The organism is Stenotrophomonas sp. ESTM1D_MKCIP4_1 (assembly GCF_003086895.1).
In the GTDB taxonomy this organism is placed as follows: Bacteria; Pseudomonadota; Gammaproteobacteria; order Xanthomonadales; family Xanthomonadaceae; genus Stenotrophomonas.
This window is the reverse complement of sequence record NZ_CP026004.1, coordinates 2301730-2532415: the sequence shown is the minus strand read 5'-3', so window position 1 is coordinate 2532415 and position 230686 is coordinate 2301730. Positions and strand designations below refer to the sequence as shown.

194 protein-coding genes and 1 pseudogene (2 of these 195 running past the window's edge) are annotated in these 230686 nt (G+C 67.1%); 115 read left to right on the top strand and 80 right to left on the bottom strand.

Going from position 1 to position 230686, the window contains the following annotated elements; all coding sequences use genetic code 11:
- Positions 1-221 carry the 3' end of a transcriptional regulator PtsJ gene (ptsJ, locus tag C1924_RS11595; RefSeq protein ID WP_108765439.1) on the top strand. 1066 nt of this gene lie to the left of the window's left edge, so 221 of the gene's 1287 nt are visible here — the last part of the coding sequence; the start codon falls outside the window, past its left edge; it ends in the stop codon at positions 219-221.
- A gap of 99 nt (positions 222-320) precedes the next feature.
- Here ptsJ and C1924_RS11590 read toward each other — a convergent pair whose 3' ends face one another.
- The 7 genes from C1924_RS11590 to C1924_RS11560 all read right to left on the bottom strand — a co-directional run bounded on the left by C1924_RS11590 (position 321) and on the right by C1924_RS11560 (position 9140).
- A complete protein-coding gene (locus tag C1924_RS11590; RefSeq protein ID WP_108767044.1) occupies positions 321-827 on the bottom strand; it encodes a hypothetical protein in 507 nt (168 codons plus the stop codon).
- Between the two features lie 143 nt (positions 828-970).
- A complete protein-coding gene (locus C1924_RS11585) occupies positions 971-4081 on the bottom strand; it encodes an error-prone DNA polymerase (protein ID WP_108765438.1) in 3111 nt (1036 codons plus the stop codon).
- A gap of 6 nt (positions 4082-4087) precedes the next feature.
- A complete protein-coding gene (locus tag C1924_RS11580; protein ID WP_108765437.1) occupies positions 4088-5497 on the bottom strand; it encodes a DNA polymerase Y family protein in 1410 nt (469 codons plus the stop codon).
- A 9-nt stretch (positions 5498-5506) separates the two neighbouring features.
- The gene (gene imuA, locus C1924_RS11575; RefSeq protein ID WP_108765436.1) at positions 5507-6127 is read right to left on the bottom strand and encodes a translesion DNA synthesis-associated protein ImuA; all 621 of its coding nucleotides are present in this window, start codon (positions 6125-6127) and stop codon (positions 5507-5509) included.
- 275 nt (positions 6128-6402) lie between these two features.
- On the bottom strand, positions 6403-7410 hold the full coding sequence (locus tag C1924_RS11570) for a cyclase family protein (RefSeq protein ID WP_108765435.1): 1008 nt from the start codon (positions 7408-7410) through the stop codon (positions 6403-6405).
- Positions 7411-7446: 36 nt separating this feature from the next.
- On the bottom strand, positions 7447-8097 hold the full coding sequence (locus C1924_RS11565) for a DsbA family protein (protein WP_108765434.1): 651 nt from the start codon (positions 8095-8097) through the stop codon (positions 7447-7449).
- 92 nt (positions 8098-8189) lie between these two features.
- Complete coding sequence (locus tag C1924_RS11560; RefSeq protein ID WP_174208993.1) at positions 8190-9140, bottom strand: LysR family transcriptional regulator; 951 nt, start codon at positions 9138-9140, stop codon at positions 8190-8192.
- 85 nt (positions 9141-9225) lie between these two features.
- Between C1924_RS11560 and C1924_RS11555 the strand changes: the two genes are divergently transcribed.
- Positions 9226-10113, top strand: coding sequence for a sterol desaturase family protein (locus C1924_RS11555; RefSeq protein WP_108765433.1), 888 nt, complete (start codon positions 9226-9228; stop codon positions 10111-10113).
- A 9-nt stretch (positions 10114-10122) separates the two neighbouring features.
- Here the strand turns inward: C1924_RS11555 and C1924_RS11550 are convergent, their stop codons facing one another.
- Entirely contained in the window at positions 10123-10827 is a 705-nt protein-coding gene (locus tag C1924_RS11550) for an AraC family transcriptional regulator (protein WP_108765432.1), read from the bottom strand.
- Between the two features lie 326 nt (positions 10828-11153).
- Positions 11154-11588, bottom strand: coding sequence for a glyoxalase (locus C1924_RS11545; protein WP_108765431.1), 435 nt, complete (start codon positions 11586-11588; stop codon positions 11154-11156).
- A 334-nt stretch (positions 11589-11922) separates the two neighbouring features.
- Between C1924_RS11545 and C1924_RS11540 the strand changes: the two genes are divergently transcribed.
- Positions 11923-14718, top strand: coding sequence for a glycoside hydrolase family 3 C-terminal domain-containing protein (locus tag C1924_RS11540; protein WP_108765430.1), 2796 nt, complete (start codon positions 11923-11925; stop codon positions 14716-14718).
- 131 nt (positions 14719-14849) lie between these two features.
- On the opposite strand, the gene C1924_RS11535 is transcribed toward C1924_RS11540, so the two are convergent.
- Positions 14850-15755 (bottom strand): LysR family transcriptional regulator, encoded by a 906-nt coding sequence (locus C1924_RS11535; protein WP_108765429.1) that lies wholly within the window; start codon positions 15753-15755, stop codon positions 14850-14852.
- 105 nt (positions 15756-15860) lie between these two features.
- Here C1924_RS11535 and C1924_RS11530 point away from each other — a divergent pair, with 105 nt between their 5' ends.
- The 3 genes from C1924_RS11530 (at position 15861) to C1924_RS11520 (ending at position 19689) form a co-directional block, all read left to right on the top strand.
- Positions 15861-17219: an MFS transporter gene (locus tag C1924_RS11530; RefSeq protein ID WP_108765428.1), complete on the top strand. Its 1359-nt coding sequence runs from the start codon at positions 15861-15863 to the stop codon at positions 17217-17219.
- The gene (locus C1924_RS11525) at positions 17219-17605 is read left to right on the top strand and encodes a DUF4440 domain-containing protein (RefSeq protein WP_108765427.1); all 387 of its coding nucleotides are present in this window, start codon (positions 17219-17221) and stop codon (positions 17603-17605) included. The genes C1924_RS11530 and C1924_RS11525 overlap by 1 nt, the downstream gene beginning before the upstream one ends.
- Before the next feature lie 173 nt (positions 17606-17778).
- A complete protein-coding gene (locus tag C1924_RS11520; RefSeq protein WP_108765426.1) occupies positions 17779-19689 on the top strand; it encodes a CocE/NonD family hydrolase in 1911 nt (636 codons plus the stop codon).
- A 120-nt stretch (positions 19690-19809) separates the two neighbouring features.
- Here C1924_RS11520 and C1924_RS11515 read toward each other — a convergent pair whose 3' ends face one another.
- Positions 19810-20901, bottom strand: a complete 1092-nt coding sequence (locus C1924_RS11515; RefSeq protein ID WP_108765425.1) for an alkene reductase — start codon at positions 20899-20901, stop codon at positions 19810-19812.
- A gap of 188 nt (positions 20902-21089) precedes the next feature.
- Here C1924_RS11515 and C1924_RS11510 point away from each other — a divergent pair, with 188 nt between their 5' ends.
- The 7 genes from C1924_RS11510 to C1924_RS11480 all read left to right on the top strand — a co-directional run bounded on the left by C1924_RS11510 (position 21090) and on the right by C1924_RS11480 (position 28750).
- The gene (locus tag C1924_RS11510; RefSeq protein WP_108765424.1) at positions 21090-21848 is read left to right on the top strand and encodes an SDR family NAD(P)-dependent oxidoreductase; all 759 of its coding nucleotides are present in this window, start codon (positions 21090-21092) and stop codon (positions 21846-21848) included.
- A gap of 124 nt (positions 21849-21972) precedes the next feature.
- The gene (locus C1924_RS11505) at positions 21973-22422 is read left to right on the top strand and encodes an MgtC/SapB family protein (RefSeq protein ID WP_108765423.1); all 450 of its coding nucleotides are present in this window, start codon (positions 21973-21975) and stop codon (positions 22420-22422) included.
- A 272-nt stretch (positions 22423-22694) separates the two neighbouring features.
- Complete coding sequence (gene lldP, locus C1924_RS11500) at positions 22695-24353, top strand: L-lactate permease (RefSeq protein WP_108765422.1); 1659 nt, start codon at positions 22695-22697, stop codon at positions 24351-24353.
- 53 nt (positions 24354-24406) lie between these two features.
- Complete coding sequence (gene lldR / locus C1924_RS11495; protein ID WP_108765421.1) at positions 24407-25171, top strand: transcriptional regulator LldR; 765 nt, start codon at positions 24407-24409, stop codon at positions 25169-25171.
- 18 nt (positions 25172-25189) lie between these two features.
- Positions 25190-26329 carry an FMN-dependent L-lactate dehydrogenase LldD gene (gene lldD / locus C1924_RS11490; RefSeq protein ID WP_108765420.1) on the top strand — a complete coding sequence of 380 codons (1140 nt, stop codon included), beginning with the start codon at positions 25190-25192 and terminating at the stop codon, positions 26327-26329.
- A complete protein-coding gene (gene dld / locus C1924_RS11485; RefSeq protein WP_108765419.1) occupies positions 26326-28032 on the top strand; it encodes a D-lactate dehydrogenase in 1707 nt (568 codons plus the stop codon). The genes lldD and dld overlap by 4 nt, the downstream gene beginning before the upstream one ends.
- Positions 28033-28093: 61 nt before the next feature.
- Positions 28094-28750: a hypothetical protein gene (locus C1924_RS11480; RefSeq protein WP_159094792.1), complete on the top strand. Its 657-nt coding sequence runs from the start codon at positions 28094-28096 to the stop codon at positions 28748-28750.
- Positions 28751-28767: 17 nt separating this feature from the next.
- Here the strand turns inward: C1924_RS11480 and C1924_RS11475 are convergent, their stop codons facing one another.
- From C1924_RS11475 to tssJ, 8 genes are all read right to left on the bottom strand, one after another.
- The gene (locus tag C1924_RS11475) at positions 28768-29073 is read right to left on the bottom strand and encodes an I78 family peptidase inhibitor (protein WP_108765417.1); all 306 of its coding nucleotides are present in this window, start codon (positions 29071-29073) and stop codon (positions 28768-28770) included.
- Between the two features lie 82 nt (positions 29074-29155).
- Positions 29156-29713, bottom strand: coding sequence for a hypothetical protein (locus C1924_RS11470; protein WP_108765416.1), 558 nt, complete (start codon positions 29711-29713; stop codon positions 29156-29158).
- A gap of 166 nt (positions 29714-29879) precedes the next feature.
- Entirely contained in the window at positions 29880-31766 is a 1887-nt protein-coding gene (locus tag C1924_RS11465) for a TIGR02594 family protein (RefSeq protein ID WP_108765415.1), read from the bottom strand.
- Between the two features lie 11 nt (positions 31767-31777).
- Positions 31778-32290 carry a hypothetical protein gene (locus tag C1924_RS11460; protein ID WP_108765414.1) on the bottom strand — a complete coding sequence of 171 codons (513 nt, stop codon included), beginning with the start codon at positions 32288-32290 and terminating at the stop codon, positions 31778-31780.
- Positions 32287-35154: a type VI secretion system Vgr family protein gene (locus C1924_RS11455; protein WP_254051128.1), complete on the bottom strand. Its 2868-nt coding sequence runs from the start codon at positions 35152-35154 to the stop codon at positions 32287-32289. The genes C1924_RS11460 and C1924_RS11455 overlap by 4 nt, the downstream gene beginning before the upstream one ends.
- Positions 35155-35164: 10 nt before the next feature.
- Positions 35165-35959 (bottom strand): type IVB secretion system protein IcmH/DotU, encoded by a 795-nt coding sequence (gene icmH / locus C1924_RS11450; RefSeq protein WP_174208958.1) that lies wholly within the window; start codon positions 35957-35959, stop codon positions 35165-35167.
- Positions 35956-37290 carry a type VI secretion system baseplate subunit TssK gene (tssK, locus tag C1924_RS11445; protein ID WP_108765412.1) on the bottom strand — a complete coding sequence of 445 codons (1335 nt, stop codon included), beginning with the start codon at positions 37288-37290 and terminating at the stop codon, positions 35956-35958. Before tssK ends, icmH begins: the two co-directional genes overlap by 4 nt.
- A gap of 217 nt (positions 37291-37507) precedes the next feature.
- Positions 37508-38131, bottom strand: a complete 624-nt coding sequence (gene tssJ / locus C1924_RS11440; protein ID WP_108765411.1) for a type VI secretion system lipoprotein TssJ — start codon at positions 38129-38131, stop codon at positions 37508-37510.
- Between the two features lie 254 nt (positions 38132-38385).
- On the opposite strand from tssJ, the gene C1924_RS11435 reads away from it, so the two are divergent.
- From C1924_RS11435 to C1924_RS11360, 16 genes are all read left to right on the top strand, one after another.
- Positions 38386-38991: a tetratricopeptide repeat protein gene (locus tag C1924_RS11435; RefSeq protein ID WP_254051127.1), complete on the top strand. Its 606-nt coding sequence runs from the start codon at positions 38386-38388 to the stop codon at positions 38989-38991.
- A 30-nt stretch (positions 38992-39021) separates the two neighbouring features.
- Positions 39022-39522 carry a type VI secretion system contractile sheath small subunit gene (gene tssB / locus C1924_RS11430; protein WP_108765409.1) on the top strand — a complete coding sequence of 167 codons (501 nt, stop codon included), beginning with the start codon at positions 39022-39024 and terminating at the stop codon, positions 39520-39522.
- A 3-nt stretch (positions 39523-39525) separates the two neighbouring features.
- Entirely contained in the window at positions 39526-41016 is a 1491-nt protein-coding gene (tssC, locus tag C1924_RS11425) for a type VI secretion system contractile sheath large subunit (protein WP_108765408.1), read from the top strand.
- Positions 41017-41162: 146 nt separating this feature from the next.
- Entirely contained in the window at positions 41163-41660 is a 498-nt protein-coding gene (locus C1924_RS11420) for a type VI secretion system tube protein Hcp (RefSeq protein WP_079222222.1), read from the top strand.
- 126 nt (positions 41661-41786) lie between these two features.
- Positions 41787-42275, top strand: a complete 489-nt coding sequence (gene tssE, locus C1924_RS11415; protein ID WP_108765407.1) for a type VI secretion system baseplate subunit TssE — start codon at positions 41787-41789, stop codon at positions 42273-42275.
- On the top strand, positions 42275-44110 hold the full coding sequence (gene tssF / locus C1924_RS11410) for a type VI secretion system baseplate subunit TssF (RefSeq protein WP_108765406.1): 1836 nt from the start codon (positions 42275-42277) through the stop codon (positions 44108-44110). Before tssE ends, tssF begins: the two co-directional genes overlap by 1 nt.
- Positions 44074-45165 (top strand): type VI secretion system baseplate subunit TssG, encoded by a 1092-nt coding sequence (gene tssG, locus C1924_RS11405; RefSeq protein ID WP_108765405.1) that lies wholly within the window; start codon positions 44074-44076, stop codon positions 45163-45165. The genes tssF and tssG overlap by 37 nt, the downstream gene beginning before the upstream one ends.
- A gap of 66 nt (positions 45166-45231) precedes the next feature.
- Positions 45232-47982 (top strand): type VI secretion system ATPase TssH, encoded by a 2751-nt coding sequence (tssH, locus tag C1924_RS11400; RefSeq protein WP_108765404.1) that lies wholly within the window; start codon positions 45232-45234, stop codon positions 47980-47982.
- 23 nt (positions 47983-48005) lie between these two features.
- Positions 48006-48356: a hypothetical protein gene (locus C1924_RS11395; RefSeq protein WP_108758440.1), complete on the top strand. Its 351-nt coding sequence runs from the start codon at positions 48006-48008 to the stop codon at positions 48354-48356.
- A 118-nt stretch (positions 48357-48474) separates the two neighbouring features.
- The gene (locus C1924_RS11390; RefSeq protein ID WP_108765403.1) at positions 48475-51204 is read left to right on the top strand and encodes a type VI secretion system Vgr family protein; all 2730 of its coding nucleotides are present in this window, start codon (positions 48475-48477) and stop codon (positions 51202-51204) included.
- Positions 51201-52172: a DUF4123 domain-containing protein gene (locus tag C1924_RS11385; protein WP_108765402.1), complete on the top strand. Its 972-nt coding sequence runs from the start codon at positions 51201-51203 to the stop codon at positions 52170-52172. Before C1924_RS11390 ends, C1924_RS11385 begins: the two co-directional genes overlap by 4 nt.
- Complete coding sequence (locus C1924_RS11380) at positions 52165-55662, top strand: T6SS effector BTH_I2691 family protein (RefSeq protein ID WP_159094791.1); 3498 nt, start codon at positions 52165-52167, stop codon at positions 55660-55662. Before C1924_RS11385 ends, C1924_RS11380 begins: the two co-directional genes overlap by 8 nt.
- Before the next feature lie 47 nt (positions 55663-55709).
- Positions 55710-56708, top strand: coding sequence for a DUF6708 domain-containing protein (locus tag C1924_RS11375; protein WP_216821539.1), 999 nt, complete (start codon positions 55710-55712; stop codon positions 56706-56708).
- A 97-nt stretch (positions 56709-56805) separates the two neighbouring features.
- A complete protein-coding gene (locus C1924_RS11370; protein ID WP_108765399.1) occupies positions 56806-57855 on the top strand; it encodes a DUF6708 domain-containing protein in 1050 nt (349 codons plus the stop codon).
- Positions 57856-57908: 53 nt separating this feature from the next.
- A complete protein-coding gene (locus C1924_RS11365) occupies positions 57909-58892 on the top strand; it encodes a DUF6708 domain-containing protein (protein WP_108765398.1) in 984 nt (327 codons plus the stop codon).
- Positions 58889-59938, top strand: a complete 1050-nt coding sequence (locus C1924_RS11360) for a DUF6708 domain-containing protein (RefSeq protein WP_108765397.1) — start codon at positions 58889-58891, stop codon at positions 59936-59938. Before C1924_RS11365 ends, C1924_RS11360 begins: the two co-directional genes overlap by 4 nt.
- An 85-nt stretch (positions 59939-60023) precedes the next feature.
- Here the strand turns inward: C1924_RS11360 and C1924_RS11355 are convergent, their stop codons facing one another.
- The gene (locus C1924_RS11355; RefSeq protein ID WP_108765396.1) at positions 60024-60788 is read right to left on the bottom strand and encodes a hypothetical protein; all 765 of its coding nucleotides are present in this window, start codon (positions 60786-60788) and stop codon (positions 60024-60026) included.
- Positions 60789-61003: 215 nt separating this feature from the next.
- Here C1924_RS11355 and C1924_RS11350 point away from each other — a divergent pair, with 215 nt between their 5' ends.
- The 6 genes from C1924_RS11350 (at position 61004) to C1924_RS11325 (ending at position 69185) form a co-directional block, all read left to right on the top strand.
- Entirely contained in the window at positions 61004-61867 is an 864-nt protein-coding gene (locus tag C1924_RS11350) for a M15 family metallopeptidase (RefSeq protein ID WP_108765395.1), read from the top strand.
- 99 nt (positions 61868-61966) lie between these two features.
- Positions 61967-62227 carry a PAAR domain-containing protein gene (locus C1924_RS11345; RefSeq protein ID WP_108765394.1) on the top strand — a complete coding sequence of 87 codons (261 nt, stop codon included), beginning with the start codon at positions 61967-61969 and terminating at the stop codon, positions 62225-62227.
- Between the two features lie 42 nt (positions 62228-62269).
- Positions 62270-63703, top strand: a complete 1434-nt coding sequence (locus C1924_RS11340) for a hypothetical protein (protein ID WP_108765393.1) — start codon at positions 62270-62272, stop codon at positions 63701-63703.
- A gap of 15 nt (positions 63704-63718) precedes the next feature.
- Positions 63719-67417 carry a type VI secretion system membrane subunit TssM gene (tssM, locus tag C1924_RS11335; RefSeq protein WP_108765392.1) on the top strand — a complete coding sequence of 1233 codons (3699 nt, stop codon included), beginning with the start codon at positions 63719-63721 and terminating at the stop codon, positions 67415-67417.
- Positions 67414-68397: a type VI secretion system-associated protein TagF gene (tagF, locus tag C1924_RS11330; RefSeq protein ID WP_108765391.1), complete on the top strand. Its 984-nt coding sequence runs from the start codon at positions 67414-67416 to the stop codon at positions 68395-68397. The genes tssM and tagF overlap by 4 nt, the downstream gene beginning before the upstream one ends.
- 2 nt (positions 68398-68399) lie before the next feature.
- Positions 68400-69185, top strand: coding sequence for an OmpA family protein (locus C1924_RS11325; RefSeq protein WP_254051126.1), 786 nt, complete (start codon positions 68400-68402; stop codon positions 69183-69185).
- Positions 69186-69244: 59 nt separating this feature from the next.
- Here the strand turns inward: C1924_RS11325 and tssA are convergent, their stop codons facing one another.
- Complete coding sequence (gene tssA / locus C1924_RS11320) at positions 69245-70303, bottom strand: type VI secretion system protein TssA (protein WP_108765390.1); 1059 nt, start codon at positions 70301-70303, stop codon at positions 69245-69247.
- Positions 70304-70540: 237 nt separating this feature from the next.
- Between tssA and C1924_RS11315 the strand changes: the two genes are divergently transcribed.
- The 12 genes from C1924_RS11315 to C1924_RS11260 all read left to right on the top strand — a co-directional run bounded on the left by C1924_RS11315 (position 70541) and on the right by C1924_RS11260 (position 86246).
- On the top strand, positions 70541-73303 hold the full coding sequence (locus C1924_RS11315; RefSeq protein ID WP_254051125.1) for a type VI secretion system Vgr family protein: 2763 nt from the start codon (positions 70541-70543) through the stop codon (positions 73301-73303).
- Positions 73304-73308: 5 nt separating this feature from the next.
- Positions 73309-73860 carry a hypothetical protein gene (locus tag C1924_RS11310; RefSeq protein ID WP_159094790.1) on the top strand — a complete coding sequence of 184 codons (552 nt, stop codon included), beginning with the start codon at positions 73309-73311 and terminating at the stop codon, positions 73858-73860.
- Complete coding sequence (locus C1924_RS20470) at positions 73857-75308, top strand: hypothetical protein (RefSeq protein ID WP_108765388.1); 1452 nt, start codon at positions 73857-73859, stop codon at positions 75306-75308. The genes C1924_RS11310 and C1924_RS20470 overlap by 4 nt, the downstream gene beginning before the upstream one ends.
- Entirely contained in the window at positions 75301-77502 is a 2202-nt protein-coding gene (locus C1924_RS11300) for an SH3 domain-containing protein (protein WP_108765387.1), read from the top strand. The genes C1924_RS20470 and C1924_RS11300 overlap by 8 nt, the downstream gene beginning before the upstream one ends.
- Before the next feature lie 14 nt (positions 77503-77516).
- Positions 77517-78098 carry a hypothetical protein gene (locus tag C1924_RS11295; RefSeq protein WP_216821537.1) on the top strand — a complete coding sequence of 194 codons (582 nt, stop codon included), beginning with the start codon at positions 77517-77519 and terminating at the stop codon, positions 78096-78098.
- A 57-nt stretch (positions 78099-78155) separates the two neighbouring features.
- Positions 78156-78743 (top strand): hypothetical protein, encoded by a 588-nt coding sequence (locus tag C1924_RS20320; RefSeq protein WP_159094789.1) that lies wholly within the window; start codon positions 78156-78158, stop codon positions 78741-78743.
- Positions 78744-78772: 29 nt separating this feature from the next.
- Positions 78773-79309 (top strand): hypothetical protein, encoded by a 537-nt coding sequence (locus C1924_RS11285; RefSeq protein ID WP_216821535.1) that lies wholly within the window; start codon positions 78773-78775, stop codon positions 79307-79309.
- Positions 79310-79560: 251 nt separating this feature from the next.
- Positions 79561-82335 carry a type VI secretion system tip protein TssI/VgrG gene (gene tssI / locus C1924_RS11280; protein ID WP_343125667.1) on the top strand — a complete coding sequence of 925 codons (2775 nt, stop codon included), beginning with the start codon at positions 79561-79563 and terminating at the stop codon, positions 82333-82335.
- Positions 82335-83195, top strand: a complete 861-nt coding sequence (locus C1924_RS11275; RefSeq protein ID WP_159094788.1) for a DUF4123 domain-containing protein — start codon at positions 82335-82337, stop codon at positions 83193-83195. The genes tssI and C1924_RS11275 overlap by 1 nt, the downstream gene beginning before the upstream one ends.
- Before the next feature lie 16 nt (positions 83196-83211).
- Positions 83212-83712, top strand: a complete 501-nt coding sequence (locus tag C1924_RS11270) for a DUF3304 domain-containing protein (protein WP_159094787.1) — start codon at positions 83212-83214, stop codon at positions 83710-83712.
- The gene (locus C1924_RS11265) at positions 83699-85396 is read left to right on the top strand and encodes a DUF2235 domain-containing protein (RefSeq protein ID WP_159094786.1); all 1698 of its coding nucleotides are present in this window, start codon (positions 83699-83701) and stop codon (positions 85394-85396) included. Before C1924_RS11270 ends, C1924_RS11265 begins: the two co-directional genes overlap by 14 nt.
- A gap of 49 nt (positions 85397-85445) precedes the next feature.
- Positions 85446-86246, top strand: a complete 801-nt coding sequence (locus C1924_RS11260) for a CDP-diacylglycerol diphosphatase (RefSeq protein ID WP_254051124.1) — start codon at positions 85446-85448, stop codon at positions 86244-86246.
- On the opposite strand, the gene C1924_RS11255 is transcribed toward C1924_RS11260, so the two are convergent.
- Positions 86243-86809, bottom strand: a complete 567-nt coding sequence (locus tag C1924_RS11255) for a GNAT family protein (protein ID WP_254051123.1) — start codon at positions 86807-86809, stop codon at positions 86243-86245. The genes C1924_RS11260 and C1924_RS11255 overlap by 4 nt on opposite strands.
- A gap of 206 nt (positions 86810-87015) precedes the next feature.
- On the opposite strand from C1924_RS11255, the gene C1924_RS11250 reads away from it, so the two are divergent.
- Positions 87016-87651 carry a hypothetical protein gene (locus C1924_RS11250; protein WP_159094785.1) on the top strand — a complete coding sequence of 212 codons (636 nt, stop codon included), beginning with the start codon at positions 87016-87018 and terminating at the stop codon, positions 87649-87651.
- A 7-nt stretch (positions 87652-87658) separates the two neighbouring features.
- Here the strand turns inward: C1924_RS11250 and C1924_RS11245 are convergent, their stop codons facing one another.
- Entirely contained in the window at positions 87659-88300 is a 642-nt protein-coding gene (locus tag C1924_RS11245; RefSeq protein WP_108765377.1) for a hypothetical protein, read from the bottom strand.
- A gap of 185 nt (positions 88301-88485) precedes the next feature.
- On the opposite strand from C1924_RS11245, the gene C1924_RS11240 reads away from it, so the two are divergent.
- Positions 88486-89646, top strand: coding sequence for an amidohydrolase family protein (locus C1924_RS11240; protein ID WP_108765376.1), 1161 nt, complete (start codon positions 88486-88488; stop codon positions 89644-89646).
- 95 nt (positions 89647-89741) lie between these two features.
- On the opposite strand, the gene C1924_RS11235 is transcribed toward C1924_RS11240, so the two are convergent.
- Positions 89742-90623: a LysR substrate-binding domain-containing protein gene (locus C1924_RS11235; protein WP_108765375.1), complete on the bottom strand. Its 882-nt coding sequence runs from the start codon at positions 90621-90623 to the stop codon at positions 89742-89744.
- 192 nt (positions 90624-90815) lie between these two features.
- Here C1924_RS11235 and C1924_RS11230 point away from each other — a divergent pair, with 192 nt between their 5' ends.
- Positions 90816-92273, top strand: coding sequence for an amidohydrolase family protein (locus C1924_RS11230; RefSeq protein ID WP_108765374.1), 1458 nt, complete (start codon positions 90816-90818; stop codon positions 92271-92273).
- Positions 92274-92374: 101 nt separating this feature from the next.
- Here C1924_RS11230 and C1924_RS11225 read toward each other — a convergent pair whose 3' ends face one another.
- Positions 92375-93304: a LysR family transcriptional regulator gene (locus tag C1924_RS11225; protein ID WP_108765373.1), complete on the bottom strand. Its 930-nt coding sequence runs from the start codon at positions 93302-93304 to the stop codon at positions 92375-92377.
- Positions 93305-93468: 164 nt separating this feature from the next.
- On the opposite strand from C1924_RS11225, the gene C1924_RS11220 reads away from it, so the two are divergent.
- Positions 93469-94593, top strand: a complete 1125-nt coding sequence (locus C1924_RS11220) for an MFS transporter (RefSeq protein ID WP_108767039.1) — start codon at positions 93469-93471, stop codon at positions 94591-94593.
- A gap of 1093 nt (positions 94594-95686) precedes the next feature.
- On the opposite strand, the gene C1924_RS11215 is transcribed toward C1924_RS11220, so the two are convergent.
- Entirely contained in the window at positions 95687-96340 is a 654-nt protein-coding gene (locus C1924_RS11215; RefSeq protein ID WP_108765372.1) for a response regulator transcription factor, read from the bottom strand.
- Positions 96333-99359: a sensor histidine kinase gene (locus C1924_RS11210; protein WP_108765371.1), complete on the bottom strand. Its 3027-nt coding sequence runs from the start codon at positions 99357-99359 to the stop codon at positions 96333-96335. The genes C1924_RS11215 and C1924_RS11210 overlap by 8 nt, the downstream gene beginning before the upstream one ends.
- Positions 99360-99458: 99 nt before the next feature.
- On the opposite strand from C1924_RS11210, the gene C1924_RS11205 reads away from it, so the two are divergent.
- The 5 genes from C1924_RS11205 to C1924_RS11185 all read left to right on the top strand — a co-directional run bounded on the left by C1924_RS11205 (position 99459) and on the right by C1924_RS11185 (position 103352).
- Entirely contained in the window at positions 99459-99791 is a 333-nt protein-coding gene (locus C1924_RS11205) for a hypothetical protein (protein ID WP_108765370.1), read from the top strand.
- 78 nt (positions 99792-99869) lie between these two features.
- The gene (locus tag C1924_RS11200; RefSeq protein ID WP_108765369.1) at positions 99870-100304 is read left to right on the top strand and encodes an AraC family transcriptional regulator; all 435 of its coding nucleotides are present in this window, start codon (positions 99870-99872) and stop codon (positions 100302-100304) included.
- On the top strand, positions 100301-100957 hold the full coding sequence (locus tag C1924_RS11195; RefSeq protein WP_108765368.1) for a hydrolase: 657 nt from the start codon (positions 100301-100303) through the stop codon (positions 100955-100957). Before C1924_RS11200 ends, C1924_RS11195 begins: the two co-directional genes overlap by 4 nt.
- A 2-nt stretch (positions 100958-100959) precedes the next feature.
- Positions 100960-101385, top strand: coding sequence for a DoxX family membrane protein (locus tag C1924_RS11190; protein ID WP_108765367.1), 426 nt, complete (start codon positions 100960-100962; stop codon positions 101383-101385).
- Positions 101386-101504: 119 nt separating this feature from the next.
- On the top strand, positions 101505-103352 hold the full coding sequence (locus C1924_RS11185; protein WP_174208992.1) for an amidohydrolase: 1848 nt from the start codon (positions 101505-101507) through the stop codon (positions 103350-103352).
- A gap of 189 nt (positions 103353-103541) precedes the next feature.
- Here the strand turns inward: C1924_RS11185 and C1924_RS11180 are convergent, their stop codons facing one another.
- Positions 103542-104366, bottom strand: coding sequence for an alpha/beta hydrolase (locus C1924_RS11180; protein ID WP_108765365.1), 825 nt, complete (start codon positions 104364-104366; stop codon positions 103542-103544).
- Positions 104367-104568: 202 nt separating this feature from the next.
- On the opposite strand from C1924_RS11180, the gene C1924_RS11175 reads away from it, so the two are divergent.
- Positions 104569-104979 carry a hypothetical protein gene (locus C1924_RS11175; RefSeq protein WP_108765364.1) on the top strand — a complete coding sequence of 137 codons (411 nt, stop codon included), beginning with the start codon at positions 104569-104571 and terminating at the stop codon, positions 104977-104979.
- A gap of 48 nt (positions 104980-105027) precedes the next feature.
- On the opposite strand, the gene C1924_RS11170 is transcribed toward C1924_RS11175, so the two are convergent.
- The 13 genes from C1924_RS11170 to C1924_RS11110 form a co-directional block, all read right to left on the bottom strand.
- Positions 105028-105732: a DUF2968 domain-containing protein gene (locus C1924_RS11170; RefSeq protein WP_108765363.1), complete on the bottom strand. Its 705-nt coding sequence runs from the start codon at positions 105730-105732 to the stop codon at positions 105028-105030.
- A gap of 99 nt (positions 105733-105831) precedes the next feature.
- Positions 105832-107976 (bottom strand): TadG family pilus assembly protein, encoded by a 2145-nt coding sequence (locus tag C1924_RS11165; RefSeq protein WP_108765362.1) that lies wholly within the window; start codon positions 107974-107976, stop codon positions 105832-105834.
- A gap of 10 nt (positions 107977-107986) precedes the next feature.
- Complete coding sequence (locus C1924_RS11160) at positions 107987-108475, bottom strand: DUF3613 domain-containing protein (RefSeq protein WP_343125666.1); 489 nt, start codon at positions 108473-108475, stop codon at positions 107987-107989.
- Positions 108472-109353, bottom strand: a complete 882-nt coding sequence (locus tag C1924_RS11155) for a Flp pilus assembly protein TadD (RefSeq protein ID WP_108767037.1) — start codon at positions 109351-109353, stop codon at positions 108472-108474. Before C1924_RS11155 ends, C1924_RS11160 begins: the two co-directional genes overlap by 4 nt.
- 5 nt (positions 109354-109358) lie before the next feature.
- A complete protein-coding gene (locus C1924_RS11150; protein WP_108765361.1) occupies positions 109359-110288 on the bottom strand; it encodes a type II secretion system F family protein in 930 nt (309 codons plus the stop codon).
- The gene (locus C1924_RS11145) at positions 110285-111217 is read right to left on the bottom strand and encodes a type II secretion system F family protein (RefSeq protein ID WP_108765360.1); all 933 of its coding nucleotides are present in this window, start codon (positions 111215-111217) and stop codon (positions 110285-110287) included. The genes C1924_RS11150 and C1924_RS11145 overlap by 4 nt, the downstream gene beginning before the upstream one ends.
- Before the next feature lie 2 nt (positions 111218-111219).
- On the bottom strand, positions 111220-112569 hold the full coding sequence (locus C1924_RS11140) for a CpaF family protein (protein WP_108765359.1): 1350 nt from the start codon (positions 112567-112569) through the stop codon (positions 111220-111222).
- Entirely contained in the window at positions 112554-113807 is a 1254-nt protein-coding gene (locus tag C1924_RS11135) for a fimbrial protein (protein WP_108765358.1), read from the bottom strand. The genes C1924_RS11140 and C1924_RS11135 overlap by 16 nt, the downstream gene beginning before the upstream one ends.
- A 24-nt stretch (positions 113808-113831) precedes the next feature.
- Complete coding sequence (locus tag C1924_RS11130) at positions 113832-115190, bottom strand: type II and III secretion system protein family protein (protein WP_108765357.1); 1359 nt, start codon at positions 115188-115190, stop codon at positions 113832-113834.
- Positions 115191-115208: 18 nt separating this feature from the next.
- Positions 115209-116246 carry a Flp pilus assembly protein CpaB gene (gene cpaB, locus C1924_RS11125; protein ID WP_108765356.1) on the bottom strand — a complete coding sequence of 346 codons (1038 nt, stop codon included), beginning with the start codon at positions 116244-116246 and terminating at the stop codon, positions 115209-115211.
- A gap of 24 nt (positions 116247-116270) precedes the next feature.
- Complete coding sequence (locus C1924_RS11120) at positions 116271-116759, bottom strand: TadE/TadG family type IV pilus assembly protein (RefSeq protein WP_108765355.1); 489 nt, start codon at positions 116757-116759, stop codon at positions 116271-116273.
- Entirely contained in the window at positions 116756-117301 is a 546-nt protein-coding gene (locus C1924_RS11115) for a prepilin peptidase (RefSeq protein ID WP_108765354.1), read from the bottom strand. The genes C1924_RS11120 and C1924_RS11115 overlap by 4 nt, the downstream gene beginning before the upstream one ends.
- 91 nt (positions 117302-117392) lie before the next feature.
- Entirely contained in the window at positions 117393-117581 is a 189-nt protein-coding gene (locus tag C1924_RS11110) for a Flp family type IVb pilin (RefSeq protein WP_108765353.1), read from the bottom strand.
- A gap of 164 nt (positions 117582-117745) precedes the next feature.
- On the opposite strand from C1924_RS11110, the gene C1924_RS20315 reads away from it, so the two are divergent.
- The 5 genes from C1924_RS20315 (at position 117746) to C1924_RS11090 (ending at position 125342) form a co-directional block, all read left to right on the top strand.
- Positions 117746-118075 carry a hypothetical protein gene (locus C1924_RS20315; RefSeq protein ID WP_159094784.1) on the top strand — a complete coding sequence of 110 codons (330 nt, stop codon included), beginning with the start codon at positions 117746-117748 and terminating at the stop codon, positions 118073-118075.
- Between the two features lie 170 nt (positions 118076-118245).
- A complete protein-coding gene (locus tag C1924_RS11105; protein ID WP_108765352.1) occupies positions 118246-119256 on the top strand; it encodes an AraC family transcriptional regulator in 1011 nt (336 codons plus the stop codon).
- 180 nt (positions 119257-119436) lie between these two features.
- Entirely contained in the window at positions 119437-124017 is a 4581-nt protein-coding gene (locus C1924_RS11100) for a YadA-like family protein (RefSeq protein WP_108765351.1), read from the top strand.
- Positions 124018-124079: 62 nt separating this feature from the next.
- Positions 124080-124919, top strand: a complete 840-nt coding sequence (locus tag C1924_RS11095; RefSeq protein WP_108765350.1) for an OmpA family protein — start codon at positions 124080-124082, stop codon at positions 124917-124919.
- A 120-nt stretch (positions 124920-125039) separates the two neighbouring features.
- On the top strand, positions 125040-125342 hold the full coding sequence (locus C1924_RS11090) for a hypothetical protein (RefSeq protein WP_108765349.1): 303 nt from the start codon (positions 125040-125042) through the stop codon (positions 125340-125342).
- An 85-nt stretch (positions 125343-125427) separates the two neighbouring features.
- Here the strand turns inward: C1924_RS11090 and C1924_RS11085 are convergent, their stop codons facing one another.
- From C1924_RS11085 to C1924_RS11075, 3 genes are all read right to left on the bottom strand, one after another.
- Positions 125428-126144, bottom strand: coding sequence for an MgtC/SapB family protein (locus C1924_RS11085; RefSeq protein ID WP_108765348.1), 717 nt, complete (start codon positions 126142-126144; stop codon positions 125428-125430).
- 84 nt (positions 126145-126228) lie between these two features.
- The gene (locus tag C1924_RS11080) at positions 126229-128001 is read right to left on the bottom strand and encodes a chloride channel protein (RefSeq protein WP_254051120.1); all 1773 of its coding nucleotides are present in this window, start codon (positions 127999-128001) and stop codon (positions 126229-126231) included.
- Positions 128002-128063: 62 nt separating this feature from the next.
- Entirely contained in the window at positions 128064-130139 is a 2076-nt protein-coding gene (locus tag C1924_RS11075; RefSeq protein ID WP_108765346.1) for a TonB-dependent siderophore receptor, read from the bottom strand.
- Between the two features lie 141 nt (positions 130140-130280).
- Here C1924_RS11075 and C1924_RS11070 point away from each other — a divergent pair, with 141 nt between their 5' ends.
- Positions 130281-131201 (top strand): M14 family metallocarboxypeptidase, encoded by a 921-nt coding sequence (locus C1924_RS11070; protein WP_108765345.1) that lies wholly within the window; start codon positions 130281-130283, stop codon positions 131199-131201.
- A gap of 98 nt (positions 131202-131299) precedes the next feature.
- On the opposite strand, the gene C1924_RS11065 is transcribed toward C1924_RS11070, so the two are convergent.
- The gene (locus C1924_RS11065) at positions 131300-132151 is read right to left on the bottom strand and encodes a LysR family transcriptional regulator (protein WP_108765344.1); all 852 of its coding nucleotides are present in this window, start codon (positions 132149-132151) and stop codon (positions 131300-131302) included.
- A 147-nt stretch (positions 132152-132298) separates the two neighbouring features.
- Here C1924_RS11065 and C1924_RS11060 point away from each other — a divergent pair, with 147 nt between their 5' ends.
- From C1924_RS11060 to betT, 3 genes are all read left to right on the top strand, one after another.
- Complete coding sequence (locus tag C1924_RS11060) at positions 132299-132655, top strand: SMR family transporter (RefSeq protein WP_108765343.1); 357 nt, start codon at positions 132299-132301, stop codon at positions 132653-132655.
- Positions 132652-132972: a multidrug efflux SMR transporter gene (locus C1924_RS11055; RefSeq protein WP_108765342.1), complete on the top strand. Its 321-nt coding sequence runs from the start codon at positions 132652-132654 to the stop codon at positions 132970-132972. Before C1924_RS11060 ends, C1924_RS11055 begins: the two co-directional genes overlap by 4 nt.
- A 253-nt stretch (positions 132973-133225) precedes the next feature.
- On the top strand, positions 133226-135205 hold the full coding sequence (betT, locus tag C1924_RS11050) for a choline BCCT transporter BetT (RefSeq protein WP_108765341.1): 1980 nt from the start codon (positions 133226-133228) through the stop codon (positions 135203-135205).
- A 77-nt stretch (positions 135206-135282) separates the two neighbouring features.
- Here betT and C1924_RS11045 read toward each other — a convergent pair whose 3' ends face one another.
- A complete protein-coding gene (locus tag C1924_RS11045; protein ID WP_108765340.1) occupies positions 135283-136260 on the bottom strand; it encodes a zinc-binding dehydrogenase in 978 nt (325 codons plus the stop codon).
- Between the two features lie 434 nt (positions 136261-136694).
- Between C1924_RS11045 and C1924_RS11035 the strand changes: the two genes are divergently transcribed.
- The 4 genes from C1924_RS11035 to C1924_RS11020 all read left to right on the top strand — a co-directional run bounded on the left by C1924_RS11035 (position 136695) and on the right by C1924_RS11020 (position 140987).
- A complete protein-coding gene (locus C1924_RS11035) occupies positions 136695-139058 on the top strand; it encodes a ribonucleoside-diphosphate reductase subunit alpha (protein ID WP_108765338.1) in 2364 nt (787 codons plus the stop codon).
- Positions 139059-139155: 97 nt separating this feature from the next.
- A complete protein-coding gene (locus tag C1924_RS11030) occupies positions 139156-140196 on the top strand; it encodes a ribonucleotide-diphosphate reductase subunit beta (RefSeq protein ID WP_108765337.1) in 1041 nt (346 codons plus the stop codon).
- Complete coding sequence (locus tag C1924_RS11025; RefSeq protein ID WP_254051118.1) at positions 140186-140689, top strand: flavodoxin; 504 nt, start codon at positions 140186-140188, stop codon at positions 140687-140689. The genes C1924_RS11030 and C1924_RS11025 overlap by 11 nt, the downstream gene beginning before the upstream one ends.
- Positions 140661-140987 (top strand): thioredoxin family protein, encoded by a 327-nt coding sequence (locus C1924_RS11020; RefSeq protein WP_108765335.1) that lies wholly within the window; start codon positions 140661-140663, stop codon positions 140985-140987. The genes C1924_RS11025 and C1924_RS11020 overlap by 29 nt, the downstream gene beginning before the upstream one ends.
- Before the next feature lie 156 nt (positions 140988-141143).
- Here the strand turns inward: C1924_RS11020 and C1924_RS11015 are convergent, their stop codons facing one another.
- On the bottom strand, positions 141144-142475 hold the full coding sequence (locus C1924_RS11015) for an Nramp family divalent metal transporter (protein WP_108765334.1): 1332 nt from the start codon (positions 142473-142475) through the stop codon (positions 141144-141146).
- A 116-nt stretch (positions 142476-142591) separates the two neighbouring features.
- On the opposite strand from C1924_RS11015, the gene mntR reads away from it, so the two are divergent.
- Positions 142592-143059 carry a manganese-binding transcriptional regulator MntR gene (gene mntR, locus C1924_RS11010; RefSeq protein WP_108765333.1) on the top strand — a complete coding sequence of 156 codons (468 nt, stop codon included), beginning with the start codon at positions 142592-142594 and terminating at the stop codon, positions 143057-143059.
- 226 nt (positions 143060-143285) lie between these two features.
- Here mntR and fabR read toward each other — a convergent pair whose 3' ends face one another.
- A complete protein-coding gene (gene fabR, locus C1924_RS11005) occupies positions 143286-143945 on the bottom strand; it encodes an HTH-type transcriptional repressor FabR (protein WP_108765332.1) in 660 nt (219 codons plus the stop codon).
- A gap of 92 nt (positions 143946-144037) precedes the next feature.
- Between fabR and C1924_RS11000 the strand changes: the two genes are divergently transcribed.
- Entirely contained in the window at positions 144038-145108 is a 1071-nt protein-coding gene (locus C1924_RS11000; protein ID WP_254051117.1) for a ferredoxin reductase, read from the top strand.
- A 12-nt stretch (positions 145109-145120) separates the two neighbouring features.
- Positions 145121-146269, top strand: a complete 1149-nt coding sequence (locus C1924_RS10995; RefSeq protein WP_108765330.1) for an acyl-CoA desaturase — start codon at positions 145121-145123, stop codon at positions 146267-146269.
- A gap of 5 nt (positions 146270-146274) precedes the next feature.
- On the opposite strand, the gene C1924_RS10990 is transcribed toward C1924_RS10995, so the two are convergent.
- The 5 genes from C1924_RS10990 to C1924_RS10970 form a co-directional block, all read right to left on the bottom strand.
- Positions 146275-146628, bottom strand: coding sequence for a tetratricopeptide repeat protein (locus C1924_RS10990; protein ID WP_108765329.1), 354 nt, complete (start codon positions 146626-146628; stop codon positions 146275-146277).
- Positions 146625-147203: a flavin reductase family protein gene (locus C1924_RS10985; RefSeq protein ID WP_108765328.1), complete on the bottom strand. Its 579-nt coding sequence runs from the start codon at positions 147201-147203 to the stop codon at positions 146625-146627. The genes C1924_RS10990 and C1924_RS10985 overlap by 4 nt, the downstream gene beginning before the upstream one ends.
- A complete protein-coding gene (locus C1924_RS10980) occupies positions 147203-147829 on the bottom strand; it encodes a superoxide dismutase (RefSeq protein WP_108765327.1) in 627 nt (208 codons plus the stop codon). The genes C1924_RS10985 and C1924_RS10980 overlap by 1 nt, the downstream gene beginning before the upstream one ends.
- Before the next feature lie 265 nt (positions 147830-148094).
- Entirely contained in the window at positions 148095-149609 is a 1515-nt protein-coding gene (locus tag C1924_RS10975; protein WP_108765326.1) for a thioredoxin family protein, read from the bottom strand.
- A 169-nt stretch (positions 149610-149778) separates the two neighbouring features.
- Positions 149779-150681, bottom strand: a complete 903-nt coding sequence (locus C1924_RS10970) for a LysR family transcriptional regulator (protein ID WP_108765325.1) — start codon at positions 150679-150681, stop codon at positions 149779-149781.
- A 102-nt stretch (positions 150682-150783) separates the two neighbouring features.
- Between C1924_RS10970 and C1924_RS10965 the strand changes: the two genes are divergently transcribed.
- Entirely contained in the window at positions 150784-151545 is a 762-nt protein-coding gene (locus C1924_RS10965) for an SDR family oxidoreductase (protein ID WP_108765324.1), read from the top strand.
- Positions 151546-151558: 13 nt separating this feature from the next.
- On the opposite strand, the gene C1924_RS10960 is transcribed toward C1924_RS10965, so the two are convergent.
- Entirely contained in the window at positions 151559-152008 is a 450-nt protein-coding gene (locus tag C1924_RS10960; protein ID WP_108765323.1) for a GNAT family N-acetyltransferase, read from the bottom strand.
- 55 nt (positions 152009-152063) lie between these two features.
- On the opposite strand from C1924_RS10960, the gene C1924_RS10955 reads away from it, so the two are divergent.
- The 10 genes from C1924_RS10955 (at position 152064) to C1924_RS10910 (ending at position 163761) form a co-directional block, all read left to right on the top strand.
- Positions 152064-153002: a TIGR03571 family LLM class oxidoreductase gene (locus tag C1924_RS10955; RefSeq protein WP_108765322.1), complete on the top strand. Its 939-nt coding sequence runs from the start codon at positions 152064-152066 to the stop codon at positions 153000-153002.
- Between the two features lie 195 nt (positions 153003-153197).
- Positions 153198-153509, top strand: a complete 312-nt coding sequence (locus C1924_RS10950) for a DUF3817 domain-containing protein (RefSeq protein ID WP_108765321.1) — start codon at positions 153198-153200, stop codon at positions 153507-153509.
- A gap of 120 nt (positions 153510-153629) precedes the next feature.
- Positions 153630-154847, top strand: a complete 1218-nt coding sequence (locus C1924_RS10945; protein WP_108765320.1) for an MFS transporter — start codon at positions 153630-153632, stop codon at positions 154845-154847.
- Positions 154844-156046, top strand: a complete 1203-nt coding sequence (locus C1924_RS10940) for an isochorismate synthase (RefSeq protein WP_108765319.1) — start codon at positions 154844-154846, stop codon at positions 156044-156046. Before C1924_RS10945 ends, C1924_RS10940 begins: the two co-directional genes overlap by 4 nt.
- Positions 156033-157682 (top strand): AMP-binding protein, encoded by a 1650-nt coding sequence (locus C1924_RS10935; RefSeq protein WP_108765318.1) that lies wholly within the window; start codon positions 156033-156035, stop codon positions 157680-157682. The genes C1924_RS10940 and C1924_RS10935 overlap by 14 nt, the downstream gene beginning before the upstream one ends.
- On the top strand, positions 157682-158314 hold the full coding sequence (locus C1924_RS10930; RefSeq protein ID WP_108765317.1) for an isochorismatase family protein: 633 nt from the start codon (positions 157682-157684) through the stop codon (positions 158312-158314). Before C1924_RS10935 ends, C1924_RS10930 begins: the two co-directional genes overlap by 1 nt.
- Entirely contained in the window at positions 158311-158568 is a 258-nt protein-coding gene (locus C1924_RS10925; protein WP_108765316.1) for a phosphopantetheine-binding protein, read from the top strand. The genes C1924_RS10930 and C1924_RS10925 overlap by 4 nt, the downstream gene beginning before the upstream one ends.
- On the top strand, positions 158565-162452 hold the full coding sequence (locus C1924_RS10920; RefSeq protein WP_108765315.1) for a non-ribosomal peptide synthetase: 3888 nt from the start codon (positions 158565-158567) through the stop codon (positions 162450-162452). Before C1924_RS10925 ends, C1924_RS10920 begins: the two co-directional genes overlap by 4 nt.
- Positions 162443-163201, top strand: a complete 759-nt coding sequence (locus C1924_RS10915) for a 2,3-dihydro-2,3-dihydroxybenzoate dehydrogenase (protein ID WP_108765314.1) — start codon at positions 162443-162445, stop codon at positions 163199-163201. The genes C1924_RS10920 and C1924_RS10915 overlap by 10 nt, the downstream gene beginning before the upstream one ends.
- Positions 163202-163314: 113 nt before the next feature.
- Complete coding sequence (locus C1924_RS10910; RefSeq protein WP_108765313.1) at positions 163315-163761, top strand: transposase; 447 nt, start codon at positions 163315-163317, stop codon at positions 163759-163761.
- A 74-nt stretch (positions 163762-163835) separates the two neighbouring features.
- Here C1924_RS10910 and C1924_RS10905 read toward each other — a convergent pair whose 3' ends face one another.
- The 4 genes from C1924_RS10905 to C1924_RS10890 are packed head-to-tail and all read right to left on the bottom strand — an operon-like array spanning position 163836 to position 167736.
- Entirely contained in the window at positions 163836-164216 is a 381-nt protein-coding gene (locus C1924_RS10905) for a DUF2894 domain-containing protein (RefSeq protein ID WP_108765312.1), read from the bottom strand.
- Complete coding sequence (locus C1924_RS10900) at positions 164206-164844, bottom strand: OmpA family protein (RefSeq protein ID WP_108765311.1); 639 nt, start codon at positions 164842-164844, stop codon at positions 164206-164208. The genes C1924_RS10905 and C1924_RS10900 overlap by 11 nt, the downstream gene beginning before the upstream one ends.
- The gene (locus tag C1924_RS10895) at positions 164841-167072 is read right to left on the bottom strand and encodes a DUF802 domain-containing protein (protein ID WP_108765310.1); all 2232 of its coding nucleotides are present in this window, start codon (positions 167070-167072) and stop codon (positions 164841-164843) included. Before C1924_RS10895 ends, C1924_RS10900 begins: the two co-directional genes overlap by 4 nt.
- Before the next feature lie 10 nt (positions 167073-167082).
- Positions 167083-167736 carry a DUF3348 family protein gene (locus C1924_RS10890; RefSeq protein WP_108765309.1) on the bottom strand — a complete coding sequence of 218 codons (654 nt, stop codon included), beginning with the start codon at positions 167734-167736 and terminating at the stop codon, positions 167083-167085.
- A 172-nt stretch (positions 167737-167908) separates the two neighbouring features.
- Between C1924_RS10890 and C1924_RS10885 the strand changes: the two genes are divergently transcribed.
- Positions 167909-168826 (top strand): M14 family metallocarboxypeptidase, encoded by a 918-nt coding sequence (locus C1924_RS10885; RefSeq protein ID WP_108765308.1) that lies wholly within the window; start codon positions 167909-167911, stop codon positions 168824-168826.
- A gap of 51 nt (positions 168827-168877) precedes the next feature.
- On the opposite strand, the gene C1924_RS10880 is transcribed toward C1924_RS10885, so the two are convergent.
- Positions 168878-169504, bottom strand: a complete 627-nt coding sequence (locus tag C1924_RS10880; RefSeq protein ID WP_108765307.1) for a hypothetical protein — start codon at positions 169502-169504, stop codon at positions 168878-168880.
- Between the two features lie 344 nt (positions 169505-169848).
- Between C1924_RS10880 and C1924_RS10875 the strand changes: the two genes are divergently transcribed.
- A complete protein-coding gene (locus C1924_RS10875; RefSeq protein ID WP_108765306.1) occupies positions 169849-170469 on the top strand; it encodes a hypothetical protein in 621 nt (206 codons plus the stop codon).
- An 85-nt stretch (positions 170470-170554) separates the two neighbouring features.
- Here C1924_RS10875 and C1924_RS10870 read toward each other — a convergent pair whose 3' ends face one another.
- The 6 genes from C1924_RS10870 to C1924_RS10845 form a co-directional block, all read right to left on the bottom strand.
- The gene (locus C1924_RS10870; protein ID WP_108767036.1) at positions 170555-171046 is read right to left on the bottom strand and encodes a nuclear transport factor 2 family protein; all 492 of its coding nucleotides are present in this window, start codon (positions 171044-171046) and stop codon (positions 170555-170557) included.
- Positions 171047-171344: 298 nt separating this feature from the next.
- Positions 171345-173531, bottom strand: coding sequence for a TonB-dependent receptor (locus tag C1924_RS10865; RefSeq protein WP_108765305.1), 2187 nt, complete (start codon positions 173529-173531; stop codon positions 171345-171347).
- Between the two features lie 116 nt (positions 173532-173647).
- The gene (locus C1924_RS10860; protein ID WP_108765304.1) at positions 173648-175117 is read right to left on the bottom strand and encodes a M23/M56 family metallopeptidase; all 1470 of its coding nucleotides are present in this window, start codon (positions 175115-175117) and stop codon (positions 173648-173650) included.
- Positions 175114-175497, bottom strand: a complete 384-nt coding sequence (locus tag C1924_RS10855; protein ID WP_108767035.1) for a BlaI/MecI/CopY family transcriptional regulator — start codon at positions 175495-175497, stop codon at positions 175114-175116. Before C1924_RS10855 ends, C1924_RS10860 begins: the two co-directional genes overlap by 4 nt.
- 93 nt (positions 175498-175590) lie before the next feature.
- Positions 175591-176400 carry a trypsin-like serine protease gene (locus tag C1924_RS10850; RefSeq protein WP_108765303.1) on the bottom strand — a complete coding sequence of 270 codons (810 nt, stop codon included), beginning with the start codon at positions 176398-176400 and terminating at the stop codon, positions 175591-175593.
- 129 nt (positions 176401-176529) lie between these two features.
- Positions 176530-177786 carry an ectonucleotide pyrophosphatase/phosphodiesterase gene (locus C1924_RS10845; protein ID WP_108765302.1) on the bottom strand — a complete coding sequence of 419 codons (1257 nt, stop codon included), beginning with the start codon at positions 177784-177786 and terminating at the stop codon, positions 176530-176532.
- Between the two features lie 154 nt (positions 177787-177940).
- On the opposite strand from C1924_RS10845, the gene C1924_RS10840 reads away from it, so the two are divergent.
- From C1924_RS10840 to glgX, 8 genes are all read left to right on the top strand, one after another.
- Positions 177941-178234: a hypothetical protein gene (locus C1924_RS10840; RefSeq protein ID WP_254051116.1), complete on the top strand. Its 294-nt coding sequence runs from the start codon at positions 177941-177943 to the stop codon at positions 178232-178234.
- 340 nt (positions 178235-178574) lie between these two features.
- Positions 178575-180041, top strand: coding sequence for a glycogen synthase GlgA (gene glgA, locus C1924_RS10835; protein WP_254051275.1), 1467 nt, complete (start codon positions 178575-178577; stop codon positions 180039-180041).
- On the top strand, positions 180038-182272 hold the full coding sequence (gene glgB, locus C1924_RS10830; protein ID WP_108765301.1) for a 1,4-alpha-glucan branching protein GlgB: 2235 nt from the start codon (positions 180038-180040) through the stop codon (positions 182270-182272). Before glgA ends, glgB begins: the two co-directional genes overlap by 4 nt.
- The gene (gene treZ / locus C1924_RS10825) at positions 182269-183990 is read left to right on the top strand and encodes a malto-oligosyltrehalose trehalohydrolase (protein WP_108765300.1); all 1722 of its coding nucleotides are present in this window, start codon (positions 182269-182271) and stop codon (positions 183988-183990) included. The genes glgB and treZ overlap by 4 nt, the downstream gene beginning before the upstream one ends.
- The gene (locus tag C1924_RS10820) at positions 183987-185825 is read left to right on the top strand and encodes a 4-alpha-glucanotransferase (RefSeq protein WP_108765299.1); all 1839 of its coding nucleotides are present in this window, start codon (positions 183987-183989) and stop codon (positions 185823-185825) included. The genes treZ and C1924_RS10820 overlap by 4 nt, the downstream gene beginning before the upstream one ends.
- Positions 185822-188362: a malto-oligosyltrehalose synthase gene (gene treY, locus C1924_RS10815; RefSeq protein WP_108765298.1), complete on the top strand. Its 2541-nt coding sequence runs from the start codon at positions 185822-185824 to the stop codon at positions 188360-188362. The genes C1924_RS10820 and treY overlap by 4 nt, the downstream gene beginning before the upstream one ends.
- Positions 188349-188522 carry a DUF2934 domain-containing protein gene (locus tag C1924_RS10810; RefSeq protein ID WP_108765297.1) on the top strand — a complete coding sequence of 58 codons (174 nt, stop codon included), beginning with the start codon at positions 188349-188351 and terminating at the stop codon, positions 188520-188522. Before treY ends, C1924_RS10810 begins: the two co-directional genes overlap by 14 nt.
- Entirely contained in the window at positions 188509-190629 is a 2121-nt protein-coding gene (glgX, locus tag C1924_RS10805; RefSeq protein WP_108765296.1) for a glycogen debranching protein GlgX, read from the top strand. The genes C1924_RS10810 and glgX overlap by 14 nt, the downstream gene beginning before the upstream one ends.
- A gap of 60 nt (positions 190630-190689) precedes the next feature.
- Here glgX and C1924_RS10800 read toward each other — a convergent pair whose 3' ends face one another.
- Entirely contained in the window at positions 190690-191103 is a 414-nt protein-coding gene (locus C1924_RS10800; RefSeq protein WP_108765295.1) for an OsmC family protein, read from the bottom strand.
- Between the two features lie 198 nt (positions 191104-191301).
- On the opposite strand from C1924_RS10800, the gene C1924_RS10795 reads away from it, so the two are divergent.
- Together C1924_RS10795 and C1924_RS10790 are read left to right on the top strand one after the other, a co-directional pair.
- Entirely contained in the window at positions 191302-191703 is a 402-nt protein-coding gene (locus C1924_RS10795) for a response regulator (RefSeq protein ID WP_108767033.1), read from the top strand.
- Positions 191704-191724: 21 nt separating this feature from the next.
- Positions 191725-193290 carry an HWE histidine kinase domain-containing protein gene (locus C1924_RS10790; RefSeq protein WP_108765294.1) on the top strand — a complete coding sequence of 522 codons (1566 nt, stop codon included), beginning with the start codon at positions 191725-191727 and terminating at the stop codon, positions 193288-193290.
- A gap of 10 nt (positions 193291-193300) precedes the next feature.
- On the opposite strand, the gene C1924_RS10785 is transcribed toward C1924_RS10790, so the two are convergent.
- Both C1924_RS10785 and proP read right to left on the bottom strand, forming a co-directional pair.
- A complete protein-coding gene (locus C1924_RS10785; protein WP_108765293.1) occupies positions 193301-194389 on the bottom strand; it encodes a catalase family protein in 1089 nt (362 codons plus the stop codon).
- Between the two features lie 242 nt (positions 194390-194631).
- Positions 194632-196119 (bottom strand): glycine betaine/L-proline transporter ProP, encoded by a 1488-nt coding sequence (gene proP / locus C1924_RS10780; RefSeq protein ID WP_108765292.1) that lies wholly within the window; start codon positions 196117-196119, stop codon positions 194632-194634.
- A gap of 568 nt (positions 196120-196687) precedes the next feature.
- On the opposite strand from proP, the gene C1924_RS10775 reads away from it, so the two are divergent.
- From C1924_RS10775 to C1924_RS10765, 3 genes are all read left to right on the top strand, one after another.
- Positions 196688-197104, top strand: coding sequence for a host attachment family protein (locus C1924_RS10775; RefSeq protein ID WP_108765291.1), 417 nt, complete (start codon positions 196688-196690; stop codon positions 197102-197104).
- Positions 197105-197108: 4 nt separating this feature from the next.
- On the top strand, positions 197109-197432 hold the full coding sequence (locus C1924_RS10770) for a thioredoxin family protein (protein ID WP_108765290.1): 324 nt from the start codon (positions 197109-197111) through the stop codon (positions 197430-197432).
- Positions 197433-197559: 127 nt separating this feature from the next.
- Positions 197560-199557 (top strand): DUF4034 domain-containing protein, encoded by a 1998-nt coding sequence (locus C1924_RS10765; protein ID WP_108765289.1) that lies wholly within the window; start codon positions 197560-197562, stop codon positions 199555-199557.
- 91 nt (positions 199558-199648) lie between these two features.
- On the opposite strand, the gene C1924_RS10760 is transcribed toward C1924_RS10765, so the two are convergent.
- Complete coding sequence (locus tag C1924_RS10760) at positions 199649-200536, bottom strand: carbon-nitrogen hydrolase family protein (protein WP_108765288.1); 888 nt, start codon at positions 200534-200536, stop codon at positions 199649-199651.
- Entirely contained in the window at positions 200533-201120 is a 588-nt protein-coding gene (locus C1924_RS10755; protein ID WP_216821533.1) for a GNAT family N-acetyltransferase, read from the bottom strand. The genes C1924_RS10760 and C1924_RS10755 overlap by 4 nt, the downstream gene beginning before the upstream one ends.
- Before the next feature lie 75 nt (positions 201121-201195).
- Here C1924_RS10755 and C1924_RS10750 point away from each other — a divergent pair, with 75 nt between their 5' ends.
- Positions 201196-201597, top strand: a complete 402-nt coding sequence (locus C1924_RS10750) for a ketosteroid isomerase-related protein (protein ID WP_108765286.1) — start codon at positions 201196-201198, stop codon at positions 201595-201597.
- A gap of 50 nt (positions 201598-201647) precedes the next feature.
- Here the strand turns inward: C1924_RS10750 and C1924_RS10745 are convergent, their stop codons facing one another.
- Positions 201648-203186 (bottom strand): autotransporter outer membrane beta-barrel domain-containing protein, encoded by a 1539-nt coding sequence (locus tag C1924_RS10745; RefSeq protein WP_254051115.1) that lies wholly within the window; start codon positions 203184-203186, stop codon positions 201648-201650.
- 25 nt (positions 203187-203211) lie between these two features.
- On the opposite strand from C1924_RS10745, the gene C1924_RS20575 reads away from it, so the two are divergent.
- Positions 203212-203571 (top strand): hypothetical protein, encoded by a 360-nt coding sequence (locus tag C1924_RS20575; RefSeq protein ID WP_254051114.1) that lies wholly within the window; start codon positions 203212-203214, stop codon positions 203569-203571.
- Between the two features lie 406 nt (positions 203572-203977).
- Here C1924_RS20575 and C1924_RS10740 read toward each other — a convergent pair whose 3' ends face one another.
- Positions 203978-204829 (bottom strand): hypothetical protein, encoded by an 852-nt coding sequence (locus tag C1924_RS10740; RefSeq protein WP_108765284.1) that lies wholly within the window; start codon positions 204827-204829, stop codon positions 203978-203980.
- Between the two features lie 351 nt (positions 204830-205180).
- Between C1924_RS10740 and C1924_RS10735 the strand changes: the two genes are divergently transcribed.
- The gene (locus C1924_RS10735; protein ID WP_108765283.1) at positions 205181-207532 is read left to right on the top strand and encodes a GH92 family glycosyl hydrolase; all 2352 of its coding nucleotides are present in this window, start codon (positions 205181-205183) and stop codon (positions 207530-207532) included.
- Between the two features lie 911 nt (positions 207533-208443).
- Positions 208444-209046: pseudogene (locus C1924_RS20570) on the top strand (phage late control D family protein); the annotation flags it as partial.
- Here C1924_RS20570 and C1924_RS10720 read toward each other — a convergent pair.
- The 3 genes from C1924_RS10720 to C1924_RS10710 all read right to left on the bottom strand — a co-directional run bounded on the left by C1924_RS10720 (position 209027) and on the right by C1924_RS10710 (position 211839).
- The gene (locus C1924_RS10720) at positions 209027-209434 is read right to left on the bottom strand and encodes an SUMF1/EgtB/PvdO family nonheme iron enzyme (protein WP_254051274.1); all 408 of its coding nucleotides are present in this window, start codon (positions 209432-209434) and stop codon (positions 209027-209029) included. The pseudogene C1924_RS20570 and the gene C1924_RS10720 sit on opposite strands and share 20 nt — an antisense overlap.
- Positions 209435-209795: 361 nt before the next feature.
- Positions 209796-211172, bottom strand: a complete 1377-nt coding sequence (locus C1924_RS10715; protein WP_108765280.1) for a sensor histidine kinase — start codon at positions 211170-211172, stop codon at positions 209796-209798.
- Positions 211165-211839, bottom strand: a complete 675-nt coding sequence (locus C1924_RS10710) for a response regulator (RefSeq protein ID WP_108765279.1) — start codon at positions 211837-211839, stop codon at positions 211165-211167. Before C1924_RS10710 ends, C1924_RS10715 begins: the two co-directional genes overlap by 8 nt.
- Before the next feature lie 62 nt (positions 211840-211901).
- Between C1924_RS10710 and C1924_RS10705 the strand changes: the two genes are divergently transcribed.
- The 3 genes from C1924_RS10705 to C1924_RS10695 are packed head-to-tail and all read left to right on the top strand — an operon-like array spanning position 211902 to position 217398.
- On the top strand, positions 211902-213149 hold the full coding sequence (locus tag C1924_RS10705) for a TolC family protein (protein ID WP_108767031.1): 1248 nt from the start codon (positions 211902-211904) through the stop codon (positions 213147-213149).
- 11 nt (positions 213150-213160) lie between these two features.
- On the top strand, positions 213161-214327 hold the full coding sequence (locus C1924_RS10700) for an efflux RND transporter periplasmic adaptor subunit (RefSeq protein WP_108767030.1): 1167 nt from the start codon (positions 213161-213163) through the stop codon (positions 214325-214327).
- A complete protein-coding gene (locus tag C1924_RS10695) occupies positions 214324-217398 on the top strand; it encodes a CusA/CzcA family heavy metal efflux RND transporter (RefSeq protein WP_108765278.1) in 3075 nt (1024 codons plus the stop codon). The genes C1924_RS10700 and C1924_RS10695 overlap by 4 nt, the downstream gene beginning before the upstream one ends.
- A gap of 156 nt (positions 217399-217554) precedes the next feature.
- On the opposite strand, the gene C1924_RS10690 is transcribed toward C1924_RS10695, so the two are convergent.
- Positions 217555-218973, bottom strand: coding sequence for an aldehyde dehydrogenase family protein (locus C1924_RS10690; RefSeq protein ID WP_108765277.1), 1419 nt, complete (start codon positions 218971-218973; stop codon positions 217555-217557).
- 118 nt (positions 218974-219091) lie between these two features.
- Here C1924_RS10690 and C1924_RS10685 point away from each other — a divergent pair, with 118 nt between their 5' ends.
- A complete protein-coding gene (locus C1924_RS10685) occupies positions 219092-220006 on the top strand; it encodes a LysR family transcriptional regulator (protein ID WP_108765276.1) in 915 nt (304 codons plus the stop codon).
- Between the two features lie 80 nt (positions 220007-220086).
- Here the strand turns inward: C1924_RS10685 and C1924_RS10680 are convergent, their stop codons facing one another.
- Positions 220087-220929 carry an AraC family transcriptional regulator gene (locus tag C1924_RS10680; RefSeq protein WP_108765275.1) on the bottom strand — a complete coding sequence of 281 codons (843 nt, stop codon included), beginning with the start codon at positions 220927-220929 and terminating at the stop codon, positions 220087-220089.
- Between the two features lie 123 nt (positions 220930-221052).
- On the opposite strand from C1924_RS10680, the gene C1924_RS10675 reads away from it, so the two are divergent.
- On the top strand, positions 221053-223245 hold the full coding sequence (locus tag C1924_RS10675; protein WP_254051112.1) for a TonB-dependent receptor: 2193 nt from the start codon (positions 221053-221055) through the stop codon (positions 223243-223245).
- A gap of 105 nt (positions 223246-223350) precedes the next feature.
- Here C1924_RS10675 and C1924_RS10670 read toward each other — a convergent pair whose 3' ends face one another.
- The gene (locus C1924_RS10670) at positions 223351-223827 is read right to left on the bottom strand and encodes a MerC domain-containing protein (protein ID WP_108765274.1); all 477 of its coding nucleotides are present in this window, start codon (positions 223825-223827) and stop codon (positions 223351-223353) included.
- Between the two features lie 33 nt (positions 223828-223860).
- On the opposite strand from C1924_RS10670, the gene C1924_RS10665 reads away from it, so the two are divergent.
- The 6 genes from C1924_RS10665 to C1924_RS10640 are packed head-to-tail and all read left to right on the top strand — an operon-like array spanning position 223861 to position 228294.
- A complete protein-coding gene (locus C1924_RS10665; RefSeq protein ID WP_108765273.1) occupies positions 223861-224403 on the top strand; it encodes a DUF2796 domain-containing protein in 543 nt (180 codons plus the stop codon).
- Positions 224400-225095, top strand: coding sequence for an ATP-binding cassette domain-containing protein (locus C1924_RS10660; RefSeq protein WP_108765272.1), 696 nt, complete (start codon positions 224400-224402; stop codon positions 225093-225095). The genes C1924_RS10665 and C1924_RS10660 overlap by 4 nt, the downstream gene beginning before the upstream one ends.
- The gene (locus C1924_RS10655; RefSeq protein ID WP_108765271.1) at positions 225088-226341 is read left to right on the top strand and encodes an ABC transporter permease; all 1254 of its coding nucleotides are present in this window, start codon (positions 225088-225090) and stop codon (positions 226339-226341) included. The genes C1924_RS10660 and C1924_RS10655 overlap by 8 nt, the downstream gene beginning before the upstream one ends.
- Positions 226342-226344: 3 nt before the next feature.
- On the top strand, positions 226345-226896 hold the full coding sequence (locus C1924_RS10650) for a DUF3299 domain-containing protein (RefSeq protein ID WP_108765270.1): 552 nt from the start codon (positions 226345-226347) through the stop codon (positions 226894-226896).
- Positions 226886-227554 carry a DUF3299 domain-containing protein gene (locus C1924_RS10645; RefSeq protein ID WP_108765269.1) on the top strand — a complete coding sequence of 223 codons (669 nt, stop codon included), beginning with the start codon at positions 226886-226888 and terminating at the stop codon, positions 227552-227554. Before C1924_RS10650 ends, C1924_RS10645 begins: the two co-directional genes overlap by 11 nt.
- Positions 227554-228294, top strand: a complete 741-nt coding sequence (locus tag C1924_RS10640) for a hypothetical protein (RefSeq protein ID WP_108765268.1) — start codon at positions 227554-227556, stop codon at positions 228292-228294. Before C1924_RS10645 ends, C1924_RS10640 begins: the two co-directional genes overlap by 1 nt.
- A gap of 72 nt (positions 228295-228366) precedes the next feature.
- Here C1924_RS10640 and bla read toward each other — a convergent pair whose 3' ends face one another.
- Positions 228367-229218, bottom strand: coding sequence for a subclass B3 metallo-beta-lactamase (bla, locus tag C1924_RS10635; protein ID WP_108765267.1), 852 nt, complete (start codon positions 229216-229218; stop codon positions 228367-228369).
- A 69-nt stretch (positions 229219-229287) separates the two neighbouring features.
- On the bottom strand, positions 229288-230253 hold the full coding sequence (pip, locus tag C1924_RS10630) for a prolyl aminopeptidase (protein ID WP_108765266.1): 966 nt from the start codon (positions 230251-230253) through the stop codon (positions 229288-229290).
- A 91-nt stretch (positions 230254-230344) separates the two neighbouring features.
- On the opposite strand from pip, the gene C1924_RS10625 reads away from it, so the two are divergent.
- On the top strand, positions 230345-230686 hold the 5' portion of the coding sequence (locus tag C1924_RS10625) for a crosslink repair DNA glycosylase YcaQ family protein (RefSeq protein ID WP_108765265.1). Its footprint extends 768 nt past the window's final position; the window shows 342 of its 1110 coding nt (coding positions 1-342); its start codon is at positions 230345-230347; the stop codon falls past the right edge of the window.

Sequence of the window (230686 nt, the reverse complement as noted above, 5' to 3'; positions counted from 1 at the left end):
AGACGCCGCTGCCGATGGAGGGGTTGAACCTGTGGCTGCCACTGCCGGGTGACAGCCACGCGCAGGTGCTGGCGCTGGCGGCGCGAGGCTGGCATGTGCGCGGTGGCGAGGTGTTTGCGGTAGCCGCCCCTGCGCATGGCCTGCGCATCACCTGCGCGGCGCTGTCCACGGCAGAGCTGCGGGCGCTGGCCGATGATCTGGTGGCGGTGTGCGGTCTGTAACGTCGAGCGTGCTCGGCTGTGCGGTTTGTAGAGTCGAGCTTGCTCGACTGCTGTTCGCGAATCAGTCGAGCAAGCTCGACTCTACAGAAGCATTGTCAATCAGGGGGCGGCGGTGGCGCCCGGGCGCACGTAGTAGGTCTGGCCGCTGTCGTCCAGGAACACCAGTTCCGGCTTGCCCTGCCATGAGGTGAGCATGGCGCCGGTGTTGTTCTGGTGCCGTAAGGTCAGGCTCGCGCCGCGATCGGGGTTGGCCACGACCTTGAAGACTTCGGTGGTGCCGCTGGCATCGTCCAGGGTCAGCAGGGCCTCGCCACCGCGATCACTGGTGCCGTAGCCGCCACGTTCGGAACCATCCGGGCCGAGCAGGATCATGCCGGACAACGCAGTGGCACGCGGGCCCTGGGGCTTGCCCTTGCTGAGCGGATCGGGCACGGGCGCGCCGAGGATGACCCGTGCCTGTCCCTTTTCATCGTGGATGACCAGGCCGCGGGCTTCGATCACCCGTTGTGGTGACTGGCTGTGGTGCAGGTTCCAGGCGGTCCAGCCGGAAACCAGCAGAGCGAGGGTGGAAACCCCCAGGGTGGTCAGCATCAGTGCGCGGGCCATCATGTCGTCCTTCCTTGGATGTGGCGACGATAGCGGATGCAAAAGCGGATGGGTAGAGTCGACCGTTGGTCGACTGCTCTTCGAACGGCGAGCAGAAATTCCGCGCTGGCACGCGGTAGTCGACCAACGGTCGACTCTACGCATCAATGGAAATCGCGGCTGTGGCTGCGCAGGCCCTGCAGCAGTTCGTCCAGGCAGAGCATGCGCTGCACGATCACATGCTGCACGCCATCCACACGTTCCAGGCGGCCGTCGATCTGCATCAGCTGGGTGTCGACCAGTACGCGGTGCTGGCGGTCTGCCACATGCCGCCAGACCACGGCGTTGATCATGCCGGTCTCGTCTTCCAGGGTGAAGAAGGTGACGCCGCTGGCGGTCTGCGGGCGCTGGCGCATGCGCACCAGCCCGGCGATGCGGACACGGCGGCCATGGCCGTGCCCGGCCAGTTGCGCGGCATCCAGGCAACCGCGGCTGCGCAGCTGCGCACGCAGGAAACTGATCGGGTGGCGACCGAGCGTGGTGCCGGTGCTGCGGTAATCCGCCTGCATGTCCTCCCATGCGCTGGGCAACGGCAGCGCCACGCGCGCTTCGGCAGTGGCACGGGCCTGGTCGAACAGCGGCAACCGGTTCTCCACGCCGGAAATATCCCAGCGCGCACGATGGCGATGACCACTGAGCCCACGCAGCGCGCCAGCATCGGCCAGCAGGCCCTGCTGGCGCCGGTCCAGCCCGGTGCGCTGGCAGAGGTCACCGACATCATCGAACGGGCGGCGTGCGCGTTCACGCATGAGGGCCTGCACGGCGGTTTCGCTGCAGCCGTCGATCAGGCGCAGGCCGAGGCGGATTGCCGCTGCGCCCTTGCTGAAATCCAGCGTGCAGTCCCAATCGCTGTGGCGCACATCCACCGGCAGCACGGTAATGCCATGCCGTCGCGCATCCTGCAGCAGCTGGTCGGGACTGTAGAAACCCAGTGGCTGGCTGTTGATCAGGCTGGCGGTGAAGGCGGCCGGATGGTGGCATTTGAGCCAGCAGCTGGCATAGGTGAGCAGGGCGAAACTGGCGGCATGGCTCTCGGGAAAACCGTAGCTGCCGAAGCCCTTGATCTGCTCGAACAGGCGTTCGCCGAATTCCAGGCTGTAGCCGTTCTTCAGCATGCCGGTCAGCAGCTTTTCGCGATGCGGCTCCAGGCCGCCATGGCGTTTCCAGGCGGCCATCGAGCGGCGCAGTGCATCGGCCTCGCCCGGGGTGTAGCTGGCGGCATCCACTGCCAGCTGCATCACCTGTTCCTGGAACAGCGGCACGCCCAGGGTGCGTGCGAACACGCGTTCCAGCTGCGGTGGATAGAGGGGGTTGTCCGGATCGCTCAAGGCTTCGGGGCCCTGTTCGCGCAGGATGCGCCGGCGTTCCAGGTAGGGGTGCACCATGTCACCCTGGATCGGACCGGGGCGCACGATGGCCACTTCGATCACCAGATCGTAGAAGCAGCGTGGCTGCATGCGCGGCAGCATCGCCATCTGCGCGCGCGATTCGATCTGGAACACACCAATGGTTTCGGCGGCGCAGATCATGTCGTAGGTGGGGCCGTCGTTGTCTGGAATCGCATCCATGCGCCCTTCGTGCAGGCCGTGCTGCTGCAGCATGGCCAGGCACTTGCGGATGGCGGTGAGCATGCCCAGCGCCAGGCAGTCGACCTTCATCAGCCCGGTGGCATCGAGATCATCCTTGTCCCACTGGATGACGGTTCGCCCGGCCATGGCGGCATTCTCCACCGGCACCAGCGTGGACAACGGGTGTTCGGAAATCACGAAGCCGCCCGGGTGCTGTGACAGGTGGCGGGGGAAATCGATCAGTTCTCCGGTGAGAGACAGCAGCCGGCGCATCAACGGTGTGTCCGGATCAAAGCCACGCTCGCGCAGGGTGTCCGGCAGCGGGATGTTGCCGCCCCAATGGTCCATCGCCGCGCCCAGCTCGTTCACCTGGTCCATCGGCAGGCCAAGCGCGCGGGCGACATCACGGATCGCGCTGCGCCCCCGGTAGCTGATCGCCACGGCTGTCAGCGCAGCGCGCTCGCGGCCATAGCGGGTGAATACGTACTGCAGCACTTCTTCGCGGCGCTCGTGCTCGAAATCAATGTCGATGTCCGGTGGTTCGTCGCGTTCTTCGGAGATGAAGCGCTCGAACAGCAGGTTGCTGCGCGCCGGATCGATCTCGGTGACGCCCAGCACGAAGCACACTGCCGAATTGGCCGCCGAGCCGCGCCCCTGGCAGAGGATCTTCTGCTGGCGGGCGAAGCGGACGATGTCCTGCACGGTGAGGAAGTAGGAGGCGTAGTTCTTCTTCGCGATCAGTAGCAGTTCGTGCTCGATCTGCCTGCGCTGCGCGGGCTGGATGCCTTGCGGCCATCGTTCGGGAATGCCTTCCTCCACCAGCGCGCGCAGCCAGCTGTCCGGCGTGTGTCCTTCGGGTACCAGCTCGCGCGGGTAGGTGTACTTCAATTCTGCCAGGGTGAAGTGGCAGCGTTCGGCGATGCGCACGGTCTCGGCCAGCAGTTCGGGCGGATACAGCCGGCCCAGCGCGCTGCGCGGGCGCAGGTGGCGTTCACCATTGGGGAACAGGCGCCAGCCGGCTTCGGCCACGCTGCAGCGGTGGCGGATCGCGGTGAGCGTGTCCTGCAGGGCGCGGCGGCGGCGCACATGCATGTGCACATCGCCGCTGGCCAGCAGGGGCAGCAGGTGCCGTTCGGCAAAGGCCTGCAGCTGCTGCAGGCGGCGCGCGTCGTCGTGCTCGTGGTGCAGTTCCACCGCCAGCCACAGGCGGTCGTGGAAGGCGGTGCGCAGCAGGGGCAGGTGGCTGGCATCCGGCTGCCGGTCCAGCCACAGGCACAGCAGACCGTCGGCCAGGCCGTGCAGATCCTCGCGCAGGCAGCGGTACTGGCCCTTGCCTGCGCGCCGCCGGCAGGTGGTGATCAGCTGGCACAGGCTGGCATAGGCCTCCTGGGTGGTGCACAGCAGGGCGATCTTCGGCCCCTCCTCGACCTGGAATTCGGCGCCGATGACCAGCGCCACACCATGGGTCTTCGCTGCCTGCCAGGCCCGCACGATGCCGGCCAGCGAGCACTCGTCGGTGATTGCCAGGGCGCGGTAGCCCAGGCCGGCGGCACGCGCGAACAGCTCATCGGCGGTGGATGCGCCGCGCTGGAAACTGAAGGCCGACAGGCAATGCAGTTCGGCATAGGCGGGGGAGGCGGTGTGCATGATGGTTCAACCGAACCAGCCGTGCAGCATCCACGGCGCATGCGGATCGTTGCGCGGGCGGAAGGCCCAGCCGCGCTGGCCGTGCGCGGTTTCCACCACGTAGTAATCGCGGCGGGCATCGGCGTGGTCCCACCAGCCCGATTCGATGCGCTCCGGCCCGGCGATGATGCGCAGGCGCGGGTCGCGCAGGGGTTGCGGCGTCTCCAGCAGCCAGCCGGGACGCAGTGGCCAGTATGCGGGCGGCCCGCTTGCGGGCTGGGTACCACTGGCATGTTCGGGGCGATGGTCGGCCTGTACCGCCAGCGGCTGTACGGCGTCATCGCCGAGGCGCGCGCGCAGGCGCTCGCGCAGCTGGGTCCACGGCATGGCCTGCGCCGGGCGCGTGTCGAACAGGTCGCGCGCGGCCGGCACGAACGGTGGCAGGTGTTCGGCCTGCAGGCGCAGCGCCCGGCTGCCGGCGGGCAGGGCAAAGGCTTCCATGCGGTTGCGGGCGATCTCGAACAGCAGCGCGGCATCGCGCTCAGGGGCCAGCAGGCCGATGGTCAGCACGCTGGCCGGCAGCAGGTCATGCTCGAAATACAGATCGAAGCGCTGCACGCCGCCGTCGCGCGAACAGAGGAAAGCGGCCAGGTCCAGCAGCAGGCGGCGCAGCGGAAACAGCAGGGCCTGGCTGGATTCGATCTCGTACTCGAATTCAATGCGTGCATTGAAACGGTCGGGCGGCTGGTAGTAGCGCAGTGGCGATGCGGGCAGGCCCCGCAATGCGTCCAGCTGCTGCAGCACATCAGGGGCGAAACGCCGGGCCAGGCTGTCGCGAGGCAGGTCGAGCGCCGCGCCCAGTGTGCGCAGGCCGGAGCGACCGAGCACGGTGACCGCCTCGGCGGGCAGGCCGCAGCGCGCCAAGGGCAACTGCGCCAGCAGGGCCGGCAACTGCTGCGCATCGACGCCCAGGCCGTCGTGCACGTTGGCCAGCACGCGCGCGGCATGCGGGGTGGGTGCGGCCACCAGACGGTGGCGCAGGCCCAGCTCGTGCAGGCCATCGCGCAGGCGCTGCCTGATCTTCAGCCAGTCACCGAACAGGGCACGGCTGGCGCCGATTTCCATGACCAGCGCATGCGGGAAATCGAGGCTGACCTGCGAACTGTAGGCATAGGCCCAACTGGCCAGCAGCTGACGGGTGTGCAGCTCGATAGCGGGGTCGTAGTCGTGCAGCTGCAGATCCTGCACCAGCACCTGCGCGGCCGACAGCAGCATGCCGGGGCGCAGGCCGGCCGCCCGCGCAGCGGGGCTGACCGCGCGCAGCACGCGGCGCTGTGCCGGCCCCTGCAGCAGCACCAGCGGTCGCTGCGGGTCCGGCTGCAGGCGCAGTACGCTGTCCAGCGCCAGTTGCGGCAACAACAGGCAGGCCCAGTGCATGGCGCGGCCTCAGTGGGCGACGGCCAGCGGCAGCGGCTGTGCGGGCGGCAAGCCGCCGCGGCACTTCAGCACCCGCACCTGGCCGTGGTCCAGCTGCAGGCGCAGGCTGGCCGGGGAAGGATTGCGCGCAGCGGACACGTCGCGGAACACGAAGCCCAGGCACTGGCCACTGTCGGCGGCCACCTGCAGGCGGCGCAGCGAACGGTCATCGGCCTGCTGCGGCTGCGGCCAGCACAGCACGGCAGCGCAGGCGGCCGAACGCAGGCACTGTTCAGCCGCCCAAAGCGCCTGCTTCGGTGCCGCCTGGATGATCTGCAGCTGGGCCAGGTCCAGTCCGGCCGCAGCCCAGGCCGGGGCATGCGGGCGGTAGGGCGGGGCGACCAGCACGATCGGCCGGTCGCGTTGGCTCAGCGTGGCCAGCGCCGGCCAGACCAGGGCCAGCTCACCCACCCCGGGCGCATCCTGCAGCACCTCGCACAGGCCACTGGCCGGCCAGCCGCCGCCGGGCAGGCGGGCGTCCAGCGCCGGGTGGCCACTGGCCAGATGACCGCTGGCCGGCCCGTTGCGCGCCGGGCCGCGCCACAGCTGGCGGCCGTCCAGCAGACGGTCGAGCGCGACGACAGCGCCCATCAGCCTGTCCCCCGGGGGAGGGGCCAATCAGGCTGGAAGCGACAGGAATGGACGGAAACGGCTGGCATGGAGCGAGTGTCGGCAGACCGGTATCAGGGGCTGGGACCAGACATGCTACTCGCCTTGTGAGTAGAATTACTAATGAAATTGGAGGGGCGGGTTTCAGGTTGCTGAAGGGGTAAAGCATCCCGCATGACGTGGATCTACGGGAGGGAGCCCGGCAGATCCAGGCCATGCACGGCCAAGGCCGGCACCCACCGGCACGGGTATTCCGGTTACGGGCGCACCGGCAGCGCAACCGGACGCAACGGCGCAGCATCGCCGCCGCGGATCTTCAACGGGCCGCCGATGAAGGCGAACTCGTAGACCTTGTCGCGGGCCAGTTCGTCCAGCGCCACCAGTTCGATGATCGGTGCGCCCTGCTGGGCCAGCAGGTAGGTGTGCAGCGGAACGTAGTCGTCGGACACCTCCGAGGGGAAGGTCTCGAAGCTGAGGTTGTCGGCACCGACGATCATCGCGCCGCTGTCTTCGACCAGGAAGCGCGCCGCGTCCAGGCCCATGCCCGGCGGGTTGGCCATGTACGCCTTCGGCTGTTCAAACAGGCGCATGCGGCCGGTGCGGATCAGCACAATGTCACCCTGCTGCAGCTTCACGTTCTGGCGTGCCAGCGCATCCTTCAGGTCCTGGCGGGTGACCCGGTAGCTGTCCGGCAGCATGTCCACGCCCTTGGTCCCGGCGACGTCGATCAGCACGCCACGCGCGATCAGCGGCGGGAACTTCTCGATGCCAGTGACGTTCCAGCCGCGATCGCCGAGATGCTGGTCGGCCTCGAAGCCGTTCCAGATCTTTCCGTGGATGCCGAAATGGTTCAGCGCATCGATGTGGGTGCCCGTGTGGCTGTACATCGAGAACGCGGTGCCGGTGTAGCTGCGGGTCAGGTTCATGCTTTCACCCACGCCCATCGGGTCGTCCATCACCGTGCCGCGTGGGGTGTGGGTCATCCAGAACTGGTAGTGCGGGTCACCGGCGTCCTGCCAGCTGGGCATGCCGACGTAGTACTCGGTCGCCAGGTCATAGGCCTTGCCGCCGCTGACCCGCGACAGGATCGCCGCGCGCGAAGCTTCGGTGATCAGGTTGAGGCGGCCGATCTCGTCCTTCGGCCCCCAGGGGCTGGTGCCGACCTGCTGGCCGGAGGGAACGCGTTCATGTGCATGCACGGTGGTGGATGCGGCGGTGCCGGCCAGCAGCAGGGACAGTGCGGTGGCCAAGGGACGTGAGGTCATGGGGGAATCTCCTTGCAGAGTGGGGGAAGGTGCGGCTCAGGCCGCGACCAGAGGGGCCAGGGCCTGGCGTAGTTGCGGCAACGGCAGGGTCTGCAGGCGCAGACCGTTGCCGCTGATCACGGTGGGAATGGAGCGGATGCCGAGGGCAGCGGCTTCGCTGCGGTCGGACTGCACGCGCTGGCGGACTTCGTCGCTGCGCATGTGGCCAGCGAAGGCACCGCGTGGGTGGCCCAGCGATTCGGCGATATCCAGCAGCACCTCGGCATCGCCGATGTTGCGGTGCTGGTGCAGGTGAGCCCACTGCACGGCATCGAACATCGTGCCATGGGCCTCGTTGCCGCCCAGCAGCCCTGCGGCCTGGCAGGCCAGTGCGCCGAGCCAGCCGGAGGGATACTCGAAATCCTGTGCGCGCATGCCTTCGATATCGATGCGCGCGCTGTCTTCATGCGCGGCGCAGTCGGTCCAGTGGCGCAGGATGATTGCCTTGGCGCACTGCATCGAGCCGAACACCTTGACCATCTGCGCGCGCGAGTCCTGCAGCACGAAGCTGCGATGACGCACCTGGATGCCGAGTTCGGCGGAGACCTGCTGCAGGCGCGGGGCCAGCACGAAGCACCAGCCGCAGACTACGTCGTGGAAGAAATCGACCACCGGCGCTGCGGTTGCGGGGGAAGGAGCGGAAGACATCTGCCTGCCATCGGTGAGAGGGGAGGCGGCAGAGTAGGCAGCGCGGCATGCCTGAAACAGCACGCCGCAGGCAGCTCAGTTTTCGCTGGTGGTTACGAATCCAGGCCGGGGCAGCCAGGCAGCTCGGCGTGCAGGAAATCGATGAAGGCACGTACCTTGGGCTGCAGGTGGCGCGAGGTGGGGTAGACCGCATGCACGAAGCGCGGCGGATACTGGTGGTCGGGCAGCACCTGCTGCAGTTCGCCACGGGCCAGTGCCGGCGCCGCCAGGAACGAGGGCAGGGCGCCGATGCCCATGCCGGCCACCAGCAGATCGCGCAGCATCAGGCTGTTGTTGGCGGTGACGCGAGCCGGCAGGGTGATCGTCACCTGGCCATCAGGGCCAAGCAGCGGCCAGCTGCCGGGTGAGTCGGACAGGCTGTAGGCCAGCACGCTGTGCGCCTGCAGGTCATCCACCGCTGCGGGTGCAGGGTGCTGCTGCAGGTAGGATGGCGCCGCGCACAGCACCTGCTGCAGCGAGGCCAGGCGCCGTGCCACCAGCCGCGAGTCATCCAGCTCGGCACGCAGCCGCAGCGACACATCGAAGCCTTCGCCGACGGCATCGAGCAGGCGGTCTTCCATCACCAGGTCCAGCGACACCTTCGGATGCTGCTGCAGGAAGCGCGGCAGCAACGGCGACAGTGTGCTCAAGGCAAAGGACTGCGGCGCATTTACGCGCAGCCGCCCCGCCACCTCGCCACGCTGTTCGGCAATGCCGCGTTCCAGTGCGTCCAGTTCGTCGAGCAGGCGGCAGCACTCGCGGTAGTAGGTATGGCCCGTCTCGGTCAGGCTCATGCGCCGCGTGGTCCGTTGCAGCAGGACCACGCCCAGGTGCGTTTCCAGCGCGCGCAGTTGCTTGCTCAACCCGGCCGATGACATGCCCAGGTCCTCGGCGGCGCGGGCCAGCCCGCCGCGCTCGACGATGCGACGGAAAGCGCGCATCAGGTTGAAGGAGTCCATGCCGGTCCCGGGCGCGAAGAAACCGCCATTGTAGATCCACGTCATGCCCACCACGCGGTTGCGTCGTTTGTTCAAGCCAGCCAGCCGAGCGCGGCGCCACCCTGCAGGCCCTTCATATTTCGGGTTGCCCATGAAGCTCTGGATCCTCCGCCTGTACGCTCCGCTGTTCCTGTTCGGTTTCCTCGCCGCCGCCATCGCCTGGGTCGGCCACCACCACGGCGACCCGCTGTGGCTGCTGGCCCTGCTGGCCCTCGCCATTGCCGTGTCCTTCATGGCCGAACGCCTCTGGCCGTACGATCCGTCGTTCAACCATGACCACGACGATCGCGTGCGCGACACCCTGCATGCACTGGTCAACGAAGGCCTGAACCTGCTGTCGATCACGGCCGTGCCGCTGCTGGCGGCGATCATTCCGTGGCAGGCGTGGCCGCAGCAGTGGCCGTTCGCGCTGCAGGTGCTGGTGGCCATCATCGCCGCCGATCTCGGCATCACCCTGGTGCACTACGCCAGCCATCGCATCGGCTGGTTGTGGCGGCTGCACGCGGTGCACCACAGCGTCACCCGCATGTACGGTTTCAACGGCCTGATGAAGCACCCGCTGCACCAGGCGGCCGAGGCGGTGGGCGGGGTGCTGCCGCTGCTGGCGCTGGGCCTGCCGATGCCGGTGGCCGCGGTGCTGGCCTTTGCCATCGCCATCCAGCTGCTGCTGCAGCATTCCAACGTGGATATGCGCCCGGGCGTACTCGGCCGGGTGATGGCCTGGGCACCACTGCACCGCTTCCACCACATGCGCTACGGCACCGCCGGCGACGTCAACTTCGGCCTGTTCCTGACCGTCTGGGACCGCCTGCTGGGTACCGCGTTCGATGCACCGGGCTACCGCTTGGGCGCACATGACCTGGGCATCGGCAGCCAGCCGGATTATCCGCGCGACTATGCCGGGCAACTGATGGCGCCGTTCCGCGAGCTGCCCCATGGGCAGGTGCCTGAAGTGCCTGAAGGCCTGCGCCGTCGTTGAGCATGCGCCTCAGGTGGCGCGCAGCTGCAGCCCCTGCAGCTGTGCCGCGCCGATGCCGAACATGCGGCGCAGGCTGCGCGACAGATGGGCCAGATCGGCGAAGCCTGCGGCGTGCGCACTGTCGGTCAGGCTGTGACCGTGCAGGTGGTGTGCCAGTGCGGTACGCAGGCGCTGCCACAGCACCCAGCCACGCAGGGTCACCGCCAGGTCCGACTGGAAACGCCGGTGCAGTTGGCTGGTTGACAGATGTGCGGCCCCGGCGATATCGGCGGCGGGCACCGGGCCGGGCAGGTGCTGGGCGATGCGTTCCAGAGCTACCTGCACGCGGCGATCCAACGGCTGCGCGCGGCTCAGCCGCGGCAGTCGCTCGTGCAGGACGCTGATATCGGCGGGCAGCTGGTGCAGGTGCTGCTGGATCTGTTCGAGATCGGCATGGGCCGGTTCGAGGAACAGCGTGCAGCCGTCCTGCGGCGCGGAGAGGATGGCATGCGGCACGAAGGACGGCAGCCACAGGCGTTGGCCGAGGTGCGGCACGCCGTCGATCTCCACCTGCCAGGGCGCCCCATCGCTGACCAGCAGCTGGTGGGCGTAGTGTGCGTGCGTGCCGCTGCCACCGGCATGGCCCTGCAGCAGGGCGGCGTGTGCATCCAGCAGCAGGGTGCCATTCCAGGGCAGGGCGGGGTGGGGCATGCCGCAATTGTAGATCCACGCCATGCGTGGATGGACCTCCATCGGACTTGAATATCTGGAGATCCGACCTCCGTGCCGACCAACGGTAGGCACCCACCATCAGCAGCAGCTCCCATCAGCAGCAGGTTCCAACAGCAGCAGGTTCCAACAGTTCGCAGGAAACTATCGAAGGCGGGGTGGGTCCGGTTGAGGGGGCGTGAGCGCCATGGATGGCGCGACCGAGGCTACATGGATGTATTTACGCCGTCCCCCTCAACCGGACCCACCCCGCCAACCCACGGAATGCAGGCTTTTGACGTTGACGTTGACGTTGACGTTAGCGGGTGCCGGGCGGCCGCCTGGCTGTCCCGTCACCGGCCGTGCGGGTCCGGGCGGTGGTGCACGTATTCGACCACGGTGCCATCGGGGTGCACGGCATTGAATGCCGCGCCCGTGGGCACGACCTGCAGCGGGAAGATGATCTCGGCGCCGGCGGCCACCAGCCGGTCGTGGTACGGCCGGACATCGTCGACCAGCAGGGTGCCGGTGGTGGAGGTGAACGGCGCCAGCGCATCATCGCTGCCTTCGATCAGCAGGAAGGCGCCGACCATGGCCAGGCGCAGGCCGGCATCGGGGAACGGAAAGCCGGCATCGGCCACTACGCCCTGCAGCTGCTCGTAGAACGCGACGCTGCGCTCCAGTCCGCCGGGGGTGACGAACACGCGGATCAGCACACGCGGGCTGCGCTGGCTGGAAGTATCACAGCGGTCGCGCCAGAGGTGGTCGAAAGTGCGGTGTACGTTCATGGGCTCGGTCCATCGCCGGGGACTCCCATTATCGGTACGCCCCTGCGGCCCGCTGATGACCGCCGGTGATGGCCTGATAACCATGCCGTCGCAGTGGCCTGTGACTTAGGTCCTGTTGACAGCCATCAATGCCCTCGCACAATCTTAACAAGATGGGTCGCTATGCGGCCCGGGCAGGCAGGTTGTCACGCCGGGAGGAGGGTCCCGAGCGCAGACCGGTCCGTCCCCTGGCCCGCGGTGTGTTGCCTGGCAACGCCCGCGCGGCATGAACGCTGCACCCTTCGGCGGCACTTTCCCTGGACCGATTGCCTTGGCAACGGAATTACGCCCGCCGATGAAAACGTTTACAAAGCCGCTTGCCCTGTCCCTTGCGCTGTCTGCCGCGCTGGCCGCCCCGGCCTGGGCCGACACGGCCGCCTTCACCGTGCTGACCCTGGAACAGGCACCGACCCAGGATGCAATCCCCGCCCTGGCTGCCCAGCTGAAATCCCTGAAGGTGGACGCGGTCAGCGTGCGCCAGGTGCAGCGCGGCATCGGCCAGGTCGACCCGCTGCAGCTGCTGGCCGACGGCCTGGGCTACGAATACCGCTTCATCGCCGCCGGCAAGGATGATGGCCAGACCCAGCAGGGCCAGGCCGTGCTGACCCGCCTGCCGATCGCCGCCGAATCCGGCCCCGACCAGCCGGGCCTGAACTACCTGCGCCTGGACGACGGCCGCCACACCGTGGCGCTGTACACCGATGCCGGCGCGGGCGCCGCCCGCCTGCCCGCCCTGGTCACCCGTTCACGCCTGGGCGCACCGGCGGTGCTGCTGGGCGCTGTGGCCGGTGAGTCGGCCAAGGCGGCCGGCTTCGACCCGGCCCGCGTGGCCCTGGAAGCCGATGCCAGCTACTTCAGCGATGGCTTCCAGGCGGCCAGCAGCGCGCCGTTCAAGATTGATGGCAGCACCCTGCGCGCGACCCTGCTGACCCTGGCCTACGTGGCCGACAGGGGCGGCGAGCAGCCATGGATGGACACCACCCTCAACGCCGATGCGCGCGCCGCCCTGCTGCTGAAGGCGATGACCGAGGACGAGAAGTTCCAGATGCTGCACAGCTACTTCGGGCTGGGCAAGGATGGCGGTCCGCTGCCGGAAGGTGCGGTGGGTTCGGCCGGTTTCGTGCCGGCGGTGCCGCGCCTGGGCATTCCGTCGCAGCAGTCGGCCGACGCCGGCGTGGGTGTCACCAATCCGGGTGGCATCCGCCCGGGCGACTTCGCCACCGCCATGCCGTCCGGCCCGTCCACCGCGTCCAGTTGGAACCGGGAAGTGGCGTTCGCAGGCGGTGCGACCATGGGCCGCGAGGCATGGCAGCAGCGCTTCAACATCCTGCTGTCGGGCAGCGTCAACCTGCAGCGTGACCCGCGCAACGGTCGCAATTTCGAGTATGCCGGCGAAGATCCCCTGCTGGCCGGTTCGATGGTCGGTGCGCTCATCCAGGGCGTGCAGAGCCAGCACGTGATCTCCTCGATGAAGCACTTCGCGCTGAACGACATGGAGACCCGCCGCAACTTCCACGATGTGCGCATCGGCGAACAGGCGATGCACGAATCGGATCTGCTGGCCTTCGAGATCGCGCTGGACGCAGGCCGCCCGGGCGTGGCGATGTGCTCGTACAACAAGATCAACGGCACCTACGGCTGCGAGAACGGCTACCTGATGAACCAGGTGCTGAAGCAGGAATGGAAGTTCCCCGGTTTCGTGATGTCCGACTGGGGCGGCGTGCACAGTGGCTCGAAGGCGGCGCTGGCCGGCCTGGACCAGCAGTCGGCCGGTGAAGTGTTCGACGCGGCGGTGTTCTTCGACGAACCGCTGCGCCTGGCCGTGCATGGCGGCGTGGTGCCGCAGGCGCGCCTGAACGACATGGTCGCGCGCATCCTGCGCACGATGTTCCTGCACGGCAACTTCGACAACCCGCCGCAGCACCAGAAGGTGGATGCCGAAGCCGGCTACGCTGTTGCCCAGCGCACGGTGGAAGAGGGCAGCGTGCTGCTGCGTAATGAAGGCAACCTGCTGCCGCTGGCTGACAGCGTGAAGCGCATCGTCATCATCGGCGGCCATGCCGACAAGGGCGTGATCGGTGGCGGTGGTTCGTCGATGGTGGGCGTGACCGCCAAGGGCACCAACGCGGTGCCGGGCGTGATGCCGACGACCTGGCCGGGCCCGGTGATCTTCCACCCGTCCTCGCCGCTGGAATCGCTGCGCGCAGCGCGTCCGGACGCGACCATCGAGTACGTGGACGGCACCAACGCCGCTGCGGCGGCCAAGGCCGCGGCGCAGGCCGACGTGGCCATCGTGTTCGCCACCCAGTGGGCGGCCGAATCGGTGGACCTGCCGGACATGCAGCTGCCCGACAACCAGGACGCGCTGATCTCGGCGGTGGCCAAGGCCAACCCGAAGACCGTGCTGGTGCTGGAAACCAACGGCCCGGTGCGCACCCCGTGGCTGGCACAGGTGCCGGCGATGCTGCAGGCCTGGTACCCGGGCATCCGTGGTGGCGAAGGCATCGCCGCGCTGCTCACCGGCCAGGCCAACCCGTCCGGCCGCCTGCCGGTGACCTGGGTGGTGGACGAATCGCAGCTGCCGCGTCCGCACATCGACGGGCTGGGCTTCAAGCCGAAGAAGGAATTCGGTGATGTGTTCGATTTCGATATCGAAGGCGCCAACGTCGGCTACAAGTGGATGGCGGCCAAGGGCCTGACCCCCACCTTCGCCTTCGGCCACGGCCTGTCCTACACCTCGTTCGCCTATGAAAACCTGAAGGTGAGCGTGGAAGGCTCGCGCCTGGTCGCCAGCGTGGACATCCGCAACACCGGCAAGCGTGCCGGTGCTGATGTGGCCCAGCTGTACCTGAAGCTGCCGGCCGGCAGCACGACGCCGATCCGCCTGATCGGCTATGACAAGGTGCAGCTGCAGCCGGGCGAACAGCGCCGCATCCGCATTGAAGCCGAGCCGAAGACGCTGGCCCACTACGATGCGCAGGCCCGCCACTGGAAGATTGATGGCGGTACCTACCAGGTGCAGCTGTCGCGCAACGCTGCCGAACCGCTGCAGGGCGTGGATGTGCAGCTGGTGGAGCAGGTGCTGCGCTGAAACTGCGGATTGTTGATGCCTGAGGACACGGCCCCGGAAGGGGCCGTGTCTGTTTGTGGATTGCCGCTGCGCTCGCCGGGCACGGCCCGGCGCTACCGGAATGTGGCCGCTGCGCCCGGCGTCCGCCGTCATCAGCCGGGTGTGCCGCCAAACCAACCCCGCAGGAAATCGATCAACTGCCGCACCTTCGGCGAGGGCTGCGTACTGTGCGGGTAGACCGAGTACACGCTCTGCTGCGGGAAACGGTGCTGGCGCAGCACCTGCCGCAGGCGATCCAGGGCCAGGTCGTCCTCGATCAGCCAGCGCGGCAGCACGGTCACTCCGGCACCGGCCAGAGCGAAGGCGCGCAGGCTGCTGGCGCCGTCCACGCGCACCACGGCATTTCCCGGATTGGTGGCAAACAACGCGTCGCTGCCATCGGGCGCAACCACCGGCACATCGGTCAGGCGTGGATAGCCCAGGCGGGGCAGGCTGCCCAGCTGCACGGGATCATCGGCCGCATCGGCAGAGGGCAGGCGTGCCAGCAGTGAAGGCGCCGCCACCGCGCACAGCGGGTGGCGTTCCAGCTCGCTGGCGTGCAGGCCTGAATCCGCCAGCCGGCCAAGGCGGATGGCCAGGTCGAAGCGCTCGGGAATCAGGTCGGCCGGTGCTGGCGACGTGGACAGATGCAGCTGCAGCGCCGGATGCCGTGCGCGGAATGCCTCCAGCGCCGGGATCAGGCGCAGCTGCGCGTACTCCGGCGTGGTGGTCAGGCGCAGCGTGCCCTGCAGCTGGTGCTGGTCGCGGCGCGCGGCATCGATGGCCGCCTGCGCTGCCTCAAGTGCCTGCACGCAGTGCTGCAGGAACCGTTCGCCGGCCTCGGTCAGCGCCAGGTGGCGGGTACTGCGCAGCAGCAGGGTCACGCCCAGCTCCTGCTCCAGCCGCTTCAGGTTGAAGCTGACCACCGCGCGGCTCAGGCCCAGGCGCTCGGCGGCTGCGGTGAGGCTGCCGGCGTCGACCACGGCACGGAAGATGTCAAAGCGGTCCAAGCTGACCATGGCAATTCATTGTCAAAACAGATTTGACAGTGTTGCAGCTCGTGTCGTGTTTTTCCAACAAATTGCAAAGGGCATGCTGGCCGCTTCCCCGCTGGAGCGCCGTCGATGCCCTCTCCTCGCCTGCGCCATGAGGCGATCTTCCTGCTGGTGTTCGCGCTGGACCTGGTCAACATGTTCATCGCCACGGTGGCCTACCCGGCGCTGGCATCCGAACTGCAGGCGGACATCAGCACCCTGGCATGGGTCGGCACGGCCTACATGCTGGGCTTGAGCGTGGTGATTCCACTGGCGCCATGGCTGGCCGCGCGCTGTGGCGAGCGCCGCCTGCTGCTGCTGGCGCTGCTGCTGTTCGCGTTGGCGGCGGCCTTGGCCGGTGCGGCGCCGGGTATCGGCTGGCTGCTCGGATGGCGGCTGCTGCAGGGCCTGGCTGGCGGCCTGCTGATTCCGGTCGCGCAGGCCGCGGCCTACCGGCAATGCAGCCCTGAGCAGCGTGGCGCGCTGACCCGGCGGATCCTGCTGGTGGCGCTGCTGGTACCGGCGCTGGCGCCGGCGCTGGGCGGGCTGCTGGTGCAGTGGCTGTCCTGGCGGGGCGTGCTCTGGGCCAGCCTGCCCCTGGCACTGGCGGCGATGGGCCTGGTGCTGGCCTGGATGCCGGCCGATGGCCAGCGCACTGCCCCCCGCCTGCAGGCCTGTGCGCTGGCCACCGCGATGAGCGCACTGGGCGTGCTGCTGCTGGCGCTGACCTGGCTGGGCGAACCCGGCCACCGGATTGCCGGCGCGGTGCTGTTGCTGCTGGCGCTGGTGCTGGCCACTGCCCACCTGCGCCACGCGCGCCAGCAGGCACAGCCGCTGCTGCGCTGGTCGCTGTTGTCCCATCGCGGGCTGAGGCTGGCAATGCTGGTCTATCTGGCGGTGCCAGGCGTTTTCATCGGCAGCCAGCTGGCCAGCACGCTGCAGCTGCACCAGGCGGGCTACAGCGCTGCGCGCATCGGTGCATTGATGCTGCCCTGGGCGCTGGCATCGGCGCTGGCAATCACCGGCAGCCGTCGCCTGCTGGCGCGTTTCGGTCCGGCGGCGGTGCTGCGCGGTGGCATGCTGCTGCAGGCCAGCGGACTGATGTTGATGGCGCTGTTGCCGCAGCCCCCGTTTGCGCTGGCAGCGCTGTTGTACGCGTTGATGGGCGCCGGCGGCAGCCTGTGCAGCAGCACCGCACAGACGCTGGCCTTCCACGGTGTGGAGGGTGAAGCGCTGGGTGATGCCAGCGCGCTGTGGAATCTCAACCGCCAGCTCAGCTTCTGTCTCGGCACCGCCGCCATCGCGCTGCTGCTGGCCCTGGCCCTGCAATGGCTGCCGGCCCAGGCCACTGGTGTGGCGCTGGGCCTGGCCGCTGTCCTTACCCTGCTGCCGATGGCGCTGTTGCGCCGTTCGCAGCCACTGACCCTTGCGCAACCGGAGCATGCCTGATGCAACACACGGCCGAACATGAAATCCACGAACTGCACGACACGCTGCAGGCCTGGTTCCGCGCCGAGGTGGGCGCCGAAGCACTCGACGATCTGATGGCGCACTTCTGCGCGGATTTCAGCATGGTCGGCATCGCCGGGCGGCGCCTGGATCGGCAGGCGGTACAGGCGTTGTTCGTTGGCGGGCATGGGGCGCGGCCTGGCCTGCGCATCGCCATCGACGCCGTGCTGGCGACCGAGGCGCCGCCATCGCTGGCGGTGTTGCGTTACCGCGAAGGGCACGCCGTGGGCGATGGGGCGGTCGTGTGGCGGGAATCGCTGGCGGTGCTGCGGCAGGAGCAGGGGCGTTGGCGCTGGTTGGCGCTGCATGAGGTGGCAACAGCCTGATCGGTAGTGCCGGCCAGCGGCCAGCACTACCGTCTGCCCGGCGAGCGCTGCCCTGCACCGGTTGGCATGTGCCATCAGTCCTGCCCCCAAAGAGCGTAGAACGCAAAGCTTGCACACACCTTACCGGGCAGGGCAGGAGTAGGCTTGGGACTTTCCTGCCGGGAGGGGTTTCCATGCGTGTGCGTGCCGTTGCTGTAGCCATCGCCCTTTGCCTGTCCAGCACCGTGCTGGCCGCCGATACCCCGCCGATGACCCCGGACATCAGCGGAAAGCCCTTCGTGGCCCCCGATGTCGGCCGCGACTATGACAAGCGCGTGGTGATGGTACCGATGCGTGATGGCACCCGGCTGTACACCGTCATCGTGGTGCCCAAGGGAGCGCACAACGCACCGATCCTGCTGACCCGCACGCCCTACGATGCCGCTGGCCGCGCCAGCCGCACCGATTCGCCGCGCATGCGTGACATGCTGCCGCAGGGCGATGAAGTGTTCGTCGATGGCGGCTACATCCGCGTGTTCCAGGACATCCGCGGCAAGTACGGTTCCGAAGGCGATTACGTGATGACCCGGCCGCTGCGCGGGCCGCTGAACAACACCAAGGTGGACCATTCCACCGACGCCTGGGACACCATCGACTGGCTGGTCAAGCATGTGCCGGAAACCAACGGCAAGGTCGGCATGCTGGGCTCGTCGTATGAAGGGTTCACCGTGGTGATGGCGTTGACCGACCCGCACCCCGCACTGAAGGTGGCCGCGCCGCAGAGCCCCATGGTCGATGGCTGGATGGGCGATGACTGGCTCAACTACGGTGCATTCCGCCAGGTCAACTTCAACTACTTCGCCATGCAGACCGAGAAGCGCGGCAAGGGCACGCCGCTGCCCAGCCTCGGCTACGACGACTACAGCACGTTCCTGCGCATCGGCTCGGCTGGAGACTACGCACGCTTCACCGGCGTGGACCAGCTGACCTGGTGGAAGAAGCTGGTGCAGCACCCGGCCTACGATGCGTTCTGGCAGGGCCAGGCGCTGGATGCGGTGATGGCGAAGACACCGTTGAAGGTGCCGACGATGTGGCTGCAGGGCCTGTGGGACCAGGAAGACATGTGGGGTGCCAACCACGCCTACCAGGCGATGGAGGGCCGCGACACCGGCAACACCCTCAACTACCTGGTGATGGGGCCGTGGCGGCACAGCCAGGTGAACTACACCGGCAGCGAACTGGGCGCGCTGAAATTCGACGGCGATACCGCGCTGCAGTTCCGCCGCGACGTACTCAAGCCCTTCTTCGACCAGTATCTGGTGGATGGCGCGCCGAAGGCCGACACGCCGCCGGTGCTGATCTACAACACGGGCGAGAACCACTGGGATCGCCTGCAGGGCTGGCCGCGCAGCTGCGACAAGGGCTGCACGGCGGCCAGCAAGCCGCTGTACCTGCGTGCCGGTGGCAAGCTGGCCTTCCAGGCACCCGCGGCGGGTGAGGGCGAGTTCGAGGAGTACGTCTCCGACCCGGCCAAGCCGGTGCCGTTCGTGCCGCGGCCGGTGCGTTTCGGTGACCGCGACATGTGGACCACCTGGCTGGTGAAGGACCAGCGGTTCGTCGATGGGCGGCCGGACGTGTTGACCTTCATCACTGAGCCATTGAGCGAGCCACTGCGCATCGGCGGCGCGCCGGTCGTGCATCTGCAGGCATCGACCAGCGGCACGGACAGCGATTGGGTGGTGAAGCTGATTGACGTCTACCCGGACCAGGAAGCATCGACGCCGGAGATGGGCGGTTACGAGCTGCCGGTGTCGCTGGCGATCTTCCGTGGCCGCTACCGCGAGAGTTTCAGCGCACCGAAGGCACTGGCCGCAAACCAGGTGCTGCCGTACCGCTTTGACCTGTCCAACGCCAACCATGTGTTCCAGAAGGGGCACCGGGTGATGGTGCAGGTGCAATCGAGCCTGTTCCCGCTGTACGACCGCAACCCGCAGACCTACGTGCCGAACATCTACCTGGCCAAGCCGGGCGATTACCAGAAGGCGACGCAGCGGGTGTGGCACAGCGCAGCGCAGGCCAGCTACATCGATCTGCCGGTGTATTGAGCCCGCCGGCAGGCACCCGATCCAGGCAACGCCGGCCGCTGGCCGGCATGCAGTCCAGGCAACGCCGGCCGCCGACCGGCACACAATCCAGGTAGCACCGGTCGCTGGCCGGCAGAGGGTTCAACCACCCAATGCGGGGTAGTCGGTATAGCCGCGTTCACCACCGCCATACAGCGTTGCCGGGTCGAGGTCAGCCAGCGCGGCGCCGCTGCGCAGGCGGGCCACAAGATCGGGATTGGCGATGAAAGGCCGGCCAAAGGCCACCATGTCAGCGTAGCCGCGCGCGATGGCCTGCTCGGCACGTGCCGCGTCGTAGCCATTGTTGGCAATCCACGGGCCACGGAAGCGCGCACGCAGGCCGGCGTAGTCGAAGGCCAGGTTGTCACGGTCGCCGCCGGTGGCACCTTCGATGACATGGATGAAGGCCAGGCCCTCGATCGTGTCCAGGCGCTCCACCGCGCGGTCGAACAGCGGCTGCGGATTGCTGTCGTGCGCATCGTTGACCGGCGTTACCGGCGACAGGCGCACGCCGGTACGGCCCGCACCGATGGCTTCGGCTACCGCACTGACCACCTCATACAGCAAGCGCGTACGGTTTTCGATGCTGCCACCGTAGGCATCGCTGCGGTGATTGCTGCCGTCACGCAGGAACTGGTCGATCAGGTAGCCGTTGGCCGCGTGCACTTCCACACCGTCAAAGCCAGCAGCCATCGCATTGCGGGCCGCAATGCGGTAATCCTCGATCAGCGCCGGGATCTCTTCAATGGCCAGTGCACGCGGCGCGGAAACATCCTCGAAGCCGTTCGCGGTAAAGGTCTTGCCATTGGCCCGGATCGCACTCGGTGCCACCGGCACCTCGCCTTCCGGCAGCAAGCTGGTGTGAGAAATACGGCCCACATGCCAGAGCTGCAGCACGATGCGTCCGCCTTCGGCATGCACCGCATCGGTGATGGACTTCCACGCAGCCACCTGCGCCGCGCTGTAGATGCCCGGGGTGTCCAGGTAGCCCTGGCCGAGCGGACTGATCTGCGTGGCCTCGGCGATGATCAGGCCGGCGCTGGCACGTTGCCGGTAGTAGGTGATCGCGAGCGGTGAAGGCACGCGGTCGGGCAGGGCGCGGTTGCGCGTCAGCGGTGCCATGGCAATGCGGTTGGCCACGGCGATATCGCCAAGGCGTGCAGGCGTGAACAGCAGATCGGCGGCAGGGCTCATCGGAAGTTCCACTGGGGAAGGGGGTGCGTCTGAGCATAGGCGCGAACGCGTTGCAGCGATGGGAAGGATCGTTGCAGCCCCTGCGCCACGAAACTCAACAGAGATGGCACCTCCGTAACACGGGCAGGCGTACCGTCATCAACAGGCGGACCCGTTCCGCAGCGCTTACCAACACGTGGAGAACACAGATGATCGACTACCAGCTCAAGGGCAAGACCGCGATCGTGACCGGCGGTGTGTCCGGCATCGGCCTCGCCGTGGCCGAACTGCTTGCCGCATCGGGCGCCCGTATTTCGGTGTGGGATCTGAAGCAGGATGCGGTGGATGCCACGGTGCAGACCTTGAAGGCCAAGGGCGTGCAGGCCATCGGCATTGCACTGGACGTGACCGATGAAGCTGCGGTGGAAGCCGCCGTGCAGCGCACGGTGAAGGAACTGGGGAGCATCGACGTTGCGGTGAACAATGCCGGCATCGGCGGCCCGTCAGAGAGCAGTGGCGATTATCCGATCGATGGCTGGAAGCGCGTGGTGGATGTGAACCTGACCAGCGTGTTCCTGTGCCAGCGTGCGCAGATCCAGGCGATGCGGGCGGCGGGCAAGGGCGGCAGCATCATCAACATGGCCTCGATTCTTGGCCAGGTGGGTTATGCGGGTTCTACTGCTTACGTGGCGGCCAAGCACGGCGTGGTCGGCCTGACCCAGACCGCTGCGTGGGAACACGCCGCCGATGGCATCCGCATCAACGCGGTCGGCCCGGGCTTCATCGCCACGCCGCTGCTGGAGAAGATGGATGCGAAGGTGCGGGCGACGCTGGAAAGCCGCCATGCGCTCAAGCGCCTGGGAACGCCGGACGAAGTGGCCGCGCTGGTCGCCTGGCTGGCCAGTGATGACGCGTCGTTCGCGACCGGCACCTACTACGCGATCGATGGTGGCTACCTGGCGCAGTGATGCGCTGAGGGGGCACGGCGCCGGGCATCGCGTGGCGCCGGCGGGTGAACCGGCCGTGGTGGCACCTTCACCGGGATGCCACGGCCTTCGCGCCACGCTCCGGGAAAACACCCGGAGCCTGCCCATGGAACTCACCCAGGACGTATCGATCCTGCTGCGCGTGGCCGCCGCGATGTTGTTCGGCGGTGTGCTGGGCGTCGAACGCGAGATGGGCAAGCATGCTGCGGGCCTGCGTACGCACATGCTGATCGCCGGGGCGGCGGCATTGATTGTCGGCCTCGGTGATTCGGTGGCCGAACACTTCCAGCAGGAGCGCTATCGCGACCTGCTGCAGGTCGATCCGGTACGCCTGATCGAGGCAGTGGTGGCCTGCGTCGGCTTCGTTGCCGCCGGCACCATCCTGCGCGGCAACCGCGAAGATCAGGTCAGCGGGCTGACCACCGCAAGCTCACTGGTGATGGCAGCGGCCATCGGCATTGCCGTGGGCATTGGCAAGTACGTGATCGCCATCGGGGTGAGCGTGCTGTGCGTGCTGGTGCTGGCGGTCATCCGGCGGGTGGAGAAGAAACTCTGAGGGGACCGCAGTGGGGTCAGAGCCCCTGCGGGGATCCGACCCCAGGCAGGGTCAGATCCCCGCAGGGGCTCTGACCCTGTCTCCCCTCACCAATAAATGGTCCGACCAATGTCGAGATCTAACGCTATGGTCTAATAGGCTCAGCGCGGGATAGACGGTTCAATCTGCGTCGCGTGGCCCACCGGGCATTCATATTGGTACTACCAATAGAGCCGGTGGTCACGACGCCCCATCAGAAATGGTGGTGAACCCGTCCCCAGTCGAGAGCCTCCATGCAGCCCTGGCAACACCTGTACGACCCCGCCGGCAACCTGTGGTTGTCCAGCCTGATCGCGCTGCTGCCGATCGCGTTCTTCTTCGTTGCGTTGGCTGTGCTGCGCATGAAGGGGTGGCTGGCCGGGACGCTCACCGTGGCCATCGCGCTGGGTGTGGCCCTGTTGCTCTACCGCATGCCGCTGGCGCAGGCCCTGGGCGCGGCCGGCTTTGGCTTCACCTACGGCCTGTGGCCGATCGCCTGGATCATCATCGGCGCGGTGTTCCTGTACAAAGTCTCGGTCAAGACCGGGCAGTTCGACATCATCCGCGCCTCGATCCTGTCGGTCACCGAGGACCAGCGGCTGCAGATGCTGATGGTCGGCTTCGCCTTCGGTGCCTTCCTGGAAGGTGCGGCGGGCTTCGGTGCGCCGGTGGCGATCACTGCCGCGCTGCTGGTGGGGCTGGGCTTCAAGCCGCTGTATGCCGCGGGCCTGTGCCTGATCGTCAACACCGCTCCGGTGGCCTTCGGTGCAATGGGCATCCCGATCATCGTCGCCGGTCAGGTCACCGGCCTGGATGCGTTCGAGATCGGGCAGATGGCCGGCCGTCAGTTGCCGTTCCTCACGATCATCGTGCTGTTCTGGATCATGGCCATCATGAATGGCTGGCGCGGCATCAAGGAAACTTGGCCGGCGGTGCTTGTGGCCGGCGGCTCGTTCGCCATTGCCCAGTACCTCACCTCCAACTTCATCGGACCGGAACTGCCGGACATCACCGCGTCGCTGGCCTCGCTGGTCTGCCTCACCCTGTTCCTGCGCCGCTGGAAGCCGGTGCGCATCTTCCGCTTCGACACCGCCACCAGTGCCGAAGCGGCGGCGCAGGCGCTGGAAGCACCGCGCTACAGTGCGGGCCAGATTGCCAAGGCGTGGTCGCCGTTCCTGATCCTCACCGCCATGGTCACGCTGTGGAGCATCAAGCCGTTCAAGGCGCTGTTCGTTGCCGGCGGGGGGCTGGAAAACTGGGTGCTGAAGATCCCGGTTCCCGGTCTGGACCAGATGGTGCAGAAAATGCCGCCGATCGTGCCGGCACCGCTGAGCTACGAGGCGGTCTACAAATTCGATTGGTTCTCAGCCACCGGCACGGCCATCATCCTGGCCGCCATCATCGCCATCATCGCCCTGCGCATGCCGGCCAGAGCGGCCGTGCAGACCTTCGCCGAGACCGTGCGCGAACTGCGCGTGCCCATCTACTCCATCGGCATGGTCCTGGCGTTCGCCTTCATCGCCAACTACTCCGGGCTGTCGGCGACGCTGGCCCTGGCGCTGGCCCATACCGGAAAAGCGTTCCCGTTCTTCTCGCCGTTCCTGGGCTGGCTGGGCGTGTTCCTCACCGGCTCTGATACCTCTTCCAACGCACTGTTCTCCGCGCTGCAGGCCACGACCGCCCAGCAGATCGGGGTGTCCGACGTGCTGCTGGTGGCGGCCAACACCACCGGCGGTGTCACCGGCAAGATGATTTCGCCGCAGTCCATCGCCATTGCCTGCGCAGCGGTGGGCCTGGCCGGCAAGGAATCGGATCTGTTCCGCTTCACCGTCAAGCACAGCCTGGTGTTCACTGCGATGGTCGGCCTGATCACCTTGGCGCAGGCCTATTGGCTGACCTGGATGATTCCCTGAGCCATGCCGCGCGCGTCCCTCCACCGCCAGGCCGTTCGGGCGACAATGGCGCCATGAGCATGCAACGGGTTTCGGACAAGGTGGCCGCACAGCTGCGCGTGCTGGTGCAGGAACAACAGCTGCAGCCGGGCGACCGGCTGCCGGCCGAACGGGCGCTGGCGGTGCAGCTCGGGGTTTCGCGTACGGCACTGCGCGAGGCCATCGCGCAGCTCGCCAGCCAGGGGCTGCTGACGGCGCGCGTCGGCGGCGGAACCTACGTCGCCGAGCCGGCCGCGCGGGCGCGGCAGGCGCTGGACGAGCCGCTGGCGCCGTACCTGCCGCTGTTCCAGGGGGATCCGGAATATCGCTTCGACGTGCTGGAAATCCGCCACGCGCTGGAAGGTGCCACCGCCTGGCACGCTGCGCTGCGCGCCACCGATGAAGACCGTGCGCGCATCGCCCTGGCGTTTCAGACCATGATGGATGCACACGGCAGGGACGACCCGGCCGGTGAGGCCGAGGCCGATGCAGCCTTCCATCTGTCCATCGCCGAGGCCTCGCACAACCTGGTGCTGCTGCAGGTGATGCGGGGCCTGTTCGAGCTGCTGCAGACCAACATCTCGCAGAGCCGCGAAAAGCTCTACACCTCGGCCCGCACGTTCTCGCCGCTGTCCGACCAGCACCGCGAAATGATGGATGCCGTGCTGGCAGGTGACCCCGAACGCGCGCGCGCCGCGGCCCATGCTCACCTTGAGTTCGTGCACACCACGCTGCGCACGCTGGATGACAACGAAGCCCGGCGTGCGCGGGCCTCGCGTCTCCCTTCCCCGCATGGCTGATGACTTCCGGTTGACCCCATGATCATTTCCGCTTCCACCGACTACCGTGCCGCAGCCGAGCGCCGCCTGCCGCCGTTCCTGTTCCACTACATCGATGGCGGCGCGTATGCCGAGCACACGCTGAAGCGCAATGTTTCCGACCTGTCCGACATCGCACTGCGCCAGCGCATCCTGCGCAACATGTCCGACCTGAGCCTGGAAACCGAACTGTTCGGCGAAACGCTGGCGATGCCGGTGGCGCTGGCCCCGGTCGGCCTGACCGGCATGTACGCACGGCGTGGCGAGGTACAGGCCGCGCGTGCGGCCGACAGTCGCGGCATTCCCTTCACCCTGTCCACCGTCTCGGTCTGCCCGATCGAAGAAGTGGCGCCGGCCATCCAGCGGCCGATGTGGTTCCAGCTGTACGTGCTCCGCGACCGCGGCTTCATGCGCAATGCGCTGGAGCGCGCACAGGCGGCGGGCGTGACCACCCTGGTGTTCACCGTGGACATGCCGGTACCGGGCGCGCGCTATCGTGATGCACATTCGGGCATGAGCGGGCCGAATGCCTCGCTGCGCCGCTTCGGCCAGGCCATCGCCCATCCGCAGTGGGCCTGGGATGTTGGCCTGTTCGGTCGCCCGCACGACCTCGGCAACATTTCCGCCTACCGCGGCAACCCGACCGGGCTGGCGGACTACATCGGCTGGCTGGGCAGCAACTTCGACCCGTCCATTTCCTGGCAGGACCTGGAGTGGATCCGCGAGTTCTGGAAGGGTCCGATGGTGATCAAGGGCATCCTTGATCCGGATGACGCCCGCGATGCGGTGAAGTTCGGGGCCGATGGCATCGTGGTGTCCAACCATGGTGGCCGCCAGCTGGACGGCGTGCTGTCCACTGCACGCGCACTGCCGGCCATTGCCGATGCCGTGCAGGGCGACCTGAAGATCCTGGCCGATTCGGGCATCCGCAACGGCCTGGACGTGGTGCGCATGCTGGCGCTGGGCGCCGACACCGTGCTGCTGGGCCGTGCCTTCGTCTATGCGCTCGCCGCACAGGGTGAGGCCGGCGTGGCCAACCTGCTGGACCTGATCGCCAAGGAAATGCGCGTGGCGATGACCCTGACCGGCGCGCGTCGCATCGCCGATATCGGCCGTGACTCGCTGGTGCGCCTGCCATGAGTGGCCACGACGCCGTGCTGGCGCAGTTGCGCGATGCGGTCGGCAGTGGCCATGTACTGACCGGCGACAAGGCCACCCGGCGCTTTCGCCGCGGCTACCGCTTCGGTGATGGCCCGGTGCTGGCGGTGGTGCGCCCGGGCACGCTGCTGGAACTGTGGCGCGTGCTGCAGGCAGCAGTGCAGGGTGGGGCAGCGATCATCCTGCAGGCGGCCAACACCGGTCTGACCGGCGGTTCGACCCCGGATGGCGACGACTACGGCCGGCCGATCGTGCTGGTCAGCACGCTGCGCCTGACCGGCATCCAGCTGTTGAACGAAGGCCGCCAGGTGCTGTGCCTGCCAGGCGCAACACTGGACCGCCTTGAGCAGACGCTCGCACCGCTGGGGCGCGAACCGCACTCGGTGATCGGCTCGTCCTGCATCGGCGCTTCGGTGCTGGGCGGCGTCTGCAACAATTCCGGCGGCGCGCTGGTGCGCCGTGGCCCGGCGTACACCGAGCTGGCACTGTACGCGCAGGTCGATGCGCAGGGCACACTGCAGCTGGTCAACCACCTGGGCATCGCCCTGGGCGATACCCCGGAACAGATCCTGCAGCGCCTGCAGGACGGGCAGTACAGCGCGTCCGATGTGGGTGACGGCGACGGTCGCGCTGCGTCCGATCCACGCTATGCCGAGGAGGTGCGGCGGATCGACGCCGATACGCCCGCCCGGTTCAACGCCGATCCCAGCCGCCATTACGAAGCGGCCGGTTCGGCCGGAAAGCTGGCCGTATTCGCCGTGCGCCTGGATACGTTCGAAAAGGAAGCTGCCGAGGTCTTCTACATCGGCAGCAATCGCACCGCCACACTCACCGCCATCCGCCGCCAGCTGCTGACCGGCTTCGAGCGGCTGCCGATTGCGGGTGAGTACATCCATCGCGACGCCTACGACATCGGCGAGCGGTATGGAAAGGACACGTTCCTGTTGATCGATCGCCTGGGCACCGCGCGCGTGCCGGCCGCATTCGCGCTCAAGAGCCGCGTCGATGGCTGGTTCGAGCGACTGGGCCTGCGCGGGGTGACGGACCGGGCGATGCAGGCACTGACCGGCCTGTTGCCCTCGCATCTGCCAGCGCGCATGGGCGAGTTCCGCCAGCGCTATGAACATCACCTCCTGCTGAAGGTATCGGCGCAGGATGCCGCGGAGACCGAGCGCTGGCTGCGCGAGTGTTTCGCCAACCACGAGGGTGGTTTCTTCCGCTGCACGGCCGAAGAAGGGCGCAAGGCGTTCCTGCATCGCTTCGCGGTCGCCGGTGCGGCGGTGCGCTACCGCGAAGTCCACCGCGCGCAGGTACAGGACATCGTGGCGCTGGATATCGCCCTGCGCCGCGACGACGCGGACTGGTTCGAGACACTGCCGGCCGACATCGATGGGAAGCTGCTGCACAAGCTCTACTACGGGCACTTCCTCTGCCACGTGTTTCACCAGGATTACATCGCGCGCAAGGGCGAGGATCCGATGGCGATCGAGCATGCGATGTGGGCACTGCTGGATGAGCGCGGCGCCGAGTACCCGGCCGAGCACAACGTCGGTCATCTGTACCCGGCCAAGCCCGCACTGGCAGATTTCTATCGGCAGCTTGACCCGAGCAACACGTTCAATCCGGGCATTGGCCACACGTCGAAGGCGAAGGAGTGGGGGCGCTGCGACTGCAACGGACCGTGAACATCGAGTAGGTTACGATCTCTGCCTTCGCAAGGATGCGCTGCTGCGCAGAGGATGCCTGATGAATCACCCCGCTGTTGTGCGAGCGCTGTCCGTTGCGCTGCTGCTGACGCCGCTGTTTGCCGCCGCTGCCGCGCCCAGCGCAGCCGGCAGTCAGCTGGAGAAGCTGTCACCGATGCCTGCTGCTGACGACGCTGCAGCGGACGGTCCTCGCCATTGCACGCAGGACCGTGCCTGGTGCGTGCAGGCGCTGCGGGCCGATGAATCGGCGCTGGCCACGCTGATGGTGGAAGAAACGATGGCCGGCGCACGCGAACCGTTGAACCGTGCGGTAGCCGTGAGGGTGCCGCAGGGCGCACGCCTCGCGGTGTGGCCGAACATCATCCGCTTGCCTGCCCACCGGGTAGAGGGCGGTGAGGTGCAGGATGTGCTGGTCGCGGCGGTCGTGCAGCAGCAGGGGAAGCCTGCCTGGCTGCACGTGGGCCAGGTTCGCCACCTGGCCGATGATGTGCAGACCGACGGTGATCTGCTCGTGGTGCCATGGCAGCCCGGGTCCAGCCTTGACGTCCACCCCTCCACCGATGCGCTGCCGCAGCTGAAGTACGTCAGTGGCGAGCGTGCCGCATGTCCGGCAGACCGGGTGTTCCGCAGCGTCGGTGGGCGTTACGTGCCTGACCGTCCACTGCCGGCCTGCGCAACGGCTGGCGGCCAGCCGTAGGCGCCCTGCGGGCGCTGTTACTCGCAGCGTGCGGCGGTGATGATGTTGTCCTTGTCCATATAGACCCGCAGGCGGTCCGGACGGATGTCCTTGGTGGTGATCGTGGTCGGGCCGATCGGATTGACCAGGCCCGCGCCACTTTCACGTGACAGCCGGCGCATGTTTTCTTCGTTGCCCGGCTGGCCCACCGCCCACCCCAGTTGGCTGGCGTCACAGCGGCCCGTCCCCTGCACCTGTGGGCCGGGCGTGCTGACACAGGCCGACAGCAGCAGGGGCGTGGCGATGGCGGCAAGGGAGAGGCGGGCGATGCTGTTTCGGCTCATCGGAACGGCTCCAGAGGGCGTGATGGCGCCACCATAGCACCGCGTCCAGGCTGGCGGCATGCGTTGGATCATGGCGCGGTGCTTACGGCACGCTGGCCGGGCCGCGCTTGATGGCTTCCCACACCTTGTCCACGTGCGCGCGCAGCGGTGGAGCAGCCGACGCCAGCGCAGGATCGTCCTGGCGCTCACCGCCGAAGGGCGCATCGCCTTCCACCTCCACCAGCGATTCGCCACGCACTTCGTAGTACTGCTCGCCCTGGCGAAGGCCGATACGCAGCTGCTGCGGGTCCACGCCGCCGCCGCAGAAGCTGTGGCTGGCCAGGGTCAGTTCGGCGCGGCCGTCGTTGTCCAGATCGGTGGCCGTCACCTGGTCGAGGAAGTAGCCAGCGTCCAGGTCCAAACCCTCGCACTGGACCGGGTCGTCGACGCTCCAGCGCGAGCCCCATGCGGCTGCGGCATCCGCACGTCGGTACAGTTCCGCGCGCAGGGTGATCTGCTCTACCGGATCCTCGTCGCCTTCGGCAGGCAGCGTGTTCTCGCTGCGCGACAGCAGCAGCACGCCCTCGCCGTCGATGTCCTTGAAGGGCAGCTGCTTCAACAGCGTACCCGCATAGAGGCCCTTGAGCTGCGTGTCGGGCAATGCCGGCAACGTCTCCAGTCTGGCCGTCGACGTGGCGGCACTCTGCTCAGTCGATGCAGGTGCCTCCGGTGCGGTGTCGCCTGCTGTCCCGGTGGCGGGCGAGGGCGGTGCGCCGCAGCCGGCAACCCCGAGTGCGAGCACGGCCAGCATGGCCAGCCGCAGCCGATCAGCGCGTGTTGTCGCCTGCTTTCTTGGCGACGACGATGCCGAGTGCCGCGTTGAGGTCGGTGGCTGCCAGTTCATCGAGTTTGGATTCCTTGAGTTCCTTCTGCGCAAAGGGCAGATAGCTTTTCGGCACGTAGTAGCGCAGCGTTGCCGGATTGAAGCGGACGAAGTTGATCTGATCGCTCTGGTTTCCGCCCAGCAGCACCGGACGGCCACGCTCCATGGCGTAGACGAAGCCGACGTGCGAGGTTCCCACCAGGGCCACTGCGCCGAACACCGGGCCGTCAATCTGGCTGAAGCGCGTGGTATCGGCAGCGAACGATCGTGCGCGGTACGGGTGGGGCGAGGACGTGGCAAAGCCCGCGCTGCGCAGGCACCAGTTCACGAAGGACGCGCACCACGCATTGGAACTGCCGGCCATCGTGGTGAATTGTTTGCCATATCCCAGTTCGGAATGGAAATTGATGGTGCGGCTGATTTCGGCTTCCTTCTTGCCGGCCCACTTCCGTGCCTGCGCATAGGCATGTTCGACCCAGGGGGCGCGCTTCTGCGAGAAGGGAATGATCGAAATCGGGTGACCTTCACCCTCGCGGCTGCGCGTATCCCGCCCCTGCACGGTTGCAGGAGGCTTCACCGCGGTGCCGGCGGTCGTGTTCGGCGGATTCTTGACCAGGGACGGTCGATCCCCCTTGCCTGCCGCCGTCGTGGTGCCGGTGCGCGTGGCTGCCGTCTGCGAGGACGTGGAGGCTGCCTTCGCGCCGGCCGGCAGGGTGATCTTCTGCCCGGGGCTGATCCGGTTCGCATTGCTGATGGACGGGTTGGCCGCCATCAGTGCGTCGACACTGGTGCCATGGCGGTCTGCGATTTTTCCCAGTGTATCGCCCGAGCGCACGCTGTAAGTCGCCGCCGCGCGTGCGGCCGGCTGCGCGGGGCCGCTGTCATTGGCCGCAGTGGCTGGCGCCTTGCCGTAGATCCACACGACGTGCCCGGGATAGATCCGGTTGCGGTTGCGGATCTGGTTGTTCGACACCAGCTCGTCCACCGACGTCTTGAACCGGCTGGCGATGGTGGCGAGCGTGTCACCGGGCTGCACGACATAGCGTAGCGGTGTGCGCTTGTCCTTGCTCGGCTGCACCGGGTTGTGCGGCTGGGAGTTGCCGCCCACCGTCATCATGTTGCGTGCGAACACCAGCGACGCAGACGCCTGCTGCAGGGCGAACTGCCCGATGCGGGTGCCGATCTTGCCCGACTCGTCCAGGAACAGCTCGATCATCTCACCGGGCTGGCGGGTGATGAAGGTGGGCAGTGCGCCGTGCTCGTTGGTCTTGACCTTCTTTTCGCCGGCGGTGCTGCTGCGCACGATCACAGGCGTCGCCGGCAGCGGACGGGTGCCGTCGGACAGCGTGACCTGGGTGGCATGCACGATCCGCTCCTTGCGGGTCTCGGGCTTGGCATTGAAGCCTTCGTACTGCTCCATCGCCGCGATCATGCCGTTGAACTGCTCGTCGGTCATGTCCTTGATGACCGTCTGGTCGGTGGCGCCGGACCGCTTGCGTACATAGGCCAGATAGGCGGCCGTATCGTTCTCCGATTCCGGCGCATAGGTATGCATGGCGTTGTACAACGTCATGTCGTTGTACTTGCGGCGCAGCAGGGCGCGCTTCTCCGCCCGCCCATCCTCGGCGGTCGGGAAGATGGCGAACTTGCCGCTCTTGGTGTCGGCCTGCCCGATCATCTTGACGTACTTGCCACCCGGTCGAAGATTGCCGGGATTGTTGAGCAGCCACGCGAGCGAGCCGCCACTGCGGATGAGCTTGTCACCGTTGTCGGCGGTGAACTCCACAGTGCGCGTTTCCTTGTTGAACACTGCGCTGATATAGGTAGGCATTCCGTGTCGTCCTATCGGGACGGAAGCTTGGCAAGGGCCTGCGTTACATCCGTGCCCTGCGGCAGCCGTCGGGTAGAGTCGAGCACCAGCACCCAGCGTTCTTCATCCGGTTGCTGCTTGAGCACATAGCGCTTCAGCTCGACGGTAGCGTTGTCGTCGTACGGCGTGTCCTTGAACGTCAGTTCGGCGATGTACAGGGCCACATTGCTGCCTTCGACCACCACGCGGGCATCGCGCAGTGGAAAGTCAGCCGTAGCGGTGGCCTTCACCAGGAACTCAGCCGGCGGCGCGTCATTGCGGGGCAGCAGTGGAAGCTGGTTCCACACCGCATCGCTGGCCGTTGGCCGGTACTGGAAACTGTAGACATGGAAGCTGTGCGCGTTGAAGTGGCTGACATAGCCCGTGTTCACGCGCACGGTTCCCTGGCCCGCCTTGATGTCGGTGCTGCCGGGCGGATACTGCTGTGCCTGGGCCAGCGATGCCAGGGACAGGCCAAGCAGAAGCAGGAAGGATCGAATGGTCATGTGGAGGAAGGCGATTCGTTGAGCAGTTCGAGGATCTGTTCCGGCGTCAGCGAGCCAACGGCATCGCTGGCATCGAGATCGCCCAGGAAGGGATCAGTGCCATCGGCATCGGGCGTATCGCCGTCGTTCTCGGGTGCCTGGCCGGGGGCCGAGGCCAGCATTTCCCAGCTGTCGTCACCGACCTCCAGGGTCAGCGGGCGGCCCAGGCCATCGGCCATCACGCGCGGCAGGCGACCGTCTTCGCCGATGGTGCCGCCGGCCACCTGTTCACCGTCGTTGTTGAAGATGCGGTAGGCCTTGTCCTTCCAGCCCATCTCCGTAGCCAGTGTGTCGGCACCTTCCAGCGCGAAGCGCAGGCTGTCCTTGAACGAGAACAGGCCATTGGGAAGTACCGGCATGGCCGGGGCATCACTGCCCCCACCCATGAACGGATGCTCGCCCGCCTTGACCTTGAACTCGCCCGGGCAACTGAAGGTGATGTTGCCCCCTTCCAGCGTGATCGCGCTGCTGCCGGCCTGCAGCACCACCTTGGTCTGCGCCAGCACGTCGATGCGGTCGTCGGTGGCGGTGATGGTCAGGGCCTGGTCGCTCAGCAGTTCCAGTTCGCCGTCGTTGGCCTGCAGGCTCACCGGGCCCTGCGCGGCGATCACCCGCAGCGGGCCGCTCTGCGCGAACAGCGAGACGTGTCCGCCAGAAACGGTAGCGATGGTTTCCCCGGCGCTGACGTGCAGGTCCTGCTGCACGGTCATCTGCAGGTTCTGTCCGGCGTAGGCCACCGCGCTGGCCGGGGTGGTCCAGGCAATGTGGTGCGGCGCTTCGGCCAGCAGCAGGGGCTTGCCCAGCCGTTCCACCGGCTGCTCGCCGGGGCTGCGGCCATCGCTGCCGGGCTTCATTCCACTCTGCCCGTTCACATCGCCCTGGAAGCGGCCCTGCGCCTGCGGGTCGATCTGCTCGCGCAGCTGCTGGGTGCGCTGGTACTCGGCCAGGCCGGGCACCTCTTGCTGGGCCAGGGTCTGCTGCATCTGTTCCAGGCTGCGCTCGGCGCCTTTCAGCTGCGCCACCACGCTGGCGTTGTCCATCACCGTGGAAGCACCGCGTTCCTGCAGGCTGGCCGACAGCAGCAGGCCTTCGCCGGCATGCACGTTGCCCCAGCCCTGGGTGGCCAGCTCGAAACCTTCGCCGCGCAGGGCGCCGCGGGCGGTGTCCTGGTGGGCGATCAGATAGCCCAGCTCCAGCCGGCTGTCGGCCAGCGAACTGTGCAGGCGCGTGCGCAGCTGGCCCGGTGTGTCATCCATCACCCATTGCTGGGTGCCGCTGCCGTCATGGGCCTGGGTGTGCAGGCCGCTGAGCACGCCGGGGTGGCGGGCGTTCTCGTCGATGCCGCCGCCGAAGGGCGGGGCGACCTCGCCGTTGTACAGCTGGCCGGTGATGCGCGGCTGGTCGATATCGCCGTGCAGGAATTCCACCAGCACCTCGCTGCCCACGCGGGGCAGGAAGGCGGTGCCCCAGTTCGGGCCGGCCACCCATTCGGCCACCGATACCCAGCTGCCGCTGGTGTGGTCGCCGGGGGCATGGCCGGGCTGGGCACTGCCGGTGTCGGTCAGCCCGCCCGGATTGGGCGCGCTGCCGCGCTGCCAGCCGAACTGGATGCGCACCTGGTGTTCGCGGTTGGGGCTGAGCGCAGCATCGGCCACGCCCACCACGCGCGCGGTCTGCGGGCCGTGCAGGGTGGGGCGGTCCTGCGGCAGGGCACGCAGCGGCACATCGGCACCGGTGGCGATGAAGCTGTTGCGGTAGGCGCCGCGCTCCAGCGCGGTGTTGCCCAGCAGTTCGGCGATGCCCTGGTCCAGGTTGTTCACTGCCACGTGCTGCACGGCCAGCAGCTGGAAGGTCTGGCCGGCATGCTGCGGGTGCTGGGACAGGGCGAAGGTGGCGCCTGCGCCGAGCTGGCGCTCGCTGCCGCTGCCGCGGTAGAGCACCTGGCCCACGCGCAGCGCATCCAGCCGCGCCTGCGCTTCGGCATCGGCCCAGCCGGGCTGGGCGAAGCGGCCGGCGCGCGGCTGCACGTAGACCTCCAGCGCGGGCAGGCTGCCGGCATCGGCACTGGACTGCGCGGCCACGGCATTGACCTGTTCGCTGTGCCAGCTGGCCACGGTGCTGGCATTGGGCACCAGCTGCTGGCGCTCGGCGAAGGCGGTGATGCCGTCGCTGGCCTCGGCCATGTCGGCGCGATGGAAGCGCAGCGTGCCGGTGTCGGGCAATTCCGCACCCGGCTCGAACACCACCAGCGTGTGCGCGGCTTCCTCGCCCTGCGCCTGCTCGATGCGCCAGGCCAGGCCGGCCTCGGCCAGCAGCCGGGTGACAAAGGCCCAGTCGGTTTCGCGGTACTGGGTGGTGATGGCACGGGCGGGCAGTTCGGCCTGCACGTCGAAGCGGAACGCCGCCTGCGGGTAGTCGCCGAAGATCTGCTCGCAGATGGCGCGGGTGTCCTGGTCCTGGAAGATCACCGCATTGCGGCGCAGGCGCAGCAGCGCGGTCCAGGGTTCAAGGATCAGGCGGTAACGGGCCAGGCCGCCATCGCTGCCCAGCTGTGCGGCCTCGGTGCACAGGCCATGCCACTGCCGCAGCGCGCCGTCGGCCTGGCGCAGCTGCAGGGTCAGCGGCTGTTCCAGCCAGGGGGCCAGATCGAGGAAGGCATCGGTGGCCAGGCAGTCGATCTGCAGGCGGTTGTCACCGCAGACCGATTCGGTGCCCTCGAAGCGTTCGACCACCAGGCCCTGTTCGGGGCCCTGCAGCTGGATCAGCCGTTCGCGGTGAGAAAGCGAGGCGAGGGATGCAAGCAGGGAAGAGCTTGGGATGTCCATATCATCAGGCTCATGGCAGGGTGATCGTGATGTGGGCGGTGCGCTCGGGCATCTGCACCACGTCGTTGTACGCGGCCAGCTGTTGGCGCGTTTCGTGGCCCAGGTAGGCGCGCATGCCGAAGAAGGCGACGATACCGAAGCAGCCCACCACCACCGCCGGCAGCCACAGCGGCACCACGCGGCGCAGGCTGTGGCGCACATTGTCCGGCGGCAGTGCATGCGGTGCGAAGCCGTGGCGCTTGCCCTTCAGGTAGACGATCTCGTCGCCCAGCCGTGCGGTCAGGTAGCCCAGCTTCTCGGTGCCTTCCAGCCGGTACTTGCCCTCGAAGCCCATCAGCAGGCAGTAGTGGTAGACCTCCAGCGACGGCAGGCGCGCGGCGCCCTGACGGCGCAGCTCTTCCAGGCGGTCGAAGAAGTGCTCGCCGGCCAGGTGCTCGCCGAACATGCGCAGCTGCAGGGGATTGCGTTCCCACGTCTCGTGCAGTTGCGAAGGCTGCGACAGGATCGCCTCGTCCACCGCGGCACAGAACGCGTACTTGGCGGCGTAGACATCTTCTGATGCCACGCCCAGTCGCATGGCATTGCGTTCAACGCCATCGAGGAACTTCTGCACGGTCTGCACGAAGCCTTCCGCATCGTTCGGCAGCTGGCCGCGCTTGAGCAGCAGCAACAGGTAGAAGCCATCGGACATCAGGTCCTGCAGGCTCTGCGGATTGGCCGCCTGTGGCGTGGGATTGGCCATCGCACCGTTGGCGGTCAGCGAAGGCATCGGGCCCGGAGTCGGGGGCAGGGGGGAATTCATCATGAGGTCACCGCCACAAGTTCCATCTTCAGCTCGGCAATGCCGGCCGGCACGTAGATCATCAGCGACTGCGACTTGAGCATCCGCTCATACAGCGCACCGCGCGAATCCAGCTCGAAGTAATGACTGCCCGGCCGCACCGGAATCGCTGCCGGCACCTGCGCGGCGTGAACCAGCTTCACGCCCGGCAGCGCGGACAGCACGCACTTCTCCACGTCGTCCGGTGCGCCCACCTTGAAGCGGACCGGCACGCTCTGGATCAGTTCCTGCGCCGGCATCGAGGCCGACACGGACAGGTAGAACGAGGCATCGCCATCGATGCGCTGCGAGTCCAGCCGGCCCAGGTGGTAGGAAGGCTTGACCTCGTTGAGCGCGATCTTGAAGTACCGCGTCGAGATCACCGTATCCAGCAGCGCACGCACGATCTCCAGCAGTTTGCGGAACGATGCTTCCGGCTGGTCGTGGCGGTACACAGGCAGGTCGCTCAGCTGGTAGGCGTTGGAGAAGGTCAGCAGCGCGCCGGCCATGCGCAGCAGCTCCTGGTGCAGGCGCTCGGGATGCAGCTGCGGATGGTGCAGCAGGTGGGCCAGCGCACTGAAGGAACTGTTGATGGTGTGCAGCAGCCAGAACGAGGCGATGTCGCCCGAGCGGAACTCGATGATGTTCTGCGACGTCTGCCGGTGCAGGCCATACAGCGCATCCACTTTCGCCTGCAGGGCATCGAGCACCGCCCGCAGTTCGCGGTGCAGGAACGGCGATGCCTGCAGCTGTGCGCAGGGCGGAATGAACTCGTCATCCAGCTCGAAGCCGCCGCTGGACGTGCGCCGCACGCGCGCTACCGCCACGGTGCTGTACGCATCGCGCGGCTGGTCGTCGGTCAGCAGCTTCACGGCCTTGCTCAGGTACGACAGTTCGGCTTCCACCGCATCCGTGAACAGGTCCTGGGTGTCCCGGTTGGCCTGGCGGTAGCGCGCGAGCACTGTGCCTTCGGCGTCAGCGCAGTTGGCGCCATCGTCACGCAGCAAGGGCAGCGCCAGATAGACCACGGTGCTCTGGATGCCTGGCGGCAGTTCGTGCAACGACACCGCATCGGGCAGGCTGTCGTGGGCGGGTGCATCGTAGGTTTCGCCATCGGGGAACACCGCCGACAGGTCCAGTGGACGCAGGGTGCCGCCGGAAAGCGCGTGCGGATCGAAACGTACGCGACGCGCGCCCCACGCATAGGGGTGCAGCGTCTGGGAAAGGTCCTGCAGGCGCGCTTCGTGATACGCGTCCTGGCGCTGGAAATGCTGGGGGCGCAGGAACAGGCCTTCACCCCAGAGAACCTTCGACATCCTGCTTACATAAGCCACGTTCAATCCTTGGAAATAGCTCGAAAAAAATCCCCGCGCCGGCGGAGGCACCACCTTCAGTGACCGGCAGAATGACAGTCGTCGGGTGCTTCGATGTGAAAGTGTGAAGCACTTCCCATATTTACTTCTCCGAGGCCTGGCCTCGCGTCGCAGATACTATCCCATCGTGGAATTCGAGTGCCAGAATTCTGGCAGGCGCTTATTTTGCGCCCGCGCAACGGATGGACGCGAGGCTGCCTGGATCACCGGAGATGCGCGTCAGCAGCGCCTTGCTGTCACTGGTCAATGCGCAGGCATGGATCCCGATCGTGACGCCCTCCTGGGGCAGCGTCTTGCCCTTCGTATCGAACGCCAGCCGCCAGCGGTTCTCGGCGGGAGCGCGGAACAGCGCCACCACGCCGAGCACTGCACTTCCTTCACTCAACTGCTCCGACAATTCCTGCCGGGCCCCCGGAGTGAGCACGACTTCGTTGACCGAAAGCAGGTCCGCGCCTAGCGCGGCCTGCTCTCCGGCCTGGTCGAGGAAGGCATTGAACGGGGCCTGCTCAAAGCGATGCAGGCTGCGCAGGTGGTAGATCTTCACGACCGCTGCGGAGGGACGCTTGTCGTTGCCGGCATTGAGGTTGGTGCCGGCGTACAGGCGCAGGGGAACGACCGGCGGTGCTTCAGGCGTCTCTTCACGGATGCCGACGGCCTGCAGGGTCTTGTCCATGGCCTTGCCCAGCTTGCTGTCAGATGCGCAACCAGAAACGGACAGGGAGATTATCAGTGTCAAAAACGTGACGGATATCACGCGTTGGAATAGGAATAGTTGCGCATTCATTTGGGTTCAATGAGCTCTGATGGTGGGTTCAAGGTCACGCAAACAGCGTGTTTTGCTCGCGAATATCACATCGGCATGTGAAGAATGTGTCCATCAAATGCGCCATATTCTTGACGGAATTCACTATACCGATGCGTATTTGCGAATGTACACTTCCGGCGAATGGGGCAGGAATCCCGTGCGTTGTACCGGCGGAGATTCGGCTTCCTTGCAGGAATTAATTTCGACGAGGGATCACTATGGAAGTGAAGGCAATGGGGAAGGCTGTCTACCGGCCGATGTTCGCGCTGATGTTGTTGTCGGGCCTTGCGGCCTGCTCCTCGTCGCCGAAGAAAGCAGAGGTCGTTCCGTTCGAGACGACGCTGAGCAACGCAGAGGCCCAGGTGAGCGTAGGGGGCGCCGATGCGGCGATCACCGCGTTTGAAGAAGCCGCCAAGGCTGACCCGACCCGCAAGGAACCGTGGGTGCGCATCGCGCAGCTGCAGTTCGACCAGGGGCAGTACGCGCGTGCCATCGTCGCGGCCGAAGAAGTCCTGCAGCGCGACCCGGAAGATCTGGTCGCCGATGGCGTGATCACGGTCGCGGGCTTCCGCGTTGCCAACCAGTCGCTGACGCGCCTGCAGGGCCGTGGCGCGCTGGCATCGGACACCGCCCGCAAGGAAGCGCAGACCCTGGCCACCACCCTGCGTACCACCATGGGTGATGCGATCCTCGCTGACCCGACGCCCAAGCCCAAGCCTCGTGCGCGCACCCGTGCGGCACGTGCCGCGCAGCCGGCCGCCACCCAGCCCGCCGCGCAGCCGGCCAAGCCCGCTGCCCGCTCGAACAACTCCGATCCGTTCCAGAACATCGGCAACTGATCCGGAACCGGCCCCAGTCAGGAGACACACATGGCCAAGAAGGAAAGCATCCAGAAGCGGCTGCAGAAGATCCGCCCGCCGCGCGTCCAGCTCACCTACGACGTCGAGAAGGGTGATGCGATCGAGCAGAAGGAACTGCCGTTCGTCGTCGGCGTGATGGGCGATTTCAGCGGCAACCCGGAACAGCCGCTGCCCAAGGTCAAGGACCGCAAGTTCGTCAACGTCGATCTGGACAACTTCGATGAAGTGATGGAAGGCGTGGCGCCGCGCGCGGTCTACCGCGTGCCGAACAAGATCAGCGACGAGGGCGGCGAGTTCGGTGTCGAACTCAAGTTCAATTCGATCGATGACTTCCGCCCGGAAGCCGTCGTGCAGCAGATCGAACCGCTGCGCCGCCTGCTGGAATCGCGCACCAAGCTTGCCGATCTGCGCAACAAGCTGGCCGGCAACGAGAAGCTGGAAGACCTGCTGACCGATGTGCTCAACAACACCGAGCAGCTCAAGCAGCTCGGCGCGACCAAGGAGGACTGATCGATGTCAGCCGAAGCCAGCCAACTGGCCACCCAGGCCGCCGAACTGGAAGACGTCGGTCTTCTCGACCAGATCGTCGAGAAGAGCAAGGTCGCCAAGTCGCAGACCGAGCACGACCGTGCCAAGGACATCATTGCCGCCCTGGCGAAGGAAGTCCTGGACGGCACCGTCGTCGTCTCCGACAACCTCAACCTGACCCTCGACGCGCGTATCGCCGAGATCGACCGGATCATCTCCGAGCAGCTCAGCGCGGTCATGCATGCTGAAGCCTTCCAGAAGCTGGAAGGCAGCTGGCGTGGCCTGCACTACCTGTGCCAGCAGACCTCCACCGGCCCGAACATGAAGATCAAGGTCTTCAATTCGCCGCAGAAGGACCTGGTGAAGGACTTCAAGTCCGCCATCGACTTCGACCAGAGCGCGCTGTTCAAGAAGGTCTACGAAGAAGAGTTCGGCACCTTCGGTGGCGCGCCGTTCGGCGCCCTGATCGGTGACTACTTCCTCGGCCGCCAGCCGGAGGACATGTACTTCATCGAGCAGATGTCGCACGTCGCCGCTGCCGCGCACGCGCCGTTCATCTCGGCCGCCAGCGAAGGCATGTTCGGCCTGGAAACCTTCACCGATCTCGGCAAGCCGCGCGATCTGGCCAAGGTGTTCGACACGGTCGAGTACGCCAAGTGGAAGTCCTTCCGCGAGAGCGAGGACAGCCGCTACGTCGGCCTGACCATGCCGCGCTTCCTGGGCCGCCTGCCGTACAACCCGAAGGATGGCACCACGGTCGAGGGCTTCAACTTCGTCGAGGAAATCGAAGCGGCAGACCACAGCAAGTTCCTGTGGTGCAACACCGCCTATGCCATGGGCGCGCGACTGACCCAGGCCTTCGAGAGCTTCGGCTGGTGTGCAGCCATCCGTGGCGTGGAAGGTGGTGGTCTGGTCGAGGACCTGCCCACCCACACCTTCCGTACCGATGATGGCGAAGTGGCCCTCAAGTGCCCGACCGAGGTGGCCATCACCGACCGTCGTGAAAAGGAACTCAGTGACCTCGGCTTCATGCCGCTGGTGCACTGCAAGAACACCGACTACGCCGCATTCTTCGGCGCCCAGTCGGCACAGAAGCCGAAGAAGTACAACACCGATTCGGCCAATGCCAACGCGATCCTGTCTGCCCAGCTGCAGTACATCTTCGCGGTCTCGCGCATCGCCCATTACCTCAAGGCGATGATGCGCGAGAAGATCGGCAGCTTCGCTTCGGCGGGGAACGTCGAGGAATTCCTGAACCGTTGGATCGCCCAGTACGTGCTGCTGGACGACAACGCCTCCCAGGAAGCCAAGGCGCAGTTCCCGCTGCGTGAGGCGTCTGTGCAGGTTTCGGAGGTGCCGGGCAAGCCCGGTGTCTACCGCGCGGTGGCCTTCATCAGGCCGCATTTCCAGCTCGATGAGCTGTCTGTCTCGTTGCGTCTGGTCGCCGAACTGCCGGCGTCCGCGAAAAAGTCGTAACGATTTGCTGTACCTGAAGCGTCCAGGGGAGTTCGCTCCCCGGATTGCAGTGACGCTTATTTCAAGAGGGCGTAGCCCCCCTTAACCGCCAGGCCCCCGCCTGGCACATCAAATCTCACGGAAGAACGGAATTTAGGAGACCAGATATGCAACACGCTTTCCTCTCGATTGACACCATCAAGGGCGAGTCGCACGACGACAAGCACAAGGACTGGATTGAAATCCAGTCGTTCTCGCAGGATCTGCTGCAGCCGCGTTCGGCCACCGCGTCGACCTCGGGCGGTACCACCGCAGCCCGCGTGAACCTGTCCCCGATCGAAATCACCAAGTCGATCGACCTCGCCTCCACGGCCCTGAACCAGGCCGCTTCCAACGGCACCACCTTCCCGAAGGCGCAGATCCAGTTCATGCGCGCCGACAAGGACGGCAACGCGATCAATTACTACATGGTCGAGCTGCTGAACGTGCTGGTCCACCGCGTCACCACCACGGTGGACAAGGAAGGCATGCCGCAGGAAGTTGTTCAGCTGAGCTTCGGCGCCATCAAGTGGACTTACCAGCAGCAGAAGCCGGAAGGCGGTGTTGGTGGCAAGACCGTGGCGCAGTGGAGCGCAACGAAGAACATCCCGAACTACACCGTTTGATGCTGTGTCACTGCGATGGCGCCTCGTGCGCCATCGCAGTCTGATCGTCAGGTGTGGCCAGGAACGGCCTCGCCTTTGCTGCACCGCTGCCGCCCGCACGGATGCCGAACCTGAGTGGATCGTCCAATGAAGGGACTCGAACCCAGCCTGCTGGAAAAACTGTTCGACGACGCGCCGAAGCAACCGGCCAGCGGGCCTGTGTTCAAGTCCGTTTCGCTCGAGCAGTACAAGGAATCCATCGCCCGCGACCTGGAGGGGCTGCTGAACTCACGCGCCGCGTTCCAGGAAGGTGACATGAAGGAATTCCCCAATTGCCGTCAATCGCTGCTGACCTACGGGCTGGCGGATTTTTCGGCGATGAGCCTGGCCAATGCGTACGATCGCGCCGCGATCTGCCGTTCGTTGGAACAGGCGGTGGCGCGCCATGAACGGCGCCTGCGCAACGTCAACGTCCACCTGGATGCCGGCAACCAGTTTGCCGGTGGCCTGCATTTCACCATCCATGCATTGCTCGATCTGGAGCCGGCCCGTGAGCCGGTCAGCTTCGACGCCATGCTGCAGCCTTCGACCCTGCAGTACCAGGTCAGCCGCGCACGCCGCACGCAGGCCGCCTGATGCAGGATCTGCTGCCTTACTACGAACGGGAGCTGGGCTATCTCCGCCGCTACGGGCGCGAGTTCGCCGAGCGCTACCCGAAGATCGCCGGCCGCCTGCAGCTTTCCGCGGACGGCAGCCAGGATCCGCATGTCGAGCGCCTGATCGAAGCGTTCGCGCTGCTGACGGCACGCGTGTCCAAGCGCATCGAGGATGACTATCCGGAGTTCACCGACGCCCTGCTGGATGTGCTGTACCCGCACTACCTGCGTCCGTTCCCGTCCTGTTCCATCGCCTGCTTCGACATGGAAGGCGTTGCGTCCAAGCTGAGTGCGCCGGTGCGGGTGCCGCGCGGCACCGCGCTGCAGAGCCGTCCGGTGCGCGGTGTGCCCTGCGATTTCCGCACGGCCTATGACGTCGTGCTCGCGCCCATCGGCGTGCAGCAGGTTGTCTACCGCAGCGTGGCCGACGCTCCGATGGCCACCACCCTGCCGGCGGGTACCGGCGGGCAGATTTCCCTGGGCTTCCAGCTGCTCTCCGACCAGTTGGGCTTCCATCAGCTGGGTACGGACAACCTTCGCCTCTTCCTCGACGGTGAGCCTTCGGTACGCGCCGCATTGCGCGATGCCCTGATGCTGGGCGTGAAGGCGGCCTACGTGGAATCCGACGGTGATGGCCGCTGGCGCCGGCTGGACAGCGTGCCGCTCAGTCCGGTCGGCTTTGCTGAAGACGAGGCGCTGATCGATTTCCCGGCACGTTCGCATCCGGCGTATCGCCTGCTGACCGAATTGTTCGCCTATCCGGAGAAGTTCGGCTTCGTCGATCTGCACCTCCCGCCGCTCATCGCCAGTGCAAGCCGGCGCTTTACCCTGCACCTGGTGCTCAACGCGCAGGGGCAGGACCGCAACGGCGCGATGGTGCTGGAGGAACTGGGGCCGCACAACCTGCGCCTGGGCTGCACCCCCATCGTCAACCTGTTCCAGACCAGTGGCGAGCCGATCCGGGTCACCCATCGCACGGTCAACTATCCGGTTCTGGCCGATGCGCGTCGCGCGTTCGCCTATGAAGTGCACTCGATCGATTCGGTGCATCGCATCCGGCAGACCCCGCAGGGTGAACTCATCCAGGCGTTCCGTCCGTTTTACTCGCTGCAGCACGGTGAAGATCCCGAGCGCACCGGGCAGTACTGGGTGTCGCGCCGTGATGAAGACATCGCGCGGCAGAGCCCGGGTTTCGAGACCGAAATCAGCTTCGTCGATCTGGCATTCAATCCGGTACTGCCGCAGACCGACACCGTCAGCCTGGAGCTGACCTGCAGCAACCGCGACCTTCCGAACCAGCTTGCCTTCGGTGTCGCGGGCGGCGATCTGAACATCGAGGGCGGCAGCCCGGCCAAGGCCATCAGCCTGCTGCGCAAGCCGAGCAAGCCGCTGCGCTTCCGCCATGGCCGCAATGCGCAGTGGCGGCTCATTTCGCATCTTTCGCTGAACCAACTCTCGCTCACGGCCAGCGGTCTGTCCGCGCTGAAGGAAATGCTGCGCCTGTACGACCTGTCGGGCAGCAATGTCTCGGCGCGTCAGATCGACGGCATCCTGGAACTGGAACAGACCCCCGTCACCACCTGGATGCACGGCCGCCAGTTCGCTTCGGTGGTACGTGGCCTCGAGATCCGCCTGACCCTCAATGAAGCCCATTTCGTGGGCACCGGTGTGGCCGCCTTCGCCCAGGTGATGGACCACTTCTTTGCACTGTACGTGCATGCCAACAGCTTTACCCGCCTGGTGCTGGTGTCCAGCGACAGTGGGGAGGAGATCGTCCGATGCCCAGCGCGCAGCGGCGAATCGATCCTGGCGTAGCCCAGCAGCTGCTGACCGAGCCCCACCGCTTCCAGTTCTTCCAGGCGGTGCGGGTGCTCGAGCAGGTGTTCCAGCGGCAGGGCGTCAAGCCTGGTCAGGCGGTGCCCATGCGGGTGCGCTTCCGCAATTCGCTGTCGCTGGGCTTCCCGGCTACCGAGCTGTCGGCCGAGGGCGAGGTGTATTCCCTGCAGGGCGACCGCCTGCAGGGACGCGAGGCCATCGAAGAGGCCCTGCATGGCGAGACCCTGGCCGAAGTCCATCTGACCCCGCAGTTCATGGGCCTGCTGGGCACGGCCGGTGCCCTGCCGCTGCACTACACCGAAACCCTGCAGCTGCGAGAGCTGTATCAGCGCGACCGCACCGCACGCGCGTTCCTGGACATCTTCTCCAGTCGCGCGGTGTCGCTGCACTATGCCGCGTGGAAGAAGCACCGCCTGGCGGTGCAGTACGAGCTGGACCGGCGTGAGCGTTTCCTGCCGCTGGTGCTGTCGCTGCTTGGCATGGGCATGAGCGAGCTGCGCGACCGCCTGCACGAGGGCAAGGGCGAAATCTTCGACGAAGCCGTCGCGTACTACGCCGGTGCCGTGCGCCAGAGGCCGGTGTCGGCGGCATTGATGCAGCGCGTGCTTTCGGATTACTTCCAGGTCCCCCTGCATGTCGAGCAGTTCGTCGGCGCGTGGTACCGCGTGCCGGCCGGCCAGGCAACCCGCCTGGGCCAGGCCAATGCTGTCCTCGGCGCCAGCGCGCTGGCCGGGGACCGGGTCTGGCAGCGCGACCTGCGCCTGCGCCTGCGCATCGGCCCGCTGCGCCGCGACCAGTTCGACGATTTCCTGCCGGGCGGCAGTGCTGCCGAGGCGCTGGCCAAATGGTTGTCGCTGTTGACCGGCGGCATTCTTGAATACGAAGTGCGGCTGGTGCTGCGTGCCGAGGATGTGCAGGGCAGCGCACTCGGCAGTGGCGGTGGCGCCCGGCTTGGCTGGGACAGCTACCTGTGTACCCAGCCGCAGGTCACTTCGCGTGAGGACACCACCTATGGCATCCACACGCTGCAATGACACCACGCCGGTGGCAGTCGCGCCGCCGGCCCCTGAACGGTTCCAGCAAGGAGTGCGCGTTTCCGCATGAGCATCAACCTCAAAACCCTGATCAGCAAGCTGGACGACACCTGCCGCCAGGCGGCCGAGCGGGCCGCGAACCTGTGCATGGCGCGCGGCAACTACGAGGTCGACCTGGAACACCTGTTCCTGGCACTGCTCGAGCAACCGCAGAGCGATTTCGTGTTGATCGCACGGCGCAGCGGCATCCTGCCCGAATCGCTGGAGCGCGACCTCAATGACGAGATCAGCCAGTTCAAGAACGGCAACAGCCGCACCCCGGTGTTTTCCCAGCACATTCCCAAACTGTTCGAGCATGCCTGGCTGATCGCATCGCTGGATTCGGAAACCACCCGCATCCGCAGCGGCCACCTGCTGCTGGCGCTGCTGACCGAACCCGACCTGGCGCAGCTGGCCTATCGTGGCTCCAAGCTCTTCGTGCGCTTCAAGCGCGACGAACTGAAGCATGATTTCGCCAAGCTGACCGAAGGTTCGCAGGAGGCGGTGCAGACCGTCCGCTTCGCCGACGCATCGGCGACCGGCGAGGCGGGGGAAGGCGACGAGGCGGGGGCAGGGGAGGCCAAGGGCGGTCTGTCCAAGACCCCGGCACTGGACCAGTTCACCACCAACCTGACCCAGCGCGCACGTGACGGCAAGATTGATCCGGTGATCGGCCGCGACGGCGAGATCCGCCAGGTGGTCGACATCCTGATGCGGCGGCGCCAGAACAACCCGATCCTTACCGGCGAAGCCGGCGTCGGCAAGACGGCCGTGGTCGAGGGCCTGGCCAAGCGCATCGCCGACAAGGACGTGCCCGATGTGCTGCAGGGGGTGGAGCTGCATACCCTGGACATGGGGCTGCTGCAGGCCGGTGCCAGCGTCAAGGGTGAATTCGAGAATCGACTGAAGAACGTCATCGACGAGGTCAAGAAGAGCCCCCATCCGATCATCCTGTTCATCGACGAGGCGCACACGATGATCGGTGCCGGCGGTACCGCCGGCCAGAACGATGCGGCCAACCTGCTGAAGCCGGCACTGGCCCGCGGCGAGCTGCGCACCATCGCGGCCACCACCTGGAGCGAGTACAAGAAGTACTTCGAGAAGGATGCCGCGTTGGCGCGGCGCTTCCAGGTGGTGAAGGTGGAGGAGCCCACTGAAGCACTGGCTGCCGCCATGCTGCGCGGCATGGTCGGGCTGATGGAGTCGCACTTCAACATCCGCGTGCTGGATGAGGCCGTGACCGAGGCCGTGCGCCTGTCGCACCGTTATATCAGCGGCCGCCAGCTGCCCGACAAGGCGGTCAGCGTGCTCGATACCGCCTGCGCGAAGGTGGCGCTGGGCCAGAGCGCCACCCCGGCCATCATCGAAGACACGCGCAAGCACCTGGATCGGCTGCATGCCGAGATCAGCGCGCTGCAGCGCGAATCCGCCGGCGGCAGTGACCATGGCGAGCGCCTGGCGGAACTGCATGTGCAGCAGAGCGAAGCGCAGGCGGTCCTGGCCAGCAACGAAGAGCGGCTGGGCCGCGAGCGCGAGCTTGCCACGAAGATTGCCGCCTTGCGCCAGCAGCTGGAACAGGGCAATCCGGAACAGGCCGAGGGTGACAGCGCGGCCGATGATGCCGAGGGTGATGTTGCCGTGGCCAAGCCTGCCGCCAAGCGCGGCAAGGCAGTGCCGGTGCAGTCGCCGCAGCATGCCGAGCTGGCACGCCTGCAGGCCGAGCTGCGCGAACTGCAGGGTGAAACCCCGATGGTCCCGCTGCAGGTGGATGGCACCGTGGTGGCCGAAATCGTCTCCGCCTGGACCGGCGTACCGCTGGGGCGGATGGTCAAGGACGAGATCCGTACCGTACGCACGCTGGGCAATCTTCTGGTTGAGCGCGTGATCGGCCAGGACCACGCGCTGGATGCCATCGCCCAGCGCGTGCGCACCGCCACGGCGCGCCTGGAAGACCCGAACAAGCCGCGCGGCGTGTTCATGTTCGTGGGGCCGTCGGGCGTCGGCAAGACCGAAACCGCGCTGGCGCTGGCCGACATTCTGTACGGCGGCGAGCGCAAGCTGGTCACCATCAACATGAGCGAGTACCAGGAGGCCCACAGCGTGTCCGGCCTGAAGGGCTCGCCGCCCGGTTACGTCGGCTACGGCGAGGGTGGTGTACTGACCGAGGCCGTACGCCGCAATCCGTACAGCGTGGTGCTGCTGGACGAGGTCGAGAAGGCGCATCCGGACGTGCTGGAAATGTTCTTCCAGGTGTTCGACAAGGGCGTGATGGACGATGCCGAAGGCCGCGAGATCGACTTCCGCAACACGCTCATCATCCTCACTTCCAACATCGGCTCCTCGCAGATCATGCAAGCCTGCCTGAACAAGCCGGCCGAGGAGATCCCCGCGGCCGATGCGCTTGGCGAAGCGCTGCGCCCGGTGCTGATGCGCACCTTCAAGCCAGCCTTCCTCGGCCGCCTGAAGGTCGTGCCGTACTACCCCATCAACGATGACGTGCTGGTGCAGATCATCACGCTCAAGCTCGGTCGCATCCGCGACCGCGTCATCGCCAATCACAAGGCCACCTTCAGCTGGGACGACAGCCTGGTGGAGGCCGTGCTTGCGCGTTGCACCGAAGTGGACTCGGGTGCGCGCAACGTTGACCACATTCTCAATGGAACCCTGCTGCCGGAAATCGCGGAAAGCGTGCTGGCGGCAATGGCCGAGGGGAACCGGATCAACGCCATCAAAGTCACCGCCGGCAAGAAGGGTGACTTCAAATACAAAGTGTCATGACACTGAGCAAAAGGAGAACGCTGATGGAATTCTTTGGATTTGACCGCGAAGCTGCCCTGAACCACTGCGACAGCCTGGAACTGGGGCTGGGTCGTGAACTGGACCGCGTCCGCTCGTGGAACCGGCTGCGACCGGAGCACGTGATCGAGCTGCTGGACACCGCCGTACCGGCTGCCCGCCAGGATGCCCGCAACATCGCTGCACAGATCAGCCGCGGTTCCTGGCGCATCCACATGGATGCCCCGGTCGTGGGCAAGCCGCAGCTGGTGAGCAATGCACGTGAAGTGCAGATCACCGCCGGTGGCCGCGACTATCGCCTGAAGATCAGCGAAGGCGTGCGCCTGCAGCTGGAAGAGATCGTCCAGGCCGCCTGATCGTCGTGCGTGCCTGCGGCCCGGGAGGGGCGCAGGCCGCGCGGCACGGGAAGCGGAGGCAACCGATGCGCATGTCGCATGCAGACCACCTAGAAGTTCGGGACGTCGGGGAAACACCATGGACCTGGTAAACAACCTGCGGGCGGCACTGGCTGGCCCGTCGCACGCACAACGCTTCCTGCGGCTGCATACGTCGCTGGGAAGTGATGTGCTGGTGGCCGAAACCCTTGATGGCGTCGAGCAGATCGACGGCATCGGCTTCCAGTGGACGATCACGGCGTTGTCGCTGGATGCGGGCCTGTCGCTGGCGCCGCTGATCGGGCAGGGCGCGCTGCTGCAGCTGCAGCAGGCCGATGGCAGCGTGCGTCCGCTGCACGGGCGCATCACCGCCGCCGAACGCCTGGGCAGCAATGGCGGCCTGGCGCGCTACCGCCTGCGCCTGCAGCCGTGGCTGGCCTTCCTCTCGCAGCGCGTGGACAGCTACGTTTTCCACGACAAGACCGTGGTCGAGATCGTCGAGGACCTGTTCGCCGATTACGGCGCACTGGCGCCGGCCTGGCGCTGGTCGCTGGGTGATGCCAGCCAGTACGCGCGGCGCAGCCTGACCACCCAGTACCAGGAAAGCGACCTGGCCTTCCTCCAGCGCCTGCTGGCCGAGGAAGGCATCTACTACTGGTTCGAGCATGCCGGTGAGCCCGGCGGCACGGACTTCGGCACGCACACGCTGGTGCTGGCCGACCACAGCCACGACACCGCCGAACTGGGTGTCGTGCGCTTCCATCGCCGCGACGAAAGCGAGCGCAGCGACAGCGTGCAGCAATGGTCCACCGCCAATCGCTGGCGGCCGGGCAAGGTCGAGCGGGCCACCTGGGATTACCGCACCCTGGAACGCCGCCAGGCCAGTGCCGAGGCCGGGCAGGGCAACGACCTGGGCATCGTCGACCGTGACACCTGCGGCCCGTATGGCTGGCAGGACAATGCCCGTGGCCAGCGCCGCGCCCAGCAGCATCTGGATGCACTGCGCGTGCGCGCGCAGACCATCGAGGGCGCCGGCCAGTGGCGGACGCTGGCACCCGGTGCACGGTTTGGCCTGTCGCAGCACCCGCAGGTTGGCGAGGACGCCCGGTTCCTGTGCCTGTCGGTGCGCCACCAGGCGCGCAACAACCTCGAGGCCGAGGTGTTCGACGCGCTGGAGCAGACCCTGGGTCCGGCCAGCGTCGCGGCCCCGGCCCTGCCGGGCGCACTGTCCGGGCTGGCCTATGGCGATGCGCCCGACGAGGTGTCCACCGCGTTCTACGATAACCGCTTCGTGGCCATTCCGGCTGAGGTGGTCTATCGCCCGCAGACCGAGGATGGCCACGGCGCGCACCTGCATCCGCGGCCGACGATCACCGGCACACTCAGCGCGATCGTGGTCAGCGATGGCGACCCGCTGCTGTCCGACCGCGATCACCGCATCAAGGTGCAGTTCCCGTGGCAGCGCGGTGGCAATGCCAGCAACGGGCTGGCCCATCCCGGCGGGGATGACAATGCACCGGCCAACGGCGGCGCCTGGACCTGGGTGCGGGTGATGACCCCGTGGGCCGGCGACAACTGGGGCGGTGTGGTGCTGCCGCGGCGCGGGCAGGAAGTGCTGGTGGCGTTTCTGGAAGGCGATATCGATCGCCCGGTGGTGGTGGGCGCGGTCTACAACGGCCGTGGCCAGCAGGATGCGCAGCACAACCAGATCAATGGCGGTGGCGGCAACGCCACCGGCAATGCGGCGGCGTGGTTCGAGGGCAATGATCACGCGGCGGTGTACACCGGCTTCAAGAGCCAGGCACTGGCCGACAGCCAGGGCGGCACCGGCGGCTACCAGCAGCTGCGGTTTGACGACACGCCCGGGCAGGGCCGTGCGCAGCTGTCCACCACCCAGCACGAAACCACGTTGACCCTGGGCCACCTGAAGGGCGGCCAGGACAACGTGCGCGAAGGCGAGCGCGGCTTTGGCGTCGAGCTGGCCACGCAGGCGCAGGGCGCGCTGCGCGCTGGCCGCGGCCTGCTGCTGACGACCGAGCAGGGCACGCCGCAGATGGCCGCACCGCAGGCGTTGAGCCAGCTGCAGGAAGGGCAGCAGCTGCTGCAGCAGCTGGCCGAATCGGCTGCCAACCAACAGGCCCAGCTGCCGAGCGATCCGGCCGAGCTGCCCGCAGATACCACCCTGGGCGAGCTGCAGGAGCACCTGCGCGCCACCCACAGCGGCAGCGTGTCCGGCAGCATCAGCGGTGGCGACGGCGAAGCACCCGGCTGGAGCGCCCCCATCCTGCTGGGCAGCGGCGTGGCCGGCGTGCTGAGCCTGACCCCGGCCGACCAGGTCTGGGTGAGCGGCACGCACACCACCCTGGCCAGCGGCGTGGCGCTGAACTGGATGACGCAGGGCTCGCTGACATTGGCGGTTGCCGGCGGCCTGGTGCTGTACACCGCAGGCGTCGAACCCAGCGGCGAGAGCCCCAACCAGGAGCGCGGCATCGCGCTGCACGCCGCGCAGGGCAAGGTCAGCGCGCGTGCGCACAAGAACCAGGCAATCGTGGCGGCCAAGACCCAGGTGCGTATCGCCAGCACCGAGGCAGACGTGATGCTGTCGGCGCCGAGCAAGCATCTGCTTGCGACGGCGGCGGGGGCCTACATTCGGATTGAGGGCGACAACATCGAGCTGGGTGCGCCGGGCAAGGTGGAGTTCAAGGCGAGCCAGCGGGAATGGATGGGGCCTGCGAGTGTGGCGGGGGAGGCGAAGCTGCCCTCTGCTGAGGGCAAAGGCTGCGCCGAGCGCATCCGCGAAGCGGCGAGTACCGGTGCGGCCCTGGCATGAGCAACTGGCCTTCATCACCCGAACAGCTGGCCGAGCAGGCCACGCTGGTACTGAGGCGTGCATTTGAGCGTTTACGAACCCAAGCGCTCGTGGTCCTTGTGGATCCAACGCTGACCGATCCATGGGACGCATTGTCAGATCACCTGCCGAGCGGATCGGTCCGTATGCGAGTTCCGATCAAGCACCCTGACATCACGCCGGCCAACAGTCCCTATCTGATCGTGATAGGCGATGAGCGCACGCAGGAGCGTTTGGTCAGCAAGACGCTTGAACTGGCAGCTCGGGAATGTCTGAAAGGGATCGACACAGCCCGCAGCAGCAGGGCGATCTGTGGCTGGTTGCCTGTGGATTCCACGACGGCGTCCAATCCCGCTGCATTGCTGCGTGGCTTGGCCGCATGCGCGACTGTTGAAAGGAGCAGCGATAAGCCGCTCTATTTCCGGTATTTCGACCCCAGGGTCATGGCGCAGCTGGAAAGCATCCTGTCTCCCGGTCAGCGCCGTGCACTCATTCATCCAGCACTGGGCTGGTTGTTCCTGCACCCGGCTGGTCGCATGCATGCGCTGGAGCTCGGCGTAGACGCAGCGGTCGGGCATGAATCTTTCTCAATGACCCGCGAGCAGCTCAGCGAACTGGATCGCGTCCCATGGCTGCAACAGCTGCGTTTCCAGTCCCGCCAGTGGGGCACGGCGCCCCCCCCCGAAGATGCGCAGCTGGACATTGCGCTGGCGCAAGCGCAGCGAGCCGGCCTGATGGCGCAGGAAGATTGTCTGGTCCACGCCACGTGCAGCTTTCTGCTCGGGCCGAGCTTCCACGCGCACGAATATGTTTCATCGCTGCTGGAGGCGTCGCGGGGAGTACCCGGGCGCTTCGCCTCCGGAATGGCGCGATTGACCGATGTTCAACTGCAGGAAATCCGCGACTCAGTGGATGAGACCAGTATCAGGCAAGGGAGCCGTCATGACTGACAAGCAAGCTACACCCCCCGTCTCCAGTGCCGTTCGCTCAGCAGCGAACAGCAAGGGAGAAACGCCGGGGCAATGCCGGAACTGCACTGGAAAGCAGGGTCTGGCCATTCTGCCTCTCTGCTTTGCGCCCGCGCCTGGCTACATGAACAAGTGGCTGTCAGCCGATGCAGCGTCAGTTGCCGAACTGGCACGCCTGGGTAAAGCGCTGAATGCGCCGGATGGCTCTGCGACCTGGTACTACCTGCGGACGCTGCCGACTGGATATCTATACATCTACAAGCCAGACAATACCTGGGACGCCTACGTCGTCGGAACCGACGGCATGCTCAACCGCATGCCGGTAAATGCGGTGTCGCCCAAGCCCGATGAGACGTCGCTGACGACATGCCGGCGAGAAGGCCACAGCAACGTCAAACCGCGCTTCATCACGCTCGACCCGAAGTTGGAAAAGGTCTGGATGGCCTTCAGCCAGCATCGCTGGACGCCGGATGTGATTGCTGAGTTCGAGGCTGACACCGACGGCTGCCGTACGCAGCGGATGACTGAATTGGATGTCCAACAAGCGGCCCAAGGCAACGTGGGCAGTGGCAAGGCGGTCCACTTCGGCATGGTCGTAAGCGAAGACAGCCTGCGCGGTGTTGCTGACTTCACGCCTGCGGCGTTCCAGGCACGGCTGCATGAATTCGTACCTCGCGCCGTCCTGGATCTCTCTGCCGGTGCTGGTGCGCTGAGCGCAGCAATGGCGGCAGCTTCTGCGGAGACGCCACTGGGCAAGGGTGTGGCTCTGGTTATTCCGGACCCGGTAGGCGTTGCAGATGATCATAATGCGCTGCGATTCATGGCACGCCAGCGCTATGAAGGTTGGAAGGGCGGTGGCGCGCGCGTGGACGGAGGCGGGATCGATAAAGTACGCGCGTGGAAGCGACAGTCGGCCACCCATGTGGCCTATGTAGAGACCTGGGCACGCGAACGGGCCGAATGGGAAGGCATGCAGACACCCAAGGCAATTCAGCGGGCTGGCGAGATGAGCCGCGAGCAGGGTGCTTTTCTCATCACCGAGCGTGAGTTCCAGCAGAAGCATGGCAAGGCGGTGAATGAGCCGCTCCGCAAGAATGGCGGGCTGAATCCGTGGCATCGGGCGCGCTGGGTGCCATCCATCGACCCGGCCACGAACAAGCCGCGCATGACGGTGTCGAAGTTTTCCCAGACCAATGACCCGGACGATTATGACCCGCGCTGGAAGCCCGAGCCGCTCGGTGGCACCCAGTTTTCCGAGGAATACCTGGCTGCCAATGGACAATACCATGGCGCAATTCGCGTAAAGGACAAGCTCGAGCGCTATCGCAAGCGTCTCGACGTGGATGCCTTGAGCCAATTCAACCAGCAGTACGCGCAGGAGAGCAGGGACTGGGAGACCACGGTAAAGGCGATCGACGAAGATTTTGCGAAGTTCTCCTCCGGGCCATGGCCAGGAATCGTATGCGCGAATGACTTCGGTGGCCGCAAGCCGGCGCGGTCGCAGCAGCCTGCTCAGATTCGTGACTCGGTGGACAACGCTGTAGCGAGATTACGCACCGTCGAGTGCTTCTATGGCGGAGGGGCGGTCTCTGACGCGTCCTTTGATCTTCTCAATACCTTCTTCAAGCTTGATCCCTCCGACGAGAAGAACTGGTTCGCCGGCGCGCTGCTGGAAGGTTTCGATCTGCTGGGTACGGCGATGGCGCCAGGAAATGCCGGCACCGTCTACTCGGCAGTACTCGGCGGCGCCATGTTGCCCAAGTCTTGGTGGGCTGATTTTCGCGCGTATCAGCAGGCCGCGGTCAGCTCGGTGGAAAGCCTTGTAGGCTCCATGCAGCAGGTTGCGAGCGAGAGCCGCGCGCGCGCCTTGAGCAGTGCAAAGGGTGCGGGTGCAAAGGCAGCGGCAACCGAGCTCGCTGCCATTGCCAAGAGTGAAGTCATCTGGGTGCGCGCGGCTGCCCTTTGGGACTACATCGATACAGGCAAAGAGCACTATTCGATCAATGTGAGGATGAAAGCGGGCGAGTATCTGGATGCCATCGCTCAGGGTGATCCACTGGGCGCAGGGGCCTTTGAGGTTACTGGCAGGGGAACGGGTTCACGTGGAGCATCGCGGCAAGGAGCGAGGAATTCCAAGAAATTCTTCGAGGCCCTGAAGAAGCGTCCAGAGTTCAGTGCTGACATTACCGTCCCGATCATCGTTGAAAAGGCGACGCTGGAGCGGGCGGCCGGCAAGTCCAATATCACGCCGCTCTACAACATCGGAGAAGCCTCGGGTGTTGCGCAGTTGCCGACGGACATGGCGGAGCGACTTGTCCAGAGCAATACCATCTATCGCCAGCGCGGCCTGGCTGGCATCGCAGGCCGTGAAGTGGCGTTCTCCGGTCTGGGCATCATTCTGTCCATCCGGCAGTTCTGGGATGCAGTGCTCAAACTTGGCGATACATCGGGCTTCAATTTCGCCGATGCGTCCGTGAATGTGGTGGGCGGCGTGGCCGGTACATTCGGCGGAGCCATGGAGATTGCGGCCTTCGTCTCCGAATCGGCGGGCCAGCGGGGTGCGCCTGTAGCGGCCTCTCTTCTTGCCGCAGAGGTGAATCGCGCGATCATGTTCCGCATGCTTGCTGGCGTCGGAGCGGGCGTAGGCACGCTGATGAGTGGCATTTCCGCGTATGTGAGTGCCGTGCGCACCAAGGGCGAGGGGCAGATTGAGGCCTCTCACAACTACATGGTTGCTGCGGGACTGCTGTCAGCATCGGGTGCGGCAATGATCGGTGGGTCGCTCATCAGCTGGAAAGCTGCGGTAGCAGCAAGAGTGGGCCAGCAGGTTGCAATGCGCATTCTGGGTGGAGTTGCAATCCGCACCTCCGCTGGCGCCCTGGTTGGTGCAAGCGCCACAGGTGTAGGTATCGTGCTGTTGATCATCGGCATCGCGTGGGCCCTGTATGCAGCCAGCCTTGAGCACGACGAGAATGAAAAGTTCCTGGACAGAAGCTTCTTCGGCAAGCACGAGCGTTCTGAGGGAAGGTTCGGTGGATCACCAATTCCAGACGAGGATGAGTGGACTGGAAAGGGATTGGATCAGGAAATTCTTGCGCTGGGAGCGCTGGCTATCGGGCTGTGGGCGACCATCGACAACTGGCAGGACAACGTGTTCAGCAAGGATGCGATTCTTGCGACGATTTCCGTGGCCAACTGGAAGCCGGGCGAGCGCGTGCTGAAGTACCGCCTGGAAGCACACGGGTCGATGCCTGATCGGACGCTGGCCTCGGTACCTGCTGGTGTGGAGATTGCCAGTGGTTCTACCCCGCAGCTCTCGCTTGAGCCCAGCAAGGACGCCGAAGGCCTCCATTCGGCACAGATCGAGGTGCCTATCGAAAACAAGTACAACGCAGTGCGGCTGGTCTATTCCTTGTTTGATGCCGGAGAAGAACAACCCCTGGCCCAGGGTGAAGTGTGGGAAAAGGACTGACCCCCTGTTCAGTGCCAAGGTACCTATTGCAGCAGTAACCGGAAGACATGATGCAGCATGATTCAGCTACACCCAACCCACCGCTGAAGCTTCCGCAAAGGAATCGCCAGGCCTCCCCGCGAGCCTTCACGCATGGTGGTGTGATGGACGTCTACGAGCATGGCATCTCGTTCGTGGATCAAATGAGTGCCATGCGTGGATATGCCAGCAGCTGTGGTTGGGTTGGTGTGTTTTCGGCAGTGCTTGGGCTCTACATTTCATTCTTCATCACTGGCGTCAGCTGGGTGACGATTCTCCAATTTGTCCTGCTCTTTGTTTTCCTGCTTTTTGTCCAGATCGATTGGGTCGGTTACCGTGCCGAACCGGTCCTGTTTGATCAACCGGCAAGAAAAGTTCATGTATTCAAGTCACTCGGACTACCTTGGTGGCAGTGGGGCTGGAACCTGTTCGGTCGACCTCGTTGTGAAGTGCAATCCTACGATTGGAATTGCGTCAGCGCAGAGGTCGTCAGCTACACCATTTTCACCGGCCAGGTGCCTCGCCGGGAAGCCAGTCTGGTGCTTACGATCACAGATCACCCGGGAGGCACTCTGGAGATCCAGCGTGTAGGTGTTGGGCCAAGCTTTGGCTTTGGCAATCAGTCCGGCCCTGCGGAGCGGTGGGAGTTCATCCGTCGAATGATGGAAGGTGTCGGCCCTGTCTGGACGGCCGGTGAGTCGCGCTATCAAGACTTCGGAGTAGGCCTTGGTGAAGCGTTGACCATTGCGCAGCCTCTCATTGGTCCAGGTTCCCATCAGTACTGGAAGAAGGGCCCAGCAATGTGGCTGCTGGGTACGGTCAGCCTGATCGCGCTGCCCTTGACCGCGTTCATTGGACTCAATCGCTACGTTAGCTATCGGTTGCAGCGGAAGCCGCGATGGCCAGCCGAGGTCCTGCAGTCGGTGGGGGCCGGCCCATTCACCGATGCGATTCTGAGGGAGCGGCTCAGCCTCGAGAAGCCGGCCGCGACTGGAAAGAGACGATCTAAGCATCCGTCGTCCATCTGACCGGGCAGATGTTGACATGATTCAAGAGGTGGGGAATGGGGCTGGCCGCTTGCCGACACGGGCCTATCGAGCTCGCACGCTGATGGGTAATTGAGCAATGAGTCAGTTCGCCGGCTGGCTCGCCCAGCGGTATCGCAACGATCGTCCATTGACCGAGTATGAGAGGCGCGCCGATGTGCGCCAGTTTGACTCGTCCACGTTCACCCCGATCGATAAGGGAATCATCGCTATTGATGATGATTGCATTGAGTATGTTGATCGTCACTTTCGATATCGAGGGTGGGCGCTCATGGGTGCGAGCGTGTTCATTGGGCTGGGGCTTGCATTCCTTGTCGCGATATTGCACGCGACCGCCTCGCTGGTTGATCGAGCGGGTCCGCTCGAAACGGGCGATGCGTATGCAATCGGAGGCTTGATCGCTCTCGTTGTCGGATTCCTGGTATTCATCTTCTGGAAGTTGCTCTTGCGAGATATCCTGCGCTATCAGTACTACCCGGTAAGATTTGATCGAGTAGCGCAGCGGGTACATGTCTTCACCGGTGAGGGAGGTAAGGTCGTTTCGGCATCATGGCAGGACGTGAAATTCGTTATTGGCAGGGACAAGCCTGTGGGCCATGACGAGGGTTTCACGTACGACCTCCGTGGACTTGTGATGCGAGGGGATCAGGTCGTCCATACGTTTGCGGTCGGTTCCGACAGCGGCTCCAGTCCGGCAATCACGCTTGCACATTGGGAAATGATTCGGCGCTTCATGGAGGAGGGGCGTTCCGCACTGCCATTCCCGCCGCTGCAGCTCTACACCTCGCTTGAACCCAGTTTCCGCAATGCATTCATCATCCACGTGTCATCTGCAGGTGACGGTTTGATGTTGATCGCGCTGCCTTTGACGTTGCCGTGGGCGATGTTCCGCTTCCTCGCGATGAAACTCTGCCGTAAGCCGGTTTGGCCTGCGTCCACCGCAAGCATCGCAGTGCATGGCCCATCCGATCAGCCGCCGCTGCGCGCGCCGGCAGTGTACGGCCGGGTAAATCATGCAGGTGGCCGTGCCGATGAGATGGAGCGTTTCTGGAGGGAGTCGATTGCAGCGGCGAAGGCCCGTGACGACGAAGTCCGCCAGCAGCTGAAGGCGGCCGTCACGAAGGCCTGACGGCGGAGGCGAGGCCCGAGCATGTCGGGAAACATGGGCTGGCGCCTTCCTTCGTGCTGGCTTCCGTGCCTGATATTCTCCTGCCGGAGGTCGACAAGGACAGCGTCATGTACACCGGATGGATGCAGAAATTTGCCGTAGGTCACACGCTCTCCGCTGAAACGTCGGCCTCACGGTTGGACAGGCATGTCGCGCAGGCCGCCGCACCTGACGAACGCGCTTCACTGGTCCGCTTCAACTCAACCTGCATTGATCTGATCGACCGGCGTTTCAGGCTGCGCGGCATGGTGTCGACCACCGTGGTGCTGCTGGGCACGCTGGGCTTGTTCCTGCTTGGTTTCTTCCTTCTCTTCACGCTGGTAATGCCCAACCTTGAGGGCGACGTGTGGGATTGGGTGATGTACGCGATGGTGGCGGGGTGTGTGATCGGCGCGCCGGCCCTGTTCTGGCACACGACACTCAAGTACGAGTTCTTTACGTACACCTGGTACCCGACTCGGTTCAATCGTCGCAACCGGTTGGTCTACTTCTTCACCGGCGGCAAAGAAGGGGCAGTGGCCGTGCCTTGGGAAGACGCGGTGTTCTATATCGGACGAGGAACCACCCAGGCGTTCCTGCGCGATCTGCGCTGCAGCGTCGTCGAAGATCGCGTGGTCAAGCGCACCTTTGCCGTTGGGCACTACTTCGATGACGAGCAGAAGATCAAAGGCCTCTGGGAGTTCGTCAGACGCTACATGGAAGATGGCCCGGACGCCGTGGTCGACAGCATCGACGGCCGGCAGATGAATCTCTCAGTGAAGCCGTCATGGCGCAACTGCTATCTGTTCGTCGTTGCCAGCCTGGGGCCCGCCATGTTGGAGGCTCGGTTCCTCTTGTTGCCGCTGCTGTTGCCACTGGTCCTGTGCCGCTGGCTGGTGCTGCGCTCCTGTCGCATGCCGGAATGGCCGCCGTGGGTGGAGGCGGCGTGCAACGTCGACCCGGATGACCCGTTGAAGCTGGCCGAGGCGGAGCTCATGGCACAGGAGCCGCGCCGATGAGTCATTTCGCAGGCTGGCTTGCGCAGCGATATCGCAACAATCGTCCCTTGACGGAGTACGAGATCGCTGCGGATGTTCGCAATTTCGACTCGTCAAGCATGACGCCCCTGGATAAGGGCATCATTTACCTCGACGATGAGTGCATTGAGTGTGTGGACCGCCATTTCCGCTATCGCGGCTGGGGCGCAATGGGGGGATTGGTAGTTCTCGGTCTTGTAACCGCCTTCGTTCTGGCGATTGTATATGCAACCTTGGAGATGCATGCCGAAGGGAAGTCCTTAAGTCAGGAAATGAGGATCACGGTGGGTGCGCTCAGCGTGCTCATTCTCGGTCTTGTCGCCTTCACGTATTGGATGCTTCTGGGCAGGGATATCTTCAGGTATCAGTACTACCCCGTCCGGTTTGATCGGCGTGAAATGAAGATTCATATCTTCACGGGTGGGCGCGATAAGGCGATGTCGGTTCCATGGACAGACGTGAAGTTCGTCATCGGAAGAGACAAGCCAATCGGGCCTGATGAAGGATATACCTATGACTTCAGGGGCCTGGTGATGCGCGGCGATCAGGTCGTCCACACTTTTGCCGTTGGCTCCGATTGCGGCCCGAACCCAGCCATTGTGCTGGCGCACTGGGAGATGATCCGGCGCTTCATGGAAGAAGGGCGATCCGCGCTGCCGTATCCGCCGCTGCAGTTGTACACCTCGGTGGAGCCGAGCTTCCGCAATGCGTTCATCATCCATGTGTCATCCGCAGGCGCGGGCCTGATGTTGATCGCACTGCCACTGACCCTGCCATGGGCGATCTTCCGCTTTCTGGCGATGAAGCTGTGCTGGAGGCCGGTCTGGCCTGCAGCCATCGTGAGGCGCGAGGCATCCGACTCCTCCGGCAGGCCAGCCCTGCGAGCGCCGAAAGTGTACGGGCGGGTGAATCATGCGGATGGCCGTGCCGACGAGATGGAGCGCTTCTGGAAAGCGTCAATCGCTGCGGCGAAGGCGCGCAATGATGAGGTTCGCGAACAGCTCAACCGTGGCGTGCGCGGGCACTGACGCGATTGCGCTTTCCTGCATGCGCATCATTGTCCGCACGCAGGTCAAGTCGAGCATGGCTCGACTCTACATTTCCTCACGGACGCTACATCGCCGGGCAGGCCGGGTCCTTCCCGCTCACCGCTGCACAGATACGGCGGCGGCAGTCCACGCCCTTCAGCGAGGTCGGGCTGGGGCAGCTGCGCAGCTGTGCCTGGATGCTCGACTCGGTTGATGCGGACTTCTTGCTGGCCACGCGCTCGAAGGCGGCGCGCTCATCCTCGGTGCGCTTGCGCTGATCGGCTTCAATCTGCGCGATCAGCTCGTCCATGCTCTGCGGCTGGGCGTTGGCCTTCGTCTTGGCCTTGGCTTTGTCCTTGTCTTCTTCCTTGATGATGCCAAGCAGGGTGCCGAGAAGGTTCTCGTCGTTCTGGCCCTTGCTGCCGGCCTGGGTGGCACCGCGACCGCTGCGTGCAGCCTGCGATGCACCGCGCGTGGCGGTTGCTGCCGAAGCGGGTGCGGCAGCGGCAGCGGCAGCGCCGGCCGGCCCAGGTGCGGCATTCTCCGGCGGTGCACTGACAGCGGCGCCGTCGCTACCTGCCGGTGCATCGACAATCGTCGCGGCTCCGTCATGCGGGGCGCCGGCAGGTACGTCGGGATGACCGGTAGGCCCGGTCGGCTGCGCAGGATCCGGGGTCAGTGAGTACTCGCCGGATTCGCTGTAGCCGCCGCTGCCGGACAAGCCCCAGGCTGCCAGGCCGGCGATGGCGATGATCGCCACGGCGCCCCCCAGCCACAGGCCGATGCGGCGGTTCCCGCCGGACGGTGAGCGCGCAGCACGCGTGGACGTGGTGGTCTGCCGACCTTCCATGTCTGCGAGAATTCGGCCCGTAGCCGGTGCCTGGCCCTTTGCCTGCGCTCCCCCTGAGAGCAGACTTGGCCGATTGATTCCGCCATTATTCAAGTGCATCCAGCCCTTGGTGTGAGTCGGCAGCTGCCGAAGCGAATTTCCGCATTCTTAGTGAAAGCGGATGGGGCGTCAACCAGAGCGCGAGTCAGGGAGGACCGGTGGTACCAATCGTGGTTATGGCCATTGCCGTTGTAATGCTGGTGGCCGTGGTGTGCTGGGTTTTGCTGTTCCCGGAAAGCGTCGAGTCGCTGCGCGCAATGCTGGGCGCAACGCTGGGTCGTTTTCGTCGCAAGGCGGGCCGGGTTGGGGGGCGGGTCGGCGATGGTGTGACGCGGGTGCGCAGTGGGGTTCGTGAAGAAGCGGGCGCTGCGCACAGCGCGATTCGTCGCCATTGGCCGATTATGGCGATTGCCGCCGCAGCGCTGCTGATTCCTCCAACTGTGATATTGGTCACACGAAAGACGGTGGTGCTCGAAGATTTTCGGGGCGATGATTTCGCAGAGTCGGGATCAATGGTCGCGCAGCTGTTGCGCGGGGAACGTCTGGCGCCGCCGCCGCCACCGCCGCCGGAAGTTTTCACCACGGCAGAAGTGCGGCGGTTGCGGCCGGAAATCGTCACGGCGGATCGAAAGTGGGACCAGATCGACCCTGATCTGCAGCAACGTGTGCTGGCCATTTACGAGGTCATGCGGCGCCAGTATGGGTATGAGATGGTGCTGATTGAGGGCTACCGCAGCCCGGAGCGGCAGGCTGAGCTCATGGCGGGCGGCAAGGCCACCCGTGCAGGGGCATGGCAGAGCTGCCACCAGTATGGTCTGGGCGTGGACAGCGCACCGATCCGCGACGGCAAGCTGCAGTGGGATATGAATGATGCGTGGACCAAGCGCGGGTATTTCCTCTACGGAGAACTTGCCGAGCAGGCTGGATTGGACTGGGGTGGCAACTGGCGGAGCATCAAGGATTACGTTCACGTGGAAATGACAGGGCGTTGCCGCGCTGCACGGGCAGCCAAGCGTGAAGAGCTTTCACGCCAAGGGTGATAACCGTTCTGTGATACTGGTATCGTTGCGCGGTTGATCCAGGTCGCCGCGTCAGTGGCGATGGAAGGCTGGATGACATGGAATCAAGGAGTGTGATGGATGGCACGACCGTTTATCGTCGTCGGTGACAAGCTCAGCCACGGCGGCAGCGTGGTCGCGGGCACCGGCCAGACCGACATCAATGGAAAGGCTGTAGCGCGTGTTGGTGACCGCGCTGCCTGTGCCGTACACGGTGCGACGACCATCGTCAGCGGCGATGCCACTGTCATCATTGACGGCCAACCTGTAGCGCGCGACGGCGACCGCACAGCATGTGGGGCGACACTGGTCGCTTCACAGGCCGTGACGGGCCTGCGCTGATCGACGCGGCGGACGGGAGCAGCGCATGGAGCACGGCAACTGATGGCGGGATGGCTGGGCAAGGCGGCCTCGGTGGTGATGGTGTTCATCGCGACCTGGGGCGCGACGATATTTTACTGGCGCAACAGCGGCACGGTACCCACGGGCATGCAGATGCTGGCCTATCTCGGCCTGCTGCCGGTTGGCCTGAGCGGTGCCGGTTTCATGGTGCGCAGCGCACTGCGGCGCGGCGTCGACACTGCGCTTGCAGCGCCGGCCGCCACGGATGCGTCCACGTCGGCGAATGATGCAGCGGCGACGCCGCGTGGAGCGGCACCCGCGTCGGTAGCACTGCTTGCCGGTGGCCTGAAGCTGGGAATCGACCTGGAGCCGCAGGCGCTTCTGGACGCAGCAGCGGCGCCGCCGCGCCCTGCGCTGGACGGGCGCTTCCGTGACAGGCACAGCCTGCCGGTGCGGATGAGCGCCGCGCCTTATCTGGATGAACTGGAAGTGCTGCAGGTGCGGCAGGATGGTATCGATACGGCGGCTCACGAGCGCCGCGCGATGGCGCTGCTGCAGCCTGTGCTTGAGCAGCTTCTGGAAGCTGTGTATGCCGTGCTGCCGGAGATCGTTGCTTCCGAGGAAGTCGTGGTTGCCGGCCTGCGCCGTCGCGATGAGCAGCGCGTGGAGAACGTGCTGACCATCGAGCTGCTGGTCCCGGGCCGTTGGTCTGACGCATTGCGCCCGTGGGTGCAGGAATGGCTGATCGAGCAGGCCCGCAGGGCCGGAATCGACGCTCGCCGCTTCGATGTGCGCATCACCACGCTGGATGCGGCGCGCGAGGTCTGGCCGCACGTGCAGCGGGTGATCGACGCGGTGTCCGCTGCAGCCGAGCCGCGCTGGCACCTGCTGCTGGCTGCGGCGTCCTGCATTGATGCCGACGTCATTGCGTCCTGGCAGCATGCAGGCGTGCTGGCCACTGCGCAGAATCCTGATGGTCGGGTCCCGGGCGAGGGGGCGGCCGGCGTTCTGCTGGCAACCCTGGCCCACGGGCGCGAGGGTGATGGCCGTCTGTGGCGGCCGCAGCTGGTGCGCGCCGAGCAGATTGAAGGGCAGCGCCCGGCGGAACAGCGGCGGCAGCTCGCCGCGCTGGCCAGCCAATGGCAGTCGGGCCTGGATGCGGACCGCGCGCCGGCACAGTTCGTCCTGCATGACGCCGATCACCGCGGCGATCTGATGGTGGATGCGGCGGCGATCGCCGCTTCGCTGTCGCCCGATCTCGATTTCAGTCCGCAGAGCCTGGCCCTGGCCGTCAGTGCCGGTGAGCTGGGCCCGGCCCTGCCGCTGGCGCAGCTGGCGCTGGCCCATGCACAGCTTCAACGCAATGCCGAGCCCGTGCTGCTGCTGGGCGTGGCCGACAACCAGCAGCGCCTGTTCGGCGCGGTTGATCCTCTTTCTTCCCCCATGCCTGCGGCCGATGCGTCGCTGGCTTCCTGACCCCTGGACCCTTGCATGAGTTTGAGCAATTTCAGCTACTACCTGCGTGACTACCGCCTCTGGCTGGTGGTCGGCCTGGTCGGTGCCGCGGCGCTGGCGCACTACGGTGAGGCAGAGGCCCGGCAGATCGGGATCTGGGTGGCGATCGTGCTGGCGGGCCTGCTGGTGCTGGCCCTGCTGGTGTGGACCATCAAGCGGATCCTCGCCCGTCGCGCCGCCAAGCGCGTGGAGGCGATGGTCAAGGATGAGGCGGACAAGGCAGTGGCGGGGGCACAGCCCGCGCAGCGTGCCGATACCGAAGCGCTGCGCACCCGCATGATGGATGCGGTCAAGCAGATCAAGTCCTCGCGGATGGGCGTGCTGAAGGGGAGCGCGGCGCTGTACGAGCTGCCCTGGTACGTGATCATCGGCAACCCGGCGGCAGGCAAGAGCACCGCCATCCTCAACTCGGGTCTGCAGTTCCCGTTCGAGGACAACCGCGGCAACGTGGTGCAGGGCATCGGCGGCACCCGCAACTGCGACTGGTACTTCACCACCAACGGCATCGTGCTGGACACGGCGGGACGCTACTCGGTCAGCGTCGAGGACCGGATGGAATGGCTGACCTTCCTTGGCCTGCTGAAGAAGAACCGGCCGCGCGCGCCCATCAACGGCGTGATCATCGCTGCCAGCCTGGCCGAGCTGTCCGGCAGCAAGCCGGAGTTCGCCATTGAACTGGCCAAGAACCTGCGCCAGCGCGTGCAGGAAATCACCGAGCGGCTGGAAGTGTTCGCGCCGGTGTATGTGCTGTTCACCAAGGCCGATCTGGTGGCCGGCTTCAGCGAGTTCTTCCACAACCTGGACCCGGCCGAGCGCGAGCACGTGTGGGGCGCCACGCTGCCGTTCGACGTGCAGCAGCAGACCGATGCGCTCAATGCGTTCGACAGCCATTTCGATGAGCTGGCCGAGGGCATCAAGGAGATGAGCCTGACCCACATGGCGATGCAGCGCGGTCGCGACGTGTCGCCGGGCCTGCTGTCGCTGCCGTTGGAGTTCGTTGGCATCAAGCCGGCGCTGCGCACCTTCATTGCGACGTTGTTCGAGGACAACCCCTACCAGTTCAAGCCGGTGTTCCGCGGCTTCTACTTCTCCAGCGCACTGCAGGAAGGGCGTTCGGTGCACCATGCGTCCGAACGCGTCGGCCGCCAGTTCGCACTGCAGCGCGGCTCGAACGTGGACGAGGCGCCCACCGGGCACACCGCGTTTTTCCTCAAGGATCTGTTCCGCAAGGTCATCTTTGCCGACAAGGAACTGGTGCGCCAGTACTCGAGCCCGCACCAGAACCGTCTCCGCTATGGCGTGTTCCTTGGCGCCGTGGGCGTGCTGGCGCTGGCGCTGGGGCTGTGGACCTGGTCCTACACCACCAATGCGCAGCTGGTGGCCAACGCCACCAAGGATCTGGACCAGGCCGTGCGTGTGCAGAAGGACCGCATGGACCTGAAGTCGCGCATCGATGCGTTGCTGCTGCTGCAGGACCGGATGGAGCAGCTGGACCGCTACGGCAAGGAGGGCGGCATCACCACCCACCTGGGCCTGTACCAGGGCACGGCCATCCGCGAAAAGCTGCTGCGTGAGTACAACCACGGCATGCAGCAGGTGATGCTGGCACCGACTGTCGCCAATCTGGAGAACTACCTGGGCCAGGTGGTAGCCGAGCGCGACAAGCTGGGGCAGGGCAATGGCGCCGCTGCCGAGAGCGAGGTGCTGTACCAGAACGCGTCGCCGACCAGCACCAACGATGCCTACAACGCGCTGAAGACCTACCTGATGCTGGGTAATCCGAAGTACGTGGAAGGCGCGCACCTTTCGCAGCAGCTGACCCTGTTCTGGCGCACCTGGCTGGAGGCCAACCGCGGGCAGATGAGCCGCGAGGAGATGGTGCGCGCCGCTGAAAAGCTGATGACCTTCTACGTGGCGCAGTCGGGCAAGCCCAGCTGGCCGCAGGTGCAGAACAAGGTCACGCTGGTGTCCGATACCCGCCAGGCGCTGGGCCAGGTGATGAAGGGGCAGCCGGCGATGGAGCGGGTGTATGCGCAGATCAAGGCGCGTGCCGGTGCGCGGTTCGGCACCACCACGGTCGACAACCTGATCGGCGTGGAGCGCAACGGTCGCCTGATCAATGGCAGCTACGCCATTTCCGGTGCGTTCTCCCGCAAGGCTTGGGAGGACTACGTGCAGGACGCGATCAAGGAAGCGGCCAACACGCAGCTGAGCACCACCGACTGGGTGCTGGGCACCACCGAGCAGAGCGATCTTTCGCTGGCGGGCAGCCCGGAACATGTGTCGCGCGAGCTGGTCAACCTGTACAAGAACGACTACGCACGCGAATGGAGCAAGTTCGTGCAGGGCCTGAGCGTGGCCGAGTTCAGCACCTTCGACGAGGCGGTCGCGCGCATCAACAAGCTGGGTGATGCGAACAATTCGCCGCTGCGCATCCTGCTGGAGCGCATCAACGAGGAGACGGTGTGGGACAACCCGGCCGCACTGGCGCGTTCGACCAAGGCACGCAAGGGCTTCGTGGCGTGGTTCCAGCGCACCGTGCTGCGCAAGGATCCGGCCGCGACGGCCGCAGCGCAGCCGGTCGGCCCGATCGGCAAGGCGTTCGAGGGCATCGCGCGGCTGACCAGCGAGCGCGGTGACCAGCCGGCTATCATCACCGCCTACTTCGAGACGCTGACCAAGCTGCGCGCCCGCCTCAATGCCATCAAGAGCCAGGGCGAGATCGGCGTGGGTACCCGCAAGCTGATGCAGGACACCTTCAGCAACGAGGGCTCGGAGCTGAGCGTCGGCCTGGCCCTGGTGGACGAGCAGGTGCTGACCGGTCTGGACGAGAAGCAGCGCGAGGCCCTGCGCCCGCTGCTGCTGCGCCCGCTGACCCAGACCTTCAGTGCGCTCATCACGCCGACCGAGGATGAGGTGAACAAGACCTGGAAGGCCCAGGTGTACGACCCGTTCAAGGCGCGCATCGGCCAGCAGTATCCGTTCAACCTGAACTCCGACGTCGATGCCGCACCGAGCGATGTGGCGGCGGTGTTCGGCGCCAGCGGCAGCATCGCCGCGTTCAACAAGGAAGCACTGGGCCCGCTGGTGATCCAGCGCGGGCCGCTGCTGGAGACCCGCCGCTGGGCAGGCCAGGGCGTGAACCTGTCGGCTGATCTGGTGGCCAACTACGGCAACTGGGTCAGTGGTGCAGCCGCGGGTGCCGCACAGGACACGACGATCTTCGAAATCCTGCCTGCACCGGCTGCCGGTGCGCTGGAATACACCATCGAGATTGACGGGCAGGTGCTGCGCTACCGCAATACGCCGCCGCAGTGGACCACCATGCAGTACCCGAACGCCGGCCAGGTGCCGGGCGTGAAGATCACGGCGGTCACCGGTGATGGCAGGACGGTGGAAGTGTTCAGCGCGCCGGGCACCAACGGCTTCAACCGCCTGATGGCCGAGGGTGAGTATGAGCGCCTGGATGATTCCAGCCGCATCACCTGGAACGGCAGCGGTGTGGGCGTGACGGTGGAGATGCGCATCGTGCGCCGTGCCGGTGCCAGCAACGAGGGTGGCGGCGACTGGCAGCGTGGCCTGCAGCTGCCCGAGCGCGTGGCCGGAGGAACCCCGGCCGCTGTCGCGCCGGCCGCCACGGCCCCTGCGGCGTCGGCCGCTGGAGGTGCCCGATGAGCCGGGTGGTGAGCGCAGGCGTTTCCTATTTCGGCAAGGTGCCGTCGCGCGGCGATTTCGTCCGCGCTGCGGAGAACCATCAGCTGCTTGGCTGGCTGGACCGCTGGGCAGGCGAAAGCCTGGAGCTGTTGAGCCAGAGCCCGGACTGGAAGCAGCGGTACGACGAGGCGCCCGAGATTCACTATGCGTTCCTGGGGTCGCGCAGCAAGATGGTGCTGTGCGGCCACTTCCTGGCCAGTCGTGACGCGTCCGAGCGGCGCTTCCCGCTGCTGTCCGCGCTGCGCCTGGATGCGCCGGAGCCCTTGCCGTTCATCGGGCGCAGCCCGCTGGCGATGTCCAACGCGTGGTCCGGGCTGGCCCGCCTGGCACGCCAGGCCTATCAGGACAGTGATGCCGCGCAGGCGCTGGCGCAGTTGGCCGATGCGCGTTTCAGCATCAGCACTGATCCGGGGGACTACAACGGCAGCTTCCAGGATTTCCTCGAAAGCACCACCGTTGCGGATCTGGAACAGCGGCTGCGCGATTCCGGGCATGGTGAGGTGTCGCTGCGGCAGGTGCTGCCCGCCCTTGGGTTGTTGCTGCAGCCGGTGTTGAGCGGTGGCGATGTCAACATCGACAAGGCGCTGGTCTTCCCGCTGGTGCGCGATCCGGCGTACCGCCCGCTGGTGGCGGCGTTCTGGCTGGACCTGCTGTCCAGCTTCGTCGCCCGTGGCGACTTTGAACTGGCCGTGCTGATCCGCAACGACGCGGCGCCCAGCATGATCGTTGGCTTCAATGGCGCCGACCGGCAGGTGCTGCGCGCGGTGCTCGACCCGGCAGAAGCCGGCGATTTCCTCATCCGCATCCAGCATTCGGAATGGGTCGACGACTACATGCGTGGCGACTACAACCTCAATCGCTTTGGCAGCTTCCTTGACCGTGACGACCTGGCCCTGGCCACCGCACGCAAGCTGTTTGGCGAGACTTTCCTGGGAACCTGACGATGCGCGTGTGCAACCCTTTTCACTTCATGCTGCCGCTGCTGCTGGCAGCGGCACCGTTGGCCGCGCAGAACGCCGCAGCGGGCGCGCCCGCTGCAACCGAGCGGCCGGTGGTGATCGAAGGCGTGGTGCCTGACCAGGCAACCAAAGCCAAGCTGTTGAACAACCTGCGTGCCGTGTACGGTGCCGAGCGGGTGGTGGACCGGATCCAGGTGGAAACCATCGCCACGCCGCCGAACTGGGGCGACTATGTCTCGGGCATGATCAATCCCGGCCTGAAGCGCGTCTCGCCCGGCAAGCTGGAAGTGAATGGCCAATCGGTGCGCATCACCGGTGAGGTGGGCAATGAAGCACTGCGCCAGCAGGTTGCCAGCGACCTCAGCCTGGCCAGCAACACCAGCTACACGGTGACCAACGCGCTGAAGGTGGGCTCCCAGCAGAACGTGCTGGACCAGACGCTGGCCAACCGCATCATCGAGTTCCAGAGTGGCAGCGCCCGCCTGACGCCGTTCGGCATGGGCATCCTGGACGAAATGGTGGCCAAGATGGCGCAGATGCCGGACAGCCGGTTCCTCATCATCGGCCACACCGATAATGTGGGCCAGCGCGAATCGAACCTGGCGCTGAGCCACGGGCGCGCGCTCGCGGTGAAGAACTACATGATGGCCAAGGGCATTCCGGGCAGCCACATGGATGTGCTCGGCAAGGGGCCGGATGAGCCGGTGGCCGACAACACCAGCAATGACGGCCGCGCGCGCAACCGCCGCATCGAGTTCAAGATCCAGTAAACAAAGAAGGATCGGGCACTGCCCGATCCTTCCTTTACGTCGATGCCCGGATGGGACGCTCAGTCTTCCGGGTTCACGTCCAGCATCTCTTCCATCTGTTCCAGCGTGCTGTGGTCCTTGATGACGCGCTTGAGCCAGACGTGCAGCGGCATTTCGCCCCAGCGGGCCGCCTTCTCGGCCAGGTAGGCCACCGGGCTGTGTGGTTCGGTGCGTCGGAAGAACTCGGCCACCTGCCGCAGCTGCTGCAGCGCCTCCTTGCGTGACGTGGGGGCACCGGCCGGGCCACGCGCGGGTGCAACGGGCGCGGCATCGAATCCGCTGGCCTCACCGGCAAAGGCGGGTTCGCTGAATCCATCGTCGGCCGGCACGGTCTCGCCATCGAGCAGCACGCCGGCTTCGCGCGCGAAACGCAGTACGGTGCGCTGCAGGTGCTCCAGCTGTTCGCGGACGGCGCTGAAGCTGGGGCCATCCAGCCCAAGCCGGTTGTCGACGGCCGCCTGCAGTTCGGCCAGGGCCTGGCTGCAATCGGGGAGATCGTCGGCCAGCTGCCGGTAGAACCCGTGCTGGGTATCGCGACGTGCTGCATTGAGCATGTCCAGGCTCGGGCGGCCATCATCCTCTTCGCCACTGTTGGCGCGGGCGTGGGCGTGCTCGAAATCGGCCAGGCTGAAGCGACCCTGCGGTGCGGCAATGATCGGGACCGCGCGCAGCCACTGCAGGGAATTGGTCAGCAGCCAGCTCAGGTTGCCGATGCGCTCCTCGAAATCGCCGTCCGGCGCCTGCGGGTGCACCTCGTCCCAGAACCGGTCACACAGCCCGGCAGTCACCCGGTAACCAATGGCCAGGCCCTGGAAACCTTCCAGCTGCGTGGCCGACTCGCTCAGCCAGCCGGCCAGGCGCAGGTCCTTGGTGCGCGTCTGCAGCAGGTCGCTGGCATCGCGCAGCACACTGCTCCAATCGGCGTACTTGATGTCGGTCTGCCACGCCCCTTGATCCAGGGTCGGGTCGTCGGCGCGACGGTTTTCGATGATCCGATCAAACTCGGCCGAGAACGACAGATCTTCACCAGTCGGGGCGTTGTCAGAAATCGGGGCCAGCAGGGCTTCCTGATCCAGCATGGCAGGTCTCGTTGAGGACTGGGATCGATTCTAGCCCGCGCATGTGAACAGCGCGGCGGTGACCGATGCCATGAGACGCCCGCTCCTCGCCCGCACCGTCAATTATGTGACGAGGTGCGCAGTTTATGTTCGATACGCCCGTCGTGATATTGACGCTCACGTCGATCTGCTAGCATCGCCGGCTGGAAACCGACGTCACGCGTGTCATGAACTGACGTCTTTTACTCTGGAATTGGCATGGATCAGCTGAATTACGTGATGACGCAGGTCGCCGGGTTGGGTGATGCGCAGCGCCTGTATCGACTGGAGAACGAGGCGTTGGCCGCCTGCACGGTCGAGCGCTGGCGTGGCCGTGACGCGATGGGCGAGCACGCCTGGACCGAAGTGACCCTGCTGGGCACGGATGCAGGCATCGACCTGGCGGCCCTGCCAGGCACCCGCGCAACCCTGGTGACCCGCTGCGCCGATGGCGGTGAATGGCGCCGCAGCGGTCTGGTTGCCGACGCGGCGAACCTGGGCAGTGACGGTGGTCTGGCGCGATTCCAGCTGCGGCTGGTGTCGTGGACGTGGTGGCTGCAGTACGCGCGGCACAGCCGCGTGTTCCAGGAACAGAGCATCCGCGCCATCGTGGATGCGGTCCTGCAGGGCCACACCGACGTGGCCCGCTGGCGCTGGGCCGAAGGCGTGGATGCCTTCCTCGGCGAGCGCGTGCGCAGCTACTGCGTGCAGTACCGCGAGAGCGACCTGGATTTCCTGCAGCGTCTTCTGGCCGAAGAGGGTCTCGGCTGGCGCCTGTACGCGGACGAGGACGCGCCGTGCGGAAACGGCATGGAGATCTTCGCCGACAGCGTCGCCCTGCCCGAAGATGCCGCCAGTTCGGGAGTCGGTGTGCGCTTCCACCGCAGCGATGCAACCGAGTCCAGCGACAGCGTGCAGGCCATCGGCCTGCATCGGCGCCTCGGCAGTACCGCCGTCAACCTGCAGAGTGACGACTACCGCCAAGTGCGTGCGCTGGCCGGGCAGGCACCGATGGACGGTGGCGGCAGCCAGTCGCCGCGTGAGGATTTCGACGCGGTCGGCGCCTACGCGTTCAGTGACGCGGCGTCGGCCTCGCGGCAGGCCCGCCTGCAGGCCCAGGCCCGTGAAGCCCACAGCCGCAGCTGGCAGGCTCGTGGCACGGTGCGTGGACTGCACTCCGGCTGCTGGCTGCGCCTGCAGCAGGCACCCGCCGCAACCCCGCCGGAACTGCTGCTGGTGGCGGTGGACCACGCGGGCATCAACAACCTGCCGACCGATCTGCGACGCAGCCTGGACGACGCGTTGGGTGTTGCACCGGCTGACGCACAGGATGCGGCGCTGTGGGCACAGGCCGAAGCGGTGGGCTACGGCAACACGTTCCAGGCCGTCGAGCGCGCCACGCCGTGGCGCCCGCAGTTGATCGACGGCACCGGGGCACGCCTGAATCCACGGCCCACCGTGCCGGGTTACCAGACCGCAGTGGTGGTGGCCGGGCAGGGCGGGGGCAGCCGTGATCTGCATGCGGACCGCCATGGCCGCGTGCGTGTGCGTTTTCACTTCCAGCAGGCCCAGGGCGACGGCGTTCAGGACAGCGCGTGGTTGCGCGTCGCGCAGCGCTATGCGGGCCCGGGCGTGGGCAGCCAGTTCCTGCCCCGTATCGGCCAGGAAGTCCTGGTGGGTTTCCTGGATGGCGACATTGATCGGCCGCTGGTGCTCGGCGCCCTGTACAACGGCCGCGGCGAGGCAGGCGTGGCGCCGACGCCTGCAGGCGCCAACGGTGAAGGTGATCTGTCCGCCTATGGGCAGGCGGGCGACACGCGCAGCAGTGCGCAGGCCAACCTCAGCAGTGGCCAGGCGCCGGCGTGGCACGCGGCGGGTGCCGGTGACCAGGCGCACCGCCACGGCGGCGCCCTGTGGGGCATCCGTTCGCGCGAGTGGGATGGCGGCGAGGGCGGCAATCATCTGCTGTTCGATGATTCCAACCAGCAGCTGCGCGCCCAGCTGGCCAGCAGCCAGCAGGTGTCGCAGTTGACGATGGGCCATCTGCGTTACCAGGCCGACAACTATGTAGGCAGCCTGCGCGGCACCGGTTTCGAGCTGCGCAGCGATGCGTGGGGGGCGGTACGCGGTACGGCGGGTGCGTGGTTCAGCGCCTATGGCCGTGGTGGCGCCACGCCTGCCGGCGAGGCGGTGCAGCCGTCCGCGCTGCTCTCGCAGCTGCAGACGCTGGGCGAGAGCTTCACCCAGGCCGCGCGCACGCATGTCACCAGTCCGCTGGCGATGCAGGAGGGGGCGGGCGGCGCGATGCGTTCACGGATCGAGCAGACCCAGGCACCGCTGGCGGCGATGTCGGCGGCTGCGCGAACCGTCGTTGCAGGAACGCAGTACGCCGAGGGCGTGGCACAGGCACCGCAGCGCGCTGCCGAACCCGGCGAAGGCCGCATTCCCCACAGTGGTGACCCCCTGCTCGGGCTGGCGGCGCCTGACGGCGTGGCACACGTGGCGGGGCAGAGCATCCAATGGAGCAGTGGCGAAGCGCTGCTGCTGGCGAGTGGTATGCATTCGGACACAACGGTCATGGGGCAGGCCCGCTTGCATGCGAGCCAGTCGCTGGGCCTTCTGGCTGCCGTCACCAAGGACGGTGCCGCTGCCGCTGCTGCCCTGACTGTTGCCGCGGGCACCCGCGAGTTCGAGGTACAGGCCCAGGCTGACGCCATTCGCATACAGTCGCGAGCGGGCCTGCGTGGCGCGAGCGCCCAGGCGCATATCGAGCTGGCCGCAGGCAAGACGCTGCATGTTGCCACCTCCGGTGGCGCAAGCATCACGGTCGCCGATGGCAACATCGTGTTCAACGCACCGGGCTCGATCACCGTGCACGCGCAACGCAAATCCTTCCTCGGCCCCAGCAGCACGAAAAGCGAGCTGCCGTCCTGGGTGCTGGGTGACATGAAACAGAAGCGGATCATCGGTTTCTCGGGATGAACACAATGAAGAAGACGCTGTTTCTGCTGCCCCTGTCGGCGGCACTGGCATGGCAGTGCGTCGCAGCAGCGCCGCACGAGGCATCTGCAACGGACGCATCGGTCGATCTTCCGCAGCCGACGTGCGCCGAGCAGCCGCTTGCGACGTATCTGTTCGCTCTGGTTGGCAAGGGCAAGCCGGCGCCCGACGACTGCGGCCGCGCAAACCCGGACGTGACGCGTGCGTTCGCTACGCTTCTGGCAGAAGTGCCGGCTGGCGAGGCCCCGCGCCTGAAAGAACGGCTGCTGACAGGCCCCAGCGCAGCGGGCAAGCCGCTGTCGATCAACGGGCAGACCTGGTGGCTGTACTCGGCCTGCCAGGCGCATGCGTGCGGTACGACGCAGCTTGCTGCCCTCTACGACCCCGCGGGCCGGCACATGGTGGGTCGGCTGACGCTGAACTGCGCGATCCGTTGGCTGGGAAACCCCTCGGATGCACAGCGCGCAGTGCTTGATGCGCGGATGCCCGCCAATCTCGAGATGGTGCGACGGCTGGGCGATTGTGGAGAGGCCCAATGAGCGCCGGCAACCTCAAGGCATTCCTGGATGCGGTCGGCTTTGAAGAGTCGAGCGGCAACATCGGCATCATCAACAGCTACAACTACATCGGCAAATACCAGTTCGGTGAAGAGGCGCTGACCCAGCTGGGGTATTACAAGACCACGGCGGAGATCAAGCTTAAGCAGGAATGGAAGGGCCAATGGACGGGCAAGAACGGTGTCACCAGCCGCGAAGTGTTCCTGGCCAGTGAGGCGATGCAGGACAAAGCCGGCGAGGAGTGGATGCGCGAACTCTGCCGCCAGGGCCGCTACTTCGGTACGACCAAGTTCATCGGCCAGACCATGAAGGGTTTCGTGGTGACCGAGTCGGGCATCATCGCGGCCGCCCACCTGAAGGGCTACGGTCCGGGCAAGCCGGACAAGAAAACGGGGCAGTGGAAGCGTCCTGCCGTGCTTGCGTTCCTGCGCACGGGCGGTGCGGAAGACGGCACCGATGCCTACGGCTCGAGCGTCTCGAAGTACATGAAGAAATTCGGGGGCTACGAACTGGGGTGCTGTGCCCCGGTGGAGGCCCAGACCACCTGGATGTACCCGTTCCCGCGCCAGGGCAAGAGTGATGCATTCGATGGCGCGATGTACCTGGGCCTTCCCGCCCAGGAGGAAGGCGCATTGGCCCGTGTGGACGATGGGTTCTTCCCGGTGGGCGCCAGCGGCCTCTGGCATGGCGGCGTCCACTTCGACGCCGGCAGTGGCACCGTGCTCGACCAGACGCAGGGCGTCCGCTGCATCAAGGATGGCGAGGTGATCGCCTACCGGATCGATGACCGCTACCCGGAAATCACCTTCCCGCAGGCGCAGCGCAAGGCGTTGTACGCGAAGGGGTTTGTGCTGGTGCGGCACACGCTGAAGCTGCCGGCTGATGCGCAGGCCAAGTTCGACGCTGCCAACAAGGCTGCCAAGGAAGAACAGGACAAGAAGGCGGCGCCGAAGGCCGAGGCCGCCACGCCTGCAGCGGCGCCCACGGCAGCGGCACCAGCCAAGGCTGCGGCGCCCGCGCCGGCCACCAAGGCGGCAAAGGACCCGAAGGACTCCAAGGATGCCAAGGCGGCTGCTGCGGAGACCAAGCCGGAGCCAGGCAGCGAACTGACCTTCTACAGCCTCTACATGCACCTGATGGACTTCACCGGGTACCAGGAGGACCGCAAGCGCGCACGGCCCGGTTTCTGGACCGAAGGCAACGAGTTCGTCGTCGGCGACAAGGCGAAGGATGCGCAGGAGGTGCCGCCTGCACCGGCTCCGGTACAGGCAGCGCATGACGAGGGTGAGGACGATCACGTTGGCTGTGACTGTGGTGGAACATCCGGTGACTCCGCTGAAGTAGCTGACGCGCTGGAGCAGTTGGGGTGGGGGCCTGGCCAGATGAAGGAATGGGACAACGTCGTGCAGGAGGCACACTCGGATGACTGACGCAGCGCCGGCGCCGATCATCGGCCTGAACATCCGCAGCGAAGCCAGCAGCCGCTCGAACCGCTTGGGGCTGCTGCCACGCGGCGCACGGATAACCGTGAAGAACCGCAAGGACAAATGGGCGCAGATCGATCGGATCCTGGAAGGAGAGATCGTTCCTGTTCGGCCCGGCGAGGCCGTTGACCCGGCAGCGAAGCAGGGCTGGATTTTCATGCCCGAACTCGACCCGGGTCCGAAGCAGCCGGTCCAGCGTGACAAGGTCGTCATTCCCGAAACGCCCATCGCCATTGGTGCGGGCGCTTTGCTGGGGCATGTCGGTGAGTACCAGCAGTACGTGGACGCCCAGCCGTTGCCCAAGCGCGGCACGCGCCCGTTGATGCACCTTGAAGTCTTTGCGGGCAATGACCTGCCCGTGTTCCTGGCAAAGTCGCGCAAGTACGCGTCGCTCCTGCCGCCGGGAACGGGCAGCCTGTTCGTGATCGAGAAGGGCGCGCGGCTGAAGAAGCCGGCCATGCCGGACGGCACGATTGAGTCGGATACTGTGCTTACCCAGCTCAAGGATTCCGGCCTGGGCACGTGGACGCTGGTCCAGCGATCGGAGCTGAAGATATTCGAGCGCAAGGCGTTGGGTGCCTACTCGTCCAGCAGCAAGAGTTACGCGAACGCGAAGGACGCGCATTTCACCGGCGTGTTCGTCGGCGCGGACGATAGCCAGCGCACGCAGTCGGAAAAGGAAGCGAAGAAGCACAACTACACGCGGCGCGAGATGCGGGTGCCGGTGGGTGAGCCATTCTGGATCCTCCGCAAGGATCTGCAGGCGTGCCCGGTCGATGGCATGAAGTGGTGGAAGAAGCATCCCCTGCGCACGGACGGCCCCGATGGTGAGGCCGTGGGACTGGTCCGGGTCATGTCCCGCGCCGAGCTGGAGCGCCTGCCTGCCCCGAAGCGGGCGCTGGACAGCGACGGCAAGGCCTGGTGGGAAGTGGCGGCGTGCGGCGAAAAGCCGGGGACGTTCGTCCTGGGCTGGGCCTGCGAGTCTGGCCACGCCAAGGTGGGCTGGCAGTCGCCCTGGGCATGGCCGGGCTTCGAGACGGTGGAAGAGGGCAGTATCCAGCCGGTCGACATGATGGCGGCGACGCTGGTGAAGATGGGCGTGCTGAAGGCCCATGAGGTGACCGACCACCGCATGCGGGCCGACAAGGTCGAGCGCAGCGCGCTGGTCCAGAAACTGCACGCACTGCTGGACACCGATGGCAATGGGCATATCAGCAAGGCCGAACTGCAGGCCGCCAGCAAGCAGCCCCTGCTGGCCCAGGCGCTGAGCCGGATGATCGTCCGTTACGAGAGTGAATGGGGTGGCGAGGATGCCAAGTGGGACGAGCTCGACCCGCTGATGCTCGACGGCGCAGTGGAGTGGAGCGCGGAGAAACTGCGCATCCAGAACCTGCGGTGGTGGAAGGATGTTGCGCCCAAGGTCAAAGGCTTCCCCGGCGCGCCGGAGGTATTCCACCTGCACCCGATCGGGCTGCTGAACAACTTCTATTCGGCGATGGCCACGGCCAACGCCAATGCGACCCCCAGCAAGGACGGCACTTACAACGGCGAACGTGAGAAGAGCGGTGCGCAGTGGCACAAGCGCTTCATGCAGAGCAACAAGGTTGCCGATCTCAAGGAACCCTTCAAGTCGAACATCACCCGCTTCCTTGCGGCGCTGAATGCAGCCGGCGTGACCGTCAACATCAACACCACCCTGCGCCCGCCACAGCGCTCGTATCTGATGTACTACGCGCGCGAAATCGTCAACGGCATGGATCCGGCCAAGGTGCCGGCGTTCGCGCCGCAGAACGGGGATGCGCCGGTGAACATCGACTGGCAACACCTCGACGCCAGTGGCAAACCCGATCTGAAGGCTGCAAAGCAGGGTGCCAAGGCCATGGATGCGGCCTACGGCGCTGCCGGGGCGATCGGCAAGCCCTACCGGTCCAATCACAACGGGGGCGAAGCGATCGACATGCGGCTCAGTCCGGCCTGGGGCATAGGCAAGACCGTCAAGAAGGCCGACGGCACCAGCGTGACGATTGGCAGCAAGCGCGACATCATCGACGTGGGTGCCACTTACAGCGTTCTGCACTGGAACTATGACGGCAGAACGAAGAAGATCGATGATCCCCATTGGTCCAAGACAGGCAATTGACGATGGCTGGTTTCATGATTCGCGCCGCGCTTGCGGCTGCAGGGTTGGTGCTGGCGGTCGGCTGCCAGGCGCAGCCTCCCGAAGTGGGGGGCTGGCGCCGGGTCTCCGACAGCAATCTCGAGCAGCAGTTCCACTTCGCCATGCTGCCGCATGCCGCAGCCGTCGGCAGCCGCTGGGCCGTCTATGACGCCAAAGCCGGGAAAGTCGTCTGCTGCCTGTCGGTGGAAGGGGGCGAAGTCGGCGAGACGGAGCTGCAGGATCGCTTCGACATTCCGGGTCCGTGGGTCACCGATCTGACCAATGGCTGGAACCTTGACGCAGCCCCCTATCGCCCGCACGTCCAGCTGCTGAAAGTGCAGGGCGCCCTGGGCAGCTACACCTTCAAGGAAGAGCGCGAGGCCGCGGGCGGATTGCTGCTGCAGGCCGACGCGCGCGCCGTGGGTGCGAAAACGCTGGAACTGGGTGGCGCACGCTATACGGTCGAGCGTCGCGATACGTCGCTGGCAGACGATGATGGTGGCGTCCAGACCTACACCTTGAAGCCGGCCGAGGGTGGCGCGGCGCTGAAGGTTGAAGTGCCGTTCGCAACGTACTGACTGACTATCGATGCCTGTGCAGGTCGCCGCTGGCAGGGTGGGCCAGCGGCGATGCGCATGCTTGCTTTCGTGCTGACATTGGCGGGCTGCACCCAGGCGGAACGGCAGAATGTCGAGCCGTTGGAAGGTGCCCGTTCAGCGCTGGCATATTTCGATGCGCAGCGCGTGCCCGATGCTCATCCTGGGCAAAGCACCCCGTCACTTCCGGATGATCCGGATAGCGCTGACACGCTCTTCGCCGGACTGCTCGACTGTGCGCCTAAGGGCTGGTATCTGGATTCGGGTCGACCCGTCAATCCTTACCTGGCCCGGCATGCTCCCGAGTCTTGCGAGCGCGAGGCAGCCTTCGGGATGGCGTACTTCTGTCTGAGCGCTGATTTCCATGGGTTGCCGGTTTACCAGGTGGTGACCCACCTGGGGACTGCGTCGACCCCGTTCGGCGTGCTGATCGACCTGCCGCTGGAAGAAGCACGATCGCGCCTGCGCAAGGCGCTGGGTACGGAGTTGCGCGAAGGCAAGGGCAGCAGACAGGGCAGGACGCCGGTGCTGGGCCCGCACGGGGATGACGGGGGGAAATCGCAGTTGATCTGCACGCCTACCTGGGCACGATCAACCACCGTGCTGGGCGCGCGAGGCGTGACGTGAGTGCTGATGGAAACAGCGGACTTCGGACAATGAACAGGATTGACCTTTGCAGGCTTGCCCTCCGGTTCGCGTTGCCTTGCATCGCTTGCCTGCCAGCCGCGTGCAAGGACGCTGGCCCGTCCAGCATGCCGGCCAACGCACCGTATGCCGGGGTGGTGATGAGCTACCCGCACTCGGGCTGCTCCTACACGTACAGCCCCGTGGATTTCTGCGATGCGGCGCACCGCGCCCAGATCGATGAGGCGATCCGCACGCAGGTACCCAACTTCAAGACGCACTACATCCTGGCCCAGCTTGAGGAGCGCAAGGAATATTTCCAGCGCTCGATCGTGCTGATCGACAGCCGCGACGGAACGGTTTACCCGCTGCCGATCGATGCGTTCAGCGGGCCACTGGTGGGCAAGGACGGCGCACGCGAGTACGGCAAGGTGGAAACGTCGCTGCAGGCTGACACGTTCTGCGTCAGCAGTGCACTCTTGGTTTACCGTGCGTTTGAGGAAGGTCGGTTCTGTTTTGGATTCGACGGGGTTCGCTTCACCGGGCATGCCACGCAGTACATGCAGTGAACAGCATGGGGCCACTGGCCTGCAGGGTATAGCGCGCGTTGCAATCATCAGGTCGGATTCGGCAGCGCGGCACTGGCGAGCGATTGAGAAGCGAGAACGGAAGGCGGGCCGCCGCGCATCGAAATGGTGTTGATACCGCGTGAAGGCCGTGAGATGCGCCACTGTTTTCCATCTGTTACCGTCGGCTGACAGGGGGAGGAACCGCGCGCGGGGGAGCGGCGGGCGGCAACAGTGAGAACGCCATGGAAGCGATGCGCAGTCTCATGGTGCAGGCGGCCGGTGTGGATGCCGGCAGTCGTCTGTTCCGCTTGGATCTACCGGGCCAGCCGGCCGTGGTGGTGGATGGCTGGTCGGGGCGCGATGCGTTGTCCGGCGGGCGGCATCTGCAGGTCGACGTGCTGTCGATGGATGCGGCGCTGCCGTTGGCCGATTGGCTGGGGCAGCCGGCCTGCCTGCACGCGCGCCAGGCCGACGGGCAGGACTGGTCCCGCCACGGAGTGATCGCTGCGGCTGACTGCCTGCAGGCCGATGGCGGTCTGGTGCGCTACCGCATCACCCTGCGTGACTGGACATGGTGGCTGGACCAGGCGGTGTGCAGCCGGGTGTTCCAGGACCAGGACGTGCGCGCGATCATCGACGCCGTGCTGCAGGCGCATGCGCCGCATGCGCACTGGCGCTGGAGCGATGACGTGGATGCGCTGCTGACGGCCTCGCGGCCACGCAGTTTCTGCGTGCAGTACCGGGAATCGGATCTGGCCTTCGTGCAGCGCCTGCTGGCCGAAGAGGGTGTGGGCTGGTGCGTGGAGGAGGTGGCCGCTGCAGCGGCCGGGCATGGCGTGCTGCTGTTTGCCGACTCGACGCTGCTGCCGGAATCGGCGGCCTCGCAGGCGCGCGGCGGCATCCGCTTCCATCGTGCTGATGCCACCGAAGAGGACGATGGCGTGCAGCAGCTGGGCCAGCAACGGCGGCTGCAGAGCACGCGCGTGCAGCTGCACAGCAGCGATTACCGCAGTGTCAGTTCGCTGGCCGGGCAGCTGCCGCTGGAAGGTGCCGGCGAGAGTCCGCGCGAAGATTACGATGCTGTGGGCGCCTATGCCTTCGCCGATGTTGCCGAACTGCAGCACCACGCGCGGTTGATGGCCGAGGCACGGGAGGCGCAGGCGCTGCAGTGGCAGGGCCGTGGCAGCGTGCGCAGCGCGGATGCCGGGCATGCCTGGGAACTGACCGGCCTGCCGGGCGATCTGCCGGCCGAGCTGCTGCTGGTCGAGGTGACCCACGCCGGGGTCAACAACCTGCCGGTGGACCTGCGCGAGTGCGTGCGGGCGCTGCTTGGTGAGACGGCAGAACTCGACCCCCTGCAGGACGCGGCGAAACAGCATGGCTACGTGAATGCGTTCAGCGCGGTGGCGCGCGACCGTCGCTGGCGGCCGATCCTGGCCGATGGCACCGGTGCGCGTCGCAATGCGCGGCCGCTGGCACCGGGCTATCAGACCGCGATCGTGGTGGCCGGCTCATCGGGGGCGGCGAATGATCTGCATGCCGATGCGCTGGGGCGTATCCGCGTGCGCTTCCATTTCCAGGGCGATGCGGGCGGTGCCGACAGCGCCTGGCTGCGCGTGGCGCAGCGCTACGCAGGCCCCGGCGTGGGCAGCCAGTTCCTGCCGCGGATCGGCCAGGAAGTGCTGGTGGGCTTCCTGGAGGGCGATATCGACCGCCCGGTGGTGCTGGGCGCGCTGTACAACGGGCGTGGCGAAGCGGGCGTGGCGCCGACCACGGCCGGGGCTGGCGCCGAAGCCGACCTGTCGGCGTACGCCCAGGCGGCTGATGCACACAGCAGTGCGCAGGCCAATCTCAGCGGTGGCCAGGCACCGGCCTGGCACGCAGGGGGAGCGGGTGAGGGCGCGCATCGGCACGATGGCGCGCTGTGGGGAATCCGCTCGCGCGAATGGGCCGGGGGCGAGGGCAGCAACCATCTGCTGTTTGATGACTCCAACCAGCAGTTGCGTGCGCAGCTGGCCAGCAGCCAGCAGGCGTCGCAGCTGACGCTGGGGCACCTGCGGCACCAGGCTGACAATTACGTGGGCAGCGTGCGCGGACAGGGTTTTGAACTGCGCAGCGACGCGTGGGGCGCGGTGCGTGGGACGGCCGGCGCGTGGTTCAGCGCCTACGCGCATGCCGGCGCGGCCCCTGCGGGCGAAGCCGTGCAGCCGTCCGCACTGCTGCAGCAGCTGGTGTCGCTGGCGAAAGACTACAGCGTCGCCGCCGATACCCACCGCACGGTGCGCCCTGCCGCCGAGACCGGTGTGCAGTCATTGCAACGCTCACGCCTGGATGGCGCGCGGTCGCCACTGCCGGTACTGCTGGACAGCGTGCGCAGTGCCGTACCCGGCGCGAGCCTGCCGGAGGCTGCCGGCGCCGCCCGGCAACGCAGCAGTGAGGCCGGTGAGGGGGTGGTGCCGCATACGGGCGACCCCGTGCTTGGCCTGTCGTCGCCGCAGGGCGCGGTGATGGTGGCCGGCCAGGGGCTGCACTGGGGGCAGGGGGAGACGCTGGTGCTGGGCAGCGGCCAGCACAGTGATGCGGTGGTGATGGGCGATGCGCGTTGGCATGGCCGACAGGCCATCGGCGTGCTGTCTGCTGCGGTCACGGGCATCGATGGCCAGTCACCCACGCTGACCGTGGCCAGTGGCTCAGGCCTGCTGGATCTGAAAGCGCAGCAGGACCGGGTGGACCTGCAGTCACGGCAGGCGCTGCGCGCGGCCAGTGCGCAGGCGCCGGTGGAAGTGGCTGCCGGGCGGACCGTGCAGGTGGCCACGTCCGGCGGTGCCAGCATCACGCTCAGCGCGGGCAACATCGTCGTGAACGCACCGGGCCGCATCGCGGTGCAGGCGGGGCGCAAGTCGTTCCTGCCCGGCGGCAGTGGGCGCTACCCCTTGCCGGTGTTTCCGCAGTCGGTGTGCAAGGAGTGCCTGCTGCTGGCAGCGCAACGCGCAGCGCCGTTGACGCCCAAGGGGGAGCGCGGATGATGCGTGACTGGCACTTCCCGCCGCTTGATCTGCCGCCGCTGGATGCAGGCATGCAGCGGTTTGTCCTTCTGGACGGGGCGCAGTGTGACGCGCCGGTGCAGTTGCTGCGCACGCTGCCCTGGGCGCCGATGGTGCTGTTCGATGGTCTGCTGGCCGACGGCGCCGACGATGCCAGTGTGTTCCTGGCGCGGCTGCCGCGTGACGTTGACCATGACCGGTTCCTGCAGCGGGCCGGCGCGCAGGCGCGTTCACTCGGCATGCTGAGCATCATCGAGACAAACCTGGACGCCACTCAGCTGCAGCAGCGCCTGCAACGGCGGTTGGACGCCAGCTATCCGAACGGGAAGCTGTTCCTCACGCGCTTTTTCGATGCGCGGGTGCTGCCCTGGTGGGTGCAGGTACTGGACGAGGCGCAGTGCCGCGCGTTCCTGGCCCTGGGGGAGCGTTGGTGGTACCTGCGCCATGATCTGCAGTGGGCGCACCTGGAACTCGAGGACGTCGCGGTGGATCCGCATGACCCGCCGTGGGTGCTTGAAGCACCACAGCGCCGCGGGCTCATCGATGCGAGCTATCCCTACACCCTCATCGACCACTTCCAGCTGTCCGATCCGGAACTGCTGGCGCGGGTGCCACGCGCACGCTGGTATACGTTTTTCCGCCGGGTGGTGGCCGCCGCGGCGGATGTCGGTATCGAGGACAGCCGGCGGCTGGTGATGGTGGCGACCTGGGCGTTGCTGGCGGGCAGCGAACTGGGCAGTGACCCGGCCTGGCGCACGCGCCTGCAGGATTTCGCGGCGGGCCGGCGCAGTGCCGCGCAGATTGGCGATGAAGTATGGCCGCTGGAAGAAAGCTGGGACTGACTGGAGTGAGACCTGCATGATCGGCAGCAAGTATCAGGTATGGAGTGCATTGGCGGTGCTGGCCTTGCTGGTGCTGGGCGTGGGTTGCAGCCGGGCGATGGCGCGTGGAAAGACGCCGGTCCTGTCGCTGTTCGCGTTCAACTACAGCCCGAACTACCTCGCCGATGTGCGGGTGGATGGGCAGTTCCTCGGCGGTGTGAGTGGCTACACCAACGGCGGTTCGGCGATGGGCCCGCGCGCGCCCCGTGGCAAGGGGCCGGACAGCGTCCGCGTGCAGTGGACCGAGACCAACCGCTACGACCTGGCCAGCAACCGCTATCTGGACGAAGGTCACCGGGTGCCGCACGAGGCCATGGTGCCGTTGAAAACACCTTATCCGCCCGATCCGGCAACGCTGCTGCTGCACTTCTACCCGGATGGCCACGTGGAAGCGGAGCTGCTGGGCAAAGGCGTGAACAAATGGGATGTGCGCCGCATGCCGGTGCCGAAGGAGCACAAGGACCATGACCAGTACTGATCCAACCGCGATTCCCGGACAGGTCGACCTTGAGCCGGGCACGCCCGATCCGGTCGCCCAGGCAGAAGGCAGCGCGCGTACCGCACGGCTGGCGCGCGGCACCCGTCCGTTGAGCGATGCCGAGCGCCGCCGCCGCCAGGAAGCGATGTGCGGCACGGTGCCCGACAAGGAGGCGGCGACCACCGGCTGCACCCAGAGCCTGCACCTGAGTGTGTTCTTCGATGGTACAGGCAACAACCGCGACGAGGAACTGGGCAAGGGCGAGGACGAGCGTGCGCTGTCGAACATCGCGCGGCTCTTCATCGCGCACAAGGACGACACCCGCACCATCAAACGGCAGTACCTGGCGGGCGTGGGCACCCCGTGCCCGGAGGTGGGCGATGGCGGTGGGCTGCTTGGGCTGTCGATCGGCAAAGGCGGGCGCGAGCGCATTGATTTCGCGCTGCAGGCCCTGGATGAGCTGATCGACACCCAGCCCGAGCCGATGCGGATCCTGGTGGTCAGCGTATCGGTACTGGGCTTTTCGCGTGGGGCTGCGTCGGCGCGGGCGTTCGCGCGTGATCTGGCCGCACGCTGCAAGCGCCAGGCCGATGGCACGTGGCTCTATCGCGAGCGGATACCGCTGCGGATCGGCTTCATGGGGGTGTTCGATACCGTGTGTTCGGTATGGCCAAACCTCGCCGCTGCAGCGGTGAACTACCGCAACGGGCACACCGGCTGGGCCGAAGGCATGGCCGTGCCGGCCATCGTCGAGCAGTCGGTGCACATGACGGCGGCGCATGAGCTGCGCGGCCAGTTTCCGCTGGATTCCACCCGCGAGCATGCTCACTACCCGGCCAACACGGTGGAGATCTGGTTCCCGGGCGTGCACTCGGATGTGGGCGGCGGCTATGACCCGCAGCACCAGGGACGGCAGAACAGCATCGCGCGGTTCGCCTTGAACGAGATGTATGACATGGCCCAGACCGGCGGCGTGCTGCTCAATCCGGTCAGCGAGCTGGAGCCGTTCGTGAGGAGCGAGTTCGACAAGCAGGATCCGGAACTGCAGGCCGTGTTCAATGCCTACCTGCAGGCCGTGCGGGTGAAGCGGGGACGCATGGAGGATGTGCAGGCGGCGCACATGCAGCTGCTGTACCGCTGGATGCGGGTGCGCGTGGCCCGGGGTGACAAGCTGCCGTCGATGCAGCGCCTTGCCGCCCGCGAGGAGGCGCTGCGCGAGCAGGTCAGGACCCTGCGCCGGCGGCAGTCGCAGCTGCCATCGCCCTGGGGCAACGACAACCTGCATCTGGCTGACCAGGGCAACGCAGACAAAACCGCCGAGTGGAATCGCGTTTCCGATGAACTGAAAGCGCGCGACGATGAACTGTCTGCCGTGCGCAAGCAGCGGCGCGGGCTGGAAAAGGAGAACGATACGCTGGTGGGCAAGATCGTCGGGCTGCGCCGGCGGCGCGAGCGGGGCGCGTCGTTGACGATGGCCGAGCGGGTCACGCTGGAGGCATGGGATGACACGACCCTGCTGCCGCCGGACGTGGAGGCGTTCTTCGATGGCTACGGCCACGACTCGGTCGCGCACTGGTTCATCGGCAATCTCAGCCAGTGGCGCGTGCTGTATTTCGGTGCCACCAAGTACACCCCCGGCAAGGTTGAAGCAGAGGCCGGGGTGGAGGCGGCCATGGCGGGTTGAGCGGCACGTTACACTAGCGCGCCTGCGGCCCCTGGCCGAACTGCTGAGTGTGAGCGTCGTGCGTCGTCTGCTTCCGTTGTCCCTGTGTCTTTCCCTTTCCGTGTTGGCCGGCTGTGCCAGCGCCCCGGTTCCGCCGCCCGCTCCGGCCCACTCCGATGCGCTGTGGCGGGTGATCGAGCGCGACTGCCGGAATGCGCAGGGGCCGCAGGGCAGCTGCCTGCAGGTGGACGCTGCGGCCGATCGCCGCGACGTGCTGGTGAAGGATTCCCACGGCCAGTTCCAGTACCTGCTGATGCCGCTGGACAAGGTCAGCGGCATCGAAAGCCCCGGTCTCTACCGCAAGGGGGTGCCCAACTACTTTGCTGCGGCCTGGCAGGCGCGGTCCCACACCGAACAGGCGCTGGGACGACCGCTGCCGCGGGAGGTCGCCAGTCTTGCGCTGAATTCGCCACATGGTCGTTCGCAGCACCAGCTGCACATCCACGTGGATTGCCTGCGTGCGGACGTGCTGCAGGCCCTGGATGCGCAGCAGGCGGCCCTGCAGACCCGCTGGGCGCCGTTGCCGGTGCCGCTGCGTGGCCACGTGTACCAGGCACGCCTGCTGCCGGGCGCGGCGCTGACCGCCAACCCGCTGAACCTGCTGGCCTTCGACCTCAGTGGCCCGGCGGATGTCGGCAACTGGAGCCTCCTGGTGGCGGGCCACCGTGATGCGCGGGGTGCACCCGGTTTCGTGTTGTTGGCCACCCGGCTCGACACCGCCGCGGGCAACGATGCCAGTGCCGAGGAGCTGCAGGACCATGCCTGCAGCGTGGTGACCGGGGCTGGCGCCGCGCTGGAGCGGGTGCGCTAGCCAAGTGCGGCCTGTTGACGACGCCAGCGCGTCGCGGTCAGTGCGTGCAGGCAGCGATCTTCCCAGCCCGCCGCACCCAGGTGCTGGTCGCGCAGCAGGCCTTCGTTCTCGAAGCCGGCGGTACGCAGCACGGCGGCAAGCGCGGCGCTGCCGTAGGGCGGCAGCATCACATAGACCCGGTGCAGCCCGACCTGCTCGAACAGGAACGGGCAGAGTGCCTGCAGCGCATCGGCAAAGCGCTGGGCATCGTCCCAGTCGGCCTGGCAGAAGCGCTCCAGTTGGGCACTGCGGCTGTAGGCCGACTGCAGCCGCACGGTCAGCTGGTCGACCAGGGTGTGGCTGTCCTGGTCGAATACACCCAGCAGCAGGCGGTCATTGTCCTCCTGCAGCCGCGAGCGCTGGATGCCGATGAACAGCTGCACTTCGGCGTCGGCGCTGCAGGATACCTCGCAGCGGCTGCCGCGCTGCGCGCAGAGCGTGCGCCAGCCCGCCAGGTCGGTGCGCTGCAGCGAGCGCAGTTTGACGGAGCCATGGCCCAGCAGCAGCAGATGACGGCGCAGCACCGGGTGCAGGGCAGGGACGGAAGTAGGAGTCGGTTCGATACACATTCGGGAACGATCCCGAATGCGCGGCCCGATGCCCATGAAATTTGTTGCAAAGTGCACGATGCAGTTCGCGAGGGGGCTGAATCGGTTCAGGCACACTGCTGCTGCCATGGCGGAATGTGTTGTATGCCATGCTGCCGGCATCTGACACAGGGCGTACAGGCATGCAATCAGGGAAGATGTGCAGGTTCGGGCTTCTGCTGGCGCTGGCCGGCTGTCACAACGACGATTCCGCACACGCGGTCGGCGATGCAGTGGCCGACCCGTCGGCGGCCTCAGCGGCAGCGCCCGCAGCCGCGGCCAGCAAGGCGCCGCCGCCCGCTGGCGCCATGCCTGCACCGCCCGTCGCGCAGCCGGTGAAGCGCGGTGCCGTGCCGGATCCGGGCTATCTGGCCGGGGAGTCGCGGTTGCTGAGTGGCAACATGCTGTCGTCCGGCAGTGCCGAGACGGTTCTCCGGTCCCGCAAAGGCTTCGAGGAGGCCCTGCGGCAGTTCGAGCAGGACGCGGCCCGTCATCCGGATGCGCAGGATCTCAGCGCGCTCTACCGGGCGGCGGCGACCCGTGCGCTGGGCGCGGACACGGCGTTGGCCTCGCTGTGGTGCGGTTACAGTCTGTGCATGGGCGAGGTGCAAAGCCGCAGCAGGGAGGGGTTCGCAGACTGGGTGCGCGCGTTCCGGCAGGACCACGGCGCACCGTACTACGCGTTGATGACGGCCGAGTATCCACTGGGCCAGGGACAGTCCGCGGGGCGGTTCGTCTTTTCCGTCGATCCGGCGGCCAACGGGATCAGCACCCCGTAACGCTCTGCTACGGCAGCGCCTGCACGCTGTAGGACTCGATGACGTAGCTGAAGGGCTGCTGCTGGCGGTCGCGCAACAGGGCACGCACCTCCAGGATGACGCCACGGTCGCCTTCGCCGCGCGGCGGCCAGAAGGTCTGGTCTGCCATGGTCTGGCGCTGGAAGCCGAGCGGGCCAACGACCCGGCCGAAGGGTTCATCGCTGCTGTCGAGCACCTGGTTCATGGCCGGGCTGAGGCGCTCGGGCAGATACCAGTTGTCGGCTTCGGAGAGCACGCGGCTGCCGCAGACCAGCTGCACGCGGCGGTAGCGCAGCGGCGTATCCGCACCGGCGCCAAGGGCCATGAGTACGTCGGCCGGTGCCGCCTTGTCCTGGCCGTGTACGCGTACCGCGCGCACACGCGCCTGGTCGGCCAGGCCGTGCTCGGCGCACCAGCTTTCCAGGGTGCCGGTCGCGCTGGGGCCGGCGAGGATCCGCTGGTGCAGCCGTTCCACCAGGGCGGATGCAGCGGCGCGCTGCTGGCCGGGCGGCGCCTGCAGTGGCGCCGTGGCATTGGCATCGGCAGCGGACAGGCTGGCGATCGGGGCAGCGGCCAGCAGGGACGCGGCCTGCCAGCGGCGGAGACGATCGTGGCGGTCGGACGGGCCCATGCGACATCACAGCGGAAAACAGGCGCACATGTTACCCGTTCAGGCGTGCGCCGGAAGTGCAGAACGCGTCAGGCGGGGTGAGGCATTCATCGCGATGTCGAATACAAGCCATGCAGATATTTCGTTGGCCGATACGCCCTGCCGGGCGCACGATGTGCCCCTTGTTGGCTTTTCGGGAGTTCCCCATGACCCTGCAGTTCATCCAGGGCGGCGTCGATCGCGAGGGTGCGTCGCTGCATTTCCACATCCGCGACGGGCGCTTCGAGGGCGTCAACGGCTCCGCAGTGCCCGCCGACGGGGCCGCCATCATCGACCTGCAGGGCTTCACCCTGCTGCCGGGGCTGGTGGATGGGCATATCCATCTGGACAAGAGCTTCGTGGGTGACCGCTGGCATTCGCATCAGCCGGTGGCCAGCCTGCGCGAACGGCTGGCGGTGGAAAAGGCCGCCGTCGCGGCCGCCGCGCCGATGGTGGACCGCGCCGAGGCGCTGATCCGCCAGTGCAGCGCTTTCGGCACGGTGGCGATGCGCTGCCACGTCGATATCGACGCCAGTACTGGTCTGCACCATCTGCACGCCGTGCGCGAGGCTGCGCAACGCTGCGCCGACATCATGCAGATCCAGCTGGTTGCGTTCCCGCAGGCGGGCGTGATGTCCTGCGCGGGCACGGCAGCGGTTCTTGAGCAGGCCCTGGCGGAAGGCGTGGCCGTGCTCGGTGGCATCGACCCGACCACCCTCGATGGTGACGCGGAAGGGCAGCTGGCCCTGCTGTTCGGCCTGGCCGAGCGTCATGGCGTGCGCCTGGACATCCACCTGCACGAGCCGGGCGAGACCGGGTTGGCCCAGCTGCTGCGCATTGCCGCGCGCACCCGCGCCGCCGGGCTGCAGGGTCGGGTGGCGGTTAGCCATGCCTACGCGCTGGGCGAAGTGCCGCTGGCACGTGCGCTGCAGGTGGGTGAGGCGCTGGCGATGGCAGGCGTAGCGATCATGAGCAACGCACCGGGCGATCATCCGTTCCCGCCAGTGCGGGCGCTACATGACGCCGGGGTGCGGGTGTTTGCTGGCAACGACAACATCCGTGACAGCTGGTGGCCTTACGGCAACGGCGATCTGCTGCAGCGCGCGATGCTGCTCGGCTACCGCTCCGGGTTCTACACCGATGCCGATCTGATGCTGGCGCTGGACATGGTGACCACGCAAGCGGCCGAGGTGATCGGGTTGCCGGAGTACGGAATGGGCGAGGGGATGCCGGCGACGTTCGTGGCGGTGCGGGCGGATCACGGGCCGGCAGCGGTGGCAGGCGTGCCGGTGGAACGTCGCGTGGTCGTGCAGGGGCGGTGGCAGTAGATCCACGCCATGCGTGGATGAAATCTGTCAGATGTCCGTATCCGGAAGCGGGTCAGAGCCCGTTGCGCAGCAACGGGATCCGACCCCGTGCGGGACTACTCCGCCTCGCGCTGGACCTGCCGCCAGAGTTCGGCCGCGAGGGCGCGTACCGCGTCATCCGCATCGGGGCGGTGCAGCAGCCCGATCTCATAGTTGTCCACCACTGGCAGCCCACGCTCACCGTCGATGATGCGATGTTCGCGGCTCACCGCACGACGCGGCAACAGACTGATGCCGATCCCATCGGCCACCGCACCCTGGATGCCGCTGAGCGACGAGCTGGTGAACGCGATGCGCCAGCGCAGGCCGAGCGCTTCCACCGCCTGGATCATTTCGTCCCGGTACAGCCCGCGTGGCGGGAAGGTGACCAGGGGCAGTGGATCCTGCTGCAGGCTGCTGCTGCGCAGGCTGTCGATCCAGTGCATGGGTTCACGCCGGCAGTGCACCGCCTGGCGCGTGTTGCGGCGCTGTTTCACCAGGACCAGGTCCAGTTCGCCGTGGTCGAACCCGTGGGCAAGGTCGCGACTCAGGCCACTGCTGATCTCCAGTTTCACCTGCGGGTAGCGCCGGCTGAATGCCGCCAGCATGCGCGTGGTCTGCGCGTTGACGAAATCCTCAGGCACGCCGATGCGTACCGCGGTCTCCACCGTCGCGCCGGCCAGCGCCTGGCCCATTTCGTCGTGCAGATCGAGCATGCGCCGTGCGTACCCCAGCATGGTGTGCCCGGCATCGGTGGGGTGCACATCGCGGTGGCTGCGCGCGAGCAGGCGATGCCCGGCCAGTTCTTCCAGGCGCCGCACCTTCTGGCTGACCGTGGACTGGGTGGAGTGCAGCCGAGTGGCGGCGGTGGTGAAACTGCCGCAGTCGGCCACCATCGCCAGGGCGCGCAGCAGGTCCAGCTCGAACAGTGGTCTATTCGATTTCGCACTGTCTTGCATTTGAACATTTCACTTCTGGATGCACGTGGCGACTTCTACCATGCAGGGCAGGGGGCGGCAAGCGCAGCGCCTCGCTGCGCTGCGCTGCGCTGGAGCATCTCGCTGGAAACCCTGTCGCGCTGCGCCGGCGCAACGCGCTGAACCCTGTCCCTTCCACCCCGCACGCGGTGCGTGCCCATCAGGATGCTGTCCATGTTCGTTCCCCGTCCGTTGTCCCTTGCAATGCTGCTTGCCATCGCCCCGCTGTCGGCCACCGCTGCCGAACGCGCCGACCTGCTGATCCGCAATGCCACCGTGGTCGATGTCGAGCACGCACGCAGCCTGCCGGGCCAGAGCGTGGTCATCCGTGGCGATGACATCGTGGCCATGGGCCCCGATGCGCAGCTGCGCGGGCAGTGGACTGCCAGCCGCCAGATCGACGCCCGGGGCAAATACCTCATTCCGGGCCTGTGGGACATGCACGTGCATTTCGGTGGTGGCCCGGCGCTGGTCGAGGAGAACAAGGCGTTGCTCCCGTTGTACATCGCACACGGCATCACCACCGTGCGTGACTGCTCGGGCGACCTGCCGGAGCAGGTGCTGCAGTGGCGCGGCGAGATTGCTGACGGCACGTTGTTCGGCCCCCGTCTGCTCAGCTCCGGCGCCAAGATCGAAGGCCTCAAGCCGGTCTGGAAGGGCACGATCGAAGTGGGAAGCGAAGCCGACGTCGACAAGGCGATCACGCGCCTGCAGGACGACAAGGTCGACTTCGTGAAGATCACCGACAGCACGCTGAAGCCGGAGCTGTTCCTGTATTCGGCCAGTGCAGCGCGCAAGGCGGGTCTGAAGGCGTCGGGCCACATTCCGATGGCCCTGACGGTCGAGCAGGCTGTCGATGCGGGCCTGGCCTCGATTGAACATCTGGACTATGCGTTCAAGGCGGGCAGCAGGGATGAGGCGCAGATTGCCGCCGACTTCGGTGCAGGGCGCATCGATCGCGCCGAGGCCAACCGCCGGCTGGACGCCAGTTTCGACCGCGACACCGCGATGCGCGCGTACCGCGGTTTCGCCGCGCGCGGTGTGTTCGTGACCCCGACCCTCAACGGTGGGCGCATCCTCGATTTCCTCGACCAGGATGACCACGCGCATGATCCGTACCTGGCCTACATCGGGCCGGGCCTGCGTGCCACCTACCAGTGGCGCGTGGACCGTGCCGCCAAGGCAAGCCCGGCACAGATCGAAGCGCGGCATGCGCAGTACCACCAGGTGGCTTCGGTGCTGCCGATGCTGCAGGAAGCGGGGGTGACGATCATTGCAGGTACCGATGCGGGCTTCCTCAATTCGTACAACTTCCCGGGCATCGCCCTGCACCAGGAACTGCAGTTGTTCGTGAAAGAGGGCTTGAGCGCACCGCAGGCGCTGTCGGCGGCCACCCGTTCCGGGCCGGCCTGGTTCGGTCAGCTGGACCGCTACGGCGGTGTCGCCACCGGCAAGGCGGCCGATCTGGTGCTGCTGACCGCCAACCCGCTGCAGGACATCGCGGCCACGGAGAAGATCGACAGCGTGATCCTGGGTGGCACCGTGTATGACCGCGCCGCGTTGGACAGGATGCTGGCCGATACCAAAGCCAAGGTGGCGGCGTGGAATGCCGAGCCGGCCAAAGGAAAGTAACCGTCTGTGGGGTCAGAGCCCTTTCCGTTGGAAAGGGCTCTGACGCCAGAAGCAGGGTCGGATCCCTTTCCAACGGAAAGGGCTCTGACCCTTGCAGGGGTTCAACGCACCGCCGGACGCATGCCATGCACCTGCGGCAGGGCATCTTTCATCGCATCAATGAAAGCGCGCAGGCGCAGCGGCTGGTGGCGCGCGGCGGGAAACACCAGATGCACCGGCAGCGGAGGTGCCTGCCACTGCGGCAGCAGCTGCACCAGGCGGCCTTTGGCAAGATCGTCGGCCACCAGCCATGCCGAGACCACCGCCGCGCCCAGGCCCGCTACGGCGGCACGCTGCACCACGAACAGGTTGTCGGTAAGCAGGCGTGGCGCGATGGACAGCGTATGTGCACGCCCCTTCGCGTCGTGCAGCAGCAGGCGTTCGCGGTAGTAGGTGGCCAGTGCGATCCAGGGCAGTGCCTGTGCCTGTTCCGGCGTGCGCACGCGGGAGGGGTCTGCCAGGCGCGGTGAGGCCACGACAATGCGCGGCACTTCGGCCAGCGGCAGGGCGACCATGCGAGGTTCGTCCACCGGGCCGACGCGCACGGCGCAGTCGATGCCGTCGGCAACGAAATCGGGGCGGTGATCTTCGAGGATCCATTCCAGGCTGAGCATCGGATGCCGGGCGAGGAAGTCCAGCATGGTCGGCAGCAGCTGCGCCTGGCCGAACGCATGCGGCACCATCACCCGCAGTCGCCCGCGCAGCACCTGCGCTTCACCGTGCAGCTCGGCCTGCAAGGCTTCCCATTCGTCAATGACACGCTGCGCGTGGCGTTGGCAGCGTTGACCGTCCTCTGTGAGTTGCAGGCCATGGGTGGAACGTTGCAGCAGGCGCAATCCAAGCTGGCGTTCAAGGGCCTGCAGGCGCCGGCTGACGGTCGGCTGGGTCGTGCCCAGCTGGGTGGCGGCGGCCGACAGGCTTCCGGCATCGACGATGCGCAGGAAGGTGCGCAGCAGATCCAGGCGGTCGGCGCTGGCAGAAAGCTCGTTCATGCGTGCGGCGTATGAAAGATATGCGAATGAGCCTACTACAGACGCCGTGCGAATAGGTTCAGGCTATGCACACTTCCTGCCCCTGGCACTCCCCCATGTCGAACTCCTATGTTTCCGTGACGATTCCGCCCACGACCACGCCCTCGGCGCCGCTGGTGCTGTCGATGGCCGCTGGTGCTGGCTTTTCGGTGGCTTCCCTCTACTACAGCCAACCCATGCTGGGCCTGATCGCGCAGGACCTGGGGGCCAGCGAGCGTAGCGTTGGCCTGGTGCCGACGCTGACCCAGTTGGGCTATGCACTGGGCATCCTGCTCCTGGCGCCGCTGGGTGACCGGTTCGACCGCCGCTACCTGATCCTGCTGAAATCGCTGCTGTTGTCACTGGCACTGGCGGCAGCGGCCTTGGCAGGCCAGTTGCCCGGCTTGTTGCTGGCCAGCCTGCTGGTGGGCCTGATGGCCACGCTGGCCCAGGACATCGTGCCGGCTGCTGCGGTGTTGGCGCCGGACGCGCATCGGGGGCAGATTGTCGGCCGGGTGATGACGGGCCTGCTGCTGGGCATCCTGCTTTCGCGGGTGGTGAGTGGCGTGGTGGCTGAAGCGTGGGGCTGGCGCACGCAGTTCGTGCTGGCCGCGGTTTCGGTGGCCGCGATGGGCGGGGTGATGGCCAAGGCGCTGCCGCGCTTCGCACCGACCAGTGCCCTGCGTTACCCCGCGCTGCTGGCCTCGCTGCTGCAGCTGTGGCGCGAGCAGCCGCAACTACGGCGGGCGGTGGCCAGCCAGTCGCTGCTGGCGGTGGGCTTCAGTGCGTTCTGGTCGACCCTGGCGCTGATGCTGCATGCCACGCTGGGGCTGGGAAGTGCGGCGGCCGGAGCGTTCGGCATTGCGGGCGCGGCGGGCGCGCTGGCGGCGCCCTTTGCCGGTCGTTACGCCGATCGTCTGGGCAGCCCTGCGGTGGCGCGCTTGGCGATTGCGGTGGCGCTGGTGGGCTTTGGCCTGCTGCTCGCTGACAGTTGGCTGCCGGCGGCTGCGCTGCTGCCGTTGCTGGTGCTAAGTGCACTGCTGTTCGATTTCGGTTTCCAGTCGGCGCTGGTGGCGCACCAGACGCTGGTCTACGGCCTGGTGCCATCGGCGCGCAGTCGGCTGAATGCACTGTTGTTCACCGGCATGTTCATCGGCATGGCGGCCGGTGGCGCGCTGGGCAGCCTGGCGCTGGCGCAGTGGGGCTGGCACGGCGTAGCGTGGCTGGCGGTGGTGTGTGCGGGCAGCAGCCTGCTGGTGCGGTTGAGGTAGGTCTGTTGGTATTGCAGGGCTTGCAGCCCTGCACCTGCTCAATGCAACGGCAACGGCAACGGCAGAAGCTGGCTATCCGTGGGATGGCGGGGTGGGTCCGGTTGAAGGGGGACGGCGTGAATACGTCCCTGTAGCCTTGGCCGCGGCATCCATGCCGCGGACACCCCCTCAACCGGACCCACCCCGCCTTCGACAGTTGGCTGCGATCTGTTGGTACGGCATGGGGTCGGATCCCGTTGCTGCGCAACGGGCTCTGACCCCATTTGAATATCGATATCTGATAGATGTGCCGACCAACGGTCGGCCCCCACCAACACCGGATCGAACCCGCCATCTCCGGAATGCCCGCTTTTGATGTCCCTGCACCTGCGGTAGTGCCGGCCGCTGGCCGGCAAAGGCAACGTCAAAAGCGTGCTTTCCGTGGGTTGGCGGGGTGGGTCCGGTTGCGGGGGACGGCGTGAATACGTCCCTGCAGCCTTGGCCGCGGCATCCATGCCGCGGACACCCCCTCAACCGGACCCACCCCGCCTTCGACAGTTGGCTGCGATCTGTTGGTACGGCATGGGGTCGGATCCCGTTGCTGCGCAACGGGCTCTGACCCCATTTGAATATCGATATCTGATAGATGTGCCGACCAACGGTCGGCCCCCACCAACACCGGATCGAACCCGCCATCTCCGGAATGCCCGCTTTTGATGTCCCTGCACCTGCGGTAGTGCCGGCCGCTGGCCGGCAAAGGCAACGTCAAAAGCGTGCTTTCCGTGGGTTGGCGGGGTGGGTCCGGTTGAGGGGGACGGCGTGAATACGTCCCTGTAGCCTTGGTCGCGGCATCCATGCCGCGGACACCCCCTCAACCGGACCCACCCCGCCTTCGACAGTTGGCTGCGATCTGTTGGTACGGCATGGGGTCGGATCCCGTTGCTGCGCAACGGGCTCTGACCCCATTTGAATATCGATATCTGACAGATGTGCCGACCAACGGTCGACACCTACCAACAGCGGAGTGAACCCGCCATCTCCGGAATGCCCGCTTTTGACGTTGACGTTGATTCCAGCGGGTGCAGGGCTGCAAGCCCTGCAGAACACCCCACCTTCAATCGTGGCCGCTGTCATCCAGGCTGATGATTCCGCGGCGCAGTGCCTGCGTCACGGCGTGCGTGCGATCACCCACGCCGAGCTTGTCCATCAGACTCTTCATGTGCGCCTTCACGGTCTGCTCTGAAATCTGCATCCGCTCGCCGATGCGCTTGTTCGACAGGCCGCCCGCTACGTGACGCAGCACTTCCGTCTCGCGCGGTGACAGCCGGTCCTCCACCACGTGCGCGGCAATGCTCGCCGCCACGGCCGGTGGAATGGCCGCGCGCCGGCCACCGGCCACGGTGCGGATCGTGTCCACCAGTTCGTGGCGCAGCATGTCCTTCAGCAGGTACGCACTGGCACCGGCCTGCAGCGCCCGCACCGCGCGGACATCGCCGCGGTAGGTGGTCAGCACGATGATGCGCGCGCGCGGATCCAGCGCCCGGATCCGCACGATGGCTTCGACGCCGTCCAGGCGCGGCATCTGCAGATCCATCAGCACCACATCCGGCTGCAGCTGCTGGTAGCGCGCGACGGCGTCCTCGCCATCGGCGGCTTCGCCCAGCAGGCGCAGATCCGGTTGCGCGCCCAGCAGGGCGGCCAGGCCGTCGCGCAGCAGGGGATGGTCGTCGACCACCAGCACGCCGATCGGGGAAGAGGTCTCAGTCATGCTTGGATCTGCTCCAGGGCCAGCGCCATCGCGACGGCCGGCGGTGGTAGAGGCGCCGTGCGGGTACGGCCAGCGCGACTTCGGTGCCCAGCCCGGGGCGGGTCCACAGCTGCAGGTCCGCCCCCAGCCGTTGCGCACGCTCGCGCATGCCCTGCAGGCCCCAATGGCCATGGCCGGCATCGTCGTCGGCGATACCCACGCCGTCGTCGCGCACGTGCAGCAGGAAGTTGCGGCCGCCGTAGGAAAGCTCCACTTCAATGGCGGTGGCCTGGGCGTGGCGCAGGGCATTGCGGATGGCTTCGCGGCCGATCAGGAAGACTTCTTCAACCGCATCGGGCCGCAAAGGTGGCGGTGTGCCTTCCACGGTCAGGCGCAGGGGATTGGTGCCCTGGCCGGCGTACTCGGCATGCACGTCGGCCAGCGCCGTGGCCAGGTCACGGCCGGCGAAGGGGCCATCGCGCAGGGCATTGACCCGCTCGCGGGCCTCGGCAAGGTTGCGCTCGGCCAGCTGCATCGCCGATTCCAGCTGCGTACGCACGCTGTCGGGGGTCTGCGCGGACTGGCTGATCGCGTGCAGCCGAAGGATCAGGCCCTGGCTGCCCTGCAACAGGGTGTCGTGCAGGTCGCGGGCGATGCGCTCGCGTTCGCCATGACGTTCCTGCAGGCGGGCGCGGAACAGTGCGGCAAGCTGGCCGCTGCGCACGCGCACGGCCAGTGCCAGCGCCGCCAGCAGCACGACGGCGCACAGCAGCTTGAACCAGAGGGTCTGCACGAACGTGGCGGCGATGACGAAGGTTCGGCTGGCCGGCGCCGTGCTCCATATGCCGTCTTCGTTGGCCGCTTCCACCTCGAATCGGTAGTTGCCCGGGGCCAGGTTGGTGTAATAGGCGCGGGTGCTGCTGCCGGCGTCCTGCCAGCCGTCGTCGACGCCGGACAGGCGATAGCGGTAACGGTTGCGTTCCGGGCGGGCCAGCGACAGCGCCACGTAGTCGATCTGCAGCTGGGTGGTGCCGGCCGGCAGGCGCAGCCCGTCCACCAGCGGAGTCTGGGTGGCGCCGTAGAGGACATCACCGATACGCACGCCGGGTGCGAGGGTGTTGACGTGGCCTGCGTTGGTGTCCAGCCAGGCCAATCCCTGGTTGGTGGCCAGCCACAGCAAGCCGTCGTCGGCCAGAACGGCGGTTGCAATGGGGCCGCTCTGCAAGGCGATGCCGGGCATGCCATCCACGGCGTCGAACAGGCGGGGTGCCACGGGGCGATGGTTGAGCACCGCAGTGCGCAGGGCCGCCCGGTCCAGCCGTACCAGGCCTCGGCTGCCGTTGAGCCAGAGCCGTCCGTGTGAATCGGCAACCATGCCGGTGATGCCTTCCAGCACGCCCGCCATGTCGGTGCGCACGTCGGTGAAGTGGCCCTCGCCGATGCGCGCGGCCAGCCCGGCTTCGCCGGCTACCAGCAGCAGATCGTGATCCTGCAGGACGGCCGTCACCGGTCCAACGGCCAGGCCCTGGCGATCATCGAAGGTCATCACGCTGCGGGCATCCATGCGCCGCAGGCGGCCATCGGGATACCCCAGCAGCACGGTGCCCTCCTGGGTCATCGCCATGGAAGAGCAGGCCTGTTCGGGCAGGCGGGTCTGCGGGTACCACTGTCCGTGCTGGTAGCGCAGGACGCCGCGCTCGCCGGCGCACACCCACGCCTCATCATCGTTGGGGAACAGCAGTGCCTGCTGCGATTGACCGGTGAACGGGGCCGGCAGCGGGATGCGCGTGGTGCGGCCAGCCGCGGTGTGCACCAGGTTCACCCAGTCGAACTGCCACAGCGGCGTACTGGCGTGGCGCGCGGCGTCCTTGAGCTGTGCGGCGCTTCCGCCGAGCAGCGGGCGGCGCAGATCGTACGGCTTGAGGTCTCCGCCGTAGCCGTACACGCGACCGTCGCTGGCGCGCACCAGCGAGCGATAGGGATCGCTGGGGCCGACCGTGAGGGTCTGTACGCTGCGCGCGCGGAAGCGGTTGAGACCGAGGTTGGTACCGACCCAGAGGTTGCCTTCGCGATCCACGATGACCGGAACGGCCGATGTCGCCGTCAGGCCCTGCGGGGTGTCGAAGCGCTCGATGCGGGTGGCCCGGTCACCGTCAAAACTGACCCGCGCCACGCCGCCATGCGGGCTCATGGTGGCCCACAGCGCACCATCGGCGGTGAACTGCAGGCGGGCGGCCACCAGTTCCGGCAGGCGCCGGGCTTCGCGTTCGGCGGCCGGCAGCAGCCCTTGTGCGTTGGCCAGCGGTGAGGTGCCACGGTCGCGGTCGGCCAGCCACACTTCCCCGCGCGGGCTTTCGGCCAGCGAGGCCATCTGCGAGACCGCGATGCCGGTGTCCTCGAAGGTGCGTGCCCCCGCCGTGCGACGCCAGACCTTCAGGTCCGCCAGTACCCAGAACATACCCTGGCGGTCATGCAGCACCCACTGCACGCGGCGCTCCGGCAGTCCGCTGCCGGCGGGCAGTGCACGCCAGCGTTGGCCATCGAACCAGCGCAGGCCGCCGTTGATGGCTGCCCACAGGCGCCCGTCGCGATCGCGGCTGAAGCGGGGCACCACACCCGCCGGAACACCGTCGGTACGGCCAAAGTTGCGCAGGTGTGCCGGCGAAAGCTGGCTGATGCCGGCCTGGAAGTAACCGATCCACAGGCTGTCGTCGCCATCCAGCGCCAGGGACACCATGTTGGTTGACGGAAATGCGGCAGTGGACGGTGCGGCCTGGCGCTCGAAGCGGCGACCGTCGAAGCGGTACAGGCCGGATCCGGTCGCCAGCCAGAGCATGCCCTGGTGGTCCTGGGCGATGTCCCAGATATCGCCGGGCGCACCCTGGCCCACGCGCCAGGCCGTGTGCTGGTAGCCAGGCATGCCGTAGGCCACGACCGGGCGCTGCTCGGCGAAGGCGGGCAGGGCGATCAGCAGCAGGCACGACAACAGCGCCACCAGGCGATGCGGGAAGGGGAGGGGGCGGCCACGCATGGGCAGCATTCTGGCAGGTGCGGGGCAGGCCGGGGTGACCCGATCGGGGTAGGCGCCGCGGTGGGTGTATCGGCTATCACGCCGGCAATGGAGCGGTGGAGGCCGAGGATGCAGCGTCTGTTCGTGATGTTTCCCGATCGTGGGCCCGGCCTGGGGCTGCTCTGGTTGCGGCTGTGCCTGGCCGCTGCCTTGGCTGCGCCGGGCCTGCATCAAGGCGGTGTGGCGGTGCTGTGCGCGCTGGGCGTGGCGCTGTTGGTCCTGGGCTGGCTGACCCCGCTGTCGGCCGTGCTGGCGTGCGCCGGGCTGTGGCTGCAGGGCGCGCCGTGGCCGTTGCTGGCGCTGCCACCGACGTTGCTGCTGCTGGGTCCGGGTGCTTATTCGCTGGATGCGCGGCAGTTCGGTCGGCGGTTGCTGGGGCGGCGTCCTCCCCCGAATGGGTGAGTGGCCGCCACGACCGACGGGGGTAGGGCACTGGCGCCGGCCCCCGCACCATGGGACACCCCGTCGCGGTGCTTTGTCATGGCCGAAGTTTCAGCGCCCGTTGCCCCTGTCGCCGCGTTGGCCCCACACCAGGCGGCGGCCCTGCAGCGCGCACTGCACTACATCGACGCGCACCTGTCGCAGCCACTGCGGGTGACCGAGCTGGCCGAAGTAGCGTGCGTGAGCCGTTTCCACCTGGTACGGCTGTTCCGCACCGGTACCGGTGCCAGCCCGCTGCGCTACCTGCGCCGTCGCCGCATTGAACGTGCGCGGCAGTTGCTTCCGGCCGGGGATCAATCGATGTCCCATCTTGCGCAGCGCCTAGGCTTCTTCGACCAGAGCCATTTCGTGCGCAGCTTCCGCGCCGAGACCGGCTGCAGCCCGGCCGAGTACCTGGCGGGCGATGCCGCGCTGCGCCTTCCTCCTGACCATCCCACTTCGGCTGTCCCGCCCACTACTGGAACCTTTCCATGAACGCTGCCACCGCTACCCCCGCCAAGAGCCTGCTGTCTCCGACCGACCACGCCCTGGTGCTGATCGACTTCCAGTCGCAGATGGCCTTTGCCACCCACACCATCGACATCTCCGCGCTGCGTAACAACATCTCGCTGATCAGCAAGAGCGCCAAGGGCTTCAACGTGCCGGTGGTGCTGACCACCGTGGCCGAGACCTCGTTCTCCGGCCCGATGTTTCCGGAACTGCCGCAGATCTTCCCCGGCCAGACCGTATTCGACCGCACCTCGATGAACACCTGGGAAGACCAGCCGGTGATCGATGAGATCAACCGCATCGGCAAGCGTCGCCTGGTGCTGGCAGGCCTGTGGACCAGCGTGTGCATCGTCGGCCCGACCCTGTCGGCGCTGGAACAGGGCTTCGAGGTCTATGTGATCACCGATGCCTGCGGCGACGTGAGCGACGAAGCACACGAGCGTGCGATCACCCGCATGGTGCAGGCCGGTGCGCGCCCGATCACCAGCGTGCAGTACCTGCTGGAACTGCAGCGCGACTGGGCACGTGGCGAGACCTACGGCCTGACCACCGGCATCGCCCGTGACCATGCCGGCGGCTACGGCATCGGCATCCAGTACGCCAAGACCATGTTCGGCGCGCAGGAAGGCGGCCACTGAACATGGGCAGTGGGCACGGCCTCGACCTGGCCCTGCTGATCCTGCGCGTGGCAGCAGGGGGATTCCTGTTGCCGCACGCGCTGGGCAAGCTGTTCGGCTGGTTCGGCGGACCCGGTCTGGCCGGGTTTGCCGGCGAACTTCGCGGTTTCGGTCTGCCGGCCACGGCACCGCTGCCGCTGGTGCTGGCGCTGCTGCAGGTGGCTTCCGGCCTGGCCGTGCTGCTGGGTTGGCAGACCCGCTTCGCCGCGCTGCTCGCGGCCGCGTTCATTGCCTTCACCGCATTGCTGGCCCTGCCCAAAGGCTGGTTCTGGATGCGTGGCGGCACCGAATACCCGGTGATGTGGACCCTGGCACTGCTGGCGATCGCCCTGGCCGGCCCGGGTGCCTGGGCGCTGGACGGCCTTGCCCTGGCCGGGAACATCGCATGACTTCATTCCCCCTCGACCACGGCCGACCCCACGTCGTGCCGGCCAGCGGTGCCGACCTGGCACCGGCGCTGGCCGGCGGTGCGGCCGAGGCCCACGATTCCACGCCGAAGGAGCGTCGCATGAGCACGCTGGTCATCAGAAACGCCCGCATCACCACCCTGGACCCGCAGCAGCCGCACGCGCAGGCGCTGGTTGTGCAGAACGGCCGTATCGCCGCTGTCGGCAGCGACGAACAGATCATGCGCGATTGGGGCAACGAGGCCACCCTCCTGGATGCACAGGGCAAGCGACTGGTGCCGGGCCTCAACGACAGCCATACCCACCTGATCCGTGGTGGCCTGAACTACAACCTGGAACTGCGCTGGGATGGCCTGCGTTCGCTGGCCGATGCGATGGCCATGCTGAAGGCCCAGGTCGATCGCACGCCGGCACCGCAGTGGGTGCGCGTGGTGGGTGGGTTCACCGCTGCGCAGTTCACCGAAAAGCGCCTGCCAACGCTGCAGGAGTTGAACGACATCGCGCCGGATACGCCGGTATTCCTGCTGCATCTGTACGACCGCGCGCTGCTCAACCGTGCCGCGCTGCGTGCCTGTGGCTACACCAAGGAAACCCCTGATCCGCCCGGTGGGCAGATCGTCCGCGATTCGCTGGGCAACCCGACCGGCCTGCTGCTGGCCAAGCCCAATGCGCTGATCCTGTACGCGACGCTGGCCAAGGGCCCGCGTCTGCCGATCGAATACCAGGCCAATTCCACCCGCCACTTCATGCGCGAGTTGAACCGGCTGGGCATCACCTCGGTGATCGATGCCGGTGGTGGCTTCCAGAACTACCCCGAGGATTACCAGGTCATCGAGCAGCTGCATCGCGATGACCAGCTGACGGTGCGCATCGCCTACAACCTGTTCACCCAGAACAAGGGCAGCGAGGTCAACGACTTCCGGGGATGGAGCGAGATCCTGCAGCCGCGCCAGGGCGATGACCTGCTGCGCCACAATGGCGCGGGCGAAATGCTGGTGTTTTCCGCGGCCGACTTCGAGCTGTTCAGCGAGCCACGCCCGGAACTGCCGCCGGAACTGGAGCCGGAACTGCACGACGTGGTGAAGCTGCTGGTCGAGAAGCGTTGGCCGTTCCGCATCCACGCCACCTACGATGAAAGCATCACCCGCATCCTGGATGTGTACGAGCAGGTCAACCGCGAGGTGCCGTTCGATGGCCTGCACTGGTTCATCGACCACGCCGAGACCATCACCCCGCGCAACATCGAGCGCATCCGCGCGCTGGGCGGCGGCATTGCCGTGCAGCACCGCATGGCGTACCAGGGCGAGGCGTTCGTCGAGCGCTACGGCGTGCAGGCAGCGCGGCATACGCCGCCGGTCAAGCGCATGCTGTCCGAAGGCGTGCCGGTGGGCGCCGGCACCGATGCAACCCGTGTGGCCAGCTACAACCCGTGGGTGGCGCTGTCGTGGCTGGTGACCGGACGTACTGTCGGCGGCCTGGCCCTGTATGGCGAAGAAAACCTGCTGGAGCGTGAGCAGGCGCTGCGCCTGTGGACGCAGGGCAGTGCCTGGTTCTCGGGCGATGAGGCGGTGAAGGGGACGCTGAAGGTTGGCCAGCTGGCGGACTTCATCCTGCTGTCGGCCGATTTCTTCCGCGTCGATGATGCGCAGATTGCGGACATCACCAGCCTGCTGACCGTGGTCGGAGGCCGCATTGTGCATGCCGACGGTGATTACGCCGGCCTGGCCCCGCAGCTGCCGCCGGCGATGCCGGACTGGTCGCCGGTCAACAGGTTTGGTGGCTACCACGTGGGCGGCGCCGCCACCGGCCTGGCCGCCGCGCATCGCCACCACCACGGCGTGGCCTGCAGTACGCACGGCGCACACGGGCATGCTGCGCAGCACGCGGCACCGACCGATGACCTGACCGCGTTCTGGGGCGCGATGGGGTGTTCGTGCTTCGCGTTCTGAGCGCTGTGGCAGCGGGGTAGAGCCGGCCGTTGGCCGGCTGCGCGGGATGCCGATCGTCGTGGTAGAGCCGGCCGCTGGCCGGCTGCGTAGGATGCCGATCGTCATGGTAGAGCCGGCCGCTGGCCGGCTGCGGGATCTGCCGGCCAGCGGCCGGCACTACCGTGATGGGATGCCGGCCAGCGGTGGGGGTTACTTGCGGGCGAATGCCAGCAGGTCGGCGTTGAACTGGTCGGCGTGGGTGACGGTCAGGCCGTGCGGGGCGCCGGCATAGACCTTCAGTTCGGCATCCTTGATGATCTGGGAGGACGGCTTGGCCGAGGCGTCGAACGGCACGATCTGGTCGTCATCGCCATGCACCACCAGCGCCGGCACGTCGATCTTCTTCAGGTCTTCGGTGTAGTCCACTTCCGAGAACTCGTGCACGCAGTCGTACTGGCCCTTGACGCCGCCCAGCATGCCCTGCACCCAGAACGAATCACGCATGCCCTGGGTGACGCTGTTGCCATCGCGGTTGGCGCCGAAGAACGGCGTGGTCAGGTCCTTGAAGAACTGCGAACGGTCACCGCCGGTGCCCTTGCGGATGCCGTCGAACACTTCCAGCGGGGTGCCGGCCGGGTTCGCGTCGGTCTTCAGCATCAGCGGCGGCACGGCGCCGACCAGCACCACCTTGGCCACGCGCGCGCTGCCGTGACGGCCGATGTAGTGCGCCACTTCGCCACCACCGGTGGAATGGCCGACCAGGATGGCGTCCTTCAGGTCGAGGGCTTCGATCACCGCCGCCAGATCGTCGGCGTAGGTGTCCATGTTGTTGTTGTCCCAGGTCTGGGTGGAGCGGCCGTGGCTGCGGCGGTCATGCGCGATTACCCGGTAGCCGTTCTGGCCCATGAACAGCATCTGCGGATCCCAGGCGTCGGACGACAGCGGCCAGCCATGGGCGAAGACGATCGGCTGGCCCGTGCCCCAATCCTTGTAGAAGATGCGGGCGCCGTCTTTGACGGTAACGAAGTTGCTCATTGCAGGTTCCTCTGGCGGTAGGGGGTAGGCACCGGCGGCAACGCTGCCGGCGTACCCGCAGTACAGCGCAGCCGCCCGCGTGCGGCTTGCACGCCTGTGCCCGATGCAGTGTCGGCGGTGATCGGCCGGGATGACGTACTTCGCTCTGGCGGTCTGCCGTCGATGCTGGCCACGATGCCTGCTCTGCCAGGGAGGGTGCTGCATGAAACGAAAGCTGTCGGGAGGAATCGCAGGGTGGCTGCTGGCGGGTGCGGCGCTGGCGCAGACGCATGTCTACAAATGCGTGGATGGACCGCACCCGGTCTACCAGCAGACGCCCTGCCAGGGCCGTGCCGAATGGCGCTGGGACGTGCCGGCCGAGGCGGCACGCGCACGCGGTAATGTCGAGGCGGCACCGGCCCGCGCGGCGCGGGCAGGTCGCGCGGCAGGCACGATCCCGCGCAGGCGTGGGGGTCGTGCGGCGGGCGCACTGATTCCCCTTGCGCGCGATCCCGCCGGCTGCGAGCAGGCGCGGCGCGCGAAGGCGCGGAGGATGACCCAGGCAGGTCGCCTGGACTACCTGCAGCGGCGGCAGCTGGATGACGCCCTGCACCTGGCCTGTCAGCCGCCCTGAAACAACAACGGCACCCGAAGGTGCCGTTGCGTGCGTGCGGTGCGGGGCTCAGTTGCCGTCGCTGGCCGCGGCCGGTGCGCCGGAGGCGTCCGCCCTGGGCAGGCTCAGTTCCGGGTTGCCCTGTTCGGCCTGCAGGATCTGGATGCGGCGCTGCAGTGCGTCCAGCTGGTTGTTGGTGCTCTGCACATCGGTGCTCAGGCTGACCGCCTGCTGCTGGGCCTGCTGCAGGGACGCGCTGACCTGGGCCGACTGCGCCTGCTGCTGTTCCATTTCCTGCTGCAGGGTGCGCAGGCGTTCTTCGTTGTACGACACCAGGCGTTCGGTGTAGCGCTTGCCGGCTTCCAGGCGCGTGGTGTCGATGTAGACCTGGGCCAGCTGCTCGGTCTGCTGCACGAAGGTGCGGTAGACGCGCTCGGCGTTGTCGACCGCATCGGTCTTGATGACGCGCCAGAAGTTCTTCTCCTGGAACAGCGCCACGTAATAGGTCAGGGTGCTGGCATTGAACAGCAGGCTGGCACCGTAGTTGCCGTTGTAGGTGGTGCGCAGCTCGGTGAGCTGGTTCGCGTCCATCAACTGCTTGAGTTCGTCAACCGTGTTGCGTACCACCGGCCCGCTGCGGACCGGTTCGGCCGCCGCTTCGCGGTCGCCGCGTGCTGCCAGTGCCGACGGTGCCACCAGGATCATGGCCATGGCCAGCAGTGCCGCGCCGCGCGGATACCGGGCGAAGACGGTGCCCCCTGAAGTTTCTCGCATGTCTAGACCATCCACGAACGAAGTGTGGTTGAAATGAATGTGGTTCCCCGCCGCGAGTCTAGCATGGGTGCAGCAGACGCCAACCGCATCGGGCAGGGACTAGTACACCAGCTGGGCGGCATTGCACTGGATCGATTGCATGCTGACGTCGGTACGGCCCAGTTCCAGGCCGAGCAGGTCGGCCAGCAGGTTGGTCAGCAGTGCGCCGACGCTGTTGAGTACGGGCTTGAGCGCGGCGAGGATCGGGGTCAGCACCGTGCACAGCAGGCCCGAGCAGCTGACCGTTGATCCCGGCCCGGTCACCCCGCCACCGGCACCAGGGTCATTGAAGCCACCCGGCTTGGTCTGGATGTACGAGGCAAGATTGTCACGGACGCAGTTGTTGTAGTTGAGCAGGTTGCTGATGAGGCTGTCACAGCGGTTGATCAGCAGGCCGCCCAGCAGCGCACCCAGTGCACCATCGAGCAGGCCCAGGCCTTGCCCGGTCACGGCGGTGCGGTAGCCGGTCCACACCGAGCCATCCTCCCAGCACGTGGTCAGGCCGAGCAGGCAGGGCTTGGGCACGCCGTTGGTGACGGTCCAGTTGCCCAGCGGCGCGAGGTTCTGTGCTGTATTGCCATCGCGCAGCAGCGGGATGACGTTGTCGACGTTGTAGCGCCCGCCCGTGGGATGGGCGGCGGCCAGGTAGCGGTCGGCAAGGGCGGTGGCGGCCTGCTTGGCGTTGCCCTGGGAACTGCTGAGCATGCCCGACAGCACGCGCAGCAGCTCGTTGACCAGGTTGGACACGGTATCGCCCAGCGCCAGCGGATTGATGCGGGTGGAACCGGTCTGGCCGGCGGCCAGGGTCAGGCTCTGGGTGTCGGTCAACGCCGGCAGGGTGATCTTGTTGTTGATCACCGGCTGGCCGAGCAATGTCAGCAGCTGCGCGTTCTGCAGCGTTGCATCGCACACGTTGTTCTTCGAGAAGATGTCGGCCGCGTTGACGGTACCGACGCAGGCGCGCAGCACGGAGGAGTCCACCTGCACGGTGGCGGTGGGTGGCGTGGCGCCGCACTGGATGGAGGCCAGCGTCCCCATCGCGTTGGTCACGTCCACGTGCAGCGGCAGGTGCAGGCGGGTGCCCAGGATCGACAGCAATGCGCCGACGGCCGGCACGCGGTTGCTGTCGACGTCCACCATCAGGCGGACCTGGGCGTTGTACGCGCGCGCGCCAACGCCGCCGATGGCGATCGAGGGCGGTTCGATCACCCCGGCCTTCACTTCGATGCCCAGCAGGTTGAGGCCGGGTATCTGCACGCCGTTGTTGTCGTTGGCGATGGCAATGCCGGTGTTGAGCAGGTCCAGCACGTTGATCTTCGATTCCAGTGCACTGCCGATGCTGCCATCCGGCGCGATGACCTCGGCAAACAGTCCGCCGCCCCCGGCTGCACTGCCCAGGGTGATGTTGGCCTGGTTGATGTCCAGGCCGGTGGACACCAGGCTGCCCAGCGCACGCAGCTGCGCGGCCACGGCGCTGTCACGGCCGACCACGACGGCGGTGGCATCGAGCAGCTGTGCCAGTGAAATCTTGTTGACCGACAGCAGGCGGTTGAAGTCGGCCACACTCAGGTTGGCTTCGACCGGCAGGCCAAGTGCCTGCAGCAGGCCCGACGGCGTCACGCTGACCTGGGCGAGACCATCGTAGGACAGCACCGTGGCGTTGCTCACATCCAGGCCGACCAGGCGCAGCGTGGCCATCAGCGGCGAATTGCCGTTGCCGCGCAGCAGCTGCGAGCCCACCCCGAACACCGCTGAGGGCGCGGTGCGCTTGGCCACGGCCTGCGCGCTGACCGTCGGCAGCTGCGCATTGGCGCCGAAGAACGGCAGCACGCTGCGCTGGGCCACCACTTTCACTGCATTGCGGGGGTTCTCTGCGCTGACGCTGCCGATGAAGTGGTCGGCGCTGGCGTGGCTGGCGTTCCAGTTGCCGCAGCGGACGTCCAGTTGGCCGCCGAACCCGTTTTCGCGCAGGGCGTTCTGGCGCGCGGCGGCATTGTCGGCGTTGCTTTCGGTGCACAGGTCCAGGCGCTGCGCCCCGGCCAGTGCGGCCAGATCGGCCACCTTCTGCGCGTCCCGTTTGGCCCAGAGCAGATAGCCCACTTCCACCAGGCCGAGCATGGTCACCAGCCCGGCCATCACCAGCATCATGGTGACCGACATGCCACCCCGTTGGTGGAAGGCGATGGTACGCGGCGGGCGGTTCATGGTCGTTTCCTCAGCGTCCGGATCCGGACGTGCCGGAGCCGGGCGTCACGTCGGTCTCGAAGAACTCCGGAATCTCGTGCTCGAAGCTCTTCAGGTAGCGCGCATAGCTGGCCGTGGCCTGGTCGCCGAGGATCGGCAGTCGGGCACCGGCCCGCGTACCGGACGCCTGGAGCTGGAACAGATGGCGCACGGTCGCGCCGTTGCCCGTCGGCACCAGGGGCGCAGCGCTGGCAGACGTGACCGATGCTGCCTGGGTGATGGTGGCCGTGCTTGCCGTGGACACAGCCGGAACAGTCAGATCGACGGTGGTGAGAGGCTCAGCCGCAGCGGGCGCCTGTACCGGTGCGGGTGCGGGTGCGGGTGCTGCGGGCAGGGGGCCGCCCATCATCTGCCCGGTCAGTGGCGGCTGCGGCGACTGCGCGGCGCTGGCGGAGGCCCACAGCAGGCAGGCAGCGCCCAGGGCCAGGCGGGGGTGGCGCAGCAAAGCAGAGGTCATCATGGCGTGTTCCCGTTGGGGTGGTCGGCACTGCCGAAGCGTTCAAGCATGGACGGCGCCAGGCGCGGGACGAGGCGATCATTGCGTTCCTCGCGGGGCGTTTCTGCGGCGATGCGTCCGGGGACGGCAACACGGGTGGGCATCGGTGCGCGTGCCGCCGCAACGGGTGTGGCGGCCGGCGCGCTGCGTGCGGCGTCACGCTGCTGCCAACGGGTGCGGATCTGCTGCGCCTGTTCGCTGATGCTGCGCTGTACCTCCGGGCTGAGCTGCGCCTGCGTGGCGAGACGCTCGGCCGTCGCCGCATCACCGCGCAGCACCGCCCACAGGGCCAGGTTGGCGGTGGCTTTGGCATTGCCGGGCTGCAGCTCAAGGGCCTTGGCCAGCGGTTCGCGTGCCTGCTCCAACTGGCCGGCGCGCAGGCGTGCATAGCCGAGATCACCGAGGTAATCGGTGTTCAACGGCTGCAGGCGGGTAGCGCGCGCCAGCGCAAGCTCGCTGGCGGCATCATCGTTGCGGCGTGCGGCGATGAGCCCCAGCCCATGGGCAGCCGCAGCGGCCTGTGCGCCGGAATCGAGGCTGCGATACAGGTCGGCAGCCGCATCGGCCTGGCCGGTCTCGCGCAGCGCGTCGGCCTGCAACAGCCGCAGCGCGGGCGCATCGCCGAAGCGCTGGCGGTAGGCATCCACATGCGCCAGCGATGCATACCAGGCGCCCTGCTGCTGCATGCGCGCGATCAGCTCCAGGTAGGTATTGCGGCTGTCCTGCGGTGCGGGTGTGGGTTCGGCCAGGCTCGGGCCCTGCCGGTAGGCCGGCGTGGTCGAGGCGCAGCCGGCCAGCACGGCCAGGGCACACAACAGATAGGCGGGGCGGAACGCGGCCATGGTGTTCATCCCATCTTGGTCAAGGTATTGGCCAGCGCCACCAGCGCCGGACCGGCGAGCACCAGCATCAACGCCGGCAACAAGGTCAGCATCATCACCACGGTCATCTTCACCGAGAGCTTTCCGACCTTTTCCTTCAGCGTATTGCGGCGCTGTTCGCGCAGGCGCACGCTGAACTGCCGCAGGGGCTCCTGCACGGCGCCGCCATGGGCATGCACCTGCAGGATCAGCTGCACGAGGCTGGACAGGTCATCATCGCCATACACCTCACTGAGGCGACGCAGCGACTGCGCGCGCGTGCGGCCCAGCGAATAGGCCGCGTTCGCCTCCTGGATCTCGCGGCCCAGCACCGGCAGCGCATCGCGCAGTTTGTCGCCCAGCGTCTGCAGGCTCTGGTCCATGCTGAAGCCCACGCCCTGCAACAGGCGCAGCAGGTCGATCAGCAGGGGCAGTTCGTTGGACACCGCCTTGCGCCGCCGTGCCACCCAGCTGGACAGGACGAACTTGGGCAGCAGCAGGCCAGCGGCGAGTGCGCCGATCACCACCATGAAGCGGGACAGCCCGGTGGAGTCGCTCATCGCCAGCGCGGCCACCAGCACCAGCACGGCCAGCAGCAGGCGCAGCGCGAGGTAGATGGCCGTGCCACGGCGCGTGTTCCAGCCGGCCAGATCCAGCAGCAGGCGATCTTCGCTGGCCAGCAGCGCGGCCTCTAGGCGGCCGCCGGCAAACGCCTGGCCGAACTGCTGCAGCCAACCGAACGAATCACGCGCCGGTGCGGGTTCGGCGGAAGCGGCCTCGCGCGGGCGCAGGGCGGTCTGCAGGGTGGCGGTGGTGCGCGCTTCGCGGCTGCCGCGCACCCAGCCTGCCAGGCCAAGCAGGGCCACACCGGCAGCAAGCACCAGCAGGGCCAGCATCCACCACGTGGCGGCGGTCATAGCGAGCGCGCCAGTCGATACAGCAGGAAGCCACCGACCAGTTCCAGGGCGAGCGCGATCAGCAGCACTTTGTGGCCCAGCGGATCGTGCAGCACGGGCTGGAAGAAATCGGGGCTGCTGATGGCCATCAGCACGGCGCTGATGGGGGGCAGCAGGCCCAGCACCCAGGCGGACATGCGGGTTTCGGAGGTGGTCGCTGCCAGTTCCTGCTGCGCCTGTTCCAGATCGCGCATGAAGTCGCCCATGCGCTGCAGGATCTGGTCGGAGCTGCCACCGATGCGCACGCTGACACCGATGACCACGGCCAGCACCTTCAGCACATCCATCTGGTAGGGCTGTGCGGCCATGCCCAGCGCCCGGTCCAGGTCCATGCCGCTGCGTGCATAGCGCACGGTGGTGTCGAGCATGTCGCGCAGGGGTGCGGTGGTCTGTACCGACGCGGTCTGGAACGCCATCTGCAGGCTGTTGCCGAGCGCGGTCAGGCGTACCAGGTTGTCGAGGAAGTCGGGCAGCTGGTGCAGCAGGCGCGCCCGCAGGCGGGTGGTGCGGCGGACGATCCACAGGCCGCAGGCGAGCAGGTACAGGCCCAGGGTGAGCGGGAACATCCACAGCGTGCCCATGCGCAGCACGGCGACGGCGGACAGCGCGATACCCGGCACGAGCAGCAGCAGCGGCAGCTTCCAGCCCGGCTGCAAGCCTGCGCGCTGCAGGAGTGCATCCCAGGGCAGGCTGCGTTTGGCGGAGGCCGGTGTGGCCCGGGCGGGATCGCTTGCCGGCAGGGGCGCACTGCCGCCCCGGCCAAGCTGCTGTTCGGCGTGCTGCAGCGAGGCCTGGCGCTGTTCGCGGCCGATCGCGGTGCCCCACAGCCACACGGCGGCAGCCAGCAGCACGGCGACGATGCTCAGCAGCAGGAGCGTGGCGATGCCCATCGTCAGTAGTCTCCGTACAGCGAATCACGCAGTTGCTGGCGGAAGGGTTCGAGCTTGCGCGAGTGCGGCTGGAAGCCCAGGCCGATCCAGCGGTTGATCTCATTCCCGTTCGCATCGACCTGCATTTCGTGGCGGAACATTTCCTGGGTGGTGATCAGGTTGTCGCTGACCCCGGTGATCTCGGTGATCGACACCAGCACGCGACGGCCATTGCCCAGTCGCGCGATCTGCACGATGAAGTCGATCGCGCTGGCAATCTGCCGGCGCAGGCTGTCCTCGCTGCCCTGGAAGCCGGCAAAGCCGGCCAGCATCTCGATGCGGTAGAGGCAGTCGCGCGGGGAGTTGGCGTGGATGGTGGCCATCGAACCGTCGTGGCCGGTGTTCATGGCCTGCAGCATTTCCAGCACCTCCGCGCCACGCACCTCACCCACCACGATGCGGTCCGGGCGCATGCGCAGGCTGTTGCGGACCAGGTCGCGGATGCCCACCGCACCATGGCCGTCGGCGCCACCGACGCGGCTTTCCAGGCGCACCACGTGCGGATGGTTCAGCGACAGCTCGGCGGTGTCTTCGACGGTGATGACCCGCTCGCTCTCCGGCACGTAGCTGGTGAGTGCGTTCAGCAGCGAGGTCTTGCCCGAGCTGGTGCCGCCGGACACGAGGATGTTGCAGCGGCCCAGCACCATCGCCTTGATGAGGGCCTGCATCGGCGCATCGAAGGTGCCCTTGGCCAGCAGCTCGTCCGGGGTGAAGGGATCCTTGCGGAACTTGCGGATGGACACCATCGGCCCATCCACGGCCAGCGGCGAGATGATGGCGTTGAGGCGGCCGCCGTTCGGCAGGCGCGCGTCCACCATTGGATTGGAATCATCCAGCCGCCGCCCGATCGGGGCGAGGATGCGGCGCAGGATGCGCAGCAGATGGGTATCGTCGGTGAAGCGCTGGGTGGCACGCCTCAGCATGCCGCCCTGCGAGACATGCACGTCCTTGAAGCCGTTGATGAGGATGTCTTCGATGGTGGGATCGTGCAGCAGGTCATCGAGGGGACCAAAACCGGTGAGTTCCTTCACCAGCCCCTGGGCGACGGCCTGCATCTCCTCCTCGTTGATCGGGATGCGCCATTCCTGGATGAAACTGACGGTCTGCACCTGCACCCAGCGTGCGATGGTGTCCGGTGCCCATGAATCAATGTCGATCCGTTCGTCTTCAATGCTGTTGAGCAGATGCTCGTGCGCGGCCGACAGCACCTTCTGGTACTGCTCGGTCTGCGCAAACGGAGGGCTGGCCGGTGCGGCTTCAGGCAGCACGGCGCGCGCCAGGGCATTGGGGAACAGGGTCACTTTGTCTTCCATGGTGTTCCACCCAGGGCAAGGGCAAGTCTTTCCCGCAGGCCGGGCGCCAGAGCCGGGGATGCGCCCGGATCCAGTCGCGCCACCAGCGGGGCGAGGGCGCGCAGATAGGGATCGCGCGGAGCATCCTGCAGCAGCAGGTGGCCGTGGCTGGCTGCGGCCCGCACGCGTGGGCGCTCGGGCAGGGTGGCCAGCAGGGGCAGTTCAAAGCGGCGGGCGATCTGTTCCGGGGTGAGCCCGCTGTGTTCGTCCTGGCGGTTCACCACCAGCTGCAGCCGGCTCTCGCGCTCGCGCTGCCCGCTGAGGTGCTTGAGGGCATGGTCCAGCGACACCAGGGTGGCGATGGCGGTGTCGGCCACCAGCCAGATCTCGTCGGCCTGTTCCAGCAGCAGCGGCGGCAACTGGCGCAACGGGCAGCCGCCGGCATCACACAGGATGCTGGTGAACACGCCGCGCAGCCGCTGCAGCAGGGCACCCGGGTCGGACGGCGGCACGGCGTCGCTGCCGCTGGCGCGATCCAGCAGCACCAAGCCGCTGCTGTGCCGGGCCATCGCCGTGCGCGCGAGTGTAGCGTCGATTCGGCTGGCGTTGCGCAGCGCGTCTTCGTAGTGGAAGCGGCTGTCCAGATTGAGGTAAAGCGCCAGATCGCCCGCCGGCTGCGCCAGCTCCATCAGCAGCCCATCCGTTCCTGCGGCATCGTCACCCGGCTGGCCGCGCTGCTGCTGCGCGAGTACGGCCAGGTGGGCGGCAAGCGTGCTGGTGCCTACACCGGCACGCACCCCCAGCAGCAGGACAAAGCGCGCCCGATGGGACTGCTGCGGCGCGGCGGCGCGGGGCGAGAGCGCGCGGCGGATCGAGGTCTCGATGCCGGCGTTGTCGCTGTCCAGATCCAGCACGTCGCGCAGGCCCGCGCGGAGGGCCTGCACGACGCCCTCCACCTGGGCCGGGCCGGTGGCCCCCACGGCCACCAGGGTCAGTTCGGGCTGGGTCTGCTGCAGCTGTGCGGCCAGCACCGTGGACGCGGCGGCGTGCTCGGGGCGGAAGTCGAGCAGCACCAGCCCATTGGCACCGCGTTGCAGATCCTGCGCGGAGGTGGGCTGGGTGCTGTCCTGCCAGTGCAGCACTGCCGACGCCGGCAGCCGTATCGCCAGCCGCGGCAGCAGTTCGCGATCAGCGCTGTACAGGACCAGGTTCATCGGTGGTCCCGAAGCATGCAGTGGCTGGGCGGTGGCGTAGGGCATGGGCGTGGGGTCCGCAGCATCGGATCAGCGCGAGAATCCGGGGACCGGATCCTGGCTGACAGGGCCCAGCAGCCACGCACCCCATTCGGGCAGGTGCGGGCGCGATTCGCGGTCGCCGGGCAGCGGCAGTTCCGTGTTGCGCGCCAGCGGTTGCACCAGGCGCGGCGTGACGATGATCACCAGTTCCTTGTCCTGGCGTTTGTAATCGAGATTGCGGAAGAACGATCCGATGATCGGCAGGTCGCCCAGCATCGGAATCTTGTTGACCGTGGACGCCACCGTTGAACTGACCAGTCCGCCGATGACGAAGCTTTCGCCGTCACCCAGCTCAACCGTGGTATCGGCGCGGCGGGTGCTGATCGAGGGAATCTGCACGCCGTTGAGGGCGATGGCGTTGGTGTAGTCCAGGTCGCTGGCTTCCGGTGCCACCTTCAGTGCGATGCGGTTGGGCGACAGCACGGTGGGGGTGACGGTCAGGCCGATGCCGAAGGGCTTGTAGGTGACGGTGGTGGTGCCCAGGCCCTGCGGTTCGAGGATCGGCAGTTCGCCGCCGGCCAGGAAGCTTGCGCTCTGGCCGGACAGGGCGACCAGGGTGGGCTCGGCCAGTACGCGGGCCATGCCATTGCTCTGCAGCAGGTCGACGTCGGCATTCCACAGGCCCTTGGTGGAGCCGAACACCAGCCGGAAGGCCGAGGAAATGGGCGATTCGGCCTCGTTGCTGCTGCCACCTTCCTGCATGCCGGGCAGCACGCCGGTGTTGCCCGGCAGTATGCCGCCGGGGCGGGCAAAGCCGTAGGCGAAGCCACCGTTGCGGTTCTGGAAGCTGATGCCGATCTGCTTCAGCGCGGTCTTGTTGAATTCGACCACCTTCACTTCCACCTGCACCACGCCGCCACTGGCGATGGTGGAGGCGTCGGCCAGCATGCCTTCCTTGCCCAGTGCCATGGCGGCGGTCTTCTGTTCCTGCATGTGGGTCAACATGCTGTCGCTGCTTCCCTGCAGCAGGCCCTGCTGATCCTGCTGGGTGAACACCAGACCATTGCGGCCGGCGTCGGCGGCGCCCTGCACGGCGCTCTGCACGCGGACCTGCAGGCGCTGCGGTTCGCTCTGCTTGCGGTGCCACAGCAGCAGGGTGGTCGTGCCGGGCGCCTTGCCCACCAGCAGCGCCTGGCGCTGGCCGCGCAGCATCACCACGTCGGCCACGCCCGGATCGGCGATGGCGACGCGTTCGAGGTCGGCCGGCAGGGTCCACGGACGTTGTTCGCGGGCCTGCAGCACCAGCTCATCGGCCGCCACGCCCGTGCCGGGTGCCAGCAGCACCAGCAGCAGGGCCAGCCAGCGCTGGCGGACGGTTGGGCGAAGCTGCGAGCGATGTACGGTCATGGAAGCTCTCGGGGCAGGTCAAAGGGAACCGCGGGGGGCTGCACTGTCGCCACGGATGATTTCGATGCCGGCCGGGCGCGCCGCTGCACGGCGCGGTGCCGCCGGGCGCGGATTGGCATCGGCAACCGGCCGCGCGCGTGCTGCCGCGCCTGCCAGTCCATCGCCGTCGATGCCGGCATAGGCGTTGTTTTCCGGACGCTGCAGCGCCTGCTGCTGTTCGCTGTCCAGCCCACGCACCGGATCCAGTACGCCGCGTGCCTGCGGGAACAGCGCAACGTCGGGCAGGCCGGCGTCGGCCGGGTTGCGCAGTGCCAGGAAGAGCTTGCCCTGCTGGGCGCCCAGCAGCAGGCGGTTGGCTTCGTCCACCGGCACCGCCAGCACGGCGCTGCGCGCGGGCTGGGTGGTGTCGCTGCGGCTTCCCGCGCGGGAACTGCCGGTGATGTCGGCTGCACGCGGGTCGTTGCCCTGCGCCGCGCTGCCGTCGTCGGTGCTAGCCGTGGCGGTATCCACGGCAATGTCCTGCTGCCCGTAGCTCAGCACCCGCAGTCGCGACAGCAGCAACCGGGTCTGCGCCAGTTCGGGCTGGCCGCTGGCGCTGTTGTTGACGCTGCGCAGGTTGAGGAACACGTCGACGAAATCGCCGGGCAGGATGCGGTTGCCCGCACCTACCAGCTCATCCACCGGCACCGCCAGCGCGCGTTCGCCAGGGCGGAGCTGCAGCGAGAAACCCTGGGCGAGCAGGCTGCGGCTGACGGTGGTGCCCTCGGCGATGTCCTGCACCGGCACCTTGCCCAGCACCGAGGCAAGGTCGGATGAGGCGCCGGGCTCGGCGCTCCTGCGCTGCGCCAGGCGTACCCCGTCGGCGCGGATGGGCTCGCCGGCCGGCAGGCGTGCAACGGCCTCGACCACGGTCACGGTGTGGGCATCGCTGGTGGACGCGGCCATCGGCGCTGCGGCCGGTGCGGCAGGCTTGCGGCCCACCATGAACGCGACGACGGCAAGCAGCACGGCCAGGGCGATGAGGCCAACGGCGGCGATGCGGGTCAACTTGAGCATGGAACCATCTCCTGAAACCGATCGTCAGTTGCTGCCGAGATCGAGCTGGGCGACCGCAACGCTGCGGATGGGGGCCTTCATCACCCAGCCGTACAGCGTGCCGGTACCGGGAAGGAAGGGGTGGCTGGAATAGTCGTAGCTGACCGTGACGGTCACGCACTGCGCGCTGGCCAGACCGCTGCAGGGTGCGGGGGGCGACACCACGATGGCGCCGCTGCCGCTGCCTGCGTTGCTGGCCGAGCTGCAGTCCGGGTCCTGGCCCGAGAAGTGCAGCAGCCACTGCATCGAGCGCTGCGCGGCCGAACAGGCGGCGACGCGCCGCTCGGCCGTGCTGCCAAAGCGTAGTGATGCGCGTGCGCCTTCGGCCGATGCGGTGGCCAGCGTCTGCTGTGCGGCCATGATCATCACGCCCGAGAAGGTGAGCATCAGCAGCGGAATGAATCCGAGCATCATCATGAGCGCGTACTCGACCGTGATCACGCCGCGCTGGCGATGCCGACTGATCATTCTCATGGCACGACTCCCTGGTTCGAGGCCAGGACCCAGCCGATGGCGGCGAAGGCCAGATAGGCGGCGTAGGGGATGCCCTTGCGTCCCTGGCGGGCGAGGCGCATGTCCTGGATGGCCGGGCGGGCCTGCCAGTGCGCGCTCAGGCGTGCGCAGTGCAGGTGCAGGCGCGGCGACACCCAGGGCACCACCCGCCGTGCGCTGATCACCAGTACCGAATGCAGGCCTGCCACCAGGCTTGCGGTGATCCATATCGGCAGCAGGGCATTCCAGCCCAGCAGCAGGCCCAGCACGGCAAAGAACTTGACGTCACCGGCGCCCATCCAGCCGAGCGCGTAGAAAGGCAGCAGCGATGCCAGCCCCAGCGCGGCGCCCAGCAGGTGCCCCCACCACGGCAGGTGCGGGCCGGAAAACTGGCCGGCGACAATCAACGGGAGGGCAAGCGCGCACGCTCCAGCCAGCCAGGCATTGGGAACACGGCGGGCATACAGATCGCTTATCGCGATGCGCAGGCTCAATCCCATCGCCAGCAGCCCCAGTAGCGTCATCCCACACCCTCAGCGTCCATCAATGGACAAACACGTGAATCAGAAACCGCCATCGAGGTTGCACGGAGGCAACCATCGACGGCATGGCGGCTTACTCCGCGGCCGTAGTGGCCTTTTCGGCGGTTTCGGTCAGCGCGGTGAACAGCGAGGTAAAGAACGTGGTGATCTGTTCCTTGCCGACCACGACCAGGATGCCGGCAATAACGGCCGCCAGCAGGCCATATTCCAGCGCGGTCACGCCATCTTCTTCATTAATGAACTTGCGGATGGATGCGTTCATGACGGTTGTCTCCCTATACCAGTCAGCGGTGCGTGTATTACCCGGGTTGAATGGGCGCCCGGCTCCGCCGGGTCCATCCATGGACCCCCGCCTTCCTGGCAGGGGGACATGGCGGGACAGTCCCGCCATGGTCAATGTGCGTGATCGGGAACCCGGGGGAGTGCGTGCGTGCGACCGCTGCGGCGCGGTTTCCTGCCGCGGCTCGCGTGTGTGCTGGTAGCGAGCGTCTGCATGTTTCCCCCTGGGCGTGGCCGTTGTTGCATGGCCGGATCACCATGGGTTTGACTCTTGCCCGAATGGTGCGGTGTCGCAAGTCCAATCAATATGCAAATTCGGCAGAAAGCCGTTTTACCGTGAAGAACATCGGCCGTTCATGTGAAGAAAAAACGTTACCCGACAAATCCGTTCATTTAGATCGAGAAAATAAAACAGAGCCAGCGCCGCATGCGAATTCCGTGCCATTCCGCGCTCTGTTCGTCGAGGCTGAACATTAATCGTTAACGCAGTGCGTCACTGTTTACGAGCGCCGCTTTAGCGGCAATACTCCGATGCAACAGGTAACTCCGCGTGGCGGCCAACCGTATTAAGGCGGGGTGGGCATGGCCACGTTGAATGGACTACGGCGCGCGCCCTGTCAGGCAGTGGGGGCGGCGGATACGGACTCATGGGGGACGACACTGTCATGGAAGGTGGGGTGGGCGATATCGAAGGCGGCCAGCTCGACGACGGCGAACTCCGGTCGATCGACCTGGCGACGCTGAGCGGTGTGCTTCGCGTCTGCGATGTGGAACTGCTGCTGCTGGATGGCAACGGCCCGAAGGCGGCCTTCTCTTCGCGCGTGCACGACGAAGCGCTGTTCTGCAGCATCACCTGCGGTTTCCACTGCCGCGGGCGCTTCATGCTGCCGCCGGACTGGGCGATGCTCGGGTTCGTGCAGGCCACCGATGAAGTACAGAGCTGGTGCCATGGCGTGCCGATGGTGGCGGGCATGTCGTTCACCGTGCTGCCCGAAGGCATCAGTGAGTTCACACTCAGTGCCGGCACGCAGATCACCGCCATGCTGCTGCCGGTCGCGCGGGTGCAGCGCAAGCTCACCGAACTGAGCCTGCGCAGCACGCCACCGGCAGGCCAGGCGCTGAGCCTGGTGCAGCTTCCGGCTGACAGCCAGGCGCTGGCCAACCACTACCTGCAGCTGCACACGCAGCTGGGCCAGGGCATGGCGTTGCAGCCGGAGGAAACCGACCGCCTGCTGCATGAGCATATCCAGGCGTTGCTGGCGGCGGGCCCTGCCGACCGCCCCGGCTTCACGCGGGCGCGGCGGACGCATTACCTGATCGCGCAGCGGGCAGAGAACTTCATGCGTCTCAACCTGCGACGCAATATCTATATGAATGAAATCTGTGACGCGGCGGGCGTCAGCGAGCGCGGCCTGCGCTACGCCTTCGAGGATCTGTTCGGCGTGTCACCCAACCGCTACCTGTCGATGCTGCGCTTGTGTGCGGCGTGCCGCAGCCTGTCGATGGCCGATTCCAGCCGTCGTTCGGTCAAGGCCATCGCGCTCAGCTGCGGGCTGTGGGATCTCTCCCGGTTCGCCGACAACTACCGCAAGGTGTTCGGTGAACTGCCGCGCGACACCTTGATGCGCTCGCCCGCGCAGATGGGCCAGCCGGCCTGAATCACCGCGCTGCCGATTCTGCATATCCGCCTGCCGAATCCGCCCGTGGCTTTGCCGGAATGCGCGATTGCCGTGCCGGAATGAAGTGCCCCGCCACCCTCTGAACCGCTGAAATACCAGTCACGTGCCAACCGGCATGCCCACTGGATTTCAAGTCGTTCGTCAACGGGGGAAGTGCTCATGAACCGCATTTACCGGCGTGTATGGAACCGCCAGCTCAATGCTCTTGTTGTGGCCTCGGAACTGGCCACCGGCGAGGGTGGGGCAACCACGCTCCACGATCCGCAACCGAAACTGCTGGTGCCAAGCGCACTGGCCCTGGCCCTGCTCAGCGTCCTCGCCAGTGGCGCGGCGTCCGCCAGTGAAACCAACCAGTCGCTGCGCGATCTGCAGGCGCTGGCGGCCAAGTACACCCAGACCATGCCGGTGAAGGTGGATGCCGAAGTGGCTTTGGCGGCAGCAGCACGCCAGGCACAGGCCAACCCGGCCATCAGCACCGACGCGCGCATCGGCCTGCAGCTGAGCACCACGGGTCTGCCGGTGGTGCGCGATGTGCTGCCGGCGACGGTCAAGGTTTCGCTCGGCGCGGGCACGTCGCCGCAGCAGGTTGCAGCGCCCGTGGTGGCCGCTGATGTGCGCGCCTCGGTGGGCCTGGGCAGCACCCCGGTCAATGCCGGCGCCACGCTGGGCGCGCAGCTGTCGGCACAGCCGCAGGCACCGCTGGCCGTGGCTGCCACGGCCAGCGCCACGGCACAGGTGGGCGTGGCCGGCACTCCGGTTGCCAACCTCGATGGCAAGGCGACGCTCGCCGCCAACGTCGCAGCGACGCCTGCCGCGCCGCTGTCCGGGCTCAAGGCCGCTGTCGACAGCCAGGTCGATGCGAAGCTGGCGCTGGCCGGGCATGCCATCGAAGGGCAGGGCCAGGTTGGTGCGACGGCAGCGGTCGCGCTGCCGGCCAAGGAAGAACAGCCGGGCGACACCGATGATCGTGCACTGACCGCCGGGCTGGATGGCACGGTGGCAGGCAAGGTGCGTGTGCTCGGCCCGGATGGCGAGGAGATCGTCGCCGACCGCAACCTGAAACTGGCAGGGACCACGGCGGTCGGCGCGCAGACCAGCTCGCTGGGCCTGGGCGGTCTGCTCACCGGTGTCGGCTCGGCACTGGAAGGCGTGGGCGGCGCGGTCGGCAGCCTGGTCAACGGTGACCTCAATGGTACGGTCGGCAACCTCGGCGGTGCGGTGGGTGGCCTGCTGGGCAACACGCTGGGCGGCCTCGGCCTGACCCAGCCGTCGTCGATTCCGGTGGACAGCCCGAAGGCACCCGCTGCGGCCGATCCCAACGCCGGCCTGATCGTGGGCACGGGCGGCCTGGTGGGCGGCGTAGGGGCGCTGATCGGCCCGACCACCAGCAGCCTGTTCGGCGGCACCGGCTACCTGTCCAACGGCAACCTCAAGGTCAGCACGGCCAACGTCATGCAGACCTATTCGACGGTGAACGTGCTGGGCATTCCGCTGGTCAACGCAACTCCGGTCGGCACCACGCTCAACGGCCTGGGCGGTGCGGTGACCGGTGGCAGTTCGCACCTGACCCTCATCGGCGGGGTCACCTCGGACAGCTACATCTACAACATCAACAACGGCAATCCGGGCGGCCTGCTCGGCCTGCTGCTGCCAAGCCAGTCGCCGGACTGGGCGGCGAAGTGCCTGGACATCGGTCTGGCCGACATCTCCTGCTGGGCGGTGAACGCTGCGCAGGACTACCAGGTGCTGATGGGCGATGGTGCCTTCGCCAACGGTTCCAAGGAAGTGGTGATCGGCGCCAACGCACGCCATGAACTGCCCAGGGTCGATGCCAACGAGGCCTTCCCGGGTGCCGGCCTGAACGACCCGACCAACCCCACCGGCGTGCCCACTGCCGATTACGCCGCGCGCCTGGGCCATTCGGTGATCGTGGGCGACAGCGCGGTCGGCACGGCCAACGGGCAGACCCTGCTCGGCGCCGAGGCGACCTCCAACAAGGCCAATTCGGTGGCGCTGGGCTACCGCTCGGCTGCCCTGCGCGGTGCGCAGGCAGGCTACACCGCGTTCGGCCTGACCACGCCGCAGGTCTCGGCCGGTGAAGTCTCAGTGGGTACCGCCGGCGGTGGCGAACGGCAGATCACCAACCTGGCAGCCGGCAGCGCCGGCACCGATGCGGTGAACGTGGCCCAGCTGCAGGGCGCGATCAGCCAGATCGACGCGCTGGGCGATGTGGCCGTCACCTATGACCTGGACGCCCTTGGAGATCCGGATTACCGCCGCGTCACCCTCGGCAACGGTACCGGTACCACCACCCTGGCCAACCTGGCGGCCGGCGCCGTCAGCGCCACCAGCAGCGAAGCCGTCAACGGCAGCCAGCTGTTCACCAGCAATGATGCGATCGCCCGCTTCTTCGGCGGCCGCACGGCCTTCGACGCGGCCACCGGTACCTTCACCGCACCGCTGTTCGAGATCAGCACCATTTCCGATGGCGGCGCCATCGCGCAGGGTGTCTACGAGAACGCCACCGACGCCTTCGATGCGGTCGATGGATCGCTGGTCAACCTCAATACGCAGATCAACGACATCCGCAACGGCGGCACCAAGTACCTGCGGGTGAACTCCACCGGTGTCGAGGCCGTGGCCATCGGCATCGATTCCATCGCCGTGGGCAGCAACGCGCAGGCTACCGCCAGCAACAGCATCGCGGTGGGTGCCGGCAGCCTGGCCGACCGGGACAGCACGGTGTCGGTGGGCGCCGCAGGTGCGGAGCGGCAGATCACCCATGTGGCCGCGGCCACCGAGGCCACCGATGCGGTGAACCTGGGCCAGCTGCAGGCATCGGAAGCGGGCGCGCTGCGTTACGACCTCAACGCCGATGGCAGCATCGATTACGCCAGTGCAACCCTGGGCCAGGGCGGCACCGCCACCACGCTGCGCAATCTGGGCGCAGGTGAGGTCAGTGCGCTCAGCAGCGAAGCCATCAACGGTGCCCAACTGTTCGCCGCCAACCAGACCGTGGCCACCCATCTGGGCGGTGGCGCGGCGGTGGATGGCAACGGCGTGGTCACCGCGCCTACCTACAACATCAACAACGTGGCCGCCAACGGCACCGTCAGCCAAGGCACCTACAACGACGTCGGCAGTGCCTTCGATGCGGTGAGCAACTCGCTGGCCAACGTGGCCGACCAGACCGATGAACTGGACCAGCGCGCGGTGAAGTATGACGTCGATGGCAGCGGCACCGTGCTGGATTCGGTCACGCTCAGCGGCAGTGGCGGCGCGGCGGTGAAGCTGACCAACGTGGCCGCCGGCAGCATCCTGGCCGGCAGCAGCGACGCCATCACCGGCGACCAGCTGTTTGCTACCCATACCACCCTGGCCAGCTACTTCGGCGGCAGCACGACCTACGACGGCAGCACCTCGCTGTGGACCGCGCCGTCCTTCAGCATCTCCAGCATCGCCACCGATGGCAGCCTCACGCTCAACGATTACAGCAACGTCACCGCGGCATTCTCGGCCGTCGATGGCTCGCTGCGCATGCTCAACCAGCGCATCCTCAATGGCAGCAGCAGCCCCTACCTGGCGGTCAATTCCGCAGCCGGAGCGGCCACCGCCACCGGCACCGAGGCGGTGGCCGTGGGGCCGCAGGCCAGCGCGTCCGGCGCGTCCAGCGTCGCGGTGGGCAACGGTGCCAGCGCCAGCGCCGACAACAGCGTGGCGCTGGGCAGCGGTTCGGTGGCCAGCGTGGGCGCACAGACCGGCTACACCGCGGCTTACGGCGAGGCCGGGGCCAGCAGTTCGGCCGGTGAGGTGTCCGTGGGCAGCAGCGGCGCCGAGCGCAAGATCACCAACGTGGCCGATGGTTCCGATGACCACGACGCCACCAACGTGGGCCAGTTGAACAACGGCGTGAACTACGCCATCGACCAGTCCAAGGCCTACACCGACCAGAAGATCCAGAACATCACCAACGTGGCCGGCAGCTTCCGCGCCAACAACAGCAACAACCTGGCCGATCCGGCCGCGACCGGTGCCAACTCCGCTGCCGGCGGCGCCGGTTCCACCGCCTCGGGTGCCAACTCGACCGCACTGGGCAATGGCGCGCAGGCGCAGGCCGACAACTCGGTGGCCCTGGGCGCCGGCTCGGTCGCCAACCGGGCCAACACGGTGTCGGTGGGCGCAGCCGGTGCCGAACGCCAGGTGGTGAACGTGGCCGATGGCACCCAGGCCACCGACGCGGTGAACGTGCGCCAGCTGCAGGCCTCGCAGCAGGGCACGCTGCGTTACGACACCACCACCAATGGGGATACCAACTACAACAGCGTCACCCTCGGCACCACCAGCAGCGGGCCGACCACGGTGCGCAACGTCGCAGCGGGCACCGCCGGTACCGATGCGGTCAACGTCGACCAGCTGCGTGCCGGCATGGCGCAGACCCTGGACTGGTCCAAGGCCTACACCGACGAACGCATGGGCGGCTTCGAGCGCGAACTGCGCAAGACCGACAACCGCGCGTCGGCCGGTATCGCTTCGGCCATGGCCACTGCGGCGCTGCCGCAGCCCAGCGAGGCCGGGCGCAGCATGGCCTCGTTCGCTGCGGGCAGCTACAACGGCGAGTCGGGCATGGCGCTGGGTATTTCCGGTGTCTCCGAAGGCGGTCGCTGGATCTACAAGTTCAGCGGCTCCACCAACACCCGTGGCGAAGCCGGCGTTGCCGTCGGCGCAGGCATCCAGTGGTAAGTGTCCGGGCCGGGCTGCAGCACAGCCCGGCCCAGCCCACCGCACCGACAGGGGGAATCCCAATGACGTTCCATCATCCATCGCGCCCCGGCTCGTTCGCCGCGTCGCTCATCCTGGTCCTGGCGGCCGGCCTGCTCGCCGGTTGCCGCAGCACCGCCCCTGCAGCCGATGCAGCGGCCGCCGATACGCTGGTCAGCTTCCCGGAGGCCAGCAAGGCATCGCTGAAGGAAGGCATCTACCCCGACGTGGCCGACCTGCGTCGCTTCGCCCCGGGCATGAGCAAGCGCCAGCTGTATTCGCTGCTGGGCACGCCGCATTTCAACGAAGGCATGTGGGGCGTGCGCAAGTGGAATTACCTGTTCAACTTCCGCACCGCACAGGGCGCGGAATACTTCACCTGCCAGTTCCAGGTGGAATTCGACGGCAAGGGCATCGCCCAGGCCGGCCACTGGAAGCCGCAGGCCTGCGCGGCCGTGCTTGATCCACCGCCGCCACCACCGGTTGCCGCAGCACCCGCGCCGCTGCCCGCGCAGCCGCTGCGCTTGTCCGCCGATGCGTTGTTCGGCTTCGACAGCGACGTACTCAGCCAGGAAGGCCACGCAGCAGTGCAGGGCGTGCTTGCCCAGGTGCGTGAAGCCAGCCAGGTGCAGTCGATCCAGGTGGTCGGCTACACCGATCGAATCGGCGGCGCCGACTACAACCAGCGGCTGTCGCAGCGGCGTGCCGAGTCGGTGCGGGTGGCGCTGGTGCAGGGCGGGGTACCTGCACAGACCATCAGCGCGGAAGGACGCGGCGCCGCCGACCCGCTGGTGGAGTGCACGCAGCGCAGCCAGCGCGAACTCATCGCCTGCCTGGCCCCGAACCGCCGCGTGCAGATTGCCGGCACCGCCCGGCGCGACTGATCGCCGCTGCCGGTAGCGCCGGCAGCCGTGCGCTCTCCTTGGTGTTTCCCCCCTGATCCGCCGGTCGGCGTGGGTGCGTCTCCCCCGTCACCCACGCTTGCCGGCGGGCCAGGTCTTTCCATGGTGCACGCAATGAATGCCCAATTCCTGCCCTTGTCCATGAAGACGGAAACCACAGTCAGTGTGTATGGCCAGCTCGGCAACCATTCGGTGGTGCGTCTTCCCGGCCGGCGCCTTCCCGGCCTGATCCTGCAGGCCGACACCGTGGCCGGGTTCCTGACCCAGCTGCAGGACGCGCAGGCCTGCCTGCGCAGCGGCCGCGCGCAACGCGCTGATGCCGAGCTGGACATGCTGATCGATACCTTGCAGCAGTGGTATGCCTTGATCGAATCGCGCCTGGCCGACGCGGGCGAAGCGCTGTAGTTGCCGGGGTCGGATCCCTTTCCGCAGGAAAGGGCTCTGACCCCGTTGGATTAACCCCGTTGGATGATTCCCTCCGTCCCCTGCTTCAGTCGCGTGTGCTGATTTCCCAGGTGGCGTGCAGTACGCCGGGCACCTGTTCCATGCGCGCCAGCACCAGGTCCAGCTCCTCGGCGCTGACCGCGGTGCTGACCAGCACGGCGATCACATCGGTCGGGGCGTCGGCATGCTCGACCAGCTGCACGTCACCCACCGGGTACTGGGCCGCTTCGAGCGTATCGACCAGGCGCTCGCGCACCCGCGGCACAGCCTCGGCGTCCACGCTCAGGCGCACCTCGTAAGTCGCCTCGGTGGCGGTTTCGTTGATCGGGATGCGGTTGATGGCGTTCACCAGCGGCCGCAACAGGGTGTTGCCGGCAATCACCAGCACCGCCAGCAGCACGCCCTCGGCCAGCATGTCCGCCCCCGTGCAGCTGCCCACTGCCGCCGAGCACCACAGGGTGGCGGCCGTGTTCAGTCCGCGCACGTTCATGCCTTCCTTCATGATGACGCCAGCGCCGAGGAAGCCCACGCCGGAAACGACATAGGAAATCACCCGAACCGCTTCAACGCTGCCAGCGATGCGCATGGCCAGGTCGACGAAGGCCGCCGCGCCCACCGCCACCAGAACGTTGGTGCGCAGACCGGCAGTGCGCTGCCGGTACTGGCGCTCGGCGCCGATCAGCGTGCCGAGCAGAAAAGCCGCCAACAGACTGACCGCGGTGTCGGCGAAGGGACCGGGCTGGAAGGTGTCGATGAAGCGCATGGCCGGAGTCTACCCCTCCCAAGTGACAGTAGATCCACGCCATGCGTGGATGACGCCTTGATTCCGTCCGTCCCCATTTGGGGTTCAGTCGCTGTCTTCGACGCGTTCGCCCATCAACTCGCGCTGGCGCTTGTCCAGTTCCTCGGCATAGCGCTTGCGCACGAACGCTTCGGAAACCACCCCCAGCACGTGGCCCGTGCTGCCCACCACCGCCAGTTCGTCAGACTGGGTCTGGTCGAAGCGCTGCATCACATCCACCACGTTGGCGTTGGCCGACAGGGCGACATCGCGGTTCTCGGCGAAATCGCCGACCACGGCGTCCGCCTTCACGCCATCGCCGAACAGGCGCGGAATCTGCACGATGCCGGCGTACTGGTCCTGGCCGTCCACCAGGATCACCCGGCTGCCAGAGCCCAGCGGGAAGCGCTGGCGGAACGATGCCGCATCCAGATCGGCGTGGGCGGTGGCCACGCCCGTGCGCATCATCCGGCCGGCGCTCAGGTTCTGCACCCAGCCCACATCGCGCGCGCTCTTGATGGTTTCGCCACGCAGGTGCATGCGCCAGGTCGAGAACGAATAGCCGAACCACTGCCGCACCAGTGTGCTGGAGACCAGCACCGCACTCATCACCACGCTGGTCAGCAGGAAATCGTGGGTGCCTTCCAGCACCAGCATGGCCATGGTCATCGGCGCGCCAACCACGGCAGCGGCCAGTGCGGCCATGCCGGCCAGCGCGGCCGAGGTGGCATCGATGACCGGCACGCCGGTGGCCATCGCCAGCAGGCCGGCAAACAGCGCCCCCACCAGCGTGCCCATGAACAGCGAGGCGAAGAACAGGCCGCCACGGAAACCAAAGCCCAGCGAGATGCCCGACGCCAGGCACTTGAGGGTGAGCAGCGCGCCGATCCAGATCAGCGGCAGGTGGGTGGTGAGGTCCAGGTGCAGGGCGCCATGGCCGGAGGACAGCACCTGCGGGCTGGCCATCGCCAGCGGAATCAGCAGCAGTCCGCCCAGCACCGGTCGGCCCCACAGCGGCAGGGGGCTGCGCTTGACCGTGCCCTCGATCGAGGCGATCAGGCGCATCACCAGGATGCCTACCATCGCGCAGCAGCAGCCGAGCAGGCCGTAGATGGCGTAGTCGGCCGCGCGCACATCGATGGTCGAGGCGGCCGGCAGCAGGTAGGCATCAATGCCGGCCTGGTCGGCCACGAAGGCACCGGCCAGTGCAGCGACGGCGACCGGGGCCAGTGCCGCAGGCGTGTAGGCACCAATGACGATCTCGAAGGCGTAGAAGGCACCGGCCAGCGGTGCACCGAAGGCGGCGGCGATGGCACCGGCCGCGCCGGCACCGACCAGGATGCGAACGTCATTGCGGCGCAGGCGCATCACCCGGCCCAGCTGCGAGCCACTGCCGGCACCCATCTGCGTGTACGACGCTTCCAGACCGACCGAGGCGCCGCAGCCGTTGGAAATGAGGGTCTGGGTGAGCACGATCAGGTTGTCACGCATCGACATGCGGCCGCCGTGCAGGGCATTGGCTTCCACGGCATCCAGCAGCGGGCGCTTGAGCCGGGTGGCGGCCAGTGCGACCAGGCCCACCAGCAGGCCGCCCAGCGGCAGCACCAGCAATGCGGTCCACGGCAGGGCGGGCAGGGAGCTCAGGCGCATGCCTTCGTCCATGCCGTACAGCGCGGCCTGCAGCCAGCGCGCGATGCCCGATTGCAGCAGGGTCAGGCCGCCTGCGATCAGGCCGACCACCAGTGCCAGCGCAATGAACCACAGGTCGCTGCCGCGCAGGCGCAGGCGCAGGCCCTGGAACGCCAAGTGCAGGCGTGATGGCGGAGCGTGGGAGGACATGGTGGCGGCATGATACGCCGCCACCGTGATCGCTGCCCTCACCGCATCGGGCGTTTACGGCCTTAGAAGCGGTAGCGGCCCTGCACGTAGAACGTGCGCGGTGCAGCCACCATGCGCCCGGCATTGCCGTCGACGTTGCGGGTGTACCAGCGCTTGTCAGCCAGGTTGTTCACGCCCACGGCAAGCTCGCTGTCACCCAGCCCCGGCACCTGCCACGCAACCTGCGCGTTCAGCAGCCGCACGCCCGGCACCCGGCCCACGCGCGCATCGGCGCTCTCGGCCCAGGTGTTGGCGGCATCGGAGAACTGGCCGCTCTGATGCGTGCTGGACACGTTGAACGTCCAGCGGGCAACGCTGTAACGGGCGCCGACGCTGTCGGTGTCGCGCGAGTAGAACGGCACATCCAGGCCGCGGTTGTCGCCGGATTGCTGGATCGCCTTGGTCCAGGTGTAGTTGGCGTACAGCTCCAGCCCGGCCAGCGCGCTGTCTTCGGCGAACCGGTATTCCAGTGCGCTTTCAACGCCCTTGTGGTCGGTGGCGCCGATGTTCTGGAAGGTCGGCGGGGTGATGCCCGGCACCTGCAGGATCTGGTTGTCGAAGCGCATCTTGAACACGGTGACTTCCGCGCGCAGGGCACCATCCTGCCAACGCGCGCCCAGCTCGGCGGTCTTGGCCACTTCAGGATTGAGCGGGTTGCTGGCGGTCTGCGAGTTCAGCTGGATGTTCTGCACCGGCCCGAACGAGGTGGTGTAGTTGCCGAACACGGTCAGCTGCGGGGTCAGCAGGTAGGCGATGTTGAGGGACGGCAGCGCCTTGTCGTTGCGGCTGCTGAACGTGGCAGCGCCGCCCGCCTGGCGGCGATCCATGTAGATCCATTCCATGCGCACGCCCGGGGTGATGCGCCACTGGCCGACGGCGATGCGGTCATCCACGTAGAACGAATGCGCATCGGTGGCATTGTCGAAACGGGTGATGGCGCTTTCCACGCCGGTGCGGCGGACCACGGTGTAGCTGCGGTCGTTGCCGCGCTCGCGCAGGAAGCGGTAGCCGGCGGTGATGTCGTGCACGGTGCTGCCCCAGTGCAGGCGCTGGGTGTAGCGCGGCTCGATGCCCAGCACGCGGTAGTCGCGCGGTTGCACGGTCAGCTGGGTGTTGGCGGCATTGATGAGCGAGCTGGCGCGGTTGCTTTCGTTGTAATACGCCAGCACCTCGAATTCGCTGTTGGCCGACAGCGTGTTGGTGTAGCCCAGGTCGATGCCGGTGCGGTGGCCCTTCCAGAAATCGGCGGGGCGGGTGTTCTGGAACGGATCGGCCTCGTACTGGGCACGGGTCAGGCCGCCGGGCGTCAGCGAGCGCACATCGTAGTAGGACAGCTTGGCACGCAGCGCCTGCTGATCGTCGATGGCATAGGCGAACTTGAGGGCCAGATCGTCGAAGCGGTCGTCGCTGCCCTGGCGCCAGCCGCGGCCGTCCTGGCCCGAGTACAGCAGGGCCACGCCCAGGCCGTTGTCGCCGGTACCGCCGAGGAAGGCGTTGTATTGGGTGCTGTCGCCGCCACCGTGGTCGTAGGCGGTGTAGCGCACACCGGCCTCGCCGTGCAGGCCGGCTTCGGTGGGAATGGCGCGGGTGCTGAAATTGATGATGCCGCCGACGTTCTGCGGCCCGTAGCGCACCGCGCCACCGCCGCGCACCACGTCGATCGACTCGATGTTGGACAGGCTGGTCGGGGCGAACGACAACTGCGGCTGGCCATACGGCGCGACCGCCAGCGGCACGCCATCCAGCAGGACCGTCGAACGCGGCGAGTAGCGGCCGGTCAGGCCACGCACGCCGATGTTGAGCGACACCGAGCTGCCGGCCGTGCCGGAATTGTCGGTGACCTGCACGCCGGGAATGCGGCGCATGGCATCGCCGATGCTGGCCGCGCCGCTGGCGTCGATACGCTGGCGGTCGACCACCGTGCGCGCGCCTGCGAAGTTTTTCACGCTGTCATGCAGGCCGGTGCCGAGCCAGTTGCCGGACACCTGGACGCTGTCCAGGGTAGTGGCGCTTTCCTGGGCGAAGGCGGTGGCCGACAGGCACAGGGTGAGGGCGGCAGCCAGGGGCAGGCGGGCCGGGAACAGGACGGAGACGGACATGGAGGCGGGCGCGGAAGGGTAGTAAATGAGAATTATTGCTGATTCCATTCGCCAATGGAATGCACCTTTGGAGGGTTGCGGTGAACGGGGTGGGGCCCGGTGCTAAAGTGGGCGATTGCTCCCTGAATACCGAGAACTGCCATGTCCACTGCCGCTTTCTATCCCGTCGGAACTCCTGGCCAGCCGTGGGGCACGGCGGAACGGGAGCAGTGGCGGAGCCGCCAGGCGCGCCTGCGTCGTTATGACGAAGAAGTGCTGCCGCGCATCGAAGCGCTGGCGGATCGTTTTGACAAGGTGGCCTATGGCCAGCTCGACTATGCCGGCGAAACCTACACCCTGTACGCCCTGCGCAGCCGTGACTGGAACCCGGCCCTGCCGGCGGCGCTGGTCACCGGCGGCGTGCACGGCTATGAGACCAGCGGCGTGATGGGTGCGCTGGATTTCCTGGAACAGCACGCGGCCGACTACGCCGGCAAGGCCAACCTGCTGGTGGCCCCGTGCGTGAACCCGTGGGGCTTCGAGCGCATCAACCGCTGGAACTACGATGCCATCGACCCGAACCGCAACTTCCGCGCCGATGGCCCGGCCCGCGAATCGACCGCGGTCATCGAGCTGATCGCCCCGTACCAGGGCCAGTTCGTGCTGCATATCGATCTGCACGAGACCACCGACAGCGACGAAAGCGAGTTCCGCCCGGCGCTGGCCGCCCGCGATGGCAAGCCGTTCGAGCCGGGCCTGATTCCCGATGGTTTCTATCTGGTGGATGACAGCGGGAACCCGCAGCCGGCATTCCAGCAGGCGGTGATCGCTGCGGTGAAGCAGGTGACCCATATCGCGCCGGCCGATGAGAAGAACGAAATCATCGGCTCACCGGTGGTGGCGCACGGCGTCATCGAATACCCGCTGGTCAAGCTGGCGCTGTGCGCAGGCATTACGGGTGCGAAGTACACCACCACCACCGAGGTCTACCCGGACAGCCCGCGCGCGACGCCGGAGCAGTGCAACGACGCCCAGGTCGCGGCAGTGCGCTCGGCGCTGGAGTACGCGCTGGCCCACCCGTGATGGTAGTGCCGGCCGCTGGCCGGCAAACGCGCAGTGCCTGAGGCCGGTAATGCTGGCCGCTGGCCGGCAGATGCGCGTTGCCCGCGACCAGCGCGTTGTCACCCCAGCGCCTCGGCCCACCATTGCGCGACCGGGCCCGGCGTGCTGTCGCGTCGCCACACCAGATCACTATGGATACGCCGCGGCCAACCGGGCAGGCGCAGCTCCAGCAGACGCCCGCGGTCGTAACGCTGCACCAGTGCCTTGGGCAGTTCTGCCCAGCCAATGCCGTCCTCGGCCATCTCCATCACCATCAGGTAGTCCGACGCGGTCCACACCCGGCCGGCAGCGGCGCGCTCATGGTCGGCCTGGGCACTCAAGCGGACCTGCCGGTGCCGCGCCAACTGCGCGGCGGCGCGTCTGCCCGCCTGCGCCAGCGGGTGTTCGGGCGCGATGAACACGCACAGTTCGCTGTAGTGGGCCAACGGCTGTACCCGCACCGCATCGGGGTAGTGGTCCTGGCGCGGCAGCAGGCCCAGATGGGCACGGCCGCTGGCCACGATCTCCAGCACGTCGCGGCCTTCGGCATCCAGCCATTCCAGGGTCACATCCGGGAATGCCTCGGCAAACCGCTGCAGCACGCGCTGGGCCGGGTCGAGCTGGTACACATCGGAAAACACCACGGTCAGCTGTGGTTCCACCGGTGCCGTCAGGCGCACGCTCAGCTGCTGCAGCCGCTGGTCGGCGGCCAGGATTTCCTGCGCGTGGCCAAGCACTTCGCGCCCGGCTGCAGTCAGCTGCGGGTAGCGGCCGCTGCGGTCGAACAGGGCCACGCCCAGGTCGGCCTCCAGATGGGCAATGGCAGTGCTGACCGTGGACTGGGTTTTGCGCAGGCGGCGCGCCGCGGCCGAGAATGAGCCGAGCGCTGCGGCCTCGACGAAGGCCTGCAGGGATTCAGGCGAGTAGGGCATCCATCCATCGCTCCTGTCGATGGGTTCCATCTTGGGTCCAACGCATTCGCCGATAATACTGCACCCGTGCCCATCGTCCCGACAAGGGGCGCTCATCCACGCATGGCGTGGATCTACCCGGCCCGGCACGGCCACAAGGAGTCATCCATGTTCCGCACTGTTCCCACCCCAGGCGCGCTGGTCGCTTGGGCCTGCCTGACCGTGGCCATCGTTGCCGAAGTGGTCGGCACCTCGTTCATGGCGCATGCCGCCCGCGCTGGCGGCTGGTTCGGCTACGCGGTAATGGCCGCTGCGCTGGCGCTGTCCTATTACTTTCTTGCCCTGTCGGTGCGCCGCATCGCCGTAGGTGTGGCATACGCGGTATGGGAGGGCCTGGGCCTGACCCTGCTGACCGTGGTGGATGTGTGGGTGTTCGGTGAGCACCTCTCGCTGCAGCAGCTCGCCGGGTTGCTGCTGGCGGTGGCCGGTATCGTCTGCGTCACCCTTGGGGAGGCGCACGGATGAACATGATGGCGCTGTTTTTCGTGATCTGTTCGGCCCTGTTCGACGTGGCTGCCAACATGATGGTGGCCAAGTCCGACGGCTTCCTCCGCTGGCGCTGGGGCGTCGGTGCCGTTGTACTGGTGTGGGTGGCCTTCGCCCTGCTGGGCCAGGCCGTGCGCCATATCGACCTGGCCACGGCCTATGCGCTGTGGGGCGCCATTGGCGTGATCGGTACCGCCACGTGCGGGCGCCTGTTGTTCGGCAATCGCCTGCGCCCGATCGGTTGGGTGGGTATTGCGCTGGTGACGGCGGCGGTTCTGCTGCTCAGCACGGCCTGACATGTCTGCCGGCCGGCGGCAATGAGGTTGCCGGCCAGCGGCCGGCTCTACCACGGTCTGATACGTCTGCCGGCCAGCGGCAGGCATTACCACGGCGGGGTGCTGGTAGTGCCGGCCGCTGGCCGGCAGATCTGCGGCCTAGCACGCAACAGCTGTCCCCCGGCTGTCATCGCAACGCCGCACTTCATCGTGCGTCCACCGCCGTTCACGCAGACTCGGTCGGCTAATCCTGTTCAACCGGAGATGGCTGCCGATGGAAGCACTGGAGCCTCAACCCACCCCGGTGCGCACCCTGCGGCCCGTCTTCGCCTTCGCGGCGATCGTTGTCGTTGCCTTCGCACTGTTCGTCAGCCTGTTCCCGCTGGGCGCCGGCCGCCTGCTGGTCAAGGCGCAGGACTGGGCCGCGCTCAACGTGGGCTGGTACTACCTGCTGGCCATGACGCTGTACCTGGTGTTCGTGGTCGGCGTGGCCCTGTCCCGGTACGGTGGCATCAAGCTCGGTGCGGACCACGACGAGCCGGAGTTCAGCTATCTGTCGTGGGCCGGCATGCTGTTCGCTGCTGGTATCAGCATCACCCTGTTCTTCTTCTGCGTGTCCGAACCGCTCACCCATTACCTGCAGCCGCCGCAGGGCGATGCGGCCGCGGGCGAGGCCGGCGCGCGCCAGGCCATGCAGCTGCTGTTCCTGCATTGGGGCCTGCATGGCTGGGGCGTGTTCGCGCTGGCGGCGATGGCCATGGCCTACTTCGCCTACCGGCACAACCTGCCACTGGCGTTGCGTTCGGCGCTGTACCCGCTCATCGGCAAACGCATCAACGGTCCCATCGGCTACACGGTGGACGCACTGGGCATCGTTGCCACGGTATTCGGCATCGGCGCCGACATGGGCTTCGGCGTGCTGCACCTCAACGCGGGCCTGACCCACCTGTTCAACGTGCCGCACTCCAACCTGGTGCAGATCATCCTGGTCGCCAGCATGATGGGGGCCGCCGTCGCGGTGGCGGTGTCGGGGGTGGAAAAAGGCGTGCGCTGGATGGCCAACATCAACATGCTGCTGGCCATTGCGCTGGTGCTGTTCATGCTGTGCGCCGGCCCGACCCAGTACCTGCTCAGCACGCTCATGCAGAACCTGGGGGATTACCTGGGCAGCGTGGTCGGCAAGAGTTTCGATGTGTATGCCTATGGCGGCCGGCCGGAATGGCTGGGCGGCTGGACGGTGTTCTACTGGGCCTGGTGGATCGGCTGGGCGCCCTTCGTGGGCCTGTTCATCGCGCGCATCTCGCGTGGCCGAACCATCCGCGAATTCGTGTTCGGCGTGCTGCTCATTCCGCTGGGTTTCACCTTGGCTTGGCTGTCGATCTTCGGCAACAGCGCGCTGGACCAGGTGCTGCACCACGGCCAGCAGCAGTTGGCCCAGCTGGCAGTGGATGATCCGCCCACGGTGCTGTATGCGCTGCTGGATGGTTACCCCTGGAGCCGGGTGGTGATCGCAGTGACCGTGCTGGTCAGCTTCATCTTCTTCGTCACCTCGGCCGATTCGGGCGCGGTGGTGCTGTCCACACTGTCTTCCCACGGAGGGGCGCCCGAGGACGATGGTCCGCGCTGGCTGCGCGTGTTCTGGGGGACGGTGATTGCCGTGCTGACGGCAGGTCTGTTGCTGGCCGGCAGCATCGATGCGCTGAAGTCCGCCGTGGTGCTGGCCTCGCTGCCCTTCTCGGCGGTGCTGCTGCTGATGATGTGGGGCCTGACCCGTGCCTTCAGCGATGAAGCGCATCGCGAGCGTGCGCAGCAGTTCCGGCCGTCGCCGCTGATCGGCGACGACCGCCACCACCAGGGCTGGCGCCAGCGTCTGAGCCAGGCCATGCACTTTCCGGTGCGTGACCAGGTGTACCGCTTCATGGATGACACGGTAAAGCCGGCAATGGAGGCGGTGGCCGAGCAGCTGCGCGGGCAGGGCTGGGATGTGAGCACGCGCCTGGACGCGGGCGACATGGAACTGTCGGTCAACCACGGCGAGCAGCAGGATTTCCAGTACCGGGTGATTCTCAGTGGCTACCTGACCCCGTCGTTCGCCGCCCAGCAGCTGCGCAACCAGCGCTACTACCGCGCCGAGGTGCATCTGTTCGAGGGCAGCCAGGATTACGACCTGGTGGGCTACAGCCGCAAGCAGATCATCAACGACATCATCAGCCAGTACGAACGGCACCTGCAGTTCCTGCACCTGAGCCGGTGATGGCCCGGCGCTCGCCCGCCCCGGCGTAGCGTCGAGCTTGCTCGACGCTACGAAAGCGAAGGCAAACGGCGGGGCGATCAGGCCCGCAGCAGCACCTTGCCGCCACGGCCGGACTGCGCGCTGGCGGTTGCCGCCGCCTTGATGTCGTCCAGCGCGAAGATGCCGTCCACGGGCAGGGTGAGTTCACCGCTGGCCGCGCGCTGCAGCAGTTCGCCCACCAGGCGGCGCTTGTCTTCCACGGCCATCGCCTGGCTGACCTTGCTGCCCCAGAAGCCCTTCACCGTGGCTTCCTTGTAGATCAGGCCGCTGGCGGGAATCTGCATCGGCTCGCCACTCATCACGCCGAACGACACCAGAGTGCCATGCAGGCCCAGCAGCTCGACCAGATCGGCGCTGGCCTGGCCACCAATGGAATCGACGGCTGCTGCCGCCTGGGCTTCACCCGTGGCGTCGCGCACGCGGTCCTTCCAGCCGGCCTGCGAGGTATCGAACACGTGCTCGATGCCCAGCGCCTGCAGCTGCGCGACTGCCTTGGCATTGCGCACCAGGTTGGCCACGTGGACACCCCGCGCACGTGCCAGCATCGCCAGCGACTTGCCCACCGCACCATTGGCGGTGTTCTGCACGATCCACTGGCCGGCGTCCACCTGCAGGAATTCGAGCAGCATCAGCGCGCTCAACGGCATGGCGATCAGCTGCGCGGCGGTTTCGTCGGGAATCGATTCCGGCATCGGAATCACCATCCGTGCGGGCGCGATGAACGCTTCCGCCCAGGTGGCGTGCACCGAGGCAGCAGCGACCCGCTGGCCTACCTGCAGGCCCTGCACGCCCTCGCCAAGCGCATCGACCACACCCAGTGCCTCGCTGCCGCCAATGGCTGGCAGGGTCGGCTTGTAGCCGTACAGGCCGCGCACGGTCAGCAGGTCGTGGTTGTGGAGGGAGGCCAGCGTGGTAAGGATGCGCACTTCGCCGGGGCCGGGCTCGGGCAGGGCGACATCGGCGATGGCAAGGACGGTAGCGGGATCGCCGAAGGCGGTGTACTGGGCAGCACGCATGTGGGGGACTTCCGGTTGAAAAGGAGGTTGTAACCAACTGGGGGATGGCAGGGCCGTCGACAAGGTGGCGGTGGTGCAACACGGCATCCTGCGACGGATCGTCGCGGAATGTCCTCATCACCGCATCTTGTGTTGACGGGATTCGATATCCCCACTATGTTGTGTCCGTCACTCCCGGTCAGCCGCCGCCGCCGGACATGCAGCAAACGTCCCGCGGCCCGCCCCTGAAGGCTTGCCGTGTCGACGCGGCCGCCATCGTGCGGACGCAGATCGCCCCCACGGCCCGGATACCGGCCGCAGGCGCAGGCTCCTTGCCGACGGTCTGGCGTTCCCGCGCATTGGCACACCACCCGACCGCCCTGTGTGCCGGTATCGCGCGCAGGGCCGCCATGGCATCGACGCCACGACGCGCGCGTGCCTGGAGACGCAGGACAATGACCGACAGTACCTACCGCGCGGCCGATCTGGCCGGCGCCGGCGACGCCATGCACGCCGGTGGCGAGCGCGTGCCGACCTGGATCACCAAGGAGGCGGGCAACCGTCGCCTGCCATTCGATGCACCACGCCTGCAACGCAGCATCGACGAGGTGCACGCCGAGTTCCCGCAGCTGGACGCCAGCGACTACCGCCGTGTCGTGCAGGCGATGGTCGAGCGCAAGCCCAGCATCAGCGCCGACGACCTGGTGGACCTGCTGATCCGTGAGGCGGAATCGCGCGTGGACCTGGTGGCCCCCGAATGGGAGCAGTTCGCGGCGCGGCTGTACCTGCGCCGCCTGTACAAGCGTGCCAGCCGCAACCGCTTCTACGATGTCAGCCTGAAGTACGGTTCGTACGTGGGCCTGCAGGAAAGCCTGGCCGACCGCGGCGTGTACGGCAACGACATCCTGCGCTGCTATTCCAAGGACGAACTGCAGCAGGCCGGGCAGATGATCGACCCGGAGCGCGACCGCCTGTTCGCCTACAACGGGTTGTACCTGCTGGCCACGCGCTACCTCGCCAGCGACCGCAGCCGCGAAGTCTATGAGCTGCCGCAGGAGCGCTGGCTGACCATCGCCCTGTACCTGATGCAGGACGAGAAGCCACGGGAGCGCCGCATGCAGCTGGTGGGCGAGGCGTACTGGGCGCTCTCGAACCTGTACATGACCGTCGCGACGCCCACGCTGGCCAACGCCGGCAAGGTCGGTGGGCAGCTGTCGAGCTGCTTCATCGACACGGTGGATGACAGTCTGCAGGGCATCTATGACTCCAACACCGATATCGCCCGTGTGTCCAAGCACGGTGGCGGCGTAGGTGCCTACCTGGGCTATGTGCGCAGCAGCGGTGCGCCGATCCGTGGCGTGCCCAATTCCTCCGGCGGCGTGGTGCCGTGGATCAAGCAGCTCAACAACACCGCCGTGTCGGTCGACCAGCTTGGCCAGCGCAAGGGTGCGGTGGCGGTGTATCTGGATATCTGGCACCGCGATATCGAGGCGTTCCTCGACCTGCGCCTGAACAACGGCGACCAGCGGCTGCGCGCGCACGATGTGTTCACCGCCGTCTGCGTGCCCGATCTGTTCATGGAGGCGGTGGAGCGCCGCGCCGACTGGTACCTGTTCGACCCGCATGAAGTGAAGCAGGCCAAGGGCTGGTACCTGCAGGACTTCTACGATGAGACGCGCGGTGCGGGCAGCTTCCGCGAGCGCTATGCCGAACTGGTGAGCGATGAGCGGATCAGCCGCCGCACCGTGCGAGCCATCGATCTGTTCAAGAGGATCATGGTCAGCCAGCTGGAAACCGGCAACCCGTTCCTGTTCTACCGCGATGAAGTGAACCGCAGGAACCCGAACAAGCACGCGGGCATGGTGTATTCCAGCAACCTGTGCACCGAGATCCTGCAGAACATGAGCCCGACGCGGATGATCCAGGAGATCGTCAGCGGTGACCAGATCGTCACCACCCGGCGTGCCGGCGATTTCGTGGTCTGCAATCTGTCCTCGATCAACCTGGGCCGGGCCATCACCGCCCCCGACGATCTGCTGGCCAAGGATGTGCTGGAGCGCCTGATTCCGATCCAGGTGCGCATGCTCGACAATGTCATCGACCTCAATGCGCTGCCGGTGCCGCAGGCCACCATCACCAACCGCAAGTACCGGGCCATCGGCCTGGGCACCTTCGGCTGGCACCATCTGCTGGCCCAGCAGGGCATCCATTGGGAAACGCCCGAGGCCGAGGTGCTGTCGGACACGCTGTTCGAGCGCATCAACTTCCTGACCATCCGCGCCAGCGCGCAACTGGCGCGTGAGAAGGGCAGTTACCCGATGTTCGCCGGCAGCGATTGGCAGACCGGTGCCTACTTCCGTGACCGCCGCTACGAGGGCGGCGACTGGGAGGCGCTGGCCCGCGATGTCGGCACCCATGGCCTGCGCAACGGCTGGCTGCTGGCGGTGGCGCCGAACATGAGCACCGCGCAGATTGCCGGCTCCACCGCGTCGATCGACCCGATCTACAGCGCGTTCTACTACGAGGAAAAGAAGGACTTCCGTCGCCCGGTGGCCGCGCCGGGGTTGTCGCTGGAAACCTGGCCGTACTATGAAAAGGGCGCCTACAAGGTGGACCAGTTCGCCAGCGTGCGGCAGAACGCACGGCGCCAGCGCCATGTCGACCAGGCCATCAGCTTCAACCTGTACGTGCCCAGCACCATCCGCGCCAGCACGCTGCTGGAACTGCACCTGACCGCATGGCGCGAGGGTCTGAAGACCACGTACTACGTGCGCTCGAACGATATCGACATCAGCGAATGCGAGTGGTGCTCAAGCTGAGCACAGGTAGTGCCGGCCGCTGGCCGGCAACCCGTGACGGACGGTAGTGCCGGCCGCTGGCCGGCAACACGCTGAAAAAGAACGAAGGCAGACCACCATGGCAACCCCCCTCGACCGCATCAAGATCCTCGAACCGCGCCACCCCAACCGCAGCACCGGCATCATCAACGGCCGTACCAGCGGCATCCTCAACTGGAACGACATCCCGTACCCCTCGTTCTACCGGGCCTACAAGGAGCTGTCGACCAACTTCTGGATCCCCGACGAGGTGGACATGAAACTGGACGCGCGCCAGTACGGCGAGCTGTCCGGCCGCGAGAAGAATGCCTACGACTCGATCATCGGCCTGCTGGCCACGCTGGATTCGCCACAGACCCGCTTCATCTACAACGTGGCCGAATACATCACCGATCCCGCAGCGCATGCCAATGCGGCGATCATCGGCCAGCAGGAAGTGATCCACAACGAAAGCTACAGCTACGTGCTGGCGTCGATCACCGATCTGCCCAACCAGAACCGCATCTTCGAGATCGCGCGGACGCACCCGACCATCATCCAGCGCAACGCACCGATCATGGGAGCGTATGACGATTTCATGCGCGAGAAGACCGCCGAGACGCTGCTGAAGTCACTCATCCAGTCGTCCATCCTGGAAGGCATCAACTTCTATTCCGGTTTCGCGTACTTCTACAACATGGTGCGGCAGAACCGCATGACCGGCACCGGCAAGATCATCAGTTTCATCAACCGTGACGAGCTGGCCCACACCAAGTTCATCAGCGAGCTCATCCGCGCCATCATCGGCGAGAACCCCGCGCTGCAGACCAACGAGCTGACCGCCTACGTGCACCAGGCGTTCGAGCATGCCATCACACTGGAAACCCAGTGGTCCTCGGAAGTGCTGGACGGCATCGACGGCATCGATGTGGAGGAGATGGTGCGCTACGTGAAGTACCGCGCCAACAAGATGGCCGGCATGCTGGGCATCGAGCGCCTGTACAGCGATACCACCGACAACGTGATGCCGTGGATCAAGGCCTACGCCGACAATTTCACAGAAACCAAGACCGACTTCTTCGAGATGCGCAATGCCAGCTACAAGAAGACCAACGTCGACAACGGCTTCGATGATCTCTGAGCCTGGCCCAGCGCTGCGCATCCTGTTGGTGGTGGCGTCGCTGAGCGGCAATACACGGGAACTGGGCCGGCATATCCAGGCGCGCTGCGCGGCGGCCGGGCATGCGGTGCATTGGCACGAAGCGGATGACCTGCGCACGCCGCCGTCGCTGGCAGCCGATGAAGCCGATCTTGTGCTGCTGGGCAGCTGGACCGACAACGCCGGGCGCACGCCTGCCGAGATGAAGGCCTGGGTGGCCGGCGTGGTCGAGCGGGGCGAACGTCTGCGCGAGGTGGCGGTGTTTGGTACCGGGGAAACGCAGTGGGGGCAGGAGTACTACTGCGGTGCCGTGCACCGGCTGATCCGCTATTTCAACAGCCGCTACCCGCCTTTGGAAATTGAGCAGATGCCGCATGGCGCGCGCGATGCCGTGGCGATCGACGCCTGGACCGCGACGGTCCTGGCTCACTATTGGAGTACCCACGATGCAGATCATCGACGCCACCACGCCTGAGCAGTTCCAGCAGCTGCTGGCCGAGCACCCACGGGTGCTGGTCGACTTCCACAAGGACCAGTGCCCGGGTTGCCGGATGCTGGAGATGTCGCTGCACCGCGTTGCCAACAGCGCGGCGGGGCAGGGCACCACGCTGCTGCGCGTGCAGCTTGAAGTGCTGGGCGAGGCGTTCTTCCGTGAGCTGGGGCTGCGGCAGACGCCGACGTTGTCGTTGTTCCGTGACGGCGACGAGCGACAGCGGTTGGCCGGGTTCCAGTCGCCGCAGCAGATTGAAGCAGCGATCGCCTTGCATCTGTAGCGCCGGGGCATCCAGGCGTGGGGTCGGATCCCTTGCCGCAGGCAAGGGCTCCGACCCCGCAACGACGCAAAAGCATCCACGCGTGGCGTGGATCTACTGAAGCATCGGGGTCAGAGCCCTTGCCTGCAGCAAGGGATCCGACCCCGGCATTCTGGGTTACCCGCCGGCGAAGGTATCCACCAGCAGTTTTACGTTCAGCGCCACGATCACCACGGCAATCAGCCAGGCGACGCTGCCCAGCCAGCGGGGGGCCACCAGCGCCCCCATCGTGGCCTTGTCGGTGACCAGCCGTACCAGCGGAATGATGGCGAACGGCAACTGCATCGACAGCACCACCTGGCTCAGCACCAGCAGCTTCACCGCGCCCTGGTCGCCGAACAGCAGGATCACCACCACCACCGGAATGATCGCCAGCGCACGGGTGATCAATCGCCGCAGCCACGGCGGCAGCCGCAGGTTGAGAAAGCCTTCCATCACGATCTGCCCGGCCAGGGTGGCGGTGACGGTGGAGTTCAGGCCGGAGGCGAGCAGGGCCACCGCGAACAAGGTCGAGGCCAGGCCAACCCCCAGCATCGGTGCCAGCAGCTGGTGGGCCTGTTCGATGTCTTCAACGTCGAACCGGCCGTTGGCATGGAACACCGCCGCCGCCAGGATCAGGATGCTGGCGTTGATGAACAGCGCCAGGGTCAGCGCAATCGTGCTGTCGGTCACCGCCCAGCGCAGGGCGCTGCGGCGGCCGGCATCGGTACGCGGGTAGGCGCGGGTCTGCACGATGGAAGAATGCAGGTACAGGTTATGCGGCATGACCGTGGCGCCGATGATGCCGATGGCGATGTACAGCGCATGCGGATCGGTGACCACCTGCGTGTGCGGGATGAACCCGCCCAGCACTTCCATCACCGGCGGCGCGGCCAGCGCGATCTGCACCATGAAGCAGCCGAAGATGATCATCAGCAGGGCGATGACGAAGGCTTCCAGTGCGCGGAAGCCGCGGTTCATCAGCAGAAGCACCAGCAGCGTGTCCAGCGCGGTGATCACCGCACCCCACAGCAGCGGCAGGTCGAACAGCAGCTTCAATGCGATGGCCGTGCCGATCACCTCGGCCAGGTCGCAGGCGATGATGGCCGCTTCGCACAGGCCCCAGAGCGCCAGGTTCACCGGCCTGGGGTAGCGGGCCCGGCAGGCCTGGGCCAGATCCGTGCCGGTGGCGATGCCCAGCCGGGCCGACAGGGCCTGCAGGATGACCGCCATCAGGTTGGAAACGAGGATGACCGACAGCAGCAGGTAGCCGAAGCGCGAGCCGCCGGCCAGGTCGGTGGCCCAGTTGCCGGGGTCCATGTAGCCGACGGAGACCATGTAGCCCGGGCCGAGGAAGGCCAGCAGGCGGAACCACCAGTGCCCTTTTTCGGGCACCGCCACCGAGGCGTTGAGCGCACCCAGGCTGGCCGCAGGGGCGGCCGGGGAATCGGTGGGCGCGGCAGTGTTCATGGCCTCAATATAGCCACTGCTATATCCATTAGCAATGTGAAACAATCGTCTTTACTGCGTCACTGGTCCAGAATTCAGGTTCAGACCCGGAACACAGCGGCAGGACAGGCACACGCGTGAGCAGGACAAGCGCTTCGACATCGGCAAAGAATCCTCCCTTGATCGAGGCCGAGCGCCAGGTCGAGAGCTTCCGGCAGGTGCGCGAGGCACACCGGATGGAGCTGGTCGAAGACTACGTCGAACTCATTTCCGACCTGCTGGCCGATGGCGGCGAAGCGCGCCAGGTGGACATCGCGACCCGTCTGGGCGTGGCCCAGCCAACGGTGGCGAAAATGCTGCGGCGCCTGGCGCGGGATGGCTGGGTCGTGCAGCGTCCTTACCGGGGCGTGTTCCTGACGCCGGAAGGCGAGGCGCTGGCCCATGCCAGCCGCGAGCGGCACCAGACCGTGGAGCGTTTTCTGCTGGCACTGGGCGTGGACCCCGATACCGCGCGGCGCGATGCCGAGGGCATCGAACATCATGTCAGTGAGCAGACCCTGGCGCTGTTTGAAGCGTTCGTGCGCAAGGCCGAGGGCGGCGCCTGACGGTAGATCCACGCGATGCGTGGATGTTTCCGGCGCAGGGGGGCAGAGCCGTTTCCTGCGTAAACGGATCCGACCCCGGCGGGCACCATGTCAGCGAGCAGGCGCTGGCGCTGTTTGAGGCGTTGCCTGACGGTAGATCCACGCCATGCGTGGATGAATTCCTTCGATATCTGACAGATTCCATCCACGCATGGCGTGGATCTACTTTGCCGGCCGACCCCGGCGGTTACCGGCCGCGGCGGAAGGCGGCCGGGGTGCGGGCGCCGACGATGATCATGCGGATCATCGTGGAAATCTGTTCGATCAGTTCCGGGTCTTTCTCCGGCGGCAGATCCATGGCGGTTGCGCCCATGGCAAACACCAGCCGGGTGATGGCGGTGGCCACCAGTTCGGGCTTGTAGAGGCGGGCGCCGTCCAGGGCCGCCAGGCGCACCAGGTCGTGCTGCAGCTCTTCTTCGAAGTAATGCAGCTCGCGTTCCACCGCGTGCTTGAAATCGTCCGAGCCCACCGCGCCCTCTCGCAGCAGCACGTGCAGCAGCTTGTCGTCCGCGCGCAACTGCTCCATGAAGGTTTCCACCGACACGCGCACGACGCTGGTCGCGCTGGAGGTGGCGCGTTGCCGGGCCTCGCCGATGATGGTGCGCAGTGAGCGGCCGGCCACGTCGATGAGCGCCACGGCCAGTTCGTCCATGTCGCGGAACTGCCGATAGAAGCTGTTGGGCGCGATGCCGGCTTCGCGCGCGACTTCGCGCAGGCTCAGCGTGGACAGGCTGCGGTGCGGCCCGATCAGTTTCAGGGCGGCGGCCAGCAGGTCCTCGCGGCTCACCGTGCGGCGGGCCGGGCTGTTGGAATCTTCGGGCGGCGACAGGACGGTGGCAGCGGCCATGGGACTTCCGGGGGGACGAGGCTGAATCATACCCAATCCGGTTCAATATACACATGTATACACAGGTGTATGTGCGGCCGTATAGTGCGGCCATGAGCGCCGTGATCCGTCCGTCCCTGTTTTCCCCGTTCCGCTGGCTGTCGCCGTCGCTGTTCGATTTCTGGGCCGGCCAGCTCAATCCGCTGTGGACCCTGCGCGAGCCGCTGGCCCGCCTGATCCGCCGCGAGCCGGCCGGCGAGGGCGCTTCCACCCTTGTCCTGCGCTGCAACCGGCATTGGGCCGGCATGCGCGCGGGCCAGCACATCACCCTGGGCGTGGAGCTTGAAGGGCGCGTATTGCGCCGCAGCTACAGCCCGACCGCATTGGGCCGCCGCGAGCTGGCCATCACCGTGAAGGCGGTCGACGGCGGTGCGGTCAGCCAGCACCTGGTCCATCACGCCAGGCCGGGTGAGCTGTTCCGGCTGGACGCGGCCTTCGGCGATTTCCACATGCCCGCCGCGGCGCCGGTCCTGCTGCTGGCCGCGGGCAGCGGCATCACGCCCATGCGCAGCCTGCTGCGTGAGGCCTGCGGCCGCCCGCTGGCTGCGCCGGTCGATCTGTTTTACTGGGAGCGCAACGCTGCCGCCTTCCAGTTCGCCGATGAGTTGCGGGCACTGGCTGCGGCCACGCCGAACCTGCGCGTGCACCTGCTGACCACCCGCGAAGGCGAGGTGCCGGCCGCGCGCATCGATACCCATTCCCTGCAGGTGCCCGGCGACGATACGCCGCTGGCCCAGCGCCACGTGCTGGCCTGTGGCCCGGATGGCTTCGTTGCCGCCGCGCGCCACCGCCTGGTGCACCAGGTGGCCGGTTTCCAGGCCGAGGCCTTCACTCCGCCGGCACCGCTCAGTGATGCCGACAGCGTCGGCGAGATCGCCCTGACCCTGGCCCGCAGCGGCCGCCAGCTGAAAGTGGCCCGTGGCCGTTCGCTGCTGGAAAGCCTGGAAGCGCAGGGCATCAAGCCCAAGCACGGCTGCCGCATGGGCATCTGCAACAGCTGCACCTGTGACCGCGTCAGTGGCACCACCCGCCACCTGCGCACGGGTGAAATGCAATCCGAAACGGCACAGCCGGTGCGGATCTGCGTAAGCGCACCGACCACCGACCTGACTTTGGATCTCTGAGGACCTGCTGCCATGACCCGCGCTTCCGACCGTGCCCTGAGCCCAGCCGAGATGAACGCCTTCGGTGCCGAGCTCGACGCGATCCGCGACCGTATCCTGGGCAGCCTCGGCGCCTCCGACACCCGCTACATCCGCCGCGTGGCCGCCGCTGTGCGCTGGTCGGGCGTGCTGGGCCGTGGCCTGCTGTTCCTGGGTGCGTTCTCGCCGCTGTTCTGGGCGCCGCTGCTGTGGCCGGCCTGCATCGCCGGCACGCTGCTGCTGGCGCTGGCCAAGATCCTGGAAAACATGGAGCTGGGCCATAACGTGATGCACGGCCAGTACGACTGGACCGGCGACCCCAAGCTCAACGGCAACACCTACGAGTGGGACATCGTTGCCACCGGCGACAACTGGCGCAAGACGCACAACTTCCGCCACCACACCTACACCAACGTGCGCGGCATGGACGATGACATCGGCTATGGCCTGCTGCGCATCTTCCCGGAACAGCGCTGGTCGCCGTTCTACCTGATGCAGCCGATCATCGCGCCGATCTTCGCGCTGCTGTTCCAGTGGGGCGTGGCCGCACAGGACCTGCGCCTGGGCCGCTGGTTCAAGGGCCGCATCAGCAGCCGTGCGATGTGGCTGCAGACCCGTCCGGTCGCGCGCAAGATGCTTCGCCAGGTGCTGAAGGACTACGTGTTCTTCCCGCTGCTGGCCGGCCCGTTCTTCCTGCCGGTGATGCTGGGCAACCTGGTGGCCAACGGCATGCGCAACGTCTGGACCTACGTCATCATCTTCTGCGGCCACTTCACCGCCGAATCGGAAACCTTCCCGAAGGAATGCCTGCGCAATGAATCGCGCGGCCACTGGTACCTGCGCCAGCTGCGCGGCTCGTCCAACATCAGCGGTGGCTTCATCATCAACGTGCTGTCGGGCAACCTCAGCCACCAGATCGAGCACCACTTCTACCCGGATCTGCCGGCCAACCGCTATGCGGCCATCGCCAAGGAAGTGAAGGAGATCTGCCGCCGCTACGGCCAGCACTACAACAACGGTTCGCTGCCGCGCCAGTTCGCGCAGGTGGTCTGGCGCATCCTGCGACATGCCTTCCCGAGCAAGCCGCGCCGCCTGCCGATGCCGGACATCCTGCCGGCACCGGCGCCCGCCAACGCGGGCTGAGCCCTTCAGCGGGCGTCGGCCCGCAGCGCCGCTGGATCGCTGTCCTTCGCGGCACGTTCCAGCCGGCGCAGGAACACCTGCATTTCCCTGCGCGCCTGCTGGTCGCCCTTGCTGCCGGCCACGCTGAGCCCGCGCTGCCAGGCCGCGCGCGCCGCCTCCGGTTGGCCACCGGCCAGCCAAGCCTTGCCCAGCAGCTTCCACGCCGCCGAGTAGTCGGGGTCCAGTGCCACGCAGCGCGCCAGATGCGTGGCCGCCTGCACCGGGTTGCCGGCATCCAGCCAGCGCGTGCCCAGGCCGAAACGCAGCAGTGCGCTGTCCTTGCCGCTGGCCAGCAAGGCCTGAAGCGCGTCGATGTTCATCGGGGTACCTCGTGCAGGTGTTCAAGCGGCCCCGCCAGGAAGCGGCCGCGGTGGAACAGCAGGGGCGCGCCGCCGGTTTCCTGCACGGCGATGATGCGTCCGGCCAGCAGCAGGTGGTCACCCAACGGCCATTGCGCATGGCGGCTGCAGTCCAGATGCGCGACAGCGCCGGCAATGCGCGGCGGCGCATCCGTATCATCATCGAGCACCGGTACCGCCTCGAAGCGGTCACGTACCTTCGGGTCGGCGAAGCGCCGGGCCAGGGCGTCCTGTCCGCTGCCGAGCACACTGATCGTGAACCGCGTGGCGCGCTGGAACACACGCAGGCTCTGTGCGTGCAGGGCGAGATTCCACAGCACCAGCGGTGGTTGCAGCGAGACGGGTACGAACGAGTTGATGGTCAGTCCGTGTGGCCTGCCCCGCGCGTCGCGCGCGCTGACGATGGCCACGCCGGTCGGGTAGTGGCCCAGCAGCCGGCGCAGTGCGCGCGGCGGCAGGTCTACCGACGGCGCCGGTGCCGGCGCCGGGAAGATGCCCGCCCACGGGCCGGCGTAGGCAGCGTCGTCCGTGTCCATCAGGCGCGCGCCTGGCGATAGCGACGGCCGACCTCGGCCCAGTCGATGATGTTGAAGAACGCGCCGATGTAGTCCGGGCGGCGGTTCTGGTAATGCAGGTAATAGGCGTGTTCCCACACATCCAGGGCCAGGATGGGGGTATTGCCGGACAGGCCGACCGCAGCACCCATCAGCGGGCTGTCCTGGTTGGCGCTGCTTTCGATCTTCAGGTGTCCGTCGCGATCGGTGGTCAGCCAGGCCCAGCCGCTGCCGAAGCGGGTCTGCGCGGCCTTGCTGAAGGCGTCCTTGAACGCCTCGAAGCCGCCGAGATCACGGTCGATCGCCGCAGCCAGTACGGCGTCCGGTGCGCCCCCGGTGGGGCTCAGTACGGTCCAGAACAGGCTGTGATTGGCGTGGCCGCCGCCGTTGTTGCGCACCGTGCCGCGCAGGGGCTCGGGCAGCGCGTCCAGATCGGCGATCAGGGTTTCAACCGGCATCTCGGCGATGCCGGCCTGTTCGAGCGCGGCATTGAGATTGTTGATGTAGGTCTGGTGATGCTTGCTGTGGTGGATGTCCATCGTGCGCGCATCGAAGTGCGGTTCCAGGGCATCGCAGGCGTAGGGCAGGGCGGGAAGCGAGTACGGCATTGCAACAGTCTCCAGGGAAGGCCAGCGGTCTGGCCGGTGGAGTGCTGTTATCGCACCTCAACTTTGGTTGAGGTCAAGCGGAGTTGGCATGCCGGCCAGCGGCCGGTACTACCAGGTTCACGGAACGCAGGGTAGCGCCGGCCGCTGGCCGGCAATCGAGGATCGACGGGGTGCACGGTAATGCCGGCTGCTGGCCGGCAATCAGGCGGCAAGGAGCTGCCGGCCAGCGGCCGGCACTACCCTGCCACGGGGCCGGTTGCGCGCGTCAGCTCAACCAGCCCTTGCATGCGCTGTCAGCCTGTTCGCCACAGGCCTGCTGCATGCGCTGCTGCAAGCGGGCCAGTGTCTCTGCGCCGTGGTGCTTTCCACCCCAGGCCTTCAGCTGCACCGCCAGCCGCTCGAACCGCTGCCGCGTGCGCTGGTGGTATCCCGCAGGCTGGGCCTGCAGTTCGGCGATCAAGGCGTCGGTGGCCTGTTCGATGCGTGCGGCGTCGTCCGGCGCCAGGCGCAACAGCCCTTCCACGTACAGCACGCCCCACTGCACGCGGGTGGCAGGTCCTTGTGCGCCGTCATAGGCGCGCTTCAACCAGTCCAGCGCCCCGGCGGTGTCACCGCGCTTCTCGGCCAGCTCGGCCAGTTCCGGCATGTAGTAGTACGGCTGCTCGCTGCGCTGCAGTTCGGCCAGCAGCAGTGCTTCGGCACCGTCGTCATCGCCAACCTCGCGCAGGGCGTACACGGCACTGCTGATCGTCGCCTGCCGTGCATGCGCATCCTTGGCCGCGGCATCGGCGGCGGCCACGCGCTGCTTGACCCGTTGCACCAGCGCGGCGGGCAATGGCCCTTCGGGCTGCTGCTGGCGGGCCAGCGAGACTTCGGTCAGCACGCGCGACAACGCATCGTCGGCGCGGTTGCCGCGCTCGGCATCGGCACGTTCCAGCGCCACCAGCAACTGCTGGCCCAGTGCATTGCTGCTGGCCGGGCCGGCACTTGCCTGCTTCACCAGCCGGGCACCGGCATAGCCCAGCAGTTCGCGGTTGCGCCGCACTTCCGTGGGCTGCGCGAGCACGGCCTGCAGCAGTTCGCGCACTTCGGCGGGCGCGGCCGTGGGCTTTTCTGCGGTGGCCAATGCCAGCAGGGCGAAGCGGCGCTGCTGGGCGGGGTCGGGTGCGGCCTTGGCCAGCTGACGCAGCACATCGTCCGCCTTGCGTTGGCCGGCCAGGCGGTTGGCGTCCACCTCCCAGCCGTAGTCGCCCAGTACCTGCCAGTCCTCGGCGGCCAGCGTGGCTGGCGCGGTCAGGGCGGTGGCCAGGGTCTCGGCCACGGCGCTGCGGCGGTTGGCGGCCACGGTGAGGGTGCGGGTCAGCTCGGCGGCATCATTGCCGCCGGCCACGCGGGTGATCTCGTTGCGCTGCGGGTCCAGCACGATCAGGGTCGGGTAGCCGCGCACGCCGAAACGCTCGCCCCATGCCTGCGCGCCTTCCTCGTCACCGTCCAGGTACACCGGCACGAATTTGCGGGTCAACGCGATGAAGCCGGGGTCCTTGAACAGGCCGGCCTTCAGCTGGTTGCACGGCGGGCACCACACTGCGCCCCAGTACAACAGCACCGGCTTGCCGCTTTCGGCGGCCTCGTTGAAGGCATCGTCCACGTCGCCCTGGCGCCAGGCAATGGCCGGGGCAGGCGTGGCTTCGGCAGCGTTCGCACTCGCCACCGGCGCCTGCGCGGGGGAACAGGCGCTCAGCGCGGTAGCCAGCAGCAACACGGGTAGGGCAGCGCGCATCGGCAGCGTCTCTAAGGAACAGGGTGAAGGGCCATTGTAGGAAGCGCGCTGGCGTGCGCTGATGCAGTTTGCTTATGTTCGGCATGCGGGGCGTTATATGCCGGTGGGGTGGGGGTTGCCGGCCAGCGGCCGGCACTACCAGGCGCGCGGTGTTGGCCGTCGGCCGGCATTACGCGTGCAACTCCGCCGCCAGCAGGCCGGCCAGCCAGGTCATGAAGGCTTCGACGCGCCGCGGCAGGTGGCGGCGTTGCGCGTAGAGCAGGTTCACGGGCATCGGTTCGGCCAGGCAGTCGGGCAGCACCTCCACCAGGCGGCCGTCGCGCAGCGCCTCGCGGACGCCCAGGTCCGGCACCTGGATGATGCCCAGCCCGGCCAGTGCGGCGGCGCTGTAGCCCTCGGCGCTGTTCACCGTCAGTGCGCCGCGCATCGGCCAGCTGCGGTAGCGCTGGCCGTCGAAGTACTCAAAGCCGGGTGAGCGCTGCCCCAAGGTGCCGACGTAATGCACCAGCCGATGCTGGTCGAGGTCGACCAGTTCGCGTGGCGTGCCGTGCACTGCCAGATAGGCCGGGCTGGCCACGTTGAGGATGCGCATCTGCCCCAGCGTGCGCGCGACCAGGCTGCTGTCATCCAGCGTGCCGACCCGCAGCACGCAGTCGAAGCCTTCGCGCACCACGTCCACGCGGCGGTCGGTGACGCTCAGTTCGACCTCAAGCCCAGGGTGCCGGGCGAGAAAGGCCGGCAGCTGTGGAATGACCAGGTTGCGGGCCATCCCGCCGGGCATGTCCACGCGCAGGCGGCCGCTGAGTTCATCGGTCGCGCGCCGGAACAGGTTCTGCAGCGCGTCCATGTCGTCCAGCAGGTCGTGGGCCCGTTGCTGCAGCTGGGCGCCGTCGGCGGTGAGGTGCACGCGGCGGGTGGTCCGGTGCAGCAGCTGGGTGCCCAGTTCGGCTTCCAGCCGGGCGATGGCCTGGGAAACGCTGGCCTTGGGCAGCCCCAGGCTGTCGGCGGCACGGGTGAACGAGCCCAGTTCGGTCACGCGCAGGAACACGCGCAGGGTGTCGAGACGGTCCATGATTGTTCGTCTGGATTGAACAGTAAAATCAGGATCGCGCTATTTATGCGTCCAGGCAATCCCAATAGTCTGTCGGCACGTTCTCTCACACAGGTACGCGCCATGACGTCTTCTTCCCGTGTCGTTCTCATCACCGGTGGCAGCCGCGGCCTTGGCCGCAACGCCGCGCTGGCCCTGGCGGCCGACGGTGCCGATATCGTGATCACCTATCGTTCGCAGGCCGATGCTGCGGCGCAGGTCGTGCAGCAGGTGCAGGCGCTGGGCCGTCGCGCCGTGGCACTGCCACTGGATGTGGCCGACAGTGCGGCCTTCCCGGCGTTTGCCGTGCAGCTGCGTGATGCGCTCCAGCAGTGGGGTGTCAGCGGCCTGCAGGGCCTGCTCAACAATGCCGGTGAAGGCCTGTACGCCCCCATCGCCGAAACCACCGAAGCGCAGTTCGACCATGCCGTGGCCGTGCACCTGAAGGGACCGTACTTCCTGACCCAGGCGTTGCTGCCGCTCATCGCCGACGGCGGCCGCATCCTCAACGTGTCCAGCGGGCTGGCCCGCTTCTCGCTGCCGGGCAGTTCGGCCTACGCGATGATGAAGGGCGGCATCGAAGTGTTCACCCGTTACCTGGCCAAGGAACTGGGCGCGCGGGGCATCAGCGCCAACACGCTGGCGCCGGGTGCCATTGAAACGGACTTCGGCGGCGGCCGGGTGCGCGACGATGCGCAGATGAACGCCATGGTCTCCTCGATCACGGCACTGGGTCGCGCCGGCCTGCCCGATGACATCGGCCCGGTGGTGGTGGCGCTGCTGTCGCCGTCCACCGGCTGGGTCAATGGCCAGCGCGTGGAAGCCTCCGGCGGCATGTTCGTCTGACGCTGACTGCGGATCAGGGGGCGGCGAGGGTCAGCGGCTGGTAGGCCAGTCCGTTGAACTCGCCGACCTCACCGTCGATCACGAAGCCATAGCGCTGGTAGGTCGGCACAGCGTTCAACGAGGCGCGCACGCTCATCGCCGGCGTGCGCAGCTGCGGCAGCACGGCCTGCAGCAGGGCATGGCCGATGCCTTTGCCCTGCCACGCCGGGGCGACGAAGAGCATGGCCAGGTGGCGGCCTTCCTTCAGTTCGACCACGCCGACGATGTCCTCGTCCTGCTCGGCCACCAGAATGCAGTTATCGCCCAGCAAGCGTTCGGCGAACGCGCCGCTGCCTGCCACCTGCATGAACGTCGCCACGCCCTGTGCGCTGAGCGACGGCGCAACCGCGTGACGGAAGGCGGCGATGCAGACGGCGCTGATGGCGGGCACATCGTCGGGGCGGGCAGGGCGGATGCGGTGCATGCAGTGTTTCTTCCATGGTGAGGTACGTGTCCGTTCCACACGATAAGCTCGCTCCATGTATCCCTTCAATGTTGCCCATGCGGGCCTGTTTGCAGGCGACGGCTTGACCCTGGGGCTGATGACGCCCGTGGCTGCGCACGGCCTGGCCGATCTGGCAGAGGCCCGACGGATCGCGCGCCTGGCCGATGCACTTGGCTTTGCCGCACTGTGGACCCGTGATGTGCCGCTGATGGTGCCGCAGGGGCCCGACGCCACGGCCAGCGCGCTGGATGATCCCTTTCTGTGGCTCGCCCTGTTGGCCGCGTCCACCGAACGCATCGTGCTCGGGACGGCCGCCATCGTGCTGCCATTGCGGCATCCACTGCATGTAGCCAAATCCGCGCTGAGCCTGGACCGGATCAGCGGTGGACGATTCGTGCTTGGCCTGGGCTCAGGCGACCGCCCGGAAGAATTCGCCGCCTTCGGCGAAGATCTGGAGGGCCGCGCCGCGACCTTCCGCGAGCGCTGGTCGTTGCTGCGCGCGGCGCTGTCGCCGATCGAGGCCGAGCATGCGCGGGCGCGCGATGCCAGTGGAGGGTTCGACGTGCTGCCGATGCCTTCGGTGCGCATTCCCATGCTGGTGGTCGGCACGGCGCGGCAGAGCCTGCAGTGGATCGCCCGTGAAGCGGAGGGGTGGGCGACGTATCACCGCGAAGAGGCGACGCAGGAAGGGCGTATCGGTCTCTGGCAGCAGGCACAGGGTGAGGGTGCAGCGAAGCCCTTCGTGCAATCCATGCTGCTGGACCTGCAGGCGGACCCACGGGCGCCGGCCGAGGCCTTGCCGCTGGGGTTGAAGGTGGGCCGCGAGGGTCTGCGGGCCTATCTGCAGCGCGTGCACGCGCAGGGGGTGGGCCATGTGATGTTCAATCTGGTCGACAACGGGCGGGCAGTGGATGAGGTGTTGGGCGAAATCGCCACGCACATCCTGCCGGTAGTGGTGGCACGGGGTTCGTAGCGCCGAGCCTGCTCGACTGCGCATGAAGCCGTGCCGTTCGTAGAGTCGAGCTTGCTCGAATGTTTTTGGCGTGGATACGAACGCAACCAAAAGCGAAGTTCAGTCGAGCAAGCTCGACTCTACACAGTGCGCGCATCTGCGTATCATTCGCGTTTGACTCGACTGCTGGAGCCCTGCGTGACGCGACGTCTTCCCATGCATCCCACGGGGCGCCTGTTCGCCGTGGTCGCCTTCATCGAAGCGCTTACCTGGGCAGGCCTGCTCCTCGGCATGTGGCTCAAGTACGGCGCCTATGCCAATCCCGTCCTGGTGAAGGTGTTCGGCCCTCTGCATGGCGTGGCGTTCCTGATCTACGTCGCCGTCACCTTGTTTGCCGCCATCCGCCTGCGCTGGCCGTGGTGGGCCAGTGCGCTGGCGTTGCTGGCGGCCCTTCCGCCGCTGGTCACCCTGCCGCTGGAATGGTGGTTCCGTCGCCGTGGCCTGCTGGCAGGGCGCCCGCCACGCTGAGGGCGCTGCGTTATTCGCGTTTCAGCGAATGGGTATCAAATGCAAATACGAGCCGTTATCATTTAAGGATGCCATCGCTCCTGTCGGGGCCGGCTCCTTCACTGAAACGGCTGGTGTTCCATGCATGCACGTCCCGTCGTCGCCGGTCTGCCGGCCCTGGTCCTTGCCGCCCTGATCGGCACGATGGCGATGATGTCGTTCGTGGCGGTGATCGGCCCGGTGGTCCGTCTGCTCGGCCTGTCCGAATGGCACGCTGGGCTGTCGGTCACGGCAGCCGGTGTGCTGTGGATGGTCGCCGCGCGCCCGTGGGGGCAGCTCAGTGACCGTATCGGGCGCAAGCGGGTGCTGCTGCTGGCCATGGCCGCCTACACCATCATCTACATCGGTCTGGCGGTCTTCATCGATGTCGCCCTGCAGGTGGTGCCGCCGGTACTGGTCTCCGTCCTGGTGCTGGTCGGCGCGCGCGGCCTGATCGGCCTGTTCTATGCGGCGGTACCGCCCACTGCGGCCGCGCTGATTGCAGACCAGGCGCCCACCGGCCAGCGTGCGCAGTTCATGGCGCGGCTGGGCAGCGCCAATGCGCTGGGCATGGTGCTCGGCCCGGCTGCCGCCGGTTGGCTGGCGTATCGCAATCTCTCCCTGGCCCTGTATGTGGCAGCGCTGTTGCCGCTGCTCGCGCTGGCACTCATCGCTTGGCGGTTGCCGGCCACACCGCCGGTAGCGGCAGCGCAGTCGGGCAAACGCGCGCCGATGTCGCGGCTGGATGCACGCCTGCGCCTGCCGCAGCTGGCCGCGTTCCTGGGCATGGTCTCAGTAACCATCGCCCAGGTCACCGTGGGCTTCTTTGCCATTGATCGTTTCGCGCTGGATCCTGCTGCCGGCGCGCGCATGGCCGGTATCGCGCTGACGGCGGTGGGTGTGGGCCTGATCCTGGCCCAGGTGCTGGTGATGAAACTGACGGTGCATCCGCGCCGCTGGATCATGATCGGCGCACTCATCGCCGGGCTCGGCTTCGCCTCCGTGGCCGCCGTGCAGCAGCCCTGGCAGCTGCCGGCCGCCTATGCCGTGGCCGCGTTCGGCATGGGCTTCGTGTTCCCGTCTTTCCAGGCGCTGGCTGCCGACGCCGTGCAGCCGCACGAACAGGGCGCCGCCGCCGGTACCGTCGCCGCCGCACAGGGGCTGGGCATGGTCGCCGGCCCGATGCTGGGCACGGTGCTGTACCGCGCAGGTGCCAGCCTGCCGTATCTGCTGGTGGGCGTGCTGCTGGTGCTGCTGTGCGGCCTGGCCATGGCCCATCGCGGCAAGGAGAGCGCATGTCGCGGCAAGGAGAGCGCATGAACGATTCCCTGATCCGCAGTGCGTGGCCGGAGACGGTGCCGCACGCTGCCCCGCGCGCCGATGACGCGGCGGTGTTCGTGCTGCAGCACGCAGACCAGCATCTGCACGCGCGCGGCTGCCGTGCGCGGCTGCCGACCGGCGCGCTGGCCAGCCTGGCCGAGCGGGTGGAGGCGTTCTTCGCCCAGCAGCGCGGTGGCCCGTCGCTGCTGGTGGGCGCCGTACCGTTCGAGCCGCGTGCGGACGATGCGCTTTACCAGCCGGAACACATTCTGCCTGGCCTGCATCTGCCGCCCGTGCCAGCGCCTGCGCTGCGCGGTGCGCTGCAGGCTGAACCCACCGCGCAGGCGTACGCTGCCGCCGTGGCCACGGCGGTGGAGGTGATGCGCGCACCGGCCGCAGCGCTGCACAAGGTGGTGCTGGCGCGCAGCCTGGTGGCGCACACCGATGAACCGGTTGCACCGGATGCGCTGCTGGCGCGGCTGGGTGTCGATCCCTCGGTGGCGACCTATGTGGTGCCGTTGCCGGTGGAACCGGGTGAGGCACCGGCCTGGCTGGTCGGCGCAACGCCGGAACTGCTGCTGCGCAAGCGCGGTGCGCAGGTGCTGTCGCATCCGCTGGCGGGGTCCGCACGGCGCCACCGTGATCCCGCAGAGGACCAGCGCGTGGCGCAGGCCCTGCTGGCGTCGCGCAAGGACCATGACGAGCACAGGCACGTGGTCGACGCCATCGTGGATGGCCTGGCGCCGTGGTGCCGTTGCATCGAGGCGCAGGCGCAGCCGGTGCTGCACGCCACGGCCAGCATGTGGCACCTGGGTACCCGCATCCAGGCCACGCTGAAGGATCCCGCCACCCCCGCCGCCGCCCTGCTGGCCGAACTGCACCCGACGCCTGCGGTGTGCGGCACGCCGCGACAGGCGGCTCTGCAGCGGATCCGCGAACTGGAGCCGGTACCCCGCGGGTTCTATGCGGGCGCGGTGGGCTGGCTGGATGCGCAGGGGGACGGCGACTGGTACGTCGCCATCCGCTGCGCCCGCCTGCAGGGAACGCAGCTGCGTCTGTTTGCGGGTGCCGGCATCGTTGCCGACTCGCAGCCGCAGGCCGAAGCGGCCGAGACCGGCGCCAAATTCACCGCCATGCTGAACGCCCTGGGTGTGCACGACCCGGCGGCCCTGATCGAGCCACGCCATGAATCACGTTGAAACCTCTCCCCGACCGCTGCGGCAGGTCTGGCCCGCCGAGCGCGTTGCGCGCTACCGCGCCGCCGGCTACTGGCGTGGCGAGACCTTCCCGGCCTTTCTGCGCGAGCGGGCAGAGCAGTTCGCCGATGACATCGCCGTGGTGGCCGGTGATGTACGCCTGAGCTACGCACAGCTGTGGCACGAAGCCGGGCGCATCGGTGCCGGCCTGCTGGGGCAGGGGCTGCAGCCGGGCGACCGCGTCCTGGTGCAGCTGGGCAACACCGCCGGCTTCATCACCACCGTGTGCGGCCTGTTCCGTGCCGGCCTGGTGCCGGTGTACGCGCTGCCGGCGCATCGGCTCACCGAACTGGCGCACTTCGCACGCAAGGCCGACGCCACGGCCTACATCACCACCGATGTGCACGAGGGCTTTGATCATCGTGAGCTGGCACGCGCGCTGCAGGCCGATGTGCCGGCCATCGCGCATGTGGTCATCGACGGCGAGGCCGACGGATTCATTGCCCTGGGTGAACTGCAGGGCGACCGCAGCACGCTGCCGGCCGACCCGGACCCGCAGTCGGTGGCCTTCCTGCAGATCTCGGGCGGCAGCACCGGGCTGCCCAAGCTGATTCCGCGGACCCACGACGATTACCTCTATTCGTTCCGGGCCAGCAATGCGATCTGTGGCATCGACCGCGACAGTGTCTACCTGGTTGCGCTGCCGGCGGCGCACAACTTTCCGATGAGCTCCCCCGGCTTCTTCGGCGCGCTGTATGCCGGCGCGCGGGTGGTGCTCAGTCCCGGCCCCGGCCCGGATGCCGCCTTCCCGTTGATTGCCCGCGAAAAGGTGACCTGCTGTGGCCTGGTGCCGCCGCTGGCCCTGTTGTGGGCGCAGGCGGCAGCCACGTCGCGGCACGATCTGTCCAGCCTGCAGGTGCTGCAGGTGGGCGGCGCCAAGCTGGTGCCGGAAGCTGCGCGGCGGGTCGTCGACGGCCTGGGCTGCACCCTGCAGCAGGTATTCGGCATGGCCGAGGGCCTGGTGAACTACACCCGGTTGGACGATCCCGAGGCGCTGATCGTGGCCTGCCAGGGCCGCCCGATCAGCCCGGACGACGAAGTGCGCGTGGTCGATGACCACGACCAGCCCGTGGCCGAGGGTGAGGCGGGCCATCTGCTGACCCGGGGTCCGTACACCATCGGCGCCTATCACAACGATGACGTGGCCAATGCCCGCGCCTTCACCGACGATGGCTTCTACCGCACCGGGGATCGCGTGCAGCAGCTGCCGGGCGGCTACCTGGTGGTGCAGGGCCGGGCAGGCGACCACATCAACCGGGCCGGCGAGAAGATTTCCGCCGAGGAGATCGAAGATCACCTGCTGGCCCATCCCGCCGTGTTCGACGCGGCGGTGGTGTCCATTCCCGATGACTACCTGGGTGAGCGCAGCTGCGCCTTCGTCATCCAGCAGGGTGAACCGATCAAGGCCCCTGCGTTGAAGGCCTGGATGCGCGGCCGTGGCCTGGCGGCGTTCAAAGTGCCCGACCAGGTCGTGTTCGTGGACAGTTTCGATACCACGGCGGTCGGCAAGATCAGCCGCCGTGAACTGCGCGCGCAACTGCGCGCGCGTCATCTGCAACAGACAGGAGGAACGCGCTGATGGCGCTGCCCCGCATTACCCCGTACCCCTTGCCGACCGCTGCTGAACTGCCTGCGGCGCGTGGCCCGTGGCGCCCGCAGCGCGATCGCATCGCCCTGCTGGTGCACGACATGCAGCGCTACTTCCTGGCCGCCTTCGATGCCGACGCCGAACCGCTGCGCCCGGCGGTGGCCAACATCGCGCGCCTGCTGGCGCATTGCCGTGCGCACGGTATCCCGGTGTTCTACACCGCCCAGCACGGCGACCAGGACCGGCGTGACCGCGGCCTGCAGGCCGATCTGTGGGGGCCGGGCATGCGCCGCAGCGACGAGCATGAACCGATCATCGACGCACTGGCGCCGCTGGCCGCTGAACACGTGCTGGTGAAGCACCGTTACAGCGCATTCCAGCGCAGCAACCTGGAAACGCTGATGCGCGTTCGCGGCCGCGACCAGCTGCTGGTGACCGGCGTGTATGCGCATATCGGCTGCACCGCCACGGTGGCCGAAGCCTTCCAGCGCGACATCGAAGCCTTCATTGCCGCCGATGCGGTGGCCGATTTCTCGCGTGCTGACCATGACCAGGCCCTGCACTGGATCGCCCGCACCAGTGGCGTGCCGATGACCACCGACCACCTGCTGGAGGTGCTGTGATGGGCAGCAGTGACACTCTGGATCTGGAGCGCATGCGGGCCGACGTGGCGCGCGTGCTTGACTGCGACGCCGCCGAGATCGGCGACGATGAGAACCTGATGGACCTGGATCTGGATTCGATGCGCATGCTCGGCCTGGTCCTGGCCTGGGGCAATACCGGCCTGCCGCTGGAGTTCTCGCACCTGGCCGAATACAGCACGCTGCGCCAGTGGTGGGCGGTGGTGCAGAAGCTGCAGGCTGCCGGGCAGGCATGAACGGAGCGGGGCAGGCCATGCCGGTGGCGCTGACCGAAGCGCAGTCGGGGCTGTGGTTCGCCCAGCGGCTGGCGCCGGACAACCCGTCCTTCAACACGGCCCACGCCGTGTGGATCGAGGGTGCGCTGGACGCACGTGCGTTCGTGGCCGCAGCCAACCAGGCGGCCGGCGAAGCGCAGGCGTTCGCGCTGCGGTTCGTGGAAGGGGAGGATGGCCAGCCCCGGCAATGGCATGACCCTGCGCATGTGCCGCACGTATCGGTGCTCGATCTGTCCGGCGAAGCCGACACGGACGCAGCGGCCCGCGCCGCAATGCAGGCTGACCGCCTGTCGCCGGTCGATCCCACCCGCGACCGCATCAGCCAGCAGGTGTTGTTCGACCTGGGTGGGCAGCGTTGGGTCTGGTACCTGCGCGTGCACCACCTCGGGGCCGATGGCTATGGCATGGCGCTGTTCACCGACCGCGTCTGCGCGCTGCATGCAGGCCGGAGCGGCGACCCGTTGCCGGCGCTGGACGGGGTGCTGGCCGATGATGTGGCTTACCGCAGCGATGCGCGTCGCGCACAGGCAGGCCAATGGTGGCGCGAGCAGCTGCGGGGCGCGCCGGCCGGTGCAGGCCTGGCGGGCACGGCGGCGGCCAGTGATGACGCGCTGCGCTGGGTGCAGCCGCTGGATGCCGCGTTCCGTGACCTGTTGCTGCAGACCGCGGTGCGCTGGCTGCAACCCTGGCCGGATGTCCTCACCGCACTGTCGGCCGAGTATCTGCGGCGCATGAGTGCGGCCGACGAAGTGGTGCTGGGCGTGCCCTACATGGGGCGTCTCGGCAATGCCTCGGCGCGGGTGCCGGCAATGGTGATGAACGTATTGCCGCTACGGGTGGCGGCGGGCGAGGGCAGCGCGGAAGCATTTGCGCGCAGCATCGGCCGTCAGTTGAGCCAGGGCCGCAAGCAGGGGCGCTACCGCGGCGAGCAGCTGCGCCGGGACCTGGGCCTGGTCGGCGCGCAGCAGCGCCTGCACGGGCCTTTGGTGAACGTGCAGCCGTTCTACAAGCCGATGGCACTGGCCGGCGTGCAGGCCACGCTGGACGTTTTGTGCACCGGCCCGGTGGATGACCTGACGCTGGGTTTCCGCGGCGACGGACAGGCAGGGCTGGATCTTGAGATCGAAGCCAACCCCGCCTTGTACAGCCCGGCCGATGTGCAGGCGCACGCCGCGCGGTTGCTGCATTTCGTGTCGGCCGCGCTGCAGGCGGATGATCTCCGCCAGGTGCCTTTGGCGACGCCTGAAGAGGCGCAGACCACCGTGCACGGTTTCAACGCGACGGCCCATGCCTTGCCGGACACCACGCTGGTCGAACTGCTGCAGCAGGGCATGGACCGCGACCCGCAGGCGACGGCGCTGGTGTTTGGCGATCACTCGCTGGACTACGCCGCCTTGGAAGCACGCAGTTTCGCCCTTGCCGCGCAGCTGCGCGCCATGGGTGTCGGCCCGGGCAGCGTGGTGGCGGTGGCATTGCCGCGTTCGCTGGAACTGATGGTGGCACTGCTGGCGGTGCTGCGTGCCGGTGCTGCCTATCTGCCGCTGGACCTTGCCCACCCCGATGACCGTCTGGCGCGCATTCTCACTTCAGCGCGACCGGCCTGCGTATTGGCCGCCGCCGAGGTGCAGCCCCGCCTGGGCGGCGTGCCGGTGCTGCCGCCCACGCAGTGGACCGCCGTCAGTTTCGCCGCACCGTGGCCGCAGCCGTCGCCTGACGACGCGGCCTATGTCATCTACACCTCCGGTTCGACCGGCGAGCCCAAGGGCGTGGTCATCGAACATCGCGCCATCGTCAACCGCCTGCTGTGGATGCGCGCGCATTACGGGTTTGCCGCCGATGACCGCGTGCTGCAGAAGACCCCGGCCACGTTCGACGTGTCGGTGTGGGAGTTCTTCCTGCCCCTGCTGTGTGGGGCGACGCTGGTGCTGGCCGGTCCCGATGCGCACCGCGACCCGACCGAACTGGCGCGGCTGATCCGCGCGCACGACATCACCACCGCGCACTTCGTGCCGTCCATGCTCGATGCCTTCCTGGCCGCACCCGCTTCGGCAGGCCTGCGCCTGCGGCGGGTGTTCACCAGTGGCGAGGCGCTCGATGCGGCGCTGCGTGACCGCTTCCATGACCGCGTGCACGCCGAACTGCACAACCTCTATGGGCCGACCGAAGCGGCGGTGGATGTCAGTTACTGGCCTGCCTCGGCCGCGGACCGGTCGCGACCGGTGCCGATCGGTTTCCCGGTATGGAACACGCGCCTGTATGTGCTCGATGCACGCATGCAGCCGCTGCCGGTCGGCGTAGCCGGTGATCTGTATCTGGGCGGCGTGCAGCTCGCGCGTGGCTACCTGGGCCGCGATGACCTGACCGCGGAGCGTTTCCTGGCCGATCCGTTCCTGCCGGGGCAGCGCATCTATCGCACCGGCGATGTCGCACGCTGGCGTGCCGACGGCGTGGTGGAATACCTCGGCCGCAGCGACCATCAGGTGAAGCTGCGTGGGTTGCGCATCGAACTGGGCGAGATCGAGGCGGGACTGCGCGAGGTGCCGGGCATGGACCGGGTGGAAGTGCTGCTGCGGCAGGACGCCCCCGGCGATGCGCGGCTGGTGGCCTATGTGCCCACAGCACTGGCCGATGCAGCGACGCTGCGCAGCCATCTGGCCGCGCGCGTGCCGGACTACATGCTGCCTTCGGCCTTCGTTGGCGTGGACCAGTGGCCGGTGACGGCCAACGGCAAGCTGGATCGCGCAGCACTGCCGAAGCCGCCGCGGCAGGACGGCGGTGGATTGGCCGCGCGCACGCCGCTGGAACATGAACTGGCGGCACTGTTTGCACAGGCGCTGGGGCGGCAGACGCCGGTGGCCGTGGACGCGGACTTCTTCAGCCTGGGCGGCGATTCGCTCTCGGCCGTGCACCTGCTGCTGGCCATCGAACAGCGGTGGCGCTGCGACCTGGGGCTGGGCGCACTGTTCGCGCAGCCGACCGTGGCCGCACTGGCCGCGCGCATTGCCGAGCCCCCCGCTCTGGCCGACCACGCGCTGGGGCCGGTGATCACCCTGGCGACGGCGGACAACGCGTTGCCACCCTTGTTCGTCGTGCATCCTGCCGGTGGCATCGCCTGGAACTACCGCACACTGGCGCGCGCGCTGCAGCCGGCACGCACCGTGCATGGCCTGCAGTCGCCGGCACTGGATCCCCAGCAGGCCCTGCCGTCGAGCATCGAGGTGATGGCCAACGCGTATGTGCGCCGCATCGCAACCCTGCAGCCGCAGGGACCGGTCCATCTGCTGGGCTGGTCGGTGGGGGGCATCCTGGCCCAGGCCATGGCGGTGCGCCTGCACGAAATCGGCCGTGAAGTGGGCGAGCTGGTGCTGCTGGATGCCTATCCCAGTGAATGCTGGCGGGCCGAACCGGAACCCGACGCCATCGCCGCGCTGCGCGCGCTGCTGGCCATTGCCGGCCATGATCCCGATGCGCATCCGGAACTGGACAGCCGCGAGCGGATCCTTGCCTTCCTGCGCCGGGGCGGCAGCGCGCTGGGCAGTCTGCCCGACAGCGTCCTGGATGGTGTGGTGCGTGCCGTGACCGGTACCAACCGCTTGATCCGCGAGCATCATCACCGGCCGTTCGATGGCACCCTGGTGCACGTGCGCGCCGGGCGCGACCACCAGGCGCGGCCGCAGCTGCAATCGGCGTTGTGGATGGCGCATGCGCGCAGGGTGCAGGCGCTGGAACTGCCGTTCCTGCATGCCGAACTGACCGGCCGCGATGCCGTAGCGCAGCTGGCGCCGTGGTTGTCGGCGCGGCTGCATCAGTGGGATGAACAACAGGAGAGTGCAGCATGCGGTTGACCGGCTTTGAAGGGCGCGTGGCGCTGGTGACCGGCGCGGCCGGCGGTATCGGCGCTTCACTGGTGCGGCTGCTGGCCGCGGCGGGGTGCACAGTGGTGGCCACCGATCGCGACCGTCCTGCAGTGGACGATGCGCGCGTGTTGGCGCTTGCACTGGACGTGACCGACAGCGCCGCAGTGGATGCGCTGGTCGACCACGTGGAGGCTGAAGTCGGCGCGATTGCGTTGGCTGCCAGCGTGGCCGGTGTACTGCATGTGGGCGAGGTGGTCGGGACCGGCGACGATGAGTGGCGGCGCGTGTTCGCGGTCAATGCCGATGGCGTGTTCCATGTGGGCCGTGCGCTGGCGCGGGTGATGTCACCGCGACGGCAGGGCGCGATCGTCACCGTCAGTTCCAATGCGGCGGGCGTGCCACGGCACGGCATGGCCGCCTATGCGGCCTCGAAGGCCGCCGCCACGATGTTCACCCGCTGCCTGGGCCTGGAACTGGCGCCGCTGGGCATCCGCTGCAACATCGTCGCGCCGGGTTCCACCCTGACCCCGATGCAGACCGGCATGTGGGAGGACGCGCACGGCGCCGAGCGGGTCATCGCCGGCAACCTGGATACCTTCAAAGCGGGCATACCGCTGCGCAAACTGGCCACGCCGGATGACATCGCCCAGTCGGTGATGTTCCTGTTGTCCGAGCAGGCCGGCCATGTGGCGATGAGCGACCTGTACGTCGACGGCGGCGCCACCCTGCGCGGCTGACCCCCTTGCCCGTGGTAGTGCCGGCCGCTGGCCGGCAATTTCCAGACAATCCCGATCCCCCCTCGCGCCAAGCCCCGACGTTCACCCCTCAACAGCCTGTCTCACCATGGGCCATGAGCAGCCATCGCCTCCGACTCGGCCGACGATCCATCATCGGGCAGGTGTACGTCCTCAGCACAACCACCCATCAACGCAGTCGTCTTTCTGAAAGCGCTGCCGCATCAGGGTGTGTCATCGATCAGTTCCGATACCTCGAAGATCGGGGGCTCGTTCAACCACTGGCATGGGTGGTGATGCCAGATCACGTGCACTGGATGTTCGAGCTGCACGCATCCGACCTTGCGGATATTGCACGTCGTCTGAAGTCTTCGAGTGCGCTGGCATTGAATCGCCTGCGTGGTTTCCAGAAGACCGTCTGGCAGCCGGGCTACTTCGACCATGCGGTGAGGGCGGAGGATTCATTGGCGCGGCAGGCGTCGTACATCATGGGAAACCGTGTCCGGGCTGGTCTGGCCAAACAGATCGGCGAATACCCGTATGCGTGGTCGGTGTGGAGCTGATGCCGGCCAGTGGCCGGCACTACCAGGCTTGGCGCGGTGGTAGTGCCGGCCGCTGGCCGGCAGCGCCATGCGCATCACCCCGCGCTGCGGGGCTTGCGGGCGCGCTTGGGCTTCACTGCATCGGCGGCGTTGGCGGTGCTTTCCTGCAACGCCTGCAGCCACGACAGGGTATCGATGTAGTCGATGAAGTGCCGCAGGTAGCCGGGGCTGGTGGCCTGCATCGTGTCCAGCATGCGCTGCACCAGCACTGCCGAGTTCAGCGGGCCGCCGTCGGCGGGGGCTTCGGCACGCAGCGAGCGCCGCACCTGCAGTTCACTGCGCAGCGCGCTCCACTCGCTGCGCACTTGGTCCAGCATCGGTACCTGCGGGTAGTGCTGCAGGCTGCGCGAACCTGCGTCCAGGTCGCGCACCAATGCCTGCAGCGTATCCAGCGGTGCGCGCGGATTACTTGTCATCACCGGCCTTGGGCTTGGGAATCGGGGCGATCTCCACGCGGCGGTTGCGCGCACGGCCGGCTTCATCTGCGTTGGAACTGACCGGCTGCTCGCTGCCGAATGCGGCGGCAAACACCGCATCGGCGGGAACGCCATCGGCAATCAAGGTGCGGGTCACGGTCAGCGAACGCTGCGCGGACAGTTCCCAGTTGTCGGCGAAGCGGCGGTTGCCATCGCGGATGGGCGCGTCATCGGTGAAGCCGCTGACCATCAGAATCTCCTCGCGCGTCCCCAGGTACGCCGCCAGCGGCACGGCCAGGCTGCGCAGCAGTTCCTGGCCCTCCGGCTGCAGCTGATCCGAGTTCAATGCGAACAGCACGCTGCCACTGATGCCGATGCGGCCATCGACCAGGGTCACCCGGCCGGCCGCCAAGGGGCCGGCCAGCGCCTGTTCCAGCGTCTGCAGGCGCTTGGCTTCGGCCTGTCGCTGCTTCACTTCCTGGTCCAGGCGCTGCGACAGTTCCAGCTGCACCGCCACCACGCCCACCAGGATCAGCACGAAGGCACCCAGCAGCACCGACATCAGGTCGCCGAATGCCGCCCAGATCGGGGCGTGTGAGCCGCCGTCGACCTCCAGTTCGTCGCTCATGCGTTGCCGGCCTTGCCGCGGCGCGTGGCCAGCTGCTGCAGTTCTTCCATCACCTGCTTCTGCGACAGCAGGCTGAGGTCGACCACCTCGCGCGCCTGCGCCACGTAGTAGGCAAGCTGCTCATCGCTGCGCGCCAGCGAAGCGTCCAGCGCGCCGCCGATCTGTTCCAGGCGCCCGGACAGCTCGGTGGAGGCCGCGCCGAACTGCTCGACCGCGGCGCCGAAGGTGCCGGCCAGCTGGCCGACGTCCGCTGCGCTGCCGCTGAGGTGCTCGGCGATGCCGTCGAGCTTGCCGATCTCGGCGGCGATGTGGTCGGTGAAGCGGCTGCCGACCCGTTCCAGGAGCTCGGCCGAGCCGCCCACCAGCGCGTCCACGGCGCTGCGCTGTTCGTGCGAGGCGTGGTTGATCGCTTCCAGCAGCGTCTGCACGGTAGCCAGCAGGTGGCCGCGTTCTTCCAGCATCTTGTTGTCGCGCACCAGGCTCTCGGACAGGGTACTGCGCAGTTCGTTGATGACCTCGGCCGCAGCCTTGGGGGCGTCGGCGGCGGTCTGCAGCAGGGTGGAGACTTCGGCCAGGGTGGCGCTGGCCTGCGCGCGGCCGTTCTCGCCGATCTGCTGCGCGGTGCTGGCCAGGGTCTCGCAGACCTGCTGCTGGCGCTCGGCCAGGCCCTGCGCGATGGCATCGAGTGCTGCGCTCCACTGCTGCAGGCGCTGCGCGTCACCGGCCCGCAGCTGGGTCTGCAGGCTGGCATGTGCCTGCTGCAGCTCGGCGGCCACCGCATCCCAGCGCGCCTGGCGCTGCTGTTCGCGCGCATCCAAGCCCGCCTGCAGCTCGGCATGCGCGTTGGCGGCGGCGGCCTGTGCTGCCTGCCAGTCCTGCGAACGCTGCGCCTCGTGATCCTGCAGCAGCGACTGGCCCGCGGCATGGCGCTCGTCCAATGCCTGCAACAGCGCCTGTGCCTGCGTGTCCAGCTGTGCGCCGATCGCCTGTAGTGCCTGCTGCTGGCGCTCCACCAGCGCGGCGTTCACGGCCTGCTGCTGCTCTGCGGCAGCACGCCACGCCTCGGTGTTGCCGGCGGCGTCGGCCTGCAGGCGCTCGCCGATGCGTGCGAGCACCGTCTCGGCCTGTGCGCCCTGGCCCTCGCTGAAGGCCTGCAGGTGCTGGCGCAGATCGGCCACCAGTGCCTGCTGGGCCTGGGTCTGCTCGGTCACGATCCTGGCCCAGCTCGCTTCGGTGGCCACGCGGCTGCGCTCGAAGCCTTCGCTGAGGCCGGCCAGCTGCTGCTGCACGGCGCTTTCGACGCGCGCATGCAGCGCCTGGCCATGGTTGGCCAGTCCCGCCAGGGTGGTTTCAGCCATCGGCTGCAGCGCACCGGCAATGGCGGCGGCACTGGCCTCGGCGCCTTCGCGCAGCGACTGCTGCAGCGAAACCGCCAGTCGTTCCTGCAGTGCCTGGCTGTGGGTGAGGAAGTCGGACTGGCCGGCCAGCAGGCGCTCGTTGGCGGCCGTGCTGTGCTGTTCAAAGGCGCTGGTCATCGCCTGCAGGCGGTCCACCAGTGCGGGCAGGGCGGCCGACTGCGCCTGCAGCAGGCGCAGCGATTCGGCGCGCTGCCACGCCTGCGAATACGGATGCAGTTCACCGGCAATCGCACGGTCCAGCTGCTGTACGGCCTGCAGGCGGTCGCGGCGCAGCAGGGCCGAGAGCAGGCCCAGCATGGCCGAGCTGGCTACACCGGCAATGGAGGTGCCGAACGCCACGGCCAGGCCCTGTACCGGCGAGGCCAGCGAACCACGGATGGCGGCCATGTCCGTTGCGCTCTGCAGCGCAAGGCCGGTGCCGCGCAGCGTATCCATCATGCCCAGCAGGGTGCCCAGCATGCCCAGCAGCACCAGCAGGCCCACCAGGTAAGGGGTCAGCACCGGGCCGGGCAGGGCGGTACGCTCGCCTTCCACGCGCAGGCGCACCGCGTTGCGCAGGGCCAGCGGCACGCGTTCCAGCCAGGGTGCCAGGCCGTCCTTCGCGGCGGCCAGGTCGTTCAGCGCGGCGCGCAGCCCGTTGCTGGCCTGGCGGTAGCGGTACAGCTCCACGCCGCCGGCGATGTAGCAGGCCGCGATGATCGCCGCGACGGCCGCGCCCAACGGATGCACCGCGACGTAGCCGATGCCGATCCAGCACACGGCCAGCAGGCCGACAAGGAATACAACGACATGGAATGCAGTTCTGGACATGGTGTTCCGGTCAGTGGGAGCGCAGGGCTGCAAGCAGCCCATGGATCGGGTGGAAGCGCAGTTCAAGTTCGGCCAGCAGCAGGCTGCGCATGTCATTGCGGAAGGGCGCGCGCCAGCCGGGCTGGCCGTGCACGCGCTCGAAACGGGCTGCCAGCACCGTCGGTGCGGTGCCCAGCAGGCTGTGCTCGCGGGGGGTCAGGGTCTGTTCCATCACCGCGTCGACCTCGGCCAGCCGCGCCAGTTCGGGCGAGGCCTGCACCAGCTGGTCGCGCAGGCGACCGCGCAGGCGCCCGGTGGCGGTCTGGATGGCCTGCTGCAGCACCCGGTAGCGCTGCCGCAGCGAGGCGAAGTTGGCCTGGGTGGCGCTTTCGGCCAGATCGAGCAGGCGCTCTGCCTCGGCATCCTCGCGGATCGAGGCCCGCAGGCTGGCCTCGGCATGGGCGCAATCGGCCAGCAGGTCCTCGCGCGATTCGGCGGCCTCGCCCGGCTCGGGCAGACGTCCGTCCAGCGCCCCGGACAGGGCCACGGCACGGCTCCAGTCCACCCACTGGCCGAGGCGATCGGTCAGGGCGGGACTGCTGGCCGGCATCGCGCCGTCGCTGAGACGGGCAAGCAGGCGGAGGAACTCCGGTCCACCCAGGACCGGCTGCGCGGCGTTCGCCATCAAGTAGCCAGGGGCCAAAAACCGTTGATTTTACAGCCAGATGACCGCCCCTGGATGAAGGGGGCGGGCGCCGCCGCAGGGGGGTGCCATCCGGCAGGGTTTCGGCCCGCCCCGGCAGACGGCTTAGAATGGTCGGCTGCATCAACGCAACTGGACTTTCTGGAGCTTCCGCATGACCCTCGCGCCGTTCTATCCCATCGGCACCCCCGGCCAGCCCTGGGGTGATGCTGAACGCGCGCAGTGGCGGGCGGCCCAGCAGCGCCAGCGCAGTTACCACGACGACGTGGTGGCGGCACTGGAACGCCTGGACGATGCGTTCGACGTGATCCAGTACGGCCAGCTGGACTATGCCCCCGATCATTACCCGCTGTTTGCCGTGGTCAACCACGACTGGAACCCGGCGCTGCCGACCGCGCTGGTGACCGGCGGCGTGCACGGCTATGAAACCAGTGGCGTGCACGGCGCCCTGCAGTTCCTGGAACAGCAGGCCGAGCGCTATCTGGGCCGGATGAACCTGATCGTGGCGCCGTGCGTCAGCCCGTGGGGCTACGAGCGCATCCAGCGCTGGAACCCGAACGCCATCGACCCCAACCGCAGCTTCCGTGACGGCGGCCTGATCGAAGAAGCCGCCTCGCTGATGCGCTGGGTGGCCGATCGCAAGGCCGACCTCCGTGTCCATCTGGATCTGCACGAGACCACCGACAGCGACCTGCACGAGTTCGACCCGGCGCGCTGCGCCCGCGACGGCAAGCCGTTCGAGCGTGACACCATTCCCGATGGTTTCTACGTGATCGGCAACAGCGAAGACCCGCAGCACGCGTTCCAGAAGGCGTTGATCGCGGCCGTGGCACCGATTACCCACATTGCCCCGGCCGACGCCGAAGGCAATCTGGTTGGCCTGCCGCTGCAGTCGCCGGGCGTGGTCTGGGGCGAATCGCGTTCGATCGGCGCCTGCGCCGGCTTCACCGACGCGCGCTATGCCACCACCACCGAGGTCTACCCGGACAGCCCGCGCACCAACCCGCAGGAATGCAACGACGCCCAGGTGGCGGCGGTCCGCGCGGGTCTGGATTTCGCCTTGGCACAATGAAACAGCGCCGGGCCATGCCCTGCCCGGCGACATGCGTGGAAACGCGCCGGATTACCCCTTCTGGCGCTGCTCCTGGATCGCTTTGTCCAACGCGTCCAGGTCATCGGTGGCTGACTGCAGCCACTGCGCGTACTGGGCGGTTTCGACAAACCCTTCGCCACGCAGCACATCGTCCAGGTCCGGGTTTTCATTGCTGGCATGCTGCACGAAGCCTGCCATCAGGCCACACAGGCGGTGTGCAGCCTGGAACGCCGCCTGCGGCGAACCGGCCGGTTCCACGATGGTGCCGAGGAAGCCTGCGTAGGCGGCATCGTCCACCTCGAAGTCATCGCGGTTGCTGAATGCTTCGGCAGCCAGCTGCGTTTCGCCGGAACGGTGGCGGGCAAAGCCCCAGGTCCAGATATCGAGGAAATGCAGCGCTTCCAGCTTGCGGCGCTCCTCATCATCCAGGGCAACGCCGCCGGACAGTGCGTATTCCATGGTGGCGGCCGAGAACGCCTCGGTGCCGGAGTTGGCGTGGAAATCGCTCAGGCTGCGCAGCGCATCGGGCTGCTGCGGGTCGAGCTGCAATGCACGGTAGATCACCCGCGCGCCTTCGATGTGGCGGCCCTCGGCGATGAAGATGTTGAGCGCGTGGTTGGCCAGCTGGGCGGCGTTGAGTTCAGCGAAGGTCGTCATCGGGAAGAAGAGTGGCGGAAGGGCTTACCGATGGTAGGCGCAGTGTTCCGCGGCAACAAGCGTTTGTGGGGGTGGGGCAGGCTCGGCTGCGTTGGCGTTGGCGTTGGCGTTGGCGTTGGCTTTGCTCCGGCTTTGCTCCGGCTTTGCTCCGGCTTTGCTCTGGCTTTGCTCTGGCATTGCTCTGGCCTTTGTAGAGTCGAGCTTGCTCGACTGCTGTTGGCCGGTGCAGTCGAGCAAGCTCGACTCTACGGAAGAGTGGCGCCCCGTCGATTCACGGACTTCACGGTCAGCGAGCGGGGCAGCGGCGAACATGGGTCACCCCACGCCCACGAGTGCCCACGAGGATGCTGCAGAACCTGCTCCACTTTGCGCCACTGTTGACCGCGGTGATGACCTGCGTGACTGCGCTGATCTGGGTGGTCTATCTCAACTTCTTCCTGCGCAGCTACCGGCGCCAGCAGCGCCCGTCGATCCTCATCACCTCGGGGGCAGGCCGGCACCTGGATGCGCACTGTTTCGTGACCAACCTGGGCCTCGAGCCGGTGTACCTGCTGGACGTGGTGATCGATCTCATTGAACCGGACGGCACCGTTGTGCGCGCGGTCATCCCCGAACGCACCGAGCAGTGGAGCAAGACTGCTCCCAGCGAAGACGATGATATCCGCCGGGCGACCAATGTCGGCCCGCTTAGTAGTGGTGGTGAGCGCGATCTGGGCCGCTTCCGCACGCTCATCGATCGTGCCGGGACCGAGAACCCGGACATCCAGACCGGCAACGCTTTCACCAGCCTTGAGATTACCGTGGTGATCGTCACCGCCAGCCACGCCGAGCTGTGCGGTGCCTCGCGCTGCTATGGCATTGAGTACGGGGCCGATGGCGCGGCGAAGTTGAAGCCGCGTACCATCAAAGCCGCGCAACTGCAGGGATACTTCGCGCGGCGGAAGCTGACGAAGCTGCTGATGTAGAGTCGAGCGTGCTCGACTGCTCCTGGCCAACAGCAGTCGAGCAAGCTCGACTCTACGGAAGAGCGAAGCGCGAGCTGGTATGCGGTCAATCTTCTGTTGGGCTGCGCTCATCGCGCACTGAATAGATCACAGAGAAGATCTTCCAGCCCTGCTCGGTGCGGATCAGCTGCCACATCTCCTTCCCCCAGTTCTGTTTGACCCCGTTCGACAGGAAGGCGTAATCGAAGGAAAGCGAGGCGGCATCGCCATCGGTTTCGATCCTGGGGTTGGAGAAGGTTTCTTCCTTCCGGTCAGGCGATGCGACTGCACCGTCAATGAGCGAAATGAAGTTGTTGGAAGGAATCTGTCGGGCCTTGATCGCGTCGGGCTTGGTCCTGCGGATGTCCTGCAGGCGCACATCCTCGGTGACGAACTGCCAGCCGATGTCCTCCGCTTTGTCCGAGAAGAACAAGCTCATGTAGGTGGGCTTGTCCTTGTTGATCAGCGCGGTACGGAAGGTTTCCAGCACCTGTTCGATGGCCTTTACATCCTGGTCGCGCGTGCTGGTCTGCGCACCTGCAGGGCCGGTGAAAAGCATGCTGACACCCAGCACGAAGGCGGCTGTGCGCGGCAAGGCACGAAGGGGGAGGCTGCGTGGGGAAATCCTTTTTTCCATGAGGCTTGTCGCGCGCGTGTGCTGGGTGGGTCAGTCTGCCCGGAACGTCTGCTGCTGTCCAAGTGCGGGCTTGCCTTTGACGTGTTGTAGAGTCGAGCTTGCTCGACTGCTCCTGGCCAACCGCAGTCGAGCAAGCTCGATTCTACGGAACAGCGAAGAGCAGTCGAGCAAGCTCGACTCTACGGTGGGGCGAACAGCAGTCGAGCAAGTTCGACGCTACCTACAGTGGCAGTTCCCATTGCAGCCGCAGGCTGGGCACTGCACGCCGTGCGTTGCGCACCACCTGGGTGCCGCCGTCATCGAAGCGCCACTGGCCACTTTCGCCGTCGCGCCCCAGCAACGTGTTGCCGGTCAGCCGCAGTTTGCCGTGTGCTGTGGAACTGTATTGCACCCAGGCTTCCAGCTCGCGCCGGTAGGCGGCGATGTCCAGTTCGCTCAGGCTGTAGCGGATGCGGCCGCCGCTGCGGTAGCTATAGGCCAGGCCACTACTCCAGCGCGGAGTGATGCGGTAATCCACGCCTGCGTTGGCGGTGAACGGCACCTGGTCCTGGATGCGGTTGTCGGGGCCGGGGACATCGCGCACCCGCGATTGGTTCCAGCTCGCGTTGCCTCGCAGTTCGATATCGGGCGCTTCGCGCAGCAAACGGGTCAGCGGCATCTGCCCATCCAGTTCGATGCCCCAGGCCGTGGCACGGCTGCCGTTGACCGGTGTGGCCACCCAGCGCCCGTCGCGCAGCACGGTTTCGGTGCGGATGGGCGCATCGATGCGGCGCACATAGCCGCCGATGCTGGCCTGCGTGCCCTCGCGGCCGTGCAGTTCCCACGCGGTGTCCAGGCCCCAGGCCAGTTCCGGGCGCAGCGCCGGGTTGCCGATCTCGTCCGGGTTCAATGCGCGGTTGTTGGTGGAGGTGTAGGGCCGTGGCACCAGCAAGCGCAGTTCCGGTGCACGGAAGGTGCGGCTCAGCGAGACGCGCAGCTGGTCCTTGCCCTTGGCCCGCTTCCACAGCCCCTGCAGCACGGGGGTGAACACGCTGGCACGGTTTCGCACGGCGGCGAAATCCCGGCCTTCGCTGCGGGTCTGCAGGTGTTCCCAGCGGCCGCCGAAGTAGAAGGCGCTTTGCTCGCTCAAGGCGAACTCATCCTGCGCGTTGACCGCCACGCGGTGCAGGCGTGCATCAAAGGCGAGGTCGCTCACTGCGGTGGGCGCGCCATCGAAGTCCTGCAACTGCTGCAGCCGCGATTCGCGTCGGTTGTCGATGCTGCCCTCGGCACCCAGCTGCACGGTATGGCGGCCGCGCGCAGGCAGGGTCCACTGCACGCGGCTGGTGCCACCCAGTACATGCAGCCGCGCATCGGTATGGTCGGCCAGGTTGTCCTGCCCGTCCGGTGCCTGGCCCTGCTCACGGAAGCGATAGGTTTCGCGGTTGCCGTCCAGCGCGCCGCGCAGGGTGAGGCTGCCACCGCGCTGCAGTTGGCGTGTCCATTCCGCGCTGGCCTGGCCCTGGTCCAGGCGCAGGCGCGTGCGCTGCCGGTAGTGAGGCGTGCGCAGCGCAGGCCCCTGCAGGGTGTCCCAGTCGATCAGCATGTCGCGGCGGAAGTCGGACGCGTCCAGCAGCGCCTGCAGCGAAACCGTATCGTCTGCGCTGGCCTTGACGGTCATCGAAGGCGCCAACGAGAGACTGTCGCGGCGGCCGGTGGCGCGCAGGCGGCTCTGCCGGAACAGCACCGGTTGCCCATCGCCGTCCCAGCCCTGTTCGCTGCCGTGCTCTTCCACCAGGAAGGCACGGCCGGTCGCCGTGGCGGTCAGCGCCTGGTCGATCCGGGCGCCCTGGTGCGTCTGCCGCCAGCTGGCCGAGGGCGTGCTGCGCGACTGGCTCTCAGCCCAGGACAGGGTCAGGCGCTGGCTGTCCTTGGGCGCGGTCGTGCGGGTGATGATGTTGAGGGTGCCGGCGATGGCGCCCGTCCCATGGTCCACGGTGGGGGCGCGCAGAATCTCGATGCGCTCGATCTGTTCGGTGGCCAGCGAATCCAGGCTGAAGCCGGCGGGCACGCGTTGGCCGTCCAGCAGGATCTGGGTGTAGCCGTTGCCCAGCCCGCGCAGCGACACCGTGCCCGGTCGGCCCGGCGCGCCAGGGGAGACGCTCACGCCGGGCAGGCGCTTGAGTGCCTCCAGTAGATCGGTATCGCCCTGGCGCCGCAGCGTTTGGTGATCCACCACGATGCGGCTGGCCACATCATCGCGCCGCGCGTCGTAGCGTCGCGTCTGCACCTGCACGGCGTCCAGTTCGGAGGTGGCGGGCGTTGTCGGCGCGGTCTGGGCGGTGGCCGTGGCGGCGGCGGGCCACAGCAGGCAGCTGATGGCCAGGCGGGTGCGGCGCGGCGGGCGATGCGTTGAAGCGCGTTGCATGATCGTCGGGTTCCTTCCTGAAAGGGTGACGGCAGGCCGCAGCAGGGCCTCCCGCAGCCGGGTATCGGGGCAATGCCTTGAGCGGGAGGGCAACGCGCGGTGGGCGCGTCAGCGGTCTACTGCAGCCAGGCCTGCGGATCCACGCGCGTGCCGCTGCGCAGCAGTTCCATGTGCAGATGGGGGCCGGTGGTGCGGCCGGTGTTGCCGCTGCGTGCGATGGTCTCGCCCTGGCGCACGCGCTGGCCGACCTGCACGTCGTAGTCCTGCAGATGGGCCAGCAGGGTCTGCCAACCGCCGCCGTGGTCGATCACCACCACGGTGCCGTAGTTGGGGCCATCGAGGTAGGCGCGGGTGGCGGCGATGATCGTGCCATCGGCCGGTGCCTGCACGGCGGTGCCACGGCGGGCCGCAAAGTCCACGCCACGGTGCGCGTTCTGGCGGAATGTCGACGCGTGGCCGAACACGCTGGTCACCCGCGCATGGGCGAGTGGCGCGGTAAACGCAGGTGCCGGGGGCAGGGTGGCTTCCAGCAGGGTGACCGATGCGACCGGCAGCGGCAGCGCGCGCGAGGGCGGGTCGGCCATCACCGCCGCCTGCACGCTGGCCAGGCCGAGGGTAACGGCGGCGCCGGACGCGGCCATAAGCACTGCAAAGGTGGTTCCGGGGCGCCGGCCTGCATCGCCCTGCAGCATGTGCCGCAGGCGCAGCTGGTGGCCGCCGGGATCACGGTGTGACAGTGCGCTGGCAGGCTGCAGCGCGCTGGCATGGCGCAGCGTATCCACATAGGCCTGTGCCAGCAGGCGGCCATCGCCGGCGGCGGGCGCTTCAGCCAGCGCACGGGCATCGCACTGCAGTTCCGCCGCCAGCTGCACGCGCACGGCGATGCGCCGCACGAACGGGTTGAACCAGTACAGGGCGGCCACCAGGCGCATCACGGTGGCGCGCAGTGGATCACGGCGGTGCAGGTGCGCCGCTTCGTGGCCGATGACCAGACGCAGTGCGCGATCAGGCATCGCGAGGCTGGCCGCCGGCAGGAGGATGCGTGGCTGCGGCCAGCCCACTGCGAATGGCGTGCCGGCGCCGTCGATGACGCGTACCGTAATGCCCGATGCCTGCAGCACCGCGATAGCCCGCTGCGATTGCGGGCCGGGCAGGTGGGTGGCCTGCACGGGATGACTGCTGCGCAGTACAGCGCGCACACACCACGTGGCCAGCGCCCAGCGTGCCAGCGAAAGCAGCATACCGCCCGCGTAGATGACCATCAGGCAGAGCGGCAGCCCCGCCGCCAGCGAGATGCCGGACGCAGGGTCTCCCGAAGCCGCAGGCTGCAGCGCATCGGGCAGGGTATCCAGGGCAACCGGCAGTGCGCTGGTCAGCGCTGGCAGGGGTGCGCTCTGCAGGGGCAGCAGCATGCCCAGCGCCGGGGGCAGCACGGCGCACAGCCACGCGCCCATCCAGAATCGCGAGCTGGCATGGGAAAGCTGCAGCCCGCGCTGCAGCGCCAGCGCCGCGTACCAGACCAGGCCGGCGCCCAGCAGGCTGGCCACCAGGGTCACCAGCCACGCGGTGGTTGCAGGCAGGCTCATGGCTGGCCCTCATCGTGCGCGCGCAGCAGAGCCTCCAGCTGCTCGATCTCCTTACCACTGAGCAGCCGACTGTCAGCGAAGGCCTGGGAGGGCAGCGGGCCGTCGATTTCCAGCACGCGGCGGGCGAAGTCCGCGCTGAGCACGGCCAGCGTTGCCACCTTGCCCACCTTGGCGCTGTACACGTTCAGGCCGTGCTGGCTGCTTTCCTTCACCAGGCCCTTGTCGACCATGCGTTCCAGCGTCTTGCGGGTGGAGGAGTACGACCAGTCCAGCGTGGCAGCGGCGGCGTTGTGCAGTTCGCGTGCGCTGCAGGCGCCGTCGCGCCAGAGGCACTTCAGCAGTTCCAGTTCGGCGTTGGAGGGGGTCGGTACGGAGGACATCGTCAGGCCTGCCATTTGATCGATGTCGCAAGTGTGCGACATGTGTCGCACGCAGTGCAAGTCAGTCGGGCATCACGGCGTGGTGCGCATCCATCACGGCGTGGTGCGCATCGTGGTGTCGATCCACGCCGTGTAGCGCGAGAGGCGCACGTTGTGCACCACCTGGCCGTAGAAGCCCGCGTCCAGCGCGTGTTCCGGCACGGCGGTGATCCACGACGCCAGGCCGATCACCTGCCAGCCGGCCTGATCGCGGACCAGCAACGGGCCGCCGCTGTCGCCGTTTCCGATCACCCCTTCCAACGGCAGGCCCGCCTTCGGGCCATCGAAGCGGTACCAGAGATAGCGTTCGTTGCCACCGGTCACTGCGTTTTCCGCGCGACGCAGCACACCCCGGTGCGATGCGCCCGGCGCCAGCCCGGTGCTGCCGGTGCCGGTGGCACCCTTGCCGACGAGCGTGGCGATCATTCCGGCTTCGTCATCGCCGCGATAGAGGGGCACGGGAGCAACGCCGTTGACCGGTGTTTCCAGCTGGATGAGGGCGACGTCATCGGACGCAGCAAGGAAGGCATGGATCGGGCCCGGATTTCCTGAGGCCAGGGCGGCCTGGCCCAGCGCATCGGGCAGGCGCCGGTAGCCGGGGTGCACAAATACGCGGGCCACGCGGTAGGGCTGGCCGTTGACCTGCACCTCGGCATCCATGCCTTCCATGGGCGCGGCATGTGCGGCGGTCACCACCCAGCGCGGTGCGATGAGTACGCCATGGCCTTCGCCGGGCATGTCAGCCAACGCGGGGAACGCCGAGGCGGGAATGCGGTAGGCGCTGTCGTCCACGTCGCTGCGGATGACAATGGCGCCTGCGCTGAGGGGCAGGGCGGCGAGGGCGAGAAGAAGCCAGTGGCGCATGTGCCGGTCCGGTCCATTACGGGGAGGGCGTTGACCGTACCGCGCAACCGGCCCGCCGCGGAAGCGGTGTGCGACGAAGCCACCCGCGCGTGCGACGAAGGCGGGCAGCGTACCGATGAAAGCGCCGGCTCAGTGCTGGCGCAGCACGCCATCAAACGTGGTGGGGTTTCCATCATTGGCCGCCGCAGGCACGTTCAACAGCCGGGCCAGCAGGGGATAGACATCCACGTTGTCGAAACCGCCGACGGTCCTGCCGGTGGCGAACGAGGGGCCCATGGCCACGAACACCGCGCGCATGGACGGCAGCGTGTTGTCGTAGCCATGGGTGCCGCGATAGTCGTGCGCGTGGCGGGCCAGCAGGTCGGGTGTCAGCGCATCCCAGCCTTCGTCCATCTCGCACACGATGGGCGGCGTGCGCGGGTGCTGGCCGTACTGCCAGCGCGGCGGCAACGCGACACGCTGCCAGCACTGGTAATGATCGTGCCGGCCCAGCAGCGCCTGTTCGGCGTCGTGTTCTCGGCCGGGTGCAGGGGTAAAGCCGACCGGCTGGCCCACGCTGGTGGCCACCGCAATGGCCGGGTCGACCATGCGCTCGGTATTGATCACCTGGCCCTGCGGCAGCGCTGCCATGCCGTGGTCGGACACCAGCACGATGTTGGTGCCCGCAGCGAGACCGCGCGCCTGCAGGCCATCGAGCACCTGGCCGATGATGGCATCAGCGCGCTGGATGGCCTGGCGGTACTCGGCCGAGTCCGGGCCGTAGGTGTGGCCGGCCTTGTCGACGTTTTCCATGTACAGCGTGGCCAGGCGCGGGGACTGCGGGCCGGTCTGCGCAAGCCAGCCCAGGACGGTCTGCACACGGTCTTCCAATGCGATGGTGCGGTCGTAGGCCTGCCATTGGCTGGGGCGCACACCCTGGATGGCGGCCTCGCTGCCGGGCCACGACCAAGTGGCGGTATGCACGCCGGCCTTCTCGGCACTCACCCAGATCGGCTCGCCGCCCCACCAGCGCGCATCGGTGACGGCCGCCGGGTCGTGGATCTCGAACCGGCCCAGCTGCGGGTCGCGCATGCTGTTGTGGATGATGCCGTGATGGCCGGGGCGCAGGCCGGTCACCAGAGTGTAGTGATTGGGGAAGGTCAGCGACGGATAGGACGGGGTCATCCAGCGTGCGCGGACGCCTCCGTCGATCATGCGCTGGATGTTGGGTGTCAGGCCGCGATCCAGTGCATCGGCACGCAGGCCGTCGATGGAGACCAGCAGCAACCGTGGCGATGCTGCAACGGCCGTGGAGGCGCGGGCGGCGGCGGGGGGGTGAGGCGAAGGCGTGCTGCAGGCCATCAGGCACAGCACAGCCATCGAAGCGCAGAGAAGGCGGAAGTTCATGGCCCATCCTAGCCAGAGGTGATGACAACGCTAGGACGGATGTGGCGGCGTGCGTTGCGGGTAAAATAGCCGCTGAAAACGCCGCTACCGTAGTTGAACGCATGCCCCATGTTCCCGTTGATTCCCCGTCCGCACGCGTGTTGGGTGCCACCTCGTGAAGGTTGAACTGCAGCAGCAGGCCATGCGCCTGCACCTGGAACACGGCGAGCTTTCGCGGCTGATGGGCGGTGAAAGCATCGAGAACCTCACCCGCTTCGGCGGCAACGGTGGCTGGGCGCTGGCCGTCTCCCTGCACGATGGCGACCAGGCCGTGCTCCTTGATGGCGGCACCGACTGCAGGCTGGTGCTGCCGCGTGCGGCGGTGCAGGCGTTGGGCGACGGGCAGGCGCTGCAGCGTGCGCTGGACCTGGACGACGGCACCGTCCTGCAGTTGCAAATGGCTGTGTAGACAGCTGAACCAGCGATGCGTGGTAGCCAGCCACCACGCTCCATTACGCACACCATGACGGGCCGCGCGAGCCATGCGCGCGTCACCCGGTGAGGGGTGTCACGCAAAAATCGCCTGTGCTTCACGGTTGTTTGATATGCAACCGTGCACATTCGCACTGAGCCTACGCAGACGTCCCCCACGTTCCGCGACGACTTCCCTTCCAGCATCAGCGCCCAATCGGGCGCCGCTGGCGTCTGCCTGACTGATTCAGAGAAGTGCCATGGCCCTCGACTTCGTCGCCGATTCGCTGCATGACACCGTTGCAGAACCCCTCCTGCCCGCGACTGCCGTCGTACCGATCGGGACACGCCGGGGCTCTTCACAGCCAGTTGAACTGCCGGAACTCGTGCAGCGGGTTCTGTTTGTTGCAACTGAAATGGCCGACTTCATCAAGGCGGGCGGGCTGGGCGATGTAGCGGCGGCGCTGCCGCGTGCGGTGCGCGCCGGCTGCGATGCGCGCGTACTGCTGCCGGGCTACCCGGAAGTGCTGCAGCGTCTGCCGCACCTGCGTGAAGTGGGCCGCGTGGAAGGTCGTGCCGGCCTGCCGGCCTGCACCGTGGCAATGGCCTTGCAGGCCGACGGTCTGCCGATCTACGTACTGCTGTCCCCGGCGCTGTACGAACGCGAGGGCTCCCCGTATGTGGATGCGCAGGGGCGCGAGTGGCCGGACAATGCCGTGCGGTTTGCCACGTTGTCGCACGCCGCAGCGGAACTGGCCGCCGGGCGTGCCGGACTGGACTGGAAACCGCAGTTGCTGCACCTGAATGACTGGCCGGTTGCCATGGCAGCGGCGTATGTGCGCTGGGACCGCACGGCGGTTCCGACCCTGCTGACCATTCACAACCTTGCCTACCAGGGCCTGTTCCCGTTTGCCTTGGCTCCCACGCTGGGTATTCCGGCCGAACACCTGGACGAACTGCATTTTCATGGTCACATGTCCTTCCTGCAGGGAGGCATCACCAATGCAACCCGCCTGAACACGGTCAGCCTGCGTTACGCGCAGCAGATCACCGCTGCCGAGGACGGCTGCGGACTGCACGAGCTGCTGGCACGGCGCGCGGCGGGCGGGCACCTCAGCGGCATCGTCAACGGCATTGATGCCAGCTGGGATCCGCGCCGGGACATTCACCTCAAGGCCCGTTTCAGCATCGGCCAGAGCACCGGCCGGCAGACCAATGCGCAGGCGGTACGCCAGGCCTTCGGCCTGCAGCCTTCGCAGGGCCCCCTGTTCGCCGTGGTCTCGCGCCTTGTCCATCAGAAGGGCCTGGACATCACCTGCGATGTCGCCCCGCAGATCGTGGCGGCTGGCGGCCAGCTGGTGGTGATCGGTGGTGGCGAACCGCAGGTCGAGGCGCAGGTGCAGGCACTGGCGCAGCGCTTCCCGGGCCGGGTTGGCGCCTTCATCGGCTTTGAAGAGGGGCTGGCACGGCAGATGTTTGCGGGTGCCGATTTCCTGTTGATGCCTTCGCGCTTCGAGCCGTGCGGGCTCAGCCAGATGTATGCGCAGCGGTTCGGGTGCCTGCCGATTGCCCATGCCACGGGCGGTCTGGTCGACACGGTGGAAGACGGCGTGACCGGGTTCCTGTTCCACGGTGCGAACGCTGACGGGCTTCGCCGCTGCGTTGAACGAGCCATGCGCACGTTCCGGCTGCCGGTGCTGATGCAGGCCATGCGCCGCGCCGCGATGCTGCGGCCGGGTGGGTGGGAAGCTGCCGGCAGAGCCTATCTGGCGCTGTACCAGCAGACCTGCCAGGTGGCCGCATGAACGAGGAAGGACGGGGCGTGGTCGATTTCGAGTACGGAAGCGAAGTGCTGGGCGAAACGGTTGTAACGTCAAAGTGGGAGCTGCAGGCGCTGGTGCAGGGGAACCCAGCCGATGCGTTTGCCTTGTTGGGGCCTCACATTGATGCCAAGGGTGAACGTCTCATCCGCGTGCTGGTACCCCATGCGCAGCGGGTGGAGGTGATCGAATCAACGGGTAGCCGCTGGGATCTTCGCCCTACCGATCTGCCGGGTCTGTATGAGGGGCGCGCGGGCGCCGATGCGATTCCCCTGCTCGTGCTGCACTTCGCCGAGGATGTGCAGCAGGTGCATGACGCCTATGCGTTCGGACCGCTGCTGGACGAGGCGCTGCTGCAGCGCATGCACCACGGTGATGCGGAAGCGATACGCGCCCTCGGCGCCACGGAAATGACCGTGCAGGGCGTCGAAGGTGTGCGTTTCGCGGTCTGGGCGCCGAATACCCGGCGCGTGGCTGTGGTCGGTGACTTCAACGGCTGGGATGGTCGTCGCCACCCGATGCGGTTGCGCCACGCTGCGGGCGTGTGGGAACTGTTCGTGCCCGGTGTGAAGCCGGGGGCGTGCTACAAGTTCCGCCTGATCGGCGCGGATGGCCAAGGCCTGCCAGACAAGCTGGACCCGATGGCCCGCTGGGCCGAGCGCTCTCCCGCCACCGCGTCGCGCGTCGCGTCCTCCGAACCCCTGCAGTGGAACGACGCGGGCTGGTTGCAGCGCCGTGCCCAGCTGGGCATCAACGCGCCGCTGTCCATCTATGAGGTACATGCGGGGTCCTGGCAACGCGGTGACGATGGCAGCGTACTGGACTGGGACGCGTTGGCGGACCGGTTGATTCCTCACGTGGCCGGACTGGGTTTCACCCATATCGAGCTTCTGCCGATCAGCGAGCATCCTTTCGGCGGCTCGTGGGGCTACCAGCCGCTGGGCATCTACGCGCCGACCGCGCGCTATGGCACCCCGGAAGCGTTCGCCCGCTTTGTAGACCGCTGCCATCAGGCCGGTCTGGGCGTGATCGTTGACTGGGTCAGCGCGCACTTCCCCGACGATGCCCATGGCCTGGCCCAGTTTGATGGCACCGCGCTGTATGAACATGCAGACCCGCGCGAGGGGAAGCATGCCGATTGGGATACGTTGATCTACAACTATGGCCGCAATGAGGTCGCTGCGTACCTGATCGGCAGCGCGCTGGAGTGGATCGAGCGCTTCCATATCGACGGGCTGCGCGTGGATGCCGTGGCGTCCATGCTGTATCGCGACTACAGCCGGCCGGAGGGGCAGTGGGTACCCAATGCACTGGGCGGCCGCGAGAATCTGGAGGCCGTTGGCTTTCTGCAGAAGATGAACCAGACGCTGCGCGGGCGCTTCCCCGATGTCCTGGTCATCGCCGAGGAAAGCACGGCGTGGCCTGGGGTCACCCACGCGGTTGCAGACGGTGGGCTGGGCTTCACCCATAAATGGAACATGGGCTGGATGCACGACACGCTGCACTACCTGCAGCGCGATCCTGTGCATCGCCAGCATCACCACAGCGAGATCAGCTTCGGTCTGGTCTACGCGTTTTCCGAGCGTTTCGTGTTGCCGCTTTCACATGATGAAGTGGTTCATGGCAAGGGCTCGTTGCTCGGCAAGATGGTCGGGCACCGCGACCAGCAGTTCGCCCAGTTGCGTGCCTATTACGCCTTCATGTGGGCGCACCCCGGCAGCAAGCTGCTCTTCATGGGCGGTGAGTTCGGCCAGGCTGGCGAATGGGCCCACCAGCGCGGGCTGGAATGGGAGCAGGCGGCGAGTGCCGAGGGTGGTGGGTTGATGCGGCTGGTGGGTGATCTGAACGCGCAACTGCTGAAGCAGCCGGCCCTGCATCGCGATGAACGGGACGAACGCGGGTTTGCGTGGAGTGTTGCCGATGACAACCGCAACAGCGTCTATGCCTTCATCCGCCAGGACCCTGAGGGCCGTGCGCCTGCAATGCTGGTTGTCAGCAATTTCACCCCCGTGCTGCGCGAAGGCTACCGGGTGGGTGTACCCGAGGCTGGTCTGTGGTCGGAACAGTTGAACACGGATAGCCACCACTATGCAGGCGGCAATAGAGGCAACCTGGGTGCGGTGGCCACCGAAGCGCGGTCCATGCATGGGCATGCGCAGTCGCTCCGCCTGACCCTGCCGCCGATGTCCACGCTGTACCTGCAGGTCATTGCATGAGCGCGGGCGCGCGCCTTGGCGCATGGCCGGCAACAGATGGGGCGGTGGACTTCCAGCTCTGGGCCCCGGATGCCGAGCAGATTGAGCTGGTGCTGGGTGAATCGGCCCGTCCCATGCGGCGCCAGGCCGATGGACTGCACTGGCTGCGCGCCCCGGCCGCGCACGGCGATCGCTACCGCTTCCGTCTGCCTGATGGCGCGGAAGTGCCCGATCCTGCGTCCCGCTGGCAGCCGGACGGCATCGAAGGCCCCAGCGCCGTGCTGTCGGCAGACGTCTACGACTGGCAGACGCAGGGCTGGAGCGGTGTGCCCTGGCAGGACATGGTGATCTACGAAGTGCATGTAGAGGCGGCCGGTGGCTTTGCCGCACTGACGGAGCAGCTGCCGATGCTGGCCGCCACGGGCATCACCGCCATCGAACTGATGCCGGTGGCGCAGTTTCCCGGTACCCGCAACTGGGGCTATGACGGCGTGTTTCCCTATGCGCCGGCACAGGCGTATGGCGGGCCGGAAGCGCTTAAGCGCTTTGTTGACGCGGCCCACGCCGCGGGCCTGGCCGTACTGCTGGATGTGGTCTACAACCACTTCGGGCCACAGGGCAACCATCTGGCCCAGTATGCCCGCCGCTTCTTCCACCTCGGGCGCAGCACGCCGTGGGGTGAGGCCATCGACTTCGAGCAGCGCTACGTGCAGCGCTTCTTCATCGACAACGCGCTGATGTGGTTGCAGGAGTACCGGATTGACGGCCTGCGCCTGGATGCGGTGCACGCCATTGATGACGATCGCTTCCTGCAGCAGTTCAGTGATGCGATCCGGGCTGAAGTGCCCCACGCGCACCTGATGCTGGAGAACGAGCGCAACCAGGCGCGTTGGCTGCGGGGTGCCTACCAGGCGCAGTGGAATGACGACTTCCACAACGCGCTGCATGTGCTGTTGACGGGCGAGCACGAAGGCTACTACGCCGCTTACGCAGGGCGTGCCGAGGCGCTGTTCGCGCGCTGCCTGGCCGAAGGATTCGCGTGGCAGGGTGAGCCCGATCTGCACGGCAGGCCGCGTGGGGAACCCAGTGCCGATGTTCCGCCTGCGCGGTTCATTGTGTTCGCGCAGAACCATGACCAGGTGGGCAACCGTGCATTCGGTGAGCGGCTGAACCAACTGCTCGGCCCGGAGGCGCTGCGTATCGCCACGGCACTGACCGTGCTGACGCCCATGGTGCCTCTGCTCTTCATGGGGGAACCGTGGCAGGCACGTTCGCCGTTCCTGTTCTTTACTGATTACCAGGCGCCGCTGGATGAGGCGGTACGCGAAGGACGCCGCCGCGAGTTCGCGGGCTTCAACGCCTTTGCCGATGCCGCATCGCGGGCGCGGATTCCCGATCCGAACGATCCTGCGACCCTGGAGGCCTCCCGCGTACCGCCACCCGATGATGGGTCCGATTGGCAAGGTGCACTGGCATGGCTGCGCGATCTGCTCGCATTGCGCAAACGCTATCTGCAGCCCGGCCTTGAACAGGCACGCTCCCTGGGGGCGAAGGTTCTTGGCCAAGGGGCGGTGCAGGCAGGCTGGCAACTACCCGCCGGCCAATGGTGGATCGCCTTCAATACCGGCCGTGAAGCCGTAGCTCACTCACTTCCCGACGGCGAGCCGCTGTTGCGTCTGCCGACTGGCGAGATGCTCCAGGCCGGCGGTGGGCTGCAGCTGCGCTGGCTGCCGGCATGAGCGGGGATGCGGCGCTCCAGGCAGCCGCGCGCGCGGCCGGTCTGATGCCACAGTGGGAGGATGTATCCGGCCGGCAGTGCGAAGTCGCGCCCGAGGTCCTGCGTGCAGTCCTGCAGGCGCTGCAGCCGGGTTCGGACGCGCCGGGCAGCCCCCTGTACACAGCGGTCTGCGGGGAACCCTTGGTATTGCCGGGTGCTGCCGGTCCTGCGCGCTGGGTGAACGATGCCGGTGAGACGGTCGAAGCACGGCAAGACGACGCCGGGCGATGGCACGCCCCCGTGCAACCGGGTTACTGGCACTGGCAGCACATGCAGCAGAGCATCGCGGTTGCGGTTGCTCCGCCGAAGGCCTGGTGGCCTGTGCAGGTAGAGCGCGGCTGGGGTCTGGCCGCCCAGGTCTACAGCTTGCGGTCCGCAGGGGATGCCGGCATTGGTGACAGCGCAGGTTGTGCGCCCTGGCTGCAGCGGCTGCGCCAACACGGCGGCGACGCACTGGCGCTCAGCCCGATGCATGCGGGCCTGGCACCCGATGCCGGTTTCAGTCCGTACTCGCCCAGCGATCGGCGCTGGCTCGATCCGTTGCAGGCCTCGTTGCTGCAGGCGGTTCCGGACGCAGCCCGCGCCGCTTTGGACGAGGATCGGCACCTGGCCGACGCCGTGGATGCCGGCACCGCGACGCGGCGGATCGACTGGGAAAGCGCCGCCGACCTGAAGTGGCGCTGGCTGCGGTCGACCAGGCTGCAACTGCAGCAGTCGCAGCCCGGCCTGTGGGCCGAGGTCTGCCAATGGGAAGCCGCAGCGGGGCCCGCACTGCAGGACTACTGTTCTGTGGCTGCCGGCGCCCGCAGCGGAAGTGCGCTTGACCATGCCTTCGCGCAGTGGGTTGCGCAGCGGTGCTGGATGCAGCTGCATTCCCAGGCACGTAACGACGGCGCCGCCATCGGACTGATTGCCGATCTGGCGGTGGGCTGCGCGCCCGGCGGTGCGGAGGCGCGCTCACAGCCGGACGCGATGCTCGCGGGCCTGGAACTGGGTGCGCCGCCCGATGCATTCAACAGCCAGGGTCAGGCGTGGGGAATCACCGGCTTTTCGCCGTTGGCCCTGCGCAGGCAAGGCTATCTGCCCTTCATCCGTCTGCTGCGGGCGGTGATGGCCCATCGTGGCGGCGTGCGCATCGACCATATTCTGGGTCTGCATCGGCTGTGGGTGCTGCCGCAAGGCGCATCCGCCAGCGAGGGCGTCTATCTGCAGTTCCCCCTGCAGGATCTGCTCAACCTGCTGGTGCTCGAATCCTGGCGGCACCGCTGCGTCGTCATCGGCGAGGATCTGGGCGTGGTTCCCGCGGGCATTCGCCAGCAGCTCGCTGCGCGCGGCGTGCTGGGCCTGGATGTGCTGCCCTTCACCCGCGATGCGGCGGGCTTCCTGCCGGCATCGCGCTGGCGCCGGGATGCTGTCGCCATGCCTTCCACGCACGATCTGCCGCCGCTTGGCGGGTGGCTGCGCGCGCGTGATCTGCGCTGGCGGGCGCGCCTGGGTGAAATCGAAAACCTTTCTGCAGCGCTGGATGAGCGCCGGCACGTTGCGGCGGCACTGGCACAGATCGTAACTGGAGATGACGTGGAAGACGAAGCGCTGGATCTGCTGGCCAGCACACCCTCGCGGCTGGCATTGCTCCCCCTGGAAGACGCGCTGGGCCTGCGCACCCAGGTCAATCTACCGGGGACCGTCGGCGGCCACCCCAACTGGCGGCGTCGGCTGCCGCAGCACTGGGACGAAGCCGCGCTGCAATCGCGGCTGCAGCGCGTCAGCGCAGACCGTGACGGAGTGACGGCATGACCGCACTTCGCGCCACCGCCCGACTGCAGCTGCATGCCGGCTTTGACTTCGATGCTGCAGCGGCACAGGTGAACTATTACGCCGCGCTCGGCGTCAGCCATCTCTACCTTTCGCCGATCGCCGCGTCGATGCCGGGTTCCACCCATGGCTACGACGGCATCGATCCAACGCGTATCAACCCCGAGCTGGGCGGTGAGGCTGCTTTCCTGCGGCTGGCACGGCGTGCCCGAGAAGGCGGGTTGGGACTGATCCTGGACATCGTGCCCAACCACCTGGCGGCTGCCCCGGAAAACGCGTGGTGGGCGGATGTGCTGATGCATGGACGCCGCAGCCGCTATGCCCAGTGGTTCGACATCAATTGGGATGCCAGCGGTTGTGGCCAGCGGCTGTGGCTGCCGGTGCTGGAACGGCCGCTGCAGGAGGCGGTACAGGCCGGGGTGCTGCGTGTCGAAGAGGCGGGCGATCAACCCTACCTCTTCCATCACGCGCTGCGCCTGCCGCTCTCACCACGCAGCTATCCACTGCAGCCAGGTGCGCGGCAGAACTGGATTGATCGCTGCAATCGTTCGGTCGAGCGCATGCACACATTGCTGCAGCGCCAGCACTACCACCTGGCGTGGTGGCGCACCGCGGGTGACCAGGTCAACTATCGGCGCTTCTTCGATATCACCGCACTGGCCGCCCTGCGGGCCGAGCGGGAAGACGTCTTCTTTGCCGTCCACGCGCTGCCGCTGAGGCTGGTGCGCGAAGGCTGGGTCGATGGCCTGCGCATCGACCATGTCGATGGTCTGGCAGATCCCGGTGCCTATCTCGCGCGGCTGCGCGCAGACCTCGATGAGGCCGCAGCGGAAGCTGGCCGGCGTGGCCCGGATATCACCCTGCACGTGGAAAAGATCCTCGCCGAAGGGGAGGTATTGCCACAGGAATGGGCGTGCGACGGTACCACTGGCTACGACTTCATGGACCAGGCCGGGGCCTGGCTGCATGATGGCACCGCTGCCCAAGCGCTGGGCCAGCAATGGCAGGCCCGCTCAGGTGACCCGCGCGGCCTGGATGAGGTGCAGCAGGCCGCCCGTGATGCACTGCTGGATGGATCGCTGCATGCGGACCTGCGGCGTCTGATGGAGTGTGTGAAGCGGTCGATCGGCGAAGCCGCCGCAAGCGGTGATATCACCGATGCCACGTTGCGCAGGACCGTGTGTGCGTTGCTGCGCCACTATCCAGTCTACCGTCTCTATGATCTGCGGATGCCGGCAGAGCGGCGCGTACTGGCCCAGGCCGAGACGGCAGCGGCCCGGCAGCTCGATGCCTCGGGGCGCGCCGCCCTGGCGCTGCTGGTAGCGGCACTGCAATCGCCCGCATCGCAGGAACTGCGCGTGCGGATCGGTCAGCTCTCGGCACCGCTCAATGCCAAGGCGGTGGAGGACACCGCCTTCTACCGCTATTACCGGCTGCTGTCGCGTAACGAAGTGGGCAGCGATCCGCAGTGTGTCGGTCTGGCGGGTGAAACGCTTCTTGCGTTGGCCGAGGCCCGTGGACGCCAGCACCCGCGGGCCCTGCTGGCCCTGGCAACGCACGACCACAAGCGTGGTCCGGATACACGCGCCCGCTTGGCGTTGATCAGCCGCGACGTTCTCGCGTGGCAGGCGGCCCTGGCTGACTGGGAGCAGCGGTGCGCGACTGCCGCGATGCCCATGCCACTGCCCGCAGCCGAAGGCTACGCACTGTGGCAGGCGCTGGTGGGGGCGTGGCCGATGCACGGCGCGCCAGAGGAAGACTTCGTGCAGCGCATGGACCAGTGGATGCGCAAGGCGTTGCGCGAGGGCAAGCGGATCAGTAACTGGTCGGACCCGGATCTGGATCTGGAGAACGAGACCCAGCAGTGGCTGCAGGCGCTGACGCAGTCCAGCGAGCTTGAGGGAACCCGCAACGCGCTTGCATCCTTTGTGCGCTCACTTGCAGCAGCGGGCGCCAGCAACGGCCTGGCACAGCTCGGCCTGCAGCTGTGCCTGCCGGGTGTGCCCGACATCTACCAAGGCACCGAATTCTGGGATCTCAGTCTGGTCGACCCTGACAACCGCCGTGCTGTGGATTTCGCACTGCGCGCACAGGCGCTGGCTGATGATCGGCCATGGTCGCAGTTGCTGCAGGCATGGCACGAAGGGGCGCCCAAGATGCGCCTCCTGTCACGACTGTTGCAGGCTCGGCGCCAGTACCCCGCGCTGTTCATCCATGGCGGCCTGCGCAGACTGCATCAGCCCGCCGCGGACACGCTGGTGTTCCTGCGCGAACATGCCGGGCAGACGTTGCTGGTCGCGGTCCGCAGGGCAAGCGTTGCGCGTTGCCCGGGTCCGGGTCTTGCGTGGAAGGAATATGCGGGCCGCGTCTTCGCGGAGCTGCCGCAACGGACGATGCGCAATGTGCTGGACGGCCGTACGGAAGATTTCAATGGATCCGCTGCCGAAGCGCTGCTGTTCGCAGGCAGCCCGGTGGCGGTGTGGATCAGCCAGGAGAGTGGGGCAGATGGACAGCAGTGAACGACGCCGCCGCATTGAGATGCTGGCACACCAGATCTGGGAGGCGGAGGGCCGCCCCGATGATCAGCAGCAGCGTCATTGGCATATGGCCGAGCGCCTTGTACAAGCAGAAATAGCCGCGGCCACTGCCAGTGAGGACGACAGCGATGGCAGCGCGTAAGTGGGTGCAGAGCTCGCGCGTACGCGAGGGCAGGCCGTTTCCGCTGGGTGCGACCTGGGATGGGCTCGGGGTGAACTTCGCGTTGTATTCACGGCATGCAACCAAGGTCGAACTGTGTCTGTTCGATGCGCGCAACCGCGAGATCGAGCGCATCGCGCTGCCCGAATACACCAATGAAGTGTGGCATGGCTACCTGCCGGACGTGCGTCCCGGCCAACGCTATGGGTACCGTGTGCATGGGCCCTATGCACCCCAGGAAGGCCACCGGTTCAATCCCAACAAGCTGCTGCTCGATCCCTATGCCAAGCAGATCGTGGGCGAGCTCAAGTGGGCACCGCACCTGTTTGGCTACACGCTGGGGCACCGTGATGCCGACCTGAGTTTCGACCGCCGCGACAGTGCGCCGTACATGCCCCGCTGCGCGGTGATCGACCCGGCGTTCAGCTGGGGCAGCGAGCGTGCGCCGGCCACGCCCTGGGACCGCTCGGTGATGTACGAGGCGCACGTACGCGGGTTGACCATGCAGCATCCCGGTGTGCCCCAGGCAGAGCGCGGCACGTTCTCTGCACTGCGGCACGATGCGGTGGTGGACCATCTGGCGTATCTGGGTGTAACCGCCATCGAGCTGTTGCCTGTGCATGCCTATGTGGATGACCAGCAGTTGCTGGAACGTGGCCTGCGCAACTACTGGGGGTACAACACCATCGGCTTCTTTGCGCCCCAGCCGCGCTATCTTTCGCTGGAAACAGTGGCCGAGTTCAAGCAGATGGTTGCCCGGCTGCACAACGCGGGCATTGAGGTCATTCTGGACGTGGTCTACAACCACACCGCGGAAGGCAATGAACTGGGGCCAACACTCTCGTTCAAAGGCATCGACAACGCGAGCTACTACCGTCTGGCCGACGACCGCCGCTTCTACATCAACGATACCGGCACCGGCAACACCTTCGACCTGACCAATGCCGGTGCCCTGCGCATGGTGATGGATTCACTGCGGTACTGGGTGACCGAGATGCGCGTCGATGGATTCCGCTTCGACCTTGCAACCATTCTCGGCCGTGAGCGGCATGGCTTTGACCCGTCCGGCAGCTTCCTCGATGCGGTGCGCCAGGACCCGGTGCTGAGCCAAGTGAAGCTGATTGCCGAACCGTGGGACATCGGGCCCGGCGGGTACCAGCTGGGACAGTTCCCTCCCGGGTGGGCCGAGTGGAATGACCGGTTCCGTGACACGACCCGTGCGTTGTGGCGCGGCGATGCGGGTCAGTTGCCGGATTTCGCGGCGAGGTTCACGGGCTCTGCCGATCTGTTCGACCATCATGGGCGCCGCCCGTCGGCCAGCATCAACTTGGTTACCGCGCACGATGGCTACACCCTGCATGACCTGGTGAGCTACAACGATCGCCATAACGAGGCCAATGGCGAGGACAACCGCGATGGCCATTCGCACAATCTGTCGTGCAACCACGGCGTGGAGGGCGATACCGAAGATGCGGACATCCTTGCCCTGCGCTCGCGGCAGATGCGCAACCTTCTGGCCACGCTGCTGCTGGCGCAGGGAACTCCAATGCTGCTTGCCGGCGATGAGTTCGGCCATTCCCAGCAGGGCAACAACAACGCCTACTGCCAGGACAACCCGCTGAGCTGGATCGACTGGGAGCGCGCCGCGCAGCCGGGCCCGCAGGCGCAGGCTGCATTCGTGCGCCGTGCATTGGCGTTGCGGAGGCGGTATGGGCTGCTGCGGCGCAATCGCTTCCTGACCGGTGACTACGATGAATCGCTTGGAATGCGCGACATCGAATGGCGTCGGCCGGACGGGGAGGCGATGAACGAGGGCGACTGGCACAGCCCGGAGCAGCGTGCACTGCTGATCGTGCTGGACGGCCGCAGCCCCGACAGCGGTCTGCGTGAACCTGGTCGCCACGTCAGCCTGGCGCTGTTGCTGAACCCAAGTGAGCAGGTCCAGCGGTTCAAGCCCTCCGATGAAACCCTGTCGTTCCGGCGCGTGGTGCTGCAGACCGATGACGCACCACTGGAAATGGATGACGAAGGCCAATGGACGCTGCCAGCCAGAAGCCTGTGCCTGCTGGCGTCAAGCAGCGCAGCCTGACGGCGCGTAGCGCATGGGGTCAGATCCGTTTCCAACAGGAAACGCCTCTGACCCCGTTGCTCACTCGGAAACGGATCCGACCCCGTCACCGCGCTCGCTGGTGATACGGGCGCCTTCGCGCATCACCAGGGTCACCGGGGTCTTCTCGACGACTTCCAGCAGTCGCGTCCACTGGGCGTCACTGAGTTCGGCACTGGCGTGCAGCACGCGGTGCACGTGCAGGCGGCCATCCTCATCGCGCGTAGAACGCAGTTCGGCCTGGAATTCGCCCAGGTCCCAGCCCTTGCGCTGGGCGTACATGCGCAGGGTGATGGCGGTGCACGAGGCCAGCGATGCCAGGTACAGATCGAAAGGGGCGAAACCACGGCCCTGACCGCCCAGGGTGGCCGGTTCGTCGACGTCGACGCTGAAGGTGCCGTTGCTGACGTGGTGCAGGTAGTTTTCGGCGGTGGAGGTGATGCGGGCGTAGGCCATGGGGGCTCCGAAGCAGCGGCGGATGGGGGTGTGGGGATTCTCCACCATCTGCCGGGCCGGCGCATGGCACCGTAGAGTCGAGCAAGCTCGACACTACAGGGGAGGGCGCTTGGCGGGGTCGTCACGCGCTCTTGTGGGCCGATTGGTCACCCTTCACCTGTAACAGACGGGTGTGCCGCCTGGACAGGAGTGTTGTACGTGTTGGAAGCCGTTGATATTCCGGGGCGGCAAGGGGTGCGTGTGCTTGTGGCGGAAGATGAATTCGCCATCGCCATGTTCCTGGTCGACTATCTGGAACTCAAAGGCGTACACACGGTAGGGCCCGCAGGCGACCTCGCCGCGCTGGACCGGCTGGTGGATGAGCACCCCATCGATGTCGCCCTCCTGGATATCAACCTGGGTGGCGAGCAGGTCTACCCCTTGGCGGACCGCCTGGCCGCGGCCGGCATTCCCTTCCTGCTCACGTCCGGCTACGACGACAACGTGCCCAGCCGGTTTGCCGATGTTCCACGCTGTGCAAAGCCCTACCACATCCAGGCGCTGGTCCAGCAGCTTGAGACCTTGGTGCATGCCCGACGGGCAAGTGCCGGCGGACGTTGAGGGCACTGCGTGGGTAACCGGATGGAACTGAGTTCTCCCATTGCCACGACACCGGTTTTGCCGGCGTCTCCGCCGCTGCACGCTCTGCGTGGTGGCATGGCCGAGCGCATTGCTGCGAAGGACTGGTCGGCTACGCCCCTCGGTGACCGTAACGACTGGCCGCCGCACCTGCGGGCGACCGTCGATCTGATGCTGGCCCATGGCTTTCCGATGATCGTGCTGTGGGGCGAAGAGCTGGTCCAGTTGTACAACGACGGCTACGCCGAGATTCTGGCCGACAAGCACCCGGCCGGCCTGGGCCAGGCCACCCGCATCTGCTGGCCGGAGGTGTGGCACATCAATGGACCCATCTATGCCCGGGTCTGGCAAGGCGAAACCATCACGTACGAGGACAAGCTTTATCCGCTTGCCCGGCAAGGCGTGCTGGAAGACATCTGGTTCACCATCACCTACAGCCCCATTCGTGACGCGTGCGGGCGCATCGACGGCGTACTGGTCACCATGTTCGAGACCACAGCGGCGCACACCGCGCACGCTGCGCGCGAGCAGGAACAGCGACGCCGGCGGCAGAGTGATGAGCGCCTGTCACTGGCATTCCAGATGCTGCCGGTGGGGCTGTGTATCGTCGACACCGAAGGGCGGGTACTGCAATCCAATGAGCAGATGCGCGCCTACCTGCCTACGGGCCAGCTGCCCTCGCGGGACAACGACAACATGCCGCGCTGGCAGGGCTGGCATGAAGATGGCAGCCCGATCGGCCCCGAAGACTTTGCCGTTGCCCGGGCACTTCGTGGCGACACGGTGGTGCCAGGGCTGGAATTCCAGTTCACCCACGAGGATGGCCAGGTGCGGTGGACACGCATCGCGGCGGCGCCGCTGCGGGATGCGCAGGGCGACGTCACGGGTGTGTTTGCCATCGCCATCGACATCGATACGCTGAAGCGGGCCACCGAACGGCAGGCCGTGCTGCTGGCCGAACTGCAGCACCGGGTGCGCAACATCATGGCGATGATCCATGCCATTGCATGGCGCACCCAGGAAACCGTGAGCAGTGTCGAGGAGTATGCCGAGCGGCTGTGCGGGCGGCTGATGTCGCTGGCCCGCACACAGGCGCTGTTGACCCGTGCGGACAACGCTGGGGTCTGCCTGCGCAACATGCTGGACGAGGAGATATCGGTGCAGGTACATCGATCCGGCCTTTACCTGCTCGATGGTCCCGACGTGTTGCTGCCGCCCAAGGCCGCCGAAGTGCTTTCGCTCGCCGTGCATGAGCTGGTGACCAATTCCCTTAAATACGGGGCCATCCGAAGGGATGGCCGTATTGATGTCTCGTGGTCGGTGCAGGCGCAGGAAGGGACACACCCCTGGCTGGCACTGCACTGGAATGAGCGGCACCCGTCCGTGGAGAACTGGTCGCGGCCGCAGCGCCGGGGGCTGGGGTGCTCGCTCATCGAGAGGCGGGTGCCTTACGAGCTGGCTGGCAGTGGTCAGCTGCAGTTCCGTGCGGACGGCGTGGAGGCACACATCCGGTTCCCGTTGCGCGACCGGGACAGCCTCCTGCAGACCGACGCGCCAGCTGCGGGCTGAAGCGGCGTGCCTATTCGCCGGGCAGAGGCTCATGCAGCGGGCAGCCATTGTGCTGCGACCGGTAGGCCCGCGACGCAGCCATTACCACCCGCCGTGCCCGGTTCAGGGCGCCCAATGGCCGATGCGCCTGCAGGGCGTGCCATGGGCTGAAGGCCAGGCGGTCCTCGATGCCGGGCGATTCGGCATCATCCCAGCTGACTTGGGGCGGGACGCGCAGTGTCGCCACCGCGATGAACGGACTCAGTTCCTGCGGCCATTCCACCGACGCATCTTTGATGGGCATGGCCTCCTCGTCGCGGCACAACTGTGCACACAGTTCCCAGACCAGATCTGCACGGCCACTCGCCAGTGCTTCCTGGATGGCGTCGCGCTGGCTGTCTTCGCTGTTTTCAATGGGCGCATTGCTGAGCGCCTGCAGCGTGGCGGAGACCGGGCGCAGGCAGAACTTGGCAATATAAGGGCCGAAGCGGAACGGCACCTGGCTGAAGTAGGTTTCGCCCATCGGGTGCACCTGCGGCTCGCCGCCCATCCCTTTGATCTTGCCGCTGCTGCCGCCTGCGGCTTCCAGCATGCGCTCGCCGCCCCGCAGAGCCGCCGAAATTACTGCCTTGGTACGGGGCATGCGCTCGGTGGTTGCCGCCAGCAGCTTCGTGGAGCGCAGGAAGCCCTGCGGGCCGGGGCTGGTGAAGGTCGGGCCGTTGACCATGAGGAAGTCCTGGCTGTGCTGTTCCTCACTCTCTGCCACACGCTCGCCCGTCACGCCGAGCACCTTCACTGCGATCGCGCGGGGCGTGGACACCGTATCCGGCAGCTGTTCCGCGGGTGGGGATGAAAAGCGAACGAGGCATTCATACGCTCCGGGCGTGGCAAACAGGCCTTGTGCGAGCTCTTCCGGCAGGCCGTCTGAGATCTGCAGCCTGCCTTTGAGAAGCGCCTGGCCCTTTGCGTGCACGGCGCGATAGGCGTGCCCTTCGGCAGCGGCAACCGTGCGGGCCATGTCCAGGAACACGTCGCGAAGGGCGTCGATGGTTTCGCCTTCGTCGGCTTCTGGGCGTTCCATGCCGGCGTGGAAGAGGACGGGGGGAAGTAGCGTGCGCATGGCTGGCTCCAACGGGGTAGAGGCCAGCATGCGGTAACGCGGTTAGCGGTGGGTGCACGGGAAGCATGGGGCGCATTCACGGCCACCTGCTCGCCCACCGGCCCGTAGAGTCGAGCTTGCTCGACTGCTGTTGATCTTTGCGCAATCCGTGAAGGGCAGTCGAGCAAGCTCGATTCTACAAAAGCCTGGCGCCCCGCAATCCGCAGCGTCGAGCGTGGCTCGACGCTGCGGGCGCGCACGCGTCACGCGGGCTTGGCGGCCTCACTCTCACCCGCCTCGGGCAGCGGCGGCAGGGTCGGGTCGACCGTTACCGGCACGTCGCTCTTCAGCAGGGCGGCGGCTTCCTTGTCGCTGGCCACGGCCGGCGGGGAGCCGCGCAGCGGCAGACCGGCGGTTTCCTTCACGAACAGCATGGTGACCAGGCCGATCACCGCCGCGCCCATCAGGTAGTAGGCCGGCACCAGCGGGTCGCCCGTGCGTTCCACCAGCCAGGCGGTGACCAGCGGCGTCGTACCACCAAACAGCGACACCGACACGTTGAAGGCGATCGACAGCGCGCTGTAGCGCACCGGCGTATAGAACAGCGCCGGCAGCGTGGAGGGCATCGAACTGGTGAAGCACACCAGGGCCAGGCCCAGCAACATCAGGCCCAGGAAGATCAGCCAGTCGTTGCCGCTGCCGATCAGCAGCAGGCAGGGCACGGCCAGCACCAGCAGCGCGATGCAGGCGCCGATGATCATCGGTCGGCGGCCGAGCTTGTCGCTGAAAAGACCGCCGACGATGTTCAGCGGCATCATCACCAGCATCACGATGATGATCAGCAGCAGGCCCTTGCTCTCTGCATAGCCCATGGTCACGCTCAGGTAGCTGGGCATGTAGGTCAGCAGCATGTAGTCGGTGACGTTGAACACCAGCACCAGGCCCATGCACACCAGCAGCTGGCGGCCATGCACGCGGAACAGGTCGCCCAGGCCCGGGCGGTCGTGCTCGCGCTTCTCGGCTTCCTCGGCGAAGGCGCGGAAGGCCGGGGTTTCCTCCAGCTTCATGCGCATGTACAGGCCGAGCAGGCCCAGCGGACCGGCGACCAGGAACGGAATGCGCCAGCCCCAGTCCAGCATGTCCTCGCTGCTCAGCAGCATGTGCAGTGCGGTTACAGTGCCGGCGCCGGCGATGTAGCCGCCCAGCGTGCCGAACTCCAGCCAGCTGCCCATCAGGCCGCGGTTGCGGTCGGTGGAATACTCGGCGATGAAAGTGGCCGCGCCACCGTACTCGCCGCCGGTGGAGAAGCCCTGCACGATGCGCGCGAGCAGCAGCAGGACCGGAGCCCAGATGCCGATGCGTTCGTAGGCGGGGATCAGGCCGATGGCAAAGGTGCCCAGCGCCATCAGGATCATGGTGAAGGCCAGCACTTTCTGCCGCCCGTAGCGGTCACCCAGCGGGCCGAACACCAGGCCGCCCAGCGGGCGCACCAGGAAGGCCACAGTGAATGTCGCGAACGCGGCGATCACCTGCGCGGTGGGATTGCTGGAGGGGAAGAAGACCTGGCCGATGGTCACGGCAAGGTAGCCGTAGACGCCGAAGTCGAACCATTCCATCGCATTGCCCAGTGCAGCGGCACCGACGGCGCGCTTGAGCATGGGCTTGTCGACGACGGTGATTTCATCGACCTTGAGATGGCGGCGGCGTTTAAACCAGCCGAAATGAGCGTGGGTATCGGGGTTGTCCTGCATGGGGACGTCCTTTCTGTTCTTGAATTGGAATGCGGAATAGACGGTGTGGTGTGTCCCGGAAATCGGAAACGGCGATGCTGGCGCAACTGGCGCAGGGGCATCGGAGCGGGCGGTCCACGCTGGACCAGGACGTGCGGGAAAAAACCACGCACGGGAAGCTACGCCGCAGATGGGCGAAAGACGGTGAAGATCGAAATCAGCCTGAGCGGATCAGGCAGGAAGCGCATTGAAAAACGCTGCAGCGCTCAACGCCTGAGCGGCGTCATCCACCCGGATCCTGCACGCGGCGAAGGAATGAGGGGGTGGGAGCGGGTGTGGCAAGCGGTACGCCGGTCGGCAATGCTTCCCACGTAACAGGTTGGCCTGTCACGCAGTACGTCGTGTCGATCATCCGTTCATGATAACGGTTACAGCGTGAACATGCAGCGAAGCGGGCCGGGGCGGACGCTGTGTTCCAGCGCCCCTGTTCATCGGCCTGCGGCACTGACATGCTGTGAACGCCTTCTGGCCGCACCGCTCACAGGGCAGCGCTTACGGTGGTGGCGAACCAACGCAACAGGAGCAAGGCATGACCCGTCGCATTCCCGAAGGTACCCTGATCGTCGTCACCGATGGCGGTTCGGCACGTGTGTTCACCAACGTTGGCACCGATCATCAGTTGACGTTGAAGCAGGAAGGTGAACTGCGCCTGCAGGACATCAGCGAGCAGGGCATCTCCGGGCAGGGTCCGTCCGGCGCGGTGCCCAAGGATATGTCGATTGCTCAGCTCAATGAAGCCACGTTCGCCAAGCAGGTGGCCGAACAGTTGAACGAAGACGCGTTGAAGAATCGCTATACGCATCTGATCCTGGTTGCCGATCCGATCACCCTGGGCCGCATCCGTCCGCTGCTGCACAAGGAAACACAGGCGCGGCTGCTGGATGACCTGGCGAAGAACTTCACCAACGCACCGCTGGAAGACATCCAGCGCGCACTGGCGGCATGACGCCATGCCCTTCATGCGCGACCACCAGGCCGCCGAGCCGGCCCGTAGCGATGTCGATGCGCAGACCGGCTGGCTGCTGATCGAGTTCGGTGCACCGTGGTGCGGGCACTGCCAGGCCGCGCAGCCGGCCCTGCAGCAGTTCGTGGACGCGCATGATCTGCCGCACTGGAAGATCGAGGATGGGAAGGGCAAGCCGCTGGGCCGCTCGTTCCAGGTGAAGTTGTGGCCGACGGTGGTACTGCTGCGCGACGGCCAGGAGGTGGCACGCGTGGTGCGGCCGGTGGACAGCGCGGATCTGTCCACCTTGGTGGCGGCGCTGCCGACGTAACGTCGAGCTTGCTCGACGGATCAGCCAACAGCGGTCAAGCAAGCTTGCCCACTACCAAAGCGAACCCAAGGAACGACCCCGCCGCAGCGCTATAATCCGCCGGTGCTGTCGCTCTGCTTGAATTCCGATGACCTCTCCGCTTTCCGCTGAATCCCCGCGGCGTCACGCCGCACCCGCGATCTGGGATGACCTGCTCGCCCATCGCTTCGAGGCCATCGAGTCCGCCTTGCCCGACCTCCTCGCACCGCAGGACGCCGAGGGCGGTGCCCGTGCACTGGCCCTGCTTGCGCCGCCGCAGGCACTGTCGATCAATGCGCTGTGGCAGGCCCTGGCCGCGTGGCAGCGGCAGGCCCCGCAGGCTGATGCGCCGCTGCTGCTGGCCGCCCTGGTGTGGGATCGCATCGCCGTCGATCTGCGCGGTTCCGGCTGGACGTCTTCGGTGGGCGAGGGCGCCTGGTCCGGCGTGCATGCCGCGCAGACCGCGCTGTTCGTCCACGCCATTGCCCTGGCCGATCGCGGGCCGTTGTGCTGGCCGCTGCTGCACCAGCTGATGCGCAGTGTGGCCGCGTTCGGCGTGCCGGTGTGGATGAGCGACTGGATGCACGACGGCTTCCATCCCGCCGATGGCGCCGGCCCGTGGCGCGACATGCAGGCGCTGCTCGGCGCGTGGATGGCCGAGGCGCCGCGCCTGCCGGACCTGCCGGCGCAGATGCCTGCGTCCTGGTCTGCCGCGGTCCCGCCGCCGCCGGAACTGGATGAGGAGGGTGACCCGATTGCGAGCGACGAGGCTTCACCGCAGCCGGCCCTGGCCTGGCTGCAGATGGGCCTGCAGGCCGCAGGGCACGCCCTGCCGCTGCTGGACACCTACGCGCGGCTGCGCACGCCGCGCTGGGGCGGCAGCCATGAAGAGATCCTGGCGCTCGCCGAGGGCCCCCTGGCCGAAGGTCTGGACGCATCGCAGCGCAACCAGCTGCGCATGATCGTGTGGCTGGATGCCATCGACGTGGACAGCATCGACACCGACGACCGCAACGCGGTGCAGCAGGCCTTCGCGCGCGGCATGGAACTGCTGGCGCAGCCGCAGTCGGCGCTGGAGCGCACGGGGATCCATCTGCAGCTGGCCGAGCTGGCGTCGCGGGTGGACAACACCGAAATGGCTGCGGCGTACTACGCGCAAGCGGCCGACCCGAGCGTGCCTCGCGGGTTCGATGATCACCAGCTGATGCGCATGCTGCACGCAGCCGCCGCGACCGGCATGGGTGAGTGGCTCGCGCCGGTGGTGGCGCGGCTGTGGCGGAATTCTGCCTGGGCGGCGGTGATGCAGGGCGTACTGCGCGCCACCGGTTGGTGCGGCGTGACGCCCGATGCGGCGCAGGCCGAGGCGGCCTGGCGCCACGCGGCCGCGCTGATGGCGGTGCCGACGCCGGGCGCGGACTGCCCGTTCAACGATGTCTACTACGCTTTCGACGAATCGCTGCAGCACACTGTGCTGCTGCACATGGCGCAGGTCGGTGCGGAACTGGGCTTCCCGGAAATGCAGGCCGCGCTGGGCTACCACTACTTCGAGCACGCGCCTGCCTACGATCCGGCGCTGGCCATCCAGTGGTACCGGCGTGCGGCCGAGCAGGACAGTGGCCGCGCGCTCTACAACCTCAGCCTGGTCTACGACCGTGTCCTGGAGGAGGGCGGCATTGCCGGTATCGGCACGGACGAACTGGTGCACCTGTCCAACGCCTGCGAGCTGCGCTGCCTGGAGCTGGCGGCGACCGAGGAAGAATGGGGCGAGCGTCTGCAGCGTCGCGTCCGCAGTTGCGTAGCGGGTGCGGGGTACTATCTGCGCACGCAGGTGCCTGCCGAAGGGCGCCTGCCCTGCCTGCTGGATACGCTGCAGTTCTGGGCCGGCCAGGCCTGGACGCAGGCCGCCTGGATGCTGGCGCAGTACTACGCCGCGCGCAGCGAGGTCGAGTTTGACCGCGCGGTGTTCTGGGCCGAGCGTGCCTGCGCGCAGCAGCCGGAAGATGAAGAGGTGCAGGCGTTGCGAACGACCCTGCAGCGCGGCCTGTTTGGCAGCCGCCGCTACCGGCAGGCGATGGAACGCGTCAGCGACGGCCTGCCGGCGTGGTGACGCCCTTGTCGAGCCGAGCCATGCTCGACTGCTGTTTCAGCCGAGCATAGGCTCGGCTCTACAGAAGGCGTCAGCCGAGCCTGGCTCGGCGCTACGCCGTCCGTTGAACCTTCACCGCAAACTGCTCCGGCCAGTCGCGGTACAACGCCACCTGGCCCTCGCGACGTACCGCAGATACCGCGGCGGCATCGATCTGCCCGATCAACCAGCGGCTCTCCTCGGTGAACACCCGCTCGCTCTCGCACAGCACGCCGTTGGCCGGCATGCCGCGGTCGGCCGGCACATACATCGCCGCGCGCCCGTAGTTCACATCCACCGACGGGCTCCAGCTGGCCATGCCGGCCGTGACCGAGACCAGCACCGGCAGCTGGTTCTCCAGTGCACGTGCCTGCGAGCCGATGCGCACGCGGTGGTAGCCGGCCTCGGTATCGGTGCAGCTCGGTGCCAGCAGCAGGTCCACGCCGGCCTCGGCCAGCTGCCGGGCCAGCATCGGGAATTCGGTGTCGTAACAGATCAGGATGCCCAGCGTGCCCAGCGGCGTGGCAAACGTCCGCAGTCCCTCGCGGCCACCGGCGATGTTCCATTCCTCGCGCTCGAAGCGGGTCATGATGAGCTTGTCCTGGTGGCCCAGCAGGCCCTGCGGACCGAACAGGAACGCGCGGTTGCGGTACTGGCCATCATCGTCCAGCACCGGCGCCGAGCCCGGGCAGAACCAGAGGCGATGGCGCTGGGCGATCTGTGCGCACAGCGCCAGCCAGCGCGGCAGCAGCGGCTGGATGCCGGCAATGGACGCGGCCAGGTCGCCGCGCTCGGCCGGCGGCAGCTGGCCGGTCAGGGTCATCGCCGCGTACTCGGGCAGCAGCACCAGCTGCGCGCCGGCGGCCGCAGCTTCGGCCACATGGGCGTCCAGGTGGGCGGCGTAGTCGTCCCACTGCTCGATCAGCTCGATCGCGTACTGGCTGGCAGCGAAGCGGATCATGCGGTCAGCGCCTTCAGCCAGAACGACATCGGCTTGGCGGTCTTCTCGCTGTGGCCGACGTCGCGCCAGGTGAACGACGTGCTCAGCTCGGGGTGATGGACGTAGCCGCGGTTGTGCCAGAACGCATCCAGCGGCTGGTAGTCGGCCGGGCGCAGCGGGTGGTCCAGCGGGCGCTGCACCGCGCTGAAGCAGCACAGATCGAAGCCGGCCTGGCGGGCGTGCGCCTCGCGTGCCTCGAAGAAACGCACGCCCAGGCCCTGGCCGCGATACTCCGGCAGCAGCACCGATTCGCCGAAGTAGAAGATCCGGTCGGTGTCCCAGGCGCTGCCGAGAAACGGCGCCTGGAACTCAGCGGTTTCCTCGCGCATGGGGATTCCCGTGGACGCGCCGACCACGCGGTCGCCGTCCTGGGCCAGCACGATGATGCTGCCGGCGGCCGCCGCGTAGGTGGCAGCGTAGCCGCGCTCGTAGGCCAGGTCGCCTTCGTAGAGGTACGGGAAATCACGGAAGACGCGGATGCGCAGGCGCGCGAGGTCGTCGAGGAAGGGGGTTGCTGCCAGCCCGTGTAGCGTGGTGATGCGCACGTTCGTTACCGCCCATGGATACTGGGGGTGAGTATAGGCTATGCTCCCCGGCCCGCCCATCCCCAGGATCCTCCCATGAGTGCCACCGACGTTATCCGTGCCTACTACGACGCTTTCAACAGCGGCGATATCGAGGCGTTCGTCGCCCAGGTCACCGACGACGTGGTGCATGACATCAACCAGGGCGGCCGCGAAGTGGGCAAGGACGCGTTCCGTGCGTTCTGCCAGAAGATGGCCCGTTCGTACCGCGAGCAGCTGACCGACCTCGTGGTGTTCGGCAGTGCCGATGGCAGCCGCGGTGCCGCCGAGTTCACCGTCAACGGCCAGTACCTGGCCACCGACGAAGGTCTGCCCGAAGCGAACGGCCAGCCCTATGTGCTGCCGGCAGGCGCCTTCTTCGAGATCCGTGACGGCAAGGTCGCGCGCATCACCAACTATTACAACCTGCCGCACTGGATCGCCGCGGTGGGTGGCTGAAGAGAGGGAATCGAGGGAGCCGGGCAGGGCCCGACTCCCTCGTTGCACACTTACCAGCTGTAGCTCACGCCCGCCTGGGCGGCATTCTGGTGGTAACCACTGGCGCGCTGCAGCGACAGCCCGCCCCAGATACCCACACCGCTGCCGAACTTCACCGACGCACCGGCACTGAACTCGCCACGGCTGCGGGGGATGCGTGCATCCACCACCTCGCCGTCCATGCTGATCTGCGACTCGGCGCGGGTATGCAGCCAGTTGGCTGCCAGGTAGGGCTGCACTTCGGCAACACCATTGCCCCAGCGGGTCACCCCGGACAGGCGCAGGCCGGCGCGGCCGAACAGGCCGTCGGCGTTCTCGGTACCGACCACGGTGCCGTTGGTTTCGGTGTGGCGATCATCATCCCAGCGGCTGTAGCCGACCTGCAGCTGCGGTTCCAGGTAGATGCCGCCGTTGCTGGCGCCTCCCAGGCGGAAGGCATAACCGGTTTCCACCGCGCCCTGCCAGGCGCGGCTGTCGTAGCGCTCGCCGGCCAGGCCGATGCCTTCAACACGGTTGCGGAACTGCGCACGCTGCAGCGAGCCATCCACGTAGAAGCCCGCATACGGGTCGGCGCCATTGCCACCGCGCCACGTGCCATACAGGCCCAGCGCCTCGCCCTTCACCTTGCCGCGGGCGTAGTAGCCGGTCAGCTCGTTGGTGGAGGTGCTGCTGGCATTGCCGGTGGACAGCATCACACCCACGCTGCTGCCGGAATCGAGGCGCCACAGGTCGGCGCCGACGGTCAGGGCCTGGCTGTTGCCGCGGATGTCCAGCTGCTGGCTGACCGCATCGAAGCCGTTGCGCGAGCCATCCACGCGGGCCCACGCCCGGCCGCCGTTCTGGCCGGCGTTGCGATCGTGGTAGCCCAGGCGGAACATCGTCTGCGCGGCCTGCAGGTTGGCCAGGTAGGCGCCGGGCTCGGGGCGCAGCACCGGGTCGGGATCCGGACCCGGACCCGGACCCGGAAGTCCCGGGTTGCACTCGGGCAGGCTCGGATCGACCTCGCACGGGTCCGGCGCGGTGGGCAGCACCGAACGCAGATACCAGTTGCCATCGGCGCCGGTGCCCTTGTGCAGGAAGTACTCGTACTGGCCGCCGACCGCGCGGCCAGCCAGGCTGAACTGGCCGTTGGAGGCGCCGCCCACAGTGATCAGCTCGATGCCGTTGACCGTCTGCGCGCCTGCGCCGCCGACGTTGTTGACGCGCACGTTGGCCGTGCCGCTGGTGTCGCCGCCGATGACCAGCTTGTCGCTGGCCGCATCGTCGCCGGCCAGCACCGTGTTGAACACGATCGTGCCATCGGCGCCACTGAAGTTGCCGGCCACATTGAGCGTGTGGAAGGCCGAACCGTCGCCCAGGGAGACCGTACCACTGCCGAGGCTCAGCGTACCGACCGTGGAGTTGCCGGTCATGTTCCAGGTGGCGGCGTCCAGCGTGGCGCTGGTGACGTTGTTCATGACGCCGGTCAGTACCGCGCCATTGGAAAGCGTCGCGTGCAGCTGCGAGGTTGCATCGGCACGAAGCGTGCCCTGCAACTGCGATGCGTTCACGCTTAGATTCAAGGTGCCGCCATCGATGGTTTCAGCAATCACGCCATTGCCGCCGCTGACCGTACTGCCGTTGAGAACGTTGACGGTGGTGGGTGCAATGATCCCTGTGCCGCTGACCACAATTGCCGAACCGTTGCGGCCGATGACGCTGGAGCTGTCGAGGGTAAGAACGTTGTCGGTGATAGGACTGGTGGGAGTTCCCCCGATATCCTGCACGATTATGCCGTTCTCGTCTCCCGTGATTGCGGAACCATTGCCGATGATGATGGTTGAATTGGAGAAGATTGCCAGGCCTGACGAGATTTCGGGCGGGAGAAATCCGGTTCCGATGCCGGTTCCGTCGATCGTCGTGTTGCTCAGCGTGAGCACACCGCCCTGGACATAGCTGCCGATGCCTTGGCCGATAACGGTCGAGTCAGCCAGGGAAGCATCGGCTGCGTTGCCGGCGACTGCGCCATTGGTTACCGCCAGCCCTGCAGCACTGCTGTTCTGCATACGGGTGCCAACGATGGTTGCGTTGGATGAAGCGAGCTGGACCGTAGCGAACAGATCTGACGCGACGGCCGCTGCCCCTGTCATGGCGAGTGTGGACCCATTGGTTACGCTTACCGATGTGGCAGCACTGCCACTGTTGAAAGTCAGCGTGGCGCCCTGTGCAGTCCAACTTTCAACGGGATCGCCGGCGTTGACAGTGGCGGATTGGCCCGGCCCGAGGGTGCCGGCCTGCACGGTGGAGGCCAGGGCGATGCCAGCGGATATGGCCAAAACAAGGGTACGACGAACTGCGGTCTTCATGAAATTGCTCCTGCGTGCTGCCATTCAAGCGGCCCAAAAAAGAATGTGTGCAACGGCCGAGAGGGGGCTGCGTCGCCGTCCTCCCTAGCAACACTTACGGTGACGGTGCTGCCGTTGGCGACGGTCACGGTGGTGCTGTCGATCAGGTTGATGCCGCGCGCAACAATGCCACTGCCGGTACGCCCGGTGACGTGAGATCCATCCAGAGCAATGGTGTTGTCGGCGATCGTGCCACCAGCCGCAACGCCGTCATCCATGACGACAACGCCGTTCTGATCGCCAATGATGGTGGAGCCGTTGGTGGCACGGATGGTGGAGTTGGCGAATACCGCCAGCCCGGTCGCGAGATCGCTCGGCAGCAGGCCCGTCCCCGTACCGGTCGATTCAATGCGCGTGTTGGAGACATAAAGGATGCCGTCCTGGGGGTAGGCGCCCACACCGCCGCCGCTGAGGGTGGAATCGGTGACGACGGCCACGCCGGCAGGGCTCCCGGAGGTGTTCCCGTTGGTCACGGCCAGCGCTGCCGCCCTGTCGTTGCTGAACGTGGACGTGGTGATGTTCGCGGAGGCCGAGGCAACATAGGCAATGGTGAATGTCTCGCTGGCAGTGACAGTGGCACCCGTCATGTCCAGCACGGCCACATCGGCGACGTCGGCGGACAGGCCAGTGCTGCCGGGCATGAACGCAAGTACCGCGCCGGTACCACTCGCACTCCAATGATCGACTGGGTCCCCTGGATTTACCGTGGCGCTTTCCCCCGGATTGAGAGAGCGGGCCTGCAGCGGCCCAGCGGCAGACACCGCAGCGGCCAAGGCCAGCGCCAACGAACGTCGGACAGCGATCTTCATGATGGAACTCCTGTTGTTATGGAACTTCCGGGAGACACCCTGACGAACTGCGCCAATCTGTATCAGACGCTAAGACGTCGTGAAGCTGGTGTGACCCGTGGATTTTCCTGACGAGGTGGCGCGGCGGAGCTCGCATCCTGTGTGGGCAAGCAACCGTCCTGATCGCGCGCCGCTCCGCCGGGCCGTTGAGATGCCGGCACAGTGTCATGACCGGTTATGCCGGCGGAAATACAAAAAGTTGCAGATGAAAATGGACTGATGTTGTCGTGTATGGAACGGTTCAGCTGCGCCGCAACATGCAGAGCGGAGCACGTGATGCTAGGCTCCCGGCCATCACCTGAATCGATCCAAATGCCGATGCCCCTGTTGCAACGTCGTTTCCTGCTCGCCGTCGCTGCCTCGGCGATGTTCGCTTCCGGTCTGGCGGGTGCTGCCCCCGCGCGGTCCGCCGCCGACAAGGCCTATGCCTCGGTCGACCCCTTCATCGGCACCGGCGGGGAAGGGCATACCTACCCGGGTGCCACCGTGCCGTTCGGCATGGTCCAGCTCAGTCCGGACACGCGCATCCAGCCGCGCGAAAAGGCCTATGGCTGGGCAGCCGGCTATCGCTACGACGACAGCAGCATCGTCGGTTTCTCGCACACCCATTTCTCCGGCACCGGCCACTCGGACCTGGGCGACATCCTGGTAATGCCGTTCACCGGCGAGCCCGGTCTGGAACGCGGCGATCCGGAAAAGCCCCGCAGCGGCTATGCCTCGCGGTTCCGCCATGACGACGAGAAGGCAGAGCCGGGTTACTACGCGGTCACCCTCGACGACTACAAGGTGCGCGCCGAGCTGACCACCAGCGCCCGCGTCGGTGTGCATCGCTACACCTTCCCCAAGGGTGCCGACGCGAAGATGCTGCTGGACATGCGCACCAGCATGTACGACTACCCGGGCAAAATCCTGTGGTCGCGGGTGCGCGTGCGCGACGACGGCACCGTCACCGGCTTCCGCGAAACGCGCGGCTGGGCGGCGGGTCGCCAGCTGTATTTCGCGATGCGCTTCTCGCGGCCGCTGACCAGCCACGAGCTGCACAGCACCGAGAAGGACATCGTCTACAAGGGCTTCGCACCCCCGGGTGAGAAGGACCCGAAGCAGCGGGCGCAGATCGAGGGCCGGCAGCTGGTCGGCACCTTCGATTTCGGCAAGCTCGATGTGCCGCTGATCGTCAAGGTCGCGATCTCGCCGGTCAGCGAGGCCGGTGCGATCGCCAATCTCGACGCGGAAGTGGCCGACTTCGACTTCGACCGTGTGCGTGCGCAGGCGAAGCAGGAGTGGACGAAGGCGCTGTCGGTGCTGGATATCGATGCGCCGGAACATGCACGCCGCAGCGCCTACACCGCGCTGTACCACACCATGCTGGGGCCGACGCTGTTCATGGATGCCGACGGCCAGTACCGCGGCGCCGACAATGCCGTGCACAAGGCCGAGGGCTATACCAACTACTCGACCTTCTCGCTGTGGGATACCTACCGCGCCCTGCATCCCTTGCTGACCCTGGTGCAGCCGGAGAAGCGCAACAGCGATTTCATCAATTCGATGCTGGCCCACCACGACCACAGCCCCTACGGCATGCTGCCGGTGTGGTCGTTCCACGGTCTGGAAGACTGGTGCATGATCGGCTACCACGCGGTGCCGGTGATCGCCGATGCCTACGTCAAGGGCATCCGTGGCTTCGACGCCGACAAGGCGCTGAAGGCGATGGTCGAGACGGCCAACTACGGCCCCTACGACGGCATCGCGCAGTACCGCGAACTGGGCTACGTGCCGATCGACGAGGAAGGCGAGGCCGCCAGCAAGACGCTGGAATATGCCTTCGACGACTGGACCATCGCGCGCATGGCGCAGGCGATGGGCAAGACCGACGTGGCCACCACCTTCGACAAGCGTGCCGGCAACTGGCGCAATGCCTTCGACAAGGACACCGGCTTCATGCGCGCGCGTAAGCGCGACGGCAGCTTCCGCACCCCGTTCGACCCGAGTGCCAGCGGTTATGGCACCGACTACACCGAAGGCAATGCCTGGCAGTATTCCTGGTATGTGCCGCAGGACGTGGCCGGTCTGGCCGCAGCGCACGGCGGCAGCGACAAGCTGCTGGCGCGGCTGGACGAGGTGTTCAACGCCAAGGTCGATCCGTCCATCTTCGAGCACATGGAAGACATCACCGGCCTGATCGGCTGGTACGCGCACGGCAACGAACCCAGCCACCACGTGGCCTACCTGTATTCGTACGCCGGCCAGCCCTGGCGCAGCCAGGCCCGCCTGAAGCAGATCATGGACACGCAGTACGCCGACCGCCCCGATGGCCTGGCCGGCAACGATGACGTTGGCCAGATGTCGGCGTGGTACGTGTTCACCGCGCTCGGCTTCTATCCGGTGGCACCGGGTTCGGGCGAGTACATCCTTGGCCGTCCGTTCCTGCCGAAGACCGCGATGCGCCTGCCGAACGGCAAGACCTTCACGATCGTGGCCAACGGCCTGGACGACAAGCACACCTACGTGGGCAGCGTGAGCCTCAACGGCAAGCCGCTGCAGCGCACCTTCCTGCGCCATGACGAGATTCTGGCTGGCGGTGAACTGACCTTCACCATGCAGGCCGAACCGAACCAGGCATGGCCGGGGCAGGGCGCGCAGGCGCCGTATTCGATGAGCCGCTGACGCGCTGTTGCTCTGGTAGGTGCCAACCTTGGTTGGCACGCGGGAGAACACGGCGCGAACCAAGGTTAGCGTCTACCGGGTCTGATGTTTCCGCGGTCATTCCCCGGACGTGGTATCGCCATGGTAGGTGCCAACCTTGGTTGGCACGCGGGAGAACACGGCGGCAACCAAGGTTGGCGTCTACCGTATCTGATGTTTCCTCGGCCGTTCCCCGGACGTGGTATCGCCCTGGTAGGTGCCAACCTTGGCTGGCACGCGGGAGAACAACGGCGCCAACCAAGGTTGGCGTGTACCGGGTTTGCCGGTGTCGCAATCAACGTGATCTGTTGGCCGCACGTCATGACTCTGTCATGCATTTCGACGGCGAATGCGTGATGCAATGACGTTCGACCGTTGTTCCTGGTCACTTTCGTCCTTGTCTGATATTTCCCCGGCCGTTCCCTTGCTAGGTTCCTGCGCACAGAAGTGCGCCAAGGTGGTGCACAGGGCGTAAGCCATATGCACACGTTGCAAGCGCATGAGGATGCAGCGCTGCTGCACCGGTTTGAACTGTCTGGCGCAGGGTCTCTGCGGGTCGAGCGCTGGCGCGGACGCGAAGCGTTGTCGGAAGGTCTGGACTACCATATCGACGTACGTGCGGGGCACGCGGACCCTGCCTGCGAAGCGTGGCTGGGCCGGCCCGCAACGCTGTCCACGCGCGATGCGCAGGGGCGCGACATCCGCCGTACAGGCCTGGTGCGCGAAGTGATTCTGCTGGACTGCGATCAGGGGTTCGCCCGTTACCGCATACGGCGGGCCGCTTGGACCTGGTGGTTGGGCCAGCGGCGGAACAGTCGCGTGTTCCGTGATGCCACCGTCCGGCAGATCGTGGATGCGGTGTCGCTGACCATCAGGCGCTCGCCTGCTGGCACTGGACCGACGATGCGCGGGCGCGTCTGGACGCGCTGCCGCCGCGCCTCTACTGCGTGCAGTATCGCCAGTCGGATATGGCGTTTGTCGCCTGCCTGCTGGCCGAAGAGGGCATTGGTTGGCGTGTCGAGGCCGATGCGGAGGCACCCGCGCTGCATCGAATCGTGCTGTTCTTCGACAGCGCGGCTTTGCCACAGGACACCCTTTCGGCACGTGATGGTGCGCTACGCTTCCACCGCGGCCACGCAGCCGAGCAGGAAGACAGCGTGCTGCATCTGGCCCGGCGCGTGCGGCTGGGCCCGGGCCGCTTGAGCATGGTCAGCGATGACTATCGGCAGGATCGTACGCTGGCCGTGCAGTTACCGATGGATGGCGGCGGCACTTCTGCTGCCGACCAGTATATGGCGTGTGGTTCGCTGGGCTTCGATTCACGTGCCGAAGGCGAGCGGCGTGCTGTGCTTTCGGTCGAGCGCCATGAATCGGACCGGCACGGCTGGCAGGGCATTGCGACGGTGCGCGGGCTGGCCGCAGGCAAATGGGTTGCCATCAGCCAATGGTCGCCGCAACACGCACCCGAACTGCTGCTCACAGCGGTGGAGCATGCCGGCGCCAATCCCCTGCCAGAACGGCTGCCCCCACATGGTTCGCTGGCTGCTGGCCCCGGTTACGCGCTGCGTATTCCCATTGTGCCTCCGTCGGTAGTTCCATCCTCCGCCCAATCAGCGCGCCAACCCATCCGCAGTACTTCTGCGCCGCCTCCCAGCTGACGCCGACGGGGAGATCGTCAGGCAGGTTCCTGTACTTGAGGTCCATCGGGTACTGCGCCGTCCGGGCCTGGCCTGTGGCATCGGTGTAGACGTCGAAGTCCGCGTAGGTGATCTTCTTCGCACCGATGGCGTAGCTGCTCAATGTCACCTCGCGCAACACATCATCGTCGCGTTCACCGCTGTAGGGCATCTTCACGCGAGGATCGATGGGGCCGAAATCGCCCATGATGAAGGTGCCGCCTTCGACTTCTACCATGTCTTTTCGGGTCTTTTGGGACAGTGCTTCGATGCGCGCTGCAAGCTCAGGCGAGTGCGTTTGGGGCTTTTTGACGGTGGATTCCTGGCACGCGGTCAGCAGAAACGCCGTTGGAGCAAGGGATTTCAGAAGCGCGGATCGAAGAGGCAGCATTGAAAGCACCGATCAGTTCTGGATGGACTGAATCAGCGTAGCAATGGGTTGCACGGCATGTGGGCGCTGTGGCTGCCCGCAGCCTGGATCTTGTAACGTCGAGCCCATGCTCGAGTCAGGTGTTGCGGCAGAAGCAGTCGAGCAAGCTCGACTCTACAGACGCTGGGCAGGCTCGGCGTTAGGGGGTGCGGAACCGCATTCCTACCCGCGCGCCGCCCATTGGCGAACTTCTGATTGCCAACGAGGCACCGTGGCGCTGTGCGATCTCGGCGACGATGGCCAGGCCCAGACCACAGCCATCGCCCTGGCTGCTGGTGCGGTAGAAGCGTTCGGTGACGCGGCCGCGCTCGGCTTCGTCAATGCCGGCGCCATCATCGTCCACCCATACCTGCACGCCATGTTCGTCTCGCTGCACCATCAGCGTGATGACGCCGCGCTCGCTGCCATAGCGCAGCGCGTTGTCCAGCAGATTGCCCAGTGCTTCGCGCAGCAGGGGTGCATCGCCCTGCACGGGCACGCCGTCGTCGGGGCCGTCGTAGCCAAGGTCTACGCCTGAGGCCAAGGCGCGGTCGGCGAAGCGCTCGACCACGGTACGTGCCAGCGCGGCGAGGTCCAGCGTGCGCAGTGGCAGCGCGCTGCCCTGTGCATCTTCCGAGCGGCTGAGCAGCAATAACTGGTTGACCAGATGCTGCAGCCGCGACAGGCCGGCCAGTGTTCCTGACAGCGCCAACTGCTGTGCCTGCGGGTCCTGCTGTCGCAGCGAGTTCTCCAATTCCACCTGCATGGCGGCCAATGGCGTGCGCAACTGGTGCGCGGCATTGCTGACGAAACGCCGCTGCGCCGCCTGCATGGCATCCAGCCGCTGCAGCAGCGCGTTGTACGCTTCCACGGCGGGCCATAGTTCACGCGGTGCTTCCTGCGAAGGGTCCAGCGGCGCCAATGGGTCCGGGCGCGGGCTGGCCAACCGTCGCGCGACCTGGTTGGCATGGCGCGCGGCCGCGCCGGTACCGGACCAGGCCAGCCACGCGGCCAGCGCGAGGATCGCGGCCTGGAACGGCACGCTGGTCATCAGCAGCTTGCGTTCCAACCGGTGCCGCTTGCGCAGGGTTTCGGCCACGCGCAGGCGCACGTGGTTTCCGGCCGCGCTGGGTACCCGCACCTCCACCATGCGTACCGCCTGCCCGCGCAGCTGCGCATCGTAGTAGAGCGCTTGGTCATCGGCAGCCTGCGGCGGGCGCGGCAGGGCATCGGGCAGATCGCCATAGAGCCGCGTGCCGTCTGCATCAACCACTTCGCCATGCACTTCATCCACCGTGTCCCAGGTGAACATGCGCGACATGGCCGGGCTCACCTCCATCACCGCTTGCCCGTTGCGTACCGTCACCAGCTCGGACAGCGACATGGCCGAATCCAGCAGCCAGCGGTCGTAGACCTGGCCGGCGTAGTAGCGCGCCAGTGCGAACGAACCGACCGCACTGCACAGCAGCAGCACCAGCAGGGGCAGCCAGAGGCGGCGCAGCAGCAGGCCGCGCAGGCTGTGCACGCGCTCAGCCATCGATGGCTTCCAGGCGGTAGCCGAGGCCGCGCAGCATGCGGATGCCTACGCCAGCCCCGGCCTGCTCGAACTTGCGCCGCAGGCGGCTGACATGCACTTCGATGACGGACAGGTTGGCGTCGTGATCCCAGCTGTAGAGCGTGTCGAACAGGCGCTGCTTGGTGACTGTGCGTCCGGGCTGCTGCATCAGCGCATCGACCAGGGACAGTTCGCGCGCGGTCAGTTCAATGCGCTGGCCGTCCACCTGTACTTCCTGGCGGATGCTGTCCAGGCACAGACGGCCCAGCCGCTTCTGCGCGGGAGCATCGCTGCGGCGGCGTGCCAGCGCACGCAGGCGTGCTTCCAGTTCGCCCAGCGCGAAGGGCTTGGCCAGGTAGTCATCGCCGCCGCGGTCGAGGCCGAGGATGCGGTCTTCCACACCATCGCGCGCGGTGAGGATGAGCACCGGCAGGCTGGCGCCTTCATCGCGCAGGCGCGACAGCAGGTCCAGGCCGTCGATATCGGGCAGCGAGAGGTCCAGCACCATCACGTCATAGGACGTGACGGCCAGTGCTGCTGGTGCCAGCAAGCCTTCGGCGAGGTGATCACACACGTGCCCGGCGCCCCGCAGGGCGCGCACCAGCCCGTCCGCCAGGGCGGTGTCGTCTTCAATCAACAGGATTCGCATTGCAAGCTTCGCGCAAGGTTCAGGAAAGTTTGGCGCAAGTGCGCCACCTTACCGTGGCGCGCATGAATTTCCTCCCTCGTTCGGCGGCCTTGCTGGCCGCACTGGCGTGCGCACCGGCAGCGTGGGCGATCAGCCTGCAGGATGCACAACGTGCCATGGATGCGCACAACCCGGACCTGCGCGCGGCGGCGCTGGAACTGCGCGGTGCGCAGGGTGATGCGCTGACCGCCGCGCTGCGGCCGGCCCCTGAGCTGTCGCTGGGCAGCAGCAAGATCAGCCCGAAACACGGGGTGGGCAGCGGCCGCTGGCAGGACAAGCGTGTGGACAGCACCGTTGGCCTGGGGTGGACCTGGGAACGTGGCGGTAAACGCAGCCTGCGCATGCGCCAGGCCGACGCGCTGGTGGAAGCGGCCGGCCTGGACATGCTCGATACCCGCCGCCGCAAGCAGGTGGCTTTGCATGAAGCCTATTTCGGCCTGAAGGCGGCGCAGGACAGCCTGGACATCGCCGAGGCGAACCGCCGCAGTTCGGCCGAGCAGATGGCCGCTGCCGATCGGCAGGTGGCGAGTGGCGCGTTGGCGCCGGTGGATCGTGCCCGTCTGGTGGTTGAGGATCTTGCCGTGGCGGATGCGGCGCGCGAGGCAGCGCTGGACCTGCGTGATGCGCGGCATGCGCTGGGCCTGCTGCTGGGCATGGAGGACAGCGCATCGCTGCGTGCGGATGACGCGTGGCCGGACGCCGCCGTAGGGCCGCAGGACAGCGATGCGGACCCGCAGCAGCGCGCCGATCTGCGCGCCGCGCGGTCGCGCCTGCAGGCCGCCGATGCCGGGGTGGCGCTGGCGCGCAGTGAGCGCCGCCGCGATATCCAGTGGGGCATTGAGGCCGAACGCGAGCCGACCGACATCAATGGCGTGACCTGGGGCGTCTCGATGACAATTCCGCTGGGTGGGCCGTCGCGTGCGCGCGGTGCCATCCAGCGCGCCGAGGCCGACCGCGATGCGGCGGCCTTGGAACTGCATGCGCGGCAACACGAGGCCCGGGCCGAGCAGGACCAGCTGCAGGCCACTGCCGCATCGGCCGCGCAGCGCCGCCAGGAGTACGAAGCCTTGCAGGCCGACAGTGCCCGCAGAGCCGTACAGGGCATTGAACTGGCCTACCGCCGTGGCGCGGCCAGCCTGACCGATCTGCTGGATGCGCGCCGTAGCTGGCGCGAGTTCGAGGCAGCGCTGATCCACACGCGTGCCGACCACGCCATTGCGCTGGCGCGCTGGCGCGCGGCCACGTCCATGACCCAAGGAGAGACCCCATGACCCGGCGTGCCCTGCGTGCCCTGATGCAACCGCGTGTGCGCACTGCGGCACTGCCCTTAGCACTTGCGCTGTGCCTGTTGTCTGCCTGCGGGCGCGAACCGGCGTCCTTTGCCGATGCTGCGCCGACAGTGAGCGCCGGACAGATCCAGTTCGCGGCCGGCAGCCGGCAGCTGGATGTGCTGCGCAGCGAGGCCGTAAGTGACGATGCCCGTGCGGTGCTGCAGCTGCCGGGCCGGGTGGTCTGGGACGAGACCCGTTCCAGTGCGCTGCGTGCGCCGCTACCGGGCCAGGTGTCGCGCATCGAGGCGCAGCCGGGGCAGAAGGTAAAGGCCGGGCAGGTGATTGCCTGGATCACCTCGCCGGAGTTTGGCCAGGCGCAGGCTGAGGGAGTGCGTGGCCGTGCCGAACTGGAACAGGCACGCCGCGAGCTGCAGCGTACTCGTGATCTGCATGCGGCCGGCGTGGCCTCGGGCCGCGAGCTGGACGACGCGCAGGCGCGCTTCACCGGCAGCCAAGCCGAGCATGCACGCGCTGCCGCGTTCGCGACGGCCTACGGCAATGGCAACCAGGTGGACCAGCGCCTGCCGCTGCGCGCGCCCATCGACGGTGTGCTGGTGGAACAGCGCCTGAGCCCCGGCATGAATGTGGGCCCGGACAGTGAACAGCCGCTGGCCGTGGTGGGTGACCCCGACCGTCTGTGGCTGCTGCTGGACATTCCCGAGCGTCTGGCCGGGCACCTGCAGCCGGGCCTGCCGGTACGCCTGCCCGCCGCGGATGGCACCACGCTGCAGGTCACCCTGCAGCACGTGGATGATTTCGTCGACAGCGAGCGGCGGGTGGTGCAGGCACGTGCGATGCTGGACAACCGCAGCCGCAGTTTCAAGGCAGGACAGTACGTGCGCGCCGAAGTGAGCCTGCCGGCCCAGGCCGGGGTGTCGGTACCGGATGCGGCCGTGCTGCTGATCGACGGCAGGCAGGTGGTGTTCGTGGACGAAGGCCAGGGCCACTACGTGCGCCACGTGGTGCAGGCCGAGGAACTGGGGGACGGCCGCCTGTGGGTGCGTGAGGGGCTGGCCAGCGGCAGCCGCGTGGTGGTTGAAGGGGGCCTGCTGCTGCAGCAGCTGGTAGACAGCGCGCCGGTCGCGTCCACTGCGGGTACGGGACACGCGGCCCCATGATCGATCGCCTGATTGCCTACTGCCTGCGCCAGCCGCTGATGGTGATGCTGGCGCTGCTGCTGTTCATCGGCGCGGGCATCGCCGCGTTCCGGGTATTGCCGGTGGAAGCGTTCCCCGATGTGTCCGACACCCAGGTGACGGTGGTGTCGCTGCACCCCGGCCGCGCGGCCGAGGAGGTGGAGCGCGAAGTGACGATGCCGCTGGAAGTGGCGCTGTCGGGCATTCCGCATTCGGTGCGGGTGTTTTCGCACACGCAGTTCGGCCTGTCGATGATCATCCTGACCTTCGACGACAAGGCCGATGACTACTTCGCACGCCAGCAGGTGCTGGAACGCCTGCAGGGCGTGGATCTGCCGGAAGGCGTAACGCCGGAGCTGGAGGCGATGAGCTCTGCGGTGGGCGAAATCTACCGCTACGTGCTGAAGGCCCCGCACATGAGCCCCACCGAGCTGCGCACCGTGCAGGAGTGGGTGATGGAGCGCGGCCTGCGCACGGTGCCCGGCGTGGCCGATGTGATCAGCTTCGGCGGCTATGCACGCACGTTCCAGGTCAAGCCGGACCTGGACAAGCTGCGCGATCGCGGCATCAGCCTGGGCGAATTTTCCGAGGCGCTGGAGAAGGGCAGTTCCAATGCCGGCGGCGGCTACGTCGAGCGCGGCCAGCAGCAGTTCCTGATCCGTGGCGTGGGCCTGATGCGTTCGCCGGCCGACATCGGCAGCGTGGTGGTGGCGCAGAAAGGGGGCACCCCGGTGCTGGTGCGCGACCTGGCCAGCATTGCCGATGCCGGCCTGCCTCGGCAGGGCCTGGTGGGCCAGGATGACAATGACGATGCGGTGTTTGGCATGGTGTTGATGCGCAAGGGCGAGAATCCGTCCGATGTGCTGGATGCCCTGCACGCGCGTGTGGCGGAGATCGAGGCCGGGCAGTTGCCGGCCGGGGTCAGCATCGAGCCGTTCTACGACCGCTCGTGGCTGGTGTCGACCACGCTGAAGACCGTGTTCCGCAATCTGCTGGAAGGCGCGGTGCTGGTGTTCCTGGTGCTGTGGCTGTTCCTGTACAACGCCCGCGCTGCGCTGATCGTGGCGGCGATGATGCCGCTGGCGCTGCTGTCCACCTTCCTCGGCCTGCACCTGTGGGGCGTGCCGGCCAATCTGCTCTCGCTGGGGGCGATGGACTTCGGCATCATCATTGATGGCGCGGTGATCGTCACCGAACACATCGTTTCGCGGCTGTCCGCGCTGCCACGCACGGCGGACCGGAAAACGCGCTTCTCGACCGTGTTGTCGGCAGCCTCGGAAGTCGGGCGTCCAACGTTCTTCTCGATGCTCATCATCATCGCCGCGCACATCCCGATCTTCACCCTGCAGCGGCAGGAAGGCCGGATGTTCGCGCCGATGGCCTATTCGGTGACTTCGGCGCTGATCGGTGCCTTGATCCTGGCGCTGACCGTGGTGCCGCTGTTCTGCTACTGGTGGCTGCGGCGCGACCGCATGCGCGGCGGCAACCCGCTGATGGACCGGCTGACCGGTTGGTACCAGCCCGCGCTGGAACGCGCCCTGGCCCGGCCGCGGGCGGTGGTGCTGACGGCGGTGGCATTGCTGGTGGGTACCCTGGCGCTGGGCACGCGGCTGGGCACCGAATTCCTGCCGGAACTGGACGAGGGCTCGATCTGGCTCACCGCCACGCTGGACCCCAGCACCAGCCTGGCCGAGGCGCAGCTGCAGTCACGGCGTATCCGCGAACTGGTGAACACCTATCCGCAAGTGTCGACGGTGGTGGCCAAGCTGGGCCGGCCCGAGGACGGCTCCGATGCCAAGGGTGCAAACCAGATCGAGGCGCTGGTGGCGTTGAAGCCGGAGAAGGACTGGCCTGCGGGCGTGGACAAGCGGCAGCTGATCGCCGACCTGCAGCGCACGCTGGAGCAGCGCATTCCCGGCCCGGAGTTCTCGATCTCGCAGCCGGTGCGCGACAACATCCTGGAGAGCATTTCGCAGATCAAGGGCCAGGTGGTCATCAAGGTCAGCGGCGCCGACCTGGATGTACTTAACCGGCAGGCCCAGGCCATCCTCGGCCAGGTGCGTGGCGTGGACGGTGTGGAAAGCGCGTTCATCGACCGCGATGGCTCGCTGCCGCAGCTGCAGATCCAGATCGACCGGGATCGGGCCGCGCGCTATGGCTTGAACGTGCGCGACATCGACGAGGTGATCGAAACCGCGTTGGGCGGCCGTGAGGTGGGCGAGCTGTGGGAGGGCGACCGCAGGTTCCCCATCACCCTGCGCCTGGACGATGCCGACCGTGACCTGCAGCGACTGCGCCTGGTGCCAGTGGGCATCGGTGATGGGCAGACCGTGACGCTGGCCGACGTGGCCGATTTCCATCTGGCCAGCGGCGCGATCAACATCTCGCGCGAGAACGCGCAGCGGGTGAAGGCGGTGAGCGTCTTCATTGCCGGACGGGACATGGGGAGCGTGGTGGCCGACATGCGGGCGCGGGTGGATGCCAGCGTGACGCTGCCCGAGGGCTACCGGCTGGAATGGTCGGGCGAGTTCGAGAACCAGCAGCGCGCCATGAAGCGGCTGGGCTGGGTGATTCCGTTGTCGGTGCTGATCATTTTCGTGCTGTTGTTTGATGCGTTCAAGGACATCAGCAGCGCCGCGCTGATCCTGGCCAATGTGCCGCTGGCGATGATCGGCGGCATTCTGGCCTTGTGGCTGACCGGCATTCCATTGTCGGTGTCGGCGGCGATTGGATTCATCGCCTTGTTCGGCCAGGCGGTATTGAATGGGGTGGTGATGCTCAGTCGCTTTGCGCAGCTGCGCGAACAGGGCATGGACCTGCTGCAGTCGGTGGTGCAGGGCTCGCTGCAGCGCCTGCGCACCGTGCTGATGACTGCGCTGCTGGCGATGTTCGGGCTGCTGCCGATGGCCACCTCGCATGCCATCGGCGCCGAAACCCAGAAGCCGCTGGCAGTGGTGGTGATCGGCGGCCTGCTGTCGGCGATGCTGCTGACCCTGCTGGTGCTTCCGACGCTGTATTACTGGGTGCACAGCCGACGCGCCGCCAAGCAGTAGGTACCCACCAGGGTTGGCACGCCGCGATGTTCCGGTAGATGCCAACCTTGGTTGGCGCGTTGGGACGTCCACCAAAGTGGACGGCTACAGAAGCCGGTGCTGCGGCATTTTGGGAGCGTCCACCAAGGTGGACGGCTGCCAAGGCGCGCCCGGCGGTTACCCCACCACCATGGTCTGCGGTTCCAGGAAGGCTTCCATGCCCCAGGCGCCGCTTTCACGGCCGATGCCGGATTGCTTCATGCCGCCGAACGGCGCCATCGGTTCGTGCTGCAGGGTGTTCACCAGCACCCGGCCGGACTGGATCTGCCGCGCTACTGCCGTCGCGCGCGCGTCATCGGCGCCGATGACCAGTGCGCTCAACCCGTACGGCGTGTCGTTGGCGATGGCGACGGCCTCCGCATCGTCGCGATAGCCGATCACGCACAGCACCGGCCCGAAGATCTCCTCACGCGCAATGGTCATGTCGTTGCGCACATCGGTGAACAGGGTGGGGCGCACGAACCAGCCTTTCTGCAGTCCATCGGGCCGCCCTTCGCCACCGGCCAGCAGCCGGGCACCTTCATCGGTGCCGGCGCGGATGTAGCCCTGCACGCGCTGCCACTGCCGTTCGCTGACCATCGGGCCGACCGTGGTGTCCGCGTCGCCGGGCTCGCCGCTGCGCACCGCCGCCACCGCTTCAGCAAGCGCCGCCTCGAACACCGCGCGGCGCGACTCCGGCACCAGGATGCGGGTGCCGGCGATGCAGGCCTGGCCACTGTTGATGAAGCCTGCCTGCACGGCCAATGCCGCAGCCGCTTGCGGATCGGCATCGTCCAGGATCAGCGTGGGCGACTTGCCGCCCAGTTCCAGAGTGACCCGCTTGAAAGTTTCAGCGCCTGCGCGCAGGATCGCGCGGCCCGTGGCGGTGGAGCCGGTGAAGGAAATCTTGGCGACGTCCGGCGATGCACTCAGCGCCGCGCCCACGTCCTGGCCCAGCCCATTGACGATGTTGGCCACGCCCGCCGGAAGCTGTGCGGCGTGCAGTGCGTCCATCACCACCTGGGTCTGCAGCGCGGACATTTCGCTGGGCTTGACCACGGCGGTGCAGCCGGCCGCCAGTGCGGTGGCCAGCTTGCCGCAGATGAAGGAGGCATTGCTGTTCCAGGGCGTGACCAGGCCGGCCACGCCGACCGGCAGCAGATGCACCTGGGCCCGGCCGACGCTCCGCTGGAACGGGAATTCGGCCAGTACACGCATGGCATCCTCGATGACCTGCACCGGGTGCTCGACCATCCAGCGTGAGCGGGCCGACGGGGCGCCGTATTCGGCAAGCACGGCCGCATGCAGGGCGTCCTTGCGTTCGGCCATCGCATCACGGAAGCGGGCGAGCATGGCCAGACGTTCGTCTACGCTGCGCGCGGCCTGGGCGGGAAGGGCGGCCTTGGCCGCCGCGATCGCGCGTTCGGCATCCACCGCATCGCCCAGCCGGACCGTGCCGATGACCTGCTCGGTGGCGGGGTTGTGCAGGTCGGCGCTGAGCTGGCCGTGGGACGCCACGAAGGCGCCATTGATGTAGTGCTGTTCGATGTGTTGCATGGCCGGTTCCTTGCGGAGTGGGAGGGTGTGGGCACAGTCTGGCGGGGCTCGACCGTGCAGGGAATCCGGTCTATCGTGGATGGGGCGTCCCTGTTTTCGGGATTATTGGAGGCGTGCCGTGCACCGTTCCGGGTTGGTTGAGCTTGATGCCGTGCTGGCGGTGGCCCGTCGCGGCAGCTTCCGCGCGGCGGCGCGTGAACTGGGCATGTCCACCTCGGCGCTGAGCCATGCGGTGGCCAGCCTGGAGGCACGGTTGCATGCGCGCCTGTTCCATCGCACGACGCGCAGCGTTGCCCTGACCGAGGCGGGGGCGCGATACGTCGCGCGCATCGGCCCGGCCGTGGCGGAAATCCAGGCCGCAGCGGACGACCTGCACGGCGATGCGGCGCACCCCAGTGGCACGCTGCGCATCAGCGTGCCGCCGGAGTGCACGCGCATGCTGGCCGGGCTGGTATCGGCCTTCGTGCAGCGCTTTCCGCAGGTGCGGCTGGAACTGTCTGCCGAGGCTCGGCTGGTGGATATCGTGGCGGAAGGTTTCGATGCCGGGGTGCGCCTGCACGATCAGCTGCCGCAGGACATGGTTGCGTTGCCGCTGTACCGGCAGCAGCGCATGCGGGTGGTCGGTGCACCGGCCTATCTGGCCGAGCACGGCACACCGGCCACGCCCGATGCGCTGGCCGAGCACGGATCGGTGCGCATGCGGCTGTCGCATGGTGGCCTGTACCGGTGGGAGCTGGAGCATCGTGGCCAGGTGCTGCAGGTCGACCCACCTGCGCGGCTGGTGGTGGGCGAACTGCAGGCCGCGCGGGCGGCGGCGTTGGCCGGGGTCGGTCTGGCGTTCCTGTCCGAATGGCATATCCGCGAGGATCTGGACAGCGGCGCGCTGGTGCCGGTACTGGATGCCTGGTGCCCGCCGTTTCCGGGCCTGTACCTGTATTTTCCCGGCCACCGCCATCTGCCGCCACCGCTCAAGGCGCTTACAGACCTGATGCGCGAGCGCGATGCGCAGGGATTGGCGCCGGATCATGTGTAGCGTCGTGTTTGTTCGACGGCGGGTGGTGCATGGCCAGCATCCTGCCGGCCAGCGGCCGGCACTGCCGAGTGCGGGCGTTGCTACCTTCGCGTCCAGGCACGTGGTGCGCATCCCATCATCCGGCGGAATGCGGCGCTGAACTTGCTGGGGTTGGCATAGCCGGCTGCGAGGGCCACTTCGGTTACCGCACGGCCCTGCGCCAATGCGTCTGCGGCCCAGTGCATGCGCCGTCGCGTCAGGAATGCATAGGGTGTCTGGCCGCTGGTTGCGCGCAGGGAACGGCCGAATGCGGAGACCTGCATCCCCACGGACGCAGCAAGCGCTGCGACATCCAGCGGATCTGCCCGATGCGCATCGATGTACTCCTCCAGCAGGCGCAGCCGCCGCGCTGACAAGGGTGCAGACGTGGGCGAGGGCATCGGCGCCTGCCCGGCCAACTGGCCGAGCCGGTGCAGCAGCACGTCGCTGCCATGCTGCAGAAAGCCCGGCAGGCACCCATGGACCTGGGCGCTCGACCACAAGGCGTGCAGGACCGCAGCCACCACCGGATCCTCGTGCAGTCGCGCGGCCAACGGCAGCAGGTGCTTCATCAACCCCAAGTGCTGGGGATGCAGCTGGGTATCGATGGCGATGCCCAGCAGGTCCACGGTGGGGCTGGCGTAGTGACCGGCATCACCGGGCAACACAAGGTTGAACTGGCCCGGCCGCCAGCACGCCTGCAAGCTGCCCAGCGCGGTGCGTTGCAGCAGGGGGCCACCGCCGGCACAGACGAGGCCAAGGCGCAGCTGGTGCGGGTGTCCCATCTCGCCTTCACTCGCTGTGAAGCGATGCCGCAGCAGCACGATGCTGCCATCGTCGCTGCTGCAGGTGCCCATCGTGAGGTGGCCGGTTTCATGCTGCAGGCGGGCGGCGAGGGTGGGCATGGCGGTTCCGGGAATGGAGCAGCAGTGGCAGGAATGGAGTGGTCGACTCGGGCGAGTGTTACATCATAACAAGTCGTGCCAGCCTTTCCGCCAGGCACCTGTCCGTTCCTCGAGAGGTCTCCCTTGAAAGCCCCCGTATCGTCCGCTGCGCTGGTCGCGGCGTCATTGCTTGTTCCCGTCCTGCCCGCCCATGCACAGCAGAAGGATGCCGCCACCACCCTGGACGGAGTGACGGTGACCGGTTCCAAGCGTGATACGCCCTATCTGAAAAGCGATCTGTCGGTCACCGTGCTCGATCGCGAAGCGCTGCAGCAGGCCGGTGTCACCGAGTTCCGTGACCTGGACAAGCTGGCGCCCAACGTCAAGTTCAACGTGATGGGCCAGCTGAGCAACATGTTCATCTCCATCCGCGGCATCGAGTCCAACCCATTCCTGGTCAACCGTGCCTCGGTGTACATCGATGGCATTCCGTTCCGCGAACTCAGCAATGCCGTGCTCAACCAGGTGGAATCGGTGGAAGTGCTGCGTGGGCCGCAGGGCACGTTATACGGCGCCAACAGTGAATCGGGCCTGGTGCTGGTGCGCACACGCGGCCCGTCAGATGCCACGGAAGGCGAGGTGAACCTGCGCCACACCTGGTTTGGTAACGGGGGCGGCACGGCGCTGGATGGCTTCCTGTCCGGACCGTTGACGAAGGAAGGGGCGCTGACCGGGTCGCTGGCCTTCATGGGTTCGCAGGAAGATGCCTACCTGAAGAACCTGACCCCTTCGGGTGCGCGCGGCAGAGTGGACGAAGGCTACCTGCAGGGCAAGCTGCGCTGGCGTCCCAGCGATTACGTGTCGGTGAACGCACTGGCCTACCACCTGCGCACGCGTGCACCGGGCATGTTCGAGTACGAGTACCTGCCGCTGGATACCGGTCTGTACAACCGCACCTATGGCAGCGCCCTCAACGGTGGCCGCGCGGCGGGCGAGTTCACCTACATCAACGATGCGCCCAAGCGCACCGAAAAGGATGAGACGGTGGCGGGCCTGAGCGCGCAGTGGCAGCTGCAGGCCGGTACCCTGGACGTTGCGACGTCCTACCGGGGCGAGGAGGTGATGTCGGCAGGCTACGACTTCGACATGACCGCCAGTTCCGCTTTGGCGGGGCGCATCTATGACAAGAAGAACGACTGGACGGCCGAGGCGCGCTTCAGTTCGCCCAGCGACCAGGCGCTCACGTGGATGGCCGGCGTGGCGACCTACCGCACGGACAAGGATTCCAACCTTGGCACGTTCGTCGGCCCGGCTGTTCGTGGCCTGGACAGTTACAACCTGGCGCCACGGCAGACCTCCAAGGGCGAGGATTACAGCGTGTTCGCCACCGCCAGCTACACCTTCCCGGCGCTGCCGCAGCTGACGGCCAGTGCCGGCCTGCGCCACGAACAGGCGCGCCGATCCACCGAACAGCGGGCCGGCGCGCTGGACCTGGGTGCCGGCGGCCTGGTGATGTATCGCGATGCCGCGCTGGCGCATACCTTCTCGGCCACGCTGCCGCGCGTTTCCCTGCGCTACGACGCCAGCGATGATCTGTCCTTCTATGCCGCCTCGGCCAAGGGCTACATTCCCGGGGGCTTCAACCTGGCGGCCGCGCAGAGCGATGTGGTCAACGACAAAGTGCTGCGCTACGAATCCGAACGCATGTGGAGCCACGAGCTGGGCTTCAAGATGAATCTGGCAGGAGGCCGCGGGCACATCGGGGGGGCGCTGTTCCACATCACCTCGGACAACTGGCAGGAAATCCAGGTGGCCACCGATGCCGATGGCCGCCCGATCTCGTCGGACTATGTGGGTTCGGATGCTTCGATCCGTTCGCGCGGTGCCGAGCTGGAGGGCGTGTTCGAGGTGCTGCCAGGCTTGAGCCTGATGGCCAACGCAGGCTACGTGGATGCGAAGTACACCAAGCTGTGGGTCAGCGCGGATGAGAACCTGGCCGGCAAGCGGGTCAAGCTGACCCCGCACTACACCGGCTATCTGGCGGCGCGTTACCAGTTCGCGTCGGGCCTGTACGCGCGGGTGGAATCGCAGTTCACCGGTTCCAGCGCACTGGATGAGCGCAATCGCGCGTTCCAGCCGGCGGTGGTGGTGCTGGGGCTGCAGGTGGGATACGAAACGGGCCCGTGGAGCACACGGGTGTTCGTGCAGAACCTGACCGACAAGCGACGGATCAATGGCCTGATCTTCGACAATCTGGCGTTCGGTCGTGACGGCAACTACTACGGTCCGGTGGATCATCCGCGCATCGTGGGCGCCGAGGTGGGGTACCGGTTCTGAGCACCTTGCCGGCCAGCGGCCGGCACTACCGGGGGAAACAGGGTAGTGCCGGCCGCTGGCCGGCAGGAACGATCATGGCGGGGTAGAGCCGGCCGCTGGCCGGCATTACCGGGCGCGGTGCAGCGCCCGGCGGTTGAGGAGGTGCGCGCTGGCCAGCAGCACACCGCCGCAGGCCGTTGCCATGCCGTGCCAGACCAGCGATTCCTTCAGTGGCAGGTACAGCGAGGACGCCAACAGTGCGGTGGCGCCACAGGCGGCCAACCAGAAGGGCCAACCGTTGTGGTGCCGGCGCCCGCCGGAGGCCGTGCTGGCCATGGCCACAGTGGAAGCCACCAGGGCGAACACCCATTCCCATCGCGACATGACGAGCAGTGCGGTCATTGCGCCATGGGCCGGGTGCTGGAACGAGCGCAGCGCCATCATCGCCGTTGGCACGAAGGCCAGCAGCAGGGGCAGCGTAATGCAGTGTGCGGCGCAGGCCAGTGACAGCCAGGCGCCGGCCAGGTCGAGACGGGGATGCCAGCGTGCCGAAGCTGGCGGCTGGGACAGGGCTCTTGCGGGGAGCGTGGGGATGTGGTCCATAATGTTACATAGTAACACTGCGAGCCTCCCCCGATGAAGAAATCTGCTCTGTTGTTCCTCATGTTGGCCGCCCCGGCCGTGCACGCGCGTGACGTGCGCCACGTGGGGCCCCATGTACATGGCCAAGCCACCGTCGATGTTGCGCTGGACCAGGGCACGCTTGAACTGGCCCTGCAGGCACCCGGTATCGGTATCCTGGATTTCGAGCGAGCGCCGGCCAATGCCAGCGAGCAAGCCGCGCTGGACGCTGCGCTGGCCAGCCTGAAGCGCGCTGACTGGTTGACCCTGCCCACTGCGGCCCAGTGCGTGCCGCTGGCCCGTGATGCCCGCGCCGACGGTTTTGCCCCGCGCCAGACAACGGCGACGACCGCTTCGCCCGCGCAGCACACACATGCGGGCTTCACCGCGCAGCTGCGCTACCAGTGCGCCAATCCCGCCGCACTGCGCGTGCTGGTGCTGTCGCTGCCGAAGGCGTTCCCGAACCTGCATGAGGTGATCGTCAACACGGCCACGTCCGCCGGGCAGGGCCGCACCGTGCTGAACGCCGACAACCTGCGCGTGGTGCTGGGGCCATGAGCAGCGCTGCGGTGATCGCGTTGGACCAAGTGCGCTTCAGCTATGGCGGGCGCACCGTGCTGGACATTCCGAAGCTGCAGATGGAGGCGGGCAGCAGCGTGCTGCTGCGCGGTGCCAGCGGCTCAGGAAAAAGCACGCTGCTGGGTCTGTTGGCGGGCGTGCTGCGGCCGGAGCGTGGCGAAGTGCGGGTGGCCGGCATGGCGGTGCACGCGCTCAAGGCAGCGGCGCGCGACCGGTTCCGCGCCGACCACCTGGGCGTCATCTTCCAGCAGTTCAACCTGCTGCCGTTCCTCAGCGTGCGCGACAACATCGCACTGGGCCTGCGCTTTTCAACCCGCCGCAGTGAACGTGTGGGGCGCGCGGTGGATGCGGAGATAGCGCGCCTGCTGCAGGCACTGCTGCTGGACCCGGATCTGCTGCCGCGCCGTGCCGGTACGCTCAGCGTGGGCCAGCAGCAGCGCGTGGCCGCCGCGCGCGCGTTGATCGGCCGCCCGGAGGTGCTGCTGGCCGATGAGCCAACCTCGGCGCTCGACCGGGACGCGGCCACCGCCTTCCTGCAGCTGCTGGCCACGCACTGTGCAGCGGCGGGTACCACGACCGTGGTGGTCAGCCATGACGACAGCCTGCAGCCGCTGTTCGACCGCGTCGTGCAGCTGCAGCAGATCAACCACGCCGGGACCGCCCGTGTTTGACCTGGCCTGGGCGAGCCTGCGCAGCCGTGCATTGAGCGTGTCCCTTACTGTTCTGGTCATCACCCTCAGCGTGACCCTGCTGCTGGCCGTGGAGCGGGTGCGCGTGCAGGCCCACGAAGGCTTCGCCAGCACGGTGTCGGGTACCGATCTGATTGTCGGCGCGCGCTCGGGGCCGGTGAACCTGCTGCTGTACGCGGTGTTCCATATCGGTGATCCGACCAACAACGTGTCCTGGCAGTCGTACCAGGAACTGTCTACGCTGCCGCAGGTGAAGTGGACGGTGCCGCTGTCGCTGGGTGATTCGTGGCGCGGCTACCGGGTGATCGGCACCACGGGGGGGTACTTCGAGCATTACCGCTACGGGGCCGGGCACTCGCTGGCGTTTGCAGCGGGTAAGCCCTTCGATGATCTGTACGACGCGGTTGTCGGTGCCGACGTGGCCCGTGCGCAGGGCGTACAGGTGGGCGATGCGATGGTGCTGGCCCATGGCACTGCCGCCGTCACGCTGGCCAAACACGCTGACAAGCCGTTCCGCATCAGCGGCGTGCTGCAGCGTACCGGTACGCCGGTCGATTCTTCGGTGCTGGTGTCCCTGCCGGCGATCGAGGCCATCCACGTGGATTGGCGATCGGGTGTGCAGCTGCGCGGCCAGCACGTCAGTGCCGAGCAGGCGCGGCACCTTGACCTGAAGCCGACCAGCATAACCGCGTTCATGCTGGGCCTGAACTCGCGGATTGCCACGTTCTCGGTGCAGCGCGCCATCAATGACTACCCCGACGAGGCGCTGCTGGCGATCCTGCCCGGAGTGACCCTTCAGCAGCTCTGGCAGTCGCTGGGCACCGCCGAGCGGGCGCTGCAGCTGATCAGTGCGATGGTGGTGCTGCTGGGCCTGGTTTCGCTGGTGGCGCTGCTGGTGTCCACCCTGCAGGAGCGCCGCCGCGAGATGGCGGTACTGCGCGCGACCGGTGCGCGGCCGGGTTACATCGCCAGCCTGCTGGTACTGGAAGCGGTGGCCACCAGTGCCATCGCCTGCGTATTGGCACTGGCCGTGCTGACCGCTGCCAGCATTGCCGGGCGTGGCTGGGCACTGGCGAACTTCGGTCTGTCCATCACCCATGTGTGGCCGGACCTGCGCGAACTGGCCTGGGTGGGTGGCGTGCTGGGATTGAGTGCGCTGGCGGGGCTGGTGCCGGCGCTGCTGGCGTACCGGCGCACGCTGGCCGACGGCCTCTCGGCGGGGGCCTGAACCATGCGCTCTTTGTTTGTGCTGGCGATTGTGGTGGTGCTGGTCGGTTGCGAACGGCCGGTGGATACCGGGGTGCAGGCGTTGCCGCCGTTGCCTGTGCAGGACGGAATGGCGCCGGGTGCCGCCGCCGAGCAGGAGCTGGACTGGCTGCAGATGATGCCGGCCGATGAGCTGGCGGCGCTGGAGCGTGGCGATGGGCCGGAAGTGAAGCACAACGGCAACCGGCGCATGGCGCAGTTCGGGACGTTCCGTACGGTCGACAGCGTGCTGGGTCGCGCCGTGCGCCTGCCCGGCTATGTAGTGCCGTTGACCAATGCCGCCGACGGGCGTCTGTCCGAATTCCTGTTCGTGCCGTACTACGGCGCTTGCATCCACGTGCCGCCGCCGCCACCGAACCAGATCGTGCATGTGCGGCTGTCGCGGCCGATCGGCATGCCGGACATGTATTCGCCGTTCTTCCTGGCCGGTACCCTGCGCGCCGAACGCGTGGATGATGAACTGGCCGGTTCGGCTTACACGATGAACGACGCTGCGTTGAGGCCCTATGAACCGTAACGTCTGTGCGTTGCTGCTGCTGATGCTGGCGGCCTGCAGCCGACCGGGGGGCGATGTTGCCGGATCGGTGTCGGCACCCGCGTCGCCCGCTGCACAGGGCGGCGTGACGCCGCAGGCTGCAGCTGAAACGCCCGATGCCACCGCCCCCGGTGCCATCACAGCCTGGAATGCGTTGATGCCCGAGGACGACGCTTTCCTGCGCCCGCCCCCGCAGATCGGCATGGCCAGGGGCGGTGGCATGGGCGCGATGGCCGGTGTCGGCGGGTTGATGGATGACAGTGGCTCCGGCACGCCGCCCGGCGCGGCCATCGACCATTCCAGCCCCGACCGCGCGCCGCAGTTTGGTTCGGCGGCGGTGGTGGATGCGGTGGAGGGTCGTGAGGTCGATCTGGATGGCTACGTGGTGCCGTTGGGCATGAATGACGCCGGGGCGGTGAACGAGCTCTTGTTCGTGCCGTTCTACGGTGCGTGCATCCACGTGCCGCCGCCGCCACCGAACCAGATCATCCATGTCAGCCTGGCCGCGCCCATCGCCCTGGGCAACCTGTGGGATGCTTACCGGCTGTCGGGCCGACTGAGAATCAAGCGCTTCGATGCTGACATTGCCAGTGCGTCCTATGACGTGGATGCGGCCACCCTGACCGCGATCGGCAGCTGATGCGCCGGCTCGCCTGGATGCTTGTCGGCGCGGCGCTGCTGGGCGGTGTGGGTGTGATGCTGTGGCCGTGGCGGACGCGGGAAAGCCGCGCTCCCTTCGCGACGCTGCCTGCGCCGCCGCCCGGGCAGGCGGAAATCGAACGCCACCTGCGCGAGGACCGCGCGTTCCGTGACGACGTGGTGTTCCTGCTGGCAGCCACGGTACGTGATCGCTGCGTGCCAGCGGAGGCGGGTGTGCTGGCGCGCATGGCCAACCGTGCAGGGTTGCCGGTGCTGGCTGCGATCAGTGCGGTGACGGCGCGGGACCAGGGGCTGGACCGGCCGATCTACCAGTACATCCAGCGCCGTGCCGATGCCTCGGCCTGCGGTGCGCTGCTGCAGCTGCCGGGGGCTGAGGCGCCGATCCTGCTGGATGTGGAACAGTATGCGCGGAGCTTTCCCGACAGCTACTTCGATCCCATGCGCAGCAGCGTGCCGCGTGATTCTGGCGGCCGCAGTCTGGTTGAGCGTGCGGACAATGCCTGCAACAGCGTGGCCTACGCGGTGCTGCCGCTGGGGCCGGTGGATTGGCGTTGCAGCGCGCTGCGGGCGAATGCGCGCGCGCACGTACGCGGGATCTGCGAAGGCGAGTTGCAGCGGCAGCACGGTAGCCTGCACGGCGAACTGGACGCGGCCGTAGGGCAGGGCATGCAGCGCGCCGTGGTGGCGGCAGTGGCGGCGTTACCGGAAGCGTGCCGCTAGGGTCGAGCGAGGTCGACGTTGCGAATGGCACCCGACTTTGTAGAGTCGAGCAAGCTCGACTCTACGGTGGGGTCAGCGGCCCAGTTTCTGGTCGAGGGTGCGTTCGGCGGTGTCTGCGTACGCGGCACAGGTGATTGCCTTGGCCGAGGCCCGGCTGCCCGCTGCGTAGTCCCAGCCGCTGGCGGCGGGGTGAGGTGTCAGCAGCAGGTCGCAGGGCAGGGCGCGCACGGTGGCGAAGCTGCGGCGGAAATCCTCGATCAGGTGGGGATAGCGCGGGTTGTCCTTCAACGTGTAGCCCGGCGCGCTGAGGCTGTCGGCGTAGGCGATCCGCACCGGCTTGCCATTGCGGGTGTCGGTCCAGGTCCAGGCGGTACTGCCAGGAGTGTGGCCCGGTACGAAGTGGGCGGTGAAGCGCATGCCGCCGACGTCGATGGTCTCGCCATCCATGATGATGCGATCGACCTGGGCGGGTGGGAAGGTGATGTCGTCGCCGAAATGCAGATCGTCGCTGCCGCCGCGGGCCAGCAGCACCGCCGTTTCGGCGTTGGCCAGCACGCGGGCGCCGGTGCGGCGCTTGAGCTCGGCCACGGGACCGGCATGGTCGGCATGCGCGTGGCTGAGCAGGATCACCCGCAGGTCAGCCGGGGCGACGCCGCGCTGCTGGAGATTGTGCAGCAGGTGCCCGGCCATCTGCGGCATGCCGCCATCCAGCAGCACCGCACCCTGCGGGGTCTGCACCAGCAACGCGGTCAGCTGGGCGGTGCCGATCTGCCAGGTATGGTCGGCAATCTGCAGGGGGGCGACGGGCTGCAGCCACGCGTCATCGACGGTGTAGGCCTTCAGTTGCGGCAGTACCGGTTCGGCGGCCGTGGCCGCCAGCGGCAGGGCGGCGGTGAGGGCAAGGAGAAGCGGCGGGAAGCGCATGCGGAATGTCTCCGTAGATGGATTCGGAGACGCTATCACGGCGCGTTTTTCACGCGTATCGCGTATTCCTCATGGCTCCGATAAGCGCAGATGACGGTCTGCAAACGCATCGGTCGCGCGTACCAGCGCATCGGTAGTGGCGGGTTCGGTGGCGCTGTGCCCGGACAGCACCATCTGCAGCTGCGCTTCCGGCCAGGCGCAGGACAGGTCCCACGCGCTGCGCGCCGGGCAGATGATGTCGTAGCGGCCCTGCACGATCACGCCGGGCAGATGACGGATGCGGTCCACGTCGCGCAGCAGCTGGCCATGTTCGAGGAAGGCGTTGTGGCGGAAGTAGTGCGCCTCGATACGCGCCTTGGCCAGCGTCTCCTGCGGATCATCATCGGAGACGGCATCGACGTCATGGGCGAGCGTGGCGGCGTTGTCCTCCCAGCCCAGCCAGGCCATGGCGGCAGCAACGCGTTCGTCGGGATCTTCGCTGTCCAGGCGCTTCCAGTAGGCGGCGATCAGATCGCCCCGTTCGTCCTCGGGAATATGGGCTTCGTAGCGCGCCCAGCGCTCGGGGAAGATCCAGCGGGCGCCCCCATCGGCCTGATTGAACCAGGCGTTTTCTTCGGCGCGGCCCAGGTACACGCCACGCACGATCACACCGGTTGCGTGTTCAGGATGGGCCTGCGCGTAGGCCAGTGCCAGGGTCGAACCCCAGGAACCACCAAACACCAGCCAACGTTCGATGCCCAGATGCACGCGCACGCGTTCGATGTCAGCCACCAGGTGCGCGGTCGTGTTGTCACGCAGTTCGCCAAACGGCGTGGAGCGACCGCATCCACGCTGGTCGATCAGCACGATGCGGTAGCGCGCGGGGTCGAAGAACCGTCGATGCGTGGGCGAGACGCCGGCACCCGGGCCACCATGCAGGAACACGGCGGGGATGCCGTCGGGGTTGCCGCACTCCTCGATATGCAGCGTATGCAGCGCATCCACGGCCAGGGTGTGCTCACGGAAGGGCGCGATGGGTGGATAGAGCGTGCGCATGGGCGTGTGACCGTGTCAGAAACGACAAGCATAGCGCTGCCGCGTCGGCGCTGTTGACGGGCGTCACGCCTGCCTGAGCCTACAATGGGGCATGCCCGCCACGCCCCGCCTTGACGACCTGCGCCGCTACGCGGTGGCGCGCACGCTGTTCACCCCGACCACCCTGCTGGCGGCGATTCGTCGGCTAGGGTTCGTGCAGGCCGACCCTATCCGGGCGCCGGCCCGTGCGCAGGACCTGATCCTGCGGCACCGGGTGAAGGGCTACCAGGCCGGTGATCTGGAACGGCGCTATGCGCGGCTGCCGGTGGAAGAGGACTGCCTGGTGAACTACGGCTTCCTGCCGCGCGAGCATCTGGCACTGATGCATCCGCGGGTGTCATCCCGGGTGTGGGATACCACCACCGTGCGCAAGGCCAGCGAGGTACTGCAATTC

Bases quoted from the DNA above. Each gene is read 5' to 3' on its own strand.
- C1924_RS11590 (WP_108767044.1), bottom strand. From the start codon at position 827: ATGGCCCGCGCACTGATGCTGACCACCCTGGGGGTTTCCACCCTCGCT.
- C1924_RS11585 (WP_108765438.1), bottom strand. From the start codon at position 4,081: ATGCACACCGCCTCCCCCGCCTATGCCGAACTGCATTGCCTGTCGGCC.
- C1924_RS11580 (WP_108765437.1), bottom strand. From the start codon at position 5,497: ATGCACTGGGCCTGCCTGTTGTTGCCGCAACTGGCGCTGGACAGCGTA.
- imuA (WP_108765436.1), bottom strand. From the start codon at position 6,127: ATGGGCGCTGTCGTCGCGCTCGACCGTCTGCTGGACGGCCGCCAGCTG.
- C1924_RS11570 (WP_108765435.1), bottom strand. From the start codon at position 7,410: ATGACCTCACGTCCCTTGGCCACCGCACTGTCCCTGCTGCTGGCCGGC.
- C1924_RS11565 (WP_108765434.1), bottom strand. From the start codon at position 8,097: ATGTCTTCCGCTCCTTCCCCCGCAACCGCAGCGCCGGTGGTCGATTTC.
- C1924_RS11560 (WP_174208993.1), bottom strand. From the start codon at position 9,140: ATGACGTGGATCTACAATGGCGGTTTCTTCGCGCCCGGGACCGGCATG.
- C1924_RS11555 (WP_108765433.1), top strand. From the start codon at position 9,226: ATGAAGCTCTGGATCCTCCGCCTGTACGCTCCGCTGTTCCTGTTCGGT.
- C1924_RS11550 (WP_108765432.1), bottom strand. From the start codon at position 10,827: ATGGCGTGGATCTACAATTGCGGCATGCCCCACCCCGCCCTGCCCTGG.
- C1924_RS11545 (WP_108765431.1), bottom strand. From the start codon at position 11,588: ATGAACGTACACCGCACTTTCGACCACCTCTGGCGCGACCGCTGTGAT.
- C1924_RS11540 (WP_108765430.1), top strand. From the start codon at position 11,923: ATGAAAACGTTTACAAAGCCGCTTGCCCTGTCCCTTGCGCTGTCTGCC.
- C1924_RS11535 (WP_108765429.1), bottom strand. From the start codon at position 15,755: ATGGTCAGCTTGGACCGCTTTGACATCTTCCGTGCCGTGGTCGACGCC.
- C1924_RS11530 (WP_108765428.1), top strand. From the start codon at position 15,861: ATGCCCTCTCCTCGCCTGCGCCATGAGGCGATCTTCCTGCTGGTGTTC.
- C1924_RS11525 (WP_108765427.1), top strand. From the start codon at position 17,219: ATGCAACACACGGCCGAACATGAAATCCACGAACTGCACGACACGCTG.
- C1924_RS11520 (WP_108765426.1), top strand. From the start codon at position 17,779: ATGCGTGTGCGTGCCGTTGCTGTAGCCATCGCCCTTTGCCTGTCCAGC.
- C1924_RS11515 (WP_108765425.1), bottom strand. From the start codon at position 20,901: ATGAGCCCTGCCGCCGATCTGCTGTTCACGCCTGCACGCCTTGGCGAT.
- C1924_RS11510 (WP_108765424.1), top strand. From the start codon at position 21,090: ATGATCGACTACCAGCTCAAGGGCAAGACCGCGATCGTGACCGGCGGT.
- C1924_RS11505 (WP_108765423.1), top strand. From the start codon at position 21,973: ATGGAACTCACCCAGGACGTATCGATCCTGCTGCGCGTGGCCGCCGCG.
- lldP (WP_108765422.1), top strand. From the start codon at position 22,695: ATGCAGCCCTGGCAACACCTGTACGACCCCGCCGGCAACCTGTGGTTG.
- lldR (WP_108765421.1), top strand. From the start codon at position 24,407: ATGAGCATGCAACGGGTTTCGGACAAGGTGGCCGCACAGCTGCGCGTG.
- lldD (WP_108765420.1), top strand. From the start codon at position 25,190: ATGATCATTTCCGCTTCCACCGACTACCGTGCCGCAGCCGAGCGCCGC.
- dld (WP_108765419.1), top strand. From the start codon at position 26,326: ATGAGTGGCCACGACGCCGTGCTGGCGCAGTTGCGCGATGCGGTCGGC.
- C1924_RS11480 (WP_159094792.1), top strand. From the start codon at position 28,094: ATGAATCACCCCGCTGTTGTGCGAGCGCTGTCCGTTGCGCTGCTGCTG.
- C1924_RS11475 (WP_108765417.1), bottom strand. From the start codon at position 29,073: ATGAGCCGAAACAGCATCGCCCGCCTCTCCCTTGCCGCCATCGCCACG.
- C1924_RS11465 (WP_108765415.1), bottom strand. From the start codon at position 31,766: ATGCCTACCTATATCAGCGCAGTGTTCAACAAGGAAACGCGCACTGTG.
- C1924_RS11460 (WP_108765414.1), bottom strand. From the start codon at position 32,290: ATGACCATTCGATCCTTCCTGCTTCTGCTTGGCCTGTCCCTGGCATCG.
- C1924_RS11455 (WP_254051128.1), bottom strand. From the start codon at position 35,154: ATGGACATCCCAAGCTCTTCCCTGCTTGCATCCCTCGCCTCGCTTTCT.
- icmH (WP_174208958.1), bottom strand. From the start codon at position 35,959: ATGATGAATTCCCCCCTGCCCCCGACTCCGGGCCCGATGCCTTCGCTG.
- tssK (WP_108765412.1), bottom strand. From the start codon at position 37,290: ATGTCGAAGGTTCTCTGGGGTGAAGGCCTGTTCCTGCGCCCCCAGCAT.
- tssJ (WP_108765411.1), bottom strand. From the start codon at position 38,131: ATGAATGCGCAACTATTCCTATTCCAACGCGTGATATCCGTCACGTTT.
- C1924_RS11435 (WP_254051127.1), top strand. From the start codon at position 38,386: ATGGGGAAGGCTGTCTACCGGCCGATGTTCGCGCTGATGTTGTTGTCG.
- tssB (WP_108765409.1), top strand. From the start codon at position 39,022: ATGGCCAAGAAGGAAAGCATCCAGAAGCGGCTGCAGAAGATCCGCCCG.
- tssC (WP_108765408.1), top strand. From the start codon at position 39,526: ATGTCAGCCGAAGCCAGCCAACTGGCCACCCAGGCCGCCGAACTGGAA.
- C1924_RS11420 (WP_079222222.1), top strand. From the start codon at position 41,163: ATGCAACACGCTTTCCTCTCGATTGACACCATCAAGGGCGAGTCGCAC.
- tssE (WP_108765407.1), top strand. From the start codon at position 41,787: ATGAAGGGACTCGAACCCAGCCTGCTGGAAAAACTGTTCGACGACGCG.
- tssF (WP_108765406.1), top strand. From the start codon at position 42,275: ATGCAGGATCTGCTGCCTTACTACGAACGGGAGCTGGGCTATCTCCGC.
- tssG (WP_108765405.1), top strand. From the start codon at position 44,074: ATGCCCAGCGCGCAGCGGCGAATCGATCCTGGCGTAGCCCAGCAGCTG.
- tssH (WP_108765404.1), top strand. From the start codon at position 45,232: ATGAGCATCAACCTCAAAACCCTGATCAGCAAGCTGGACGACACCTGC.
- C1924_RS11395 (WP_108758440.1), top strand. From the start codon at position 48,006: ATGGAATTCTTTGGATTTGACCGCGAAGCTGCCCTGAACCACTGCGAC.
- C1924_RS11390 (WP_108765403.1), top strand. From the start codon at position 48,475: ATGGACCTGGTAAACAACCTGCGGGCGGCACTGGCTGGCCCGTCGCAC.
- C1924_RS11385 (WP_108765402.1), top strand. From the start codon at position 51,201: ATGAGCAACTGGCCTTCATCACCCGAACAGCTGGCCGAGCAGGCCACG.
- C1924_RS11380 (WP_159094791.1), top strand. From the start codon at position 52,165: ATGACTGACAAGCAAGCTACACCCCCCGTCTCCAGTGCCGTTCGCTCA.
- C1924_RS11375 (WP_216821539.1), top strand. From the start codon at position 55,710: ATGATGCAGCATGATTCAGCTACACCCAACCCACCGCTGAAGCTTCCG.
- C1924_RS11370 (WP_108765399.1), top strand. From the start codon at position 56,806: ATGAGTCAGTTCGCCGGCTGGCTCGCCCAGCGGTATCGCAACGATCGT.
- C1924_RS11360 (WP_108765397.1), top strand. From the start codon at position 58,889: ATGAGTCATTTCGCAGGCTGGCTTGCGCAGCGATATCGCAACAATCGT.
- C1924_RS11355 (WP_108765396.1), bottom strand. From the start codon at position 60,788: ATGGAAGGTCGGCAGACCACCACGTCCACGCGTGCTGCGCGCTCACCG.
- C1924_RS11350 (WP_108765395.1), top strand. From the start codon at position 61,004: ATGGCCATTGCCGTTGTAATGCTGGTGGCCGTGGTGTGCTGGGTTTTG.
- C1924_RS11345 (WP_108765394.1), top strand. From the start codon at position 61,967: ATGGCACGACCGTTTATCGTCGTCGGTGACAAGCTCAGCCACGGCGGC.
- C1924_RS11340 (WP_108765393.1), top strand. From the start codon at position 62,270: ATGGCGGGATGGCTGGGCAAGGCGGCCTCGGTGGTGATGGTGTTCATC.
- tssM (WP_108765392.1), top strand. From the start codon at position 63,719: ATGAGTTTGAGCAATTTCAGCTACTACCTGCGTGACTACCGCCTCTGG.
- tagF (WP_108765391.1), top strand. From the start codon at position 67,414: ATGAGCCGGGTGGTGAGCGCAGGCGTTTCCTATTTCGGCAAGGTGCCG.
- C1924_RS11325 (WP_254051126.1), top strand. From the start codon at position 68,400: ATGCGCGTGTGCAACCCTTTTCACTTCATGCTGCCGCTGCTGCTGGCA.
- tssA (WP_108765390.1), bottom strand. From the start codon at position 70,303: ATGCTGGATCAGGAAGCCCTGCTGGCCCCGATTTCTGACAACGCCCCG.
- C1924_RS11315 (WP_254051125.1), top strand. From the start codon at position 70,541: ATGGATCAGCTGAATTACGTGATGACGCAGGTCGCCGGGTTGGGTGAT.
- C1924_RS11310 (WP_159094790.1), top strand. From the start codon at position 73,309: ATGAAGAAGACGCTGTTTCTGCTGCCCCTGTCGGCGGCACTGGCATGG.
- C1924_RS20470 (WP_108765388.1), top strand. From the start codon at position 73,857: ATGAGCGCCGGCAACCTCAAGGCATTCCTGGATGCGGTCGGCTTTGAA.
- C1924_RS11300 (WP_108765387.1), top strand. From the start codon at position 75,301: ATGACTGACGCAGCGCCGGCGCCGATCATCGGCCTGAACATCCGCAGC.
- C1924_RS11295 (WP_216821537.1), top strand. From the start codon at position 77,517: ATGATTCGCGCCGCGCTTGCGGCTGCAGGGTTGGTGCTGGCGGTCGGC.
- C1924_RS20320 (WP_159094789.1), top strand. From the start codon at position 78,156: ATGCTTGCTTTCGTGCTGACATTGGCGGGCTGCACCCAGGCGGAACGG.
- C1924_RS11285 (WP_216821535.1), top strand. From the start codon at position 78,773: ATGAACAGGATTGACCTTTGCAGGCTTGCCCTCCGGTTCGCGTTGCCT.
- tssI (WP_343125667.1), top strand. From the start codon at position 79,561: ATGCGCAGTCTCATGGTGCAGGCGGCCGGTGTGGATGCCGGCAGTCGT.
- C1924_RS11275 (WP_159094788.1), top strand. From the start codon at position 82,335: ATGCGTGACTGGCACTTCCCGCCGCTTGATCTGCCGCCGCTGGATGCA.
- C1924_RS11270 (WP_159094787.1), top strand. From the start codon at position 83,212: ATGATCGGCAGCAAGTATCAGGTATGGAGTGCATTGGCGGTGCTGGCC.
- C1924_RS11265 (WP_159094786.1), top strand. From the start codon at position 83,699: ATGACCAGTACTGATCCAACCGCGATTCCCGGACAGGTCGACCTTGAG.
- C1924_RS11250 (WP_159094785.1), top strand. From the start codon at position 87,016: ATGCAATCAGGGAAGATGTGCAGGTTCGGGCTTCTGCTGGCGCTGGCC.
- C1924_RS11245 (WP_108765377.1), bottom strand. From the start codon at position 88,300: ATGGGCCCGTCCGACCGCCACGATCGTCTCCGCCGCTGGCAGGCCGCG.
- C1924_RS11240 (WP_108765376.1), top strand. From the start codon at position 88,486: ATGACCCTGCAGTTCATCCAGGGCGGCGTCGATCGCGAGGGTGCGTCG.
- C1924_RS11235 (WP_108765375.1), bottom strand. From the start codon at position 90,623: ATGCAAGACAGTGCGAAATCGAATAGACCACTGTTCGAGCTGGACCTG.
- C1924_RS11230 (WP_108765374.1), top strand. From the start codon at position 90,816: ATGTTCGTTCCCCGTCCGTTGTCCCTTGCAATGCTGCTTGCCATCGCC.
- C1924_RS11225 (WP_108765373.1), bottom strand. From the start codon at position 93,304: ATGAACGAGCTTTCTGCCAGCGCCGACCGCCTGGATCTGCTGCGCACC.
- C1924_RS11220 (WP_108767039.1), top strand. From the start codon at position 93,469: ATGGCCGCTGGTGCTGGCTTTTCGGTGGCTTCCCTCTACTACAGCCAA.
- C1924_RS11215 (WP_108765372.1), bottom strand. From the start codon at position 96,340: ATGACTGAGACCTCTTCCCCGATCGGCGTGCTGGTGGTCGACGACCAT.
- C1924_RS11210 (WP_108765371.1), bottom strand. From the start codon at position 99,359: ATGCTGCCCATGCGTGGCCGCCCCCTCCCCTTCCCGCATCGCCTGGTG.
- C1924_RS11205 (WP_108765370.1), top strand. From the start codon at position 99,459: ATGCAGCGTCTGTTCGTGATGTTTCCCGATCGTGGGCCCGGCCTGGGG.
- C1924_RS11200 (WP_108765369.1), top strand. From the start codon at position 99,870: ATGGCCGAAGTTTCAGCGCCCGTTGCCCCTGTCGCCGCGTTGGCCCCA.
- C1924_RS11195 (WP_108765368.1), top strand. From the start codon at position 100,301: ATGAACGCTGCCACCGCTACCCCCGCCAAGAGCCTGCTGTCTCCGACC.
- C1924_RS11190 (WP_108765367.1), top strand. From the start codon at position 100,960: ATGGGCAGTGGGCACGGCCTCGACCTGGCCCTGCTGATCCTGCGCGTG.
- C1924_RS11185 (WP_174208992.1), top strand. From the start codon at position 101,505: ATGAGCACGCTGGTCATCAGAAACGCCCGCATCACCACCCTGGACCCG.
- C1924_RS11180 (WP_108765365.1), bottom strand. From the start codon at position 104,366: ATGAGCAACTTCGTTACCGTCAAAGACGGCGCCCGCATCTTCTACAAG.
- C1924_RS11175 (WP_108765364.1), top strand. From the start codon at position 104,569: ATGAAACGAAAGCTGTCGGGAGGAATCGCAGGGTGGCTGCTGGCGGGT.
- C1924_RS11170 (WP_108765363.1), bottom strand. From the start codon at position 105,732: ATGCGAGAAACTTCAGGGGGCACCGTCTTCGCCCGGTATCCGCGCGGC.
- C1924_RS11165 (WP_108765362.1), bottom strand. From the start codon at position 107,976: ATGAACCGCCCGCCGCGTACCATCGCCTTCCACCAACGGGGTGGCATG.
- C1924_RS11160 (WP_343125666.1), bottom strand. From the start codon at position 108,475: ATGATGACCTCTGCTTTGCTGCGCCACCCCCGCCTGGCCCTGGGCGCT.
- C1924_RS11155 (WP_108767037.1), bottom strand. From the start codon at position 109,353: ATGGCCGCGTTCCGCCCCGCCTATCTGTTGTGTGCCCTGGCCGTGCTG.
- C1924_RS11150 (WP_108765361.1), bottom strand. From the start codon at position 110,288: ATGACCGCCGCCACGTGGTGGATGCTGGCCCTGCTGGTGCTTGCTGCC.
- C1924_RS11145 (WP_108765360.1), bottom strand. From the start codon at position 111,217: ATGGGCATCGCCACGCTCCTGCTGCTGAGCATCGTCGCCGTGCTGCTG.
- C1924_RS11140 (WP_108765359.1), bottom strand. From the start codon at position 112,569: ATGGAAGACAAAGTGACCCTGTTCCCCAATGCCCTGGCGCGCGCCGTG.
- C1924_RS11135 (WP_108765358.1), bottom strand. From the start codon at position 113,807: ATGCCCTACGCCACCGCCCAGCCACTGCATGCTTCGGGACCACCGATG.
- C1924_RS11130 (WP_108765357.1), bottom strand. From the start codon at position 115,190: ATGACCGTACATCGCTCGCAGCTTCGCCCAACCGTCCGCCAGCGCTGG.
- cpaB (WP_108765356.1), bottom strand. From the start codon at position 116,246: ATGCTCAAGTTGACCCGCATCGCCGCCGTTGGCCTCATCGCCCTGGCC.
- C1924_RS11120 (WP_108765355.1), bottom strand. From the start codon at position 116,759: ATGAGAATGATCAGTCGGCATCGCCAGCGCGGCGTGATCACGGTCGAG.
- C1924_RS11115 (WP_108765354.1), bottom strand. From the start codon at position 117,301: ATGACGCTACTGGGGCTGCTGGCGATGGGATTGAGCCTGCGCATCGCG.
- C1924_RS11110 (WP_108765353.1), bottom strand. From the start codon at position 117,581: ATGAACGCATCCATCCGCAAGTTCATTAATGAAGAAGATGGCGTGACC.
- C1924_RS11105 (WP_108765352.1), top strand. From the start codon at position 118,246: ATGGGGGACGACACTGTCATGGAAGGTGGGGTGGGCGATATCGAAGGC.
- C1924_RS11100 (WP_108765351.1), top strand. From the start codon at position 119,437: ATGAACCGCATTTACCGGCGTGTATGGAACCGCCAGCTCAATGCTCTT.
- C1924_RS11095 (WP_108765350.1), top strand. From the start codon at position 124,080: ATGACGTTCCATCATCCATCGCGCCCCGGCTCGTTCGCCGCGTCGCTC.
- C1924_RS11090 (WP_108765349.1), top strand. From the start codon at position 125,040: ATGGTGCACGCAATGAATGCCCAATTCCTGCCCTTGTCCATGAAGACG.
- C1924_RS11085 (WP_108765348.1), bottom strand. From the start codon at position 126,144: ATGCGCTTCATCGACACCTTCCAGCCCGGTCCCTTCGCCGACACCGCG.
- C1924_RS11080 (WP_254051120.1), bottom strand. From the start codon at position 128,001: ATGTCCTCCCACGCTCCGCCATCACGCCTGCACTTGGCGTTCCAGGGC.
- C1924_RS11075 (WP_108765346.1), bottom strand. From the start codon at position 130,139: ATGTCCGTCTCCGTCCTGTTCCCGGCCCGCCTGCCCCTGGCTGCCGCC.
- C1924_RS11070 (WP_108765345.1), top strand. From the start codon at position 130,281: ATGTCCACTGCCGCTTTCTATCCCGTCGGAACTCCTGGCCAGCCGTGG.
- C1924_RS11065 (WP_108765344.1), bottom strand. From the start codon at position 132,151: ATGCCCTACTCGCCTGAATCCCTGCAGGCCTTCGTCGAGGCCGCAGCG.
- C1924_RS11060 (WP_108765343.1), top strand. From the start codon at position 132,299: ATGTTCCGCACTGTTCCCACCCCAGGCGCGCTGGTCGCTTGGGCCTGC.
- C1924_RS11055 (WP_108765342.1), top strand. From the start codon at position 132,652: ATGAACATGATGGCGCTGTTTTTCGTGATCTGTTCGGCCCTGTTCGAC.
- betT (WP_108765341.1), top strand. From the start codon at position 133,226: ATGGAAGCACTGGAGCCTCAACCCACCCCGGTGCGCACCCTGCGGCCC.
- C1924_RS11045 (WP_108765340.1), bottom strand. From the start codon at position 136,260: ATGCGTGCTGCCCAGTACACCGCCTTCGGCGATCCCGCTACCGTCCTT.
- C1924_RS11035 (WP_108765338.1), top strand. From the start codon at position 136,695: ATGACCGACAGTACCTACCGCGCGGCCGATCTGGCCGGCGCCGGCGAC.
- C1924_RS11030 (WP_108765337.1), top strand. From the start codon at position 139,156: ATGGCAACCCCCCTCGACCGCATCAAGATCCTCGAACCGCGCCACCCC.
- C1924_RS11025 (WP_254051118.1), top strand. From the start codon at position 140,186: ATGATCTCTGAGCCTGGCCCAGCGCTGCGCATCCTGTTGGTGGTGGCG.
- C1924_RS11020 (WP_108765335.1), top strand. From the start codon at position 140,661: ATGCAGATCATCGACGCCACCACGCCTGAGCAGTTCCAGCAGCTGCTG.
- C1924_RS11015 (WP_108765334.1), bottom strand. From the start codon at position 142,475: ATGAACACTGCCGCGCCCACCGATTCCCCGGCCGCCCCTGCGGCCAGC.
- fabR (WP_108765332.1), bottom strand. From the start codon at position 143,945: ATGGCCGCTGCCACCGTCCTGTCGCCGCCCGAAGATTCCAACAGCCCG.
- C1924_RS11000 (WP_254051117.1), top strand. From the start codon at position 144,038: ATGAGCGCCGTGATCCGTCCGTCCCTGTTTTCCCCGTTCCGCTGGCTG.
- C1924_RS10995 (WP_108765330.1), top strand. From the start codon at position 145,121: ATGACCCGCGCTTCCGACCGTGCCCTGAGCCCAGCCGAGATGAACGCC.
- C1924_RS10990 (WP_108765329.1), bottom strand. From the start codon at position 146,628: ATGAACATCGACGCGCTTCAGGCCTTGCTGGCCAGCGGCAAGGACAGC.
- C1924_RS10985 (WP_108765328.1), bottom strand. From the start codon at position 147,203: ATGGACACGGACGACGCTGCCTACGCCGGCCCGTGGGCGGGCATCTTC.
- C1924_RS10980 (WP_108765327.1), bottom strand. From the start codon at position 147,829: ATGCCGTACTCGCTTCCCGCCCTGCCCTACGCCTGCGATGCCCTGGAA.
- C1924_RS10975 (WP_108765326.1), bottom strand. From the start codon at position 149,609: ATGCGCGCTGCCCTACCCGTGTTGCTGCTGGCTACCGCGCTGAGCGCC.
- C1924_RS10970 (WP_108765325.1), bottom strand. From the start codon at position 150,681: ATGGACCGTCTCGACACCCTGCGCGTGTTCCTGCGCGTGACCGAACTG.
- C1924_RS10965 (WP_108765324.1), top strand. From the start codon at position 150,784: ATGACGTCTTCTTCCCGTGTCGTTCTCATCACCGGTGGCAGCCGCGGC.
- C1924_RS10960 (WP_108765323.1), bottom strand. From the start codon at position 152,008: ATGCACCGCATCCGCCCTGCCCGCCCCGACGATGTGCCCGCCATCAGC.
- C1924_RS10955 (WP_108765322.1), top strand. From the start codon at position 152,064: ATGTATCCCTTCAATGTTGCCCATGCGGGCCTGTTTGCAGGCGACGGC.
- C1924_RS10950 (WP_108765321.1), top strand. From the start codon at position 153,198: ATGCATCCCACGGGGCGCCTGTTCGCCGTGGTCGCCTTCATCGAAGCG.
- C1924_RS10945 (WP_108765320.1), top strand. From the start codon at position 153,630: ATGCATGCACGTCCCGTCGTCGCCGGTCTGCCGGCCCTGGTCCTTGCC.
- C1924_RS10940 (WP_108765319.1), top strand. From the start codon at position 154,844: ATGAACGATTCCCTGATCCGCAGTGCGTGGCCGGAGACGGTGCCGCAC.
- C1924_RS10935 (WP_108765318.1), top strand. From the start codon at position 156,033: ATGAATCACGTTGAAACCTCTCCCCGACCGCTGCGGCAGGTCTGGCCC.
- C1924_RS10930 (WP_108765317.1), top strand. From the start codon at position 157,682: ATGGCGCTGCCCCGCATTACCCCGTACCCCTTGCCGACCGCTGCTGAA.
- C1924_RS10920 (WP_108765315.1), top strand. From the start codon at position 158,565: ATGAACGGAGCGGGGCAGGCCATGCCGGTGGCGCTGACCGAAGCGCAG.
- C1924_RS10915 (WP_108765314.1), top strand. From the start codon at position 162,443: ATGCGGTTGACCGGCTTTGAAGGGCGCGTGGCGCTGGTGACCGGCGCG.
- C1924_RS10910 (WP_108765313.1), top strand. From the start codon at position 163,315: ATGAGCAGCCATCGCCTCCGACTCGGCCGACGATCCATCATCGGGCAG.
- C1924_RS10905 (WP_108765312.1), bottom strand. From the start codon at position 164,216: ATGACAAGTAATCCGCGCGCACCGCTGGATACGCTGCAGGCATTGGTG.
- C1924_RS10900 (WP_108765311.1), bottom strand. From the start codon at position 164,844: ATGAGCGACGAACTGGAGGTCGACGGCGGCTCACACGCCCCGATCTGG.
- C1924_RS10895 (WP_108765310.1), bottom strand. From the start codon at position 167,072: ATGTCCAGAACTGCATTCCATGTCGTTGTATTCCTTGTCGGCCTGCTG.
- C1924_RS10890 (WP_108765309.1), bottom strand. From the start codon at position 167,736: ATGGCGAACGCCGCGCAGCCGGTCCTGGGTGGACCGGAGTTCCTCCGC.
- C1924_RS10885 (WP_108765308.1), top strand. From the start codon at position 167,909: ATGACCCTCGCGCCGTTCTATCCCATCGGCACCCCCGGCCAGCCCTGG.
- C1924_RS10880 (WP_108765307.1), bottom strand. From the start codon at position 169,504: ATGACGACCTTCGCTGAACTCAACGCCGCCCAGCTGGCCAACCACGCG.
- C1924_RS10875 (WP_108765306.1), top strand. From the start codon at position 169,849: ATGCTGCAGAACCTGCTCCACTTTGCGCCACTGTTGACCGCGGTGATG.
- C1924_RS10870 (WP_108767036.1), bottom strand. From the start codon at position 171,046: ATGCTTTTCACCGGCCCTGCAGGTGCGCAGACCAGCACGCGCGACCAG.
- C1924_RS10865 (WP_108765305.1), bottom strand. From the start codon at position 173,531: ATGCAACGCGCTTCAACGCATCGCCCGCCGCGCCGCACCCGCCTGGCC.
- C1924_RS10860 (WP_108765304.1), bottom strand. From the start codon at position 175,117: ATGAGCCTGCCTGCAACCACCGCGTGGCTGGTGACCCTGGTGGCCAGC.
- C1924_RS10855 (WP_108767035.1), bottom strand. From the start codon at position 175,497: ATGTCCTCCGTACCGACCCCCTCCAACGCCGAACTGGAACTGCTGAAG.
- C1924_RS10850 (WP_108765303.1), bottom strand. From the start codon at position 176,400: ATGCGCCACTGGCTTCTTCTCGCCCTCGCCGCCCTGCCCCTCAGCGCA.
- C1924_RS10845 (WP_108765302.1), bottom strand. From the start codon at position 177,786: ATGAACTTCCGCCTTCTCTGCGCTTCGATGGCTGTGCTGTGCCTGATG.
- glgB (WP_108765301.1), top strand. From the start codon at position 180,038: ATGAACGAGGAAGGACGGGGCGTGGTCGATTTCGAGTACGGAAGCGAA.
- treZ (WP_108765300.1), top strand. From the start codon at position 182,269: ATGAGCGCGGGCGCGCGCCTTGGCGCATGGCCGGCAACAGATGGGGCG.
- C1924_RS10820 (WP_108765299.1), top strand. From the start codon at position 183,987: ATGAGCGGGGATGCGGCGCTCCAGGCAGCCGCGCGCGCGGCCGGTCTG.
- treY (WP_108765298.1), top strand. From the start codon at position 185,822: ATGACCGCACTTCGCGCCACCGCCCGACTGCAGCTGCATGCCGGCTTT.
- C1924_RS10810 (WP_108765297.1), top strand. From the start codon at position 188,349: ATGGACAGCAGTGAACGACGCCGCCGCATTGAGATGCTGGCACACCAG.
- glgX (WP_108765296.1), top strand. From the start codon at position 188,509: ATGGCAGCGCGTAAGTGGGTGCAGAGCTCGCGCGTACGCGAGGGCAGG.
- C1924_RS10800 (WP_108765295.1), bottom strand. From the start codon at position 191,103: ATGGCCTACGCCCGCATCACCTCCACCGCCGAAAACTACCTGCACCAC.
- C1924_RS10790 (WP_108765294.1), top strand. From the start codon at position 191,725: ATGGAACTGAGTTCTCCCATTGCCACGACACCGGTTTTGCCGGCGTCT.
- C1924_RS10785 (WP_108765293.1), bottom strand. From the start codon at position 194,389: ATGCGCACGCTACTTCCCCCCGTCCTCTTCCACGCCGGCATGGAACGC.
- proP (WP_108765292.1), bottom strand. From the start codon at position 196,119: ATGCAGGACAACCCCGATACCCACGCTCATTTCGGCTGGTTTAAACGC.
- C1924_RS10775 (WP_108765291.1), top strand. From the start codon at position 196,688: ATGACCCGTCGCATTCCCGAAGGTACCCTGATCGTCGTCACCGATGGC.
- C1924_RS10770 (WP_108765290.1), top strand. From the start codon at position 197,109: ATGCCCTTCATGCGCGACCACCAGGCCGCCGAGCCGGCCCGTAGCGAT.
- C1924_RS10765 (WP_108765289.1), top strand. From the start codon at position 197,560: ATGACCTCTCCGCTTTCCGCTGAATCCCCGCGGCGTCACGCCGCACCC.
- C1924_RS10760 (WP_108765288.1), bottom strand. From the start codon at position 200,536: ATGATCCGCTTCGCTGCCAGCCAGTACGCGATCGAGCTGATCGAGCAG.
- C1924_RS10750 (WP_108765286.1), top strand. From the start codon at position 201,196: ATGAGTGCCACCGACGTTATCCGTGCCTACTACGACGCTTTCAACAGC.
- C1924_RS20575 (WP_254051114.1), top strand. From the start codon at position 203,212: ATGGTTTCAGCAATCACGCCATTGCCGCCGCTGACCGTACTGCCGTTG.
- C1924_RS10740 (WP_108765284.1), bottom strand. From the start codon at position 204,829: ATGAAGATCGCTGTCCGACGTTCGTTGGCGCTGGCCTTGGCCGCTGCG.
- C1924_RS10735 (WP_108765283.1), top strand. From the start codon at position 205,181: ATGCCGATGCCCCTGTTGCAACGTCGTTTCCTGCTCGCCGTCGCTGCC.
- C1924_RS10720 (WP_254051274.1), bottom strand. From the start codon at position 209,434: ATGGGCGATTTCGGCCCCATCGATCCTCGCGTGAAGATGCCCTACAGC.
- C1924_RS10715 (WP_108765280.1), bottom strand. From the start codon at position 211,172: ATGGCTGAGCGCGTGCACAGCCTGCGCGGCCTGCTGCTGCGCCGCCTC.
- C1924_RS10710 (WP_108765279.1), bottom strand. From the start codon at position 211,839: ATGCGAATCCTGTTGATTGAAGACGACACCGCCCTGGCGGACGGGCTG.
- C1924_RS10705 (WP_108767031.1), top strand. From the start codon at position 211,902: ATGAATTTCCTCCCTCGTTCGGCGGCCTTGCTGGCCGCACTGGCGTGC.
- C1924_RS10695 (WP_108765278.1), top strand. From the start codon at position 214,324: ATGATCGATCGCCTGATTGCCTACTGCCTGCGCCAGCCGCTGATGGTG.
- C1924_RS10690 (WP_108765277.1), bottom strand. From the start codon at position 218,973: ATGCAACACATCGAACAGCACTACATCAATGGCGCCTTCGTGGCGTCC.
- C1924_RS10680 (WP_108765275.1), bottom strand. From the start codon at position 220,929: ATGCCCACCCTCGCCGCCCGCCTGCAGCATGAAACCGGCCACCTCACG.
- C1924_RS10670 (WP_108765274.1), bottom strand. From the start codon at position 223,827: ATGGACCACATCCCCACGCTCCCCGCAAGAGCCCTGTCCCAGCCGCCA.
- C1924_RS10665 (WP_108765273.1), top strand. From the start codon at position 223,861: ATGAAGAAATCTGCTCTGTTGTTCCTCATGTTGGCCGCCCCGGCCGTG.
- C1924_RS10660 (WP_108765272.1), top strand. From the start codon at position 224,400: ATGAGCAGCGCTGCGGTGATCGCGTTGGACCAAGTGCGCTTCAGCTAT.
- C1924_RS10650 (WP_108765270.1), top strand. From the start codon at position 226,345: ATGCGCTCTTTGTTTGTGCTGGCGATTGTGGTGGTGCTGGTCGGTTGC.
- C1924_RS10645 (WP_108765269.1), top strand. From the start codon at position 226,886: ATGAACCGTAACGTCTGTGCGTTGCTGCTGCTGATGCTGGCGGCCTGC.
- C1924_RS10640 (WP_108765268.1), top strand. From the start codon at position 227,554: ATGCGCCGGCTCGCCTGGATGCTTGTCGGCGCGGCGCTGCTGGGCGGT.
- bla (WP_108765267.1), bottom strand. From the start codon at position 229,218: ATGCGCTTCCCGCCGCTTCTCCTTGCCCTCACCGCCGCCCTGCCGCTG.
- pip (WP_108765266.1), bottom strand. From the start codon at position 230,253: ATGCGCACGCTCTATCCACCCATCGCGCCCTTCCGTGAGCACACCCTG.